Here is a 225,237-nt window from a genome sequence, read left to right on the forward strand (position 1 = left end):
TCGAGATCGCGCTCGGGCTCAGGCGCAGCATGCAGTCGGTCCAGATCTGGCCGAGATGGGACAATTCCTCGCGCAGATCGCCGGCACGGCGGTTGAAGGCCCTGAAGAGAGCCGTCCTGGCGGCGTGGATCGGCAGGGTATCGGTGCAGTACTTGCGGATCCAGGCCTCGCCGGTCCCGGTCGGCACGACGGCCTCGAGCCCGCCGGCCTCCATGAAGGCCTCGGCGCTCATTTCCTCGCCGGACATCAGCAGCTTCTCCGCCGCGCGCGGGCCCATCCGCCGCGACAGGATCGCTACGGCCGTGATCGGGAAATGGTTGAACTTGATCTCCGGATAGACGAACGAGGCCTGTTCCTCGGCGATCATGACGTTGCATGAACGCGGCGCGTCGATGCCGCCGCCGATCGCCTTGGCATGGATCGTCGACAGCGTCACCACGAGCCCGTTCAGGCCGCCGGTGTTCCAGATCGCGCCCTCGGCCGAGAGGCGCGCATATTCCGCCAGCGCTGCGCGGTCGTTCTTCGCCAGGCAATCCAGGTAGAAGTCGAGATCGCCGCCCAGCGTGAAGAAGGGGCCGGTTCCGCGGAAGGCGAGGAAGCGCACCGGTGCACGGTGATACTGGTCGGGCGCGCCCCAGAGCGCGACGATCGCGCTCTGGATCTTCACCAGGCTGTCGAGCAACTGCAGCGTGAAGACTGGTTTCAGCTCGGGTCGGATCGTCACCCAGAGCGTTTTGATCGCCGATTCATAGGCGATTTCCACCTCTGGCAGAAATCCCGCCTTGTAACGAATGGCGTCGATCACCTCGCAGCTCTCGATGAGCGCAGAGCCGGCATGATCTCCATTCATCGTGAAGGACTCGAGCATGACGCAATCCCCGCAATATCGACATAGTCAGGGTAAACGAGCTTAACAAACTGTAAACGCATTCCGGCGGAAATGGTTAATTTCATTAATATTTCCGATTTACCTATCGTCATGGTTTCCCTCGGATGCGCGTCTGTCGCGTCCATCCGGCAAAAAACGGGCCTCGGAGCTCGGCCAAAGATCGCGCAATAAAATTGCGAGATTTGTTGATTAAGGGGCTAAAAATGGTTTCGTTGCGGCTGTCTGCGAAACCTTCGGGCGCGCCCGATTGCAGCGAGCGCGCGGCTGTCCATGCATTGTCACGGAACGGCACGGAACCGGCGCCGCCATGGCACAGCTGCGTCCCACGGCCCGCTTCGCGGCCGCGCTTGTCCGCGGCCGGCTGTCCGGCTAACCATGATGCCGCGAATTCGCCGCGTTCCCGCGTTCAAACACCGATGCCGAGTTGATGCCGTGACTCGCCAGACCGCCGACGACGAGAAGCAGGCGCGCCTTGCCGCCGCCCTTCGCGAGAACCTGAAGCGCCGCAAGGCGCAGGCTCGCGCTCGCCGTGTGGAGGAGGCGCAAGCGCATGAACCGGCGCCGCCAGCTCAGGCCGACACTCCGCGGACCTGATTTTCCCGATTTCCACGCGCCGCGGGCCCTTGACCCCGCCGGCCGAGCAGGACCTGACGATGGACAAGATCCGCATCACCGGCGGCCAGCGCCTCAATGGCGCCATCCCGATTTCCGGCGCCAAGAACGCCGCCCTGCCGCTCATGATCGCGAGCCTGCTGACGGACGAGACGCTGACGCTGACCAATGTCCCGCGTCTGTCCGACGTCACCGCCCTGTCGCGCATCCTCTCCAACCACGGCGTCGACCGCACCGTCGCCGGCAAGCGCATCGGCCAGTCGGCCGAGACCGGTCAGACGATCTCGCTGACCGCGCGCCAGATCGTCGACACCTGCGCGCCCTACGAGCTGGTCTCGACCATGCGGGCGAGCTTCTGGGTCATCGCGCCGATCCTGGCGCGCATGGGCGAGGCCAAGATTTCGCTGCCGGGCGGCTGCGCCATCGGCACCCGCCCCGTCGACCTGCTGCTGATGGCGCTGGAGAAGCTCGGCGCCGAGATCGTGATCGAGAACGGCTATGCGCTGGCGCGGGCGCCGAAGGGGCTGAAGGGCGGCGAGATCGTCTTCCCGAAGGTGACGGTCGGCGGCACGCATACCGCGCTGATGGGCGCCGTCCTCGCAGAGGGCACGACCGTGATCGAGAACGCGGCGCGTGAGCCCGAGGTCACCGATCTCGCGGCCTGCCTCGTCAAGATGGGCGCTAAGATCGAGGGGGCGGGGACCTCGCGGATCGTCGTCACCGGCGTTTCACGCCTGGGCGGCGCCCACCACGCCGTCCTGCCGGATCGCATCGAGACCGGCACCTATGCCATGGCCGTCGCCATGACCGGCGGCGATGTCATGCTCGAGGGTGCCCGCGCCGATCTGCTCCAATCGGCGCTCGACGCGCTGGTGAGGGCCGGCGTCGATATCAGCGAGACGAACGAGGGCATCCGCGTGCGCCGCAACGGCCACGGCATCGATGCCGTCGATGTCGATACCGATCCCTTCCCCGGCTTCCCGACCGATCTGCAGGCGCAGTTCATGGCGCTGATGACCAAGGCCAAGGGCACCTCGCGCATCCGCGAAACCATCTTCGAGAACCGCTTCATGCATGTGCAGGAGCTCGCCCGCCTCGGTGCCAGGATCCGGCTCGACGGCGATGTCGCCCATGTCGAGGGCGTCCGGAAGCTGACCGGCGCGCCGGTGATGGCGACCGATCTGCGCGCCTCGGTCTCGCTCGTGATCGGCGGTCTCGCCGCCGAGGGCGACACCACGATCAACCGGGTCTATCACCTCGATCGCGGCTTCGAAGCGCTGGAGGCCAAGCTCGGCCGTTGCGGCGCCGTCGTCGAGCGCATCAGCAGCTGATTGCGGGCTCCCGATTTTAGGTTGTTGATTTTCTTGAGGCGGCTCGTCAGAACAATCTGATGTCTGACGATGCCGCCGAACCGCTGAAGCTCGTCGCGCTCGACGCCGACGACCTCGCCATTGTCTCCGCCCATCTTCAGGATGCGGTGCTGAAGACGGCAGATATCGTCTATCTGCCGTCCGAGAAGCGCTTCGCCCTCGCGGCGCGCCGCTTCGACTGGGAGGGCGCGGCGCATGGCAAGCGTCGCCGCCGGCTGGCCGCCCTGCATTTCGACCGCGTGCTCGCCGTCCGCAGCGCCAGGCTCGATCAGGCAGAGCCCGGCAAGGTGTTGAACCTGCTGGCGATTACCTTCGACCATAGCGCGGAGCCTGCCGGCGACGTGACGCTGCACTTCTCGGAAGGCGCGGCGATCCGGCTCTCCGTCGAATGCGTCGAGGCCCAGATGAAGGATCTCGGCCCGGTCTGGGAAGCGGTGGCGACGCCTGGCCATCCCGACACCTGAGCGCGCCGCTTTTCCTCCGGCGACAACTTTAATCGCCGCCACCCTTCGTCTAAAGAACGCGCGTCATCCCGGACAAGCGGCTTCGGCCGCCCTGGGATGACGGTTGCTGGTTCGGCTTTTTCCCCGGAAGCGCGGTCCGGTCTGCCAATAGCGAGGATATCCATGCCGATCAGGCTCGACGACCGCGATGCGCGCTTTGCCGAGGGCTTCGCGGCACTGCTTTCCGCCAAGCGCGAGGTCTCCGAGGAGGTCGATCGCGTTGCCGCCGACATCATCGCCGAGGTCCGCGCCAGGGGCGATGCGGCGCTGATCGCCTATACCAGCCGCTTCGATGCCCTCGATCTGGCGCCGCGGACGCTGCGTGTCAGCGAAGCCGAGATCGACGCTGCCGTCGCGGCCTGCTCGCCGGAGCTGCTCGAAGCGCTGGAAACGGCGCGTGCGCGCATCGAGACCTATCACCGCCGTCAGAAGCCCGAAGACTCCTGGGTGAAGGACGAGGCCGGCGTCGAGAGCGGCTGGCGCTGGAGCGCCATCGAGGCCGTCGGCCTCTATGTGCCGGGCGGCACGGCGAGCTACCCCTCCTCGGTTCTGATGAACGCGATCCCCGCCAAGGTCGCCGGCGTGCCGCGCATCGTCATGGTCGCGCCGACGCCGCGCGGCGAGACCAACCCGCTCGTCCTCGCAGCGGCCCGGCTCGCCGGCATCGACGAGGTCTACCGCATCGGCGGCGCGCAGGCCGTCGCGGCGCTGGCCCATGGCACGGAAACGATCGCGCCCGTCGCCAAGATCGTCGGCCCCGGCAATGCCTATGTCGCGGCCGCCAAGCGCCGCGTCTTCGGCCAGGTCGGCATCGACATGATCGCCGGCCCCTCCGAAGTCCTCGTCATCGCCGACCGGACCGCCAATCCCGACTGGATCGCCGCCGATCTTCTGGCGCAGGCCGAGCACGACGTTTCCGCCCAGTCGATCCTGATGACCGACGATGCCGCGCTCGCCGCCGAGGTGGAGAAGGCCGTCGCGGCCCAGCTCGCGACGCTGCCGCGCGCCGGGATCGCCGGAAAGAGCTGGCAGGATTTTGGCGCGATCCTGCTCGTTGCCGATCTGGAGGCGGCCGTGCCGCTGGTCGACCGCCTCGCGCCGGAGCATCTCGAGATTCTCACCGAACATCCCGAGCATCTTGCCGGCCTCATCCGCAATGCCGGCGCGATCTTTCTCGGCGGTCATACGCCCGAGGCGATCGGCGATTATGTCGGCGGCCCCAACCATGTGCTGCCGACCGCCCGCTCGGCCCGCTTTTCATCCGGCCTCGGCGTCGGCGATTTCATGAAGCGCACCTCGCTGCTGAAATGCGGGCCGGAGGGGCTGCGCAGGCTCGCACCCGCCGCCACGCAATTGGCCGAAGCGGAGGGCTTGCAGGCGCATGGCCGTTCCGTGACGATCAGGCTCAATCTATAGAGACGGATTCGGTCGGATTGAATCGGCCTGATCGGTGAATCCGTCTCTCGATGTTTGATAGAGAAAGCGTGATCCGGTCAGATCGCATGGCAATCTGACCGGCGCATTCTTTCGGCGCTGCCGAAAGGGCCGTGCCGTAACAGGAGGAGCGATGTCGGCCGTCCCGTCTTCGGAAAAGCAGTCCCTCGTCGGCGTCACCCTCGATGAATCCTCGCTCGGGCGCGGCTCGCCCGATCAGGAGCACGAGCGCGCCATCGCGATCTACGATCTGATCGAGCGCAACCGCTTCAACGTACCGGGTCATGAGGGCGGGCCCTACCTCGCCCATCTCGCGCTGGTCGAGCGCCGCCTCGTCTTCGACATCAAGGAGTCGGACGGGTCTGCGGTCGTCACGCACCATCTCTCGCTCAGCCCGTTCCGGCGCATCGTCAAGGACTACGAGCTGATCTGCGAGAGCTACTATGCCGCGATCCGCACCCAGACGCCCGAGCAGATCGAGGCGATCGACATGGGCCGCCGCGGCCTGCACGACGAGGCGGCGGCCATCCTCGTCGATCGTTTGTCGAACAAGGTGGAGATCGACTTCGATACCGCCCGGCGCCTGTTCACGCTGATCTATGCGCTGCACTGGAAAGGCTGACGCGCTTGGAGCAGAAAGCATTTTCGAGCGAAGTGGCTACCGGTTCGCCTGAAGAAAATGCGCCGAATGCATGGACCGCTCCGCGCAAGGTCCAGAGCGTGCTCTTCATGTGCGCGATGAACGCCGTGCGCTCGCCGATGGCGGAAGCCCTGGCCAAGCATTTCTTCGGCAAGTCGATCTACGTCCAGTCGGCCGGTGCGCGGAAGGGAGAGGTCGATGGCTTCGCCCGGGAGGTTCTCGACGAGATCGGCATCGATCTCAGCCGCCACAAGCCGAAATCGGTGGAGGAGCTGGAGGAATGGGAGGGGCTCAATTTCGACCTCATCGTGTCGCTCTCGCCGGAGGCTCACCACAGGGCTCTGGAGCTGACCCGGACGCTGGCGGCCGAGGTCGAATACTGGCCGACCATGGACCCCACCCTCGTCCAGGGCTCGCGCGAGCAGAAACTCGACGCCTATCGTGACCTGCGTGACGGATTGACCCGGCGCATCAAGGAAAGGCTCAGGAGCTGAGGGCGTTACCGCACCAGCACCGCCCCGCCGCAGCGCACGCCCGTCACCCAGCTATCGGCCTGGCCGAGCCCGATGCCGAGCGTGCCGAGAACGCCGTTGAGCAACTGGTCGAGCGGCGTCACGGCCTTGCCGACGATGCCGCTGACCAGCCCGTCGAGCCCGGGCAGGCCGATGCCCAGGCCCAGCGCCTCGACCCGCAATTCGAGATCGCCGACGAGTCGGCCGAGCAGCGTCGCGACGAAATCCTGGGTCGAGGTCGTCTTCTTGTCGCCGCGCAGGATCTCGGCATAGCTGAAATTGACCGGCGTCTCGGCGAGATTGGTCATCGTGACATGGGCGCGGGCGCTGACCTTGGCGAGACCGGCGACGTTGACCAGCGTCGCGGCCGGCGGGTTGGGCGCGGTGCTGAAATTGTTGAACTCGGTCATCGAGACCTGGCCGATCCAGGCATCGACCAGCGCCGGCCTCACCCCCAGCGTCACGCGCGAGGTCGAGACGTCGCCGGGCGAGCACTGCACCGCGTTGAGCTTCGCGGTCGCGGCGGCGAGTTCCAGATAGACCGGCAGCCGCACGAGCGAGGCGGCGCCCGAGCCGATGAGGTCGACGGTCAGCAGCAGGCGGGTCTGCGCCGTATGGACGCTCGATCCCGTCCGGCCGACCCGGACCATCGGGCTGCCGACCGGCCGCTCGCCGATGCCGAGCTTGAGGTTGATCGCGGCGATGCCCGGCAGGTTGAGCGCAAGTCCGACATCGATCTGGCGCTTGCCATTGGCGATCTGCGCCACCGCCGAGACGATGTCGAGCGCCGAGACGGACGCCGCGAGCGGCTTCGGGCCCGAGGCGGGCCGGTCGCCGGCCGGGCCGAAGGAGACGAGCTGGGACAGGTCGACCGGCAACCCGCTGGCGGCGACCGAGGCGAGCTTGCCCAGCGCGGCGGTGGCGGTGCCGCTGCGCGCGTCGTTGTCGCGCGAGGCGTCGACGATCGCGGAGAGCACGTCGCCGAGCCGCGCATTGGCCTTCAGCACGTCGTCATAGCTGGCCGCGGTGAGGTTGAGCCGCGTCGCCAGATGTTTCGAGAAATCGAAGAGATCGACCCGCGCCTTGATCAGCGCTTCATAGTCCATCACCGACAGCGAGACGCCGCCGCCGAGCAGGCTGCTCAGCAGACCGTTGAGCAAGCCGCCCTCGAGCTTGACGAGGCGCGAGCCGATCGCGAAGGAGGCCTGCGCATCCTGATAGGCGATGGCGCTGCTGCCGATCGGCACCTCGCCCGTATCGAGGCTCGCCTGGATCGGCGCCACCTTGGTGCCGGGCTCCGGCTTCGTCGTGGTGGAGGCGGCCAAGGCGCGCCCGAGCAGCAGCGGCGTCGTCATCCGCATGTCGATCCTGACGGCGTTCGCCGTGGCGGCCGGCCCCGACACGAAGCGGTCTTCGGCAGCCTTGGCCGGGTCGGGGGTATAGACGCCCGGCTGGATGGCCCGGATGTTGCCGTTCTGGAAGCCGTTCTGCGTCACGCTCGCCTGTGCGGCTGCCTGCGCCCGGGGGATGTCGCTCGCCGCGGCCAGCGCCGCGAGGTCGTTTGCCGTCTGCAGCCTGCGCTTTTCGTAGAAGAAGCTGCCGACATCCACCGCCATCGCCCCGAAGCCCAGCAGGGCGACCAGCGAGAAGGCGAAGAGGATGGCGGTGGCGCCGCGCTCGTCGCTTGCGAAATTCCGGAATTTGCGCATATCGAGGCCTCCCCAGCCCGAAATGACGAATTCAGTAGCCGCCGCGTTGCACCACCGCGCGGCGTTCGATCAGAGGGGGCGGCAGCGCTGCCAGCCGGCTGAGCTGGTCGTAGACCGTGCCGCTCATGTCGTAGCTGACCGCGATCTCGAAGCTTTGCTGCTGTGGCCCGGTCTGGCTTGTGCGGACCTTCAGCTTCGACGGGTCGATGAAGGCATAGGCCTGGGCGTTGGCCGCGACGTAGTCCTTCGCGATCTGGGCCCTTTCGGTATCGCTCAGCCCCGCCACGGAAGAACGGGCCGCCTCGGCCGCGATCTGTTGAATACTGTGATAGATGCCGAAGACGTAGCCGTAGCCCATGATGCCGAAGAGCAGGATCAGCAGCACCGGCGCGACGAAGGCGAACTCGATGGCGCTCGTCCCGCCTTCGTCCCTTGTCAAACGTTCTAGCGAAGCAGCCATAGGAGAGCTCCAGCAAAGATCGCTCTCATAGGTTGTATTTTTCGCGTTTATGAACCCTTAACAGGCGGATTTAAGCGGGATTTTGCTTGGTGAAAGATTTTGAACTTAAGTAAAATTTTACCGGGTTGCCGTTGCGTGGAGCGTGTTGCTTGCGCCCGGAAATGCCACGCCCATGCCTGCCGTCTGTGCCGCGAAAATCCCCCCGGCCGACGGCCGCAGCCAGGAGCTCACGGCTCCAGCTGCGCTCCTGCTTGCCGTGCTCAGCGTGTTCGTCGGCATCGGCGTTTTTGCGAGCTTGCCCGGCGCTGATGGCCGCGACGAGCCCGTCGCCATCGTGTTCCCCTTCTGGATGGCGAGAGACGAAGCGCTGGCGCGCAGTTTCGAGGCGGGCGAGCGCGTGCTGCGAACGGGGCGGCTCGGCTCCATCGTGGTGACGGTTCCGGGCTCCCGCTCGGGAGAATTGCCGCGCGGTGCCTGGTTTTCATTGCGGCTGGCGGGGCTCGCAGGCTGTCTCGACAGTCAATCCTTAGCGGAAGAGCGGCAATGAACTGGTCTCTACGGCTCGTCCGGCGCCGCGTCGGCCTGTCGCTGATCGCATTGGCGCTGCTTCATGTGCCGCTGCTCATGCTCAGCTTCTGGATTCACGGCCAGTCCGGCCTCGCGCCGATCCTGATCATCGCGATCGCGGCCGCGATCCTGCCGGTTCTCTACCGTGTGGCGGGCATGGCGCTGGTGACGCAGCTGGCCATCGTGGTGGTTCTGATCGGGCAGGTGTCCGCACTGGTCTACAGCTTCGCCGGCCATCCGTGGCAGCCGGACATGCATATGTATTATTTCGCGGTGCTGGCGCTTCTGGCGGGCTTCTGCGACTGGCGGCCGATCATTCTGGGCGCGGCCCTGACCGCGCTGCACCATCTGGTTCTTCAATATGTCCTGCCGGCCGCCGTCTTCTATCAGGGCGGCAACATTCTGCGGGTTCTCCTGCATGCGGTGATCGTGGTCATCGAAACGGCGTTCCTCGCGACCTTCGCGGTTTTCCTGCAGCGCCGGCTCCAGGAGAGCGAGGCGGGCCTCGCCCACGCGCAGGAGGTGGCCGAGCGCGAAAGGCGGGCGACGGAAAAGGAGAAGGCGCTGTCGGAGGAGATGGGGCGCCGGGCAGAGGCGCTGCAAGCGCTCGTCTCGCGCTTTCGCCACCAGATGGAGCAGGCCATGGCGATGCTCGATCACTCGGCCGAGAACATGAAGGTGAAGGCAAGTGCCCTGACGCAGACCTCCGACCGGGCGCGTGGACAGACCGCGCTGGTCGCCGACGCCGCGGCTGGCACGATGGGGAGCATCGACCAGCTTTCGGCCGCCAGCACCGAACTCGCGGCCTCGATCGCGGAGATCGGCCGCAATGCCGACGAATCCGCCAACGGCTCCAAATCCACGGCCGAGCTGGCGCGCCATGCCAGCCGCGAGATCCAGGATCTCGCCGGACGCAGCCAGGATGTCGGCGCGGTCGTCGAGATCATCCGCGGCATCGCCTCCCAGACCAGCATGCTGGCCCTGAACGCGACGATCGAGGCGGCACGCGCCGGAGAGATGGGGCGCGGCTTCGCCGTGGTCGCCAGCGAGGTCAAGACACTCTCCGCCCAGACCGCGAAGGCGACCGACGAGGTATCGGCCCATATCGGCGCGATGCAGGATGCGACCCAGCGCTCGCTCCGGGCGATCCGCGAGATCGTCGAGGCCGTCGGCGAGGTCGAGAGCGTCGCCAATGCGATCGCGCTGTCGGTGGACGAGCAGAGCCGGGCGACCTCCGAGATCGCCTATCAGGTGCGCCTGTCCTTCGAGGGGGCGCAGCGCAGCGCCGACATCGCGGGTGGCTTCGAGGCCATGACGGTCGAGACGCATGGCGCGGCCGAGAATCTGCAGGAGACGGCCGCCGGTCTCGCGCGGCAGGCCCAGACCATCCGGCAGGATGTCGCGGTCTTCTGCAACAGCGTCGCCGCCGCCTGATCCCTACCAGTGACGGCCGGGTCCGACCGGCCCGATCCCGAGCCAGATTCCGAGGCTGGCGGCGATGTCGGCGAAGCTCTCCCGCCGCCCGAGCGGCGTGAGCGGGATACCCGGGCCGAAGGCAAGGATCGGCACATGCTCGCGGGTATGATCCGTGCCGGGCCAGGTCGGATCATTGCCATGGTCGGCGGTGATCACGGCGATGTCGCCAGGGCGCAGCGCCGCTTCCAGATGGGGCACCAGCCGGTCGAAGGCTTCGAGCGCCGCGGCATAGCCGGGCACGTCGCGGCGATGGCCGAACTCGGTGTCGAAATCGACGAGGTTGACGAAGCAGAAGCCGCCATCGGGCAGCCCGTCCCAGGCTTCGAGCGCCGCCTCGACCATCGCGGCGTTGCCGAAGGGCTTGATCTCCACGCCGGTTGCGCGATGGGCGAAGATGTCGCCGATCTTGCCGACGGTGACGATGGGCCGCGCCAGCGCCGCGAGCCGGTCGAGGATCGTCTCCTGCGGCGGCGGGATGGCGAAGTCCTTGCGGTTGCCGGTGCGGGTGAAGCCCTCTTCCGGCGAACCGGTGAAGGGCCGGGCGATGACGCGGCCGATCCTGAGCGGGTCGACCAGCGTGCGGACCGTCCTGCACAGAGCGTAGAGCCGGTCGAGCCCGAAATGCTCCTCATGCGCCGCGATCTGCAACACGGAATCGACCGAGGTGTAGCAGATCGGCTTGCCCGTCCGGATATGCTCAGGCCCGAGTTCATCGATGATCGCGACGCCGGAGGCATGCCTGTTGCCGAGGATGCCGGGCAGGGCGCCTTCCTTGACGATTCCCGCGACGAGCTCGGCCGGGAAGGAGTTCTCCAGCGCGGTGAAATAGCCCCAGCGGAAGCTCACCGGGCAGCCGGCGATCTCCCAATGGCCGGAGGGGGTGTCCTTGCCCTGGCTGACCTCGACGCCGTAACCCCAGCGCCCTTGCGGCTGGGCCGGCTTGGCGACGCCGGCGAGCGGGCGGCCCGTCGAGGCCTCGCAGGCATGGGCGAGGCCGAGGCGGAACAGGTTCGGGAGCGCCAGCGGCCCGCTGCGCAGCCCCTCCCGGTCGCCGCGCCCTTCCGCGCAGGCCTGCGCGATATGGCCGAGCGTGTCGGAGCCCGCATCGCCATAAGCGCCCGCGTCCTCGGCTGCGCCGCAGCCGACCGAATCCAGCACGATGAGCAGCGCGCGCGCCATGCTCACTCCCTGACGGCGTCGCCGCCGGCCGGCTCGAGATTGAGCGCGGCGGCGAGCAGCGCCTGCGTATAGGCCTCGCGCGGCCGGGCGAAGACCTCCTCGGCCGGGCCCTCCTCGACGACCTTGCCGTTCTGCATCACGACGAGCCGGTGCGAGAGTGCCCTGACCACCTTGAGATCATGGCTGATGAAAAGATAGCCCAGCTTGCGCTTCGCCTGCAGCCCGCGCAGCAGATCGACGATCTGCGCCTGCACGGACATGTCGAGCGCCGAGGTCGGCTCGTCCAGCACCACGAATTTGGGATCGAGCGCCATGGCCCGCGCAATCGCGATGCGCTGGCGCTGGCCGCCGGAGAATTCGTGCGGATAGCGGTCCATCGCCGCCGGGTCGAGGCCGACATCGGCGAGTGCCTGCGCTACGATCTCGCGGCGCTGGGCATAGGAGAGGCCCTGCTGCTGCACGCCGAGCCCTTCGGCGACGATCTCGGCCACGGACATGCGCGGCGAGAGCGAGCCATAGGGGTCCTGGAAGACCACCTGCAGGTCCTTCCGCTTCGGGCGAACCTGCTTGCTCGACAGCCCGTCGATGCGGTCGCCGAGGAAGACGATCGGCCCCTCGGAGGAGATGAGCCTGAGGATCGCGAGCCCGAGCGTGGTCTTGCCCGAGCCGGACTCGCCGACGACGCCGAGCGTCTCGCCCTCGCGCACCTTCACGGAAATACCGTCGACCGCCTTCACATGACCGGTGACGCGGCGCAGGAAACCCGACTTGATCGGGAACCAGATCTTCATCGGCCCGGCTTCGAGCAGCGTTGCCGCGTCGGGTGCGATCGGCTCGGGGCGTCCCTTCGGCTCGGCCGCCAGCAGGCGCTTGGTATAGGCGTGCTGCGGGTTGGCGAAGATCTCCGCGACCGGACCTTCCTCGACGACCTTGCCCTTCAGCATCACCACGACGCGGTCGGCGATGCGCCTGACGATGCCGAGATCATGGGTGATGAACAGCATGGCCATGCCGAGCCGGCCCTGGAGCTCCTTGAGCAGCTTCAGGATCTGCGCCTGCACGGTGACGTCGAGCGCGGTGGTCGGCTCGTCGGCGATCAGCAGATCGGGCTCGTTGGCGAGCGCCATGGCGATCATTACGCGCTGGCGCTGCCCGCCGGAGAGCTGGTGGGGATAGGCGCCGAGCCGGCTTTCCGCATCGCGGATTCCGACGAGGCTCAGCAGTTCGAGCGTGCGGGCGCGCGCCTTCTCGCCGCGCAGGCCCTTATGCAGTTCGAGGATCTCGCCGATCTGCTTCTCGATGCTGTGCAGCGGGTTGAGCGAGGTCATCGGCTCCTGGAACACCATGGTGATGTCGTTGCCGCGCACCTTGCGCATCGCGTCCTCGTCGGCCGCGATCAGGTCCTGCCCCTTGAACAGCACCTTGCCGGAAGGGTGATGCGCCGCCGGATAGTTCAGGAGCTTCAGGATCGACAGCGCCGAGACCGACTTGCCCGAGCCGGATTCGCCGACGATCGCCAGCGTCTCGCCCTTGGAGACCTGGAAGGAGACATGGTCGACCGCGAGCGTGTCCCTGCCGCCCTGGCGGAAGGCGACGGAGAGCTCTTCGACGGAGAGGAGAGGGGCCGTCATGCGAAGGTCTTCCGCGGGTCGAAGGCGTCGCGGACCGCTTCACCGATGAAGATCAGAAGCGACAGCATCAGCGCGATCACGGCGAAGCCGGACAAGCCCAGCCAGGGCGCCTGGAGATTGGCCTTGCCCTGCGCCAGCAACTCGCCGAGCGAGGGCGAGCCCGGCGGCAGGCCGAAGCCGAGGAAGTCGAGCGAGGTCAGCGTCGTGATCGAGCCGTTCAGGATGAAGGGCAGGAAGGTCAGCGTCGCCACCATCGCGTTGGGCAGGAGGTGGCGGATCATGATCGTGCGGTTGGACAAGCCCAGTGCCCGCGCCGCCCTGACATATTCGAAGTTGCGCGCCCGCAGGAATTCGGCGCGGACGACGCCGACCAGCGAAACCCAGGAGAACAGCAGGAGGATGCCGAGCAGCACGAAGAAGCCCGGCGTGATGATCGCTGCCACGATGATCAGCAGATAGAGCGCCGGTATCGAGGTCCAGATCTCGATCAGCCGCTGGAAGATCAGGTCCGTCCAGCCGCCGAAATAGCCCTGCACAGCGCCGGCCGCGATGCCGATCACCGAGGAGAAGGCGCAGAGGATCAGTCCGAACAGCACGGAGATGCGGAAGCCGTAGATCAATCGCGCAACGACATCGCGGCCCTGGTCGTCGGTACCGAGCCAGTTCCATTCGAGGTCGCGGCAGGTCGCCCCGCCATTGCGCTCCGCGATCGGCTTGCATTGCTCGTCCTTGAGCAGCCAGGTCGGTGGGGCCGGGGCAGGGACGGGCAGGTCGAGATTGTTGGTGTTGTAGCTGTAGCGGATCGGCGGCCAGATCGCGAAGCCATGCGCCGCGATCTCCTTGGCGATCACCGGATCGCGATAATCCGTCGTGGCGAGGAAGCCGCCGAATTTCTCCTCGGGATAGGTCACCGCGACCGGGAACAGCCATTCGCCCTTGTAGCGGACGAGCAACGGCCGGTCGTTGGCGATGAATTCGGCGAAGAGGGACAACACGAACAGCGCCAGGAACAGCCAGAACGACCACCAGCCGCGTTTGTTGGCCTTGAAGTTGTTGAGCCGGCGCCGGTTGATCGGCGTCAGCTTGAGCCAGCCTTCATTCGCCTCGACCGGCGCGAGCGGCGCGTCGCTGCGGAGAGAGGGCGGCGGGACATCGAGCAGGGTGTCACTCATCCCTAGCTCTCCCGCGTCTCGAAATCGATGCGGGGGTCGACCCAGCTATAGGTCAGGTCGGTGATGAGATGCACGACGAGGCCGATCAGCGAGAAGATGTAGAGATTGGCGAAGACCACGGGATAGTCGCGGTTGACGATCGCCTCGAAGGAGAGAAGCCCGAGCCCGTCGAGCGAGAAGATCGTCTCGATCAGCAGCGAGCCGGCGAAGAGCGCGCTGACGAAGGCGCCCGGAAAGCCGGCGATGACGATCAGCATCGCATTGCGGAAGACGTGGCCGTAGAGCACGCCGCGCTCGGTCAGGCCCTTCATCCGCGCGGTCAGGACGTATTGCTTCCTGATCTCGTCGAGGAAGGAGTTCTTGGTCAGAAGCGTCGAGGTCGCGAAGGCGCCGAGCGCCATCGCCGTCACCGGCAGGCAGATATGCCAGAGATAGTCCTTCACCTTGCCGATCAGCGACAGGTCGCTCCAGTTGTCTGAGGTCAGTCCTCTGAGGGGGAAGATCTGCCAGAAGGAGCCGCCGGCGAAGAGCACGATCAGCAGGATCGCGAAGAGGAAGCTCGGGATCGCGTAGCCGACGATGACCACCGCGCTGGTCCAGGTGTCGAAGCGCGAGCCCTCCTTCACCGCCTTGCGAATGCCGAGGGGGATCGAGATCATGTAGGAGAGCAATGTCATCCACAGGCCGAGCGAGATCGAGACCGGCAGCTTCTCCTTGATCAGCTGCAGCACCGGCGCGCCGCGGAAATAGGAGCGGCCGAAATCGAAGCGGGCATAGTCGGTCAGCATCTTCCAGAAGCGTTCGGGCGCCGGCTTGTCGAAGCCGAACTGCTTCTCCAGCTCCTTGATGAAGGCGGGGTCGAGGCCTTGGGCACCGCGGTAGGCGCTGGCCTCGCCGCCATGAGCGCCGGCATCGCCGCCCTGGCCGCCGCCGACGCGGTCGGCCGCGCCGCTATTGGGGTTCTGGAGCTGCGAGATCACGCGCTCGACCGGCCCGCCCGGCGCGAACTGCACGATGGTGAAGGCGACCAGCAGGATGCCGAACAGGGTCGGCACCATCAGGGCGAGACGCCGGGCGATATAGCTCAGCATTCGCTCACTGCGCCTTTCCGGGCTGGCCGATGGTTCCCAGATGCGTGTGGTTGAACGCGCTCGAATATTTCAAGCCGTAGCCGAGTGCCCTGTCGAGGGTGATGTGAGCTGCCCAGATCAAAGCGAGGGCGAGCGCGAGGGAGGCTTGGACACCCCAACCGATGACCGCGAGAAGGACCGGCCAGAGCAGCGTGTGCCCGGCATTGTAGAGCACCGCGCCGAAACGCGGTCCGGCGAGATAGCCCAGCATTGTCAGATCGGGCGCCAGGATCAGGCTGCCGAACAGCCACCATGAGGCCCCCGACTTGTGAAACAGCCAGATGCAGAGCAGGCCGAGCGCGAGCCCTTCCAACCGCAGCAGCAGGCGCGGCGCGCCTCGAACCTGGCCGACGGAGAACGGTGCGGTCATCACGCCTTCCCGATCCGCTTGGCCTTCTCGGCGTCGTACCACCAGGTTCCCGGAGCGCCGGAGCTGAATTTCGGCTTGGTCTGCGGCCGGTCGAACATATCCCAATGGGCGAGCCAGACCTCGTCGTTCCACCACATCGGGATCCAGTAGCGGCCGGCGCGAAGCAGCCGGTCGAGGCATTTCGCGGCGGTGACGGCGTCGGCATAGCTATGCGCCTGGCCGATCTTCTCGATCATCGCATCGACCGCCGGGTCGCTGATGCCGTTCTGGTTGCGCGAGCCGCGCGTCTTGGCCGCTTCCGAGCCATAAACGATGCGCAGCGTGTCGCTCGGAATGGCGCTGCCGCTGAGCGCGCGCGTGATCATGTCGAAATCGAACTCGTCGAGGCGGCGCTGATACTGGGCGGGGTCGACGAAGCGCGAGGTGGCGTTGATGCCGAGCCGCTTGAGATTCGCCTGGAAGGGCTGGGTATGCGGCTGCAGCGCCGGGTTCGAATCGAGGAACTCGATCTCGAAGGGCTGCCCGTTCGGCAGCTTGAGCACATTGCCCTCGCGCTTGCAGCCGGCGGCGCGCAGCATCTCGTCGGCCTTGCGCAGCAGGTTGCGATCGCTGCCCGAGCCGTCCGAGACCGGCGGCAGCCAGGGCTCGCCGAAGACTTCGTCCGGCACCTTGCCGCGCCAGGGCTCGAGCAGTGCGAGTTCTGCGGGCGAGGGCTTGCCGACGGCCTTCGAATCCGAGTTCTCGAAATAGGAGGTCAGCCGCTCGTAGAAGCCGAACATGATGTTCTTGCGCGTCCACTCGAAGTCGAATGCGAGGCCCAGCGCTTCGCGGACGCGCGGATCGGCGAATTTCTCGCGGCGCAGATTATAGATCCAGCCTTGCGAGGCCACCGGTTCCGTCCGCGGCAGGGACTCCTTCCTGACCTTGCCCTCCTTCAGCGCCGGGAAGTCGTATCCGGTCGCCCAGATGCGTGAGGTGAACTCCTCCTGAAAGGTGATGACACCGCTCTTGAAGCCCTCGAACGCCACCTGCCGGTCGCGGAAATATTCCCAGCGCACCCGGTCGAAATTATTGGTGCCGACATTCACCGGCAGGTCCTTGCCCCAGTAATCCGGCAGGCGCTCGAACTCGATGAAGCGGCCTTGCTCGAAGCGCCCGACCTTGTAGGGGCCGGAACCGAGCGGCGCTTCCAGTGTCGCGGCGGTGAAATCCCGCGTCGACCAGTATTTTTCGGAGAAGACCGGCAGGCTTGCGACGACCAGATGCAGGTCGCGGCTGCGCTTCGGCGACAACTGCACGATGGCGATGTCGTCGCCCTCGGCGCTGGCCGAGACCATCTCGTTCAGCGTCAGCCGGTAGGAGGGGTGGCCCTTCTCCTTGAGGATGTTGAGCGAGAAGGCGACATCCTTCGCCGTGACGCGCGAACCGTCCTGGAATTTCGCCTCGGGCCTGAGGCGGAAGCGATAGGTCAGCCTGTCGGCGGAGACCGCGACGCTCTTGGCCAGGAGCCCGTAGAGCGAGCCCGGCTCGTCGCCCGAACCGGCCATCAGGCTGTCGAAGCAGGCATCCATGCCGGCCGCACCGTCGCCCTGCAGCACGAAGGTGTTGAGCGTGTTGAAGGTGTCGAAGCTCTGGTTGCCGCCGGCCTGCTTGATCTGCAGGGTCAGCGTGCCGCCTTTCGGCGCCTGCGGGTTCACATAGGGGAAATGTGGGAAATCCGGCGGCAGGCCGAGCTCGCCGAAGGTCGAGAGCCCGTGCGATTCGGCTTCCTGTGCGAGCACCGTCCCGGACAGTTCCGGCAAAGCGGCCGTTGCCGCCATGACGCCTCCGGCTTCGAGCAGCCTGCGGCGTGTGATGCGCATCGCCATCGTCTCGCGTCTCCTTCTCCGATTCGCCTGTTCCTTGTCGCCCGTGGGCGCCGGAACGGCAATGGCGGTGATTATCGCCATGGTGAAGGCGGGAGCAGGGCACCGCAAGCAAAAGCCGGGCGTTAAGCCCGGCTCGGAAGGGTCAGCGAGAGGTGAGATCGAAACCGATCACTTCAACGTGCTGAGATAGGCGATCACGTCGGCGCGGGTCTGGGGATTGCTGATGCCGGCGAAGGACATCGCGGTGCCCGCGACATAGGCCTTCGGGTTCTTCAGGAAGTGGTCGAGCCCGTCGGCATCCCAGGTCTTGTCGTTGCGGCCTTTCATCGCAGCCGAGTAGCCGAAGCCCTCGACGGTGCCCTCGTTGCGGCCGACGACGCCGAAGAGATGCGGGCCGACCTTGTTGGCGCCGCCCTTCTCGAAGGTGTGGCAGGCCTTGCAGGCGGCGGTCGCCTTCTCGCCCTTGGCCGGGTCGGCCTTGGCGAGGCGGTCGGCGATCGGCGGATCTTCCACGGCCGCGGGAGCGGCGCCGCCGGCGGAGGCCGGCTCGGCGCTGGGAAGGTCGTAGCCCGGCACGGCCGGCTTATGCGGCGTGAAGGCGATTCCGGCGACCATCTGGAGACCCATCACCGCGAGGAGCGTGGACAGAACCGCGCCGGCGATCTTGTTGGCTTCGATATTCATCGTATCCGAACCCTGGACCCTCCGCGGCCGAGGCGCGGGAGACGAGATAGAGCCTTAGCCGAAGTCTTGAACGCCTCCAGCCTCGGATGCTGCTTAACCGCTTTGCGCGCCCGATTGCAACTCGTATAAGCGCGCTTCGTTTTGAGACCTTTCGACGCTGCTTCCCGTCCCGAAGCGGCATCCCAGCCGGACCCGCCGCCGATCATGCCGAATCCGCTGATTCTGATCCCCGCCCGCATGCAGTCGACCCGCCTGCCGGGCAAGCCGCTCGCCGACATCCATGGCGAGCCGATGATCGTGCATGTCTGGCGCCGTGCGATGGAGACGGGGCTCGGACCCGTCGTGGTCGCCACCGACACGCCCGAGATCGTCGCGGCTGTGGAAAAAGCGGGCGGCCGCGCCGCCCTAACGCGCTCCGATCATCCCTCCGGCTCCGACCGCATCAAGGAGGCCGCCGACATCGTCGATCCGCAGGGCCGCCATGACGTCATCGTCAACGTCCAGGGCGACCTGCCGACCATCGACCCGCAGGTGATCATCGCCTCGGTGGCGCCGCTGGAGGATCCCGCGGTCGACATCGTCACGCTGGCCGCCGTGATCACGCGCGAGGAGGAGAAGACCGAGTCCAGCGTGGTCAAGGCGATCGGCAGCGAGATCGGCCCCGGCCGGATGCGGGCGCTCTATTTCACCCGCGTCACCGCGCCGGGCGGGGAGGGGCCGCTCTATCATCATATCGGCCTCTACACCTATCGCCGCAGCGCGCTCGACCGCTTCGTTTCGCTGCCGCCTTCGCCGCTGGAGAAGCGCGAGCGCCTCGAGCAGCTGCGCGCGGTCGAGGACGGCATGCGCATCGACATCATCGTCGTCGACGATGTGCCGCTCGGCGTCGACACGCCCCATGATCTCGATCGCGCCCGCGCGATCCTGAAGTCCCGCTGAAGCCGTTCCGGCGAAGCCGCATCGCGGCTGCGTGTTCGGAACGGCGCCAGAACAAGAAGCTGAGGAGCCTGAGTACCCCCATGTCCTTCGTCGTGTCCTACCAGGGTGAGCCCGGAGCCTTCTCCTCGCAGGCGGCTCTCCAGGTGTTTCCGGACTGCGAGCTCCTGCCTTGCCCCACCTTCGAGGACGCGCTCTCAGCCGTCAGCGACGGCAAGGCCCGCTATGGCATGATCCCGATCGACAATTCGATCGCCGGCCGCGTCGCCGACATCCATCATCTGCTGCCGCGCTCGGGCCTGCACATCATCGGCGAGCACTTCCTGCCGATCCGCTTCCATCTGATGGGCGTCGAGGGCGCGACGCTGGCGACGGTCAAGGTGGTGCAGAGCCACATCCATGCGCTCGGCCAGTGTCGCAAGATCATCCGCAAGCTCGGCCTCAAGGCCGAGGTCGCGGCCGATACGGCCGGTTCCGCCCGGCAGGTGGCCGAGACCGGCGACGTGACGCGCGCCGCCATCGCCCCGCGCATCGCGGCGGAGGTCTATGGCCTCAACATCCTGATGGAGGACATCGAGGACGAGAAGCACAACACCACCCGCTTCGTCGTGCTCTCGAAATACCCGGAATATGCCCGCCAGGGCGCGGGTAAGACCGTGACGACGCTGATGTTCCGCGTCCGCAACATTCCCGCCGCGCTCTACAAGGCGATGGGCGGCTTCGCCACCAACGGCATCAACATGACAAAGCTCGAGAGCTACATGGTCGACGGCCTGTTCGCCGCCACGATGTTCTACGCCGATGTCGAGGGGCATCCGGACGACCCGGCGCTGCGGCGCGCGCTCGATGAACTCTCCTATTTCTCCAAGGAGATGAAGATCATGGGCGTCTATCCGGCGAGCGATTTCCGCTCGACCATCGAAGAGCCGGCGGAGTAGCGCTCGCGAGGCAGCGGATCGGTCGCTGTCGCCACGCGGCGATTGATCCGCGCCTCCGAAGCGATACCGTCAGGCGGCGGCGCATTTGGGGGCGAGCATGGCAGATGAGCGATCGGCAACCGCCGAGGTGCAGCGGATTGCGAAGCTGCGGGCTTTCTTCGCGCGTTACGTGGCGTATACGGGCGCCGTTCGCGATCCGCGCATCGAAGCCGCCTTCGCATCTGTTCCCCGCGAGCCCTTTGCCGGGCCGGGGCCGTGGTTCATCCGCGTCGCCAGCCCGTGGAGGCGGGGTCCCGAGCGCTCCGGCTACATCGAGACGCCGGATGCCGATCCCGCCTTTCTTTATCAGGATGTCCTGATCGCACTCGATCCGGCGCGGGGTATCAATATCGGCGAGCCCAGCCTGCATGCGCGCTGCCTCGACTGCGTCGGCGTCCTGCCGGGCGAAACCGTCCTGCAGATCGGTGCGGGGAGCGGCTATTACACGGCGATCCTCGCCACGCTCGCTGGCCCCGAAGGTCGGGTCTACGCCTATGAGATCGACCCCGCGCTTGCCGAGAGGGCGACGAGCAATCTCGGCCCTTGGCCGCAGGCGAAGGTGATGGCCCGATCCGGGACGACCGATCCCCTCCCGAAGGCCGACATCGTCTATGTGAATGCCGGGATCAGCCACCCCAGCGTCAACTGGCTCGAAGCCTTGCACCCGGGCGGCCGGTTGCTGTTCCCGCTACAGGCCGAGACGACGCACGGTGGAATGCTTCTCGTGGAGAAACCACAGGATGATGGATCGTCCTGGCCTGCTCGCTTCATCTCGCGGGCGAGTTTCATCGCATGCCAGACCGAGCAGAACGCCGAGATCGGCCGCGATCTGGTGGCCGCCTTCCAGCGGGGCGATATCGAGAGCGTGCAGTCGATCCGCTTCGATGGAGAGCCCGACGACAGCTGCTGGCTCGACGCAGGGAGCTGGTGGCTCTCGACCGCTCCGCCCTGAATGCAGCGGCGGAAAAACCAGGCGGAAACAACCGCCTCAGGCCGCCCTGACCGAACTCGCCGGCGCGCCCTTGCCGCGCACCTCTGCCTCCTCGAATTCCGCCTCTGCGATCGCCCGCCCCAGCGCCGCATGCAGCGCCTTCGCGGTCTCGAGCGTCAATTCGACGCCGGCCCGCGCGCCGACATCGAGCGAAGCGTTGATGAAATCCAGCGTGACGACATCCGCCAGCGGCGCGTGGCGGGCATGGTCATAGGCGACGACGGCCTGGGTCAGCGAAAACCAGTCATCGCCGCGCTTGGCCATGCCCTCGACCGGGACGATCTCGACAATCGACGTGCACATGATGGGCCTCCGATAGGAGCATTTTCGAGCGAAGTGGATACCGGTTCGCGTGAAGAAAATGCGAAAAACAAAAAGGTAAGATATTCCCGCGTTTCTCCGAAAACGCGGGAATATCTTACGACAGATGCTTTCCGAAGAACGCGAAGATCTTGCCCCAGGCGTCCATCGCCTGCTCGGGCCGGTAGATCGGGCGATTCCAGTAGAAGAAGCCGTGGCCGGCGCCGTCATAGCGGTGGAACTCGTAAGCCTTGCCGTGCTTCTTCAGCTCCGCCTCGTGCTGGTTCACCTGCTCCGGGCTCGGCGCGCGGTCCTCATTGCCGAAGATGCCGATGAGGGGACAGGACAGGCCCTCGGTCAGCGTGATCGGGGAGACCGGCGTCTTGGCGTTGAGATCCTCCGGCGCCATCACGACACGCCCGCCCCAGAGCTCGGCGCAGGCGTCGACGTCGTGCTTCTGGCAGGCATAGAGGAAGGCGTGCCGGCCGCCCGAGCAGGAGCCGAAGAGACCGACCTTGCCGTTGTGCTCCTTGAGCGCCCGCACCCATTTCACCGCGCCCTCGGTGTCGCCGACGACCTGCGCGTCGGGAACGCCGCCCTCGGCGCGCACCCTGGCCGCGACATCGTCGGGATTGCCGGCGCCGGCCCGCTCATAGAGATTCGCGCAGATCGCGATGTAGCCGTGATGCGCGAAGCGCCGCGTCGTCTCGATATAGATCTCGCTCCAGCCCGGCAGATGATGGATCAGCACCACGGCCGGAAAGGGTCCCGGCCCCTCGGGCTTCGCGACATAGGCGGTGATCGGATCGCCCTTGTCTCCGTCGATGGTGACGTTCGTGCAGGTCATGCCCCGGTAGAATGACATCGGTGATCCTCCAGCAGTTCCGATCGGCACAGGAAACGCGGTCTTCGAGCCATCTTCATGACGCCGCCATGCGTCTCACCAGGGGCGCGGCTCCATCGTCGAGACATGGGCGGAGACGACCTTCCAGCCCAGATCGGGAAAGCGCACCCAGCTCTGGCTCTGGCGCCCGATGACGTCGCGGCCCCGGACCTTGAACTCCAGGTTCACGGTGGCGAGGTCGCGGCCGAGCGTCAGGATTTCCAGCCTGATCCGCTTCTCCTTGATGCCCGGTCCCGGCGGGCGGGCGACGCGGTGCGCGTGGATCTCGGAAAAGCCATAGCCGTTCTCGCCGAGAGCGTAGCGGATGGTGTGCGGGCTGTCCCAGAAGGTCGCGTCGAGAACGTCCACGTTCTTATCGATCAGCGCCTGTTCATAGGCCTCGAAGAGCGCGCTGATCTCGGCGACCACGTCGGGCAGGTTCGGGGTCAGGTCGGTCACGCCGCATTCTCCATGGCTTTGGCGACGGCGATCAGGCTGGCATCGCTGCCGCGCCCGCCGATGATGGACAGGCCGACAGGCGCCCCGTCGACGGTGGCACCGGGCAGGCTGACCTGCGGATGGCCCGCCAGGCCGCCCTGTGCGCAGAGGCAGGTGATGCGGTCGCGCAGCGGTTGAAGCTCCGGCAGGGACAGGCCGCGCAACGGCGCCGGGAACGGCGTCGTCGGCAGGCAGAGGATCGTTCCGACCGGCAGGAGATAACGCAGCCGCGCCCGCGCCTCCTCGCGCATCAGAGCGGCCCAGTTGCGCTCGCTCGCCGGAATCTGCGAGCCGGCGATCAGTCCGGCGGCGACGCTGAAGGCCATGCGCGGATTGTGCTGCTCGATCCAGGGCTTGAAGGTCTGCCAGGCTTCGGCCGGTTGCAAGCTGCGCTGGGCCCGCGCCCAGACCGAGAGCCCCTGCGGCGCCATGATCTCTTCACGCGGCGGCGAACCGACGATCCGCGCCAGCCGCTCGACCATGGGCTGCAAGGCGGCGGCGACCTCCGGGTCGGCGAAGCCGAAGGCGTCCGCGGCGATGAGGAGTTTCGTCGGCAAACGACCTGGTTCCTCGCCCAGCATCACCGTGCCGACGCGCGCGAAGGTCGCCGCGTCGCGTGCGAACCATCCGGCTGTGTCGGAGCTCGGCGCCTGCGGCATCAGCCCGGTCAGGTCGAGCCGGCCATGAGTCGGCCGGATGCCGTAGAGGCCGCAGAAGCTCGCCGGCACGCGCATCGAGCCGCCCGTATCGGTTCCGAGAGCGGTATCGCACAGGCCGGCGGCGACGGCGGCGGCCGAGCCGGAGGAGGAGCCGCCCGGCACGCGCTCGGGTGCGGCGCTGTTGAGCGGTGTCCCGTCGAAGGCGCTCTCGCCGAGGATGCCGAGCGACACCTCGTCCGTGATCGTCTTGCCGACCAGTTCGGCGCCGGCGTCGAGCAGCCTCTGCACGGCCCAGGCATGGCGTTCGGGCACGGGGTTGGCCCGGGCCCAGTCGTGATTGCCGCCGCCGGTCGGTATCCCCGCGACATCGAACAGATCCTTGGCCGCGAAGGTCAGGCCCGAAAGCGGCAGGCCCGGCTTGCCGGGAATCCGGGCTCGCGGGCCCGGTACGAAGGCGTTGACGGGGTCCGTCGACATCAAGGCTCCGAAAAGGCTGTTCGTTCGTCGCGACGCTAGGATGCGGAGACCCTAGACCCGCTCGCCCTCCAGGGCCCAGGCCCGGAGCAGCGTGTTGGCGATGGCGATATGCTGCGGGCAGGCGAGGCCGTCCGGATGGGTGCCGTTCAGCATCTGCAGCACCTCCTCGCGCGGGAACCAGCGCCCCTCCTCGAGCTCGGTCATGTCGAGGGTGATCTCGTCGCCCAACGCCTCGGCGATGCAGCCGAGCATGATCGAGGACGGGAAGGGCCAGGGCTGCGAGGCGAGGTAGCGGACCGGGCCGACCCTTAGTCCCGCTTCCTCCCAGCTCTCGCGGCGCACCGCGTCTTCCATCGTTTCGCCCGGCTCGACGAAGCCCGCGATGCAGGAATACATGCCCGGCGCGAAGCGCGCCTGACGTGCCAGCAGGCATTTGTCGCCACGCGTCACCAGCATGATCACGACTGGGTCGGTGCGCGGGAAATGCATCGCCCCGCAGACGCTGCATTCGCGCCGCCAGCCGGACGCCGCCGCCTTGGTTGGCCCGCCGCACTGCGCGCAGAAGCGGTGGCGCGCATGCCAGTCGAGCACGGCCTTGGCCTCGCCGAGCGGCCCGACCTCGTCCTCGGGAACGAGCCGCTTCAACGCGACCGAGCGCAGATCCGTCACGACGAGCTCGGGGCGCTCCTTCAGGGTCTCGGCCAGGGCCCGGTCGAGCAGCCGCCCGAAGCGCGGCGAGCCGTCCTCGGCCATGCCGAGGAAGATCTCCTCCTGCGCCGGGCCGAGCATTTCGGTCTCGCCATGGCTGAACCAGACCGAGAGCGTCTCGCCCTCGATTCGGTTGAGGATCGGCGTCTCGCCCGCCACGGCGGCGATCAGCGTGTCCGAACGGTGGCGCAGCGCGGTCACCGCATCCGGCTTGTTCCGCAAATCCTCGCGCCGGTCGAGCCGGTTGACCGCGAAGCCGGTGAGAGAGGAGCGTTCGCGGCGGAGGGGCGTGTCGTTCATGGGTCCGTCCTAGACCCGCGACACCCTGCCGCGCAAGCGTCTCTCACGCCTCTCCGCGACCGCGCAAAAGATGGATGATCCCGGAGAAATCCGTGCCGCCTTCGCCCCAGGCATTGTGCAGGCCGAAGAGCTGCGCCGCCGCCGCGCCGAGCGGGGTCGAAGCGCCCACCGCCTGTGCCGCTTCCTGCGACAATTTCAGGTCTTTCAGCATCAGCGCCGAGGCGAAGCCGGGCTTGTAGTCGTTGTTGGCGGGCGAGGTCGGCACCGGCCCCGGCACCGGACAATAGGTCGTGAGCGACCAGCACTGGCCGGACGAGGTCGAGGCGACGTCGAACAGCGCCTGATGCGAAAGCCCGAGCTTCTCGGCCAGTACGAAGGCCTCGGAGACGCCGATCATCGAGATGCCGAGGATCATGTTGTTGCAGATCTTCGCGGCCTGCCCGTTTCCGGCGCCGCCGCAATGCACGATCTTGCGGCCCATCTTGGCGAGGATGGGCTCGCCCTTGTCGAACGCTTCCGCCGTGCCGCCGACCATGAAGGTCAGCGTCGCGCCCTTGGCGCCGCCCGTGCCGCCCGAGACGGGAGCGTCGAGCGAGAGGCAGCCGCGCTCGGCCGCCAGCGCATGCGCCTTGCGGGCGCTGTCGACGTCGATGGTCGAGGAATCGATCAGCAGCGTACCGGGCTTAACCGCCGGCAGGATGTCCGCCCAGACCGAGAGCACATGCTTGCCGGCCGGCAGCATGGTGACGACGATCTCGGCATCCGCGACGGCCTCCTTGGCGGAGGCTGCGATACCGACGCCGAGCTCGGCGGCGGCATGGCGCGATGCCTCGACGAGATCGAAGGCCTTGACGCTATGGCCCGCCTTGACGAGGTTCCCGGCCATCGGGCCGCCCATATTGCCGAGGCCGATGAAGGCGATGCTGGTCATGGCTTAAACCTCATCTTTTAAGACGACACTCTGCGATTTGGAGTCGAAACGGCGGATTTTGTCGCTAGTTTCTTCTAGAGGCGCTTTGCGGTCGATCGTGGAATCGCGCTTCGCTATGCCTTGCGGTTGTTCTCGCCAGGCGTTCCAGAACCAGCAAGCGCCCCACCCGATTCCTACTCCGATCATGCCAATCGAGATCGTTGATTTTTCGATGGAAAAGAATTTTGCCAAAAACGCCGTGAGGGCACCCAGAAGGGTGGTGCCGATCAAGTAAACGATAAATTGTCGAAAGAAACTCACGTCGTTTCTCCGGCGTCAATTCCCCTTCGCGCGTCCCACCAGCCCGCGCGCGACGATCATCCGCATCACCTCGTTGGTGCCTTCGAGGATCTGGTGGACGCGCAGGTCGCGGACGATCTTCTCGATGCCGTAATCGGCCAGATAACCGTAGCCGCCATGGATCTGCAGCGCGTCATTGGCGACCTCGAAGCCGGTGTCGGTGGCGATGCGCTTGGCCATGGCGCAGAGCTTCGTCGCATCCGGCGTCTTGGCATCGAGCGCCGCGGCGGCACGCCAGAGCAGGGTGCGCGCTGCCTCAAGCTCCGTCGCCATGTCGGCGAGCTTGAATTGCAGCGCCTGGAAATCGGCGATGGCCGAGCCGAAGGCCTTGCGCTCCTTGGCATAGGCGATGGCCTTGTCGAGCGCTCCTTGCGCGCCGCCGATCGAGCAGGCGCCGATATTGAGCCGCCCGCCATCGAGGCCGGCCATGGCGATCTTGAAGCCGATGCCTTCCGGGCCGAGCCGGTTCGCCACCGGCACGCGGCAATTCTCGAAGATCACCGCCCGTGTCGGCTGGGCGTTCCAGCCCATCTTCTTCTCATTGGCGCCGAAGGAGAGGCCGGGCGTGTCCTTCTCGACGACGATGGTCGAGATGCCGCCGGGGCCGGCCTCGCCGGTGCGCGCCATCACGACATAGATGTCGGAGACCCCGGCGCCGGAGATGAACTGCTTCTGTCCGTCGAGGACGTAATGGTCACCGTCCAGCACCGCTCTGGTCTTCAGCGCGGCGGCGTCGGAGCCGGCGCCGGGCTCGGTCAGGCAATAGCTCGCCAGATGCTCCATCGTGCAGAGCTTCGGCAGGAGGCGCCGGCGCTGCTCGTCGGAGCCGTAGCGGTCGATCATCCAGGCGCACATGTTGTGGATCGAGATATAGGCCGCGACCGTCGGGCAGCCGGTCGAGAGCGCCTCGAAGATCAGCGCCGCATCGAGCCGGGTCAGGCCTGAGCCGCCGACATCGTCCTGGATATAGATGCCGCCCATGCCGAGCGCGGCGGCGGCGCGCATCTCCTCGACCGGGAAGTGCTTCTCCTCGTCCCAGCGCATGGCGTGGGGGGCGAGTGTCTCGGCGGCGAATTCCTGCGCCATCTCGCGGATGGCGATCTGGTCTTCGGTGAGAGCGAAGGCGTTCATGGTTGGCCCTCCTGATCAGTGAGATAGTCCCGCGGCGCAGGCGCGCGCAATCGCGACGAAAGGCCGGGCCTGTTCGCGTCGGATCGGGATGGGGAAGGGCGGCCGGCAGATCGCGATGCGCCGGCAGCATTCATGGCAGGTCGAGCCGCGCCAGCGGAGGCCGGAAGCGACGTTGCGAGGGTCCGCAGCGTTCGCTCCATGGCCCCCTCCGTCGGCGCTGCCTCAGTTCATCGTCGGAATGACGAAGCTCGCACCGTCCTTGATGCCGCTCGGCCAGCGCGCCGTCACCGTCTTGGTCTTGGTGTAGAAGCGGATCGAATCCGGGCCGTGCTGGTTGAGGTCGCCGAAGGCCGAGCGCTTCCAGCCGCCGAAGGTGTAATAGGCCAGCGGCACCGGGATCGGCACGTTGATGCCGATCATGCCGACCTGCACCTTCGAGGCGAAGTCGCGCGCGGCGTCGCCGTCGCGGGTGAAGATCGCGGTGCCGTTGCCGTATTCGTGGTCGTTGGTAAGCTTCAGCGCCTCGTCATAGCTGTCGGCGCGGACGACCGCGAGCACCGGCCCGAAGATCTCTTCCTTGTAGATGCGCATGTCCTTGGTGACGTTGTCGAACAGGCAGCCGCCGACATAGAAGCCGTTCTCGTAGCCCTGCATCTTGAAGCCGCGGCCATCGACGACGAGCTTGGCGCCTTCCTCGACGCCGATATCGACGTAGTTCTTGATCTTCTCCATCGCCGCCTTGGTGACGACCGGGCCGTAATCGGCGGTGACATCGGTCGAGGGGCCGACCTTGAGGCTCTCGACGCGCGGGATCAGGCGCTTGACCAGCTCGTCGGCCGTGGCCTTGCCGACGGGCACCGCGACCGAGATCGCCATGCAGCGCTCGCCGGCCGAGCCGTAGCCGGCGCCGATCAGCGCGTCGACGGCCTGGTCCATATCGGCGTCGGGCATGATGACCATGTGGTTCTTGGCGCCGCCGAAGCACTGCACGCGCTTACCGTTCGCGCAGCCCCGGGCGTAGATGTACTCCGCGATCGGGGTCGAGCCGACGAAGCCGACGGCCTTGATCTCGGGATGGTCGAGGATGGCGTCGACCGCTTCCTTGTCGCCATTGACGACGTTGAGGATGCCGGGAGGGCCGCCGGCCTCGATGAAGAGTTCGGCGAGGCGCATCGGCACGCCGGGATCGCGCTCCGAGGGCTTCAGGATGAAGGCGTTGCCGCAGGCGATCGCGGGGCCGAGCTTCCAGAGCGGGATCATCGCCGGAAAGTTGAACGGGGTGATGCCGGCGACCACGCCGAGCGGCTGGCGCAGCGAATAGATGTCGATGCCGGGGCCGGCACCGTCGGTGAACTCGCCCTTCATCAGGTTGGGCGCGCCGAGCGAGAATTCCACGACCTCGACGCCGCGCTGGATGTCGCCCTTGGCGTCGGGAATGGTCTTGCCATGCTCGCGGGCGAGCAGCTCGGCCAGCTCCTCGTTGTTCTGGGCGATCAGGTCGAGGAACTTCATCAGCACGCGGGCGCGGCGCTGCGGATTGGTCGCGGCCCATTTCGGCTGCGCTTCGGCCGCGTTCCTGACGGCCGCGTCGAGTTCGGCCGCGGAGGCGAGCGCGACCTTGCCGATCACGCTGCCATCCATCGGCTGGAAGATGTCGGCGCTGCGTCCCGAGGTGCCGGCGACCTGCTTGCCGCCGATGAAATGTCCGACCTGACGCATGGCGCCCTCCCTACGAATTGGTGGTGTGGTGATCGTGACAACTCACTACCATTCTCGTTTGCGCACGGCTATAGCGAGCGTGGAACGCCTGTCGTGCAAAAACACAAATATGAGGAGGGAGGCTTGGAGCGCTTCGACTGGGACGATCTCCGCTTCTTTCTGGCGGTGGCCCGCTCCGGCCGGCTGACCGCCGCCGCGCGCCGGCTCGGCGCCGACCATGCCACCGTCTCGCGCCGCATCACCTCGCTGGAGGAGGCGCTGAAGGCGAAGCTCTTCGAGCGTCGTCCGCAGGGCTACACGCTGACGGCGCATGGCGAGCGGCTGCTCGCCAAGGCGGAGACGATGGAGACCGAGGCGCTCGCCATCCAGAGCGATATCGGCGGCGCCGACATGGCCTTGTCCGGCACGGTCAGGATCGGCGCGCCGGACGGCTTCGGCACCGCCTTCCTGGCGCCGCGCCTCGCGGCCTTCGCGAAATCCTATCCGGGGCTGGAGATCCAGCTCATCGCCATGCCGCGCCTGCTCTCGCTCTCGAAGCGCGAGGCCGATGTCGCGATCACGCTCGCCCCGCCGAAGGAGGGCAAGGTGGTGGCGCGCAAGCTCGCCGATTATCGCCTCGGCCTCTACGCTGCGCCGGGCTATCTCAAGGATATGCCTTCGGTGACGAAGCCGGACGACCTCTTCGAGCACCGTATCATCGGCTATATCGACGACCTGATCTTCTCGCCCGAGCTCGACTATCTCGACGAGGTCGCCAAGGGCCTGCGCGCCCATGTCCAGAGCTCGAGCGTCATCGCCCAGATGAATGCGGTCGTGGCGGGCGCCGGCATCGGCGTCATCCATCATTTCATGGCGGAGAACGACCCGCGGCTCGTGCCGGTGCTGCCCGAGACGGTGCAGATCACCCGCTCCTTCTGGCTGCTCGTCCATGCCGATCTCAAGGACGTCGCCCGTGTCCGCGCCATCGTCGACTTCGTCGTGCGCGAAGCCAAGGCGTCGCGCGCGCTTCTGATGGGCGAGCCGAGACAGGAGGCCCGCGCGGCGGCAGAGTAGCCGGCTGCGCGCGAGCCTGCCCTAGCTTCTTTGAGCGGCGGCGCAGACCCGGTTCCGGCCGGCCTGCTTGGCCGTATAGAGCGCCTGGTCGGCCCGGCCGAGGCTGGCATCGAGACGCTCGGAGGCGCCGATCTCGGTGACGCCGATCGAGACGGTGAGCGCCAAGGTCTCGCCTCCCAGCAGCAGCGCTTCGCGGGCGATCTCCTCGCGGATCGTTTCCGAGAGCCGCAGGGCTTCCGCGAGATCCGCGCCCCGGAACAGGATCGCGAATTCCTCACCGCCGACGCGCGCCAGCAGATTGGTGCCGCCCTCGGCCAGACGGCTGAGATTCCGCGCAACCGCATCGAGCACCCTGTCGCCGCCGTCATGGCCGTGGCGGTCATTCAGCTGCTTGAAATGGTCGATGTCGAGCAGCGCGATCGAGGCCGGCAGCCCGGCCTGCCGGGCCGTCTCGACCAGGGCCGGCCCCTGCTCGAAGAAATGGCGCCGGTTGAACAGGTTGGTGAGATAGTCCCGTGCGGCCAGCTCCTGCAGCCGCTTGAGCTGCGTCAGCGTCTCGACATTCGAGGCGATGCGGCATTGCAGCTCTTCCAGGACGAAGGGGCGCGCGACGAAGTCATGCGCCCCGGCCTTGAGGAAGCCGGCGGAGGTCTTCCGGTCGGTCGAGGAGGAGATCCCGATGAGGCGGACATTGGGATGGCTCCGCCGGATTTTGCGAGCCAGCTCGAAGCCGTCCATGTCCGGCATGTAATAGTCGCTGACGACGAGCTCCAGGTCAGGATGGGCGTCGAGCAGGGCGAGCGCTTCCGCGCCCGAGCCGGCCTCGACCACGACATATTGCTGGATCGACAGCATGCGGGCGAGCACCTTGCGGGTGGTGCGGGTGTCGTCCACGACGAGGATGCGCGTGTTGCGGTTGTCGAGCGCGCGCTTCACCGTGCCAACAAGGTTCGGAAGGGCGAACTCGTTGTCCTTCAGAACGTAGTCGATGACCTCCCGCTCCATGATCCGTCCGCGCGTGGCGAGATCGAAGGTCGCGGTGAAGACGACGGTCGGGATGCCGTGGGCGACGGTCCAGTCGAGCGCTTCGCCGCGCGGCGCGTCCGGCAGGTTGAGGTCGACCACCGCGATCGCATAGGCGCCGGGTGCCGCGACGATCAGCTCGCTGAGGTCCTTGAGCGAGGCGCAGGTCGTGACGGGCAGCCCGGTCTCCGCCTCGAGGAACTGACGCAAGGCGATCGCGAATGTCCGCGAATCTTCGATGACGAGGATGCCGCGCTCGTCTTTCCCGGGTTTATCATCGGCAAGAGCCGCCGTAGATGGAGCATTCATGCTCCATCTACGGCGCTGTCAGGCTTAATTTTCCGTGACGTTCCGCCCGCGGTCTCAGGTCGGTCGTGACGTTGATGTCGCGCTTCAGATTCTCCAGGGCAGCACGTTGCGCGGCAGATGCCGGCCGAGGAGGTCGAGGAGCAGCATGGCGGCGAGGATCACGGCGGAGGTGCTGATCGCGATCGCGGCAGACTCGCCCGCGAGCCCCGCTTCCTTCAGGCTGAACAGCACGACGCCGAGCGTCTCGGTGCCTGACGACCAGAGCAGCGCCGAGACGGTGAGCTCGTTGAAGGCGACGAGGAAGACCATCAGGGCGGAGACGGCAGCGGCCGGCGCCAGGATCGGCGCGACGATGAAGCGCAGCATCTGCCAGAGCCCGGCGCCATCGAGCTTGGCCGCCTCTTCATGATGCGCCTCGATCTGCGCCATCGCCGCAAGCGGGGCCTTCAGCGCCAGCGGCAGGAAGCGCGCGAGATAGGCGAAGAGGATGATGAAGGGCGTGCCGTAGATGCTGACGCCGATCAGCGGCAGCGGCCTCAGGAAGATCAGGATGCAGGCGATGGCGAGCACCACGCCCGGCAGCGCATAGGGCAATTCGACGATGAGCTCCACCGGCCGCCGGAGCCTGCCGATCCGCCGCTCGAGCCCGTAGGCGAAGGCGATCGAGGTGAGCGACAGCAGGACCGCGGCGACCGCAGCGAACCAGAAGGAATTCCAGAAGGCGCGGATGGTTACGGCCTGGCGGAACAGCACCTCGGCGAATTTGTCGAAGGTCAGCGTCTGCCAGGAGAGCGGCACGCCGAGCGCGGGCGTCAATGCCTCGCTCAGCAGGGCGAAGAAGGGCAGGCCGAGCTTGACGAGGAGCAGCAGCCACAGGCCTGCCGCGACGAAGGGGCGTGCCGGCCCGAGCAGCCAGAAGGGTTCGAGCGGCCTTTCGATCTCGACCTTGCCGCCCTGGCGGCGCGCGACCGCCATGCCGGCGAGGATGCCGAGCGCCGCGACGGCGCCGACGAGCAGGGCGAGCGCCGCCGTCTCCGGCAGGCTTTCCGGGCCGAAGCTCGACAACCGGCGATAGATCAGTGTCGGCAAGGTGAGATAGTTCACCGGCAGGCCGAGCAAAGCGGGGATGCCGAAATTGCCGACGCCGGCGACGAAGGCGATCAGCCCGGCCGCGATGAATTGCGGCCGCAGCACCGGCACGATGATTCGCGCGGTGATGGTCGCCGGGCCCGCGCCTTCCATCTGCGCCGCTTCGACCAGCGAATGCGGAATGCTGCGCAAGCCGGTCCAGAGGGTGATCGCGACCAGCGGCGCATGATGCAGCGCCATGACCAGGATGATGCCGCCGCGTCCGAGCAGCGGGTTCGCCGTGCCCGGCGCCGGCGCCAATCCGAGCAGCATCAGCACCTGCGAGTTCGGCGCGAGCAGGCTGAGGAAGGCGAGCGCGGCCACCTGCGGCGCGATCATCATCGAGAAGACGAAGGCGAAGGCCAGCGGGCGCTTGCCGCGGACATCGGTGACGCCGAGCGCCAGTGCGACGACGGTGCCGATCGCGAGCGCGCCCAGCGCCGAGAAGAAGGAGGTGTCGAGCGTATGCAGCGTGGCCGTGATGGCCGAGCGGCCCGTCATCGCGGCGAAGGCGGTCTCCGGCGCGAACTGCCAGCCCGGCGCGAAGGCCGCCAGCACGAGCCGCAGGAAGGGCAGGCCGCCGAGCAGCAGCGCAATCAGGATAATGAGCGCCGGCAGGCCGAGCTCGGCAGGCAGGCGCAAAGGCGGAAGCGGGAGCGCCGGAACGGGCTCCCGCTTGCGTGATGGGCGCAGGACCAGCGTCATCGCGCCGTATGTCCGTGAGGCGAAACCACGCTCACTCGAAGATGGCGCCGAAGCGCTTGCGGGCGGCGTCCGACTCGGCCAGCGCCTTGCCGGCGTCGAAGGGCATCAGCTTGATGGCGTCGCGGGCCGGGTAGCCGGCCGGCAGCGCGACATCAGGACGCGCCGGGACATAACCCTGCTTCAGTGCGACTTGCTGCCCCTCTTTCGACAGGGCGAAGTCGATGAAGGCACGGGCGGCCGCCTCGTTCTTGGTGCCCTTGAGAATGGCGACCGGTTCGCTGACCGAGGAGACGCCCTCGCTCGGGAAGACGAACTCGACCGGCGCGCCCTTGGCCTTCTCGCGGATCGGCATGAAGTCGACGATCATGCCGTAGAGCTTCTCGCCCGTGGCGACCTGGCGCAGGATGTCGCCATTGGCGCCGGCAGCCAGCGTGCCGTTCTCCTTCAGCGCCTCGTAGTATTTCCAGCCATCCTTGAGATTGCCGGTCAGCGTGATCGTGTGGATCAGCGCAGCGCCCGAATTCAGCGGGCTCGGCATGGCGATCTGGTTCTTCGCCTCCGGCTTGGTCAGGTCGAGCCAGCTCGTCGGCTTCATCGTGGCCTTGGTGTTGTAGACGATGCCGGTGGTGATCAGCTTGGTCGCGAACCAGAACTTGGCGGGGTCGTGGATCCCCGCCGGATAGGCCGAGACGTCTGCCTTGTCGTAAGCCTCAAGCCGGCCCTCCTTCTTCAGCCCTTCCATGGTCACGGAATCGGCGATCAGCAGCACGTCGGCCTGCGGGCTGCCTGCCTCGAACTCGGCCCTGAGCTTCGCCAGGACGCGCGGCGTGCCGTCGCGGACGAAGGAGATGTCGACCTTCGGGTACTTCGCCTTGAAGGCATCGACGGTCTGCTGAGCGTCGGTGTTCGGCTGGCTCGTATAGAGCACCAGCTTGCCTTCCACGCCCTGCGCCTGCGCGCCCAGCGCCGAGACGATCAGGCCGGCGGCAATGGTGAACGCGCTCAATGCCTTGCGCTGCATGTAACTCTCCATCTCTGGCCGCAACCGCGGGATGGCGCTGCCGGTAGACCCTGCGCGTGACAGTTCCGTGAAGACCGTGTCGTAAATGGCCGGTGGTTGCGTGTCACCCGCGCGCATGGTCGGATTGCCATGGCGGGCTCGCAATGGCAGGGCAGAGGCGCCACATTGCGGGTGACCGCCCAAGGATCAGGACACCGGGAACAGATCATGGCTTCCAAGCTCGACCAGCTCCGCGAGATGACCACCGTCGTCGCCGACACCGGCGATATCGAAGCGGTGCGCCGGCTCAAGCCCGTCGACTGCACCACCAATCCGACGCTGCTGTTCAAGGCGGCGGAGACGCCGGCCTATGCCCATCTCGTCGAAGAGGCGATCGCCTGGGGCAAGAAGCAGGGCGGTGGAGAGAAGGCGGTCCAGGCCGTCTGCGACCGTCTCGCCGTCAGCTTCGGCACGGAACTCACGAAGATCGTGCCCGGCCGCGTCTCGACCGAGGTCGATGCCGATCTCTCCTTCGACGGCAAGGCCACGATCGACAAGGCACGCGCCATCATCGCCGCCTACAAGGAGCGCGGCGTCGCGCGCGAGCGCATCCTGATCAAGATCGCCTCGACCTGGGAGGGCCTGCAGGCCGCCAAGGTGCTGCAGGGCGAGGGCATCGATTGCAACCTGACGCTGCTCTTCGCCTTGCCGCAGGCGGTCGCGGCCGCCTATGCGAACGCCTTCCTGATCTCGCCCTTCGTCGGGCGCATCCTCGACTGGCACGTCAAGGCCGGCGGCGGCCCCTACACGGCCGAGACCGACCCCGGCGTCGTCTCGGTGAAGAGCATCTATGCCTATTACAAGACCTTCGGCATCAAGACGGTGGTGATGGGCGCCTCCTTCCGCAACACCGGCGAGATCGAGGCGCTGGCCGGCTGCGACCGGCTGACCATCGGGCCTAGCCTGCTCGACGAGCTCGCCGCCGCGACCGGCGATCTGCCGCGCCGGTTGTCGCCTGCCGCCTCGCCGCAGACTTCCTCGGAGATGGCGAAGCGCATCGTCCTCGACGAGAAGGCCTTCCGTTTCGCCATGAACGAAGATGCGATGGCGACGGAGAAGCTGGCGGAGGGCATCCGCGGCTTCGTCAAGGACCTGCGCAGCCTGCGCAAGCTCGTTGCCGAAAAGCTCGGCTGAGACATGTGCAGCCCGGTGACTCCGCGCGCTCGATGAGCGCTGCGGCGCCTGGCCGGGGCGGTTCTCGCCCTCTCCGGCGGGCGCGATCTTTGGAGGATGGAGCCGGCTGCGATTGACGCGCCGGCCCGTCGGGTTTCTCATGGCTTTCGTCTGACAGGCGGTTCCGGTCTTCGGCGCCTGCCGCAAACGGAGCCGGTCGCCATGAGCAATCCCTCTGAAATCAGCACGCCGTCCGAAACCTCCCCGCATCGCCCGCCATCGCTCGGCACGCATCTCATTCCGCTGAGGCGCAACTGGCGCTGGCTGATGGCGGCCGGCATCGCCCTGATCGTCCTCGGCGTGCTCGGGCTCGGCGCGGTCGCGCTGCTCAGCGTCGCCAGCGCGATCTGGTTCGGGGCGATGGTCTTCGTCGGCGGCATCATCGTGCTGGTCGATGCCTTCCGCCATCAGGGCTGGAAGAGCCGCCTGCTGCATATCCTGATCGGCGTGCTCTACGTCGCCGTCGGCGTGATGACCTTCGTCAATCCGCTGCTCGCGACGGCGTCGCTGACCCTGCTGGCCGGCGCGGCCCTGGTCGCCACGGGCGTGCTGCGCCTCATCGTCGCTTTCCAGAACCGGGAATTGCCCTATTGGACCTGGGTTGCGCTCTCGGGGCTGCTGTCCTTGATCCTCGGCGGCATGATCCTGATGCAATGGCCGGCCTCGAGCCTCTGGGTGCTCGGCACCTTCCTCGCCATCGAGCTGATCTTCCAGGGCTGGGCTGCGATCGCGCTTGCCCGCGCCATCCGCTCCACCTTCGACGGGGTCATCACCAAACGCGGTTGAGAGGCCGGTTCGCGAATTGCGGCGCCGCTTCACCTTTGCGTGTTGCGGCGCGCTTCGCCACGTTTTTTCCATGGAAAAGACGATACTTCGCGATTCTCGCAAGCCGCCTCCGGTGCGTCATGATCAAGCCAGCTGTTTTCGCCTTGGGCGCCCTCCTGTTCGGCCTGCCGGCCCAGGCCCAGTCGAGCTGGAATTTCGACCGCGCGGCGACGCAGATCAGCTTCATCGGCCACCGCTTCGGCACGGTCGTCACCAATGGCCGCTTCGAGCGCTATGACGGCACCTTCTCGATCGATTTCGACCATCCCGAGAAAAGCCGCATCCGGGTCACGCTGGAAACGGGCTCGATCAAGGCGGGCTCGCCGCTGGTCGACGGCTTCATTGCCGGGGCGAGCATGCTGGACAGCGCGGCTTACCCCACCGCGACCTTCGTCTCGGACAGCGTGACGCGGACGGGCGAGCACGACCTCGAAATTCGGGGCCGGCTCACCATCAAGGGCATGACCCATCCCTTCACCGTCCGCGCCATGATAAACGGCGATATCGGCAAGGCCCGGCGCGGCGAAGCCTTGCCCTTCCGGGCCAGCGGCAGCTTCCTGCGGCCGACCTACGATATCGGCCGGGACGTCAACATCGTCGACGACCAGATCGACATCGAGATCCAGGGCCGGCTGGCGCGATGAATGCGAAGCCCGAAGCATTTTCGAGCGAGGTGGATACCGGTTCGCGTGGAGACAACGCGGCGAAGGGAGCGCCGGGCGAGCCGGTGCGCTGGCATCCGGCCAGCGTCGCCTTGCACTGGCTGACCTTCCTGCTGATCCTGTTTCAGTTCTGGGTTTCCGGCCCCATGCTGGACGAGAAGCGCGACCTTCTCTCGCGCTTCGAGCTCTACCAGCTCCATAAATCGGTCGGGCTGACGGTCGCGGCCTTCGTCCTGCTGCGGCTCGTCCTGCGCGTCGCCCTGCGCCAGCCCGGCCCGGAGAACGACAATCCCTGGCTGCGCGGCGCCGCATCGCTCGTCCATGCCGCGCTCTATCTCTGCATCATCGCCTTGCCGGTCACCGGCCTGCTGATGGCGGCGGCGGCGCCGATCCAGATACCCACGCTCTATTTCGGGCTGTTTCCGGTGCCGCATCCGATCGGACCCGACCCGGCCGTCTACCGGCGGATGCTGTGGCTGCACGACCAGTTCGGCAATATCCTCATCGGGCTCGGCGTCGTGCATGTGGCGGCGGTTGCCGTCCATATGGTGCTCTGGCGCGACGGCCTGCTCGGCCGGATGTGGTTCGGCCGGCGCTGGTCGTAACGGCGCCTGGGACCCATTGCCGATCAGGTTGCCTCTCCCTGATCGGCATGCCCGACAGCTTCCAGATCTGTATGATGTCTAGGGTTCGACGATCTTGAGTTCCTCGACGGTTTCCGCCGTCATGGTTCTTACTTTGGTCGCTCCGGGGCTGAACATGGTGCGCGCGCCGGCGGCGGCGGCTTGCAGCTTCCGTTTCCAGCTCTTCGCATCGCCGCTGCCGAGGCCGGCGAAATCGGACCGGCGCATCGCGTCCGCGTTCCTGCCTTGGTAGACAAGCACGCCGCGATCGGTCACCACGATATCGCCGCGCCGCATCGTGGGATCCTTGAGATACCAGTACGGGTCGCTCGAGGGATCGAGCTGCACCACCGGTGGTTTCGGTGTCGACCGAGCCTCGACCGGTGCTGCCTTGGCGCGAACGCTCTTCTGCCGCCGCGGCTTCACTGTGACGCTGAGCGGGTTGTACGGCTCCACGGCCTGGGGCCGTGGAGGGGCTCCCAAAAAGGCTCGCGCGAGATCGTCGAAAAACCCGGCGGCATGGGCCGGCAAGGCGGTGATACTCAGAATCGTAGCCAGGCCGGCAAGCGAGATCGCGCGAAACGCCATGAGCGGTAGCCTTTCCCCCGAGAGGAAGTTAGCCCATCTACGCGAAAATTCAATGACATGGCTGATGCGCGGCACACGCGCGCTTAAGCGGAGGTTACCTGATCCGGTCGCTTTGAATCTCTCCCGGCCGCGGTTGCGTGCTCCGCGCCGGTTCAACTTGCCCGGGTATCGCCGCCAGGAGCGGCCCGCATCGCGTGGCGGGCCGCGGCCTGCGGATCCGGAGGAACAGCGGCATCGTCACGATGCCGCCGTTTCATCTCAGGCCTTGCCCTGCGCCGCGAACGCCTCCGCCCGGATGGTCGAGAGCGACTTCGCCGGGGTGATCGCCTCGGGGTCGAGCAGGCAGTGGATGATCGCCGGCTTGCCCGAGGCGACGGCGCGCTCGAAGGCGGCGGCGAAGTCCTCGGTTTTCTCGACGCGCTCGCCATGGCCGCCGAAGGCCTTGGCATAGGCGGCGAAATCGGGGTTCTTCAGCGTGGTCGCGGAGACGCGGCCGGGATATTCCCGTTCCTGATGCATGCGGATTGTGCCGTACATGCCGTTATCGACCACCACGACGATGACGGGCAGGTCGTATTGCACGGCGGTGGCGAAATCCTGCCCGTTCATCAGGAAGCAGCCATCGCCGGCGAAGGCGACGACGGTCCGCTCCGGGAAGATCCGCTTGGCGCCGATCGCCGCCGGGACGCCATAGCCCATCGAGCCCGAAGTCGGGGCGAGCTGCGTCGCGAACTTGTTGAAGCGATGGAAGCGGTGCACCCAGGTCGCATAGTTGCCGGCGCCGTTGCACAGGATCGCGTCGTCGGGCAGGCGGCTCCGCAGCCAGCGCACCATCTCGCCGGGATGGAAAGCTCCCGCGACGGGCGCCGGCTGCTCGCTCCAGGCGAGATAGGCCTCATGCGCTTCGGCAGCCGCGCCGGCCCAGGGGATCGTCTGCGGCGGATGCACGGTCTCGAGCGCCGCGCAGAAGGCGGTGGGCGTGGCGTTGATCGCCTGCGTCGGCCGGTAGACGCGGCCGAGCTCCTCCGGGTCCGGATGGACATGGACGAGCGGGCGTCCGGGATTGGGAATGCCGAACAGCGTATAGGACTGGCTCGGCATCTCCGAGAGCCGGCCGCCGACGAGCAGGACGAGGTCGCTCTCCTTGATGCGGGCGAGCAGCTTCGGGTTCGGGCCGATGCCGAGATCGCCGGCGAAGTTCGGATGATCGGCCGGGAACAGCATCTGCCGGCGGAAGGAAACCGCGACGGGCAGGTCGAAGCGCTCGGCGAAGCGCTGGAAGCGCTCGATCGCCTGCGGATTCCAGCGCGAGCCGCCGAGAATCGCGATCGGCTTCTTCGCCGCCCAGAGCCGCTTCTGCAATTCGATGGTCTGGGTCAGGGAGGGGTGCGTTTCCGTCACCTGATAGGGCTCGGCGTCGGCGACATCGGCGATGTCGGTCAGCATGTTCTCGGGCAGGGCGATCACCACCGGGCCGGGGCGGCCCGAGGTCGCGACATGGAAGGCGCGGCTGATGATCTCGGGGATGCGCGCGGCATCGTCGATCTCGGTCGCCCATTTCGTCATGGTGCCGAAGACGGCGCGGTAGTCGAGCTCCTGGAAGGCCTCGCGCTCACGCATGCTCTGGTCGATCTGGCCGACGAAGAGGATGAGCGGCGTCGAATCCTGATCGGCGATATGGACGCCGGGCGAGGCGTTGGTGGCGCCGGGACCGCGCGTGACGAAGCAGATGCCGGGCTTGCCGGTCAGCTTGCCGGCGGCCTCGGCCATCATGCAGGCGCCGCCCTCGGCCCGGCAGATGGTGACCTTCATCGAGGCGTCGTGCAGCGCGTCGAGCACGGCGAGATAGCTCTCGCCCGGCACGCAGAAGGCGTCTGTGGCGCCGTGGAGGATGAGCTGGTCGACGAGGATCTGCCCGCCAGTACGATTAGCCATGCTGCGGCCCTCCCCAGGCCGGATCGTTCAGAATCTCGTCGGCATGCTCGCCGAGCCGTGGGCTCGTGCGCTCAGCCACTTGCCGCACGCCATCCATGACGATGGGCGAGGCGACGGTTGGAATATGGCCTGCCTTCGCGGCTGCGCTCGGCAGATCGACCTTGACGCCGCGCGCGATCACTTGTGGATCGGCGAAGACTTCGCCGATGTCGTTGATCGGTCCGGCCGGGACGCCGACCTTCTCCAGCGCCGCCAGCAGGTCGAGCTTGGCATAACGCTGGCAAAGCCGGTGCAAACGCTCGGTCAGAGCGACGCGGTTCTTCACCCGCGAGCGGTTGTCGATGTAGTCGGGCTCCTCGGCCAGCGTCGGTTCGCCCAGAACCTCGCAGAGCTTGCGCCATTGCCCGTCATTGCCGGTGGCGATGATGATGTGGCCGTCCGCGACCGGAAACACGTCATAGGGGACGATGTTGGGATGGGCGTTGCCGAGCCGCGCCGGGGGCTGGCCGCCGACCAGATAGTTCATCGCCTGGTTGCCGAGCACGGCGATCTGCGTGTCGAGCAGCGCCATGTCGAGCGTCGCGCCCTCGCCGGTGAGGTCGCGACGGCGCAGCGCCGCGAGGATGCCGTTGGAGGCATAGAGGCCGGTGAAGATGTCGGCGACGGCATAGCCCGCCTTCATCGGCGCGCCCGCGGGCTCGCCGGTGACCGACATCGGCCCGCCCATGCCCTGGACGAGGAAGTCGTAGCCGGCGCGCGGCGCATAAGGGCCGTCCTGCCCGAAGCCGGTGACGGAGCAATAGACGAGGCGCGGGAATTCCTTGCGGAGCGAAGCGGCGTCGAGCCCGTATTTTTCGAGGCCGCCGACCTTGAAATTCTCGACCACCACATCGGCATGGGCGGCGAGCCGCTTGACCAGCGCCTGCCCTTCCGCCGTGCGGAAATCGGCCGTGATCGAGCGCTTGCCGCGATTGGCCGAGTGGAAATAGGCGGCCGAGAGGTTCTCGCCCTCGGCACCCTCGACGAAGGGCGGGCCCCATTTGCGGGTGTCGTCGCCCTCGGGTGCCTCGACCTTGACGACATCGGCGCCGAGATCGGCCAACAACTGGCCGATCCAGGGACCTGCGAGGATGCGCGCCAGTTCGAGGACGCGCAGGCCGGCGAGGGGAGGGGATTGAGACATCATCGTATGTCCGCGCCGTCATCCCGGCCGGAGCGAAGCGCAGACCCGGGATCCATGCCTGACCGCCGATCGGCGATGTTCCGGAATGGATCCCGGGTCGACCTGCGGTCGCCCGGGATGACGCGGAGGGGGGCGGAAGGGCTCAGAAGAACGCCTGCAGGCCGGTGATCGCCCGGCCAAGGATCAGCGCGTGGACGTCATGCGTGCCCTCATAGGTGTTCACCGTCTCGAGGTTCGCGGCGTGGCGCATCACCTGATACTCGATCTGGATGCCGTTGCCGCCATGCATGTCGCGGGCCTGGCGGGCGATGTCGAGCGCCTTGCCGCAATTGTTGCGCTTGACGAGGCTGATCATCTCCGGGGCCATCTTGCCCTCGTCGAGCAGGCGCCCGACGCGAAGCGAGCCCTGCAGGCCGAGCGTGATCTCGGTCAGCATGTCCGCGAGCTTCTTCTGGTAGAGCTGCGTCTGGGCGAGCGGCTTGTTGAACTGCTTGCGGTCGAGCCCGTACTGGCGGGCGCGGTGGAAGCAATCCTCGGCGGCGCCCATCACGCCCCAGGAGATGCCGTAGCGGGCGCGGTTGAGGCAGCCGAACGGTCCCGACAGGCCCGAGACGTTCGGCAGCAGGTTCTCTTCGGGAACGATGACGCCGTCCATCACGACTTCGCCGGTGATCGAGGCGCGGAGCGAGAGCTTGCCGCCGATCTTCGGCGCGGACAGGCCCTTCATGCCCTTCTCGAGGATGAAGCCGCGGATCTGGTTGTCATGCGCTGATGATTTCGCCCAGACGACGAAGACGTCGGCGATCGGCGAGTTCGAGATCCACATCTTCGATCCCGTCAGCTTGTAGCCGTCGGCGACCTTCTCGGCGCGGGTCTTCATGCCGCCGGGATCGGAGCCGGCATCCGGCTCGGTCAGGCCGAAGCAGCCGACCCATTCGCCCGAGCCCAGCTTCGGCAGGTACTTCTTGCGCTGCTCTTCGCTGCCATAGGCATAGATTGGGTACATCACGAGTGAGGACTGCACCGACATCATCGAGCGGTAGCCCGAGTCGATGCGCTCGACCTCGCGGGCGACGAGCCCGTAGGAGACGTAGTTGGCGCCGGCGCAGCCATACTCCTCGGGGACGGTGACGCCGAGCAGGCCGAGCTCGCCCATTTCGTTGAAGATCGAGCGGTCGGTCTTCTCGTCGAGATAGGCTTCGTTCACGCGCGGCTGGAGCTTCTCCTGCGCATAGGCGCGGGCCGTGTCGCGGATCAGCCGCTCGTCCTCGTTCAGCTGCTCGTCGAGCAGATAGGCATCGTCCCAGGTGAACTTCGCGAGCTTGTGGCTGCCGGCCATGGTTTTCGTCTCCCTCAGATTCCAGAACCGTCATTCCGGGGCTTCGCGGAGCGAAGAGCCCGGAATCCAGAGCCGCGGAACAGAATCCAGATAAGTGGATCGGGTTCGTCCCTCTTGATGAGGGCATCGGTTCTGGGTTCCGGGCTCGCCGCTCACGCGGCGCCCCGGAATGACGGCGGTGTTTCCTATCGACCGATCACGCATCCACGTCGAAGCTGACGCCCTGCGCCAGCGGCAGCGTGGTGCCGTAGTTCACGGTGTTGGTGGCGCGGCGCATATAGGCCTTCCAGGCGTCGGAGCCCGCCTCGCGGCCGCCGCCAGTCTCCTTCTCGCCGCCGAACGCCCCGCCGATCTCGGCGCCCGAGGGGCCGATATTGACGTTGGCGATGCCGCAATCGGAACCCTCGTCCGAGACGAAGAGCTCGGCCTCGCGCATGTTCAGCGTGAAGATCGAGGAGGACAGGCCGGCGCCGACCGCGTTCTGGATCGCGATCGCCTCGTCGATGGACTTGTACTTCATCACATAGAGGATCGGGGCGAAGGTCTCGCGCTCGACCGGGCCGCACTGCCTGGGCATCTCGACCAGCGCCGGACGGACATAGAAGCCCCCATTGCCAACGTCGACCTTCTCGCCGCCATGGACCTTGCCGCCCTCGGCCTTGGCCTCGGAGAGCGCCTTCTGCATGCCCTGATAGGCGGCCTCGTCGACCAGCGGGCCGACCAGAACACCGGCCTCGCGGGGATCGCCGATCTTCACGCTGGCATAGACCTTGGCGAGCTTCGGCACGAGCGCATCATAGACGCTTTCATGCACGATCAGGCGGCGCAGCGTGGTGCAGCGCTGGCCGGCGGTGCCCATCGCCGCGAAGGCGATGCCGCGCAGCGCAATGTCGAGATCGGCCGAGGGAGCGACGATCGCGGCATTGTTGCCGCCGAGCTCCAGGATGGCGCGGGCGAAGCGCGCGGCGAGCTTCTGGCCGACTTCCTTGCCCATGCGGGTCGAGCCGGTGGCCGAGACGACCGGAACGCGGTGATCCTGGACCAGGATGTCGCCGAGCTCGCGGCCGCCGATCAGGATCTCGGAGAGGCCGATCGGGGCCTCGGGGCCGAAGCGCTTCATCGTCTTCTCGACGATGGCTTGCACGGCGAGCGCGGTCAGCGGGGTCTTCTCGGAGGGCTTCCAGACGACGCTGTCGCCGCAGACGAAGGCGAGCGCCGCGTTCCAGGACCAGACCGCCACCGGGAAGTTGAAGGCCGAGATCACGCCGACGACGCCGATCGGATGCCAGGTCTCCATCATGCGATGGTTCGGGCGCTCGGTCGCGATGGTCAGGCCGTAGAGCTGGCGCGAGAGGCCGACGGCGAAGTCGCAGATGTCGATCATCTCCTGGACCTCGCCGAGGCCCTCGGAGGTGACCTTGCCGGCTTCGAGCGTCACCAGCAGGCCGAGATCGGCCTTGGCGGCGCGCAGCTCTTCGCCGAGCAGGCGGACGAACTCGCCGCGGCGCGGCGCCGGCACCTTGCGCCAGGCGAGATAGGCGGATTGGGCCCGACCGATCGCGGCCTCGGCCTCGGCCGGAGAGGTCTCGCGCAGGGTCACGACGGTTTCGCCGGTGATCGGCGAGCGCGCCGACAGGCCGGCATCCGCATAGGCGCTCTCGGAGACGCCGAGGCGCTTGAGCAGGGCGAGCGTGTCTTTCGGCAGGGATGTGGCCATCTTTGTCTTCCAAAACGGTCGCAGCGCCGCAGGGGAGAGGCCCCGGGGCGCATGGCAGAGGGGCGCGGAAACCCAAGGCGCCGCGCTTGAGGCCGGGAGAATGCCCTCTTTCTTATCCTTGGGGCAATCGATATGTTCTCACCACTTGGTGAGTTCTAGTCATGGATGATGTCCTCATTCCCGGCCGCCTGTCGGTGCCCTCGCTCTCAGCGCTCGCTGCCTTCGAGGCGGCGGCCCGGCATGGCAGCTTCACCCGTGCCGCCGAGGAGCTGAGCCTGACGCAAGGCGCCGTCAGCCGGCAGGTGGCCCAGCTCGAAGGGGCTCTCGGCGTCAGCCTGTTCGAGCGCGTCAAGAAGCGCGTCAGCCTCACCGCCGCCGGCGCGGCCTATGCCGCGGAGGTTCGCGAAGGGCTGTCGCGGCTCGCCGCCGCCACCGTATCCGCCATGGCCTTCCGGGGCGCGGCCGGCGTGCTCAACCTCGCCATCCTGCCGACCTTCGGCACGCGCTGGCTGATCCCGCGCCTGCCGCGCTTCACCGAAGCCCATCCCGGCATCACCATCAACTTCGCCACCAAGCTCGTGCCCTTCGATTTCAGCCGCGAGCCGCTCGACGCCGCCGTCCATTTCGGGGATCCGGTCTGGCCGGGGGCGCGGCTGCACCGGTTGATGGGGGAGGAGATCGTGCCGGTCGCCTCGCCCGCTCTCGTCGCCCGCTTCGGGATCGCCGAGCCGGCCGACATGCTGAAGGCGCCGCTGCTGCAGCAATCGACGCGGCCGCGCGCCTGGGCCAATTGGCTGGAGCAGCAGGGCCTGCCGCCCCAGCGCGCGCTGGTGGGACCGCGCTTCGAGCAGTTCGCCATGGTCTCGCAGGCGGCTGTGGCGGGGCTCGGGCTCGCCATCGTGCCGCGCTTCCTCGTCGAGGAGGAGTTGCGCTCGGGCGCGCTCGTCATCCCGATCGACCGTTCGTTGATCGGGCAGGAAGGCTATTATCTGGTCTATCCCGAGGAGAAGGCGAACCTGCCGGCCGTCACCGCTTTCCGCGACTGGCTGTTGGCGGAGTGCGCGCCTGTGGGATAGCGCCCCTCTCGACAAGCGCTTCCAGCCACGTCATTCATGCGCGGAATTCACCAACCCGGCTCCCTGCGGAGTCGTCGCGCGAGGCCCGCCATGCCGTCCGTCTCCGAGACCGCCGATGTCGTGATTTGCGGCGGTGCCGCGATCGGCTCCTCAGTCGCCTATCATCTTGCAGCCGATCCCGGCTTCTCCGGCAAGGTCATCGTCGTCGAGAAGGACCCGACCTACCGCTACTCCGCCTCGGCGCTCTCGGCCGCCTCGATCCGCCAGCAATTCTCAAGCGCGGTGAACATCCGCGTCTCGCTCTACGGCATCGCGTTTTTGCGCAACATCGGCACCCATCTCTCGGTCGATGGCGAGGTGCCGGCGATCGATCTCCACGAGGGCGGATACCTCTATCTCGCCGGCGAGGAGGGTAAAGGGATTCTCGAAGCCAATCAAAAGCTTCAGCAGCAGGAAGGCGCCGATATCGCGCTTTATGCTGCAGAAATGCTGCGCAGCAAATTCCCCTGGCTGAACACCTCCGACCTCGCCTGCGGCACCTATGGCGTCAGCGGCGAGGGCTGGTTCGACGGCTGGGCCTTGCTGCAAGCCTTTCGCAAGAAGGCGCGCAGCCTCGGCATCGAATACCGCCAGGGCGAGGTCATCAGCTATCTCACGGAGGGCGGTCGCGTCACCGGCGTCGAGCTCGCCGATGGCAGCCGCATCGCCTGCGGCGCGGTGGTCAATGCCAGCGGCACCCATGGCGCCAGGCTGGCGGCGACGGCAGGCATCGCGATCCCCGTGAAGTCGATGAAGCGCTATGTCTTCACCTTCACCTGCAAGGGCGATGTCGGGAATTGTCCGCTCCTGATCGACACGAACGGCGCCTGGTGCCGGCCGGAAGGTCAGCGCACGGCCGAAGGGCAACTCTTCATCGGCAGCTGCTCGCCGCTGACGCCCGAGCAGGATGTCGAATGGGTCGAAACCGATCCGGGCGTGGAGGATGTCGACTGGCCCTTCTTCGAGGAGGCGGTCTGGGCGCCGCTGGCCCATCGCATCCCGGCCTTCGAGCAGATCAAGCCCGGCCGTGCCTGGGCCGGCCCCTACGACATGTGCGGGCTCGACCATAACGCCATTGTCGGCCCGGCGGTCGGAATGCCGAACCTCTATCTCGCCAATGGCTTCTCCGGCCATGGCCTGCAGCAATCCCCGGCCGTGGGGCGCGGCATCGCCGAGCACATCGCGCATGGCCGTTATCGCTCGCTCGATCTTGCCGATCTCGGCCATGAGCGCATCGTTGCCGGCAGGCCCCTCGCCGAGGCCAACATCATCTGAGCAAGATCGCCTGAGAAGGAGGCCGCGATGGTCGATCCCGCCTTCGTCCGGACCATGGCCCGCTACAATGCCTGGCAGAACGAGAGCCTGATGGCCGCTGCCGATGGGTTGACCGACGCGGAGCGCCGGCTAGACCGCGGCGCCTTCTTCAAGTCGATCCACGGCACCTTCAATCATCTCCTTTGGGGCGATGAGACCTGGCTCAGCCGCCTGACAGGTTCCGCCAAGCCGCCGATCAGCGGCCGCGACTCCGTGATCTATGTCGATGACTGGAGCGCATTCTGCGCCCGGCGCCGCGAACGGGACGCTGCCATCCTCGCCTGGGCGGATGCGGTCGAGGCTGATTGGCTGCGCGGCACGCTGATCTGGTACTTCGGTCGCGCGGGCCGTGAGATCGGCAAGCCGCGTGCCTTCGTCATCGCCCATATGTTCAACCACCAGACCCACCATCGCGGCCAGATCCATGCGATGCTGACGGCCGCCGGAGCCAGGCCGGAGGACACCGATCTCCTTCTGGTCGACGAAGCACGCTAGGCGGCGCGGCGACAGGTCGATGAAGAGGCGCGGTTGTGCGGCGCCCCTATGGCATAAGCACGGTGCGCACTTTTTGGCCCGGCCATCCGCCTTGGTCTCAGCCGGCTTTCTCCGCTGAAAGGGGCGTCATTGCACGCTGCTTCGACCGCTCGTCCCGCTCCTCATGATCGGGCGGAACCGAAGCCGTCGCATGCTGGCTGAGTTTCTGGAACAGGCCGAGGCCGACCAGCGCGAAGATCGCGAGCAGCATCACAAGGCCGGGATAGACGATCTCGCTCAGCGTCTCGCGGGTGGTCTTGGCGATCAGCACCAGCGCTTCCAGCGCCAGCGCCACGATGATGATCGACATGAACTTGGTCAGCGATCCCCGCGCCTCGGCAGGGTGGCGCATCTCGCGGTCGGCCACCACCTCCTCCTCGAACAGGAACTTGCCGACATCGGAGACGGCGACCGCGATGATGATGAGACCGATCGCGTCGAGCATCGTGTCGAGACCGCCATCGCCGGTCCAGAAGCCATGCGCGGTGCGCCAGACGGCGACGCCGATCAGAATGATCGCGGCGCCGAGCAGCGCGAAGGCGATGATGGTGTAGAGCAGCCGGCTGAACAGCGTCATGTCTTCCCCCAATCCGCTTGCGGGCGACAACGGGCGGCAAGCCCCGCCGGTTCCGTCGCGGGGGGCTTCCGGGGTATCGAAAGCGTGCATGGCCGCTCCGGCAGCCGCGGCGATTGCTGGCTCTCGCGATCCATGCTCCAAGCGCTGGACCCCGCCGGAGCGCCCGCCCATGCCCGAGACGACCACACTCTTGACCTTCGCCCTGATCGCGCTCGGCATGGTGCTGACCCCAGGCCCCAACATGATCTACCTGATCTCGCGCTCGATCGCGCAGGGTAGGGCGGCGGGGCTGATTTCGCTCGGCGGCGTCATCCTCGGCTTCTTCGTCTACATGTTCTGCGCGGCCTTCGGCATCACGGCCCTGCTCTTCGCCGTACCCTATGCCTATGACGCGCTGAGGCTCGGCGGCGCCGCCTATCTGCTCTGGCTTGCCTGGCAGGCGGTGCGCCCCGGTGGCCGCTCGCCCTTCCATGTCCGCGACCTGCCGCATGACGGCCCTCGCAAGCTCTTCGCTATGGGCTTCCTGACCAGCCTGCTCAATCCGAAGATCGCGATGTTCTATCTCGCGCTGCTGCCGCAATTCATCGACCCGGCCGCGGGCGATGTCCTCGGCCAGTCCATGGTGCTCGGTTTCATCCAGATCGCCATCAGCGGCAGCGTCAACGCCCTGATCGCGACGGCGGCGGGCAGCATCGCACTATTCCTGCGGACGCGGCCCTTCTGGTCGCTGGTGCAGCGCTGGCTGATGGGCACGGTGCTGGCCGGTTTCGCCCTGCGCATGGCGATGGAAGCGCGCCGCTGACGAGGGCTGCATGTCCGCAAGCGCGTCCACGTCCGCTCTACGGCCGGGATTGCCGGCGCTCTTCACGGGCTTCCTCAAGATCGGGCTGATGGGCTTCGGCGGCGTCGGCCCCATTGCGCGCCATATCATCGTCGCCGAACGCGGCTGGCTCGACGATCGCGGCTATGCCGAGTTGATGGGCATCTGCCAGGCGCTTCCAGGCGCGAACACGGTCAACGTGGCCGTGATGCTGGGGGATCGCTTCCGGGGACCGATCGGCGCCCTGACCTGCCTCGTCGCCCTGATGGCCATGCCGCTGCTGGTGCTCGTCGCCATCGCGAACATCTACGACGCGGTTTCGAACCATCCGCTGGCGCAGATCGCCCTGACCGGGGCGGCGGCAAGCGCGGCCGGGCTCATCCTCGGCACCGCCGCCCGGCTCCTCACCCGCGCCGGGCTTGCCCGCTGGGCCTGGATCATGGCCGCTGCCGCCTTTCTCGCCGTCGGTATTCTCAGGCTGCCGATGCTGCCGGCCCTGCTGGTGCTGGTGCCGCTCGGCCTGGTCGCGGCATCGTTGAGCGCGAGGCGGGTCTGATGGAGCGCGGTGTCCTCGGCCAGCTCGCCATCACCTTCGGCGCGATCTCGCTGATGGCGATCGGCGGCGCCAATGCGGTGGTGCCGGAGATCCACCGCCAGCTCGTCGATGTCCTCGCCTGGATGGATGCGCCGACCTTCGCCCGGCTCTTCGCCATCGCGCAGGCGGCGCCGGGGCCGAACGTCATGCTGGCGAGCGTCGTCGGCTGGCACATGGCCGGGACGACGGGCCTGCTCGTCGCGACCCTTGCGATCCTGCTGCCATCGTCCGTGTTGACCTTCGTCTGCAGCCGCGGCCTGCAGCGCTATCGCGACAATCGCATCGTCAGGATCGTCACGCTGGCGCTGGTGCCGATTGCGCTCGGCCTCATGCTGGCGAGCGGCCTTGTCGCGGCAATCGCGGCCGATGCCGGTGTCTTCGGTTATGCGGTCACCGCCGCGACCGCGATCGTCACCTACCGGTCCAAGGTGAACCCGCTCGTCCCGATGGCGGCGGGCACGGTCGTCTACGCCACCGCCTGGGCGCTCGGCTTCGTCTGATCGGGCAGGCCGATTGCCGCCAGGGCGCCAAATGGCGTGCGGCAGCCTGGGCGTGGTACAGATGGGCCGGGAGAAGGGGCTTGTCGTGAAGACCGAGCAAAGCGTTCTGCGCCTCTCGATCGCCGTCACATTCCTGCTGGCGGCCGCAGGCATCGTCTTCGGCCTTCTCTCCGGTTCCTTCGCGATCGTCTTCGACGGCGTCTACGCCCTGACCGACGCGATCATGACGATCGTCGCGCTGCTGGTCTCGACCCTGATCGTCTCCTCGACGGCGGACGGAGCCGCCGGCAGCAAGCTGGTCAAGCATTTCACCATGGGCTTCTGGCATCTGGAGCCGATGGTGCTCGGCCTCAATGGCGTCCTGCTGACCGGGGCGGCGATCTACGCCCTGATCAATGCCATCGGCAGCATCATGGCCGGCGGTCGGCTTCTCGCCTTCGACTACGCCATCATCTATGCGGCGCTGACGATGCTGATCGCCTTCGCCATGGCGATCTACGGCGCGCGGGCCAACCGCACCCTTCAGTCGAATTTCGTCGCGCTCGATGCCAAGGCCTGGCTGATGTCCGGTGCCTTGAGCGGCGCGCTGCTCGTCGCCTTCGGCTTCGGCTATGCGATCCAGGGCACGAAGCTCGCCTGGATGCTGCCCTATGTCGATCCGGTGGCGCTGGCTCTGGTCTGCATCGCGGTGATTCCCGTTCCGATTGGCACGATCAAGCAGGCCTTCGCCGACATCCTGCTCGTGACCCCGTCCGACCTGAAGCAGCATGTCGATGCCGTCGCAGAGGATTTCGTCCGCCGTTACGGCTTCGCCTCCTACCGCTCCTATGTCGCGCGCGTCGGCAGGGGCAGGCAGATCGAGCTCTTCTTCATCGTGCCGAAGGGCGGAGCGGCGCAGAAGCTGGAGGAGTGGGATCGCATTCGCGACGAGGTCGGCGAGGCGATCGGCGACGACACGCCCGACCGCTGGCTCACCATCGCTTTCACGACCGACCCCGAATGGGCCGATTGATCGGCGGCCGGGCGGTCCCGGCATGCGCCGCATGAAGGGGCTCTCCGCCGCGGTTTGCCGTTGCCGCGGGCGGCTGAGCCGATAAGCTGCCGGCATTGTCCCGTTCGGAACGATTGCGAGTGAGTCGATGAGCGTCTTGAGCCCCGAAGAGAAGAAGGTCACCGAGTGGCTGGCGAGCCGCAAGGAAGGCATGGTCGCGCTGCTGCGCGAGCTCGTCGACACCGACTCTGGCTCCTACGACAAGGCCGGCGTCGACCGGGCCGGGCAGGTGATCGCCCGCTTCCATCAGGCCAACGGGCTCGATGTCGAGATCGTGCCGGACAGCCGCTTCGGCGATGCCGTCAAGGCGCGCCTGCCCAACCCGACGGCCAATGACCAGCGCCCCGTCCTGCTGCTCGGCCATCGCGACACCGTCTTTCCGCAGGGCGAGCCGACGCGCCGCCCCTTCACCATCAAGGGCGCGCGCGCCTATGGGCCGGGCGTCGCCGACATGAAGGGCGGCCTCGTCATCGAGGCCTTCGTGGCTGCCGCCTTCGCCGAATTGGGCGGGCTCGCCGCGCCTCTGCTGATGCTGACGACCAGCGACGAGGAGATCGGCTCGCCATCCTCGCGGCCGGTGATCGAGGCTGCCGCACGCGAGTCGCGCTGCGTCTTCAATGCCGAGCCCAGCCGCCTGCCGGCCGGTACCGATTTCGCCAGGGACCACAAGCAGTCGGTCACCAGCGGCCGCAAGGGCGGCGTCTTCATGCGGGCCGAGTTCACCGGCAAGCCCGCCCATTCCGGCGCCAATTACGAGAAAGGCGCCTCGGCCATCGTCGATCTCGGCCACAAGATCCCGAAGCTCCAGGGCCTCACCGATCTGGAGAAGGGCGTCACCGTCAATGTCGGCCTGATCGGCGGCGGCCAGACCGTCAACACCATCGCTCCGAGTGCCTGGTGCGAGATCGACCTGCGCTACGTCACCGCCGCCCAGCGCGACGAGATGGTCGGCAAGATCAAGGCGATCATCGAAGCGCCGGAGGTTGCCGGCACCAGCGCCGTGCTCTCGATCAAGGGCGAGTTCCTGCCGCTGGAGCGCTCCTCGGAATCGGCTGCGCTCTACGACACCTATCGCGAGGCGGCGGCCGCCTTCGGCATCGGCGTCACCGCGGAATTCACCGGCGGCTGCGCCGATTCCGGCTTTACCGCCGCGCAAGGCACTCCGACGCTGTGCAGCGTCGGGCCGATCGGCGGCATGGCGCATACGCCGGACGAGTTCCTCGAGGTCGAAAGCCTCGTGCCGGCGGCGCAGGTGCTGGCGCTCGCGGTGATGCGGGCTGCGGCGAAGGTGGAGTGAGGCTCAGCGGCAGAGCAGATTGATCTTACGGCTGAGCGAGGGCTCGTCCTCGCTCAGCCGGTCGGTCAGCACGTGCAGCCAGTTGAAGCCGACCCAGAGTTCGAGCCGGTCGTCGATTTCGTCGGCCGCGATATCTCCCCGCTCTGCCGCGCGCACGAACATCCTGCGCGGCGAGGCGAGGCGTTCCGGCATGAACTTGAAGCGCAGTGCGGCGAGTGCCGTCTCGCTGGTCTGTGCTTCGGCGATCAGCCCGCGGAAGACGCGCCCTGCCGCATCCTCGCGCCAGAAGCGCCAGAGATCCCTGGTGTAGCGCAGCAGGTCTTCGCGCAGCGACCCGGTATCCGGCACCGGGATGGCGGCGTCCTTCTCGACACCGTAGATCGCGATGAACAGCTCGGCCTTGTTCGGCCACCAGCGATAGATCGTCGGCTTGCCGGCCCCGGCGCGGCGCGCGACCTCCTCGATCGAGAAGCCGGCATAGCCCTTTTCCGCCAGCAGTTCCCGTGCAGCCGCCTTGACGGCAGCTTCCGTCTCCGGGCTACGCCGGGCGCCGATCGAGGCACGGCGCTTCGGCTTCGGTTCCATCTGTCTGACCTCGTCTGCTTGGCCTCTTGACATAACGAAACGGCCCGTTTAGTTCAAGGTCAATAGAAACGAAACGTTCCGTTATGTGGAGAAGCCGATGACCGCATCCTTTGCGTCCCGCCTTGCCTCGCGCCTGCGCTTCCTGGTCGTCGCGACCGTCGGCGCCTATGCCGCCATCAATCTGGTGCTGGCGGTGCTGGCGCCCTTCACTGCCGGCTGGCCCACATTGGGCATCACGGCGCTGGCCGTGCCGCCCATGGTGCTGGCGATGGTCTATGGGGTGATCCCGGTCGCCTTTCGCTTCGGCGCGCCGCGCTGACCGTCCCGGGAGCGGGCCGTCTCAGAAGGCCTCTTCCCAGTTGCGGCTGAGCCGCATCGCCGAGTTGATCATGCCGACCATCGAATAGGTCTGCGGGAAGTTGCCCCAGAGCTCGCCGGTCTTGAGGTCGGCATCCTCGGAGAGCAGGCCGAAGCTGTTGCGGCGCTGCAGGATGCGCTCGAACAGCGCCTTGGCTTCCTCGCCGCGTCCGATCGCGTTCAGTGCGTCGACATACCAGAAGGCGCAGATCAGGAAGCCGGTGTGCATGTAGCCGAAATCGTCCTGCGTGGCGTAGCGCAGCAGGAGATCGCCGCGCGTGAGATCGCGTCCGATCGCTTCGACGGTGGCGACGAAGCGGGCGTCGTCTGGCTTGACGAAGCCGAGCTCGGCCAGGAGCAGCAGTGTCGCGTCGAGCTCCTCGCCATCGAAGGTCGAGACGAAATGGCCCTTCTGCTCGTTCCAGATCCGCTCGGCGATGAAGCCCTTGAGCCGCTTGGCCTCGCCCTTCCAGTATTCCTTGCGGTCGGCCCGGCCGAGCGTGCCGGCGATGCGGGCCAGCCGATCGCAGGCCGCCCAGCACATCACGCTGGAGAAGGAGTGCACCGCTTCCTTCTCGCGCAGCTCCCAGGGGCCGGCATCAGGCTTGTCGAAGACGGAGAGCGCCAGCTCGCCCATGCGTTCGAGCTGCTCGAACAGCGTATCCTTGCCGGGCTGGATCAGGCGCCGGTCGAAGAAGGAATGCGTCGCCGCCAGCACCACGGCACCGTAGCCGTCGTTCTGGATCTGCCCGGCCGCGCCATTGCCGAAGCGTACTGGCCGGTGTCCGCGATAGCCGGAGAGGCTGGTTGCCTCGAACTCCGTCAGCGTCCCGCCGCGCGTGATCGGATAGAGCGGCGGCAGGTGCTCCGCGCCGCTCTCCGAGAACGAGTCGACGATGTTGGTGATGAAGCCGAGATAGTCCTCCATCGTGCGCGTCGTGCCGAGGCGGTTCAGCGCATGCACGACGAAATAGGCGTCGCGCAGCCAGCAATAGCGGTAATCCCAGTTGCGCTGGGTGCCGGGGGCCTCGGGAATCGAGGTCGTCAGCGCCGCGACGATGGCGCCGGTTTCCTCAAAAGCGCAGAGCTTCAGCGTGATCGCGGCCCGGATCACTTCGCGCTGGTACTCGAAGGGGATCGAGAGCGAGCGCACCCAGTCGCGCCAGTAGTCGGTGGTCTTGTCGAGGAACTCGCGCGACGTGGTCTCGATCTCGGCGCGCAGAGCCTCGTCGGAGCCGATGAAGAAGGAATAGGCCTGGTCGACGGCGAAGGGCGTGCCTTCCACGACATAGGAGAGCGGGGCGTTCGTCGTCAGCCGGATGGTCTGGTCGGCGCCGACGAAACGGACATGGTTGGAACCGCGCGTGATCTCGTCCGGCTGCTCGCCGAGGCCGAGGCAGGGCTTCACCATGACGCGGATGCGCGGCCGTCCCGACACCCGCCGCACCCGCCGCACGATCTGCGGCGGCCGAAAGAAGCGCTCATAGCGCACGAAGCGCGGCGCGAAATCGAGGATTTCGATGGCGTTGCCCTGGTCGTCGGACAGCACGGAGGAGAGGATCGCGGTGTTGTCGAGATAGCTCTGCTCGCAGCGCGTCATGCCGACGAGCTCGATGCCGAAGAAGCCCTTCTTCGGCTCCGCGTCGCCATCGTCCGCCTCGTTGTCGATCAGGGAGCAGAAGACCGGATCGCGGTCGAAACGCGGGAAGCAGCCCCAGACGATGCGGGCGCGCCGGTCGATGAGCGCGGCGATCGAGCAGTTGCCGATGACACCGAGGTCGAGCGAGGCGGAGTGTTGCCCCGCGGCCGTGGTCGTGACGGTCATGGTCAGGTCGGTCCTCGTCAGGTCGGTCCAAGAGCATTTTCAAGCGACGCGGATACCGGTTCGCATGAAGAAAATGCAATGAAATGAAGAGCTGGAGAATGTCCGCGCTTCGGACACGCGGACATTCTCCGATCAGCCCTGGGTGAAGCTGGCGGCGGAAAGGTGGCCGTTCTCGGCGGCTTCGAGAAGGATGCGGTGCAAGGCCGTCGGCGAGGCGAGGCGATGCATGGCGTGGCTTTCGCGGTCGGCGCCGATCCGCACCGACAGGCCACCCATCGCGTTCACCGTCTTGAAGCCGTCCTCGTCGGTGATGTCGTCGCCGATGAAGATCGGCAGGCGCGCGGCATAGGTCGGCGTCGCCATCAGCCAGGCGATGGCGCCGCCCTTGCTGGCATTCGCAGGGACGATCTCGGCGACCGACTTGCCTTCCTGCAGGCGCACGCCCGGCCCCATCTTCGCGGCGGTGCGGCGCATCAGGTCGAGCGCCTCGTCCTTGAGCGTGGGGGCAAGCCGCCAGTGCAGCGCCACCGAGATCCGCTTGTCCTCGACGATGATGCCGACATGGCTGTTGGCGAAGCGGACGAGCTCGCGCAGCGCTTCATGCAGGCTGTCCGGCGCGTCCGATTGCGCCCGAAGCGCGCCGCCCATCCGGATCTGGGCGCCATGCAACCCGGCGATGTCGAACTGATAGGGAGTCAGCATCTCGTCGAGGAACGCGATCGGGCGCCCGGAGACCAGCGCCAGCGCGCCGCCGAGCTTGAGGCGCAGCGCCTCGAGCGCGGGCGCGACGCGACGGTCGAGCTTCACGTCCTCCGGCGAAGGCGCGATCTCGACGAGCGTGCCGTCGAAATCCAGAAAGAGTGCGATCTGCTGCTCGGTCTGAGCGATGTCGCGGATTTCATGGATAGATTCGGGTTCGATCAAGGTCGTCATCGTTCTGTATCTGAGCGGAGAAGGAGGCAGAAGAACGGCCAGTCGATCCGCTAATCCTTTCTTTCACAATTTGCGGAGCGCCGCCGCCGAAAAATCGTCCTTGGGGTTGTGCCGCTGTACTGGATGCTTAACATGCAGGACACGATTTCACCGCAAGGCCGCCATCGCTTCGTCACGCAGCCGGCCCTGCACCTCGGAAACATTACGCCTTTCGCGGCGTTCTGTTCCTGCCGCCCATGGCAAAAATCGGGCGGCCTTCCTCGGAGAACTCGTCGCCCATGCGTCTTGTCGTCGTTTCCAACCGCGTCACCATCCCCGATCGCCATGAAAAAGCGACGGCGGGCGGCTTAGCGGTCGCGCTGAGGGAGGCGCTCGAAAAATATGGCGGCCTCTGGTTCGGCTGGAGCGGCGCAGTCGGCGAGGACACCCGCCAGGTCCAGCGCGGCAACGTGACCTACGCGGTCACCGACCTGACCGAGGCCGAACGCCAAAGCTATTATCTCGGCTTCTCCAACCGCGCGCTCTGGCCGATCATGCATTACCGGCTCGGGCTGACCGAGTTCCAGCGCAGCGACTATATGGGCTATCTCGGCGTCAACCGCCGCTTCGCCCGGGCACTGGCCGGGCTGATCCAGCCGGACGACGTCATCTGGATTCACGACTACCACCTGATTCCGCTGGCGGCGGAGCTGCGCCGGCGCGGTGTCACCAACCGGATCGGCTATTTCCATCACATTCCCTGGCCTTCCGCCGATGTGCTGGGCGCCCTGCCGTTCAGCGCCACGCTGGTCCGGACGCTCGCCGCCTACGATCTCATCGGCATGCAGACCGAGCTCGACGTTCGCAATCTGATCGGCGGCCTCGTCGATTTGTGCGGCGCTCGCCAGGAAGGGCGGCGTGTGCGCCTCGGCGCGCGCGAGACCCTGATGCAGGCCTTCCCGATCGGCATCGATGTCGAGGCGTTCCGGCGCTTGGCCGCGGCCTCGGTGCGCCGGGCGGTGACGCCGCTCAGGGCCACGCGGGAATCGCTCGGCGAACGCAAGCTGGTGATCGGCGTCGACCGGCTCGACTACTCGAAGGGCATCGTCCAGCGCCTGGAGGCCTTCGGCCAGTTCCTGCGCAGCCATCCGGAGCAGCGTGGCAATGTCAGCCTGCTGCAGATCGCCCCGCCGTCGCGCAGCGACGTGCCGGAATATGCCGAGCTCGACCGGATGTCCGACGAGGTGGCGGGGCGGCTCAACGCCCAGCTCGGCGAATTCGACTGGACGCCGATCCGCGTGGTGAAGAAGGCCTATTCCCGCACCGCGCTCGCCGGCTTCTATCGCCGCGCGCAGGTCGGGCTGGTCACGCCGATGCGGGATGGCATGAACCTCGTCGCGAAGGAATATGTCGCGGCGCAGGACCCGGCGGATCCCGGTGTGCTGGTGCTGTCGCGCTTTGCCGGGGCCGCGCAGCAGATGGGTGAGGCGCTGATCGTCAACCCCTACGACACCCATGAGGTGGCGGAGGCGATCCGCACCGCGTTGGCGATGCCGAAGAGCGAGCGCATCCGCCGCTTCGAGCAGCTCTACCATGTCATCGAGACGACCGACATCGACTGGTGGCGGCGGCGCTATCTGGAAGCGCTCACCGGCGTGCCCCTGTCCACCGGCGCCGTCGAGCCGCCCCGGAAGACCGGGACCAGGACCAAGGGCGATTCGGCGACGAGGCGCGCGAGCCGCGCCAAGGGGGCCGCTGTTCCCGGGCGTACAGATACGAAGAGTCGGGCGGTCGCCGCCGGGCACAAGGCGAGCCCGCATCCGGGCGATGCGGGGCATTCCACGCCCGTCCGCTGACTTGCCTGCCGGGCCGATCGCGAAAATCTGGCCTGAATCGCTGATCGTGCCGCGCCCGGCGCAACCGGCCCTTGCCGAAGGCGGCCTTTGGTCGCTAGAAGGCGCAGTGATCCGGGTGGGCGACTCAGGGTCTGGACAGGCATCGTATCGTCGATGGCTGAGGAGGCGGCGGAGGGCTGAGATCGATGCGAGGCGCTCTCGGAGGACCGGGCGTCCTTTTGCGCCGCCTCCGCGAGGTCATGGCGGCGTCGATCAGCCCGCAGGAGCGGCTGGACAGGCTCGTCGTCCTGATCGCCGGCAATCTCGTCGCCGAAGTCTGCTCGGTCTACGTCCTGCGCGAGGACGGCTCCCTCGAGCTCTATGCCACAGAAGGCCTCAATCGCGAGGCGGTCCACCTCACCACGATGCGGGCCGGCGAAGGCCTCGTCGGCCTGATCGCGAGCGAGGCCGAAGCGCTGGCCCTGTCGGATGCGCAGGCGCATCCGGCCTTCTCCTACCGCCCCGAGACGGGCGAAGAAGTCTATCGCTCCTTCCTGGGTGTGCCGATCCTGCGTGGCGGCGCCGTGATGGGCGTGCTCGTCATCCAGAATCGCGCCTCTCGGATCTATTCCGAGGAGGAGATCGAGACGCTGCAGACCACCGCCATGATCATGGCGGAGATGATCGCGGCCGGCGGGCTGAAGTCGCTGGCCGCGCCCGGCGCCTCGATCGGCCTCGACCGGCCGATCCATGGCGTCGGTGTCTCGCTGGCGGATGGCGTCGGCCTCGGCCATGCCGTGATGCACGAGCCGCGCGTCGCGATCAGCAACCTCATCGCCGAGAACCCTGCCGCCGAGGTGACGCGGCTGGAGGCGGCGATCGGCGAGATGCGGGCCTCGATCGACGAATTGATCGAGCGCGGCGACGTCGCCCATACCGGCGAGCATCGCGACGTGCTCGAAACCTTCCGCATGTTCGCCCATGACCAGGGCTGGCTGCGCCGCATGCGCGAGGTGGTGCTGACCGGCCTCACCGCCGAGGCGGCGGTCGAGCGCGTCCAGTCCGACACCCGCGCCAAGATGCTGCGCCAGACCGATCCCTATCTGCGCGAGCGCCTGCACGATCTCGACGATCTGGCCAACCGCCTGCTGCGGACATTGACGGGCAAGGCCAACGGCGTCGCGCGCGAGGACCTGCCGGAGAACGCCATCCTCGTGGCGCGCTCGATGGGGCCGGCGGCCCTGCTCGACTATGACCGCTCCCGTCTGCGCGGGCTCCTGCTGGAGGAGGGCGGGCCGACCAGCCACATCGCCATCGTCGCCCGCGCGCTCGGCATCCCCGCTGTCGGCGAGGTCGTCAACGCCACGGCGCTGGTCCAGGCCGGCGATGCCATCATCGTCGACGGCCAGGCCGGCGAGGTGCAGATCCGCCCGCAGCCCGATGTCGAGAACGCCTACAAGGACAAGGCCCGGCTGAGGGCGCGCAAGCAGAAGCAATACGAGAAGCTGAAGGAGATGCCGGCCGTCACCAGGGACGGCCTCGGCATCACCTTGCAGATCAATGCCGGGCTGATCGTCGACATGCCGAACATCACGGCGACGGCCGCCTCCGGCATCGGGCTGTTCCGCACCGAATTGCAGTTCATGGTGGCGCAGCACATGCCGACCACCGCCGAGCAGCAGGCGCTCTATGCCGCGGTGCTCGATGCGGCCGAGCATCGCCCGGTCACCTTCCGCACCCTCGATATCGGCGGCGACAAGGTGCTGCCCTATATGGAGCGGATCGAGGAGGAGAACCCGGCGCTGGGCTGGCGCGCGATCCGCATCGGCCTCGACAAGCCGCGGCTGCTGCGGGCGCAGTTGCGCGCGATGTTGCGGGCCGGCGCCGGCCGCGATCTCAAGATCATGCTGCCCATGGTCGCGACGACCGAGGAATTCCGGCGGGCCCGCATGATCCTGCACCGCGAGCAGGCCATGCTGGAGAAGCAGGGCGTCGCGCCGCCGCGTGATCTGCGCGTTGGCGTGATGGTCGAGGTGCCGTCGCTGCTGTTCGAATTGCCCGAGATCGCCCGCGAGGCGGATTTTCTCTCGATCGGCACCAACGACCTGATGCAGTTCCTCTTCGCCGCCGACCGCGAGAACAAGCGCGTCGCCGACCGCTTCGATCCGCTCAGCGTGGGCGCCCTGCGCGCCTTGCGGAGCATCGTCGACGCGGCGAGCGAGGCGCGTTGCCCGGTCACGGTCTGCGGGGAGATGGGCGGCAAGCCGCTGGAGACCATGGCGTTGATCGGGCTGGGCTATCGCGCCTTCTCGATGTCGGCGGCCTCGGTCGGCCCGGTCAAGGCGATGCTGCGCGGGCTCGATGCCGGCAAACTCCGGGAGCGGCTCGAATGGATGCTCGCCTCACCCGAAGGCGCGGTCAATCTGCGCCCGCAGCTGGCGGCCTTCGCCTCCGAGTTCAAGGTGCCGGTCTAGCGTCGCTTCCCGCCGCGAGACCCGCTTTTCAGATCGTTTTCAGAGTTCCCTCATGTCCGTACAGCTTCCGCAGGATCGTCTCGACGGCATCGTGGCTCGCCACGCCGCCGCAACCGAGGAGATCAACCATACCACCGATCCGGTGCGCACGGTCGAGCTTGCCAAGGAGCTGTCGGAACTCGATCCCGTCGTGGCCGCCATCGCCTCGTGGCGCCAGGCTCAGGAGACGCTGGCCGAGGCTGAGGCTCTGATCGCCGACCCCGCGACCGATCCCGAGTTTCGCGAGCTCGCCTATGAGGAGCGCGATGCCGCCCGTGCCGAGATCGAGACGCGCTCCCGCGAGATCCTGATCGCGCTGCTGCCGAAGGACGCGGCCGACGAGCGTGGCGTCATCATCGAGATCCGCGCCGGGACCGGCGGCGACGAGGCGTCGCTCTTCGCCGGCGACCTGCTGCGCATGTACCAGCGCCACGCCGCGCAGAAGGGCTGGAGCGTCGAGATCCTGTCGGAGAGCGAAGGCACGATGGGCGGCTACAAGGAGGTCATCGCCGAGATCAACGGCCGCGGCGTCTATGCCCGGCTGAAATTCGAATCCGGCGTCCACCGCGTGCAGCGCGTGCCCGATACCGAGGGGAGCGGGCGCATCCACACCTCCGCCGCGACCGTCGCCACGCTGCCGCTGGCGAGCGAGGTCGACATCGCGCTCAACGAGGCCGATATCCGCATCGACACCTTGCGCTCGGGCGGCGCCGGCGGCCAGCACGTCAACAAGACCGAATCCGCCGTCCGCCTGACCCATATCCCGACGAACACCGTAGTCCTGGTCCAGGATGAGCGCTCGCAGCACAAGAACAAGGCGCGCGCCTATGAATTGCTGCGGGCCAAGCTCTACGACATGGAGCGGATGCGCATCGATGCCGAACGGTCGGCCGATCGACGTTCGCAGGTCGGCTCCGGCGACCGCTCCGAGCGCATCCGCACCTACAACTTCCCGCAGGGGCGCGTCACCGACCACCGCATCAACCTGACCCTCTACAAGCTCGACGAGATGATGCAGGGGCTCGTGCTCGACGAGATCATCGATGCGCTGACGGCCGAGCATCAGGCGAAGCTGCTTCTGGAAGAAGGAATCGCCGGAAAATGACGGCGATGAAACCAAATTCTCCTTCTCGCGTTGCTGATGCATCGACACCAGCAAACGGGGGAACCTCCCATGATGAAGACCGTATCGACGATCGCGATGGCCGGGTTGATGGCTCTGGCCATGTCCGGCGCTTCACAGGCGCAGGAGCAGACCATGCGCAAGGTGACGTCCGGCAAGCCGGCGGCGCTTCAGGGAGCGATGACCCAGGCTCAAGCCCGCAAGGCCTGCCAGACGGAGATGAGGGGCGCTCGCGAGAGCAAGGCCTCGCTCCGCACCAAGATGAAGCTGTGCGTCGACCAGAAGATGCAGGGCAACAGCTGAACCCGACTGACCGAGCGGCCCGAGCGGCCGTCGAGGGGTTAGGGGAGGGCGCCGTGCCGACCGTGAGGGAGGCGCGGCGTCTTGTCGTCCGGGCCCTGCGTCATGCCGGCATCGAGCCGGCCGGGCTCGAAGCGCGCCTTCTGCTCGAAGGAGCGCTGGAGACGCGCCATCTCGACCCGGATCGTTCGCTCGACCCCGCCACCGCCGCGGTGCTCGCCGGTTTCCTGCATCGGCGGATCGCCGGTGAGCCGGTCTGGCGGGTCCTCGGCGAGCGTGAATTCTGGGGGCTTACCTTCCGCCTCTCGCCGGCGACGCTGGAGCCGCGGCCGGATAGCGAGACCATCGTCGAGGCGGCATTGGACCGGTTGGGCGGACGCCGGGACGAGACGCTGTCGATCCTGGATCTGGGCACCGGCACGGGCTGCCTTCTCGTGGCCCTGCTCAGCGAGTGCCGGAACGCGACGGGGCTCGGCATCGATCTCTCAGCGGAAGCCTGCGGGACCGCCGCCGGCAACGCTGCACGGAACGGCGTCGCCGGGCGGGTTTCCTTCCGCCAGGGCCGTTGGACCGAAGGGCTGAGTGGCCCTTTCGACCTGATCGTCTCGAACCCGCCCTATATCCCGTCCTCCGATATCGCGACGCTGGCGGTCGAGGTGCGCGAGCACGATCCGCGCCTCGCCCTCGATGGCGGGCCTGACGGGCTTGATCCTTACCGATGCTTCGCCCGCAGCCTGCCGGCCCTTCTGGCGCCCGGCGGCTCCATTGTTCTCGAGATCGGCGCCGGCCAGAAGCAGGATATCGCTTCGATCATGGCAGGCGGGGGCCTTGAATTGCAGGCGAGCCGTTACGATCTCGGAGGGCATGAGCGGGCCCTGATCTTTGCGCCCGCCTGATCATGCACAGGCTTTTGGTCGATTTCGCTTGGAGAAGCAGCCAAAAGCGGTTATGCAGCTTTCAGCCGAAGCTGGCGGCGTCAGAGCCGGAGCCTTGGGCGGCCCCTTTCATCGGCAGGCCTTGCTCAAGATCAGCATTGTTTACGGGCGTGTTCCTGAAGCGATGTAACTGACCTGCCAGATTGGACTCCGAAGGCGCTGCGGCGCCCCTCGGCCCATGGGGATGGATCCCCTTTTGGAATAAGAGCGCGTGAAGACCAGAAACGGCGCAAGGCCCCTTCAGGTCCACTCAGCCCGACACGGCGTCGCAACCCGCTGTGTGTCGAAACGCGCATGACGACGCCACGGTTGCTTTGAACAAAGAAGCGCGAGACAGACGCGAATGAGACCAGGTCAGAACCGGCGTATGCGCGGCCGTAGCAATAACGGCAACAATAACGGCAATCGTAAATCTCCCAACCCTTTGCAGCGTAGCTACGAGTCGAACGGGCCGGACGTAAAGGTCCGCGGCACGGCTCAGCACGTCGCCGAGAAGTATTTGCAGCTCGCTCGCGATGCGCAATCTTCGGGTGATACCGTTGCTGCCGAGGGCTACTTCCAGCACGCCGAACACTATTATCGCATCCTGCTCGCAGCGCAGGAGCAGATGACGCAGCAATTCGGCCATACCTTCCCGCCCAATCGCGCCTTCGTCGATGTCGAGGACGACATGGAGGAGGAGGGGGACGACGACGGCTCCTTCCAGCCGGGCACGGGCCCGCAGCCGGATTTCCGTGGTCAGAACGGCCAGATGAACGGCAACGGCTATAACGGGCATGGTGGCCAGCGCGCCGAGGGCGAAGCCGGCGACGGCCAGTCGCAAGGTGGCGGCCAGCGCTTCGACCGTCAGAACCGCCGCGAGCGCTTCAACAACAACAACAATAACAACAACAACAATAACAACGAGCGTCGCTTCGACCGGCAGGATCGTGGCGAGCGCCGCTTCGATCGCAACGGCGAAGCCGGGCAGGGCGGTTACACGCCGCGTCCCGACGCACCGCGTTCCGACATTCCGGTTGGCAATGTCGGGGAGCCGGTGGCGCCCGTCGCTGCCGAGCAGCCGCAGGCCGAGCGCTCCTTCGAGCGTCCGCAGCGCGCCGAGCGCCGCCCGCGTCGCGAGCGGCAGCCCGAGCCCGAGGGGGAAGACGTCGCCAGCGCGCTGCCGTCCTTCCTGACGAACCCGGTCCGCACCACCGTGGCGCCGGTCGAGCCGGTGGCTGCGGAACCTGCTGAGCCCGCCCCGGTCGGCGATACCGCCGAGGAGGCCGCTCCGGCCAAGCGGGTGCGCCGTCGCCGGTCGCCGCGCGAGGTCATGGACGCGCTGGGTTCCGAGACGGACGGTTCTGCCGAGTAAGTTCGGAGCATCGGACCATCAGAGATAAAAAAGGGCCCGCAAGGGCCCTTTTTCTTGTCTGCGGTGCTCTCCGGGATGGTCAGGCGATGCCGAGTTCCGCGGGCGTCTCGGACGGCATGAGGGCGTCGCCTTCCCGCAGCGTTCCGCCGGCAATGATGCGGCAATAGATGCCGCAATCGACATGGCCGTAATTCTTCATCAGCGCCTTCGGGATCTGCATGTCGCGGGCGCCGGTATCCGGGTCGACATTGGTCGCGGCGCAACGCTCGATCCGCTTGATGACCTGTAGCTTCAGGCCGTCCGGCCCATCGAGGTCGCGGCCGACGAGGTCGTTTTCCCCCCAGGCCGAAAGCCCGCTCACCATCAGGTTGCCGCGGAAGCGCAGCGGATCGACCGGCCGTCCGAGCCGCCCTTCGAGATCGGCGACGCTGGCGAGGTTGATGATCGAGACGAAGCCGGAGCGGGAATCGGTGAAGCGATAGGTTGAGGGCGCCGTCAGCAGTTTCGGCTCCCCGCGCAACTCGTCCGGCATGAAACTCTCGAAGAAGCGGGCGAGCGCGGCGTGACCCTCTTCGGTGGCCATGGGGGCACGCAAAGCCTCCTTGCCCTCGTGCCGGATGACGAGATCGCCGCTGGCATCGTCGTAGCGCGTGCGCAGCCGCGCCAGCGATTCGTTGCGCATCAGCATGAGGTATTTGATCTTCGGCTGATGCACCGGCTCGGCCGGGTCGAAACCCGAAGGGCCGTTCTCGATGGCGAAGAGCCGATCGCCTGGAAAATAGCCGCCTGCCGGCAGGGTGGCCTGCGACAGGCGCTCCGGCGAAAGCCCCTTCACGGGATAGCGGTAAAGCGTCTCGATGCGCATGATCTGTCCGGCCGTTGCAATCTGCCGGACGATAGCCGCCTTCAGGCGCCCTGACAGATCAAATTCTGTATCCGTTTCGATCAAGCGTCCGCATCGTCTTCTCCATCCGCGACCGAACGCTGGCAGCCCCAGCCGGCCAGCACCGCATCGGTTTCGTCGGCGACGAAGAAGCGGGCGGCATCGCGGTCATAGCCCTCGCCCAGCAGACGCTCGTAATCGGTATGGACGTGGCGGACATGGCTGCCGAGTGCGAGCCACAGTGCCGTCGATGGCGGCAGATCCTTCATGTGGCGCCGCTCCGCCAGGGTGATCACCGCCTCTGCGTCGGAAAGCGGGATGCCTGGCGCCAGCGCTCTCAGCGCCCGACGAATCGCCTGCTGTCGCTTGGTCCCGGCCATGCCCGATCTGCGCCTGGCGCGAGGCCGAGGTCAATTGCATCGCCCCCTCTTCCGTTGCGCCAATGTCACACTATCTTGGGAGGCGAAGGGCGGCCCATCGCGGCGCCCTATCCTGATGAAAGGCAGCGGGTCTTGCGTCGCTACGGGGCGCGGCCTGCGGGCGGAGTGATCTGAATGAACATTGAAAAATATACTGACCGGGCGAAGGGCTTCCTCCAGGCGGCGCAGACGATCGCGCTGCGCGAGGGCAACCAGCAATTCACCCCCGAGCATCTGCTCAAGGCGTTGCTCGACGACAACGAAGGCATGGCGGCAGGTCTCATCGACCGGGCCGGTGGCCAGTCGCGCCTCGCGCTGCAGCTTGTCGACCAGGCGCTGGCGAAGCTGCCGAAGGTCTCGGGCGGCTCGGGCGGCCTCAACCTGACGCCGGGCCTCGCCCGCGTCTTCGACACCGCCGAGAAGGCGGCCGAGAAGGCCGGCGACAGTTTCGTCACGGTCGAGCGGCTTTTGCTCGCGCTCGCGATCGAGAAGGACACCGAGGCCGGCAAGGCGCTGTCGAAGGCGGGCGTCACCCCGCAGGCGCTGAATGCCGCGATCGAGGCGATCCGCAAGGGCCGCACCGCCGATTCCGCTTCGGCCGAGCAGGCCTATGACGCGCTGAAGAAATATGCCCGTGACCTCACGGCCGCGGCGCGCGAGGGCAAGCTCGACCCGGTGATCGGCCGCGACGAGGAGATCCGCCGCACCATCCAGGTGCTGTCGCGCCGGACCAAGAACAATCCCGTCCTGATCGGCGAGCCCGGCGTCGGCAAGACCGCCATCGCCGAGGGCCTCGCCTTGCGCATCGTCAATGGCGACGTGCCCGAGAGCCTGAAGGACAAGGAACTGCTCGCCCTCGACATGGGCTCGCTCATCGCCGGCGCGAAATATCGCGGCGAGTTCGAGGAGCGGCTGAAGGCGGTGCTGACCGAGGTTTCGTCCTCGGATGGCGGCATCATCCTGTTCATCGACGAGATGCACACCCTGGTCGGCGCCGGCAAGACCGATGGCGCGATGGATGCGTCGAACCTGCTGAAGCCGGCGCTTGCCCGCGGCGAACTGCACTGCATCGGGGCGACCACGCTCGACGAGTATCGCAAGTACGTCGAGAAGGATGCGGCGCTGGCGCGGCGCTTCCAGCCGGTCTTCGTCGACGAGCCGACGGTCGAGGACACCATCTCGATCCTGCGCGGCCTGAAGGAGAAATACGAGCAGCATCACCGCGTCCGCATCACGGATTCGGCGCTGGTCTCGGCGGCGACCCTGTCGAATCGCTACATCACCGACCGCTTCCTGCCGGACAAGGCGATCGACCTCGTCGACGAGGCCTCGGCGCGCCTGCGCATGCAGGTCGATTCCAAGCCCGAGGAGCTGGATTCGATCGACCGCGAGATCGTCCGTCTCAAGATCGAGCAGGAGGCGCTCAAGAAGGAGAACGACGCCGGCTCGAAGGAGCGGCTGAAGCGGCTCGAATCCGAGCTGGCCGATCTGGAGTCGCGCTCCGACACCATCACGGCCAAGTGGAAAGCCGAGAAGGACAAGCTCGGCCACGCCGCCGAGCTGAAAACCAAGCTCGACAACGCCCGCAACGAACTCGCCCAGGCGCAACGCAAGGGCGAGTATCAGCGGGCGGGCGAGCTTGCCTATGGCGAGATCCCCGGGCTCGAGAAGCAGCTCGCCGAGGTCGAGGAGAAGGGCGAGGGCGCCGGCATGGTCGAGGAGGCGGTAACGCCGGACCATGTCGCGCAGGTCGTCAGCCGCTGGACCGGCGTGCCGGTCGATCGCATGCTCGAAGGCGAGAGGGAGAAGCTGCTCCGCATGGAGGAGGTTCTGGGCTCCCGCGTCGTCGGGCAGCGCGAGGCGGTGGAGGCGGTCTCGACCGCGGTCCGTCGTGCGCGGGCCGGCCTGCAGGATCCCAACCGTCCGATCGGCTCCTTCATGTTCCTCGGCCCCACCGGCGTCGGCAAGACGGAGCTGACCAAGGCGCTGGCATCCTTCCTGTTCGACGACGACACCGCGCTCCTGCGCATCGACATGTCCGAGTACATGGAGAAGCACTCGGTCGCCCGGCTGATCGGCGCGCCTCCCGGCTATGTCGGCTATGAGGAGGGCGGGGCGCTGACGGAGGCGGTCCGCCGCCGGCCCTATCAGGTCGTGCTCTTCGACGAGATCGAGAAGGCGCATCCGGACGTGTTCAACGTCCTGCTGCAGGTTCTCGACGATGGCCGCCTGACCGATGGCCAGGGCCGCACGGTCGATTTCCGCAACGTGTTGATCATCATGACCTCGAATCTCGGTTCGGAGTTCCTGGTGAACCAGCCCGAGGGGCAGGACAGTGATGCGGTGCGCGACGAGGTGATGGGCGTGGTTCGCCACGCCTTCCGGCCCGAGTTCCTGAACCGGATCGACGACATCATCCTGTTCCATCGCCTGCGGCGGAAGGACATGGACGCCATCGTCGATATCCAGATGGCCCGGCTGCAGAAGCTGCTGACCGATCGCAAGATCACGCTCGAGCTCTCGAAGGAGGCGCGCGAGTGGCTGGCCGACAAGGGTTATGACCCCGCCTATGGCGCGCGCCCGCTGAAGCGCGTGATCCAGAAGTTCGTTCAGGATCCGCTGGCGGAAGCCATCCTGGCCGGCGAGATCGTCGATGGCGAGACGGTGCCGATCACCGTCGGTCCGGGCTCGCTGATGCTGGGCCATGTCGCGGCCGTGAAGGAGAAGCGGCCCGTGGGTGTGGCGCTGAACTGAAATCGCAAGCGCCCTTCTCCCCTCGGGGGAGAAGGTGTCTGCGGAGTAGACGGATGAGGGAAGGGTCGCGCAAGCGGCCCTTTTCTTTGCCTGTCGCGTCGCCCTCATCCGTCAGCGCTGAGCGCTGCCATCTTCTCCGCGTATGTCGGATGTTTCCGACATACGCTCTCCAGAAGCCGGTCTGGGGCAAGCCCGAAACCGGTGGGGAGAAGGATTCACCCCCGCTTCAGCAGGAACACCGCCTGCGCGCCGAACAGGTTCCAGAACCACCACGGCGCCTTGACGCCGACCTTGCCGCCGGCAGCGTCGAGCGCGACGGCGCGCTCTTTTTCCGCGCCGATCAGGTCGCAGAGCGCGACGAAGTCGCGGATCGTGCAGAAATGGATGTTGGGCGTGTCCCACCAGCTATAGGGCAGGGCCTCGGTCACTGGCATGTGGCCCTGGAAGAACACCTGCGAGCGCATCCGCCAATGCCCGAAATTCGGGAAGGAAACGATGGCGCGACGGCCGATCCTGAGCATCTGCTCCAGCACGAGGCGCGGATTGCGCGTCGCCTGAATCGTCTGGGACAGGATGACATAGTCGAACGAGTCGTCGGGGTAGTCGGCGAGATCGGTGTCGGCATCGCCCTGGATCACCGAGAGCCCGCGCGCCACGCAATCGGCCACGCCTTCGCGCGAGAGCTCGATCCCGCGCGCATCGACATTGCGGGTCTCCGCGAGCAGTGCCAGCAGCGCCCCGTCACCGCAGCCGACATCGAGCACGCGCGTGCCGGGCTGCACCATCTCGGCGACGAGCTTGAGGTCGATGCGGTTCGTCTGATTGTCCGGGAGGGTCATGCTCAGAGTCCCCGCGCCCGCGCCGCCGCGCCGATGAAGCCGCGCGTCGTGGCGAAGAGATTGGGCTCTTCCAGCAGGAAGGCGTCGTGGCCCTTGTCGCTCTCCAGCTCGACGAAGGAGACCGAAGCGCCGGCCGCGTTGAGCGCATGCACGATGGCGCGGGAATCCGCCGTGGGGAACAGCCAGTCCGAGGTGAAGGAGGCCACGCAGAAGCGCGTCTTCGTCCCCGCGAAGGCGCGCGCCAGAACTCCGTCATGGTCGTCGGCGAGGTCGAAATAATCCATCGCCCGCGTGACGTAGAGATAGGAATTGGCGTCGAAGCGCTCGACGAAGCTCAGGCCCTGATGGCGCAGATAGCTCTCGACCTGGAAATCCGCGTCGAAGGAGAAGGTCGGCGCCTCCCTGTCCTGCAGCTTGCGGCCGAATTTGCGATGCAGCGCCTGCTCGGAGAGATAGGTGATATGCGCTCCCATCCGGGCGACCGAAAGTCCCTTGGAAGGCCGGGTGCCTTCTTCGAGATAGCGTCCCTGGCGCCAGTCCGGGTCGGCCATCACCGCCTGCCGGCCGACCTCGTGGAAGGCGATGTTCTGCGCCGAATGCTTGGCGCCGGTCGCCAGCGGCAGCGCCGAGAACACCCGGCCCGGATAGCTCGCCGCCCATTGCAGCACCTGCATGCCGCCCATCGAGCCGCCGGCGACGCAGAACAGCGTCTCGATGCCGAGCGAGTCGATCAATGCCGCCTGCGCCCGCACCATGTCGCGGATGGTGACGACCGGGAAGGACAGGCCCCACGGCTTGCCCGTCGCCGGGTTGGTCGAGGCCGGGCCGGTCGTGCCCGTGCAGCCGCCAACGACATTGGCGCAGATCACGAAGAAGCGGTCGGTATCGATCGGCTTGCCCGGCCCGATCATCGCGGTCCACCAGCCGCCCTTGCCGGTGATCGGGTTGCGGCTCGCGACATACTGGTCGCCGGTCAGGGCGTGGCAGACCAGCACCGCGTTCGACTTGTCGGCGTTCAGCGTGCCGTAGGTCTGATAGGCGATCTGCCAGTGGTCGAGCACGACGCCGCAATCCATCAATAGCGGCGCTTCCGGCCCGAAGCGCGCGACCGGGCTCGAAGGCTCGTTGGCTTCCTTCAGCGGGTCGGCGAGGCTGGGGGAGAGATCGCTCATATCGTCCGTTTCGGCAGTGTTATTTGTCTTGCCGGTCCAAGCGTTCGGAAAATCGAACTCTAGCGATGACCTGCCACGGCGCTGCTGTCAACGCGGGATTGTGCAGCCGGCTTTGCCAAGGCGCGGCGGGAGCGCTAAGGAGCGTGGCCTTGCCGGAAAGCGCGTTGCCATGACCGAAGCCGCCCCGACCACCCTTGCCGATCTGCGCAGCGAAATCGACCGCATCGACAGCACGATGCATGCGCTGCTGATGGAGCGCTCGCAGATCATCGAGACGCTGATCTCGATCAAGAAGACGCAAGCCTCCGGCTCCGCCTTCCGCCCCGGCCGCGAGGCCGACATCATGAAGCGGCTCGCGCTCAGCCATAAGGGCCTCCTGCCGCTCGACACCGTCGAGAGCGTCTGGCGCATCATCATCGCCACCTTCACCTATGTGCAGGCGCCTTATTCGGTCCATGCCGATGTTTCGGGCGGCGACCCGGCGATGCGCGATTCCGCCCGCTTCCATTTCGGCTTCACGGTGCCTTTCGTCCCGCATGAGGACGCCCGCGCCGTAATCCGCGCCGTTGCGGAATCCGCCGGCGACCTCGGCATCTTCCGCATGGATCAGGGCGCCAGCGCCGGCATCTGGTGGCGCGACCTGATCGGGCCGGATGCGCCGAAGATCATCGCGCGTCTGCCCTTCGTCGAGCGCCCCGACCATCCGGCCGGCACGCCGGTCTACTGTATCGCCAAGCCGCTGGCGGACGCCGCGGTGCGCGAGATCGTGCTCTATGCCGCCCGTGTCGAGCGCTGGTCGGAGGCGCTGCGCCACGGTCTTGCCGAGCATCTGGCCGAGGTCTCGGCCTCGGCTGCCGACGGCTCGCATCTGTCGCTGCTGGTCGCCGCCTCCGGCGAGGTCGATCAGGCGGCGATCCGGGCTGCGCTCGCACCCGCCGGTCTCAGCGACTTCTCGGAGGTCGGCAGCCACGCCGCCCGTTTCGCCGTCAAATCCGCCCGTTCGTGAACGCTCTCACGTATCGCCTCTGATCCGCCGTCGTCATCCCGGGCAAGCGCAGCGCAGACCCGGGATCCATCGTAGAGTGCATCGCCCTCCGATGGATTCCGGGTCTCCCTCCGGTCGCCCGGAATGACGGGGAAGGATCGAACCGAAAGACCGATAGATGACCGCCTCCCGCCCCGTGCCCCGTCCCGGCGTCCTCGAGATCGAGGCTTATGTTCCCGGCAAATCCGCCGCGCCCGCCGGCGTGAAGCTGCACAAGCTCTCCTCCAACGAAACCCCGCTGGGTCCGAGCCCGAAGGCGATCGCGGCCTTCGAGGGCGTCGCCGCCAAGCTGGAGCTCTACCCCGATGGCTCGTCGAGCCGGCTCAAGCAGGCGATCGCCGGCCGCTACGGCCTCGATCCCCAGCGGATCATCTGCGGCAATGGCTCCGACGAACTGCTCGAACTCGTCACCAAGGCCTATCTGGGCGAGGGCGATGAGGGCATCTACAGCCAGTACGGCTTCCTGGTCTATCGCATCGCCATCCTGGCCGCCGGCGGCAAGCCGGTCGTCGTGTCCGAGAAGAACTATACGGCCGATGTCGACGCCATCCTCGCGGCGGTGACGCCGAAGACGAAGATCGTCTTCCTCGCCAATCCCAACAATCCGACCGGCACCTATCTGCCCTTCGATCAGGTGAAGCGCCTGCAGGCCGGCCTGCCGCCGCATATCCTGCTGGTGCTCGACGCGGCCTATGCCGAATATGTCCGGCGCAACGACTATGCGTCGGGCCTCGAGCTTGTCGCCGAGAGCGAGAACGTCGTGATGACGCGGACCTTCTCGAAGATCTACGGCCTCGCCAATCTGCGCATCGGCTGGCTCTACGGGCCTGCCCATGTCATCGACGCGCTGGAGCGCATCCGCGGCCCCTTCAACGTCAACGGAGCCGCCATCGAGGCCGGTGCCGCCGCCGTCGCCGACGAGGCCCATGTCGCGGCCGCGATCGAGCACAACGACAAATGGCTCGCCTGGGCGACCGCCGAGATCGAGAAGCTCGGCCTCGCGGTCACGCCCTCGGTCGGCAACTTCATCCTGATCCATTTCCCGAAGACGCCGGGCAAGACCGCCAAGGAGGCCGACGCCTTCCTGACCCGGCGCGGTCTCATCCTGCGCGCCGTCGGCGGCTATGGCTTGCCGGACGCGCTGCGCATGACCATCGGTTCCGAGGAGGCGAACCGCCTCGTCGTCGCCGCGCTCGCAGACTTCCTCGCGGGCAAGGCCTGACGCCGATGGCGGAGAGCTTCGCGCCGCGCCGCGCCACACCGGTCTTCACCCGCCTCGCCATCATCGGCATCGGGCTGATCGGCTCCTCGATCGCGCGGGCGGCGAAGGAGCTGAACCTCGCCGGCACGATCGTGCTGGCCGACCAGGACGCGGCCGTGCGCCAGCGGGCGCGCGAGCTCGATCTCGGCCATGCCGTCGCTGATACGGTGGCCGAGGCGGCTGATGGCGCCGATCACATCATCCTCTGCGTGCCGGTCGGCGCCTGCGGTTCGGTGGCGGCCGAAATCGCGCCTTCGCTCAAAGCGGGCGCGATCGTCTCCGATGTCGGCTCGGTCAAGGGCTCGGTCGTCGACGCCGTCCTGCCGCATCTGCCCGAGGGTGTTTCCTTCGTGCCGGCCCACCCGGTGGCGGGCACCGAGAATTCCGGCCCCGATGCCGGCTTCCCGAGCCTCTTCCTCAATCGCTGGTGCATCCTGACGCCGCCGGAAGGTACCGATGCGGCGGCCATCGCGAAAACCCGCCAGTTCTGGGAGGGGATGGGTGCGCTGGTCGAGGTGATGAGCGCGCAGCACCATGACCTCGTGCTCGCCGTCACCAGCCATCTGCCGCATCTCATCGCCTACAACATCGTCGGCACGGCCGAGGATCTGGAGGCGGTGACGCAGTCGGAAGTCATCAAGTTCTCGGCTGGCGGCTTCCGCGATTTCACCCGCATCGCGGCCTCCGACCCGACGATGTGGCGCGACGTCTTCCTGCACAACAAGGAAGCGGTGCTGGAGATGCTCGGCCGCTTCAACGAAGACCTCGCTCTGCTCACCCGCGCGATCCGCTATGGCGACGGCGAGACGCTGCACAAGCACTTCACCCGTACCCGCGCCATCCGCCGCGGCATCGTCGCTCTCGGCCAGGAGAAGCCGGAGACGGAGAAGCTGCGCAAGGATTGAGGGGACACGGGATCGCGCCGGAGAATCGCCGGGGCTTCGGTGCTGTGCATGGCGCCGCTTGCGGCTTGCCAAGCCGCCCCCCTGCTGGTACAGCGCCACCCGTTGCCGCTTTAGCTCAGCTGGTAGAGCACCTCATTCGTAATGAGGGGGTCGGGGGTTCGAATCCCTCAAGCGGCACCATTTTCCTCTTCGCTGACGTTTACGAACCGACCCAACCGGTCGGTCTTTTCGTGTTTGGCGTTCGCGGACGACATTCGCGGCCAACAGATGGCCCCGACCGACCCTGCGCTTCGAAATGTCAGCCCCTCCGGAAAGACGGTGAGGCTGTCGCACGGGAAGGGTTCTCAGCTCTCACGCCGAGCGATGATACGCGATGGCGGCGTCTGATAGGTGGGCGCCTCCCGCAGGCGTGATCTCGGCTGCGGATGGTCGTTGCCCGCGCCAACCAAGTCGCGGTGCGACCAGCTCGACGAAATCCGTCAGGATCTGGCGATGGTCGGCGAGGCTGAAATTATACGGCAGTTCCAGCCGCAGCGTGTCGACCAGTCGCAGCACCGGATCGGCCTCCAGTCTTTCGACGATGTCCGCGGCCGGCCCGACGATGTCCGGCGCGATCAGCGTCCGCCGCTCGCCCTGCGGCGCCAGCGTGCGCGCCTGGCGGCTGGCGGCATAGTCACGATAGCGCTGCCGCGTCCCGGTATCGGCGCCATCGAGCGGCACGATCACCCGGCCGATGGCGATGCGCGGCTCGGCCGGTCCGCGCCAATGCGTGCGGAAGGTCTCGACATGGCGCCGCTGTGTCTCGAAGAAATCGTCGGTCTCCTCGCCGGTGTTGATGTTGCCGAGGAGGAGATGAAAGCCGTTCTCGGACGCCCAGCGGGCGGAGCGCAGCGAGCCGCCGCCATACCAGAGCCGCTGGCGCAAGCCCTGCGCGTGCGGCCGCAGCCGGGGGCGATGCTCGCCGGCTGCCGAGGTGATGCGTGCCTGCGGCTCGCCCAGCCAGTCGCCCGCGATATTGGCCGCCAGGCGCGCCACGCGGGCATGGGAGAAGTCGATGGCCGCCGGGTCGCCGTCGAAGAGGCGTTCTCCCAGCAGCTTGCCGAAGGGAGGGGCCCCGGCGCTCAGGCCGATGTTCAGCCGTCCGCCGGAGAGCACATCGACCAGTGACAGATCCTCCGCCAGCCGGAACGGGTTCTCGTAACCCATCTGGATGACGGCGCTGCCGAGCCCGATGCGCCGGGTGCGCTGGGTCGCGGCGGCGAGAAAGGTCGCCGCCGAGGAGACACCCGGTTCGAGATGGCGCTGGCGCACCCAGGCGCTCTCGAAACCGAGCGCCTCGCCATATTCGAACAGCGAGAGCGTCTCCTCCAGGCCGGTGCGTGGATCGGCGTCGTCGTAGTTGCCGGGCGTCAGGAAGGCGATGTTGCGGATCGAGAGCTGCGTCATGGCTTTTCAGTATTTCGGCAGGCCGGGCGGGTTGGTCTCGGAACGCGGCAGGGCTTCCTCCTCCAGCCCCCAGCGGGCGAGCGCCTGCCCGTACTTGCCGTTCGCGATCAGGTTGTTGGTCGCGAGCGTCAGCGCGTCGACGAGCCCGCTGCCCTTGCGGGTTGCGATCGCGACATCGGATTTCAGCGGCCAGCCGGCGCTCAAGGTGCCGATGCGCCTGATGTCCTTGTCGCGCGCGGCGATGAAGACGAGTTGCGCGTGGGGCTGGACGATGACGTCCGACCTGCCGGAGCGCAGCGAGACGAGACGCGCTGCCTCGTCGTCGAAAAGCTGGAGCTCGATCGGCTTCAGGCCGGCTGCGACGTTCTGCTTGCTCCACTCGACCAGGATGCGCTCCTGATTGGTGCCGCCGCCGACGGCGATGGTGAGCCCGGCGGCGTCCTTCGGCTCCCTGATGCCGGCGATCCTGCTGTCGGCCTTGACGAAGAAGCCGTGCAGCCCTTGCCGGTAGGTCGAGAAGTCGAACTTCTCCTTGCGCTGCTCGGTGACGCCGACATTGGAGATGACGGCGTCGTATTTCCCGGAGGCAAGGCCGAGCGGCCAGTCGGCCCAGGCCACGGGCACGAGGTTCAGCTTCAGGCCGAGGCTGCCGGCGATGAGCAGCGCGAAGTCGGGATCGGCCCCGATCACCGTCTTCGCATCGGTGGCATAGGTCGCGAGCGGGGGCCCGCCGGGGCTGATCCCGACGGTGAGCACACCGGGCTCGGCGAAGGCGTAATTGTTCGGGACGCGCGCGATGGCCGCCGGGTCCTTCTCGGCACGGATACGACCGGGCTGTTCGGGGCCGAGATCGAAGGGCGCCTGCTGGGCGAAGGCGGGCAGGCTCGTGGTGCTGAGTGCGCCGACGAGAAGCGACAGGAGTGTCCGTCGCGGAATCATGATGAACTCCAGTCCTGAAAGATCGATGGGGTGCTGGCCGCGGCTCAAGCCTTCGGCAGGCCGGGCGGATTGGTGCGCGACTGAGCGATCGCTTCGGCCGTCAGGTTCCAGCGCGCGAGCACCTTGGCGTAGTTGCCGTTCCCGATCTGGGTGTTGAGCGCGTGGGTGATCGCGTCGGCGAGGCCCGCGCCCTTGCGCGTCGTGACGGCGATCTCGGCCAGTTCCGGCCAGCCGCCGCTGAAATTGCCGGCGAGCCGCGTCTTGCCCTCCTGCGCGGCCTTGAAGCTCAGCAGGGCGTTCGGGCCGAGATAGGCGTCGGCGCGGCCGGATTCGAGCGCGAGATAGAGAACGACGTCGTCGTCGTAATACTGGATATCGACCGGCTTCAGCCCGGCCTTGGTGTTGGCCTCGTTCCAGCGGAGCAGGATCTGCTCCTGGTTGGTGCCGGAGGAGACGATGACCTTCAGCCCCGCCACGTCGCGCGGCTCGCGGATGACGATCTCGTTGCCCTTCTTCACATAGAAGCCGAGCAGGTCCTTGCGGTAGGTCGAGAAGTCGAACTTCTCCTTGCGCTGCTCGGTGACCGTGACGTTGGAGATGACCGCGTCGAACTTGCCCGAGACCACGCCGAGCGGCCAGTCGGCCCAGGCCGTGGTGACGATCTCGAGCTTGCGGCCGAGGGCATCGGCAACAAGCTGCGCGATCTCCGCCTCCGCGCCGATGACCGTCCTGTTGTCGGTCGCGAAACCGCTGAAGGGAAAGCGCCCGGTATTGTTGCCGACGGTGAAGACGCCGTCCTTGGCGAATTTGGCATCCCCGGCGATGAGCCTGATCGCCTCCTCGTCGCGCTGGGCGCGGGGACGGCCCGGCTGTTCGGGCGAGAGGTCGATTGCCTGCTGGGCGAAGGCCCCGGCGGGGATGAGCGCAGAAGAAGCCGCACCGGCGAAAAGGGCGAGCGAAGCGCGTCTGGTCAGCATGATCGTGTTCCTTGTCCGAAAACTTTGAGCGTCAGAGCACCTTGGCGAGGAATTCGCGGGTGCGGGGATGGTCGGGCTCGCCCAGCACCTTCGCCGGCGCGCCGGTCTCGAGGATGCGGCCGGCCTCCATGAAGACGACCTGATCGGCGACCTCGCGGGCGAAGCCGATCTCATGGGTGACGATGACGAGCGTCGTGCCGGAGCGGGCGAGTTCCTTGATGACGTCGAGCACCTCGCCGACGAGCTCGGGGTCCAGCGCCGAGGTCGGCTCGTCGAAGAGCAGGACCTTGGGTTTCAAGGCGAGCGCGCGGGCGATGGCGACGCGCTGCTGCTGGCCGCCGGAGAGCTGGCGCGGATAGGCATCGACCTTGTCGGCGAGGCCGACGCGGGCAAGCAGCTCCCGCGCCTCGGCCAGCGCCTGTTCGCGGGAGAGGCCACGCACCGTCACCGGCGCCTCGGCGATGTTCTCGATCGCGGTGAGATGGGGGAAGAGGTTGAAGTTCTGGAAGACCATGCCGACGTCGATGCGGCGCTTCAGGATGTCCTTCTCCTTCAGTTCGTAGAGCGTCTCGCCGTCCTGCCGGTAGCCGATCAATTCGCCGTCGATGGCGATGAAGCCTTCGTCGACCCGCTCCAGATGGTTGATCGCGCGCAGCAGCGTCGATTTGCCCGAGCCGGACTGGCCGATGATGGCGGTGACGCTGCCCGGCTTCAGCGCGAGGCCGACATCGTCGAGCACCTTGAGCGGGCCGAAGCTCTTCGAGACATGGCTGATGCGGATCTCACCGCCGCGACGCGGCGACAGCGTCGCGAGCGAGGCCGCGTCCTGCCGGTTGGCGACCGGTGCCGGCGCGGCGAAGGCGGTGCTCGTGTTGTCTCGGCCGCGGCCGAGCCAGCGCAGGGCGCCATCGATCGCCGATGGCGGTGGGTTGCGCAGCGCACCGCGGGCGTAGTGGCGCTCGATATGGCGCTGGAAGAAGGAGAGGACGCTGAGGATGACGAGGTACCAGACCGTCGCCACCATCAGCAGCGGGATCACCTCGAGATTGCGCCGGTAGATGACCTGGATGGTGTAGAACAGCTCTGGCAGGGCGAGGATGTAGACCTGGCTGGTCCCCTTCGCGAGGCTGATGATCTCGTTGAAGGCCGTAGGCAGGATCGAGCGCATCGCCTGCGGCAGCACGATGCGCGAGATCTGGCGCCGCCTCGGCAGGCCGAGCGCGGCGGCGGCCTCGTGCTGGCCCTGATCGACGGACAGGATGCCGCCGCGCACGATCTCGGATGAGAAGGCGGCGGCGTTGAGCGTGAGCCCCAGCACGGCGGCGAGGAACGGCGTGATGAGCTGCGTCGTCTGCCAGGAGCCGAAGCTGATATCGGTGAAGGGGATGCCCAGCCAGATCGTGCTGTAGAGATAGCCGAGATTGTTCAGGATCAGCAGCAGCACGATCAGCGGGATCGAGCGGAAGAGCCAGACATAGCCCCAGGACAGGGACGCCAGCAGCGGCGAGCCCGAGACCCGCGCCAGCGCCAGCAGCGTCCCGAGCAGGAAGCCGAACACCGTGCCGAGCAGCGTCAGCAGGAGTGTGCGTCCAAGGCCGACCAGCACCGGCTCGGCAAAGAACCACTCGGCGAAGACGTCCCAGCCCCAGCGCGGATTCGACAGCACCGAATTCAGGATCGCGAAGATCACGATGCCTGCGAAGACCGTGCCGATGATCCGCCCGGGATAGCGGGCCGGCACGATCCGGTAGCGGCTGAAGTCGCGCCCGGGCGCTGGCTGATGGGCGTGCGAGGGCAGGCCCGCGAAGTCGCTGGCGAGGGTCATGTCGGATCTTTCGGGCTGAAGGCGGTGTGTTGGTGCGGCCGTCAGGCCGCGTCGAGCGATCGGTGGCTTTCCGATGGCGGGGCCCGTCTCGACGGCGTGACCGAAAGCGCCTTCTCGAATGGCAGGATGCCATAGGTCTCGGGGTCGACGGTCAGGTCGAACAGGGCCGTATAGCCGGCGCCCAGATAAAGCGCCTTGGCCTCGGGTTGGCGGAAGCCGGTGGTCAGATAGATTTTGTCGTAGCCTTGGCGGACCGCCTGCTGTTCCAGCTCTTCGACGATGCGGCGCGCCAACCCCTGGCGGCGCAGCGCGGCATCGGTCCAGACCCGCTTGAGCTCGGCGGTATGGGAGTCGTAGCGCTTGAAGGCGCCGCCGGCGACCGCCCGGCCATCCCGCAGGAGCAGCACGAAATTACCGTCCGGCGGAGCGAAAAGCGCGGCGGGGTAGCGGCTCATCTCGGCGCCGGGCGGATCGCCGAAATAGCTGCCGTAGCGGGTTGCGTATTCCCAGGTCAGCTGCTCGACGAGCGGCTGCGCGCGCGGGTCGAGCGGGGTGGTGTAGACGAACTGATCGGCCATCTCCGGAGCCTTTCTCACAAGCGGTGGCGGCGATCTCAGCCCGCTCTGCGCACGGTTTGCGCGGGGGCATTGCGCGCATGGCGGCTCTCGCGACGCGGCAGGCCGAGATGATCGCGCAAGGTCTGGCCCGGCAGGCTGCGGTCATAGACGCCGCGCTCTTCCAGGACGGGAATGACAAGCGCGATGAAGTCGTCGAGACCTTCTCCGAGGACCGGGAAGCCGAGCACGAAGCCGTCGGCTGCCTGCTTCTCGACGCGCTCGATCAGGCGGCCGGCAACCTCCTCCGCCGAGCCGATCAGGTCCGTGCGCGGGGTCGCGGCTTCCAGCGCCGCTTCGCGCAGGGTCTGGCGCTTCAGAATCGCGTTGCGCTTGATGCGGTCGGTCGTCGAGCGGAAGCTGTTCTTGCCGATATCGCCGAGCTCGGGGAAGGGCGCGTCCAGCGGATAGGCGCTGAAATCATGATGGTCGAAGAAGCGGCCGAGATAGGCGAGCGCGTCCTCGATCGAGATCAGCGCCCGGATCGCGCGATATTTCTCCTCGGCTTCGGCCGGGGTGCGGCCGACGATCGGACCCGCGCCCGGAAACAGCTTCACCTCGTCGGCGCTGCGGCCCTGCGCCACCGCACTCGTCTTGATGGCGCGATAGAGCGCCTGGGCCTCCTCCAGCGGGACATGGTTGGCGAAGACCGCATCCGCATGCTTGCCGGCGAGGCCAATGCCCGCTTCGGAGGCGCCGGCCTGGAACAGCACGGGCTGCCCCTGCGGCGAGCGCTGGATGTTCAGCGGCCCCTCGACCTGGAAGAAGCGGCCCTTGTAGCCGAGCGTATGCAGCTTCTCGCGGTCGAAGAAGCGGCCGGTCTCGCGGTCGCGCGGGAAGGCGTCGTCATCCCAGGAATCCCACAGGCCCTTGGCGATATCGAGATATTCATGCGCGATCTCGTAGCGCAAAGCATGTTCGGGATGGGGCCGGCTGTAGTTGCGGCCCGATCCTTCCAACGGGGATGTCACGGCGTTCCAACCCGCACGTCCACCGCTGATCAGATCGAGCGAGGCGAATTGCCGGGCGATCGTGAACGGGTCGCTATAGGAGGTCGAGACCGTTCCGACGAGGCCGAGTTTCCGGGTCGCGACCGCCAGCGCCGAGAGAATCGTCAGCGGCTCGAAGCGGTTGAGGAAATGCGGGATCGACTTCTCGTTGATGTAGAGCCCGTCGGCGATGAAGGCGAAGGCGATGCCGTTCTCCTCCGCTTTCCGGGCATTGCGGATGAAGAAGTCCAGATTGACGCTGGCATCCGGCGGATTGCTCGGATGACGCCACGCATTCATGTGGCTGCCGGCGCCCTGCAGCATCACGCCGAAGGTCAGGCGGGGAGTCACGGTGCTCTTGGCCATGGATCTCGTCCTTTCCGAATGATCAGGCTGCGAGCGCCGGCGCTTCGCCGGCCAGCAGCATCACGGACGCGAGCCGCTTCTCGGCGGCGGCGGGCGGTGTATCGATGATGAATTCACGGACGCCGAAGCGTGCCTGCAGCCGCTCCAGCTCGCGGCGAACCTGCTCGGCCGTGCCGGAAACGATCTGCGGCTTGCGGATTTCGGTGTGGTAGGCGACGGCGCCGGCCTGCCGGGCATATTCCGCCGCCTGCTCTTCCGAGCCGAGATTGACGCTGTGGCCATCGTCGAGCGTCACGCGCACGATCTTCAGCGCATCGGTGAGGCTGCGCGCCTCGTCCGGCGACGGCGCGGCGAGAGCCGTCACGGCCAGCAGGACCGGTCCTTTGCCGCCCGCGCCGGCATAGGCTTCGAAGCTCGCCTCTATCGCCTTCTCGTCGCCATTATGCTGGCCGGCGAAGACGAAATTCCAGCCGCGCTCCCCGGCCAGCCTGGCGCTGTCGGGGCTGCCGCCCAGCAGAAAGCGTTCGGGTGAAACGGGCGGCTGCGGCAGAGCGCGCGCTGCCCCTTCCTCCGCGGTGTGGACGCTCAGGAACGTATCGAGCTCGCTCAACTGTGCGCTGAAGTCGTGGGCGGGACCGGATGCGTGGAGGACGCGGAGCGCCCGTGTCGACGCCGGCAACCCGCCGGGCGCGCGCCCGATGCCGAGATCGACCCGCCCCGGTGCGAGCGACGCCAGGACATTGAAGATCTCCGCGACCTTGTAGGGGCTGTAATGCGGCAAGAGGACACCGCCGGAGCCGATCCGGATGCTGCGCGTGCGCGCGGCGAGATAGGCGATCAGCACCTCGGGAGCGGAGCTCGCCAGACCGGGAGAGCCGTGATGCTCGGCGACCCAGAAGCGCGTGTATCCGAGCCGTTCGGCCGTCTGTGCCAGCGCGACCGTCCGTTGCAGCGCAACGGCGGCGTTCTCGCCTTCCGGGATCGGGCTCTTGTCGAGGAGGCTCAGGCGGTAGCTCATCGTCGTTCCTCAATAGGCTCGCAGGCCGAGTGCGCTCGCAGCCTCGTCGGGCAGCCAGCCAAGACGCTCATAGGCACCGCGCCAGTAGAGGAGCGCCGCCGACTCGCTCCCGATCCTGATCTCGCGGATCCGGCCGATGACGATGGCGTGGGAATGCCGCTCGATCAGCTCCTCGATCTCGCAGTCGAGATTGGCGAGCGCGCCGTCGAGCAGGGCAGAACCCGATGCGCCCTCCGTCCAGCTTGCCTCGGCATAGCGGGCGAGGCCCTTCTCGCCGCCGCGGCCGGCAAACCGGTCGGCGATGGGCTTTTGGTCGGCGGCGAGAAGATTCACGGCAAAGGCGCCATGCGCCCGCAGCACGGGAAAGCTGGACGATGCCAGGTTGAGTCCGAACATCAATGTCGGCGGCTCGGCCGACAGCGAGGAGACGGAGGTTGCCACCAGGCCGGTCCGCGCGGCACCTCGGCCCGTCGTGATGACGCTGACGCCGCCGGCGAGCTGTCGAAGCGCCTGGCGGAAAAGCTGGAGATCAGCCGGGGCCGGGTGCGCCGGCGCGGTGGACGGGGCGATCCCCCTCGGAAGATCCTTCGGGCCGGGGGCCTTCGGCACAAGCGAGACGACCGTCATAATGGACTCCGAGAAGATTGCGCCCTGGCCGGGCCAGGCGACGTCGGCCAACGAGCAGAGCCGGAAAGGGCAGATGCGGGCTCGGCGATGGCGGGGAAGAGGAGGGGCTCAGCGGTCTTGTCGCAGGCCCGTATCGGCGTCGCTGGGAACATGAATCCCCCTTCGCCGGGGAGCCGGCGCTGCAATCTGTCTATGGTGTTCGATGGATCAGTGGTGGCGGCGAGACGCTCTTACGCCAGACATCGGCGCGATCGACGAGATATTCCGCATCGTTCAGCGATGGCAGACATGGGTCAGACTCCGTTGCGGAGCCCACGATCGTCTCGTGGTGCTTTTAGCATTGTTGACGCGGTGCAAGCTGCTCCAGCAAATCCCGCGAATGACCGAACCGAAGCGCGATCAATACTGTCATCTTTCCCTTCGGAACCGTTTCCGTCAATGAAACCGCATTCCAAAGATGGCGGCTCGCGGAGGCCAATCCGCCAAAGGACGATGGCTGACGAGCAGTTTTTTCGACTGGACCTCTCAAAGTCCTCCAGCCCCCGAAGCGCTTAGCAGCGGGAGCAACTGGCGGCCCTGCCGCGCGATCTCGCTGAGGTAGGGCGTGTCGGACAGGATGAAATGGGTGATGCCGAGATCGCGGTACTGGCTCAGCGAGCGGGCCACCTCGATTGGCGAGCCGACGAGCCAGGTCGTGCCGGCCCCGCCTCCGCCGACGCGCCCCGGCGCGGTATAGAGGTTGTCGTCGAGCACCTCGCCGCGCAGGTGCAGATCGAAGAGCCGTTGCTGGCCCACGGCGACGGCGCGGCGATGATCCTGCCAGGAGCCGCTTTGGCCCGCGGCCATGGCCGCGACCCTTGCCTCGGCATCGGCCCAGGCCTGCTCGGATGTATCCCGGATCAGCGTGGTGATGCGCAGCCCGAACTGCAGAGGCGGCAGGTCTCGGTCGAGGGTCCGGCTCAGACGCCTGAGACGCTCGATGCGTTCCGCCAGCGCCTCGCGCGGCTCGCCCCAAAAGAGCTGAACATCCGCCTCGCTTGCCGCCACATGCTCGGCTGCAGCGGACGCGCCACCGAAATAGAGCGGCGGATGGGGACGGCCTTCACGCGGCGTGATCCGCGGCATCACGGTGGAGTTGGCGAGCTGGAAATGCTCTCCGGCATGGCTCACTTTGTCCTCGATCCAGAGCCGACGGACCAGGCGCATGAACTCCTTGGTGCGGGCATAACGTCCGGCCTGATCGCCTTCGCTGTCGCCATAGGCTGCGAGATCGTCGAGGCCGGACACGATGTTCACGCGCAGGCGACCATTCGACAGATGGTCGAGCGTCGCGGCAGCGGTCGCGAACTGGGCCGGGCGCCAGTAACCCGGGCGGATCGCGACCAGCGGCTCGAAACGCTCGGTTCGCGCCGCCAATGCCGTGGCGAGCGTGAAGGTATCGGGCCGGCCCCAGCCTGTGCCGATGAGGGCGCCGGCCCAGCCATGTTCTTCGAGGGCCTTGGCGTGCGCCGTCAATGTGTCGAGGCTGTTATGGTCCTGGCTGACGGTATCGCCGCGATGACCGGACTTCACGTCGTTGGGGATGTACCAGAGAAACTGCGGGCGCTGGCTCGGCATCACGCCGCAACAGCCCGATGCGCCGCCAACCGGGCCGCGATGCGCGCCTCCTGCTGGGCCTTGACCACAGCGACGCGGGCTGTCGCCTCTTCCAGGGATGCCGCAGGCGGATGGACGGGCGTCTGCCCGGCCGTACCTGCCTTGGCGCCGATATGCTTCTCGAACGGCAGGGAGCGATACAGTGCCGGGTCGACCGCCACGTCGAAGAGCGGTCGGTAACCCAGCGATAGATAGAGTTTCGTCGCTTCGGGCTGGCGAAAGCCCGTCGTGAGATAGGCTCTCGTGTAGCCGAGATCCGCAGCCGCCTCTTCCAGCGCCTGCACGATGCGACGCGCCAAGCCCTGCCGTCGCAGATCGTCTCGCGTCCAGATGCGCTTCAGTTCGACGGTTTCGTCATCATGGCTCATGAATGCGCCCCCGGCGATGGTCTCGCCGTCCCGGCGCAGAAGCAGGAACTCGCCCAGCGGCGGCGCGAAGGCCTCCGGCGGATAGCGCAGGATCTCGGACCGTGCTCCGCCTGGCCGGCTGTTGGCGCCATAGCGGCCGTCATATTCGGCGATGAGCCCTTCCAGCAAAGCTTCCGCCTGAACGTCGAGCGGCGATGAACGCACGATCGCATCGGCCATGGCCTAGTCTCCATGTTGTTCGTGAGATAAATTGACCGGACCGATGGTATTCGGGAATTTCAGGCGATCAATATCGTCATGAAAATAAGAAAATGGTCCTCCGGCGTAGTGATTTTCTGTAGATATATTTCCCGATCTCTCCTTCTGCGAGCAAGTCCGCCTACTGTGCGGTCGAACAGCAAAGCCTCTTCCGGGAGGGCTTTGCCGACGAAGCGGCTCAAGTTGGGGGATCGGCAGGCCGAAGCGCCCACGCGGCTGAGGCTTGGGCTGTCTCAGAGAACCGGGGCGCTGCGGCGCGCGAAATCGGCGCTCTCCTCATCAAATTGGATGACGATTCCGCCAGCCGGTTTGGTGCCCGATGACTGGTCTGCCAGTGGGCCATTCCGGACTTGTGCTGGTGGTTTGCGTGACTGTCCCGGCGATGCTGGAGAGGGGAGCCATGACGATCCTGTCGGGGCCGGTGGGCGTGCGCGACGGCGTGACGCAAGTCGCCAATGCGCCCGTCGACCAGCAGAAGATAATCCGGCTGCTCTGGGGCATCGATCCTGGCAACGCCGGCATGAAGGGCGTGTCGCCGCCACCCCCGGCAGGAGCCTTCAAGCGCTGCAACACGACACTCGCCGCGGCGATCCTGGCCTTCCAGACGTTCTGGGTGGAGCGCGGCGAGCTCAACCTGGCCGATGGCGTCGTCGATCCGGGTGGTCGCAGCCTGCGCAAGCTTGATGCCCTCGCAGCCGCCGGGCCGCCGGCCCCGACCCCGCCGAAACCAGACCAGCCCGGTTTCATCGACCTCAAGGTCCTGCGCTTCCAGCAGACGCTGCCGACCGTGCCGGGTTCCTTCAGCATTCCCGCGATCGTGCCGAGCAGCGTGATGCCGTTCCTTTTCGCGCCGGTCGCCCGCGATGCGGCGCTGGTCGAGGGCAGTGCCGAGGGGACGATCTCCGAATTCCTGTTCAAGATCGAGAAGAACGGCGCGATCTTCTGGGTCGGTGCCTGCATCCCGGCCGGCACGATCGATTTCTCGCGAGCCTACATCTATTTCCATCCCGACACGATCTCGGCGAGCGACGATGCCGGCTATCCGACTTTCACGGGCCGCTGGCCGACGGTGAAGCGTTATGTCGCCGGGCAGGGGCTGCAGATGGCCGCGATGAAGACGATGCCGCTGATCGTGCCCTTCATGACGAACGCCTCGCGCTCGAACCAGCCCCGCACCAATCTCTTCGCCGATCGCGGCGTCGAAACGCTCGATGACATTCTCGCCGCGATCCAGATCACGCTCGGCCAGACGACGCCGCGCGGCTCGGTCCAGCAGGTCGGGACCTCGAGCTTCAGCTCCGGCGTCAACCATCTCGCTCGCTTCGCCGAGATGCTCGGCGGGAGCGGGCTGATCCGCGAGCAGATCGATTTCGACAGCGCCTTCATGAGAAATGCGCACAAGCTCGCGCCGAGCTTGCCCGGCGCGGTGAACTGGATGGTGACCCAGTCGCCGCCGCCTTGGGGCAAGCGCATCGGCTGGCTCTACCTGCCGCAGTCCGCTTTCCGCAACGTGCACACCATGCGCGGCGACACGCATAGCCAGATCGGCACGATGATGTTCCAGACCATGATGATGCTGAGCGTCATCCCCTGAGCCAAGGGGATGACGCAGGGATTCTGGCCTAGCTGGTTCGCCTCACGTTCCAGAAGGTCGGGAAGCTTGCCAGAACGCCTTCCAGCTTGCGGCTGAACGCCGTCGGCTGGAAATACTGGCCGAGCGGTGCATAGGGCACGTCCTCGAAGACCTGCAACTGGATCTCGGCGGCGAGGCGCTTCTTCGTCTCGGTGTCCGGCGCATCGATCCAGGCGTCGCGCAACGCCTCGATCTTCGGCGCGGTGGGCCAGCCCGGCCAGGCGGCAGCGCCATTGCCGCGCAGCGAGACATGGCCGACGGGGTCGAGGATGTCGATGCCGTTCCAGCCGGTGAAGAAGCAATTCCAGCCGCCCTGCGACGGTGGTTCCTTCTTGGCGCGCCGGGTCACCACCGTGCCCCAGTCCATTACCTGGTAGTCGACATTCATGCCGATGCGCTTGAGCATTTCGCCGGCGACCTCGCATTCCGCCTTCAGGTTGGCGAGATCGGAGACGCCGAGCAGCACGACCTTCTCGCCGTTGTAGCCGGCCGCCGCCAGCGCCTGCTTGACCTTGCCGATGTCGCGCGGCCCGTTCAGCACCTCCATGCCCGCATCGTTCGCGAAGGGCGTGTCCGGCGGAAACACCCCGACGCCGGTGCGCCAGAGCTTCGTATCCGAGCCGCCGACCGCTTCCATGAATTCCTTCTGGTCGATCGCCAGCAGCATGGCGCGGCGGATTGCCGGATTGTCGAAGGGCGGGTGCAGATGGTTCATCCGCATGATCGCGATCGCGCCCGTGGTCTCCTTGATCGCGACCTCGAGCCGCGGATTCTCCGAGAGCAGGGGCAGGAGGTCAGGCAGGGGCTGTTCCACCCAGTCGATCTCGCCGCTCTGGAGCGCGGCTCCGGCCGTCGCCGGGTCGGCCAGCGTGTGCCACTCGACCCGGTCGACATGGACGATCTTCGGGCCGGCCGTCCGGCCGGGCCTGCCGTCGCCGCGCGGCCGGTAATCGGCGAATTTCTCGTAGACGGCGAGGTGGCCCGACTGTCGCTCCGATGCGACGAAGCGGAAGGGGCCGCTGCCGACCACCTCGGTGATTTGGGTGAAGGCGTCCGTGACGGCCAGCCGCTCCGGCATGATCGCCGGGACGAAGGCAGTCATCTTGGCCAGGGCGTCGGGCAGCAACGGAAAGGGCCTTTTCAGCCTGAACCGCAGGGTGCGATCGTCCGTCGCCGCGAGTTCGTCGGTCAGCGCCATCAGCGTCTGCCCGAAGGAGTCGCGCTTGCCCCAGCGGTTCAGGCTGGCCACGCAGTCGCGCGCCAGAACCGCGCTGCCGTCGTGGAATTTCAGTCCCTCCCGCAGCTTGATGGTCCATGTCTTGCCGTCTGCCTCGGCAAGCGCTCCCTCGGCCATCTGCGGCTGGGCCTTGTAGCTTTCGTCCTGCCCGAAGAGCGTGTCGTAGACCAGGAAGGCGTGGTTGCGCGTGACGGTCGCGGTGGTCCAGATCGGGTCGACGACGGCGAGATCGCCCTGCGGCACGAATTTGATCACGCTCCGGTCGGCGCCTCGGCCGATATTGGGGGCAGAGAGGGTCAAGCTCGCGGCGGCACCTGCGAGGAAGGAACGGCGTGTCGGCATGGCGGTCTCCCGGGCGAGAGGTTCTGCACGTCCTAGCGGGCGGCAGAGTAGCATCGCCTCCAAGCAAGCGACATGCCGGTGCTTCGGTTTTCAGGCGAAGCGCTTCGCCCCGGCCACGGAGAGAACGACGATGCCGGTCGCAGCGACCATGCTCCAGGCGACGGGTTCGTGCAGCAGAAGCCCGGCCAGCAGCAGCCCGAAAAACGGCTGGAGCAGCTGGAGCTGGCCGACGCCGGCAATGCCGCCCAGCGCCAGTCCGCGATACCAGAACACGAAGCCGATCAGCATGCTGAACACCGAGACATAGCCGAGCCCGAGCCAGGCGGGCATGCCGATGCCGTTCCATGAGGCCGGCCAATAGAGGAGCGCGACGAGCGCCATCGCCGGGAGGGACAACAGCAGGGCCCAGGAGATCACCTGCCAGCCGCCGAGACGACGCGAGAGCGTCGCGCCCTCGGCATAGCCGAGCCCGCAGAGCAGGATCGCGGCGATCATCAGCAGATCGCCCGCCAGGGAGCCGCCATCGCTATGGATCAGCGCGAAGCCCGCGACGGTCGCGCTGCCGAGGATCGAGAACAGCCAGAAAGCCGGCTTGGGGCGCTCGCCGCCGCGCAGCACGCCGAAGATCGCCGTGGCCAGCGGCAGAAGCCCGATGAAGACGATCGACCGTGCCGCCGTGATGTGCTGCAGCGCCAGCGCCGTCAGCAGCGGGAAGCCGACGACGACGCCGAGCGCGACGATGAGGAGGGGGAGCAGATCGCTGCGCGCCGGCGGCTTCTGGCGCAGCAGGGAGAGAAACATCCCGCCGAGCAGCGCGGCGATGACGGCGCGCGCCGAGGTCAGGAACAGCGGCGAGAAACCGGCCACGGCGACGCGCGTCGCAGGCAGCGAGCCGCTGAAGATCAGCACACCCAGGAGCCCGCTGCCCCAGCCCTTGCCTGCAAAACTCATCCCGCCTCGCTTTCGCAGCAGGCTTAGACAATCCGCTGGCTCCGTGACAGAAACGATTCAATACGATTTGCGAAAACTGTATTGGTATCAAAACCCACACGGAAAGAGCGGGATGGACAATCGCCAGCAGACGCGCACGGAAGAGGTCATGGCCGCGATCAAGGCCAGGGCTGCTGCGCGGCAACTCGCGCCGGGCGACCGGCTGCCCTCGATCCGCCGCTGCGCCGCGGCGATGAAGGTTTCGCCTTCGACCGTGGTCGAGGCCTATGACCGGCTCGCCGCCGAAGGGCTGATCCGCGCCCGCCCCGGCTCCGGCTTCTATCTCACCGGCCACGGCCTGCCGCCGCTCAGCCTGGCGCAGCCGGCGACGCCGCGGGCGGTCGATCCGTTCTGGGTCTCGCGCCAGTCGCTCGATGCCGGGCCCGATACGCTCAAGCCGGGCTGTGGCTGGCTGCCGCCGGACTGGATGCCGAACGAGGCGCTGCGGCGCGGCCTGCGGAGTTTGGCGCGGGGTGGCGACGAGATGCTCGCCGAGTATGGCAGCACGCGCGGATCGCTGCCCCTGCGCCGGCTGCTGCTCGGGCGCCTCGCGGAGGAGGGGCTGCAGCTCTCGCCGGAGCAGCTCCTGCTGACCGGCTCGGGGACGCAGGCCGTCGATCTCGTCTGCCGCTTCCTGCTCCAGCCGGGCGACACCGTGCTGGTGGACGACCCCTGCTATTTCAACTTCAGGGCGCTCCTGCGGGCGCATCGCCTGCGCCTCCTGAGCGTTCCCTTCACGCCGACCGGCCCCGATATCCAGGCTTTCGAGGCGATCGTGGCGGCCGAGCGGCCGCGCCTCTACATCACCAATGCGGCGCTCCACAATCCGACGGGCGCGAGCCTGTCGCCGCAGGCTGCCTATCGCGTTCTCAGCATCGCGGCCGCGCAGGACATGGCGATCGTCGAGGACGAGATCTTCGCCGATTTCGAGCCCGATCCGTCACCACGCCTCGCCGTCCTCGACGGTCTCGACCGGGTCATCCGGATCGGCAGCTTTTCCAAGACGCTCTCGGCCTCGGTCCGCTGCGGCTATATCGCCGCCCGCCTCGACTGGGTCGAGGGGCTCGTCGATCTGCAGATCGCCACGAGCTTCGGCGGTCCGAGCCCGCTGGCCGGCGGCCTGATCGCCGATGTCCTGGCCGGCGGCGGCTACCGCAAGCATATGGAGGAGGTCAGGCGCCGGCTCGCGCAGGCGAGGCGCGCTGTGGCGCCCCGGCTCGAGGCGCTGGGCATCCGGCCCTGGCTCATGCCGCGTGGCGGATTCTATCTCTGGTGCCGGCTGCCGGAAGGGGTGGATTCGGCCGAGCTGTCGCGCCTGGCGCTGGCGGATGGCGTGGTGCTGGCGCCGGGCAACGTCTTCAGCGTGGCGCAGACGGCCGGCGATTTCATGCGCTTCAACGTCGCGCAGATGCGCGAGCCCCGCGTCTATGAGGCGCTGGAGCGGTCGCTCCTGGCATTGGGGTGGTCGGACCGCCCTGCAGTTGGTGCACGGCCTGCGCCGTGAACGGCGTGGCGCATCTGCGCCGTGTCCAAAAGAGAAGGCCCGGCCTCCGTCGGGAGTGCCGGGCCTTCGTATGACCACCGCCGCATGCCTGCGAGTGGCCGTTATGGCTGGGTCAGAGCGTCTGCGCGATATCGCGGTTGCGTGCCGCGAAGCGCGCCGCCTCCTGTCGGAACAGCATCCAGGCCGGTTGGGGGCTCTCATGTCCCGGCGCCTGCATCGACATGGTGAAAGGACCCTTGTTGCCGGCAGGCTTGTCGGGGTCGATCCGGGCCGCCCGGCACATCGCGCGGGCGATCCGCTTGATTCTGTCTTCGTCCATACTCCCTCTCCGCCGTGAAGGTTCAGAGGCGGGAACGTCGAATCAGGGAGCTGGGTTCCACAAAAATCGAAAAATAAATTTCTGATTGTATTCAATTGTTTAGGAGAAATCCGTTCGGATTTCCGGCGTCGAGGCTGTCAAGCCTTTTCCTGCCGCAGCGCATGTCGGCGGCCGGTTCGTTGTCAGCAAAATGGCGGGCGAGTTTGGGAATGTCCGCCGCCAAATATTGCGATCGGCACCCGAGATAATTCCGTCAAGTTCAGCATATTCACCGCTGGGGAACAAGCGGCTGCGCCCAAGGGCGTGCATGCGCGCAAATCAGTGGCGATGACGCGGCAACTCGCCAAAACTGTCAAAAAAATTGAGCAGGGAGCGGAAGGCCGATGACGCGGCGCGGGCTGATTGCCGAAGGCATGTATGAGAGGAGCACCTTCCGTGCTTCCATCACCCGCGAACTGCCGGGAGGCGACGCCAGCGCGCGCTCGATCCGCAATGTCGAGGAGCGGCCCTCCCGCACGGCATGCCGGCCGATCTTCCCGCTCGACGACATCTGATGCTCGGCGCGCGCCGCGAAGGCGGCAAGGCCGGGGGACAACAGGAGGACATCATGGCTGTTCAGGCCGATATTGTATTGCGCAACGGGCCGATCTGGTGCGGTCGCGAGGAGGGCGTGGTCGAGGCGCTGGCGATTTGGCAGGGCAGGGTGCTGGCTGCGGGCCGCAACGACGAGATCGCGCCGCTGGTGGGACCGAAGACGCAGGTCATCGACCTGAAAGGGCGGCTGGCGACCCCGGGCCTCAACGATTCCCATCTGCACCTGATCTCGCTCGGCATGACCATGGGCTGGGTCAATTCCAAGCCCGAGGCCGCGCCGACGCTGGACGCCCTGCTCGGTGCGATCGCGGCCCGTGCCGCGACGGCGAAGCCCGGTGAATGGATCCTGTCGCGCGGCTACGACCAGACCAAGCTCGACACCGGACGCCATCCCTGGCGCGAGGAGCTCGACCGGGCCGCGCCGAACAACCCGGTCATGCTGGTGCGCACCTGCGGCCATATCGCGATCTGCAATTCAGAGGCGCTGAGGCTCGGCGGCATCGACGAAAACTCGCCGACGCCGCAGGGCGGGCTGATCGAGCAGCAAAACGGCCGTCTCACCGGCTTGCTCGCCGAGAATGCCCGCGCCCCGGTGCAGGCGGCGATCCCGGCGCCGACCGAGGAGGAGCTGGTCGCGGCGATCGAGCGCGGCGGGCAATATCTGCTCTCGCTCGGCATCACCAGCTGCATGGATGCCGCCGTCGGCCAGAAGGGCGGCTTCGGCGAGATCGCGGCCTATCATCGGGCCAAGCGCGACGGGCGCCTGCCGGTCCGGACCTGGTTGACCCTGCTCGGCGACGATGGCCGCTCGATCGTGCCGCAATGCTACGACGCCGGCCTGATCTCCGGCACCGGCGACGAGATGCTGATGGTCGGCGCCGTCAAGCTCTTCCTCGATGGCTCGGCCGGCGGGCGTACCGCCTGGATGAGCGAGCCCTATCTCGGCGAGGACAAGACCACCGGCGTCTGGATGTGGAGCGATGACGAGCTGGAGCGCATGGTGCTCGACGCGCATGTGAAGGGCTATCAGCTCGCCTGCCACGCCATTGGCGATGCCGCGATCGAGCAGCTCATCACCGCCTATGAGAAGGCGCTTGCGGCCCATCCCGATCCGGACCGCCGCCACCGCATCGAGCATTGCGGCTTCTCGACCCCGGCCCAGCACGAGCGCATGGTCAAGGCCGGCATCTATCCCTGCCCGCAGCAGGTCTTCATCCATGATTTCGGCGACGCCTATATCAAGGTGCTCGGGCCGGAGCGAGCGCTGCCGAGCTACCCGTTCCGCACCTGGTTCGACCTCGGCCTGAAGCCGGCGACGGGCAGCGACGGGCCGGTCTGCGATCCCAACCCCTTCCCGAATTTCCACACCATGCTCACCCGCCAGACCTGGAAGGGCACGGTGATGGATGCTGCGCAGCGCGTCTCGATCGAGGAGGCGCTGCAGGCCTATACCGAATATGGCGCCTTCTCGCAGAAGCAGGAGAATGTGAAGGGCCGCCTCGCGCCGGGTTACCTCGCCGATGTCGCGGTGTTCTCGCGCGACCTGCTGACGGCGAGCCCGGGCGACATCCTCGGCGACACGCGCTGCGACCTCACCATCCTCGAGGGCCGCATTGTCTATGAGCGCGCGGGGCAGTGAAGGGACGGCTGAATTTTTGGGCAGACAAGCGGCGCAGAGCCGTTAAGGTTCCATCTGGAAGCAACGACTTCGGTTTGAGCCGGAGCGCATAAACACAAAAACGGGAGGATTTTCGGTGTTGAAGAGATTTGCCTTCGCGACCGCGCTGACGCTTGCCGCCTTTGCGGCGCAGGCCCAGGAGCCGCGCCATGGCGGAACGATCCGCTTCACGGCGCCTTACGGAGCCTCCTTCGTCAGCAATGACAGCCATGTCTCGAACCAGATCCAGGACGAGATCTACGGCTATGCCCTGCACGGCATGCTCTATCGCTGGGATGCGAGCGCGGGCAAGCCGGCGCTGGAGCTCGCCAAGAGCGTCTCGGTCTCGCCGGACGGGCTGGTCTACACCTTCAAGCTGCGTGACGACGCGCTCTTCCACAACGGCCGCAAGATGACGGCGGACGACATCATCTGGTCCTATAACCGGATCATGGACGGCTCGAAGAACTACCCCGGCGCCCGCTATGTCGCCCGCATCAAGGGCGCGACCGCGGTTCAGAAGGGCGAGGCCAAGGAAATCTCGGGGCTGAAGAAGATCGACGACTTCACCCTGGAGATGACGCTGACGGACAAGACCGATCCGGGCTTCCTGTTCTACAGCGCCAACACCGCGATCCTGCCTGCCAAGGAGGCGCAGGACCCGAACTTCTTCAACAAGCCGATCGGGCTCGGGCCCTTCAAATTCGTCGAGCACGTTCCCGGCTCGCGCATGGCCTTCGAGAAGTGGGAAAAGTACTACAAGACCGGCCGGCCCTATGCCGACAAGCTGGTGATCGTCCCGATGGGCGAGGCGGCCGCGCGTGACGTCGCCTTCCGCAACAAGGAGATCGACGTCTCGATCCTCGGCTCGTCGCAATACGTCGCCTACAAGGCCGATGCCAACCTGTCCAAGGGGCTGCTCGAGGTCGCCGAGGTCTTCACCCGCAACATGGGCATGAACCCCGAGTTCAAGCCCTTCTCCGACAAGCGGGTGCGCCAGGCGATCAACTACGCGATCGACAGCGAGCTCATCATCAAGCGGCTGGTCCGCGACAAGGCCTATCGCGCCGTGAGCTGGCTGCCGCTCTCGGTGCCAGCCTTCGACAAGGACGCCAAGCCCTACGCCTACGATCCCGAAAAGGCCAAGAAGCTGCTCGTCGAGGCCGGCTATCCCGACGGCTTCGAGTTCGAATGGACCGCGACGCCGAATGAGAGCTGGGGCATTCCGATCGTCGAGGCGACGATCCCGATGCTCGCCAAGGTCGGCATCAAGGTGAAGGTCAAGCCGGTCGAGACCTCGGCGCTCGGCGGCGTGGTCGCGAAGGGCGACTTCCAGGCCTATATCTGGTCGAACACCTCGGGCCCGGACGCGCTGACCCAGCTCAAATGCTTCTATTCGGCGACGCCGCGCTCCTCCTGTAACTACACCGCCTTCAAGAACCCGGCCTATGACAAGCTGATCGATGAGGCTTCCGCCGAAACCGACGCGGCCAAGCAGCTCGATATCCTGAAGAAGGCGAACGCCATGCTGCAGGATGAGGCGCCGGTCTGGTTCTTCAACTACAACAAGGCGGTGCTGGCCTATCAGCCTTGGCTGCACGGGCTCCAGCCCAATGCGACGGAGCTCGCGCTCCAGCGCTATGAGGATCTCTGGGTCGACGCCTCCTCGCCGGCGGCGAAGTAAGCGAGCCTCGCCACCCGGTCCATGGGCCGGGTGGCGGAATACCTCCGTCATTCCGGACGAGCCGCGAAGCGACGCCGATCCGGAATCCATCCTTAGGCGCTGCGCTCGATGATGGATTCCGGGTCAAGCCCGGAATGACGATCTGGTTTTCGCGGTCGGCAGCACACTGGCCGGGTTTGATCATCGACCGGCTTCGGTTGGAGTGGTTCGGCCGGTTTCGTGCTGCGGCGGTCAGGAGTCCCTCATGTTGCCCTATGTCTTCCGCCGGCTGCTGCAGGCCATCCCCATCCTGCTTGCGGTCGCGGCGCTGATCTTCGTGCTGTTCAGCGTCATTCCCGGCAACTTCGCCACCAGCCAGATGGCTGACGGGCGCAGCAATGTCGATGCCGAGACCATTGCGCGCATGAACGAGCAGTTCGGGCTCAACGACCCGCTGCCGCTGCGCTTCGCGAAATATGTCGGGGGGCTCGCGGTTTTCGATCTCGGCGATTCCTTCCGTACCCGCCAGCCCGTGACCGGCGTCATCGGCGAGCGGCTCTGGCCGAGCCTGCAGCTCGCGCTTGCGGCCATGCTCTTCGCCGTCCTCATCGGCGTGCCGCTCGGCTTCCTGGCGGCGCTCAAGCCCGGAAGCTGGCTCGACACGCTCTCGATGGTCTTCGCCGTCTCCGGGTTGTCGTTGCCGTTGTTCTGGCTCGGCCTGCTGCTGATGTACGCCTTCGCGCTGACGCTCGGCTGGTTCCCGAGCTTCGGCTATGGCGACGGCAATCCGCGCTACATCGTGCTGCCGGCGATCGCGCTCGGCGTCGCGCCGCTGGCCCTGCTGGCGCGCACGGCCCGTGCCGCGGTGCTGGAGGTGATGCATGCCGATTTCGTCCGCACGGCCCGTGCCAAGGGCGCGGGCTCCTATCGCGTCCTGCGCTGGCACGTCGCGCGCAACGCGCTCGTCATCGTGCTCACCACGCTCGGCCTGCAATTCGGCTCCGTCCTGGGGCAAGCCGTCGTGGTCGAGAAGCTCTTCGCCTGGCCGGGCCTCGGCTCGCTGCTGGTCGACAGCGTCACCTGGCGCGATATCCCGGTGGTGCAGGGCTGCATCCTGACGATCGTCCTGTTCTTCCTCGTCGTGAATATCGCTGTCGACGTGCTCTGCGCGGTCGTCGATCCACGCATCAAATACAGCTAGGCGGCCCGCATGAAGTTCCGTGCCAATCTCTGGATCGGCGGCGCCTGCTTCGCAGCCGTAGTCGTCGGCGGCGTCCTCGCCCCCTGGTTCGCCCATACCGATCCGGTGATGGACGCCAATCTGATGAACGCCGAAATCCCACCGGGGTCGGAGTTCTGGTTCGGCACCGATGCGCAGGGCCGGGATATCTACAGCCGCGTGCTCTACGGCGCCCGCATCTCGCTGACCGTCGGCATCGTCTCGCAGCTCATCAACACCATGATCGGCGTCGCCTTCGGGCTGACGGCTGGGTACTGGGGCGGCTGGTGGGACGATTTCGTCAACGGCCTGACCAATATGATGCTCGCCATCCCCTCGCTCGTCTTTGCGCTGGCGATCATGGCGATCCTGAGCCCCGGCCTCACCAGCCTGCTGATCGCGCTGGGCCTGACCAACTGGTCCTTCACCTGCCGATTGACCCGCGCTGCGACCCTCTCGGTCAAGTCGCTCGGTTATATCGAGGCGGCGCGTTCATTGGGCTACGGCACCTTCCGGATCATGCTGACGCAGATCCTGCCCAATGTCGCAGGCCCCATCATCGTCATCGGCACGCTCGGCATGGGCGGCGCGGTGCTGGCGGAAGCCTCGCTCTCCTTCCTGGGCCTGGGCATCCGCCCGCCCTTCCCGAGTTGGGGCTCGATGCTCTCGGACGCGCGCGACCAGATCTCGACCGCGCCCTGGATCTCGATCTTTCCGGGCCTCGCGATTTTTCTGACCGTGCTCGGCCTCAACCTGCTAGGCGACGGCCTGCGCGACATCCTCGATCCGCACTCACAACTTCGCAAAGCCTGACGATAGACCTATGACCGCTCAAGACCTCATCGACCCGCCGCTCGAGACCATCCGCTTCCATGGCCTGAAGGCGGGGCCGAAGCTCCTCGTCCTCGGCGCCGTCCATGGCAACGAGACCTGCGGGCCGAACGCCATCGCCCGGGTGATCGAGGATTGCCGCGCCGGCCGTGTCGCGATCCAGCGCGGCGAGGTCACCTTCCTGCCCGTCGCCAATCCCAAGGCCTATCGCCAGAACACGCGGGAAGGAGACCGCAACCTCAATCGCGACCTGCGCGAGCGGCCGCAGCCCGGCGACAACGAGGATCGGATCGGCAACCGGCTCTCCGGCATCCTGCGCCAGCACGACATGCTGCTCGACGTGCATTCCTTCAGCGGCGAGGGCGTGCCCTTCGTCTTCTTCGGGCCGGAGGATAATCGCGGCGAGCTCGAACCCTTCCGCCATGCGGCTGCCGAAATGGCTTTCGCCGCCAGCCTCGGCGTCGATCTGATGATCCATGGCTGGCTCGACATCTATGTCCGGCTGATCGCGGCGCGCGAGCGATTGAACCTGCCGCGCCTCGCCGTGACCGAAGGCTTCGGCACGACGGAGTTCATGCGTTTCGCGGGCGGCTACGGCGTGACGCTGGAATGCGGTCGGCACGAGGATCCGGCGTCCGTCGAGGTCGGCTACAGGGCGATCCGCAACGTGCTCGCCCATCTCGGGCTGACCGACGAGGCGGCGCCCGCCTCCGCGAGGCGCACCGTCGTCCATATGGACGATCTCGTCATCTGCGAGGCCGAGGGCGACCGCGTGGAGGGCACCTGGAAGACGGGCGACCGCGTGGCCAAGGGCACGCCGATCGCACGCCGCGCCGACGGCACCGTCGTCACCATGCCGCGCGACGGCTTCATCATCTTCCCGAACCCGAAGGCGAAGCCGGGCGAGGGCATCTGCTACCTTGGCAGCGAGAGCCGCCGCAAGGCCTGACGGCGGCGGCGCCGTTTACTGGACGATGCCGCGCTTGTTGCCGAAGCCGGGGATATAGCAGCCGCAGCTCGACCCGTAAGGCAGCGGCGGCGTCGGGCATTCGCCGCGGCCGGTGACGCAGAGATTGCCATAGGCCGGGCGGTAATAGCGCCGGCCATAGCCGTAGCCATAGGGCCGGACCGGCGCCTCATCCTCATCGTCATAGGATGGCGGCGCCGGCCGGTAGGGCTCGTAATACTGTGCCCGGACCGGAATGGCGGAGAGCAACACGGCACCGAGCAAAACCGAGAGGGCGAGCTTGTGACGCGACATGGCGCTTCCTTTCCGCTGCTTCACGCACGAGACGCGTGGGCGAAGTCCTGTGGGCGGTTCTAGCAGCGTCGAGGTGAACAGGGGCTGATCGGAAGGCGGCGGAAAAGCGGCGCCATTGCCTGTCAGCTTCCCGCCTTCGTCGGCTGGTCGGGCTTGGCGAGGGGTGTGCTCCGGCTCAGGTCGATCTGCTTCTGCAGCCCGAGCAGCAGGTTGAAGGAATCGACCGGGGTCAGCCCCGTCTCCTTCGTTCGGCGCCAGCCGCCTGAGGCGGTCGCGATCAGCCCCTCGCCCAGGGCGCGTTGATACTCCAGGCCGATGCCCTTCTGGTCCGAGCGGGCGTCGAGGCCGACATAGTCGTCGGTCTTGCGGCGGGCGACGAGGCTCACCGCATTGTGCTCGTCGATCCTCGCGGTCAGCTTCGCCTCATGCGCCGTCACCAGGTCGATGACCGTGAAGGGCAGCGTCGTGTCCTCGACACTGCGGCTGGAGCCGAGCTCGAGGGTGAAGCGCTGCCAGGGCAGCCGGAGCTTGGCGGTATAGAGCAGGCTGTCGACCGTCTCGAAATCCTTGTCCGGGAAGCTCGCGCGGAACGGCGACACCGAACCCTCCAGCGACGCCTCGCCGATCATGGTCGAGAAGAACAGGTTCGGCTGCAGCCGGTTATGGTCGCGACGGAAGCCGATATAGTCCATGCCGTTGACGAAGCGCACTTGCGCTGCGCTGAACGAGACGCCGATCTCGGTCTGCCCGGCTTTCCAGGCGATGCCGGTCGTCCCCGACAGCGTCGTGAAGTTCTCGTCCCAGGGCAGGAAGTCGCCGAGATTGAACACGTTGCGCTCGTTCAGCGCCGTGACGCGGGCCTCGCCGCTGGCGAAGAGGCGGAAGGGGCCGAGCGCGTGGTCGATGCGCTCGCGCCAGGCGAGGCTGCTCTTGCGGCGTGACCAGCTCTGCTCCGCGCTGGCGGCCAGCGAGGACTGGATCACCGTCGCTTCGCCGAGGGTGATGCCGTGCTTCAGGGTCAGGGAGTGGCTGCGCGCCGCTGCGAGGTTGCGTGGGTCGTACTGCGTCTCCACCAACGCCAGGTTGAGGCCGTAGCCGTCCTGGATCGTGCCGTTGAGATAATCCCAGGTTGCAAAGACGGTGGCGACGGGGCTGCCCTTCTCGCCTTCGACGCCGGAGGGATTGCTGTCGAAACCGCCGCGCAGCCCGACGATCGCGACCGAACTCTCCGCGCTTTGCACAGTGTTCTCTGCGCTAAGGGCCGCTCCTGCGCCCGATAGATGCAGGGCTATCATCGAAAACAGCGCAATATTTTTCATATCGCCCTCAATTTTCGACGTATAGATAGATGATTATGTTTAATGAATTGTATATTAGTGAATTTATACGTAATAGTCGGCGTATGAAGTGGGTTTGGTGAAAGAAGTTAGTATTTATTGTATTCATGGCATCGCTGCGTGGCGCAATGTTAACGCTAGCAAGTATGGTTAATGAATGGATAAGGTTGCCGCTCCGATAAAATGCAACTTATACGTGCTTCATCGCTTCGATCCCCGGAGCGACAACTGGGAGAGTGATATGAAGTACGCGCTTGTACTCGCTACGGTTGCAGCTTTCGGCATCTCGCCTGCCATGGCCGGTGGCCGCGGCGGTGGCTCCTTGCTGGGTGGCGTCCTGGCCCCTGTGACGGCGGCCGTCTCCGGCATTCAGGTCAATGCGCTGAACAATGTCAGCGTGCTGAGCGGCAGCCCGATCGCCAGCGGCAACAAGGTCGGCATCGTCGCGCCGGTCAAGGCGATCGTCAGCAAGAACGGCATCGTCGGCGGCCTGCTCGGTGGGCTCGGCCATGGCTGCGGCTGCAACTGAGCCGCGCTTCGGGAGGAGGGAGATCCGTCCCTCCTCCATTCGCGGCGTCAGCCCGGCGTAAGCGCGATCAAAAGCTCGCCCGCCGCCGCCGTCATGCCCGGCTTGGCCGCGACCCGCGCCACGATCCCTGCCGCCGGGCTCTTGAGATCGATGAAAAGCTTCATCGATTCGAGCACGGCGACGACCTGTCCCGCCGTGACGCTGTCACCCTCGCGGACATGAATCGCGGCGACGGTTCCCGGCATGGTCGCGCGCACTGCGTCGCCGGCACCGCCGGAACCCTCGCGCGCTGCCGCCTCCGCGGCGACCGCGAGCGCGATGCCGATACGCCCCTCGAACGCCCCCCAGCGCAAGGAAACGCCGGCCTCGTCCCGGACCGCATCGACCGTCAGGCGCTGGCCGTCGAGCAGCACCGGCCAGCGGGTCGGATCGGCGCCGACCGCGACCGAGACCTCCGTGGCCCCATCTTGCGTGACGACGCGGAAGACGTCGCCCAGGCTCTCGATCTTGATCCGCTTGCTGTGCTCGCCATGGGTCAGTGCGAGATGGCTCGCGCCGGGCTTTCCGGCCGTTCCGAGCAATCGGAAATCGGCCAGCGCTCCCCAGGGGCCTGCCATTGTCGGTTTGACAGCGGCAAGCCAGATCGCGGCAGCCAGCGCGTCGCGCGACTGCCTGTCTTCGGCGCTCGGTCGCCAGCCGCCTGGCCAGGTCTCGCCAATGAACAATGTCGTCGCCTCGCCCCGCGCGAAGACCGGCTGGCGCAGCGCATCGACCAGGAAGGGACGGATCGTTGCCGGGCCGAGCACCGTCATATGGTCGAGGCTGTCGGCGAGGCGGCGCCGCGCCGCATCGCGATCCGGGCCATGGGCGATGATTTTGGCGAGCATCGAATCGTAGAAGGGCGAGACCGTGCTGCCGGTCTCGACGCCGCTGTCGATGCGCACGCCCTCGGGCTCGCGCCACAGCGCGATCGTCCCGGTGTCGGGGCGGAAGCCTTCCTCGGCCCGCTCTGCCGTCAGCCGCGCCTCGATGGCGTGGCCGGTGCAGGTGATCTCGTCCTGCCGGCGTGGCAGTGTTTCGCCGGCGGCGATCCTGATCTGCCATTCGACCAGATCCAGCCCGGTGATCGCCTCGGTCACGGGATGCTCGACCTGCAGCCGCGTGTTCATCTCGAGGAAGAACACCTCCTGCGTCATCGCATCGACGAGAAACTCCACGGTGCCGAGATTATCGTAGGCAATGGCGCGGGCGAGCTTCAGGGCGTGACCGTGCAGCGCCGCGCGGGCTTCCGGTTTGAGATTGGGGGCTGGCGCCTCTTCCAGAAGCTTCTGGTTCGAGCGCTGCACCGAGCAGTCGCGCTCGAAGAGATGGACGATGTTGCCGCGCCTGTCGCCGGCGACCTGAACCTCGACATGGCGCGGCCGTGTCACGAATTTCTCGATCAGCAGCCGCCCATCGCCGAAGGCGGACTCCGCTTCGCGGCTCGCGGTCGCGATGGCAGCGTCGAGATCGACCTCCGCCTCGACCTTGCGGATGCCCTTGCCGCCGCCGCCGGCCGAGGCCTTGACCATGACCGGCAGGCCGATGCGCAGCGCCTCGCGCTTCAATGTCTCGGGCGATTGCTCGGCGCCGTCATAGCCGGGCACGCCCGGCACGCCGGCGTTGCGCGCGATCTGCTTGGAGCGGATCTTGTCCCCCATCGCCTCGATGGCGCTGGCGGAAGGGCCGATGAAGGCGATGCCGTTCGCCTCGCAGGCGGCGATCAGGTCGAGCCGCTCCGACAGGAAGCCGTAGCCCGGATGGATCGCCTGCGCGCCCGTCTTGAGCGCGGCATCGATGATGCGGTCGGCGCGCAGATAGGACTCGCGCGCTGGCGCCGGGCCGATCGGCACAGCCGTGTCGGCGAGCCGGACATGCAGCGCATCCCTGTCGGCCTCGGAATAGACCGCGACGGTGCGGATGCCGAGCTTGCGGCAGGTGCGGATGATGCGGCAGGCGATCTCGCCGCGATTGGCGATGAGGAGCGTGTCGAACATGGCGCCGCTCACATCCGGTAGACCGGCCGCGGGCCGGTATCGCGCGTCTCGCCGGCCGAGAGCGCGAGGCACAGGCCGAGCACGTCGCGCGTCTGCGCGGGCTCGATGATGCCGTCGTCCCAGAGCCGGGCGGTGGCGTAATAGGGATCGCTCTGCTCTTCGAACTGGGCGCGGGTGCGCCTGTCGAGATCGGCGATGGCCGCTTCGTCGCCCGAGCCCTTGAGCGATTGCCGGCGCAGCTCCGTCACCACGGTCGCCGCCACCTCCGGGCTCATCGTCGCGATGCGGGCATTGGGCCAGGAGAACAGGAAGCGGGGCCTGAAGCCGCGACCGCACATGCCGTAATTGCCGGCGCCATAGGAACCGCCGATCAGCACGGTGTATTTCGGCACCCGCGCATTCGAGACGGCATAGACGAGCTTGGCCGAATGCTTGGCGATGCCGCCGCGCTCGGCCTCGGTGCCGACCATGAAGCCGGTGATGTTCTGCAGGAACAGGAGCGGGATCTGGCGCTGGTCGCAGAGTTCGATGAAATGCGCGCCCTTGATGGCGCTTTCCGAGAACAGCACGCCGTTATTGGCGAGGATGCCCACGGGATAGCCGTGGATATGGGCGAAGCCGGTGACGAGGGTTGCGCCGTAATCCGGCTTGAAGGCGCTGAAGGCGCTGTCGTCGACCATGCGCGCGATCACCTCGCGGACGTCATAGGGCCGGCGCAGATCGGTCGGCACGATGTCGATGAGTTCAGCCGGGTCGAGCTTCGGTGCAACGGGAGCCTGCGGCGGCGGCGTGACCTTGCCGATCTCACCCAACGCCCCGACGATCTCGCGCAGCTTCGCCAACCCCTCCATCTCGGTCTGGACGAGGTGGTCGCTGACGCCGGAGACCAGCGTGTGCATCTCCGCTCCGCCCAGCGTCTCGCCATCGACGACCTCGTGGATCGCCGCCTTCACGATCGGCGGGCCGCCGAGATGGATGCGGCCGGTGCCCTTGACCATGATCACCTGGTCGGACAGCGCCGGAATATAGGCGCCGCCGGCCGTCGCGCCGCCGAAGACGATCGAGATCTGCGGGATGCCTGCCGCCGACATCCGGCACTGGTTGTAGAAGGAGCCGCCGAAATGGTCGCGGTCGGGGAAGACCCGATCCTGCTCCGGCAGGAAGGCGCCGCCGCAATCGACGAGATAGAGGCAGGGCAGGCGATGCTCCCCGGCGATCTCCTGTGCTCGCAGGTGCTTCCGCACCGTCTCGGCGAAGAAGGAGCCGCCCTTCACCGTCGCGTCATTGGCGATCAGCACGCAGGCCCGTCCCGCGACGATGCCGATGCCGGTGACGATGCCGGCGCCCGGCACCTCGTTGCCATAGAGCCCGTAGGCCGCGAGCGGCGAGAGTTCGAGGAAGGGCGTCTGCGGGTCGAGCAAGAGGTCGATGCGCTCGCGCACCATGATCTTGCCGCGGGATTCATGCCGCGCGCGCAGCTTCTCGCCGCCGCCCTGCGCGACGAGGCCGTGACGCTGGCGCAACGTCTCCAGCATGGCTGAGAGCGGGGAAGGGGGCGTCGCGGTTTGCGATGCTGTTTCAGGCACGGACGCACTCCTCCAAGGTCGCCGTCATTCCGGTCGCAGCGAAGCGGAGGCCCGGAATCCATCGAAGGGCATTGTGCGCTACGATGGATTCCGGATCGGCGCCGCTGTCGCGGCTTGTCCGGAATGACGGGGGCCGTCGATCCAAGGTGAATGCCGCGTCTTGATCTCGCCGTGACATTCACCTACCGTCCGGTAGGTAGTCAGATCGCGGCGCTGCGGTCAAGCAGGGAGGAAGCCATGTCGGCCGTCGAGAAACTTGCAGGCGAAGGCGCCCGTCGTTCGCCCTATTTCACCGAGGAGCACGAGGCGCTGCGCGATCAGGTCCGCCGCTTCGTCGAGGCCGAGATCAAGCCGCACGCCCTGAAATGGGAGGAGGACGGCTTCGTCCCGCGCGAGGTGCTCAGAAAGATGGGCGCGCTCGGCTTCTTCGGCATCCGCTACCCGGCGGAGTATGGCGGCTCGGAGATGGACACGCTCGCGACGGTGGTGCTGGCGGAGGAGCTGGGACGCTCGACCTTCTCAGGCGTCGCCATCACCGCGTTGGTTCACACCGACATGGCCTCGGTCCACATCGCCAATGCCGGCTCGAAGGCGCAGCGGGACAAGTACCTCCCGGCCATCATCGCCGGCGAGAAGATCGTCGCGGTCGCCGTCACCGAGCCGGACGCCGGCTCCGACGTGAAGGGCATCCGCACCACCGCGCGGCGCGAGGGCGATCAATACATCCTCAACGGCGCCAAGATGTTCATCACCAACGGCGTCCATGCCGATCTCTACTGCGTTGCAGCCAAGACCGACCCGGCGGCTAAGCCCTCGCAATCGGTCTCCATCTTCCTCGTCGAGAAGGGCACGCCCGGCTTCACGGTCTCGCGTGCGCTCGACAAGCATGGCTGGCGCTCCTCGGATACCGCCGAGCTCTCCTTCGTCGATTGCCGCGTGCCGGCCGAAAACCTGCTCGGGCAGGAGGGGCGCGGCTTCTACGCGATCATGAGCAACTTCCAGAACGAGCGCACGGTCATCGGCGCCATGGCGATCGGCGAGTCGCAGGCTGCGATCGACCTGACGCTGGACTATGTGAAGACGCGAAAAGCGTTTGGCGCGCCGCTTTGGGAGAAGCAGGCGATCCGCCAGCGCCTCGCCGAGCTCGCCGGCAAGGTCGAGGCCGGGCGCCAGCTCGTCTACCACGCCGCCTGGCTGGACGCGCAGGGCTTCGACGCCACCCGCGAAGTCTCGATGGTCAAGGCCTACTGCGGCGAGCTGGTCAACGAGGTCATGTATGACTGCCTGCAGTTCCACGGTGGGATGGGCTATATGCGCGAAAGCGCGATCGAGCGCATGACCCGCGACGCCCGCGTCCAGTCCATCGGCGGCGGCGCCACCGAGGTGATGCTCGAAGAGGTCGCGAAGCGGCTGTGAGTGTCGCGGCGGACAAGGACGCGACCCGGGCCGAGGGCGGCTCGCGCCGCCAGATCCTCGACCACGCCGCGCGGCTGCTGCGCAATGGCGGCTACCACCAGACGACCTTGCGCGAGATCGCCGAGGCGGTCGGCATCCGCAAGGCGAGCCTCTACTACCACTTCGCCTCGAAGGAGGAGATCGTCGAGGCGGTGGTGAATGACGGCGTCCGCTTTGTGCATGAGGGTGTCGTCGCCGCATTGGCTGAGACGGAAGGCGCGGCTCCGCGCGTGCGGCTGGAGGCGGCGATCCGCGGGCATCTGGCGGCGCTGCATGGCCATGGCGACTACACCAGCGCCAGCATCAAGGTCTTCAATTTCGGCGCTGTGCCTGCGCCGGAGAGCGTGCGCGCCGTGCGCCGCGCCTATGAGGAGGTCTGGCGGCGCCTGATCGCCGAACTGCAGCAGGCTGGTGCGCTGCCGGCGGAGCGCGCTCCGGACGTCCTGCGCAATTTCCTGCTCGGCGCCCTCAACGGCTCGACCGACTGGTACCGGCCGGACCGTCACGACATCGCGACGCTGGCGCGCGAATTCGCGGCACTGATCTCGCCTGCGGGCGCTTGAGCGTTTCGTCCCCAACGCAGGGGCGGCCGGCGCGGAACGACTGGCGATGCCCGGGCAGCTTGCTACGATGGCGGCGTGACCGCCGCTGTCGAGGCGGCTCAGCCTAGAGGATTTGCCAGCCGATGCGTGCCTTCTACCACCCCGACCAGGCGCTCCATGATCCCCAGCAATATATGCGCTTCGGCAAGGTCGTCGCGCCCAAGGACCTGCCGGAACGGACGGAAAAGCTGCTCGGCGCATTGGCGAAGCATGGCATCACTCCGGAGCGGCCGGCGGAGCATGGCGTCGAGCCGATCCTGAAGATCCATGACGAGGGCTTCGTCGATTTCCTGCGGAGTGCCTGGCGGCGCTGGCAGGAGCTTCCGTCGGAGCGTGGTCCGGAGGTCTGGCCGAACACCTTCCCTTATTGGAGCGGGCGTCCGGACGAAGATGTCCGCCCGCCTTGCCGCCCGACCGGCTTCATCGGGCAGCTCGGCTGGTATCTCGGCGATCTCTCCGTGCCGATCGGTGAGCATTGCTGGCATTCGACTTTGCGCTCGTCCGAGACCGCCGTGTCCGGCGCCGACGCGATCCTTGCCGGCGAGCGCGCGGTTTATTCGCTGTGCCGTCCGTCCGGCCATCATGCCCGCGCCGATCGCGCCTCGGGCTTCTGCTACGTCAACAACACGGCGATTGCCGCCCAGCGCCTGCGCTCGACATTCGGCAAGGTCGCGATCCTCGATGTCGACGCCCATCACGGCGACGGCACGCAGCAGATCTTCTATCGCCGCGACGATGTGCTGACGATCTCGGTCCATGCCGACCCGGCGAACTATTATCCCTTCTACACCGGCTATGACGACGAGCGCGGCAATGGCCCGGGCGAGGGCTTCAACCTCAACCTGCCGCTGGCGCATGGCGCGGGCGGGGCGGAGATGCAGGCGGCGGTCGACCGCGCCGGCAAGGCGATCCGCGATTTCGGGGCTGAGGTGCTGGTCGTGGCGCTCGGCTACGACGCCCATAAGGACGACCCGATCGGCGTGCTGAAGCTGGAAGCGAGCGATTTCGGTACGATTGGCCGGCAGGTGAAGGGCTTCGGCCTGCCGACGCTGGTCGTGCAGGAGGGCGGCTACGCCATCGAGGCGATCGGCGACTGCCTCGACGCGTTCCTGGGCGGGTTCAAGGGATAACGCGCCGGCGTCACGTCGCCAGGTAGTCGTGCAGCACCCGGCCATAGGGCAAGGTGAAGTCGACGACCTGGTGGCGGGCGCTCACGATCCGGCGCACCGGAAAATCGGCGACCCGGCAATTGACGTGAGGGATGAGGTGTAGCCTTGCCTCGCCCTCCCAGGCACCATGCACGGTGATGTCGGTGAGGTTATAGCCGACGAGCTGCGCGATTTTCGGCGAGCCGTCGACATCGGGAAGCAGCTTCAGGTTGACGTTCAGGCCGGCGATGCCGTCGCGAACCTTGTCGAGCTGGTTCTCGAGGCTGCGGTGCTTGTAGGTCATCGTGCCCATGGCCACGCGCTCGCCGTCATAGTGCAGCGTGCCGGTCAGCGTGTCCTTCATGACCTTGAGCCGCGGCACGCCGTATTTCTTGGGGAAGCCCCAGATCTCGCGTCCGCCGGTGATGGGCGGCTCGTCGTCGAGATACATCTGGACGGAGAAGTTGCAGGGCTCGTCCTTGTAGAGCGCGCGGATGCCGGTGCCGCTTTCCTCGTAATCGCCGAAACCGGACGAATCCGGCATTTTCATCCACTCGTAGAAGACGAGGTTGCCGGGCGCGGGCTCGAGCGGCTCGGGCAGTGCCGCGCGGATCACCTCCGGGTCGGTTTCATAGGTGATGATCAGGTATTCGCGCTTGATGAAGCGGTTCGGCGGATGCGGGTAGCTCGGGCTGAAGACCGGCATCGACGGCGCTTTGAGGATCTCGTCCCGGTTCATGCTGGTCGCTCCTTCTCGAAATCAGCCGCAACTCTGGCAGGGGCACTGCGACAGATTGATGGTGACCGGACGAAACGGGAAGCCCCTCCTCACGGCTCGCGCAAAAATGGCCCTCCACCCCGAGACCTGTTGTTGGGGGTGAAGGGCGTGTTTCTCGAACGGCCTCTCAGATCGCAGCCTCGATCAGGAACGGCCCCTTCTTGGCCAGCGCGGCCTTGAACAGGCTGGTGAACTCCTCGGCCGTGGTGGCGCGGGCGGCTTCCACGCCCATGCCCTTGGCCATCATCACCCAATCCAGCGCCGGCTCGTCGATATTGAGCATCTGCGTGGCGTTGCGGCCGAAATCATTGACGCCGACGGCGCGCATCTCGCCATGCAGGATCTGGTAGGTCCGGTTGGCGAAGACGACGGTGACGATGTCGAGATTCTCGCGCGCCTGCGTCCATAGCCCCTGCACCGTGTACATGCCGGAGCCATCGGCCTGCATGCCGATGACCTTGCGGTCGGGGCAGGCCACGGCCGCGCCGACGGCGAGCGGAATGCCTTCGCCGATCGCTCCGCCGGTGAGCTGGATATAGTCGTGCTGCGGCGCGCTGTGGCAGTCGAAATAGAACATCCGGCCGGAGGACACCGATTCGTCGCAGATGATGCAGTTCTCCGGCAACAGCGTCGAAACGATGCTGCAGACCTTGTCGGCATCGAGCGGGCCGGTCGGCAGGCCGGGCTGCTCCTTGCGCGGCGGCGCGATGAAGGCCGGCGCCGTCTTCGTCGCGCCCATCTCCTCGGCGAGAGCGGTGATCGCGGCAGGCAGATCGTCGCCGGGCTGCGCCAGCGCCGTGACTTCGCAACCGTCATGGACGAGCCGGCCCGGCTTGCCCGGATAGGCGAAGAAGCCGACGGGAGTCTGCGCGCCGACCAGCACGAGATAGTCGACGTCCTTGAGCTGCTCGAGTGCCTTGTCGATGGGATAATGGATCTTGGGGATCGCGACGCGGCCGGCGCCGCGCTGGATGCGCCCGTTCGACATCTGGGCGAAGATCTGCGCGCCCGTCGCGGCGCAGATGCGTGCGGCCATTTCCATCGGCTTCTCGCGCAAGGCGAGGCCCGTCAGCATGATCGCGGCGCGCGCGCCATGCTGGCGCAGGCCGGCCGCAACCTCGCGGATCGTGGCGGCATCGACGCTCTTCAGCGCCGGCAGCTTAACCGGCTTCAGCGCGGCGGGCTCGACGCTGTTCCAGGCGCAATCGGCCGGCAGGATGACGGTGGTGACGCCGGGCAGCGTCAGCGAGGCGACATAGGCTTCCTCGATCGCCGGGCCGACATCCTCGGCCGAAGCGATGCGGCGCACGAAATGCGACATCGGATGCGCCAGCGATTCGATGTCGCTGGTCAGCGGCGCATCATGGACGAGGTGGTAGGTGGCGTGATCGCCGACGACGTTGATCATCGGCGTGCGGGCGCGCCTGGCATTGTGCATGTTGGCGAGCGCGTTCGCCATGCCCGGCCCGCAATGCAGCAAGGTGGCGGCCGGCTTGTCGGCCATGCGGGCATAGCCATCGGCGGCGCCGGTCACCACGCCCTCGAACAGGCCGAGCACGCAGCGCATCTGCGGCTTGCGGTCGAGCGCTGCCACGAAATGCATCTCCGAGGTGCCGGGATTGGCGAAACAGACATCGACATCGTTGACCAGCAGCGTGTCGCAAAGGCGGTCGGCGCCATTCATCCCGGAAACCTCGAAGGCTGGAAGAGAACAGAGGCGATGTGCCTCGGACGGTGAGGGGAGGAAATTGCGCAGCCTGTGTCAAACGAGAGAATGTCATGGCTTCCCCAAGCGGCTGTGATCGGCGGCTTGACGGTTTTGCATAGGCATTTAACCTGATTTGGAACGAAGGTTGCATCCGGCCGCGAGCTCTGGCGTCGTGGATGACGGGTCAGTCAAAAAGCAGGGGAAGGGTTTCCATCATGGCAGTCTTCAAGCGCGTCAGTGCCGGCCTCGGCTTCGGCCTCGCGGCGCTCCTGGCGGCGGGCGCGGCCCAGGCGCAGACGAAGGTCGCGATCGGCATTTCCGGCTGGACCGGCTTCGCGCCGCTGGTGCTCGCCAAGGAGGCCGGCATCTTCGCCAAGAACGGCCTCGACGTGACGATCAAGAAGATCCCGCAGAAGGACCGCCACCTCGCCATCGCCTCCGGCGACATCCAGTGCGCCGCGACCACGGTCGAGACCTGGCTGGTCTGGGACGCCGCCGGCATCAAGACGAAGCAGATCTTCCAGCTCGACAAGAGCTACGGCGCCGACGGCATGGTGACGCGCAACACCACGGCCTCGATCAAGGATCTGAAGGGCAAGACGGTCGCGGCCTCGGCGCCGGGTACCTCGCCCTATTTCGCCCTGGCCTGGATGCTCAAGGAGAACGGCCTCTCCGTGAAGGACGTGAATGTCGTCAACATGGAGCCGGGTCCGGCGGCGCAGGCCTTCATCGCCGGCCAGAACGATGCGGCGCTGACCTACGAGCCCTATCTCTCGGCCGTGCGCGACAAGCCCGATGCCGGCAAGATCATCGCCACCACCCTCGACTATCCGATGGTGATGGACACCTTCGGCTGCACCCCGGCCTTCCTCGCCGACGAGAAGGCTGCGGCTGCGCTGACCAAGAGCTATTTCGAGGCTGTGGCGATGATCAAGAGCGATCAGGCCAAGGCCTATGAGATCATGGGCGCGGATGTGAAGCAGACCGGCGAGCAGTTCGGCAAATCGGCAGCCTATCTGCGCTGGTCGGATGCCGAGGGGAACCGGAAGTTCTTCGCCGGTGACTGGCAGGCCTTCAACGCCAAGGCCGCAGATCTGCTGTTGGAGATCGGCCTGATCAAGGCCAAGCCCGATCTGGCCACGCTGGTCGATACGAAGTTCGTCGAAGGCAAGTGAGGCGATATTCCAGGCCTGTGCCCGCCGTCATGCTCGCCCTTGTGGCGAGCATTCACGTCTTGAACACCACCCTCGCAGAAGGAAGACGTGGATGGTCGGGACAAGCCCGACCATGACGACAGCGGCAGTCCTGCCGGATGTTCTGGAGCCCGGCTTGCACGTCATCTTCTGCGGCACGCAGGCCGGCGCCGTCTCGGCGGCGCGCGGTGCCTACTATGCCGGGCCGGGCAACAAGTTCTGGAGCGTCATCCACGAGATCGGGCTGATTCCGGAACGGTTCGCCCCGGAGCGTTTCCGGGAGCTGCCGCGCTACGGCATCGGCCTCACCGATGTCGCCAAGCTGACATCGGGGCCGGATGCGGCCTTGCGCGGCGCCCATTTCGATGCAGAAGGGCTGCGTGCGCGGATCGCCGCCCATCGCCCGCGTTATGTCGCCTTCAACGGAAAGCGTGCGGCGCAGGCGGCGCTGGGAGCGGCTGCCGGTTCAATTGCCTATGGCCTGCAGCCCGGCACCTTCGCCGGTTCGGGCATTTTCATCCTGCCATCGACCTCCGGCGCGGCTGCCGGCTTCTGGTCGATCGAACCCTGGAAAGATCTGGCGCGCGCCATGACCGGAACCGAAACCCCATGAAACCGCTCAGACCCGTCTCAGGCGGCGCGCGCGTCGGCTACGGCCTCGCCTTCTTCGCGCTCTTCGTCGCGCTCTGGTCGGTCGCGACCTTCGGCGGTTATGTCCAGCGCCTCTTCCTGGCCGATCCGCTGACCATGGTCGGCGAGGGCTGGAGCCTGATGACGCGCTACGGCTTCAGCTTCGACATCATGATGACGATCTGGCGCGTCGTCGGTGGCTTCGTCATCGCGGCGGTGGTGGCGCTGCCGCTCGGCATCCTGATGGGCGCCTACAAGCCGATCGAGGCGTTCCTCGAACCCTTCGTCTCCTTCGCGCGCTATCTGCCGGCCTCGGCCTTCATTCCGCTGCTCATCCTCTGGGCCGGCATCGGAGAGACGCAGAAGCTGCTCGTCATCTTCCTCGGCTCGGTCTTCCAGCTCATCCTGATGATCGCGGTGGCGGTCGGCGGGGTCCGGCGCGATCTGGTCGATGCCGCCTATACGCTCGGCGCCAGCGACCGCTCGGTGGTGCGCCGCGTGCTGCTGCCGAACGCGGCGCCGCAGATCGCCGAGATCTTCCGCCTCGTTCTCGGCTGGGCCTGGACCTATGTCATCGTCGCCGAATTGATCGGCTCGTCCTCCGGCATCGGCCACATGATCACCGACAGCCAGGCGCTGCTCAACACCGGGCAGATCATCTTCGGCATCATCGTCATCGGGTTGATCGGCCTGATCTCGGATTTCCTGTTCAAGGCGGTCAACCAGCGCCTGTTTCCGTGGGCCAAGCTGTGAGCAAGCTCGTCATCGACAAGGTCGGCAAGGTCTTCCCCGCGCAGCGCGGGGGCGAGCCGACGCGGGCGCTGATGCCCACCTCGCTCAATGTGGCCGACAATGACTTCATCACCATCCTCGGCCCCTCCGGCTGCGGTAAGTCGACCTTGCTGCGCATCATCGGCGGGCTGGAGACGGCGAGCGAGGGGCGCATCCTGCTCGATGGCGCGCCCGTCGCGGGGCCGGGCGCCGATCGCGGCTTCGTCTTCCAGAGTTACACGCTCTTCCCCTGGCTGACGGTGCAGCAGAACATCGCCTTCGGCCTGCGCGAGAAGAGCGTGCCGGTCGCGGAGCGCATGAAGATCGCGCGCGACTGGGCGGCGCGCGTCGGGCTTTCCAGTTTCGTGGACCACTTCCCGAAGCAGCTCTCGGGCGGCATGCAGCAGCGCACGGCGATTGCCCGCGCGCTCGCCAACGATCCGAAAATCCTCCTGCTCGACGAGCCCTTCGGCGCGCTCGACAACCAGACCCGCGCCCTGATGCAGGAAATGCTGCTCGGCATCTGGGAGCGCGAGCGGAAGACGGTGCTCTTCGTCACCCACGACATCGAGGAGGCGATCTTCGTCGGCTCGCGCGTCGTGGTGATGAGCGCGCGGCCAGGGCGGATCAAGGCCGATATCGCGGTCGATCTGCCGCATCCAAGGCCGTACACCATCAAGACGACGCCGGAATTCGTCACGCTGAAGGAGCGACTCGTCGAGGAGATCCGGGCTGAGGTCATCGCGGCCGATCCCTGAGCGAGAGCACTACCAGCGGTTGAGGTGGCTATGCTTTCCTTGCGTGATGTGTGTGCTTTGCCTGCGCTGTCATGACGCAGGCGAGGGGCAGCCTTGCGCGCAAATGGAGTTACGGCGACAATTTCCCTTGCCATCTTTTGAACAACAAGGGGGCACTGCCAATGGTGGGGCCAATGCGTTCACTGGTTGCAAGAATGCTGTCGCGGCTGGCGATCGAGCCGCGGATCGATGTGGTTTTCCCCGATGGAACGTTGCAATCCGTCGGACGAGGTTGCGCACCGCGATTGCGGATGCGGATTGTCGATACGCCTACGGAACTCAAGCTCGCGCTCAATCCCGAGCTCGCTTTGGGCGAGGCGGTGATGGACGGGCGCGTCGTCGTCGAGCAGGGCTCGCTCTACGATCTGCTCGATGCGCTGGTGGCCGCGGTGCACAAGGCGCGCCCGCAAGGCTGGGGCAAGACGCTCGACGGCCTGCGGACAGCAGTGCGCCGCTTCCACCAGCACAATACGCCGACATTGGCGAAGCGGAATGTCGCGCACCACTACGATCTGAAGAGCGATTTCTTCAAGCTCTTCCTCGATCCGGACATGCAGTACTCCTGCGCCTATTTCGCGCGGCCGGAGATGACGCTTGCCGAGGCGCAGCTTGCCAAGAAGCGCCACATCATGGGCAAGCTCGATCTGCAGCCGGGCCAGCGCGTGCTCGATATCGGTTGCGGCTGGGGCGGCATGGCGCTCTCGATAGCGGGAGAGACCGGCGCGTCCGTGACCGGCATCACGCTCTCTGAGGAGCAGCTTGCCATCGCGAAGCGCCGCGGAGCCGAGTCGGGCCTGCCCGTCGAGTTCCGCTTGCAGGACTATCGTCACCTGACCGAGAGCTTCGACCGCATCGTTTCGGTCGGCATGTTCGAGCATGTCGGCGTCGGCTATTACCGCGACTATTTCCGCAAGGTCCGCGAATTGCTGACCGATGATGGTGTCGCGCTGATCCACACGATCGGCCGCAGCTCGCCGCCGGGCGCGACCAACCCCTTCATCGCCAAATACATCTTCCCGGGCGGCTATATTCCCGCGATGTCGGAGGTGGCGGCCGCGATCGAGAAGGAGGGTCTCGTCATCACCGATGTCGAGGTCCTGCGCATCCATTATGCCGAGACGCTGAAGGCCTGGCGCGAGAACTTCCTCGCCCGGCGCGACGAGGCGGTGGCGATGTATGACGAGCGCTTCGCCCGGATGTGGGAGTTCTATCTCGCCGCCTCCGAAGCGAGCTTCCGGCACGACGATCTGGTGGTGTTCCAGTTCCAGCTCGCGAAAAAGCTCGACGGCCTGCCGATCACGCGCGGCTATATCGAAGAGCGCGAGGGCGAGCTTGGGCGCAAGCCTGCGCAGGCGAAGGTTGCCGAGCCGGCCTAGCCCGGCTCCGGTCCGACATAGCGGGCGCGAGGCCGGATCAATCGTCCGGTTTCGCCCTGTTCCAGCGCATGCGCGATCCAGCCGGCGCAGCGCGCCGCGGCGAAGATCTGGAACGATAGATCCGGGGCGAGGCCGAGTTCGCTCGCGATCGCCGTCAGCACGAAATCGATATTCGGCTCCTCGCCGGTCAGCGTCGTGACGGCCCGGCGCGTCTCCTCATAGGCCGGTGGTAGCGAGAAGGCCGTGAGTAGCGCCCGCGCCCGCGCATCGCCATCGGGGTACAGAGGGTGGCCGAAGCCGGGCAGGGGCATGCCGGTCGCCAGCCGCGCCGAGACCGCCATTTCCACGCCTTCGCTTGCGATCTCGCGCATCAGTCCGAGCACGCGCGGCGTCATCCCGCCATGCAGCGGCCCGGACAGCGTCGCGAGCCCCGCCAGGATGCAGGCGGCCAGCGAAGCGCGCGTCGAGGCCGCGACCCGGACAGAGAAGGTCGAGGCGTTGAGCTCGTGGTCGGCCAGCAGCACGAGCGCGCGGCGGATCAGATCGGCGCCGCGTTCGTCGCAGCCCCAGGCCAGCGCCAGCCGGTGATGGATCGGCCCCTGTCCCGGCCGCCCGGCGATGGCGTCGACGAGCGAGTCGATCACGGAAGCGGCTTCCAGATAGAGCGCCTTCTTCGTCCGGCCGGCCATGGCCGGGTCGCTGGCGGCGCGGGCGGCGATCACCGCGAACATCCGCTGCCGCGCCGGCGCTTCCGGCACGATCGTGAACAGCGGCGGAAAGCGCTGCGAGCCGCAATCCCAGAGCAACCTTGCGACATCCTCCAGCTTCGCCGTCTCGGCCAGCTTTTCCGCATCCTGCCCGCGATACCAGAGCTTGCCGCGCTGGATCGTGGCGATGCCCGAAGCCAGGATCGGCTCGCCGAAGGCGATCGTGTCCTCGGCGATTGTCGCGGGCTTGCGCCCCCGCGCCTTGCGATGCTCCAACCGCACCACATCCTCGGCCCGGTAGAGGCGCCGACGCGAGTCGCCCGCATCGCCGCGCGCCTCGATCAGCCCGCGGCTGACATAGGCATAGAGCGTCTGCGGCTTCAGCCCGAGCCGCTGCATCACCTGTTGCGCCGTCAGCCAGTCGGTCATCGAAAAATACATTGATTATATTGTTCAAGATTGATTCTACTGGTGAAGCTATCAATCTTCAAGGCCTCAGATGTTGAGGAGAACCGCCATGTCCGATGGCCTTGAAGATGTCGTTGCCGCCCATACCGTGCTCTCGGAAGTCGATGGAGCGGCGGGCCGGCTGGTAATGCGCGGCCACAGCCTGGATGAGCTCGCGGGCCATACCTCCTTCGAGGAGATGGCCGCGCTGATGCTTGACGGCTTCGTGCCGGACCTGCCTGCGATGAAGGATCTGCCGGCGGCGCTCGGCGCGGCGCGTCAGGACTTGTTCGAGACGGTCGTTCAGAAGGCAGCCGTCCCAGTGACGCTCGGACCGGTCGAGATGATCCGGGCGATGACGGCGCTGATTCCGGATGGCGAGGATGTCGGCACGGTGCTGCGGCTGCTGGCGGCGCCGGCCGTCTTCACGGCTGCGTCCTTGCGACTTCGGCAAGGTCTTGCGCCGGTCGCGCCCGATCCGTCGCTTTCGCAGGCCGCCGATACGCTGCGCATGCTGACCGGCGAGGCGCCGACCAAGCAGCAGGCGGCCGCGCTCGACACCTATCTCGTCACGGTCGCCGATCACGGCCTCAACGCCTCGACCTTCGCCTCCCGCGTCGTCGCCTCGACACGCGCCGGGCTGGTCTCGGCCGTGCTGGCCGGCATCGGCGCGCTCAAGGGTCCGCTCCATGGCGGCGCGCCCGGTCCGGTGATCGAGATGCTCGATGCGATCGGTTCGCCCGGCAATGCCCGAGCCTGGCTGGAAACCGCACTTGATCGCGGCGACCGGCTGATGGGCTTCGGCCACCGCATCTACCGCGTCCGCGATCCGCGCGCCGATGCGTTGAAGGGCGCGATCCGCCGGCTCGGCGCCGATAGCGGGCGCCTCGCGCTGGCCGAGGCGGTCGAGCAGGCGGCGCTCGCCATCCTGCGCGAGCGCAAGCCCAACCGCACGCTGGAGACCAATGTCGAGTTCTACACCGCGCTCTTGCTGGAGGCGCTCGGCTTCACGCCGGATTCCTTCACCTGCGTCTTCGCGCTGGGACGGACGACGGGCTGGCTCGCCCATGCCAAGGAGCAGATCGCCGGCGGCCGGCTGATCCGTCCGCAATCGGTCTATGTCGGCCCGCAGCCGCGTCAGGCGGCGTAGGTTCAGGTAGGGCGCGGGGAACCCTTCTCCCGTGTGGGAGAAGGGCAGGGATGAGGGCCTGCCCTTGCCGGACAAAACCGCAGCGGTACCGTTGCCTTCCGATAATGAGCGGCGGTCCCTCACCCCTACCCCTCTCCCATCCGGGAGAGGGGATCCCGCGCTTATCTATGATGCGGTCAGCCACACGGCGTAGAGTTCTGCCTCGCTGCCGCTCACCCCAAGTTCGACATGCCTCGACGCGTCAAGGATCGCGCTGTCGCCGGCTGCCAAGCTCACGCGGTTCACCAGCCAGTCGCTCTTGCGGGCGAGCAGCACCAGCAGGCCCTCGCTCGCGGGGAGCGAGCCTTCTCCCGACAAGCGCTCGACCCGGTGCCGCCAGCGGCCGCGCCGGCTCATCACATTGAGATCGTCGATCGCCCCGTTCACTAGAACCCCGTCCACCGCCCGGTCGGCGGCGAAGAAGAACGGCGGGGTGGTGCGGTCGAGTGAAACCGTCTCGCCGTCGCCGAAAGCCAGCCGAATGCCGTTGCCGCTCAGCACGCACAAGGTCCGATCGATGCCGGGGAAGGACGAGAACGGACCATCTGCGCCCACATGGGCCATCGATATCCGCCAGTCGAAATCACCGAGCGAGGCGCCTTCAGGCGCGACCGCGATTTCGGTCGTGGTCCCGCCGCCGTTCTTCCACGGCATGACCTTGCAATCGGCAGCGCGGATGATGCGCATGATATGATCCTCGACAGGTGAGCGCGTCGCAACCGCCGTCATTGCGAGGAGCGAAGCGACGAAGCAATCCAGGGGGAGACGTCGAGCGCTGCCGCCCCTGGATTGCTTCGCTGCGCTCGCAATGACGGGTGGGCTCAGCCCAAAATCCCCGGCAGGTTGAGCCCCTTCTCGCGGGCGCAGTCCAGCGCGATGTCGTAGCCGGCATCGGCATGGCGCATTACGCCGGTCGCCGGGTCGTTCCAGAGCACGCGCGAGAGGCGGGCGGCTGCGTCGTCGGTGCCATCCGCGCAGATCACGACGCCCGCATGCTGCGAGAAGCCCATGCCGACGCCGCCGCCATGGTGCAGCGAGACCCAGGTCGCGCCGGAGGCCGTGTTGAGCAGGGCGTTGAGCAGCGGCCAGTCGGAGACCGCGTCCGAGCCGTCCTTCATCGCTTCCGTCTCGCGGTTCGGCGAGGCGACCGAGCCGGAATCGAGATGATCGCGGCCGATCACGACCGGCGCCTTGAGCTCGCCGGTCCTGACCATCTCGTTGAAGGCGAGGCCGAGCCGGTGGCGGTCGCCGAGGCCGACCCAGCAGATGCGCGCCGGCACGCCCTGGAAGGCGATGCGCTCGCGCGCCATGTCGAGCCAGTTGTGCAGATGCGTGTTGCCGGGCGTCAGCTCCTTCACCTTGGCATCGGTCTTGTAGATATCTTCCGGATCGCCCGAGAGCGCGGCCCAGCGGAACGGGCCGATGCCACGGCAGAACAGCGGGCGGATATAGGCCGGCACGAAGCCCGGGAAGGCGAAGGCGTTCTCCAGCCCCTCATCCTTGGCGACCTGGCGGATGTTGTTGCCGTAGTCGAAGACGGGCAAGCCCATCTCCTGGAAGGCGATCATCGCCTCGACATGCTCGCGCATCGAGGCGCGCGCCGCGGTCTCGACCGACTTCGGATTGGCTTCGCGCGCCTGTTTCCACTGGCCCATGGTCCAGCCCTTCGGCAGGTAGCCGTTGATCGGGTCATGGGCCGAGGTCTGGTCGGTGACCATGTCCGGGCGGATGCCGCGGCGGACCATCTCTGGCAGGATCTCGGCGCAGTTGCCGAGCAGGCCGACCGACTTCGCCTCGCCGTTCCTGGTCCAGCGGGCGATCATCTCCAGCGCCTCGTCGAGCGTCTCGGCCTTTTCGTCGAGATAGCGGGTGCGCAGGCGGAAATCGATCGAGTCCGGATTGCACTCGACGGCGAGGCAGGAGGCGCCGGCCATCACCGCGGCGAGCGGCTGGGCGCCGCCCATGCCGCCGAGGCCGCCGGTCAGGACCCATTTGCCCTTGAGATTGCCGCCATAATGCTGGCGCCCGGCCTCGACGAAGGTTTCGTAGGTGCCCTGCACGATCCCTTGCGTGCCGATATAGATCCATGAACCGGCCGTCATCTGGCCGTACATCGCGAGACCCTTCTTATCGAGCTCGTTGAAATGGTCCCAGGTCGCCCAATGCGGCACGAGGTTCGAGTTCGCGATCAGCACGCGCGGCGCATCCTTGTGGGTGCGGAACACGCCGACCGGCTTGCCGGACTGGACGAGCAGGGTCTCGTCGGCTTCAAGCTGGCGCAGCGCCGCGACGATGCGGTCGAAATCCTCCCAGGAGCGGGCGGCCCGGCCGATGCCGCCATAGACGACCAGCTCATGTGGGTTCTCGGCGACGTCCGGGTCGAGATTGTTCATCAACATGCGCAAAGGCGCCTCGGTCAGCCAGCTCTTGGCAGTGAGCTCGGTGCCGGTCGCGGCGCGGATGGTGCGGGTGTTGTCGAGGCGGGTCATGAGCGGCTCCGTTCGAGGGCAGCGGCCGCGCCGAGGGCGGCTTCGATGATGGCGAACAAGGCAATCTGCAGGCTCGCGGCCTTCGTCGCGTCGAAGGCCCAGGGCGCGGCTTCCTTGGTGAGATAGGCCGAGAGCGCGATCTCCATCTGCAGCGCATGGACGCCCGCGAAGGGGCGTCCGTAATGGCGGGTGATCCAGCCGCCCTTGAAGCGGCCGTTGAGGATCTGCGTGAAGGGCTGGCCGGCCATGGCGGCGACGGCCGCCCGCTCGACCCCAGGTGCGCAGCTTTCGCCGGAATTCGTGCCGAGATTCAGCGTCGGCAGCGTGCCTTCGAACAGGCGCGGGATCTCCGATTTGATCGAGTGGCAGTCCCAGAGCACGCAATAGCCGTGCTCGGCCTTCACCCGCGCGATCTCGGCAGCCAGCGCCTGATGATAGGGCTGGAAATAGGCCACACTGCGCCGCTCGATCTCGGTGGCGTCCGGCGCATTCTGCCAGATCGGCGCGCCGTCGAAGGTCGTGCTCGGCACGAGTTCGGTCGTCGCCTGACCCGGATAGAGCGAGACGCCAGCCGGGTCGCGGTTGAGGTCGATGACGAAGCGCGAAAGCTGCGCCTCGACGATGGTGGGCTGGAAGGGCGCAGCGAAGCCGTAGAGCCGGCGCATATGCCAGTCGGTATCCTCGACCAGCTTGCCGCGCTCGTTGAGCTGCGCCGCGACTTCCGGGGGCAGGGCCGTACCGGGATGCGGCATCGAGAGGATGAGCGGGGAGGAACCCCGCGTGACGGTGACGATGTCGGTGATCACGCCTCGAACTCCGCAAAGCTGTCGAGGCCGGCAGCCTTGCCGATGGCGCCGGAGAGCACGAGCTCGGTCGCTGCCGCGAGATCGGGGGCGAGGTAACGGTCCTCGGTCAAGGGCGCGATCTTGTCGCGGAGCAGGGCGAGCACCGGCTCCAGCCGCGCGCTGGTCTTGAGCGGACGATGATGCTCGATCGCTTCCGCCGCCGCCATCAACTCGACGCCGATGATGCTGGCGGCGTTGCGGGCCATGTCGAGCAGGCGGAAGGCGCCATGCGTCGCCATCGAGACATGGTCCTCCTGGTTGGCGGAGGTGGGGATGGTGTCGACCGAAGCGGGATAGGCCTTCTGCTTGTTCTCGGAGGCGAGCGCCGCGGCGGTGACCTGCGCGATCATGAAACCGGAGTTCAGCCCGGCATCGCGGGCGAGGAAGGGCGGCAGCCCGCTCATGACGGGGTCGACCAGCAGCGCCATGCGCCGCTCGGAGAGGTTGCCGATCTCGCAGACGCCCATGGCCAGCATGTCGGCAGCGAAGGCGACGGGCTCGGCGTGGAAATTGCCGCCCGAGACGATCTCGCCCGGCCCCAGCACCAGCGGGTTGTCGGTGACGGCGTTGGCCTCGATGCCGAGCGTCGCCGCGACGCTGCCGAGCAGGCCGTGCACCGCGCCCATGACCTGCGGCTGGCAGCGCAGCGAATACGGGTCCTGCACCTTGCTGTCGCCATGGCGATGGCTCTCGCGGATCGCGCTGCCGGCGATCAGCTCGAGCAGGATTCTGGCGACGCGGATCTGGCCGGGCTGCCCGCGCAGGGTCTGGATGCGCGGGTCGAACGGCGTGTCGGAGCCCTTCAGCGCATCGACCGAGAGCGCGCCGGCGACGAGCGCTGCGTCGAAGACGCGGGCGATGGCCGCAAGGCCGGTCATGGCGAGCGTGGTCGAGACCTGCGTGCCGTTGATCAGCGCGAGGCCCTCCTTGGCGCCGAGCGCGAGCGGGGTCTGGCCGATGCGCTTCAGCGCCTCGGCCGCCGGCAGGGTCTCGCCCTTCAGGCGGATCTCGCCGAAGCCCATCAGGGCCGCGGTCATATGGGCGAGCGGGGCGAGGTCGCCTGAGGCGCCGACCGAACCCTTGGCCGGGATGACGGGCATGGCGTCGGCCTTGAGCGCGCCGGTCAGCGCCGCGATCACCACCGGCCGCACGCCGGAGGCGCCGCGCGCCAGGCTTGCCGCCTTCATCGCCAGCAGCAACCGCACCACGCCGTCTGGCAGGGCAGGGCCGGTGCCGACCGCATGGGAGAGGATCAGGTTGCTCTGCAGCTTGGCGAGGTCGGCATCGGCGATGCGCACGCTGGCGAGCTTGCCGAAGCCGGTGTTGACGCCATAGGTCACCGTGCCGGCGGCGACGATCTCCTCGACGATCTTCTGCCCCGACGCGATGGAGCTGGCGCTGTCGCCGGCGAGGCCGGCCGTGGCGCCGTCGAGGACGGCGCGCCAGTCGGTGAGGCGGGCTGCGCCCGGGTTCAGCGAAACCGTGGTCATTGTCCGTTCCAGATGCGGGTGTGAAGCGGGTTGAAGCCGATGCGATAGGCGAGCTCGGCCGGGCGTTCGATGTCCCAGATCGCGAGGTCGCAGCGTTTGCCGGTTTCGAGCGTGCCGATTTCGTCCTGAAGGCCGAGCGCGGTCGCGGCGTTTCGAGTGAGACCGGCCAGCGCCTCCTCCGGCGTCAGGCGGAAGAGCGTGCAGGCCATGTTGAGCACGAGCAAAGGCGAGGTCAGCGGCGAAGAGCCGGGATTGGCATCGGTCGCCAGCGCGATTGCCGCGCCATGCTTGCGCATCAGCTCGATCGGCGGCTTCTGCGTCTCGCGCAGGAAATAGAAGGCGCCGGGCAGCACGACCGCGACCGTGCCGGCCTGGGCCATGGCGATCACGCCGTCCTCGTCGAGATATTCGAGATGGTCGGCGGAGAGCGCACCCATTTCGGCGGCGAGCTTGGCGCCATGCAGGTTGGACAACTGCTCGGCATGGACCTTGATCGCGAGGCCCTTGGCCTTGGCGGCCTCGAACACGGTCCTGGTCTCTTCCGGCGAGAAGGCGATGCCCTCGCAGAAGACGTCGACGGCGTCGGCCAGCCCTTCCGCCGCGACGGCATCGAGCATGGGGCCTGCGACGAGCGCGGCATAGTCGCCCGAGCGGCCCTTGTATTCCGGCGGCACGGCATGCGCCCCGAGGAAGGTGGTGCGTACGGTGACCGGCCGCTCGCGGCCGATCCGGCGTGCAACGCGGAGCTGCTTCAGCTCCGCCTGATGCTCCAGCCCGTAGCCGGACTTGATCTCGACGGTGGTGACGCCCTCCGCCATCAGCGCGGCGAGGCGCCGGTCGGCGGAGGCGAAGAGCGTGTCCTCGCTCGCCTCGCGCGTCGCCTTGACGGTGGAGAGGATGCCGCCGCCGGCCCGCGCGATCTCCTCATAGGTCGCGCCTTGCAGGCGAAGCTCGAATTCGTGCGCCCGGTCGCCGCCATAGACGAGATGGGTGTGGCAATCGATCAGGCCGGGCGTGATCCAGCGACCCGCGCAATCGATGGAAACGGCGGCATCGAAAACCGGTGCCTCGCTCCGCGGCCCGACGAAGGCGATGCGCCCGTCGCGGGCCGCGATCACGCCATCCTCGATGGCGCCGTAGGGTGTGCCGACCTTGAGCGACATCGTCGCCAGCCGCACATTCGTCCAGAGCTTGTCGCAAGCCAGCGTTTCGCCCGGCGCCTTCGCCACGTCGCGTCCTCCCGCTATCCTTTGGCTGCGAGTATGCTATCTAATTGCATATGCAAATGGCAAGTGTGTAATTGCATATGCAAATAACCGATGGAGCGAAGCGGTGACCGAGACCCTGCATCTGGCCGAGGCTCTTTTGCCTGAAGGCTTTGCCAGCCATGTGAAATTGACACTGGAGCAGGGCGTGATCACGGCTGTCGAGGCCGGGGCGCCGCCGGAGCCGGGCGGCCGGAATTTCCGAGGCATCGCGTTGCCGGGCATGCCGAACCTGCACAGCCACGCCTTCCAGCGCGGCATGGCCGGACTGTCCGAGCGGCGCGGCGCGCCGGAGGATTCCTTCTGGACCTGGCGCGAGGTGATGTATCGCTTCCTCGACCGGCTCGACCCCGAGGATGTGCAGGCCATCGCGGCGCAGGCCTTCGTCGAGATGCTGGAGGGCGGCTTCACCGCGCTCGCGGAATTCCACTACCTGCACCACGACAAGGACGGCCGCCCTTATGCGAATATCGCGGCGATGGGGCAGGCGATTGCCTCAGCCGCGGCGGAAACCGGGCTCGGCCTCACGCTTCTCCCGGTGCTCTATCGTTTCGGCAATTTCGGGCAGGCGCCCGCGGTCCATGGCCAGCGCCGCTTCGTCAACGAGCGCGACGCCTATCAGCGCCTGCTGGAAGGCAGTGCCGTGGCGATCCGCGACCTGCCGGACGCGCGGCTCGGCGTCGCCCCGCATTCGCTGCGCGCGGTCGCGCTCGACGATCTCGGCTGGGTGTCGTCGCTGCGCCCGAACGATCCCGTCCATATCCATGTCGCCGAGCAGGTGCCTGAGGTCGAGGCCAGCCTGAAGATCACCGGCAGGCGCCCGGTCGAATTGCTGATGGACACGGTCCCGCTCGACCAGCGCTGGTGCCTGATCCATGCGACGCATCTGAGCGACGCCGAGCGTGACGGCATTGCCTTGAGCGGCGCGGTGGCCGGCCTGTGCCCGATCACCGAATCCAGCCTCGGCGACGGCATTTTCGACGGCATCCGCTACGCGCAAGCCGGTGGCGCCTATGGCGTCGGCAGCGATTCCAACATCCAGATCGATGCGGGCGCCGAGTTGCGCCAGCTCGAATATTCGCAGCGCCTGCGCGATCGCCGCCGTGCGCTGTTCGCGGAGGAGGAGGCTTCGACGGGCCTTGCGCTCTGGCAGGCGGCCTGCGCCGGAGGGGCTCAAGCCTGCGGCCGGGCCATCGGACGGATCGCGCCCGGACATCGCGCCGATTTCATCACGCTCGACACCGATCATCCGGCGCTTGTCGGCCGGGCAGGCGCGGAGGCGGTCGACAGCGCGATCTTCGCGGCCAACGCACTGCCTTTGCGCGATGTCGTCGTCGGTGGCAGGAGTGTCGTCGCCGAGGGGCGGCACATCGCCCGCGATTCGGTGCGCGTGCGCTTTGCCGGCGTGATGCGGCGCCTGCTCGCAGCCGCATAGGGGACAGGATGACGGAGACCCGGCTCGATGCGGTGAAGCTGGACGGCACCGGGCCGGTCTACGATCAGATCCGGCGCGCGATCCGTGATCTGGTGGTCAGTGGCGAATGGCCGCCGGGCACCGGCGTGCCGCCGGAGCACGCCCTGATGGAACAGCTCGGCGCCTCGCGGATGACGGTGCACCGCGCGCTCGTGCAGCTCGCCCGCGAGGGGCTGATCATCCGCCGGCGCCGCTCGGGCACCGTCGTCGCGAGCCCGCCCGCCAGCCACGCCATGCTCGACATTCTCTCGATCCCGGAGGAGGTGGAGCAGCTCGGCCAGGCCTATGCCCATGACGTTCTTTCGCGCAGCGATGGCCGGCCCGCCCCCGAAGTCGCCGAGCGTTTCGGCTTGAAGCGCTCGGACAAGGTCACCCATCTCGTGGTGCTGCATCGCGCCGGCGGCAAGCCGCATGTGCTGGAGGAGCGCGTCATCCACGCGGCTTCCGTGGCGGGGCTGGCGGAGGAGGATTTCGCGCAGACGCCGCCGGGCGACTGGCTGCTCAAGCACAGCCTCTGGTCGCAGGCGGAACATGCGATCAGCGCCGTCGGCGCGCAGGGCGACGAGGCCGTCCTGCTCGAGATCGCGGTCGGAGAGCCCTGCCTGCTCGTCGAGCGCCGGACCTGGAACCAGGACCGGCCGGTGACGGCGGTACGTCTGCTCTATCCCGGGCCGAGGCACCGCTTCGTCGGGCGTTTCGGCCCCTATGGCCAGGTTTAGGACGCGTTGAATTCGCTGCGGCCTTGTCGGTGCCATCGGTCATAAAAAAGGCCCGCCATGACCGGCGGGCCTTGTCTCATGAGACGGGTATCCGTCCCGGGATGGACCGAAATCAGCAGTCGTAGACCACGCGGCGGCCCCACTCGTCACGGCCATAGCAGCGTTGCGGAGTCGCGGCGCCGCCGATGATGGCGCCGCTCGCGCCGCCGATCGCCGCGCCCGCCAGAGCGCCGCCCGCACGACCTGTCGCCGCGCCGCCGATGATGGCGCCGGCCCCGGCGCCGATCAGCGCGCCCGTGCCGGCATTCTGCTCACGGGGCGTGCAGGCGCCCGCTCCAATGGCCGCACCCATTGCGACGATCAGTATCAGCTTTTTCATTCGAGTCCCTCCTCTCGAGTCCCATTGTCGAGTTCGCTTGTCGCTCGCAGCCCCAACGGCCCGGCATCGAAAATGTTCCGGCGCTGGTGGCATCGACCGGGAGACGGCATGAGAAAGGCGCGCAAAATAAGACCGTTTCAGGAACGCCCCCGTGCCCGCGAGCCGGCCGCCCAAGGCGATCGCGGAGAGCCCGGAATCGACGGAACCTTCATCCCGGAGACGAGTTGACCCAACGAGCTTGAGAGCCGTGCCCCGCTTCAGTGCAGGCGGTGCGGCCCAACCGGATGGAGCGAACAATGACCATGACCCATGTTTCTGCCAGCTCGAATCCGCTGATCGCCGGAGCCCGTGTCGCCGGGACGGATGTCTACAACACGTCGGGCGATCATCTGGGCGAGATCTACGACATCATGCTGGACAAGCAGACCGGCAAGGTCGCCTACGCCATCATGTCGTTCGGCGGCTTTCTGGGGCTCGGCGAGAAGTACCACCCCATTCCATGGAGCGTTCTCGACTACGACCCCCAGCGTGGCGGCTATGTCGTGCCTCTGACCAAGGAAAAGCTCGAGGCCGCCCCGATGTATGACAGCGAGGGCGAGCCCGACTGGGAGGACAAGGCTTACGGCAAGCGTGTCCACGATTACTACGGCACGATGCCCTACTGGATGATGTAGAGGCAGCCCAGGCGCAGGTCGCGGCGGTTGCTATCCCCCCAGCCGAACCGCCGTGGCGGCGGGATGCGGGCCGAAAGGCCCGCATCTTCCTTTTTTGGGAACCGTATTTTTCCGGCCGGGCCGGAACCAGGCACCCCCGCTCCGCGTCTGATCAGAGAGGGTTCAGTCAGCAGAGCCGCAGCGGTGCATGGCCCGCAACAGGCCGCCCTTCAATCGGGAGAGCGATATGCAGATCCGTTACGGGTATCGGATAGAACTTGTCTGCGAGCACGACATGCCACTCATGACGCTGCTCGATGTCCACCCTTCCCGCCGCCATGACCTGATGCGACCCGATGAGATGCGGGCGACGGCCTTGCGCGATCCGTCCGTCGAGATCGCTGTCAGCCAGCATCGGGACGCCTTCGGAAACATCTGCCGGCGGCTGGTTGCGCCGGCCGGTGGCATCCGGCTTGAATCAGAGGGCGTCATCCATGATTCCGGCGAGCCCGACCGTCAGAGCCCCTCGGTGCAGGAGACGCCGCCGGCGCGGCTGCCGGACGAGGCGCTCGTCTACCTGCTGGGCAGCCGCTACTGCGAGACCGACAGGCTCTGCGATCAGGCCTGGCGCCTGTTCGGCCAGGTTCCTCCGGGCTGGGCTCGTGTGCAGGCGATCACCGATTTCGTCCACAACCACCTGACCTTCGGCTACGATTTCGCGCGCAGCACCCGTACCGCTGCCGAGGCTTTCGAGGAGCGGGTCGGTGTCTGCCGCGACTTCGCCCATCTGGCGGTCGCCCTGTGCCGCTGCATGAACATCCCGGCGCGCTACTGCAACGGCTATCTCGGCGATATCGGCGTGCCGGCGAATCCGGCGCCGATGGATTTCAATGCCTGGTTCGAGGTCTTCCTCGGCGGTCGCTGGCACACTTTCGACGCCCGTCACAATGAGCCGCGCATCGGCCGCATCGTGATCGCGCGCGGCCGGGACGCGACGGATGTGGCGATGATCAGTTCCTTCGGCACGCATACGGTGCAGCGCTTCGAGGTCGTCACCGAGGAAATCGAAGAACTGCCCATGCCGCTCGCGCCGGCGATGCCGCCGCAGTTCGATGCCCGCCCTGCCGCGGCCTGAGGCATCGCTCCCGTCCGAGGCGCCTTGCGAACGGCTCCGGGCGCCCCATCTCGACCGGGCGATGCGTCATACGGTGATTGTCAACGCCCGCGCGGGCACCGTCCTCGAAGTCGGAGCCCACGCTTTTTCCGAGCGGCTGACAGCCGCCTTCGCGGCGCATGGCTCGACCGCCGAAGTCAAGCTCGTCGCGCCACGCGAATTGGACGACGCCCTGGCGCTCGCGGTCCAAACCAGCGACGCCGTTCCGGTCATCGCCGGGGGCGACGGCACGATCAACCGCGTCCTGCCGGTGCTGATCCAGGCGGCCTGCCCCGTCGGCATCCTGCCGATGGGCACCGTCAACGTGCTGGGGCGCGATCTCGGATTGTTGGGCCCGCTGGAACAGCAGGTCGCGGCGCTGTGCGAGGGTGAGCCGGTCGAGATGGATGTCGGCCGGGTCAATGACAGGCTGTTTCATTCGATCTCCGGCCTGGGCTTCTTCAGCCTGATGGCGCGCGAGCGCGAATATGCGCGCCGGCGCTTTCCCTTCAGCCGCGTCGCTGCCTTCGGCGTCGCGGCGACGCGCTCGATCCTGTTCACCCGGCCGATCTCGGTCGATATCCGCATCGGCAGCGAGCATCTCGTCGTCGATGCGGATGCGGTACTGGTCACCGTCAACCGCTTCGACGGCGCGGAATGGCGCCGCGAGCGGCTCGACGCCGGCATCTTCGAGGTCCATGTGCTGAACGCCGGCGGCCTCTATTCCCGCAGCAAGGCGGCGCTCTCGGTCGTCTCCGGTCGTTGGCGCTCCTCACGGAACCTCACCTCCTTCACCGGGGACGAGGTGGTGCTGCGGCGGCGCGACAAGCGCCGTGGCCACGTCACCTTCGATGGCGAGGTCGAGCGCAGATCCGGCTCCCTGACATACCGCTTGCTGCCGCGGGCCTTTCGCGTCATTGCCGCTCGCTCCTCGAGAGCCTTGTCGAGCGAGGCGGGTAACCGGCTCGCGTGAAGGCAATGCGACGAGGCAACGGTCCTGAGTTTATGAGAATCGACGCCCCGATGTCCCGCCCCGTACCCGGCCAGATTCCTTCTCCGCTACGTCCGCGGCTGGTCGTTCCCGTCCTCGCCGGCCTGGTCTTCGTCGCGCTGGCCGGCTTCATCGCGTCCGGCCACAGCTTCGCTTTCGACCGGAGCCTGATCCTGCTGTTCCGCGAGCCGGGCAATCCAGCCCAGCCGCTCGGCCCGGCCTGGTTCCAGGAGGCGGTGCGGGACATGACGGCGTTCGGCAGCTTCGTCGGGCTCTTCTTCATCACGACGGCTGCGGCGCTGGCGCTGTGGCTCTGCGGTTATCGCCGTCTCGCGGCCGGGCTGGTCCTGAGCGTGTTGACGGCACTCCTGGTCAGCAACGGCCTGAAGATCGCGATCGGCCGGGAGAGGCCCGACATCGTCGCCCACACCGCGCTGACCTTCACGGCGAGCTTCCCCAGCGGCCACGCCTTCCTCTCGGCCGCGACGATGCTGAGCATCGCCGGTTGTGTCGGCATCGCCTCGCGGCGCGATGACATCGCCCTGCTGTGCCTTGTCCTCGCCTGGGTGATGATCCTGCTGATCGGCCTCAGCCGCATCTATCTCGGCGTCCACTGGCCGACCGACGTGCTCGGCGGCTGGTCCCTCGGCGTCGTCTGGTCGAGCGTCGCCACGGCCTGGATCGGCCGCTGGGCGGCGGCCTCCGATCCGGGCTGACTATCGCCGGCGGGATCGTCCGGCAGCTCCGTTCAGCGCATGTCGATGGTGGCGTTGACGCCGAGATCGGGCGTCCGGCCCAGGATCTTGGCGGTGGCGAGCTTGAAGGCCACCAGCACGCCGCTGGACGGCCCCTCCCAGATCTCGGCCGAGACCGGCGTCAGCGCCAGCAGCGTGGCGTCCGGATCGTCCGGGCCGTTCGGGAACCAGGCGCTCGCCATCGGTGTCCAAACCTCCCGCAGGAGATCACGGCTCGGCAACTCGGAGGCCGAGCAGGCGATGGCCGCGTAGAAGTTGCGATCCTCATGGCTGATCGCGATCGAGACCGAAGGCGAACGCAGCGCCTCGCCGATGATCCCGGTATGACGATGCGTGATGAACAGCAGGCGGTGATGCTCCCGGTCGAGATGCCCCGACATCGGCCGCGTCCTCAGCCCGTCCTCCGCGATCAGCGACACCATATAGACCGGGTGCGCGTCGAGCGCCGCCCAGATCCGCTCCTGCAATTCCGTGTCCGGCATCGCTCGCTCCTGCACCACGCGACTATCTCATGCTGCGCGGCCGATGGAAACGCCTGGAGGAGGGCGACGTTCCATCGCGAGGGAACCTTTGCGCCGCAACAGGGGTTTGCCCTGCGCCGCGGCCTCCGCCGCCCGTTTCAGGAAAACATATGCCCGCATCGCGCAATCTGCTCGCCATTCTCGTCGTCGTTCTCGTCGCTGCCCTCGCGGTGACCGGCTATTCGCTCTACCAGGAAAAGAAGCGGCCCGAAGGGGTCGAGATCAATCTCGGAAAGAACGGTCTCTCGATCGAGAAGAAGTAGGCAGGCGCGCCGTTTTCGATCGCCTTGCGGCAGGCGGGTGGCAGGCAGTCGCGGGGGCATTGGCCTTCCGGGGGCAAAGGCGCTAACACCGCCCGCGAGGATTCATTGCCCCGGGAGAGATGCAGATGAACGCGCCCTTCAAGAACCTGATCGCCGGCGAATGGGCTGGCGGCGTCAACGCCTCGCGCAACATCAACCCCTCGAACACCAACGACGTCGTCGGCGAGTACACTCAAGGCTCGGTCGAGGATCTGAACAACGCCGTCGCCGCCGCCAAGGCCGCTTTCCCGGCCTGGAGCCGCACCACGCCGCAGGAGCGCTACGACATCCTGAAGAAGGCCTCCGACGAGATCCTCGCCCGCAAGGACGAGCTCGGCCGGCTGCTCTCGCGGGAGGAGGGCAAGACCCTGGCCGAGGGCATCGGCGAGGCGGGCCGTGCCGGCCAGGTCTTCGCCTTCTTCGCCGGTGAATGCCTGCGCCTCTCCGGAGAGATGGTCCCGTCGGTGCGCCCTGGCGTCGGCGTCGAGATCACCCGCGACCCGCTCGGCATCATCGGCATGATCACGCCCTGGAACTTCCCGATCGCGATCCCGGCCTGGAAGATCGCGCCGGCTCTGGCCTGGGGCAATTGCGTCGTCATCAAGCCGGCCGATCTGGTGCCGGGCTCGGCCTGGGCGCTGGTCGACATCATCCAGCGCGCCGGCCTGCCCAAGGGCGTGCTCAACCTCGTCATGGGCCGCGGCTCGGTCGTCGGCCAGGCGCTGCTCGAGCACAAGGACGTCACCGCCATCTCCTTCACCGGCTCGGTCGCGACCGGACGCAAGGTCGCGGCCGCCTGCATCGCGGGCAACCCGATGAAGAAGGTCCAGCTCGAGATGGGTGGCAAGAACCCGCTCGTCGTGCTGGATGACGCCGATCTGAAGGTCGCCGTCGAGGTCGCCGTGAACGGCGCCTTCTTCTCCACCGGCCAGCGCTGCACCGCCTCCTCGCGCCTGATCGTCCAGGCCGGCATCCATGACAGGTTCGTCGAGGCCTGCATCGAGCGGCTGAAGGGGCTCAGTGTCGACGATGCGCTCAAGGCCGGCACCCATATCGGCCCGGTGGTCGACCAGAGCCAGCTCGACCAGAACCTGAAATACATCCAGATCGCCAAGGACGAGGGCGGCAAGCTCGCCTTCGGCGGCGAGCTCTTGAAGCGCGACACCCCTGGCTTCTACCTTCAGCCGGCGCTGTTCACCGAGACCACCAACGCCATGCGCATCTCGCGCGAGGAGGTCTTCGGCCCGGTCGCCAACATCGTCCGCGTCAAGGATTATGACGAGGCGCTGGCCGTCGCCAACGACACCGAGTTCGGCCTCTCCTCGGGCATCTGCACGACCTCGTTGAAGTATGCGACGCATTTCAAGCGCAACAGCGAAGCCGGCATGGTGATGGTCAACTTGCCGACCGCGGGCGTCGATTATCACGTGCCGTTCGGCGGTCGGAAGGGCTCCAGCTACGGCCCGCGCGAGCAGGGCGCCTACGCCAAGGAGTTCTACACCACCGTCAAGACGGCCTACACGTTGGCCTGACTGGCTGCATCAGGCAGGAACAATACGGCCCCGTCTTCGGACGGGGCCGTTTTCATGTCGGCCTCGGCCCGTGCAGCAGGCGCGACAGCGCCAGGCCGACCAGCCCCGTCGCCAGCGTGACGGCGCCGAGCGTGGCGATCATGGGCGCGAGGCCGAAGGCGGCGAACAGGCTCGGCGCGGCAAGATAGCCGATGAGCGAACCGCCGAACACGGCGCACATCTGCAGGCGATAGACCTGTGCGATCCGCTGCGGCGGGAAATCGTGCTGGATGATGTGCAGAAGCGCCAGATTTTCGAACGGGCCATTGACCGCGGCCAGCGCTGCGCAGGCCATCAAGGCCGCCGTATTCGGCGCGAAGGGCATCAGCAGCACGCCCAGCCCGAAGGTGAGCTTCGACATCACGAGCCACAGCAGCGGCCGCTTCGGCGTGATGCCGGCCAGGACGAGATTCGCGGCGAGATTGCCGGCGCCATAGGCGGTCATCATCAGGCTGTAGGCGGTCAGCGGCTCGGCGCTCGTCATGCGCAGATAAAGCGCCATGCCGAGCAGAACGCCCATCGACCAGGTGACGTTGCCGACGAAGTCGGCGATGAGGCCGAAATGCATCAGGCGGTGATGCCGCACGGCACGCGCCCCGCCCATGATCGCGTCGAGCACCGACGACAGGCCGCGGCGCGTCTCGGGTGGCGCGGGCAACGGCGCCCCCTTCAGGGCGGCCCGGACGCCGAGCGCCGAGAGCAGGAACCCGCCGGCCGTGATGGCGAAGAACTGGCCGATCGGCACGAGGCCGTTGACGAGCGCGATCAGGCTGGGGCCGAGGATACGCGCCATGCGCCGCGTCGCGTCGAACAGCCCGTTGACGGCGTGGCGGATCGAGGTGCCGGGCGCCAGGATCGGCAGCGTCGCCTGCAAGGCGGGGTCATAGACTGAGGTGGCGAGCGCGACGGCGCCCGCGGTCACTGCGAGCAGGGGCAGGCTCATGAAGCCGAAGGCGCTCGCCGCCGCCAGCAGCAGGAGAAGCGCCGCCCGGAACAGGCTGACGCCGACCATCGTCGTCGCATGCCGCCAGCGATCGGTGAGGGCTCCGGCGAACAGGCTGCCGAAAAGCAGGGCGCCCGATTGCAACGCCGAGACATAGCCGGCGTCGCGGCCGATCAGCGAGGAGGCGATCCAGATCACCGCCACCATGTAGAATTCCGCACCGGTGGCGGAGAGCAACTGCGAAGACCAGAGCAGGCCGATGCGCTTGTCGCCCAGCGGTTTCAGGATGAACATGAACAGGCGGGCCCCGGCGTGACCGGGGCTCGCTAGCATTCCCTGCCGCTCGACTCCAGTCGCGAGACTTCGGAAACCGCAGGTGATGTGCCGGGCGCCGGATAAGGGTGTCGTCAGAAGCCTTCCAGCACGATCTTGCCCTTCGCGCGGTTGCTCTCGATCAGCGCGTGAGCCCGTTTCAGATTGGCCGCGTTGATCGCGCCGAAATGCTCGCCGAGCGTCGTGCGGATCGTGCCGGCGTCGACGAGACGCGAGACCTCCGCCAGCAGCTTGCCCTGCTCTGCGATATCGGCCGTCTGGAACACAGGGCGGGTGAACATGAACTCCCAATGCAGCGAGAGGCTCTTGCGCTTCAGCAGGGTGACGTCGAGCGTCTTGGGATCATCGATCAGGCCGAGCCGCCCCTGCGGCGCCAGCAGCTCGACGATACCGGCGAGATGGGTGTCGGTATGCGTCGTCGAGAAGACGAAGGCCGGCGCGCCGAGGCCGAGCGCGGCGATCTGCTCCGGCAGCGCCTTGGTGTGGTCGACGACATGATGGGCGCCGAGCTCCTTGGCCCAGGCTTGCGTCTCGGGGCGGGAGGCGGTGGCGATCACCGTGACGTCGGTCAGCCGGCGCGCGAGCTGGATCGCGATCGAGCCGACGCCGCCGGCGCCGCCGACGATCACAAGCGCGTTCGCGGCGCCCGGCACCGCATCGCGGATCTTCAGCCGGTCGAACAGCATCTCCCAGGCGGTGATCGCGGTCAGCGGCAGCGCGGCGGCTTCCGCGAAGCCGAGCGAGGCGGGCTTCGGCCCGGCGATGCGCGCGTCGACGAGGTGGAATTCGGCGTTGCTGCCGGGACGGTTGATCGCGCCGGCATAGAACACGGCATCTCCCGGCTTGAACCCGGTGACCTCGGAGCCGACCGCCTCGACGATCCCCGCCGCGTCCCAGCCGAGCACGGCGCTTTCGCCCGCCGCAGGCTGGTTGCGCATCCGCACCTTGGTATCGACCGGGTTGACCGAGACGGCCTTGACCGCGACGAGCAGATCGCGCGCCCCGGCGGCCGGCTTCGGCAGATCGAGGTCGATCAGGCTGTCTTCCGCGGTGATGGGCAGTGACTGGCGGTATCCGACGGCGCGCATGGCGTCTCTCCTGCGTTGCGATGGAGGCCAGATGAGCTTAACCTGCAAATAGCGCAAGAACGCACAAATTCAGCCCATAGTGTCGAAAAGGATACCGTCATGCCGCCGCGTTTCCAGGAGCCTTACTGTTCGCCGGGGTGCCCCGTCGAGGCGGCGCTCGGCTTCATCGGCGGCAAGTGGAAGGGCATCGCGCTCTATCACCTGCTCACGGCCGGCACCTTGCGCTTCAACGAAATCCGCCGCCGCATGCCGGGCGCGACGCAGCGCATGCTGACCAATCAGTTGCGCGAGCTGGAGGCGGATGGGCTGATCGTCCGCGTGGTCTATCCGCAAGTGCCGCCGCGCGTCGAATACAGCCTCTCGGCCAAGGGCCGCACGCTCGAGCCGGTCATCATGGCGCTGAAGGCCTGGGGCGAGGCGCATGCGCGGATGCCGGCGCCGGCTCACCCGTCCGAGGAAGCGGCCTGAGCGCTCTTCAGCCGACCGGGATCACGTCCACCGCGACGCCGATCTTCTGCGAGCCCGGCCCGATCAGCACCCCGTCGAGCGGTGCGACATCGGCATAGTCGCGGCCGATGGCTGTGACGATGTGGTCGTCGGCGACGATCAGGTCGTTGGTCGGGTCCAGCCCCACCCAGCCCGTCTCGGGGCCGCACCAGAGCAGCGCCCAGGCATGGCTGGCATCGGCGCCTTCGAGCCGCTTCTGGCCCGGGGGCGGAATGGTGCGGATATAGCCGCTGACATAGGCCGCGGGCAGTCCGAGCCCCCTCAAGCCCGCGATCATGATATGCGCGAAATCCTGGCAGACGCCGTGGCGCTGGGCGAAAGCCTCCGCCAACGGGGTCGAGACCTCCGTTGCGGCGGGGTCGTAGGTGAAGTCGTGCCGGATCCGCGCCATCAATTCGCTCGCCGCTTCCAGCACCGGCCGTCCCTTGCCGAAGCTCGTACGCGCATAGGCGACGACGGCGCCGACCTCGGGCACCAGCCGGCTGGGATAGATGTGATGCGTCGGCGACGCCGGCGCGAGACTGTCGGAGGCGAGCGCCAGCGCTGCGACCTCCTCCCAGCCGCGCGTCAGCCCGGGATGCGGCGGGGCAGAGCGCTCGACGGAGAGGCGCGCCCGCATCTCGACCTTCAGCTCGCGATGCGGCTTGGTGATTGTCACCGTCGTCATCCGGTTGCCGAAGAAGCAGGCCGCGTCGCTGCGTTCGGCCGGGCGCGGCATGACCGAGAGCTCGCTCTTCTGCACGCTCTGGCCGGAGCCGTCGCGCGGCAGCAGCCGCATGATGCAGCGCGCGAAGGGCACCTGCCGGCTGTAGCCGTAGGTGGTGACGTGGCGGACGTCGTAGATCACGCGATGCCTGTCAGTCGCGACCCTTCGGGGCCGCTGTTCTGGAGGAAGTAGCGGTCGGCGATGGCGCTGGATATCCCCATCAGCAACTGCTCGAACAGCAGGATGCTGGTGCGGTCGAGCCGGCTGGCCTCGGCGGTGCGGCAATCGGCGGCGAGCCGCAGGATGAGCCGGCGCGGCGCCTCCAGCATGCCGTCCTCCGTCAGGGAGGGCAGATCCGCGATCTCGGCCTCGAGCCGCTCGATCTGGAAGGCAACCGAGCGCGGATTGTAGGGATCGAGCATCACCAGATCGAGCACGGGCTGGAGACTCGCGCCGAGCAGATAGCGCGAGCGGTAGGTGATCTGCGAATCCGTCAGGTCGAGCAAGGCGTCGAGCGAGTCGACCGAGGCGTCGTTCTCGGCGAATTGCCGGGCGAAGCGGCAGGTGCCGACGCCGCGTTCCAGCCGCCGGCCGATATCGAGGAAGCGCCAGCCCGCCCCGCGCACCATGTTCTCCTGGCTGAGACCGGAGAAGGCCGCGAGCGTCTTCAGGGCGCGGTCGGCGATCTCGTAGGCTTCGCCCTCCGAGGGCTTGCGCCCTTCCTTCGGCGTGAGCTGGCTCTGCAGATCGCCGAACAGCCGCCAGGCATCGACCGAGAGCCGCTCGCGGATGACGGAGGCGGTGCGCCGGGCCTCGCGCACCGAGGCTGCGGCGGAGCCGTAATCGTCGAGGCTGTAGAGCGCCGAATAGGCTTGCGTCGCCGGGCTCTGGCTGCGGCCGCGCTGGGCCGAGCCCCAGGCCACGAGCAGATCACCCAGCCGGCGCACGGTCCCGCTGCGTCCCGGAGCGGGATCGGAATCGATCAGCCGGCCGAGCAAGGCGCGCACGAGGCGCAAGGTTGCCTCGCAGCGCTCCAGGTAACGTCCGAGCCAGAACAGATTGTCCGCCGCGCGGCTCGGCAAGGTGCCGGTGATGCGGCGGATGGCGATGCGGTCCGGCGTCGGCAGCAGCGTGAGAGGCTCGACCGGCGCATCGGCCGTCACCCAGACATCGCTGGAGCGTACGCCGTTGCGCAGGCTGACGGCGCGCGCATCCGGCTCGTCCGAGATCCGGCAGAAGCCGCCGGGCATCACCTTCCAGCCGTCCGGGGTCGCGGCGGCGAAGACGCGCAGCGTCATCGGGTGCGGTTCGAGCCGGCCGTTCTGGAACACCGGCATGGTCGAGAGCCGGACGATCTCCTGCCCGACATAGTCCATGCCGCGTGCGGCGATGCGGGCGCGCAGCGCCTCGCGCTCGGACGCCGGCAGATCGCCGGCGAGCACGGGGCCGGTGTCGAGCCCGCCGCCGGCGCTGCGGAAGGCTGGCGCGATGCTCATCTCGTCGAGGCGGTCGAGCACGGCCTCGCGCTCGCGCCGCTGGCCGCACCACCAGGTCGCGATATTGGGCAGGATCAGCTCCTCGCCGAGGAGCTGGCGGGCCACCGCTGGCAGGAAACCCATCAGCGCGCGCGCCTCGACGACGCCCGAGCCGAGGCCGTTGGCGATATGGACATTGCCCTCCCGCACCGCCTCGACGAGGCCGGCGACGCCGAGCGCCGATTGTGCGTTGAGCTCGAGCGGATCGGCGAAATCGCCGTCGATGCGCCGCCAGATCACGTCGGCGCGCTTTAAGCCCGCGATGGTGCGCACATGCACGCGCCCTTCCCGCATCAGGAGGTCGCCGCCCTCCACCAGGAGGAAGCCGAGATAGCGCGCGAGATAGGCCTGTTCGAAATAGCTCTCGTTGAGCGGGCCCGGCGTCAGCAGGCAGATGCGCGGCTCGATCCGCTTCGAGCGCGCGACCAGCCCGGCCCGGAAGCTCTGGAAGAAAGCCGCCAGCCGCTCGATGTTCATGCTGCGGAACATGTCCGGAAAGGCGCGCGTCAGCGCCAGCCGGTTTTCCAGCGCATAGCCCGTGCCCGAAGGCGCCTGGGCGCGATCCTGCAGCACCCACCAGCGCCCGTCCGGCCCCCGGCCGAGATCGGCGGCGTAGAGCTGCAGCGTGCCGCCGCCCGGCGCGCCGTGCAGGGGGCGCAGATAATCGGGGCTGCCGCTGACCACCGCGGCCGGCAGCAGATCCTTCGCGACGATCTCGCCCGGCCCGTAGATGTCGTCGAGCAGGGTCGAGAGCAGTTGCGCCCGCTGCGCCACGCCGGCGGCGATCGTCTGCCATTCCGCGCCAGGGATGACGAGTGGCACATGGCTCAGCGGCCAGGGGCGCTCGCCCGCGCTCGGGTCGCGTTCGTCGATGTCGCCATGGACGCGATAGGAGACGCCGGTGTCGTGGACATGCCGGTCGGCCAGGCCGAAGCGTTGCAGCAGCTCATCCTGCGACAGCGCGCACCATTCCTGCAGGAAGGGCTCCCAATGCGGCCGGACGGCGCCCTCGGCGTCGACGAACTCGTCACGGGCGCCGGGCAGGGGGCGATAGCCGGCGAGCAGCGCCGCGCGCCGCTCCGCCTTGGTGCGTCCAGACCGGATGCGGCCCTGCACTGCCAAAAGCTCTAGACCCCTGCCGGCGCGCCATTCGCTCGGCCGGACTCAGCCGAACGAAGAGAAACCGCGCAAATCAAAGCGGGCGCCTCAGATCCAGCGTGAGCGGAAATTCGGCGCTGCGTTCCTCCGGCGGAATCGCCAGAGTGCCGGGACTATGACCGATCGCCTCGAAACGCGCGAGCCGTCTTGCCTCCGCCTCGTAGGAATTCACAGGCGGTGTCTCGTAATTGCGACCGCCGGGATGGGCGACATGGTAGACGCAGCCCCCGAGCGAGCGCCCGACCCATGTATCGACGATGTCGAAGGTCAGCGGCGCATTCACGGGAAGCGCCGGATGCAGGCCGGAGGCCGGCTGCCACGCCTTGAACCGCACCGCCGCGATCGCCTCGCCGGAGGTTCCCGTCTCCGTCATCGGCAGGCGCCTTCCATTGCAGGTGACGAGATGGCGGCCGGGCACGAAGCCCTTCGCCTTCACCTGCAGCCGCTCGACCGAGGAGTCGACATAGCGCACCGTGCCGCCGGCCGCGCCCTCCTCGCCGAGCACATGCCAGGGCTCGAGCGCCTGCCGGATCTCGATCTCGACGCCGCCATGCTCGACCTTGCCGAAGAAGGGAAAGCGGAACTCGGCCTGCGCCTCGAACCAGACGGGATCGAAGGGATAGCCGGCGCGGTCGAGATCCGCGAGCACATCGCGAAAATCCTGCCAGACCAGCTCCGGCAGCATGAAGCGGTCATGCAGCGCGGTGCCCCAGCGCACCAGCTTGCCGCCTTGCGGCTCGCGCCAGAACCAGGCGATCAGGGCCCTCAGCAGCAGTTGCTGTGCCAGCGACATCCGCGAATCCGGCGGCATCTCGAAGCCACGGAACTCCAGCAGACCGAGCCGCCCGGTCGGGCCATCCGGCGAATAGAGCTTGTCGATGCAGATCTCGGTGCGGTGCGTGTTGCCGGAGACGTCGACCAGAAGGTTGCGGAACAAGCGGTCGACCAGCCAGAGCGGGATCGGCGCCTCGCCGGGCTTCGGCACCTGCGCCATGGCGATCTCCAGCTCGTAGAGCTGGTCCTGCCGGGCTTCGTCGATGCGCGGGGCCTGGCTGGTCGGGCCGATGAACAGGCCGGAGAACAGATAGGAGAGGGACGGGTGCCGGTTCCAGTAGAGCACGATGCTCTTGAGCAGGTCCGGCCGGCGCAGGAAGGGTGAATCGGCCGGCGTCACGCCGCCGAGCACGACATGGTTGCCGCCGCCGGTGCCGGTATGGCGCCCGTCGACCATGAACTTCTCGGCGCAGAGCCGCGACAGCCGCGCCTCCTCATAGACGCCCTGCGTGATCGCCACCGCCTCGCGCCAGTCCGTCGCCGGATGGATGTTGACCTCGATCACGCCGGGATCGGGCGTGACCTTGATGACGTCGAGGCGCGGATCGGAGGGCGGGGCATAGCCCTCGATATGCACGGGCAGGCCGGTTTCCTCGGCCGTGGCCTCCACCGAGGCGACGAGGTCGAGATAATCTTCCAGCCGCTCGACCGGCGGCAGGAAGACGCAGAGCACATTGTCGCGGATCTCGAGGCTGAGCGCGGTGCGCACATGCTCGCCACCGATCTCCTGCTCGGTACGCTGCTGGGCCGTGCTCGTGCCGCCGGGATCGGCGGAAACCGCCAATTGCGGGGGAGGTGCGCCGAAGCTGGTCGGAGCCGCCGGCGATGGCGGCGTTCCGGCGCCGGGCGCCGGAGCGGCCTGCGAGCTGCCCGCCGGCGGCAGCGGGCCGCGCGGCTCCATCGGGTCCTGCGGATGGATATGCGGATATTCGGCCTTGGGGATGTCGGGCAGGGAGCCGAGCGGCAGCCGGTAACCGACCGGCGAATCGCCGGGCACGAGGAAGAGCTTGCCACGCCGCAGCCGCCATTTCTCCGAGCGCCAGCGCCGGTCATTCGCCGCCGCCTGCCAGCGCTGAACCGGGATGACGAAGCCGCGGGGATGGCCGAGGCCGAGCTGGAAGACCTGCGCCATCCGGGCCCGCTCCTCCGGGTCGGCGAGGCGGGAATCGAGCGGGTCGACATTGTCGGGAAGCTGCGCCTCCTTGAGCAGCCAGTGGCCGGTATCCTCATAGGCGGGGAGGACGTAATCGGCTCCGAGGCCGAGCTTTTCGGACAATCCGCGCGCCAGCGACTCCGCGTCCTGGATCGTCGCGCCCGCCTCCAACTCGCGATCGCCGCCGGTCTTGGCGCCGGGCTCGCGAGCGATCAGCTCGGCATTGCGCCAGATCGGCTCGCCGTCCCGGCGCCAGTAGAGCGCGAAGGCCCAGCGCGGCAGGCTCTCGCCCGGATACCATTTGCCCTGTCCGTAATGCAGCATCCCGCCCGGCGCGAAGCGTTCGCGCAAGCGGCGGATCAAGACATCGGCGCGCTCGCGCTTGGTCGGCCCGACTGCGGCGATGTTCCATTCCGCCCCGGTCTGGTCGTCGATCGAGACGAAGGTCGGCTCGCCGCCCATGGTGAGCCGCACATCCTGCGCCTTGAGATCGGCCTCGACCGTCTCGCCGAGGGCATCGAGCGCCTGCCAGGATTCGTCGGAGAAGGGCAGGGTGATGCGCGGCACCTCATGCACCCGCGCCACGCTCATCTGGAAGTCGAAGGTGGTCTCGGCATAGCTGGCGACGCCCGAGACCGGCGCGGCCGAGCGGTAATGCGCGGTCGCCGCCAGCGGCAGATGGCCCTCGCCGGTGAGCAGGCCCGAGGTCGGGTCGAGCCCGATCCAGCCCGCGCCGGGAATATAGACCTCGGCCCAGGCATGCAGGTCGGTGAAGTCCTTGTCGGTGCCGCGCGGCCCTTCCAGCGGGTCGATATCGGCCTTCATCTGGATCAGGTAGCCGGAGACGAAGCGCGCCGCGAGGCCGAGATGTCGCAATGCCTGGACCAAGAGCCAGCTCGTGTCGCGGCAGGAGCCGGAGCCGATCGACAGCGTATGCTCGGGCTCCTGCACGCCCGGCTCCATGCGGATGCCGTAGGTGATCATCCCCTGCAGCCGCGCATTGAGATCGACGACGAAATTGACGGTATTGGTAGGCTCCCTCGGCAGCGCGGCAAGGAAAGCTTCCAGAAGCGGGCCGGCGGGCTCCGTCGCCAGATAGGGCGCGAGCTCGTCGCGCAGCTCCGGCGCATAGGAGAACGGAAAAGTCTCGGCCTCGGCCTCGACGAAGAAGTCGAAGGGATTGATCACCGAAAGCTCGGTGACGACGTCGACCTCGATGCGAAATTCGCTGACCGGCTCCGGAAAGACGAAACGCGCCAGCCAGTTGCCGGCCGGGTCCTGCTGCCAGTTCACGAAATGCTGCGCCGGCGTCACCTTGAGCGAATAGCTCTTGATCGCCGCCCGGCAATGCGGCGCCGGTCTCAGCCGGATGATCTGCGGCCCGAGCGTGACCGGGCGATCATAGCTGTAATGGGTGACGTGGTTCAGCGCGGCGATGATGGCCAAGGCTCGGCACCTGCTAGTCGTCCGCGGACAGACCGCCGCAGATTCAGGTTAACGGCGCTTGTCCCCAGCGCAAAGCGCCATCCTGCCCGTGGAAACGGCAGGGCGGCGAGCGGTTGCCCAAGGCTTGGGCTGTTGCAGGCCGGCGGCATGGCATGGCCGCTGCCCGCTGTTTCCCCTTTGCAAGCGCTCCGAACCGTCTCACTCTGGTCGCAGCGATCGGCTAATCGAATCTGGTGAGCCGTACGGAGTTTCGAGTGTCATGGACGCCATTGCCGATCAGGGGCTTCGCCCCGAGACCATTCCCGAGCGCACGCCGGTTCCGCCCTTCGATCTGGTGATCTTCGGTGCCGGAGGCGATCTGGCGCTGCGCAAGCTCTTTCCGGCGCTGGCCCAGCGCAATCGCGAAGGCGTGCTGCCGGAGGACAGCCGCATCCTCGCCGTCGTCCGCAAGGAGGAGGACGTCGAGGGCCTGCCCAAGCAGATCGCCCAGCGGCTTCATGAGGAAGGCCTTCCGAAGGATCAGGTCGCGACCTTCCTGCGCAGGCTCACCATGGTGCTGCTCGATGCGCTGAAGCCCGAGACCTACAAGGCGCTGAAGACCGCGCTGGGCGACAGCGAGCGCGTGCGGTCCTTCTATCTCTCGACGCCGCCGGACCTCTTCATCCCGATCTGCGAGAACCTCGCCAAGGCCCATATCCTGACGCCGACCTCGCGCGTCATCCTGGAAAAGCCGCTCGGCCGCGACCTCGCCTCGGCCCGCCAGATCAACGACGCCGTCGCGCGCATCCTGCCGGAAAGCCGGACCTACCGGATCGACCATTATCTCGGCAAGGAGACGGTGCAGAACCTGCTCGTCCTGCGCTTTGCCAACACCCTGTTCGAGCGGTCATGGTCGAGCCGCGACATCGACCATGTCCAGATCACCGTGGCCGAGACCGTCGGTCTCGAAAGCCGCGCCGGCTATTACGACAAGGCCGGGCATATGCGCGACATGGTGCAGAACCATCTCATGCAGCTCCTCACCCTCTTCGCCATCGAGCCGCCGAACATGCTCGAGGCCGGCGCGGTCCGCGACGAGAAGATCAAGGTGCTGAAGGCGCTCAGGCCCATCGTCGGCCCCGATGTCCAGCGCTTCACGGTGCGCGGCCAGTACGGGCCGGGCCAGATCGACGGCCAGCGCGTCAGGGGCTATGCCGAGGAGCTCGGCCACGCCTCCAACACCGAGACCTTCGTCGCCATCCGCTGCGAGGTCGACAACTGGCGCTGGGCCGGCGTGCCGATCTATCTGCGCACGGGCAAGCGCATGGCGCAGCGCTATTCCGAGATCGCCGTCACCTTCAAGCCGGTGCCGCATTCGATCTTCGGCAACGGCACTTGCGACCGGCTCGACGCCAACCGCCTGTTCATCCGCCTGCAGCCGAATGACGGCGTCCAGCTCCAGCTGATGATGAAGGTGCCGGGCTCCGGTCGGCTCAAGATCGTGCCGCGCCAGCTCGACCTGCGCTATTCCACCGCCTTCGACGAGCGCACGCCCGACGCCTATGAGCGCCTGCTGACCGATGTTATCCGCGGCGACCAGACCTTGTTCATGCATCGCGACGAGGTCGAGCAGGCCTGGAGCTGGGTCGATCCGATCATCGCCGGCTGGCAGGACTACAGCCCGCATCCGCATCGCTATGCCGCCGGCTCCTGGGGGCCGTCGCAGGCGATCGGGCTGATCGAGCGCGATGGCCGCTCCTGGGCCGATCCGGATCTCGTCTGATGGCGGCGGGGCCCGTCGCCTGGCATCGCTTCGCCAGCCTGGCCGACGCCTCCGAGGCGCTGGCCGAGGCGGTTGCGATCCGGCTGAAGGAATTGCTCGCCGGGAAGGAGCATGCCTCGCTGGTCGTGCCCGGCGGCACCACGCCGGCGCGCTTTCTCGCGACGCTCGGCCGGCAGGATCTGCCATGGGAGAAGGTCACGCTGCTGCCGACCGACGAGCGCTTCGTCGCGGCTGACGACGCGGCTTCCAACGAACGGATGCTGCGCGAGCAATTCGCTCCGCTCACGCAGGGCCGTGTCCGCTTCCTGTCCTTTCACGGCCATGGCAGCGACATCGAGGCCGCCGCCGCGCTGCTCTGCGCCGAGCTCGCCGAATTGCCGCCGCTCGACCTCGTCGTCAGCGGCATGGGGCCGGACGGCCACATCGCCTCGCTCTTCCCGGGCGGAGAGGCGATCTTCAACGCCGTGCCCGACAGCGGGATCGTCGTGGCGCGGCCGCCGGGCCTGCCGCCGCGGCTCTCGCTCTCGCCCAAGCGCCTGATCGAGGCCGGCTGGGTGAGCCTGCTCGTCTCCGGCGCCGCCAAGGAGGCGGTGCTGAAGGATGCCGGAACCCGCGCCGCGCCGCTGCCGGTGGACATGCTGCTCGGCCGCCCGCAAGGGCTCGACGTCTATTGGGCGAAGGAGTAGAGCCCATCCGCCGCCTCCAAATCGATTGAAAGATGAGACCATGGACGAAGCTGCCGCGATTGCCCGGCTGAAGAGCTGCGGGGTCATCCCCGTCGTCGTGATCGAGGATGCGGGGCGCGCCGTCGATCTCGCCCATGCGCTGGTCGCCGGCGGCATCGATGTCGTCGAGGTCACGCTGCGCCGTCCCGCCGCGATCGAGGCGCTCGCCGCCATCGCCAGATCGGTGCCGAAGGCGCTTGCCGTCGCCGGCACGGTCGTGACCCCCGCCCAGGTTTCGCAGGTGAAGGATGCCGGCGCGCAGGCCGTGGTCAGCCCCGGTTTCAGCGAGAGCGTCGACGAGGCCCTGCGCAAGGCTGGTTTGCCCTGGCTGCCGGGCGTTGCCACGGCCTCCGACTGCATGCGCGCCGTCGCGGCCGGCCGCACCACCGCGAAGTTCTTTCCGGCCGAGCAGGCCGGCGGCCCGCCGGCGCTCAAGGCTCTCTCCGGCCCCTTCCCGCAGATGAGCTTCTGCCCCACCGGTGGTGTCGGCCTGAAGAACCTCGGTGATTATCTGGCCTTGCCGCAGGTCATCTGCGTCGGCGGCTCCTGGCTCGTCCCGGCCGATGCCATCGCCAGCGGCGACTGGAACCGCATCACGACGCTGGCGCGCGAGGCGAAGGAAGCGTTCCTCAAGTTCAGGGGGTAGGGCGCGCCCGCGTTCCCCGCGCCCTTCTCCCCTTGGGGGAGAAGGTGCCGGCAGGCGGATGAGGGCGGTTCGGCGCCTGCATTCCCTCATCCGTCAGCGCTTCGCGCTGCCACCTGCTCCCCCGAGGGGAGAAGGACGCGGGGGACGAGGTTACCGCAGCTTCTCCCGCACGATCTCCGCAATCGCGAGCGAGCTCGTCAGCCCCGGGCTCTCGATGCCGAGCAGATTGACCAGCTCCGCTACGCCATGCACCTCCGGCCCGTCGATGCGGAAATCCGGCATCGGCTCGGTCGGTCCGTGGAGCTTGGGCCGGATGCCGGCATAATCGGCAACCAGCGCCCCGTCCGGCAGTGCCGGCCAATAGGTTCGGATCGCGGTGTAGAACTTATCTCCGCGACCGGGATCGACGACCAGGTCCTGGTCGCTTTCGACCCATTCGACATCGGGGCCGAACTTCACCCGTCCGCCCATGTCGATGGTGGCGTGGATGCCCAGGCCCGCTGCTTCCGGCACCGGATAGACCAGATGCGTGAAGGGCTGCTTGCCGGTCAGGGCGAAGTAGTTGCCCTTGGCATAGTGCTGCACCGGCACATGCTCGGCCGGAAAGCCCGCGAGCATGCCGATGAGCTTCGGCGCGCCGTGGCCGGCCGAGTTGATCACGGTTCGCACCGTATAGGTCGCAGGCTCCGCCCCGCCGAAATCGACGCTGAAGCCGCTCGCCTCGCGCCGCCACCCCGTGATCGGCGTGTTGAGCGCGAGCGAACCACCCGCCGCCTCGCATTCGCCGAGCAGGGACAGCATCAGCGCATGGCTGTCGACGACGCCGGTCTCCGGCGAGAGTAGGGCGATCTCGCAACGCACCTCCGGCTCCAGCGCCTTGGCCTCGGCGCCGGAGAGCCAGCGTAGCGAGTCGACGCCGGACGCCTTCGCACGGGCCATGATCGTCTCCAGCGCCGGCTTCTGAGCCTCGGAGGTCGCGACGATCAGCTTGCCGCAGGCCTTGTGCGGCAGGCCGCGCCCTTCGAGATAGGCGTAGAGCTTTTTGCGGCCTTCCACGCAGACGCGCGCCTTCAGCGAGCCGGGCGGATAATAGATCCCGGCATGGATGACCTCGGAATTGCGCGCCGAGGTCTGGGTGCCGATGCCGTCGGCCGCCTCGGCGATGACGACCTCCCGGCCGCTGAGCGCAAGCTCACGGGCCACCGCGAGGCCGACGACGCCGGCCCCGACAACTAGGCAATCGATATCGCTCATACCGCTTCTCCGGCCCATCTCGGCGCGTCCGAGATGGGCAGTTTTGAGTGCCGAAATCGGCGAAAGCCGACTTCGCTGCGCTCAAGCCCGCTGCGGCATCGAGATTTCGATCAGGCTCGCCCAGTAGTTCACGCCGACCGGGATCGCCTTGTCGTTGAATTCGTAGGCGGGGTGATGCAGCCCGGCCGAGTCCCCGTTGCCGATATTGATGAAGGCGCCCGGCCGTTCCTCAAGCATGAAGGAGAAGTCTTCCGAGCCCATCGTCGGCGGGACGTCGGTGGTGATCGCGTCGGAGCCGAAGGCTTCCTTGGTCACGCTGGTCACGAAGTCGGTCTGGCCGTGATGGTTGAAGGTGACGGGATAGCCGAGATGGTATTCGAGATCGTATTTCATGCCGAAGGCCTTCATCACGCCGTCGACGATCTCGGTGATGCGCTTCTGCGCGAGCTCGCGGGTCTGCGGCGTCAGCGTCCGCACCGAGCCCTTGATCTCCGCCGTCTGCGGGATGACGTTGAAGGCCTCGCCGGCATTGAGTGCGGTCACCGAGACGACGATCGACTCGAGCGGGTCGGCATTGCGCGAGGCGACGGTCTGCAGCGCGCTGACCAGGGCGCAGGAAGCGACGATCGGGTCGTTGACGCGATGCGGCGCGGCGGCGTGCCCGCCCAGGCCTTCGATCTTGATGTGGATGCGGTCGGCCGCGGCCATGGCCGGACCCTTGGTGATCTCGAACTTGCCGACCGGGACGCCCGGCTTGTTGTGCATGCCGTAGACTTCCTGAATGCCGAAACGGGTGATCAACCCGTCGTCGATCATCGCTTTGGCGCCGGCGCCACCTTCCTCGGCCGGCTGGAAGATCAGTACGGCGGTCCCGTCGAAATCGCGGGTCTGCGTCAGGTATTTGGCGGCGCCGAGCAGCATCGCGGTGTGGCCGTCATGGCCGCAGGCGTGCATCTTGCCCGGCACGGTCGAGCGGTGCTCGAGATTGGTCTCCTCATGGATCGGCAGCGCATCCATGTCGGCGCGCATGGCGATGACCTTGCCCGAGCCCTGGCCCTTGCCCTTGATCACGCCGACGACGCCGGTCTGGCCGATGCCGGTCACGACCTCGTCGACGCCCCATTCCTTCAGCTTGTCGGCGACGAGACCGGCGGTCCTGTGAACGTCGTACATCAGCTCGGGATGGCGATGGATGTCGCGGCGGATCGCGGTGATTTCGGGGGTCAGCGTCGCGATGATGTCGGTCTTGGGCATCGTATCCTCTGAGATGAATTGAGCAACCACGCAGAAAGCGGGTGCCGTGCGCAAGCTAGACCAGTCGCCCGGTGCCTGTCCAAGCCGGCCGGCGCGCAGGCGGTGGGCACGGATGGCATGGCGGCGGTCGGCTGGAAGGGGTGCCCTTGTGGTTCGAGGGGCCGTTCATCGATTGCGAATGAAACGATCAATAGAAGAAAATCACACCAGCCATGATTTCGCCTTTTACAGGCAATAGTGAGCCATCATCTCCGCTCAGATCGTTTGCATTTGCCGATCTGAATTGGCTCACATCCCCCTTCATGTTTGGTTGATTATGCGTCGATTGATGTTGCTTGCGTGCGTGTCCGCGTTCTTGCCTGCTGTCGCTCTGGCTGATGAGCCGATCCAGAAAATATCCTTCCAGCCGCAGGTCAAAGGCCTGGGCTGCCTGAAGCCGGAAACCCGGTCCATGATCACGGCGCTCGTCGACAAGATCGGCCCCATCCAGATCACCTCGACCTGCGGCGGACGCCACGCCCGGCATTCCCAGCATTATCTCGGCCGCGCCATTGACTTCCGTCCGCTGGCGGTCTCGTCGCGCAAGGCGGCCGCCGCCGCCCGTTCGCTGGCGAGCGTCGGTGGCGTCGGCACGTATTCGAATGGTCTCGTCCACGCCGATGTCGGCCAGCGCGAGGCGTCCTGGTACGGTCACAAGCGCAGCCGCTATGCCTCCGCCGCCAAGCGCGGTCGCTATGCGAGGCTCGCCCGCAACGGCGGCTGATCGGCGTTCAGCCGGATAGAGCGCTCAGCGCGTGCCGATAGACCAGATCCTCCGGGTCGGGCCTTTCGGCGCGCGCATCGCGGACCGCCCCGAGCCGTTCGGCGACGGCGATCGAGGCGGCGTTGCCGGGGTCGACATAGCTTACGAGGCTTGAGAGCCGGAGGGTTCGTGCCGCCCAGTCCAGCATGGCGCGTGCGGCCTCCGTGGCGTAACCCTGCCCTTCATGGCCGTCATAGAGCAGCCAGCCGAGCTCCTTCTCGGGAAAGAGCGGGCCGGCATTGATGCCGACCTGCCCGATACAGGGCCCGTTCGCGCTCAGCGCGATCATCAGCGCGCCATGCCCGAACAGCGGCCAGCAGGCGATGTCGTGGCAGAACATGCCCCAGGCCTCTCGCGTCGTCAGCGGGCCGCCCATCCACCTGGAGCGGGGCGACGCCAGAAACGCCGCATAGGCAGGAAAATCCGCCTCGGTCATGGGGCGCAGCGTGAGGCGCTGCGTCTGCAATGTCGGAACAGGGGGCTGGCTCATGGGGCGGCTTCTAGAGCCGCGCCGCCTCGCAGGCTAGACCGCGAATTCGGTCCGCCAGCGGGCGATGTCCTCCAGCGCGACGTTGGAGCCGCAGAGCACGAGGCAGATGCGTTCCCCCGGCCTGAAGCTGTCCTTGCGGGCCAGTGCCGCGGCGACCACGCAGGCGGCCGCCGGTTCCAGCAGCACGCGCCCGTTCTGGAGCACCCAGACGAGCTCGCGCACGGCTTCCGCATCCGGAACCAACACGATCTCCTCGAGGAACTGCCGGGCGGCGGCCATGGTCCGCTCGGTCGCGAAGGGCGCGCCGAGCGTGCGTGCGATCGAGGTCGGGCGGATAGGCACCGGTTTGCCGGCTTCCAGCGCCTGGGTCATCGTCGTCGCGCCCTCGGTCTCGACGCCGTGCAGCCTGACGGCCGGGTCGAGGCCTTTCAGTGCCGCGCCGACACCGGCCGAGAAGCCGCCGCCACCGACCGAGATGAAGACATGGTCGAGCCGGCCGCCGGCGTCGCTGGCGAGTTCGAGGCCGAGCGTGCCGTGCCCGGCGATAATGGCCGGATCGTCATAGGAATGGACATGGACCATGCCCTGCGCGGCGTAATCCTCGGCCTTGGCGAAGGCTGCGACCGAATCCTCGCAAAGCTCGACCTCGCCTCCGGCCTGCCGCGTCAGCGCGATGTTGAGCTCCGGCGTCGCCTTCGGCATCAGGACGAGCGCACGCGCACCCATGGCATGGGCGACCAGCGAAACCGCGATGGCATGGTTGCCGCCCGAGACGGTGACGACCCCGTGCTTCAGCTCCGCCTCGCTCAGCCCCATCAACCGGTTGTAGCAGCCACGCACCTTGAAGGAGCCGCCGAGCTGCAGGCTCTCCACCTTCACCCAGGTCTCGACGCCGAGCCGGGCCGAAAGCCCGGCGCTGTGATAGGTCGGCGTGCGGCGCACCTTGCCGGCGATGCGCGTCGCGGCCGCCTGCACATCGGCGAGGGTGACATCGAAATCCATGATGGCGGCAATCCTGTGCTGCTTTGTCGGGTCAGGGCGACACGAGAGCCCGTCGCGGCATCCTGCGTCAAGCATGGTCAGTGCCGCGGCTTGTCCGGAATCACAGTGAGCTCCGGAGCGATTTTCGACCCGGCTGAACCGTCATTGCGGCTGTAGCCAGGGCGTCGAACGCCACCGCTCCTGCGTTGCGTCGTGGCTTCGCTCCTCGCAATGGCGGGTTCGGGTTTCACTCGGATCGAAAACCGCTTTAGCCTGTCGGCATGGAACCTGCGTCTGGCGGGATTTTGGGAGAAGCCTTCGTGACGATGACGCCGAAAGAGATGCTGGCGAAGCTGGTTTCGTTCAACACGGAATCGCAACGCAGCAATCTCGACCTGATCCATTTCTGCCGGGACTACCTCGCCTCGCTCGGTGTCGAGAGCCGGCTCGCGCCGAGCCCGGACGGGCAGAAGGCCAATCTCTACGCGACCATCGGCCCCAGGCGCGACGGCGGTGTCGTTCTCTCCGGCCACACCGATGTCGTGCCGGTCGCGGGGCAGGACTGGACCTCAGATCCCTGGACGCTGACCGAGCGCGACGGCAGGCTCTATGGCCGCGGCGCCTGCGACATGAAGGGGTTCGACGCGCTCGCGCTGGCCCTGGTGCCGGAGATGCTGGCCGCGCCGCTCGAGCGGCCGATCCACATCGCGCTGTCCTATGACGAGGAGGTCGGCTGCCTCGGCGCGCGCGTCATGATCGCGTCGATGCAGCAGGAGGGGCTGAAGCCCTCGGCCGTGATCGTCGGCGAGCCTTCGATGATGAAGGTCGTGACCGGCCACAAGGGCGGCCTGCGCATGCGCACGACGATTCGCGGCCATGCGGTGCATTCCAGCCGCATCGATGTCGGCGTCTCGGCGGTGATGGTGGCCGGCGAGCTGATCCATTGGCACAACACCACGATGGCCGAGAACAAGGCGCGCACCCCGGCCGGAAACGGCTTCGAGCCGCCCTATTCGACGCTGCATGTCGGCGTCGTGCAGGGCGGGACGGCGGTCAACATCGCCGCTGAGCATTGCACGTTCGCCCATGAGGTGCGCTGCATTCCCGGCGAATTGCAGGAGGCCTATGCCGAGCGCTACAGGGCAAAGCTCGCCGAGGTCGAGGCCGGGATGAAGGCGGTGGCTCCGGAGACCGGCATCGCTCTCGAGATCACCTCCAGCACGCCGGCCATGGGGCCGGAGACGGATGGGGCGGCGGAGGCACTCTGCCGGCGCCTGACCGGTGACAATGGCCGGCATGTCGTCGCCTATGGTACGGAGGGCGGGCTCTTCCAGGGCGCCGGCTGGTCGACGGTGGTGTGCGGTCCGGGCGATATCGCGCAGGCGCATCAGCCGGACGAGTTCATCGCGGTGGAGCAGCTCGAGGCGGGGGAGCGCTTCGTCCGGGGCTTGATCGCGGATCTGTCGCGCTGAGGATCGGGTGGGCCGCAGGAGGCGGCTCGCGAGCAAGCGGTTTTCGGGCAATCGGCGTGTGCCGATGCCCGGATCGCCAAGAAGAGGCCTCGCCGCAGGATGCCAGGCGCGGCGGGATGAGGGTCGGGACCCTGAGGGGGGAGGGATGTCGCGCAGCCGTGCCGCTGCTCTTCTGTTCGCGCTGCTGGCTTTGCTGCTGCCGGCCGCTGCGCAGGCCTTTGTCTGGGCGCGCTCGAGCGATGCGCTGACGCTCGACCCCCATGTCGCCAATGAGGGGCCGACCACGGCTCTCGTCCAGAACATCTATGAAGGTCTCACCGAGCGCGATCGGACAGGGCGCCTCGGCCCGCTTCTGGCGGTGTCCTGGCGGATGCTGCCGGAGGACCCGACGATCTGGGAGTTCAAGCTGCGCCAAGGCGTGGTTTTCCAGGATGGCAGCCGCTTCTCGGCGGATGATGTCGTCTTCTCCTATCGGCGCGCGCTGCAGCCGAATTCCGGTTTTCGCGACCATCTCGCTTCGGTTGCCGATATCGAGAAGGTCGACGACACCACGGTCAGGTTCAGGACGCGCAGGCCCAATCCGGTTTTCATCGCCAATACGCCGGCGATCCTGATCATGAGCAAGGCCTGGGCGGAGCGGCACGGGACCGCCGCGATCCCGGACAGCCCGATCTCCGACGCCAATTTCGCCAATGCCCATGCCAACGGCACCGGCGCCTTCGCGCTGGTGTCGCGGCAGCCGCAGGTCAGGACCGTGCTGAAGCGCAACGAGGCCTACTGGAATCGCGGCGGCGTCCCGCTCGGCATCGCGGAATTGACCTATCTGCCGGTGCCGCAGGCGAGCGCGCGCGTCGCGGCCCTGCTCGCCGGTACGGTCGATTTCCTGCAGGACGTGCCGATTCAGGATCTGCCGCGCCTGCGCGCCCGGCCCGGCCTCACCGTCACGACGGGTGTCGAGAACCGGACGATCTTCCTCGGCTTCGACGTCGCCTCGCCGGCGCCACGCGGGACCGATGCCGGCGGCCGCAACCCCTTCGCCGATCTGCGCGTCCGGCGCGCGATGAACCTCGCCATCGATCGCGACTACATCCGGCGTGCCGTCATGCGCGGCGAGGCGCTGCCGAGCGGCATCATCATCCCGCCATTCGTCGATGGCTGGACGCGCGAGCTCGACATGCCGCCGCCCTTCTCGCTCCCGGAGGCCCGACAGCTTCTGGCCGAAGCCGGTTATTCCGAGGGCTTCTCGACCACGCTCTACTGCCCGAACGATCGCTACGTCTACGATGAGGAGACCTGTCGCGCTTTGGTTCCGATGCTGGCCCGAATCGGAATCCGGGTCACGCTCGTCGCCCAGCCGCAGGCGGCGCAGTCCCAGGCGCTGCGGCGCACGCCCGGTCCCGATGTCTTCCTCGCCGGCTGGGGGACGCTGACCTATGACAGCGAATACCTTTTCTCGTCGCTCTATCACAGCCGCGACGGGCAACGCGGCACCTACAACGCTACGGGGTACAGCGATGCGGAAACCGATGCGCTGATCGACAGGATCTCCGGGGAAATCGACCGGAGCCGGCGCGCCGGGCTCGTCGCGCAACTCTGGCAGAAGCTGCGCAACCAGACGATCTACCTGCCGCTGTTCCACCAGATGCTCAGCTACGCGACGAAGGAGGCGTATGAGATACCCGTCGACGTCGCCAACACGCCGAAGCTGAAGCTGGTCGCTGCCCGCGGGCAGTGAGCCGCGCCGCCGCGGAGCTCGCCTCTGTGGTGATCCTTAAGTCGCGGACGCCGGCGGCTCTCCAGCCTTCGGCCGCGTATGGTTCGCGGCGCGCATCGGCAGCGGTACGGCCGGGCGGTCCGTGCGGTACTGGCCGCGCGCGATCGCGCCGAACATCAGCACGACGGCGGTCAGCGTCATCAGCCACCAGGGCAGCAGCGGCGCGAAGCCGAAGGTGCCGAGCGCGAAGGCGGTGGTGAAGGCCGCGACGCCGCCTGCCGAGAGGGCGCCGGACATGCGCCCCGCGGCGCGGATCGCGAAATAGAGGCAGGCGGCGGCCGTGGCGGCCCCCACCAGTCCGAGCTCGTACCAGGTCTCGAACAGCAGGGTCACCGGCGCCGGCTGCGGCAGGACGCCGGTCATCTGGCCGCGCAGCACGGTGTCGAGGCCATGGCCCGTGATCAGCTCCACCGGCGATTGCCGGATGACGTCGGCCCAGATCGACAGCATCTGGGCGAAGTCGCTGCTGCTGTCCGGCAGGGCCGAGACGAGCGGCGCGAGCAGGAAGGGCAGGAGCGGCGCGAACAGCATCAGCCCCGCGATGATCGCGGCGATGACCTTGGTCGCGCCCTCGCGGCTGGCGGTGACCGCGCCGAAGGCGACGGCGCCGAAGATCATCGCCACCGTCTCGCCATCCTCGAAGCGGGTCAGCGCCAGCAGGCCGACGATGAGCGCGAGCCCGAGCGCGGTCATGCCGCGCTCGCGCGACAAGAGCCAGGCCAGTGCCGGCCAGGCCATGATCAGGATGATCGAGACGCCGCGCTCGACCGCGCCGGGCGGCGCCGCCGCATGGCGCAGCGCCGCGACGATGATGAGGCCCAGCGCGAAGACGCCGGCGACGCTGGTGCCGAGCGCCACGAGATTGAGGTTGGAGGCCCGCATTCGCTCGGGCAGCGCCGACAGGCCGACGAAGCCGAGCGCGACGGCGAGCGCCAGGTTGCCGGCCTTCTCGGCGGCGGTGCCGGGATAGGGGCTCCAGATCAGCGACAGCGCCGCCCAGGCGATCAGCCCGAGCAGGATGAGCCCGGGGCGGCTGAGCAGCGCCGCCTTCAGCCCGCCGAGGAAATGGCGTGGCTCCTCCACGAGCGCGGCGATGATCAGCAGCGCGATGCCGATCGGCACCAGCACCACGGCGGCGCGACGCGAGACCAGCGCGGCCAGCGGTAGCACGAGCGCGAGCGTCGCGAAGCCGATGCGTCGCAGCAGTCTCGCTGCGTCGGTAGCGGGGTCGAGCTGGGCCTTGGAAGGAGGTCGGTTCATGCGTCCCGGATCGATGACAGGCCTTCGGCCAGCCCGGCCGCCCGGATTGAGCCGTCGCTACCCTAGCGAGAGAGGGCGCGCGCGACTGTAGGTGCGGCGCAACACTGCGCCGGCATCTTGCGAGTCCGCCGGCCACCGCGAACCACTGGCGCGACAGGGGGCTTCGTGAGATGAATCGGCCATGATCCGGCTGGCCGCCATCCCCTATGCGAGCAATTTCGGAATCGACGGCTTCATGCAAGGCGTCGTCGCGCGGCTGAGGCGCCGCGGCCTGCGGCTCGGCGGCGTCATCCAGCATAATGACGAGGCTTGCGAAGACCGCCGCATGGCGATGTCGCTCGAGGACCTTGCCAACGGCACCCGCTTTCCGATCAGCCAGGATCTCGGACCTTCCGCCGAGGGCTGCCGGCTCGACGCGGCCGGGCTGGCCGCCGCCGCGGCGGCGTTTTCGGGCGCGCTGACGGAGCGGGCCGATCTCGTCGTCGTCAACAAGTTCGGCAAGCAGGAGGCGCTGGGCGGGGGGCTGCGCGACGAGATCGCGAAGGCGGTCATGGCCGGCCTGCCCGTCCTGCTCGCCGTGCGCCATGATGTCCTGCCGGCCTGGCGCGCTTTCGTCGGTGATGATTGGATCGAATTGGCGGTCGATGAGGAGCAGATCGAGCGCTGGGTGATGGATGCGATGCGGCTTGCGGCCTGATCGACGCGGGTTGATGGCGTCCTCGCGTGCACCGTCATGAGCAGCGCCCCGCCTGCGCCTCCCCTCGGGCTTATCCTTGCCGGCGGCCTCGCCCGGCGCATGGGCGGCGGCGACAAGCCGCTCAGGCTCCTGGCTGGGAGGCCCGTGCTCGACCATGTCGTCGAGCGCTTGCGCGGCCAGTGCGACGGCCTGCTGCTCAACGCCAATGGCGATCCCGCCCGCTTCGCCGCCCATGGCCTGCCGGTGGTCGCCGATTCCGTGCCCGATTTCGCCGGCCCCCTCGCGGGCATCCTCGCCGGGCTGGACTGGCTTGTCGCGCATCGGCCGAACGATGGCTGGCTCGTCAGCGTCGCGGCCGATACCCCCTTCATTCCGGCCGATCTGGTCGCCCGCCTGCATGCGGCGCGCGCAGCCGCCGGAACGCCGCTCGCCTGCGCCGCATCGGCCGGCCGGCAGCACCACGCCATCGGGCTCTGGCCGGTGGGGCTGCGGGAGGATTTGCGGGCAGCGCTGGCGGGCGGCGAACGCCGGCTCGGCCACTGGACGGCGAAGCATGGGGTCGCCGTCGCCGAATGGGTGGCGGAGCCGGTCGATCCCTTCTTCAACATCAACACGCCGAACGACCTGGCCGAGGCGAAGGACATCCTCCGGCGCCTGGGTTAGCTCGCAATGGCGCCTCAGGCTCCTCCGCGCTCCAGCAGCGCCTTCAGCGCGGCCAGGTCGCGCGCGATCATGCCCGCATCGGCCGCCATGTCGTCGTCGGACATGCCGTCGCGCTGGAACAGGGTGAACACCACCTCGGCGCCGTCGCCATTGGGCACGACCCGCATCGGATTGTGCATGGCGGCGCCGTGATCGGGGATGACGGCATGGTCGAGCACGCCGTGCTGGTTCGGCTCGCTGAACAGGATGCGCATCGGCCCCATCGGCGTCTCGGCCCGCCAGGTCATGCCCTCGACATGGACGAAGCTGTGGCCGAGCCCTTCGGCCCATCGCGGAAAATTCACGGGGTCGGCGAGGAAGGCATAGACCTCCTCGGCCGGGCGCGCGACGCCGATGCCGATATGCCGGGCGCGATGGATGGCCATCACATGCCTCCTTCGTTCGAATAGGAACAAAAGAAGAACAAGATCGCCACGATGTCAAGCGGCGTCCATGCAAGCCGCTTCCTGCGGCCGGCGCCTGGGCTCTACTCGATGACGATGCGCGGTGCCGCCCGTGTCGCGCCACCCAAGGCCGCCTGGACCTGCCGCGCCAGGGCGATATAGGCCTTGGCATGGGCGCTCGAAGGGTCGCTGGCGACGATCGGACGCCCGCCATCCGAGGTTTCGCGGATCGGCATGGCGAGCGGGATTTCGCCGAGGAAGGGGATGCCGAGCCGTTCCGCCTCGTGACGCGCGCCGCCATGGGCGAAGATGTCGGAGCGGTGCCCGCATTCCTGGCAGATGAAATAGCTCATGTTCTCGACGAGGCCGAGGATCGGTACCGCGACCTTCCTGAACATCGCCACGCCGCGCCTTGCGTCGAGCAAGGCGAGGTCCTGCGGCGTCGAGACGATGACCGCCCCCGCCAGCGGCACCTGCTGGGCCATGGTGAGCTGGGCGTCGCCGGTGCCGGGCGGCATGTCGACGACGAGCACGTCGAGCTCGCCCCAGGCGACCTCGCGCAGCATCTGCGTGATCGCCGAGATCACCATCGGCCCGCGCCAGATCATCGGCGTCTCCTCGTCGACGAGGAAGCCGATCGACATCACCTTCAACCCATAGGCCTCCATGGGGCCGAGCGTGCGGCCGGAGACGATCTGCGGCTTGCCGGTGATGCCGAAGAGCTTCGGCATCGAGGGGCCGTAAATGTCGGAATCGAGCACGCCGACCTTGAGCCCCAAGGTCGAAAGCGCCACGGCGAGATTGGCGGCGGTGGTCGACTTGCCGACGCCACCCTTGCCGCTCGCCACCGCGATGATCTGCTTCACGCCGGGCACGCCGGCCGGCTTCGGCGGCGCGCCGCCGGGCGCGGGGCGGTGCGCCTGCTGGCGGGCCTGCATCCCGGCGGAAGGCGCGGCCTTGTCGGCCGTCAGCCCCACCAGCACCTGCGTCACGCCGGGCAGGCCGCCAACGGCGCTTTCCGCCGCCTTGCGCACCGGCTCCATCGCTGCAGCTTCGGTCGCGTCGATGCCGATGGCGAAGATCACCTTGCCGCCGTCGATCAGGATGTCCGCGACCCGGCCGGACGCTGCGAGCGATTGCCCGCTCGCCGGCAGTTTCACCAGTTCCAGCGCCCGCAGGATGTCGGCTTGGGAAAGGCTCACGTCGGAAGTCTCCGTTCCTTGCTTGGGGCTTCAGCTTGCCTTGCGGATGTGGAAGACGAGGATGCGCCCCGCGCCATCCTGCCGCTCGATCGCATCGCCCGTCTCGCGCGCCAGATTCGGCAGGTCGATCGCCGCCATCGGATCGGTGCACTGCACGACGAGGAGGCTGCCGGCCACCGCCGCATCGAGCGCCTTGCGCACATGCAGCACGGGCAGGGGGCATTTCAGGCCGCGCAGATCGAGCGCAATGGTGTCCATGGTCGCGCCCGCTCGGGTCGTTGTCGTCGTCATGTCTCATATGATGGCTTTTCGGGCAGGGGCAACCTGCGCCGCAGCCATGCGCTTGACCCATCCCCGCATGGCAAGGGAGAAGGGGGAGGGATAACGCGGCAACGTCCCGGACGATGCCGCGAAGCCGGGGAGAGGCGGAGACCGATGGAAGCGGGTGGCCGCGAGCGGCGGGAACGGCCATGGCGCGCCTGAAAGGCATCGGGCCGGGCCACGCGCCGATGACGCTCGCCGAGGCCGGCGCGCGGGCGGTTTCCCTGGTCGCTCCGGTCGCCGGCACGCAGGCGCTGCCTTTGTCGCAGGCCGATGGCCGTGTCCTGGCGCAGGATGTTTTCGCCGGTTTGCCCCTGCCGCCCTTCGCCAATTCGGCCGTCGATGGCTACGCGCTGCGTTTCGACGACCTCGCGCCCGGTGCCGAAACCCGCCTGCCGGTGCTCGGCCGCGTCGCCGCGGGCGAGACGGCGCCATCGGAGTTCGGACGCGGCGCGCTGCGCATCTTCACCGGCGCCCCGCTCCCGCCCGGTGCCGATACGGTCGTCATGCAGGAGGATGTGGCGCGCGAGGGCGACGCGATCCTGCTGCCGCCGGGGCTGAGGCGCGGCGCCAATCTGCGGCCGGCCGGCGAGGATGTCGCCCGGGGCGCTCGCGCATTCGAGGCTGGGCGCCGTTTGCGCCCGCAGGATCTCGGCCTGCTGGCGGCGCTCGGGCTGGAGCGCGTCACGCTCCGGCGCCGCCCGCGCGTCGCGCTGTTCTCGACCGGCGACGAATTGACCGAGCCCGGCGGGACACTGCCTCCGGCCGCGATCTACGACGCCAACCGGCCCATGCTGCGCGCCCTGCTGGCGCGCGCCGGCGCGGAGCCTGTCGATCTCGGCATCCTGCGCGACGACCGCGACGGTCTGGCGGCACGGCTGAAGGAAGCCGCGCGCGATTGCGACCTCGTCATCACCTCGGGCGGGGTCTCGGTCGGGGAGGAGGATCACGTCAGGGCGGCGCTGGCCACGCTCGGCTCGCTCGATTTCTGGCAGATTGCGATCAAGCCCGGCAAGCCGGTCGCCGTGGGCACGATCGCGGACACGCCTTTCCTCGGCTTGCCCGGCAATCCGGTCGCGGCCTTCGTCACCTTCGCCTTCGTCGCGCGGCCGATGATCGCGCGGCTGGCCGGCACGGCGTGCGACCCGCTTCTGCGCCTGCCGGTGCGGCTCGGCTTTTCGCATCGGGGCAAGCCGGGGCGGCGCGAATTCCTGCGCGTCTCGGTCGAGCCCGGGGCGGATGCCGTTCCGCTGGCCCGCAGGCATCCGGGCGAGGGGGCGGGCTCGCTGGCCTCGCTGACCCAGTCCGACGGGCTCGTCGAGCTGGCCGAGGATCCGGCGCTGGCCGAGGAAGGCAGCATCCAGCCCTTCCTGCCCTATTCCGCGCTTCTCGGCTGAGGGGCCAGCCGGTTCAAGGCCGCGACGGATCGAAAAAGAGAGCCTCAATCCCGCCGGAAGACGACGCTGGCGCCCCAGCCGAGGAACAGCGCGAGCAGGATGGTGGCCAGCCCGTAGAGCCACGGCCAGTCATAGGCGCCGGAGGCGAGGCGCTGCTCGGCGCCGGTCTTGATCACCTCGAAATTCGTCTGCTGCCGCGCCAGCGGCACGCCGCCGGCATAGAGCACGACATCGACGGTATAGGAGCCGGTCGGCGCCGTCGCGGGGACGTCGATCGGCGCGCTGAACAGGGAGTTCGAGAGAAAGGTCACGCCCCGTTGCTGATAGGCATAGAGGTCCTTGCCCTGCATGATGCGCACGAGGCTGTCGCGGAACGTCGCCACGCTGCTGTCGTCGAACCAGCTTTGCGCCGGGCGTTCGGCATTGGCGAGGCCGACCCGGTCGCGCCTCGCCGTTTCCGCGCTCATCATCTCGCTGATCGGCCGGTTGGTCGCGACCAGCAGGAAGACCGGGCTCTCGGGGAAGCGCCGCTGCGTGCGGTTGATCCAGATCGGGCCGAACCGTTCCTTCTGGCGCACCAGCAGCATGCGGCGCGGCCCGCGCACGGTAATGATGATGTCGTGCGGGTCGCCGCGGGCGACGCTGCGCCCGTCGCGCTCGACGAGACCGAAGACGGTGAGCTGGCTGCCGGTATAGTTCGAGGTGATCTGGATCTGGTGGCTCGACATCGCCGCGATCAGCGTCTCGGCCCGCGCCGGCATGGCGAGGGCCAGCAGGGCGGCCAGCAAGGCGAGGGCGTGGAGGCAGGCCCCTCTCATCGCGCGCTCTCCGGCACGACGACCGAGAAGGGCTCGCTCGGCGGAATGAACAGCTCGATCGCGAAACGCAGCCCCACCGAGAGGATCAGCAGGGCGAGCAGCAGCCGGAAGGATTCGACGTTGAGGTTGCGCGCGGCGCGGCCGCCGAACTGGGCGCCGACGACGCCGCCGACCAGCAGCAGGGCGGCGAGGATGATGTCGACCGACTGGTTGGTAATGGCGTGCAGCAATGTCGCGCCGGTCATCGTCACCAGGATCTGGAAGAGCGAGGTGCCGACCACGACGGAGGGCGGGATGCGGAAGAAATAGATCAGCGCCGGCACGAGGATGAAGCCGCCGCCGACGCCGAGCACCGCGCCGATGAAGCCGATCACGACCGCGAGCAGCGCGATCGGGATGATGCTGCAATACAGGCCGGAGCGGTAGAAGCGCTGGCGGAACGGCAGCCCCATCCACCAGGGATGCATGCCGCCGCGCCGCTTGCGCCGCGCCGGCTTGCCGGCCCTGACGCGCAGCATCGCGCGCACGGCGTCGTAGAGCATCAGCCCGCCGATGATCGAGAACAGCGTGACGTAGGACAGGGTGATGACCAGCTCGAGCTGGCCGAGGCGGCGCATCGCGTTGAAGAACGCCACGCCCAGCACGGTGCCGACGATGCCGCCGGAGACCAGGACGCCGCCGAGCTTGAGATCGAGCGCTTTGCGCCGGAAATAGGTCAGGACGCCGGTCATCGAGGAGCCGGCGACCTGCGCCGCCACCGTCGCCACCGCGACCGCCGGCGGAATGTCGAGGAAGATCAGCAGCGGCGTCAGCAGGAAGCCGCCGCCCACGCCGAACAGCCCGGAGATGAAGCCGACCGCGCCGCTCAAGCCCAGCACCATCAGCACGCTGATCGGAAGCTCGGCGATCGGCAGGTAAATCTGCACTTCTACCCCTCATGGACGGCGCTTGAGCAGTTGCTTGCGCCGATGATCCCAGGCTACGCGGTCCGGGTTAAGGCAAATTGTCGAAACGACGAAGGACGGGCCTTCCACCGGCCCGTCCCAGAGACGGTCATTCTTCCTGCCGCGTCAACACGTCGTAAGCATGACGTGTTTCAGGGCTTTCAGCTCCGGCTCGGCTTGCCGGGTTTCGCCATCGAGGCCGTCGGGCCGGCATCCCAGCCCTTCGGCGGCGGGGTGACTTCGTTGGCGGCGGTGTCGAGCACTTTCGGCTTCCAGCCCGTCGCCCGGGCCTTGGCGGCGGCGAGCTCTTCCGGCTTCAGGCGTTGGGCGACTTCGTCGCGCTTGCGGGCGGCGTCCTCATCGCCCTGCACGGCCGCGATCGCGAACCAGACATAGGACTGCGCCAGGTCGGCCGGCGCGCCGAGCCCGCGGCCGAGCAGCACGGCGAGATTGTACTGGCTGTCGCGCACGCCGAGCTCGGCCGCTTTCGCAAACCAGGTGTTCGCGGTGGCATAATCCGGCTTGCCGGCGGCACCCTCGGCATAGAGCACCGCGAGGTTGTGCATCGCCTTGGCGTTGCCGCGCTCGGCGGCGCGCTGATACCAGATCCGGGCGAGGGGCAGGTCGCGCGGAGCTCCCACGCCCTTCTCGAACATGTTGCCGAGGCGGAACTGTGCCGGCGCGAGCCCCGCGACGGCCGCCCGCTCGAACAGGCGCAGGGCGAGCTTGGGGTCGCGCGAGCCGGTGGGGCCGTCGGCGGCGCGTGTCGCGAGTTCGTAGACGGCGCGTGCGTCGCCATCGAGCGCGGCCTTGCGCAGCCCGGCGCTGCCCAGCCCGGTCGGCAGATCGCCGAGGCCGGTCACGGCCTGCACCGGCTCGGAGGCGGGCAGCGTGGCGCTGGCCGTTTCCGGCGTGGCCTGCGCCGGTTCCGTTGCGGCGGATACGGTGGCCGGAGCCGGGGCGGCGGGGGCATTGCCCGCATCCGCGTTGATGGTGCCGCCCGCATTCGCGGCAGGCGATGAGAGAGCGAGCGAGGACTGGTCCTTGGAGGGAGCCTGTTCCGCCGGCGCCGGCGGCGACAATGCCGCCGCTGTTTCCGGCAGGGCGGCCGGGGGAGCGAGCAGGTTCTGGCTCTCGTTGCTGGCCGTCTTCGTATCCTTGCCGCCCAGCGAGCTGGTGACGACCTGGGCGGTTCCCAGCGCGAGGATCACCGCGGCGAGGCCGAGCAGGAGGGGGCGCTTGCGCTTCTCCATGATCTCGCGCAGCCGGCCTGGGCTCTTCGCGGCGGGTTCGGCCGCCGTGGTGGGCGCCGTCGCGGCGGCTTCGCTGGCGGCCTTGGCCGAGCGGCGTGCGGCGGCGATCAGGCTCTGGCGAACCGATTGCGCATCCTGGCCGGCATTGGTGGTCGCCTCGGGGCGGGGGCGGCCGGAGCCCGGCTCGAGCGGCAGGTCGAAGGCCGCGCTCGGCATGGCGAGGGTCGGCTCGGTGCGCTGGGGCGCCTCGCCGGCAACCGGCCGGTCCTGAGCGGCGGGAGCCGCGACGAGCGGCTCGCGAGACGTCGAGAAGCGCCTGGTCGGCTCCTGGCGCGTCGCCGGCTCCTGGGCCCGCGGCGCGGCTGGCCGGCCGGAAGCGCCATGGCGCTCCGCTAGCAATTCGCCTTCGAGGTTCGACAGGCGGCCCATGATCGCTTCGAGCGTCTGGTTGAGGGCGCCGAGCGCGTCATGCGTCTGCCGTTCCGAGGAGATCTGGGTGTCCCGCATGCCGGAAACCAGGCCGGAGAGCTCGACGATGCCCTTGCCCGGCGTCACCGCGCTGGTGGCCTGCACGAGCGCGGCGCGCTCGGCTGCCGTTTCCTCCCGCATCGAGCGCAGATGCACGACCAGATCCTGCAGCGTCCGCTCGATGCCGCTCTCGGCGTGGCGGGTCGCGGCCGCCTCGTCGAGCCGGGCGGCGATCCCCGAGATCTGTTGCTCGAGCGCCTCGAAGGACTCCGAATTCGCTTCAGGCGCGCCAGCTTCGTCGATCTTCTCGGCGAGGTGGCGCAGCATGTCTTCGATCGGCTTGAGAGCGGCCGGCACGCGCCCGTCCGCGCCCTCGGTCATGCGGACAAGCTCGCTCGAGGCCGCGAGGCTCTCGATGCGCCCGGCCAGGGCTTCGATCTGGCGCGTGACGGCGACCGGGCTGTTCTCGGCGAGCCGCTCGACATGCTGCTGGAGCAGGTCGAGGCGATGGTCGATCTGGTTATCGGGGCGACGCTCGGCGATTTCGTCGAAACGCTGCGACAGCCGGTCGATCTGGCCTGCCAGCGCCGAGAGCGGCCCCAGCTCGAACTCGCGCGGGCGGCCCGAAAGCACGGCGCTGCGCACATCCTCGATGGCCGAGGACAGGTTGCGCATCTCGCGCATGTCGGGTTCGATCTCGCGCAGCCGGCTGATCTCGAAGCCGAGCGAGGCGATCTGCTGCGAGAGCTCTTCCAGCCGGTGGTCGTTGCCGTTCTGCGCGACCAGCTCGCGCAGCTCGGCGATATCGCGCGCCAGCGGCGTCGGATCGATGCCGCCAGCCGATGCGAGCGCGTCGATCTTGTTCGCCAGATGCGCGATCTCGCGCTGGACATGCTGGTAGCCACCGCCCGAGCGATCTTGCGACAGGCGTGAAACCTCCGCCTCGAGGCGGGCCAGCGGCTTCAGTACCGGTTCGAAATGATCGCGGCCGGCGAGCCTGTCGAGGCGCTCGCCGAGAGCGGCGATCTTGGTCTCGATCGTATGGGCGAGATCGCCGCCGAAGGGGGCCGCGGGCCGCTGCTGCGGCGCGGCCGCGCGCCGCGCATCCGGCGAGAGGCGTGCGCTGAGGTCGCGCAGATCCTCGCGCAGCGCCGAGATGCGGTCCTGCGAAGCTTGAGCCGGCCGAGGCGCCTCGCTCTCGTCCCGATCGAGCAGGCGCTGGCGCGTGCGGATATCGGTGACGGCGGCGGCGAGTCCGTCGCGGCTGAACGCAAGCCGGGGAGAGCGATCCTCGCCGGCCTGCTGCCGGGGCTCGACGGCGCGGCGCTCGATCTCGACGATCCGCTCGCCGATCGACTTGATGGCCTCGGCGATGACGCTGGTCGCCCGCTCCTGGCGTTCGGCGGCCGTCCGCTCGCCCGAGGACAGGCGGTCCTCGGTCTTCTCGATCCAGCGCGTGATCGAATCGAGCGCCCCGGCGGTGCGTGCGCTCGTCTCGCGCGTCAGCCTCTCGGTCGCCGCCGCCTGGCGGAGCAGGATGTCGATCTCATTGCGCGAGGGCTGAGGGGTCGGTGCGCGCGCGGCGGTTTCGGTCTGCGTCTGGGAGAGCCGCGCGAGCCGCTCCGAGAGGGCGGCGATATCGAGCTGCTCCGGCGGCGCCGTGGCGGCCATCGCCGGCTGCGCCTCCTCGCTCTCGTCGCGAATCTTGTGATCGAGCCATTCGCCCAAGGTCATGCCGGCGCGGCGAGCCGCCGCCTTAGCCGCATCGCGCGTCCTCGGGTCGACCCCCTTGACGCTCCAGGGCAAGCTGTTCGCCATGATTGTGCTCGCCTCCAGGGCCCGTTGTTAACGAAGGCGCAGCTCCCTGACGCCGCCGCTTCCGCTCGATCCGGCGATCCGTGAAAAGAACGTTGACGAAGTCGCAACGCCGGTCCGCGCCCCTGAGATTTCGCCGGCATGGTAAACAGCGGGTTAAGAATTCCGACCGATCCGTTAATTTTTTCCGAAGCGCCGCTTTTCTGCCGCCTTGTCGGGGTTCGTATAACCGTAACTTACCCCACCCTGGGGGCGTATTACCTGACGCTAGGGGAGGGGGTGCCGTAAGAAGACATCTCAGCAAGGCGATGCCGCCAATATGTGCCGGTGCCGCCGTCCATCTTTCAAGGAATGAATGCTCATGTCGCGCCAAAGCTCAGCTATGGCGGGTTCCTCGATTCATGAGACCCGCGCTGACAATGTCCCGGTCGCGGATTCCGATGCCGGGGGCTTCACCATCAGCGATCTCGCCCGTGATTTCGGCGTGACGCTGCGAACCCTGCGCTTCTACGAATCCCGCGGCCTGCTTGCGCCGGCCCGCTCGGGCATGACGCGCATCTATTCGGCGCGTGATCGTGCCCGGCTCGCGCTCATCCTCAAGGGCAAGCAGCTCGGCTTCACCCTGGTCGAGATTCGCGCCATGCTCGCCAATGAGGAGAAGAAGGCGGGCTCGGCGGGCAAGTCGGCCTCGGTCGGCGGCCTGCATCTCAGCCGCGATCAGATCGTCGAGCAGCTCGAGCTGCTGCGCAGCCAGCGCGCCGAGATCGAGGACGCCATCAAGGAGCTCGAGGGCTCGCTCACCCGGCTCAGCGCCGCCTGAGATCGTACCGCGTCGCGGGCCGATCCGGTTTCCGACGAAAAGCGCGGGGTCACCTCCCGTCTCCGGATGGATGCACGTGGTCCGTCCCAGAACCCCGGCTTTGCCGGGGTTTTTTGTTGCCTTGCCATCGAACGGTCACGCGCTGGAGGACAAATTCCCCGGACACCCATTGCGCGTCGGGCAAGATTGTTTATATATGAACTATCTGAGCGGCGCCCGCTGAACGCCGCCATGCGACGAGAGGGAGGACCACGATGCCGGTCTACAAGGCACCCGTCGACGATACGCTTTTCCTGCTCAACGACGTTTTCAATATCGAGCGCTACAACAACCTGCCGGGCTTCGCCGACGCGTCCTCGGACGTGATCGAAGCCGTGCTCGGCGAGGGCGCCAAGCTCTGCGAGGAAGTGCTCCAGCCGATCAACTATTCCGGCGACCAGGAGGGCTGCACCCGCCACCCAGACGGCCGCGTCACCACGCCGAAGGGCTTCAAGGAGGCTTATGAGGCCTATGCCGGCGGCGGCTGGATCGGCCTTGCGATGGATCCGGAATATGGCGGCCAGGGCCTGCCCTACACGCTTGGCGCCGTGATGAACGAATACGCCTCCGCCGCGAACATGGCCTTCGCCATGTATCCGGGCCTGACCATGGGCGCGATCGCCGCGCTCTACGTCCATGGCTCGGACGAGATCAAGCGCACCTATCTGCCGAAGATGATCGACGGCACCTGGTCGGGCACCATGAACCTGACCGAGCCGCATTGCGGCACCGATCTCGGCCTGCTCAAGACCAAGGCCGTGCCGAATGGCGACGGCTCCTACGCCATCTCCGGCACCAAGATCTTCATCTCGGCCGGCGAGCAGGACATCACCGAGAACATCATCCATCTCGTGCTCGCCCGTATCGAGGGCGCGCCGGCCGGCGTGAAGGGCATCTCCCTCTTCGTCGTGCCCAGAAACAAGCTGGGCAGCGACGGCTCGGTCGGCGCCAATAACGGCGTGTCCTGCGGCTCGATCGAGCACAAGATGGGCATCCACGGCAATGCCACCTGCGTCATGAACTATGACGGCGCGCAGGGCTGGCTGGTCGGGGCGGAGAACAAGGGCCTCAACGCCATGTTCGTGATGATGAACGAGGCCCGCCTCGGCGTCGCGATCCAGGGGCTCGCCCAGTCCGAGGTCGCCTATCAGAATGCCGTCGCCTACGCCAAGGAGCGTCTGCAGGGTCGCGCGCTGACCGGCGCCAAGGAGCCCGCCAAGCCGGCCGACCCGATCATCGTCCACCCCGACGTGCGCCGCACGCTGATGTCGATCAAGGCCTTCAACGAGGCGGCCCGCGCCTTCGTGCTCTGGAACGCGCTCAAGTCCGACATCGCCCATCGCTCCGGCGACGCGGCCGAGCGTCAGGCGGCCGACGACCAACTCGGCCTGATGACCCCGGTGCTCAAGGGCGTGCTGACCGATGTCGGCTTCGACAATGCCGTGAAGGCGCAGCAGATGTTCGGCGGCCATGGCTATATCGCCGAGACCGGCGTCGAGCAGTTCGTCCGCGATGCCCGCATCGCGATGATCTACGAGGGCGCCAACGGCGTGCAGGCGATGGACCTCGTCGGCCGCAAGCTCGGCCGCGACGGCGGCCGCGGTATCATGGCCTTCTTCAACGAGGTCGGTGGCTTCCTGAAGGAGAATGCCGAGGACGAGGCGCTGAAGCCCCTGCTCGGGCCTTTGCAGGTTTCATTGGGCCATCTCCAGCAGGCGGCGATGTGGTTCATGAACAACGCACTCGCCAAGCCGGACAATGCCGGCGCCGGCGCCAGCGATTTCATGCACCTGCTCGGCCTCGTCTCGCTCGGCTACATGTGGGTGAAGATGGCCAAGGCCGCGCAGGAGAAGCTCAAGGCCGGTGCCGACGAGCGGATGAGCGCCAAGCTCGTCACCGCCCGCTTCTTCATGGAGCGCACTTTGCCGGAAACCGCCGCCCATCTGGCGCGGATCACCGCCGGCGCGGATACGACGATGGCGCTCAGCGTCGAGCAGTTCTGACGAAAACGCCGTCATGCCCGGGCTTGACCCGTGCATCTCTTGCAGAACCCGCTGGATGACGAGATGGTCGGGTCAAGCCCGACCATGACGTCCGGCACCAGAACGCGCCGTCCGACGGCGCCCCGGGAGGCCACCAAATGGCAGACGCATTCATCTACGACCACGTCCGCACGCCGCGCGGCAAGGGCAAGGCCGACGGTTCGCTCCACGAGGTCACGGCGATCGAGCTCGGCACCCAGGCCCTGCGTGCGATCAAGGAGCGCAACAATCTCGATCCGCTCCTCGTCGAGGACGTCGTCTTGGGCTGCGTCGATCCGGTCGGCGAGGCTGCGGCCGATATCGCCCGCACCGTCGCGCTCAAGGCGGGCTACGGCAAGGAAGTGCCGGGCGTGCAGATCAACCGCTTCTGCGCCTCGGGCCTCGACGCGGTGAACCTTGCCGCGGCGCAGGTCATGTCCGGCCAGAAGGAGATGGCGATTGGCGGCGGCGTCGAATCGATGTCGCGCGTCGGCATGGGTGCTTCCGGCTTTGGCATCGCGGTCGACCCAAGTGTCGCCATCGATACCTATTTCATGCCGCAGGGCATCTCGGCCGATTTGATCGCGACGAAATACGGCTTCTCGCGCGACGATGTCGATGCCTTCGCCGTGCGCTCGCACCAGCGCGCCGCCAAGGCCTGGAAGGAAGGCCGCTTCAAGAACTCGGTCATCCCCGTCACCGACGTCAACGGCCTCGTCATCCTCGACCATGACGAGACGATCCGCCCCGACGCCAACATGCAGGCATTGGCCGCGCTGAAGGCCTCCTTCGTCCAGATGGGCGAGATGGGCGGCTTCGATGCGGTCGGGACCGCCGCGCATCCGGATGTCGAGTTCATCAACCACGTCCATCACGCCGGCAATTCCTCGGGCATCGTCGATGGCGCGGCGGCCGTGCTCGTTGGCTCGAAGCGGGCCGGCAAGGCGGCAGGCCTCAAGCCCCGCGCCCGCATCAAGGCCTTCGCGACCGTCGGTTCCGACCTCGCGCTGATGCTGACCGGTCCGATCGACGTGACCCAGCTCGTGCTGAAGAAGGCCGGCATGACCATGAAGGACATCGACCTCTTCGAATTGAACGAGGCTTTCTCCTCCGTGGTGCTGCGCTACCAGCAGGCGCTCGACATCGACGACGCCATCCTGAACGTCAATGGCGGCGCCATCGCCATGGGCCATCCGCTCGGCGCGACCGGCGCGATGGTGCTGGGCACCGTGCTCGACGAGCTGGAGCGGCAGGACAAGCAGACCGCGCTGGTGACGCTCTGCGTCGCCGTCGGCATGGGCGTCGCCACCATCATCGAACGCGTCTGAGCGGAAGGGCAGGGAGAGACATCATGAACCTCACCAATTTCCGCTTCGAGGCCGACGCCGACGGCATCGCCGTCGCGACCTGGGACATGCCGGGCCGCTCGATGAACGTCATCACCCCCGAGGTGATGGAAGAGCTGAACCAGATCGTCGACAAGGTCGCGAGCGATGAAGCCATCAAGGGCTGCGTCATCACCTCCGGCAAGGAGAGCTTCTCCGGCGGTGCCGATCTCACCATGCTCCAGGGCCTGCGCGATCTCTATGTGAAGCTCGCCAAGGAGAAGGGCGAGGCGGTCGCGATGCAGAGCTTCTTCGACGAGAGCCGCAAGCTCTCGCTGCTCTACCGCAAGCTCGAGACCTGCGGAAAACCCTTCGCCGCCGCGATCCATGGTGTCTGCCTGGGCGGCGCCTTCGAGCTCTCGCTCTCCTGCCAGTATCGCGTCGTTTCGGACGATGCCTCGACCCGCGTCGGCCTGCCCGAGATCAAGGTCGGGCTGTTTCCGGGCGCCGGCGGCACCCAGCGCGTTTCGCGCCTGATGCAGACCGGCGACGCGCTCCAGATGATGTTCAAGGGCGAGCAGGTGAAGGCGCTCCCGGCGCGCAATTCCGGCCTCGTCCATGCCGTCGCACCCCGCGCCGACATCGTCCAGAACGCCAAGGACTGGCTCAAGGCCAATCCGCAGGCGACCCAGCCCTGGGACCAGAAGGGCTTCAAGCTGCCTTCCAACAAGGTGCATTCGCCGGCCGGCATGCAGATCTGGCCGCCGGCCAACGCGATCTATCGTCGCGAGACCAACGACAACTACCCGGCCGCCCGCGCCATCCTCTCGGCGGTCTATGAGGGCTTGCAGCTCCCGATCGATCTCGGCCTCAAGGTCGAGAGCCGCTACTTCGCCAAGATCCTCCGGACGAAGGAGGCGGCCTCGATGATCCGCTCGCTCTTCGTCTCGATGCAGGAGCTGAACAAGGGCGCCCGCCGCCCGGCCGACGTGCCGCCGTCCAAGCTCAAGAAGGTCGGCGTCATCGGCGCCGGCTTCATGGGCGCCGGCATCGCCTATGTCACGGCGCAGGCCGGCCTCGAGGTCGTGCTGGTCGACAAGGACGTCGAGGCGGCCGAGAAGGGCAAGGCCTATTCCCATAAGCTGGTCTCCGACCAGATCATGAAGGGCCGTGCCAAGACCGCCGATCGCGACGCGCTGCTCGGCCGCATCAAGGCTTCCGCCGACTATGCCGATCTCAAGGGCTGCGACCTGATCGTCGAGGCGGTCTTCGAGGACCCGAAGGTCAAGGCCGAGGTCATCGCCAAGGTCGAGGCCGTCGTCGGCCCGCGCACCATCTTCGGCTCCAACACCTCCACGCTGCCGATCACCGGCCTTGCCGAGACCAGCCAGCGGCCGAAGAACTTCATCGGCATCCATTTCTTCTCGCCGGTCGAGAAGATGCTGCTGGTCGAGGTCATCATGGCCAAAAAGACCGGCAAGAAAGCGCTCGCCATGGCGCTGGACTATGTCCGCGCCATCAAGAAGACGCCGATCGTCGTCAACGACACCCGCGGCTTCTACGCCAATCGCTGCGTCGGCAATTATATCCGCGAAGGCCACCTCATGCTGATGGAAGGCGTGCCGCCGGCGATGATCGAGGCCGCCGGCAAGCAGGCCGGCATGCCGGTCGGCCCGCTCTCGCTCAATGACGAGGTCGCGGTCGATCTGGCCTGGAAGGTGCTGAAGGCGACCAAGGCCCAACTCGGTGATGCCGCCGTCGATCCGGCGCAGGAGAAGCTGCTCGCCGACATGGTCGAGAAGCATGGGCGGCTGGGCCGCAAGAACCGCAAGGGCTTCTATGACTACCCGGAAGGCGGGCCGAAGCGGCTCTGGCCGGGGCTCGCCGAGCTCGTCGGCAAGCGGCTCGATCCCGAGAGCGTCGACATGGAGGAGCTGAAGCACCGCCTCCTGGTGACCCAGGCACTGGAAGCCGCGAAGACCTATGAGGAAGGCGTCGTCACCGATCCGCGCGAGGCTGATGTCGGCTCGATCATCGGCTTCGGCTTCGCGCCTTACTCGGGCGGCACGCTGTCCTATATCGACAATATGGGGGCGGCGACCTTCGTGAAGCTCTGCGAGAAGCTGGCCAAGAGCCATGGCGAGCGCTTCAAGCCGAACCGCTTGCTGAAGCGCATGGCCAAGACCGGCGAGAGCTTCTACGGCCCGTCGGAGAAGCAGGCGGCCTGAGCCTTAGGGCTCAGTTCGCCAGCCTTGTGCGCAGCAGCGCCACGAGCCAGTCCGCGAAGACCTGCAGCCGGCGCGACAGGTGCCGGCGGTGGGGGTAGAGCAGGGTCATCGGCATCGGCGCAGCCCGGTGCCGGGGCATCACCTCGACGAGATCGCCCGCAGCGAGATGCTCGGCGACGTCATAGGCCGGGATCTGGATCAGGCCGAGCCCGGCGAGGCAGCAGGCGATATAGGCCTCCGCGCTGTTGACGGTGACGCGGCCGGGCAGGGCGCGGCCGTGCAGCGTGCCATTCTCCAGCCATTCCCAGGGCTCGATCCGCCCCGTCGACGGCGAGGCGTAGTTGACGGCCTTATGTCCATCGAGTTCGCCGGGATGCCCGGGCACGCCATGCGCCGCGAGATAGCCGGGGCTGGCGACATTGATCAGCGGCAGCTCCCCGACCGAGCGCGCGATCAAACCTGAATCGCTCAACGCGCCGACGCGCAGCACGCAATCGATGCCGTCCTCGATCAGATTGCTCGCCCGGTCGGTGACGCTGAGATCGATGTCGATCTCTGGATAGCGGGTGAGAAAATCCGGCAGGGCGGGCGCGATGATCAGGCGCCCGATCCGGCCGGGCACGTCGATCCTGAGCCGCCCGGCAGGGCGCGCGGCGCTGTGGCGGAACAGCGCCTCGGTTTCCTCGACATCGGCGACGAGCCGGGCGCAATGCTCGTAGAAGGCCGCGCCGTCCTGCGTCGCGGAGACGCGCCGCGTCGTGCGCTGGAGCAGCCTTGTGCCAATCCGTTGCTCCAATGCCGCGACCGCCGCCGAGACCGAGGAGCGCGGCAGCCCAAGGGCCTTGGCCGCCTGGGTGAAGCTCTCGCACTCGACGACGCGGGCATAGATGCGGAAGAGGTCGATGCGGTCCAAATCGGCGCTCCAGATTGTTCGGAAATTCTGACCAGTGATGTCCTGATCAAAATCTTTATATCTGATTTTCGGACGATATTTTGTCGCCATCGATTGCAGCGAACAGGAGCATGCGATGGCCGATCACGGCATCAAGGGTAAGACGGTTCTGATCGCCGGCGGCGCCAAGAATCTGGGCGGTTTGCTGGCCAAGGACCTCGCGGCGCAGGGCGCAAAGGCGGTCGCCATTCATTACAACAGCGCTCCGGCCAAGGCCGAGGCCGAGAAGACGATGGCCGCGATCAAGGCTGCGGGCGCGCAAGCCTATGCTTTCCAGGCCGACCTGACCTCGGCGGCAGCGATGGAGAAGCTCTTCGCCGACGCCAAGGCGGCGATGGGCGCGATCGACATCGCCGTGAACACCGTCGGCAAGGTGCTGAAGAAGCCGATGGTCGAGATCAGCGAGGCCGAGTTCGACGAGATGAGCGCGGTCAACTCGAAGACGGCGTTCTTCTTCCTCAAGGAAGCCGGCAAGCATGTCAGCGACAACGGCAAGGTCTGCACGCTGGTGACTTCGCTGCTCGGCGCCTTCACGCCGTTCTATGCGAGCTATGCCGGCACCAAGGCGCCGGTGGAGCACTATACCCGCGCGGCTTCCAAGGAATTCGGCGCGCGCGGCATCTCGGTGACCGCGATCGGGCCGGGCCCGATGGACACGTCGTTCTTCTATCCCGCGGAAGGCGCCGATGCGGTCGCCTATCACAAGAGCGCGGCGGCGCTCTCGCCCTTCTCGAAGACGGGGTTGACCGATATCGAGGACATCGTGCCCTGGCTGCGCTTCCTCGTCTCGGACGGCTGGTGGATGACCGGCCAGACGATCCTGGTGAACGGCGGCTACACGACGAAGTGAGTGTGTCGTTGATGCAGCCGCAGGCCGATGAAGCGGCTGTCGTCGTTCGGTCGCATGATGCGCTTCCCGATAACATCGGGAAGCGGTTTGTTGGTTGGCGCCGGTTCCGGGAAGGTCGGAAACGCGACTGCACGCAAGAAGTCGGAATGAGCATATGCCGTCCAGGCCGATCCTGAGCTTTCCCGACCCGCGTCTGCGGGTGGCGGCGGCGTCCGTCACGCGTTTCGATGCCGACCTGCGGGAATTGGCGGCGGACCTGCTCGACACGATGCGAGAGGCGCCCGGCATCGGCATCACCGCGCCGCATGTCGGCGTACTCTTGCGGCTGGTGGTGCTGGAGCTGGTGCCGGGCGATGTCCGGACCTACGTCAATCCCGTGCTGGACAATGTCTCGCGCGAGACCATCCGCCATGTCGAGGGCAGCATCTCGATGCCGGGTGTGACCGACGAGCTGGAGCGCCATGCTCATGTCCGCGTGCGCTACCGCGATCTCGACGGTGTCGAACATGTCGAGGACGCGGACGGGCTGCTCGCCGTCTGCCATCAGCACGAGATCGACCAGCTCGATGGCCTCTTCTGGATCGACCGCCTGTCGCGGCTCAAGCGCGACAGGCTGATTGCGCGCTACAACAAGCTGCGGCGCGGCTGAGCGCAGGCGAGCTTCGCCTGCCTTCGCCCGGCTGGAGTGCGGGCGTCGTAAGCTCGCAGTATCTGTATCTGTTTTCGACGGTGAGGAGCAGGCATATGCATATGGCGATGGTGATCGGCGGCGGCGTGGTGCTGCTGGGCCTGTTCCTGCTCTTCGGAAAGCTGTGGGGCGGGGCCCAACCGGATTATGCTCTCGCTGCCAAGCTTTTCGTGCCGGTCTGGCTTGCCGTGGCGTTGCTCAACATGTGGGTCGGCGTCGCCAAGGCGGGCTACTCCGTGCGCGCGGAATTGCCGATCCTCGTCCTGGTCTTCGCCGTGCCGGCCTTGCTCGCTCTGCTGGTCGCCTGGCGCGTCGCGCGCTGACAGATGCGTGAAGGGCCGCCTCCCCGGGGAGGCGGCCCTTGGCGTTATGCCGCTGGGAATACCGGCGCGCGTGCTCGCCGCTTCAGTTCGCGACCGACCGGATCACCCGGCGCAGCTTGCCGATCAGCTCCTCGACCTGCGACTCCGTGATGATCAGCGGCGGCGAGAAGGCGATGGTGTCGGCGGCGGTGCGGATCATCAGCCCTTCCTCGTGGAAGCCGCGCTCGATCGCCTCGTAGCCGCGCTTGCCGGCGCCCTCCGCCCGTGGCGCGAGATCGACGGCGCCGACCATGCCGAGCGTGCGGATGTCGACGACGTTCGGCTCACCCTTCAGGCTCATCACCGCATCGGCCCAGGCGCCTTCCATGGCGCGGGCGCGCTCGAACAGCCCCTCGTCGCGATAGATGTCGAGCGAGGCGAGCGCCGCGGCCGCCGCCAGCGGATGGCCCGAATAGGTGTAGCCGTGGAACAGCTCGATGACATTGTCCGGGCCGTTCATGAAGGCATCGTAGATGTGCTTGCGCACGATCACGCCGCCCATCGGCACGGTGCCGGAGGTCACGCCCTTGGCGAAGGTGATCATGTCGGGGATCACGCCATAGCGCTCGGCCGCGAAGGCGAAGCCGAGGCGGCCGAAGCCCGTGATGACCTCGTCGAAGATCAAGAGGATGCCGTGCTTGTCGCAGATCTCGCGCAGGCGCTTGAGATAGCCCTTCGGCGGCGGCAGCGCGCCCGTCGAGCCCGCCATCGGCTCGACGATCACCGCGGCGATGGTCGAGGCGTCGTGCAGCGCGACGATGCGCTCCAGATCATCGGCGAAATGCGCGCCGTAGTCCGGCTCGCCCTTGCTGAAGGCTTGCTTCTCGCGGTCATAGGTATGGGCGAGATGGTCGACGCCGGTGAGCAGCGAGCCGAAGAACTTGCGGTTGTTCGACATGCCGCCGACCGAGATGCCGCCGAAGCCGACGCCGTGATAGCCGCGCTCGCGGCCGATGAGGCGGGTCTTGGCGGCCTTGCCCGAGACGTTCCAGTAGGCCAGCGCGATCTTGAGCGCGGAATCGGCGGCTTCCGAGCCCGAGCCGGCGAAGAAGACATGGTCGAGATCGCCCGGCGCCAGCGCCGCGATGCGGGCGGCGGCGGCGAAGACCTTGGGATGGCCGTACTGGAAGGACGGGGCGTAATCGAGGTCACGCGCCTGGGCCTGGATCGCCTGGATGATCGGCTCGCGCGCATGGCCGGCATTGCAGCACCACAGGCCCGCCGTGCCGTCCATGACCGGCTTGTTCTCCGGCGTGTAGTAGAACATGCCCTCGGCGCGGGAGACCATGCGCGGGTTCTTCTTGAACGACCGGTTCGCCGTGAACGGCATCCAATAGGCTTCGAGATCGTTCGGCGTGGCGATCGGCGACGAGGCAGCGGTCATCGGGGCATCCTGTGGATTAACGTTCGTTCAACCTAGCAGGTCGATGCAGGGTGTAAATCGCCGCCGAGCGAGGCATGAGTGCGGGCCGCGACATGGCTGCCGCAGCCCGATTTGTCGGATGACGTTAGGTCGTCGATAGCGTAGCTTACCCTCTGGGGCATGAACTGAACGGACCCCGATGGGCGATAGTGTCGAGGACAACGAACGGCTGGATGAGCAGGCCGTCGCGTCGATTCGCGCTGGCCTCGCCCGCATCCTTGCGTCGGATGTCTTCAGCGCCGCGCCGCAACTCTCCGCTTTCCTGAGCTTCGTCGTCGAGCGGGCGGTCGAAGGCCGGCGCGCCGAGCTGAAGGGCTACACCATTGCCGTCGAGGCACTCGGTCGCCCGGCGGATTTCGATCCGCAGGCCGATCCGATCGTGCGCGTCGAGGCCGGCCGTCTGCGCCGCGCCCTGACCCAGTACTATGCCGGAGAGGGACAGGACGATCCGGTGCGGATGACCATGCCGGTCGGCGGCTATGCCCCGGTCTTCGCCTTTGTCGAGCCGGGCGATCGCGTCGGGCCGGAGCCGTTCGTTCCTCCGGGCGGCCCGGTCGACGGACAGGATATGCGCGCGGACATCGCTGAGCGGGACGCGGCGGCCCGGCGCTGGCTCCTCGTGGCCCTGGCGGTGCTCGCCTGCGCGCTCCTCGCGCTTCTCGTCTGGTATCTGGAGCCGTTCGGCGAGACGCCGCAAAGCAATCTGGTGACACAGACCAGCCGCCCGGCGGACACCTCCCCGCCGGAGGTGGCGCGTGACCGTTCGACCGCGCCCTCGGCCCAGCTCGTCTCGGTCGCGATCGTCATCCCGCGCGTGCCGACCGACCCTAAGCTCGCCGAGGCGGTCCGCCGTGTCGCGGAAGTGCTCGTGGACGTGACGGCGCGCTTCGACGATCTCCTTGTGATCAAGGCGCCGGCCCCCGGAGCGCCGCCACCCGAAGGGGTGGATTACGTCTTCGAGATCAGCATTCTCTCGACCGAGGGAGCGCTGGAGGGCTTCGGCCGGCTGCGAGCCGCCAAGGACGGCCGGATCGTCTGGACGGCCTCGTCGAGCCGGCCTGTCGGCGAATTGTTGCAGGATCAGGATCTGGTGGATCTCGCCCGGCGCGTCGGAACGCGGCTGGCCGAGCCTTTCGGCGTCATTCATGCCGATTTCCGGCAGAATTCATCCGCGCCGGCGATGCAGTGCATCTTCCAGGCCTTCGATTACCGCCGCTTCATGACGCCTGAGAAGCGGGTCGCGGCCCGCACCTGCCTGGAGCAGCTGGTCGAGCGGGACCCCGGATTTTATCCCGCCTGGGCGCAGTTCGCGCTGCTCATGGCCGGCGAATATGCCGCGGCGCCCGATGCCGGCCGGAGTGCCTCGCTCGACCGGGCGATGGCGGCGACCCTGACCGCGATCAGGCTGGCGCCCTCCGGGGCCCGTGCCCAGCAGGCGATGATGGAGATCCTGTTCCTGCGTGGCAGTGTCGCCGACGCGATCAGGGCCGGCCGCGAGGCCGTGAACCGGAATCCCTACGATCCGGACATCATGGCCACTCTCGGCTCGCTCTATGTCCGTCTCAACCGTCCCGCCGAGGGCCTGCCCTTGTTGGAGCGCGCCATTGAGATCAGCGCCGGGCGCCCCCCCTGGTATGATTTCTATGCCTTCCTGGCGGCCTATCTGACCGGCGCCAGGCGCCTGTCGGAAACATACTCGGCGGTTCTGGAAGCGGATGGCACGCCGTTCAGCTTGCTGGGGCAGGCTTTGCAGGCGAGCATGAGCGGCGATTCCACCCGGCGCGACTTCGCCCTGAGCGAACTTGCGAGGCGCTCTCCGCTCTTCGGAACCGATCCTCGCCTTTATCTGGCGCGCAGGGGCTTCAGCGAGGACGTGACACAGCGGATCGTCGGCGATCTCGGCATCGCCGGGCGCTAGAGCATTTTCGAGCGAAGTCCGGGCGAGAGGCGATGAATCGAGCGGTATCGCTCGCGTGTCCGCCTGTCGGGAGGTACTCTACCGCGCAGCGTTGTGATTCGTTTCCACCCCCGATCAACCCCTCGACGCGCGAGCGCTGCCTTGGCTCCTGTGCGCCTGAAAGCCCTGCATCCCCTCGCCGGTGCCGTGACCGGTGTTTCGGCTGGCGCCATCGTGGCCATCCTGATGCCGGGAGCATTGGGGCCGGCATTGGGCCTGATCGCAGCCGGTGCGGGGCTGGCGACGAGCCTCTGGGCCCTGGAACGACGCAATCTGGGCCAGCGCGAATTGCTCCTGGCCGGGCTCGGCGAGGTCAAGGTCCGGCTCGCGACCAACGCCATCCGGATCGATGCGCTATCCCAGCGTGTCGAGCAGATGCCCATGCGCGACGTCGATGCCGCGCCGGCCCGCGCCGCCATCAACGAACTGACCGCCGAGGTCGGCCTGCTCGGCGATCTCATTCACCAGGTCGCGACGACGCTCGCCGACCATGACGACAAGCTCGCGAAGCTGCCGGCGGCGCCCGTGCAGGCACCGGCGCCGGCCAGGGCCTCCGCACCGGAGGTCCGCATCGACCCCGAGGCCGCGCGGCGCGAGCACGCCGAAAAGCTGGCAGCGGAGCGTGCCGCGGCGGCCAGGGCCGCGCAGGAGGAGGCCGAGGCGGAGCGCGCGGGCATCATCAGCGCCGCCCTGCGCGAGGGGCGGATCGAGGTACATCTGCAGCCGATCGTCTCGCTGCCGCAGCGCCGGACCCGTGGCTATGAGGCGGTGGTCGGCCTGCGCATCGACGAGAACACGCTGCTGCTGCCGCATGAATTCCTGGAGATCGTCGAGGAGCGCGGCTTCGGGCCGACGCTGGACGCGCTCGTCCTCACGCGAGCCCTGGCGATCGCCCGTCACCTCGCTTCGAGGGACGGCGACATCTTCGTGACCTGCAACTTCAGCGCCGCGACCTGGGGGGCTTCGCGGGCGCTGGCGGCATTGACCCGCATCCTCGACAAATATCGCGAGCACAGCAGCCGCCTCGTCATCGAGATGCCGCAGGCGGTCTTCCGCGCGCTCGATCCGACGAGCCTCGGCCTGCTCGGCGCGATGTCGGCCAGCGGCGTGCGCTTCGCGCTCGATCAGGTCGCGGATCTGCGCTTCGATCCGCAGGCCCTGTTCGATCGCGGCGTGCGTTTCATCAAGGTCAGGGCGGCGCTCCTCCAGGCTCATGCCGAAGGGCGCGTCGCGAGCGACATCGCGGCCGGCGATCTCGCCGCCATGCTCGCCCGTGCCTCGATCACGCTGGTCGCGGAAACCGTCGAGGACAATCCGATGGCGGCGGACATGATCGAGCTCGGCATCGCGATGGGGCAGGGCAATGCCTTTTCGCCGCCGCGCCCGGTGAAGCCGGAGGTCTTTGCCGAGCCTGCGCCCGAATCCGCAGCCGCTGCCCGGACCGAACCCGCGCCGCCGCCGCCCCGGCCCTCCGCCGAGGTGCTGGGCTATCCGCAGCCTGCCGCCGCACCGCCCGAGGAAACGCCGCGGCGGCCTGAGCGGCTGCCCTTCCGCGCCGTGCTGCGCCGCGCCAGCGCCTGAACCCGCCACGCACCGCGAAGAATGGCGGACGCAGGGTTCCACCCCGCGCGAATACCGTCTAGAGCGTGGCGCGCCGCTACCTCGCCTCATCCGTAGGAGAATGACTGTGCCGATGACGGGCTCCGAACCGGTTGCCGCCCTTTCGGGGTTTTCCGAGATCGCCGATCGTTTCGATCTCTGCTTCTGCGATGTCTGGGGCGTCGTCCATAACGGCGTCGCCGCCTTTCCGGACGCGATCGAGGCCCTGACGCGGATGCGCGAACGCGGCACCAGCGTCGTCCTCATCACCAATGCGCCGCGCCCGCGGGATGCGATCATCCGCCAGCTCGACGGCTTCGGCGTGCCCCGCGCCGCCTGGGATGCGATCGTCACCTCGGGCGATGTCTGCCGCGCGCTGATCGGCGCGCGCGCCGGCCAGCCGATGTTCCGGCTCGGGCCCGACCGCGACCTGCCGCTGATCGCCGGGCTCGATGCGCCGGAGACCGGGCCCGACCAGGCTTCCTATGTGCTCTGCACCGGCCTCTTCGACGACGAGGCCGACACGCCTGAGACCTATGCCGACCTGCTCGCGGGTTTCGCGGCGCGCGATCTTCCCATGATCTGCGCCAATCCCGATCTGGTCGTCGAGCGCGGCGGCCATATCGTCCCCTGTGCGGGGGCGGTCGCGCTCGCCTATGAGGAGATCGGCGGCACGGTGACCTATGCCGGCAAGCCGCATCGGCCGATCTACGAGGTCGCGCTCGGGCTCGCCGAGGAGAAGCGCGGCGGGGCCGTCGCCCGCGACCGGATCTGCGCCATCGGCGATGCGATCCGCACCGATATCGCGGGCGCGGCCGCGTTTGGTGCCGCCGGCATCATGGTGCTGGCCGGCATCCATGCGCAGGATCTGATGCAGGTTTCGTGGGAGGAGCGCCATGGCTGGTTCGGCCGGCAGACGCACCGGCCCGACTACGCCATTCCGCACCTGGTCTGGTGAAACGGGCCGTCATTCCTAGGCGAAGCGAAGCTTCGAGCCGGGAGGCCCCGGCATCGTGCCTGGGCCGCGAGAGACCGGGGGGTCAGGCCGCCGAGCAGACGGACTCGATCTTCGTCTTCAGCGTCTGGGCGTTGAACGGCTTGACGATGTAGTTGCTGACGCCGGCCTTCTTGGCGGCGATGACGTTCTCGGTCTTCGATTCGGCGGTGACGATGATGAAGGGCGTCTCCGCCAGCTTCGCCTCCTCGCGCACGCGCTGCAGCAGCTCGAAGCCGCCCATCGGCTCCATGTTCCAGTCCGAGATGACGAGCCCGTATTGCTTGTCCCGCATCTTCGCGATGGCGGCCGAGCCGTCCGAGGCGTCGTCGACATTCTCGAAGCCGAGCTGCTTCAGCAGGTTGCGGATGATACGGATCATGGTCTGATAATCGTCGACGACCAGGATCGGCATGGACGGGTCGAGCGCCATTGCAATGCTCCGGCACAGTGGTTTCGTGCCGGGACATACCGGCGACGCGCTGCCTTGGGAAGACAGCCTCTGTTTCAGCGGTGATAGCCGGGGCGCGTTGCGAAGCGGTTAATCCGATCTCAGACAACCCGGCATTTTTGAGGCGGCGGAGCCGGCACCAAAGTCCAATTGCCGCAATGCTGCGAGTGCGAGATGGTTAGCACTCGCACAGGGAAAGGGGCGGCGATTGCGCCGCGTCGCACAAAGCTCATGACAGTACAGCCGGTGCCGGGCGGGCTCTACACCGTCCATGCCTTCGAGGATTTGGCGGTCGGCCAGAGCGAAAGCCTGATGCGGACCGTGATGGAGCGCGACATCGCGCTGTTCGCGGAGCTTTCCGGCGACGCCAACCCGATCCATCTCTGCGAGCAATTCGCCGCCAGCACCAAATTCGGCCAGCGCATCGCCCATGGCATGCTGACCGCGAGCCTGATCTCGGCCTTGCTCGGAACCCGGCTGCCGGGGCCGGGCGCGGTCTATCTGTCCCAGACCCTGACCTTCCTGTCTCCGGTGCGGATCGGCGATGTGGTGACCGCCCGCGTCGAGGTGGTCGAGCTTGTCTCCGAGCGCCGCCGGGCCCGGCTGTTCTGCGAGTGCCTCGTCGACGGCAAGCCCGTCATGGAAGGCGAGGCCTGGGTGGCCATGCCGCCGACGCCGAGGCGCTGACGGGAGCGGCGGCCGGCAGCTGCGACGACGACCTGCGGGGCGACTTGCCGGCATGGCGACATCTCGTTCGCGCGCTTGACGCCCACCGGGCTTGGCCGCAAAGACGGTGACGACGCGGCTACGGCCGGGTGCTGGATTTTTGCGATCGATGACAACTGAAACCGAGGCGGCGCCGCGCGACGAGCCGGCGGCTCTGGTCCTCGACCTCGACAAGCAGCTCCCCGGCAGCCTGCGTGGCGCCGTGCTCGCGCTGGGCAATTTCGACGGCGTGCATCGCGGCCATGCCGAACTCGGGCGCACCGCCGCCGCGATGGCACACGGCCTTGGCACGCGGCCGGCGGCCTTCACCTTCGAGCCTCATCCGCGCAGCGTCTTCCGGCCGGACCAGCCGGTCTTCCGCCTGACGCCGCCGCAGCTCAAGGTCGAGTTGCTCGCCGCGATCGGCCTTCCCCGGACCTTCGTCCTGCCCTTCGATCTCGAGACGGCGGCGATCCCGGCCGAGCGCTTCGTCGATGAGCTGCTCGTCGGCAGGCTCGGCGCTGCCGGCCTCGTCTGCGGCTATGATTTCCATTTCGGCAAGGGCCGCACCGGCTCGCCCGAGATGCTGCAGGCCCATGGGCTCGCCGCCGGCATCCCGGTCACGGTCGTCCCGCCCTATTCCTGGCACGGCGAGCCTGTCTCCTCGACCCTGATCCGCGTGGCGCTGGAGGAGGGCGATGTCGCCCGTGCCGCCGAGTTCCTCGGCCATTCCTGGTTCGTGCGCGGCCTCGTCGCCCATGGCGACAAGCGCGGCCGCGACCTCGGCTACCCCACCGCCAACATGCATCTGGCCCGCGATTGCAAGCTCCGCCACGGCATCTACGCGGTGCGGATGAGGATCGACGGCATCTGGCGTGACGGCGTCGCGAGCTTCGGCCGCCGCCCGACCTTCGACGACGGCGCGCCGCGGCTGGAGACCTTCGTCTTCGATTTCTCGGGCGACCTTTATGGCCGCCCGGTCGATGTCGCCTTCGTCGGCTGGCTGCGCGGCGAAGCGAAATTCGACTCGCTCGAGGCCCTGATCGCGCAGATGGACGCCGACAGCGCCCGCGCACGCGACATCTTGGCGAAAACGCCGCCCTTCCTTCCGTAAGCCCCGCCTGCTAGAAGCCCCCCATGCTCGCTGAACGCGCCCTGTCGATCGATTTGTCCCGGCGAATTACGGGCCCGGCTGCCGCCTCGCGCTGAACCAAGGCGCGGGCGCTTGCGCAGTCCGGGTTGAAGACCGCTTTTCCCGTTTCAAGCGAGGATGCGCCGGAGCCCGATGAAGGGCCCGCCGTCCCGATGGCCCGAGCCGGAACATGACCGAACAGACGAAGACCGCCCAGCCTGCCGCAAGCGTCGATTATTCGCAGACGCTGTTCCTGCCCCAGACCGAGTTCCCGATGCGTGCGGGCCTGCCGCAGCGCGAGCCGGAGCTGCTCTCCCGCTGGGCGAGGATCGATCTCTATCGCAAGCTGCGCGAAGCCGGGCAGGGGCGCGACAGATTCGTGCTCCACGACGGCCCGCCCTATGCCAACGGCAACATCCATATCGGGCACGTGCTCAACAAGGTCCTGAAGGACCTCGTCACCCGCTCGCAGCAGATGCTCGGCCACGATTCCAACTACGTGCCGGGCTGGGACTGCCACGGCCTGCCGATCGAGTGGAAGATCGAGGAGCAGTACCGCGCCAAGGGCCTGAACAAGGACGACGTTGATGTCGTCGAGTTCCGCAAGGAATGCCGTGCCTTCGCCGAGAAATGGGTCGATATCCAGCGCGAGGAATTCAAGCGCCTCGGCGTCGAGGGCGACTGGGCCAACCCCTATCTGACGATGGCCTATCCGGCCGAGGCGCAGATCGCCCGCGAGATCATGAAGTTCGCCGAGACCGGCCAGCTCTATCGCGGCTCCAAGCCGGTGATGTGGTCGGTGGTCGAGAAGACCGCGCTCGCCGAGGCCGAGGTCGAGTATGAGGAGCATACGAGCGATACGGTCTATGCGGCCTTTCCGGTTATGCAGGCGTCCAGCGGCACGATGGGCGGAGCCGTCGTTGGCCCAGAGTTTGAAAAGGCCGCGCGGTTAGCGAATGCAGCCATCGTCATCTGGACGACCACCCCTTGGACAATTCCCGGCAATCGCGCGATCTCTTTCCATAATAAAATCGCCTATGGCTTATACCGGGTCACCGCTGCGCCGGAGCAAAACTGGGCCAAGGTTGGCGCGACCTACGTGCTCGCCAAGAATCTTGCCGAGTCGGTCTTTAAGGCAGCGAAGGTTGAAGCTTTCGAACTGGTCGAAGACATCTCATCCGAACAATTAGCTACTGTCACGGTGGCCCATCCCCTGCGCGGTCACGGCTATGATTTCGATGTCCCGCTCCTGGATGGCGACCACGTTACCGACGACGCCGGCACGGGCTTCGTCCACACCGCGCCGGGCCATGGCCGCGAGGACTTCGACGTCTGGACCGCGAATGGCCGCCAGCTTCACGAGCGCGGCATCGAGACCCGCATCCCCTACACCGTCGACGCCGATGGCCGTTTCACCAAGGAGGCTCCGGGCTTCGAGGGCGCGCAGGTCATCACCGACAAGGGCGAGAAGGGCAACGCCAACGATGTCGTCATCAAGGCGCTGGTCGAGGCCGGCAACATCATCGCGCGCGGCCGCCTGAAGCATCAGTATCCGCATAGCTGGCGCTCGAAGAAGCCGGTCATCTTCCGCAACACGCCGCAATGGTTCATCGCCATGGACAAGCCGATCGGCGAGGCCGGCGCGCCGGACGCGGCCGATCCGAAGCCGGTTGCCGGCGGCAATGCCGACACGCTGCGCAACCGCGCGCTGAAGGCGATCAAGCAGACCGAATGGGTGCCCGCCGCCGGCGAGAACCGCATCAACGGCATGATCGCCAATCGCCCGGACTGGGTGGTTTCGCGCCAGCGCGCCTGGGGCGTGCCGATCACCGTCTTCGTCGAGAAGGAGAGCAAGGACATCCTTGTCGACCCGGCCGTCAACGCCGCCATCGCCGAGGCCTTCGAGGCCGAGGGCGCCGACGCCTGGTTCACCGACACGGACGGCGCCCGCTTCCTCAAGCCCTTCGGCTACGATCCGGCGAAATACGAGCGCGTCACCGACGTGCTCGACGTCTGGTTCGATTCCGGCTCGACCCATGCCTTCACCCTGGAGAAGCGCGCCGACCTCAAGACCCATCGCATCGTCGATGGCGGCAAGGACCGGGTGATGTATCTCGAAGGCTCGGACCAGCATCGCGGCTGGTTCCATTCGAGCCTGCTGGAAAGCTGCGGCACGCGCGGCCGCGCGCCCTTCGACATCGTCCTCACCCATGGCTTCTGCCTGGACGAGAAGGGCGAGAAGATGTCGAAGTCGAAGGGCAACGTCACCGCGCCGCAGGACATCATCAAGGACTCCGGCGCCGACATCCTGCGCCTGTGGGTCGCGGCGGCCGATTATTCCGACGATCTGCGCATCGGCAAGGAGATCCTCAAGACTTTCGTCGAGACCTATCGCAAGCTGCGCAACACCATGCGCTGGATGCTCGGCACGCTCGCCCATTTCAGCGAGGAGATCCGCGTCGTCGAGCCGCAGACCATGCCGGAGCTGGAGCGGCTGATGCTGCACAGGCTCGCCGAGCTCGGCCCGCAGGTCGAGGAAGCCTATCGCACCTACGACTACAAGAAGGTCGTGTTCCTGCTCTCGCAGTTCATGAACACCGAGCTCTCGGCCTTCTATTTCGACGTGCGCAAGGACGCGCTCTACTGCGACCCCCGGTCGAGCCATGTCCGCCGCAGCGCGCTGACCGTGGTCGACCATCTTTTCCGCTGCCTGACGACCTGGCTCGCGCCGATCCTGGTCTTCACCGCCGAGGAAGCCTGGCTTGAGCGCTATCCCGACACCAAGGCGCAGGACGGCTCGGTGCATCTGGAGCTCTTCGCCGAGGCGCCGGCGGGCTGGCTCGATCCCGAGCTCGCCGAGCGCTGGTCCAAGATCCGCCGCGTCCGCCGCGTCGTCACCGGCGCGCTGGAGCTGGAGCGCGCCGCCAAGCGCATCGGCTCCTCGCTCGAGGCTGCGCCGCAGGTCTTCGTCTCCGATGCTGATCTCTATGCGGCGCTCTCCGGCGTCGACCTCGCCGAAGTCAGCATCACCTCGGACATCCGCATCGAGAGCGGGGAGGGGCCGGCGGAGGCCTTCCGTCTCGCCGAGGTGCCGGGCGTCGCGGTCGTGCCGCATCGCGCCGAGGGCATCAAATGCGCCCGCTCCTGGAAGTATTTCGATCCCGCGACGGCCGATCCGGCCTATCCCGAGGTGACGCCGCGCGACGCCAAGGCGCTCAAGGAACTCGGGGTGCGCGCCTGATGACATCCGCCCGCCGCCTCGGCCTGCTCACGGTCCTGATCATCTTCATTTCGGATCAGCTCCTGAAATGCTGGCTGCTCTACGGCGTCGGGCTGGCGGAGAACGGCCCGTTCGACCTCGCCCCGTTCCTGACGATCGTGCTCGCCTGGAACCGCGGCATCTCCTACGGGCTCTTCCAGCAGGGCACGGATCTCGGACGCTGGCTCCTGGTGGCGATCTCCTTCGTCGCCGCGATCTGGCTCTGGCGCTGGATGTGGCGGACTGAAAGCCGCTTCACTGTCTTCAGCCTGGCGCTGATCATCGGCGGCGCGCTCGGCAACGGGCTCGACCGGGCCTGGTACGGGGCGGTCGTCGATTTCGTCCATCTCCACTGGGGCAATTTCAGCTGGTATATCTTCAACATCGCCGATGTCGCGATCGTTGTCGGCGTGCTGGGTCTCCTGTATGAGTCCTTCCGGCCGGCTGGGGAAAAGACGGCTTGACGACGATTTCGCCATCCTTTCGCCGTTCGTCTGTGGTTGAGGCGAAGGTGAGATTGTCCAAAGGGAGATATGACATGGCGCAACGCATCCGCGTGACGCATCTGCTGCTCGCCGGCGGGCTTGTGCTTGCGGCCCAGCCTGCCCTCGCTCAGGAAGGCATGCTGTTCAAGAACCTGCTGGAAGGTGTCGTCGGCGGCAAGGGGCCGGGCGACGACATCGACTATCGCGAGCGCGCCCCGCTCGTGGTGCCGCCGAACTCCGCCTTGCCGCGGCCGCAGGACGCCGGGAGCGCCCGCAACGCCGCCTGGCCGACCGATCCCGATGTCGAGCGCCGCAGGAACGCGAAGAACGTCACCCCCTATGTGCTGACCGAGAAGGCGCGCAACAACCCGATGCTGTCGCAGGAAGAACTGCGCAAGGGCCGCACCTCGGCGCGCGGGCCGCAGCAGCCGGAGATCCGTGAGGGCGACAACAGCAACTACGACAACCAGATCAAGCCGATCCGGGTCGGCAAGGAGGTTGCCGCGCGGCGCGACCAGGCGGCCGAGGACAACCTCACCTATGGCAGCGAGCCGCAGCGCACCACGCTCATCGAGCCGCCGATGGGGTATCGCCGGCCTGCCGACACCGCCGTGCTCGGCCCCGGCCGCGGTGGCCCGGTCGAGGACAAGCAGGCCGTCGGCCAGCGCGAGTTCGTGACCGGCCAGGGCCCGGTGATGCAAATCCAGCCCGAATAGGCCGAGTTGCGGGATCGGCAGGGGACCCCTTGCCGAAACCGCATCGCCTGACCAAGTTCCTTTCAGGGCGGGCGCATCGTGCCCGCCCTTTTCTGTCCGAGTGGGGAGACGGCATCCGGTGAACATTCATGCGCGCCAGCCCGGGCTGGCCGAGCCCGTCGAATCCTTCCGGCTCGGCAACGGCCTCGACGTCGTGGTCGTGACGGATCGGCGCGCGCCGGTGGTCACCCATATGGTCTGGTACCGCAATGGCTCGGCCGACGATCCGGCGGGCAAGTCCGGCATCGCGCATTTCCTCGAGCATCTGATGTTCAAGGGCACGCAGCGCTGGCCGGCGGGCGAGTTCTCCAAGATCGTCGCCGGCTTCGGCGGCCAGGAGAACGCCTTCACCTCCTACGACTACACCGCCTATTTCCAGCGCGTGCCGAAGGAACATCTGCGCGCGATGATGGATTACGAGGCTGACCGCATGACCGGTCTCTCCTTCGACGAGAGCGTGGTGGCGCCCGAGCGCGACGTGGTGCTGGAAGAGCGGCGCATGCGTGTCGATTCCGACCCCGCCGCCCAGCTCGGCGAGGAGTTCTCGGCCTCGCTCTTCTTCCATCATCCCTATGGCACGCCGATCATCGGCTGGGAGCACGAGATCGAGCGGCTGAACCGCGACGACGCCTTCGCCTATTACCAGCGCTTCTATACGCCCGAGAACGCGATCCTCGTCGTCGCCGGCGATACCGACGCCGCCGAGGTGCGCCGCCTCGCGGAGGAGACCTATGGCAGGATCGCCGCGCGCGGCGCTGCCCCCGTGCGTGAGCGCCCGATCGAGCCCGATCCGCGCGCCTCGCGCCGCGTCCAGCTCAACGATCCGCGCGTGCAGCAGCCCTCGCTGCGCCGCGGCTGGCTGACGCCGACCTATACCAGCGGCAATGCCGAGGAGGTCTTCGCGCTCGAGCTCGTCGCCGAGATCCTGGGCGGGGGCACCACCTCGCGGCTCTATCGCAGGCTCTGCGTCGAGGAGGAATTGGCGGCCGGCGCCAGCGCTTATTTCATGGGCTCGATGGTCGACCGCGCCGCCTTCCAGCTCTCGGTGAGCCCGCGCCCGGGCGTCGCGATGGCGGTGCTGGAGGCCGGGCTCGACACCGCGCTCGCAGCCTTCCTCGCCGACGGTCCGAGCGAGCTGGAGCTTGCCCGCGCCCGCACGCGCCTCGTCGCCGAGACGGTCTTCGCCCGCGACAACCAGGCTTCGCTCGCACGGATCTTCGGCTCGGCGCTGGCGGTCGGCGAGACCGTCGCGGACGTGCTCGCCTGGCCGCAGCGCATCGAGGCGGTGCCGCGCGAGGCGGTGGTCGAGGCGGCGCGCCGCTATCTCAGGCCCGACCGCAGCGTCACCGGCCTGCTGCTGCCGGCCTGACGTCGCTCCTCCGATGCCGAGAAGGGTGGGGCTTCGAGCCCTGCCGACAGGAAACGCCATGAACGCGCCCATTCCGACTCCGAAGCTCAACACCGCCGGTCCCGCCATCGACGTCAAGACCGTGCGCTCGCCCGGTGGCGTCGAAGCCTGGCTGGTCGAGGAACACAGCCTCCCGCTGATCGCCATCGATTTCGCCTTCGACGGCGGCTCGTCGCGCGATCCGGCCGATGCCGCCGGCGGCGCCTATCTGGTCTCCGGCCTGCTCGACGAGGGCGCCGGCGATCTCGATGCCGAGGCCTTCCAGGGCCGCATGGCCGATCATGCGATCAATCTCGGCTTCGACGCCCGCCGCGACGATTTCCACGGCTATCTCCAGACGCTCTCCAGCCATCGCGAGACCGCCTTCGAGCTGCTCGGCCTCGCGCTCAACAAGCCGCGCTTCGATCCCGATGCGGTCGCCCGCGTCAAGGCGCAGGTCATCGCCGGCCTGCAGCGCCAGGCGCAGAATCCGGAATCGCTCTGCCGCAACGCGCTCTATGCGGCGGCCTTCCCCGGCCATGCCTATGGCCGCCCGGAGAAGGGCGACATCGACAGCGTCTCACGGCTGGAGGCCCCGGCGCTGCATGCCCTGACCCCGACGCTGCTCGACCGGAGCGGACTCAGGATCGTCGTCGTCGGCGACATCGGCGCCGATGAGCTTGCCGGGCGGCTCGACGCGCTGTTCGGTGCGTTGCCGAAGGGCGAGCCGCGCCCGGAGATCGCGCAGCCGCTGCCGATCCAGGGCCTCGGCCAGACCCATGTCATCGACCTCGACGTGCCGCAGACCGTGCTGCGCTTCGTCGGACCCGGCCTGATGTGGCACGATCCCGACTTCGTCCCCGCGAGCGTGCTCAACCACATCCTCGGCGGCTCGGCCTTCACCTCGCGCCTGTTCATGGAGGTGCGCGAGAAGCGTGGCCTCGCCTATGGCGTCTCCTCGAGCCTTCTGCCGCTGCGCGAGAGCGCCATGCTGGTCGGCGGCACCGCGACCCGCAACGACCGCGCGGCCGAGTCGATGACCGTGATCCGTGAGGAGATGCTGAAGCTCGCCACGGAGGGACCGACCGAGCACGAGGTCGAGGAGGCCAAGCGCTACATCATCGGCTCCTATCCGCTGCGCTTCGACACCTCGCCCAAGATCGCCGGCGAGTTGCTGAATCTGGCCCTGCGTGGCGACACGCCGGAATTCCTCGCGACCCGCAACGAGCGCTTTGCCGCCGTCACCCTCGCCGATGTGAAGCGGGTGGCGCAGCGCCTGTTCGGCCATCCGGATCTGCTGGTGCAGGCGGTCGGGCGGCCGGTCGGGCTCGCCTGAGCGGTCCGTTCGGCGCTAGACTGCGGCAGAGCTGGAATCGCCTGCAAATCATGACCGTTCGCCGCCTCGACCCTGTTCTCGTCGACCGCATCGCCGCCGGCGAGGTGATCGAGCGCCCGGCTGCGGCCGTGAAGGAGTTGGTCGAAAACGCCATCGACGCCGGCGCGCGCTCGGTCGCCGTCACCATCGCCGGCGGCGGCCGCGAATTGATCCGCGTCGTCGATGACGGCGCCGGCATGACGCCCGACGACCTCGCCCTGGCCGTCGAGCGCCACGCCACTTCGAAACTGCCGGATGGCGACCTCTTCGCGATTCGCTCGCTCGGCTTCCGGGGCGAGGCCTTGCCCTCGATCGGCTCGGTCGCGCGGCTCTCCATCGCGACCCGCCGCCACGATGCCCCGCAAGGCTCGGGCCTGGTCGTCGAGGCCGGCGAGAAGGGCGTGGTTCGCCCCGTCGCGGCCGCGCCCGGCACGCGCATCGAGGTCAGCGACCTCTTCATCTTCACACCCGCACGGCTCAAATTCCTGAAGAGCGACCGGGCCGAGGCGCAGGCCGTCTCCGAGATGCTGCGGCGCCTCGCCATCGCCCATCCCGAGATCCGCTTCTCGCTCGAAGGCGAGCATGCCGGGAATTTCGACTGGCCGGCGGAAGCCATCGGCGAGGAGGGTTTGCTGCGCCGCCTCGGCCGCGCGCTCGGCCGCGACTTTCCGGAAAACGCCTTGCGCATCGAAGCCGAGCGCGAAGGCTTCGGCATCAGCGGCTTCGCCGGCTTGCCGACCTTCCACCGTGGCACCTCGGCCGGCGTGCACCTCTCCGTCAACGGCCGGCCGGTGCGCGACAAGCTCCTGCTCTCGGCGGTGCGCGGCGCCTATGCCGACGTCGTCCCCTCCGACCGCCACCCGGTGCTCTTCCTCGATATCGGCTGCGATCCGCGCTCGGTCGACGTCAACGTCCACCCGGCCAAGACCGAGGTGCGCTTCCGCGATCCCGCTCTGGTGCGCGGCCTCGTCGTCTCCGGGCTGAAGGCCGCGCTCGCCGCCGCCGGCCACCGCGCCACCACGACCGGCGGCGCCCGCACGCTCGACGCTTTCCGCGCGGTGCTCTCGATGGGCGGCAGCGGCAACGCCATCCCGCGCCCGGCCTTCCCGGAGACATCCGGCTGGAGCGCGCCGCAGCCGACATCGTTTTCAGCCCCGCAAGCCGGCTTCGCCGATTTCGCCGCGGCCTCGGCCGATGCCCGCGCCCATCTGGCCGAACCGTCGGCGGATGCGCTCGACCGGCCGCTCGGAGCGGCGCGGGCCCAGCTTCACGAAACCTATATCGTCGCCCAGACCCGCGAGGGCGTCGTCATCGTCGACCAGCACGCGGCCCATGAGCGGCTGGTCTATGAGCGGCTCAAGGCCGAGCGCGCCCGCTCCGGCATCGCCCGCCAGCCCCTGCTGCTGCCGGAGGTGGTCGAGCTCGACCCGGTCGATGCCGACCGCCTCAACACGGCGGCGGGCGAGCTCGAAGGCCTCGGCCTCGTCATCGAGCCCTTCGGCCCCGGCGCGGTGCTGGTCCGCGAGGCTCCCAGCCAGCTCGCCGGCGGCAACCTCCAGCGCCTCGTCCGCGATGTCGCCGATGCGCTGGCCGAGCACGGCACGGCCGGTTCGCTCGAAAGACGGCTCGACCATGTGCTGGCGACGATGGCCTGCCACAATTCCGTCCGCGCCGGCCGGCGCATGCGCCCCGAGGAAATGGACGCGCTGCTGCGCGAGATGGAAATCACGCCCAATTCCGGCCAGTGCAATCACGGCCGTCCGACCTATGTCGAGCTCAAGCTGGCGGATATCGAGCGGCTGTTCGGACGGCGGTAGCGCCGTTTTAAATATGGTGATATCAACCTTTTGTGCTTCTCGATGGAACGCTGCGGGCGATTGCGCATTCCATGAGCATGCTGAGGGAGGCCGAACGCCACCCCGGCCGCGGACGGCCGGAACCGAATCGAACGCGAAGGGACGAATCATGGCCATCGCCAAGAACACGATCTGCGTCTGGTACGAGAAGGATGCCGAAGCCGCGGCGCGCTTCTACGCCGAGACCTTTCCCGACAGCGCCGTGCAGGCCGTGCATCGTGCGCCGACCGACTTCCCCTCCGGCAAGGCGGGCGACGTGCTGGTCGTCCATTTCACCGTCGCCGGCATCCCCTGCATCGGGCTCAATGGCGGGCCGGCCTTCAAGCAGAGCGAGGCCTTCTCCTTCCAGATCGCGACGGACGACCAGGCCGAGACCGACCGCTACTGGAACGCCATCGTCGGCAATGGCGGCCAGGAGAGCGCCTGCGGCTGGTGCAAGGACAAATGGGGCGTCAACTGGCAGATCACGCCGCGCGTGCTGACCGAGGCCATGGCGGCCGGCGGCGAGGAAGCCAAGCGCGCCTTCACGGCGATGATGGACATGCGCAAGATCGACGTGGCGGCGATCGAGGCGGCAAGGCGGGGGTAGGCGGAGAGGCGGCCGGCGTCCGCTTCCGACCCGTTGCGGCCCCTGAGCCCAGCCTGCAATTATGGGCAGCGGAGTACTGCGCCAAATGGGCCAATGCCATGATCGTTCACGAGAATGCCAAAGCGGCAAGCATCATCCGGATGAATATTGACGGCGATAAGAGGGTGCTCATGATCGACACCGACCTCAAATTGAACGGCGAGCACCCGGATTACAACGCGAAGAAGATCTTCAGCCTAAAACAGATTTGCCAATCGTTTGTCGATGCAAACCCTGACATAGTCGACACCTACGCTATACGAGCGTGGAACTGAGGAACGGCTGGGCGTGTGGAAGCGATTTCCTAAGCTTACAAAATTTGACCGGATTATATGCTACCTGATTGCCGCGGGCGCTCTGTATTTGGTAGGTTACCAGACCTACTTTTATCTGGCTTACGGCCTAGTGAAGATATCCCGAACGACTTGGGGATTCGCGCAGTTTCACCCCGATCGGTTTTATATATTTCTTGTCGGCACGCTCTCATTCGCGTTGGCTGCCCTGTTCCTTGTTGTGATGGCGTGGAAATCTTCTCGCTATGGTGATGACAAGTAAGAGCGATGGACCAATTGCTGCAGAGTAAGTACGTCAGGAGCGTTTCCAGCTATAAAGCCAGGCATCGACCGTGGTACCGGCCGAGCCCAGCGGCAGTTCCCCGGATAAAAGTCGGGTTCGCTGAAGGCCGATCTTTTCCAGCACCCTGAGACTTGCGGCATGTTCTGTCGCACAGGACGTGGAAACCTCCGAAATCTCGGATCGCTCTGTGACCCAGTTCATCACCGCGAGCCCAGCCTCCGTGGCCAATCCTTGTCCCCAGTAGTCAGGTCCAATCCCGTAGTGGATTTCGGCACTGCTACCTTCGATAAACATGAGAAACAGCCCGATCGGCTTTTCCTCCGGGCGTCGAAGGATGCTCCAGACGAACCGATTACTGGTGTGCCAATTAGCTTGGCCCCAAGCATCAATGACCGTTTCGGTTCGGATCTGTGATGGGTGAGCGCTACGCTGTAGATAACGAGCAGCATCTTCTCTTCCGGTGTATTCCTTGAAAAGCGACGCGGCATGCGTCCGGCGAGCTGCCGTCAAAATCAGTTTTGATGTTTCAAACGTGACGGGCGGCTTCTCGGCCATTTTAGTCCCCAGAGAACGTGGCCGACCTATTTGGCACCATCGGGGACTTTCAACAACTGCATGGTACGGGGCCTTAGCGGGTATTAATGTAGAAATGCCCACGGAGCCACTATAATTTGCTTTTTTTATTTTTGTCGCGAAAATGAATAAATGGCAAAGGGTTGGACTCTTTACGTTCATCGTGACGATGCCTCTCGTCATCTACATGAAACAATAAGCCCACTTCCGACCCGTAGCAGTCCTTAGATTTTGGCGAAGAGGGCTTGTGGAGCCGAGAGCGGCCGCCTAATGTTTCTTATATTGAAGCGATACCGGGTCATTCGCTTGAAGCTCAATGTAAACAGTCTTCAATTTGCTGCATTGATGCTTACATACGCAATCATTTTCGTATTTCGGCGCCGGATAGATCGATCACTTGGTCGTCATGCTGAGTATATGATGGATAATTGGCAGGACGATTTCGAGAGTCCTCGCCCAAAATCCGCCGATGATTTGCGTAGAACTTACTGGGGAATGCTATTAATATTTGTAGCGACGTTAGTTTTAGCTGTTACCAAGGCCGTCATCGACCCGCAATCAGCTGCACTGCCGGGATTTGAAAGGCTTACTGGTCGTTGAGCAGACGACCTAGCCGAAGGCCTTCTATTGACCCGTAGCAGCCCCGTTCTTGGCGAACTTATCCCCGCCGTTCTGCCCACGCTTATCCTCGCGCCATCCTGTTCGACCAAGGGGCTTCGCGAGGCATCGTGCGGCCGGGCGGGATGCGGTGTTCGGATCCTGCGCCACGGATGGTGAGCCTTGGTCCGGAGGGGTTTCTCGCCGCCGGGCCGAACAGGCAGGCCCGGTTCAAGCCTTGGCGGGAGGCCTCATAGACAGCCGCGCGCGGGGTTCGGGCGGAGCCGGCAGGCGCCGCATCGACTTCGACATTCGACATCGACATTCGGCACGCGGTCAAAGCCGCGCGCCGCCCGGACCCCGCGCATCCCCTCGGGATCGCCACCAGAGAAACCCCGCGGCGCGAGCCGGACGGGGCTTTCGGCGTGCGCTGACCTGAGTCGCAAAACGCGGGTCATCCCGGGCGACCGTAGGGAGACCCGGGATCTATGCCGGAACGGTTCAGGCATGGGATCCCGGATCGGCGCCGCTACGCGGCTTGTCCGGAATGACCGGCGTGGCTCATCGCCCAACCGGCGCAACCTTGGCGCCACGCCGGCCGCAGTGCGGGAGCCATCGTCAGCTTGCCCGGAGCATCACCACCTGCGTCTCGCCATAGGCTCGCCGCTCGAGCTCTTCGAAACCCTCCGGCAAGACAAGCTCGGCATCGGCGGCCTCTTCCAGCACGACGAGCGCGTCCTTTTCCAGCCAGCCGCCATCGCGGGCCGAGGCCAGCGCCTTCTCGCCCAGCCCCTTGCGATAGGGCGGGTCGCAGAAGACGAGGCCGAAGGGCACCATGCCGGTGATCGGCCCGAGCTTCGTCGCATCGCGGCGGAAGATCCGGCTGAAGCCGGCCAGCCCCAGCGCCATCTGGTTTTCGCGGATCAGGCCGCGCGCTTCGGTGCCGTCATCGACCAGCAGCGCGAAGCCCGCCCCGCGCGAGAGCGCCTCGAAGCCAAGCGCGCCCGTGCCGGCGAAGAGGTCGAGCACGCGCGCACCCTCGACCGCCTCGTCATAGGCATGGACGAGCACGTTGAAGAGGGATTCGCGCAGGCGGTCCGAGGTCGGCCTGATGCTGCCGATCCCCGGTTTCGGGCCGGCCAATGGCCGGCCGCCGAGACGTCCGCCGACGATCCGCATCGCTTAGTCGCGCTTGCCTCGCGGGCCGCCGGGACGCGGGCCCTTGCCGCCGCCAGGACGTCCGCCGCCGCCCGGCTTGCCGCCGAACGGGCGCGCGCCGAACGGCTTGCCGCCGCTACGCTCGCCGCTGCTGCGCCCGGCCGGGCGTTCGGAGGAGCGGGCGCCGAAGCTCTTCTCGCTACCGCCGGGCCTGTCGCCGAAGCTGCGGCCGCGCGGCTTGTCGCCGGCCGGCCGTTCGCTGAAGCGGCGGGCAGGGCGCTCGGCGCCGTCACGCGGCGCGCGCTCGGGGCGTTCGCCGCGCGGCGCGCGGTCCTGCCAGGGGCGCTCATCGGAGCGGTCGCGTCCGCCGGCATCCTCGCGCGGGCGCCGCGCCGGCCTGTCGCCGCCGCTGCGCTCGAAGGAGCGCGGCGCGCGATCCTCGCTGCCGCGCTCGTTGCGGGGCTTGCGGTCCGGCCTGCGCCGGCTCTCCGGTTGAGCGGTTTCCTCGCGCGGTGCGGCGCTGATGCGCTCGACCAGCACGCGCCGGCCCTTGGGGTCGGCGATCGCCTTGTCGCGCTTGCGCGCGACCGTGCCGGTCGCCTCGCGGGTCTCGCGTTCCAGCTTCGGATCGGCGCCGCGCCGGGGCGGCGCCTTGCGCTCGCGCTGCGGCGCGGCCTCGGCGTCGCGCCAGACGGTTCGGGTCCAGGGCTTGTCGCCGCGCGGGAGTTGGCGTGGGCTCTCGTCGTCGCGGCGGGTTTCGTCGCGGCGTCGACGCGGACGATCGTCCCCGGCCAGGGCGCGGGGTGGGGCGGTCGGCAGCATGTCGCGGCGCGGCGCCTCGAAATCGGCGCCGGCCTTGGCCGCGAGCTCGATCCCGAGCTGGTCCTGCAGCACGCGTGAGCGGATTTCCTCGACCTCGCCTTCCGCGATCTCGCCGAGCTGGAAAGGCCCGAAGGAGATGCGGATCAGCCGGTTCACCGCGAGCCCGAGATGCTCGAGCACGGTCTTGACCTCGCGGTTCTTGCCCTCGCGCAGATCGACGGTCAGCCAGGTGTTGAAGCCCTGCTGACGCTCGAAGCGGGCGATCACCGGCCCATAATGGATGCCGTCGATCTCGACGCCGTCCCGAACCGTGTCGAGCTTGTCCTGCGTGACTTCGCCGAAGGCGCGCACGCGATAGCGCCGGAGCCAGCCGGTCTCGGGCAGCTCCAGCACCCGCGCCAGCCCGCCATCATTGGTGAGCAGCAGCAGTCCTTCGGTGTTGATGTCGAGCCGGCCGATCGAGAGCACGCGCGGCAGGTCTTCCGGCAGCGCCTCGAACACGGTCGGGCGGCCTTCCGGGTCGAAGTTGGTGGTCACGAGGCCGCGCGGCTTGTGGTAGAGCCAGAGCCGCGTGCGCTCGCGCGCCGGCAGCGGCTCGCCATCGACCAGCACGACGTCGGTCGGCTTGACGTCGAGGGCGGGGCTTTCCAGCACGGTGCCGTTCACGCTGACGCGGCCCTCGGCGATCATCGCTTCGCTGTCGCGCCGCGAAGCGACGCCGGCGCGCGCCATCACCTTGGCGATCCGCTCCGGCTCCTGCGCCGCGATCAGCTTGCCTTCCGTGGGCGCCTCCTCGCGCGGGCGGCGCGGCCGGTCCTCGCGATGGGGATCGCGCTCTGCCCGTTGCGGGCGCGGACGCTCGAAGCGCCTTTCGCCGTCGCCGGTCTCGTTGCGGCGCGGCGGGCGGCCGAAGCTGCCACGCGCAGGGCGCTCCGCCCGGTCTCCACTCTCGGGACGTGCGCGGAAGGGGCGTTCGGCGTGACGTTCGCCGTCGCGCTCGCTGCGACGAGGGCGGTCCTCGCCGGTGCGTTCGCGGAAGGGGCGGGCCCCACCCTCGGGCCTGAACCGCGCTGGCCTGTCGCCTGCGGGGCGCTCGGCGCGCGGAGCGCGACCCTCGGCCGGCTTGTCGAAGCGGCGGGCAGGGCGCTCAGCCCCCTCCGAATGGCCGCGGAACGAGCGGCGCTCGCCGGCTTCGCCAAAGCCCTTGCGCTCGGCGCCGTCGCGGGCCGGCGCGCGACCCTCGCCGCTGCGGCCAGCCGGGCTCCTGCTTCCCGGGCCCTTGCCACCGAAGCTCTTGCCACCGAAACCTTTGCCACCGAAACCTTTGCCGTCGCCACGGCCGCCGGCTCCGCCGCCCTTGCGGGGGCCGCGGCCTCTGCTGTTGTCGTCGTCTTTCATGACTGCTCCTGAGCCCGGCCTTTGCACATCCGCTTTGCGGGAAGGGCCTGGCTCGCTTATTCGCTATGACCGGCGCTTGTAGCAGAGGCTTTTCCTCGCCGCGAGCGCCAAAGCCGGGGTTTTTCGATGTCGCTGTCGCAAGCACCTTCCGTGATCGATGCCATGGCGCAGGCCTTCGACGAGGCGCGCGCGGCCGCCGCGCGCGGCGAGGTGCCGGTCGGCGCGGTGGTGATGCGCGACGGCGCGGTGCTGGCCCGTGCCGGCAACCGCACGCTGGAGCTGAAGGACCCCACCGCCCATGCCGAGATGCTGGCGCTCAGGCTGGCTTGCGAAGCGATCGGCAGCGAGCGTCTGATCGGCTGCGATCTCTACGTCACGCTCGAACCTTGCCCGATGTGCGCGGCGGCGATCTCGTTTGCCCGCATCCGGCGGCTTTATTTCGGGGCGGCTGATCCCAAGGGCGGGGCCGTCGAGAACGGCGTCAGGCTCTATGAGAGCCCGACCTGCCACCATCAGCCCGAAATCTATGGCGGCCTGCGCGAGAGCGAGGCGGCGAAGCTGCTGCGGGAGTTCTTCCGCGAGCGGCGATAGCCGATGCGCCAGAACCTTCCGTCATTCTCGGGCGGCGCGAAGCGACGACCCGAGAATCGCGTGCCGAGAGGGCATTGGTTTCCGAGATGCTCGGGTCAAGCCCGAGCATGACGACCCCGAATTCCCGCTCAGGTATCGGACGAGGTGATGCCGAACTTCTGGGCGAGCTGGGTGCGGTCCATGCAGGAGACGTCATAGGTCACCTGCCGCCCCTTGAACTCGGGGCGCTTGCCGAATTCCTTGGTCATGGTGCGCGTGATGTCGTCGATGCGCGCCTCGCAGGCCTGCGCGGTGGTGAAGTCCATCTCGCTGATGCGTGAGGTGGTGCAGTGCGGCTCTCCCGAGACGCAGGCCATGATGACCATGGTGAAGGCATCCATAGCGGGGCATGCTCCTGTCGCTTCGGGTTGAGGCTGCGCTGATAGGGTTAGCGAGCGGTTAACGGCAGGCGAAGCGGCAGGGACAGCCAAGCAAGATACGCGCCGTCAGGCAAGACCACGCCAGCAGAGATAGGCGCCCAGCGCCAGCAAGCCTGTGAAGAAACAGATTTTGAAGGTCGCGGGCGAAATGCGGTTGCGGACGAACTGACCGACACCCATTCCCACGAGAGCGGGGACCAGCGCGAGCAGAGATTGCCAGGCGACGGTGCCGTCGAGCGCACCGGCCCCGATCAGCCCGAAGGAGAGCGCCAGCGTCGAGACGATGAAGGAGATGCCGAGCGCCTGCACCAGCTCGTCCTTGTCGAAGCCGAGGGCCTGCAGATAGGGCACGGCCGGCAAAACGAAGACGCCGGTCGCGGCCGTGACGACGCCGGTGACGAAGCCGATGACCGGCCCGAGCCAGACCTCCCAGCCGGGCGGCACGCGCAGCTTCGCCGCCTTGAGGCCGACCAGTGCGTAGAGAATCAGCGCCGCGCCGAGCCAGAGCGTCGCGCTGCCGTCCTTCTGCTGCTGCAGCAGGCCGGCGCCGGCCCAGGTGCCGAGGCAGATGGTGGCGAGCATCGGCCAGAGCCGGCGCAATGTCGTGACGAGCTTAGGCCCGGTCGCGATCTGCCAGCCATTGGTGACGAGGTTCGGGACGACCAGCAGCGCGGCGGCCTGGGCCGGAGCCATGACGACGCCGAGGATGCCGACCGCGATGGTCGGCAATCCCAGCCCGATCACGCCCTTGACGAAGCCGGCGAGCACGAAGGTCGCGGTGACGAAGAGGAGAAGAGCCGTGTTGTCCATGTCCCGCTTCTGGCATCCCGAGGCAGGTCTGTCTCGGATCGATACTACGGCCCTGACCGTAGCGTCCTGGCTTGCGGCGGCGCGCGAACGGCGCATCATGGTGCCATGAGTGCACAAGGTCCCTATCTCGCGGAGATCGCCCATCTGATGGGCGACCCGGCCCGCGCCAACATGCTGCACGCGCTGATGGATGGCCGGGCGCTGACGGCGAAGGAACTCGCCTGGCTCGCCGGCGTCGCGCCGCAGACGGCGAGCGGCCATCTCGCCAAGCTGATGCAGGGCGGCTTGCTCGCTGTCGCCGCACAGGGGCGCCATCGCTATTATCGCCTTGCCGGGCCGGAGGTCGCGACGGCGCTGGAAGGGCTGATGGTGCTGGCGAATATGGAAGGGACGACGCGCCGCCTGCCGTCCCGCGTCGGGGCCGAGCTGAGCTTCGCCCGCACCTGCTACGACCATTTCGCCGGCCGGCTCGGCATCGGCATCCACGATGCGCTGATGACGGGGGGCCATCTCGCTGCCAGCGAGGGAGGCTATGCGCTGACCTCGTCGGGCAAGGCGATTTTCGCCCGGCTCGGCGTCGAGCCCGGCCAGAGCGGCAAGACCCGCCGCGCGGCGCTTCGCCCCTGCCTCGACTGGAGCGAGCGCCGGCCGCATCTCGCCGGCCATCTCGCCGCTGCGCTGGCCTGCCGCTGCTTCGAGATGGGCTGGACGCGTCGCCGCAAGGACAGCCGCGCCGTGACGCTGACGGAGGAGGGGCGCGCGATGCTCGAAGCCGCCTTGCCCGGTTTCCGCTGCGATGCGCCCGAGCCTTCCGTCAGCCCGCTGCGGCGAGAGCCCGTTCCAGCGCTCGCTTGACCTCGTCCTTGACCGGCTCGGCGGCGGCGAGGATCGCCTTCGCCTTGAAGAAGTCGAGCCCGCCGATCCCGTCGAGCCCGCTGCGGATCAGGATGTCGGGCGGCTGCCGCTCGACCATGCGCTGCACCAGCGTGCGGGTCAGGATCTGCGACGCCCCGACGATCGTCTCCATCGCACCGGGAATGCGGCTGTCGCTCGTGGCAAGCGGCGCCGCGCTGACATCGATCGCCAGCACGATCCGGCCGGGCGCCAGCAGGCGCTCATAGGGCAGGGGATTGATCGCCCCGCCATCGATCAGCACATGCCCCCCGAGCGCGACCGGCCGCACCAGCCCGGGAATGGCGAGCGAGGCGGCGACCGCCGGTGTCAGCGGCCCCTCCGACAGCGTTACCTCGACATGGCGGTGGTAATCGGCCGCCGTCGCGCTGAAGGGGATGGCGAGTTCCTCGAAACGGTCGGGAACCGCCTCCGGCCAGAACAGGTCGAGCAGCCGTTCGCCATCGATCAGGGCGGGATTGCCGAGGCCGCGCACCAGATCGGCGAGCTTGCCGACGCGGGCATCGAGCAGTTTCGCGACCACGCGGGCCCGGTCGCGGAAGCTGCCGAGCACATGCTCGCGCAAGGCGGAGCCCGGGATGCCGGCCGCATAAGCGGCACCGATGATCGCCCCGATCGAGCAGCCGGCGATGAGCGAAGGCCTTACACCGAGTTCGTCGAGCGCTTCGAGGACCGGAATCTGGCTCAAGCCCCGCGCGCCGCCGGCGCCGAGCACCAGCGCGAATTCGCCGGCAGGCTTCGCGGCTTCGGGTCGGTGGGCGGCGCGGCGCGGCGACATCAGCCGAATCTGGCCATTGCCGTGCGCTCAGGCAAGCGGCTGCGCGAGGAACGGCTTCAGCGCGGCGAGCGTCGCCTGCGGATTCTCCTCCGGCAGGAAATGACCGCTGTCGATGGCCTGCCCCTCGGCCTGCGGCGCGAAGGTCTCGTGCCAGATCTCGAGCGGGCTTGCGCCCTTGGCCGGGATGCCGGCCTCGCCCCACAGGATCAGCGTCGGGCAGAGGATGCGCTTGCCTGCGGCGAGATCGGCCTTGTCATGCGCGATATCGGTGGTGGCGCCGGCGCGATAATCCTCGCAGGACGCATGGATGCGCGCGGGGTCGCTGAAGGATTCGGCGTAGGAGCGCAGCGCCAGCGGGTCGAACAGGTCGAGCTTCTTCGCCCGGCTCCAGCTCGCGATGGTATGGTCCAGCCAGCCGACCGGATCGGCCTTGAGCAGATTTTCAGGCGTCGGCTCGGGCTGGGCGAGGAAGGTCCAGTGATAGACCTGCATGGCACGCGCCGCGTCCATGCCCTCCCACATCGAGACGGTCGGCAGGATGTCGAGCAGCGCGAGCCGCTCGACGCGGCCGGGATGGTCGAGCGCGAGGCGATAGGCGACGCGCGCCCCGCGATCATGCCCGATCACGCCGAAGCGCAGATGGCCGAGCGCCTGCATCACGGCGACGATGTCCTCGCCCATGCCGCGCTTCGTGTAGGTCGCTGCCCCGCCATCGCCATGCGGCGCGGCCGACCAGCCATAGCCGCGCAGGTCAGGGCAGACGACGGTATGCGTCTTCGCCAGCTCCGGCGCGATCTTGTGCCATTCGGCATGGGTCTGCGGAAAGCCGTGGATCAGCACGAGCGGCGGCCCTTCGCCGCCGACGCGGGCGAAGATTTTGCCGACCGGGCCGTCGACCCAATGGGCCTTGAAGCCGGGAAACAGGCTGTCGATGTTGCTCATGGCTGCGCCCTTGCCGTGGCGGCGGAGACGATGTCCGTCCGGCCGAAATCCTCTCCCTTGTAAAGCAAGGGAGCGTTCAAGGATTTGGCAAGAGCGTAGGAGAAGCAATCGCCGAGATTGAGGCGTGCGGGGTGCCCGGTTTTGTCAGCCTTGCTCGCGCTTCACCGCCTGCCAGCCGATGTCTCGGCGGCAGAAGCCCTCCGGCCAGTCGATCAGGTCGACGGCCTGATAGGCTTTGCCTTGAGCCTCACGCACGCTCTTGCCCAGGCCGACCACGTTGAGCACGCGCCCGCCATGGGCGACGAGCTCGCCCTCCCTGAGCTTGGTGCCGGCATGGAAGACGAGGACGTCGTCCAGCGCATCCGCCTTCTCGACGCCGCGGATGACGCTGCCGGTCTCCGGCTTGCCGGGATAGCCCTTCGCCGCGAGCACGACGGTCAGCGCCGCCTCTTCCGCCCAGCGCAGGTCGAAGGAGCCGAGCACGCCGTCGCAGGCCGCGAGCAGGGCCGGCACGATGTCGCTCTTGAGGCGCGGCATCAGCACCTCGCATTCGGGGTCTCCGAAGCGGACATTGTATTCGATCAGCTTCGGCCCCTCGGCGGTGATCATCAGCCCGGCGAAGAGCACGCCCTGGAACGGCATGCCGCGCTTGGCCATGCCGACGAGCGTCGGCCGGATGATCTCGGCCATGACGCGCTCTTCCAGCGCGGGCGTCATCACGGGGGCGGGCGAATAGGCGCCCATGCCGCCGGTGTTCGGGCCGGTGTCGCCGTCGCCGACGCGCTTGTGGTCCTGCGCCGAGGCCAGCGCCAGCGCATTGGTGCCGTCGCAGATGGCGAAGAAGCTCGCCTCCTCGCCGATCATCCATTCCTCGATCACGACCTCGGCGCCGGCGCTGCCGAGACCGCCCGAGAACATCATGTCGATCGCTTCATTGGCCTGGTCGAGCGTCTCGGCCATCACCACGCCCTTGCCGGCGGCGAGGCCGTCGGCCTTGACCACGATCGGCGCACCCTGGCGGGCGGCATAGGCCTTGGCGGTGTCGGCGCTGGTGAAGCGGCCGAAAGCGGCGGTCGGGATATTGAACTGGGCGCAGAGCTCCTTGGTGAAGCCCTTCGAGCCCTCGAGCTGGGCGGCGGCCTTCGAGGGGCCGAACACCTTGATGCCGGCGGCCCTGAGATCGTCGGCGATGCCGGCGACCAGCGGCCCTTCCGGGCCGACGACGACAAGGCCGATGGCCTGAAGATGGCAGAAAGCGACGACCGCGGCATGATCGGCGATATCGACCGCAACGTTCTCGCCGCATTGCGCGGTGCCCGGATTGCCCGGCGCGATGAAGAGCTGCTCGCAAAGCGGCGAGGCCGATATCGCCCAGGCGAGCGCGTGTTCGCGGCCCCCCGAACCGATCAGAAGAATCTTCATGCTGGCTCCCATCCGCGTTGGCGGGTTTGTGAGCCCTCATCCTGAGGAGCGTTCCGGAGGAACGCGTCTCGAAGGATGCTCCAGCGCCCCCTGGACCATCCTTCGAGACGCCGCTGACGCGGCTCCTCAGGATGAGGGCTGAGGTCGGCCGAAAGGATCCTTGCGCAATACCTGCCCGGCGCGGCGACGGCAACGCTTCTGCTCGTCGGGCCCGCCCGCTATGGTCCGGCCATGAACAGCGAATCGACCGTTCCCACAGGCAATGCGCCCGAATGGACCGTCTCGGACCTCTCCGGGGCGTTGAAGCGCACCATCGAGGATTCCTTCGGCTTCGTGCGCGTGCGCGGCGAGATTTCCGGGTATCGCGGCCCGGTCGCTTCCGGCCATGTCTATTTCTCGCTGAAGGACACGAACGCCAAGATCGACGCGGTGATCTGGAAAGGCGTTTTCGGCCGGCTGAAGACGCGTCCGCAGGATGGGCTGGAGGTCATCGCCACCGGCAAGATCACCACCTTCGCCGGCAAGTCGAGCTACCAGATCGTCATCGATTCGCTGGAGCCGGCCGGCATCGGCGCGCTGATGGCGCTGCTGGAGGAGCGGCGCAAGCGGCTCGCTGCCGAGGGCCTCTTCGCCGAGGAACGCAAGCAGCTCATCCCCTATCTGCCGCGCGTCATCGGCGTCGTCACCTCGCCGACCGGCGCGGTCATCCGCGACATCCTGCACCGGCTGGAGGATCGCTTTCCCCGCCATGTCCTGGTTTGGCCGGTGCGCGTGCAGGGCGAGACCAGCGCCGCCGAGGTCGCCAACGCCATTACCGGCTTCAACGCTCTCCCCGAGGGCGGACGCATCCCTCGCCCCGACGTCATCATCGTCGCGCGCGGCGGCGGCTCGCTCGAAGACCTGATGGGCTTCAACGAGGAGGTCGTGGTCCGCGCCGCCGCCGCCTCGACGATCCCACTGGTCTCGGCCGTCGGTCACGAGACCGATACGACGCTGATCGATTTCGCCGCCGATCTGCGTGCGCCCACCCCGACCGGCGCGGCCGAGAAGGTCGTGCCGGTCCGCGCCGAATTGATGGCGCTGGTCGCCGACCTCGCCCGCCGGCATGGCGGCGCCATGCGCCGGCTCTCGGATCGGCGCCGCAGCGATTTGCGCGCCCTGGCGCGTGCTTTGCCGGGGCCGGAGGCGGTCCTCTCCGCTCCGCGCCAGCGGCTCGACCTCGCGGCTACGCGGCTCGCTCCCGCGCTCGCCCGCAACGCCCGCGCCCATGAGCAGGCCCTGCAAGGTCTGGCGCGCCGGCTCGAGGCCCGCTCGCCGCGCATCGCGCTCGCCCGGCTGCGCGCCCAGCTCGACGGTTTCGCGCGCGTGCTGGCCGCCGCGCGCGGCAACGCGATCACGAGTGAGCGTACCCGCATCGCCCATGCCCGCGACCGGCTGGCGACGCTCGAAGCGCGAGCGCGCAACGCCTTCGGCCAGAGCCTGATCCAGCGTCGCGAGCGCGGCAATCTGCTCGCCGACCGAGCCACGCGCGCTTTCGCGCAGGGGCTGCATCGCCGGCAGGACCGCCTCGACTCGCTCTGGACGCTGATCCGTTCGCTCGGCCCCGAAGCGGTGCTCGCCCGCGGCTATGCGCTGATCCGCGACGAGGCCGGCGCACTGATCCGCAGCGTCATCCAGGCGCAGGCGGGCCAGGCCTTGACCGTCGAGGTCAGCGACGGCCGCTTCGGCGCCGTGGTGTCCGGGAGCGGCGGAACCGCACCGAGGCCGCAGCCCCGTCCGGCGCGCAAGGAGGCGCCGCGATCGGAGCCGCCGAAATCCGCTCAGGGCGATTTGTTCTGACAGGCCGTTGGAAAGCCTTGAGCCCTCATCCCGAGGAGCCGCGCAGCGGCGTCTCGAAGGATGCTCCAGATGGCTCCGGGGCTTCCTGAAATATCCTTCGAGACGCCATTTCCGGCGAAATGGCTCCTCAGGATGAGGGCTGAGCGGTCCGCATGAAGGGAATCAAGGTGCCTTCAGGAAGGCGTCGACGCGCTTGAGCGCATCCTCCCGCGCGGCCGGGTTGGTGCCGACCATCACCTTGCCGGTGCCATTGGCGGAAAAGGCGACGTTCTCGCGCTCCTTCACCTCGAGGCGGGGATGATCGAAATCATGGACCGCGCCGGGATAGGTCACGAATTCGACCTTCTCACCGCGCGCCTGCGCCGCCTTGGCGAGGTAGCCGCAAGGGGCGGCCGGCGTCCAGTCATCGGCCTCGCCCATCAGGATCAGCAGCGGCATCCGCACGGCAAAGCTCGGCGATTCCGACTGGATGCGGCAACCCGGATAGAAAGCGATCGCCCGTGTGAAATCCGGCATCTGGTCCGCCGGCAGTCGGTCCTTGCGGATGGCGGTGAGCACCGTCGAGCCACCGCCGGACCAGCCGATCAGGGAGAGCTGGCCGGGCCGGATGTCGTTGCGCTGCAGCAGCCAGAGGCGGGCGGCCATGGTGTCGGCGACCCGCTCGCGCCCGGCCCGGACGGTGAGGTCCTTCACGCCGCATTGCGAGGCGAGCCCGCGCGAGCCATAGCTGTCCGGCATCAGCACGGCGAAGCCCGCATTGGAGAGCCGTTCGCCCCAATCCAGATGGCGTATCGAGAGCTTGCCTTGCTCGCGCCACAGACCGCCGCAACCATGCAATGCGACGACCGCCGGAAACGGCCCCGGCCCCGGCGGGCGGAAGAAAACGCCGTCGAGATGGCCGCCGTCCATCGCGATGGAGACACGCTCATAGCCGCCGGCATGGACCGCCGAGGTTGCAAGCAGAACGAGACACACCACACGCGCCAACAGGCGCAGGACACTGGACATCGCCGACCGGAAAATGACACCGCGCAGTGATTATCCCGGCTTTCCGTTTCGCAATCAATGATTTAATACGATTTTGATGAATATCAGCGAGCGCCTTCCCACTCCCGCTCCCGAAGCGGTCGTCGATTACGGTCACGGCGAATTCCGCGTGATCAAGCCGGGCGGCTTCGTGCGCTGCGCCGTCACCGGCGCGCCGATCCGCCTGGACGATCTGCGCTACTGGTCGGTCGAGTGGCAGGAAGCCTATGCCTCGCCCGAGGCGGCCCTGCTAAGGCTGCGTCGCGCCGGCCGCGGCTGAGGGCGTTTCCAGTAGCTTTGCGATCCGCTCCGGCGCGTCGAAGACCAGCCTGACGGGCAGCACGACGAGCCGCTGCCTTTCGCTCTGCGGCCAGAGCGCCGCCAGCTTGGTCATGTCCTTTTCGGTGGTGGCGACAAGCAGGCCGCCTGACCGCGCTTGCGCGACAACGCCCGCGACATCCGCTGCCGAATAGGCGTGGTGGTCGCCGAAGGCCCGTTCGACCGCGACGGTCGCGCCGATGGATTCCAGCGTGGCACGGAATTTCTCCGGCCGGCCGATGCCCGAGAGCGCCAGAACCTTCCGTCCGCGCAGCGTCCCGGCGATCTGCCCGTCGGGTTCGAGCCGCGCCGCGATGACCGCCTTGCCCTGCCTTGCGGCCGCCTCGGCGACGCGCGCGCCTGCCGCTCCCGGTCCGATCACGATCACCGCATCGGTACAATCGAGCTGGCCCGCCAGCGGTGCCCGCAGCGGCCCCGCCGGCAGGCTGAGGCCGTTGCCGACGCCGCTCGCGCCGTCGACGACCGCCAGCCGCAACTGCTTGGCGAGCTCCGGGTTCTGCAAGCCGTCATCCATGACGATCACGCTCGCGCCGCGGGTACGGGCCAGCGCCGCGCCGGCGATGCGGTCGCGGGCGATGACCGTGCGGGCATGGCCTGCCATCAGCACGGCCTCGTCGCCGACCTCGGTGGGGCCATGCCGCGCGGGATCGACCTCGACCGGGCCGGGCAGGCTCCCGCCATAGCCGCGCATCAGCACGAAGGGCGTCTCGCCGCGCGCGCGCAGCAGCCCGGCCAGCGCGATCGCGGTCGGCGTCTTGCCGGCGCCGCCGGCGATGAAATTGCCGACGCAGATCACCGGCACGTCTGCTTCCGCGCCGGGCCTGCGCATGCGCCGCAGCGTGATCGCGCCATAGACCAGCCCGAGCGGGGAGAGGAGCCGGGCCAGCAGCCCCGGCCGGTCGCGCCACCAGAAGCGCGGCGCACTGAGGCGGGATGCGAAAAAGTGGAAACCGGTTTTTCGCTTGGATCCCGCCTGTGATCCAGACATCAGGGCGCGCTCTCGCGCTGGCCGAGCGCGGCGCGCATCAGGAGCGGCTCGATGGCCTGCAGCGTGCGGTTGATCGCTCCGCCGAGCTCGCTCGCCGTATGCGCCGCCGCGCGCGCGGCCTGCCGGGCGCTGGCCGGGTCGCTCAGCCAGCGATGCACCGCCCCGGCGAGCGCCTGCGCATCGGCGACCTCGCGCGAACCGCCGTCGCTGTCGAAGGCGGCGAAGATCTCGGCGTTGTTGTGCACATGGGGGCCGTGCAGCAGCGCGCAGCCGAGCTTGGCCGGCTCGATCGGGTTATGCCCGCCGATGCCTTCCACCAGCGAGCCGCCGAGGAAGGCGACCTGCGACAGCCTGTAGAGCAGGCCGAGCTCGTTCAGCGTATCGGCGACGTAGAATTCGACATCGCGTTCCGGGCTTTCGCCGGCGGCGCGGCGCGCGACGCCGACATCGTTGGCCTGCGCCAGCGCCTCGATCTCGGCACCGCGCTGCGGATGGCGCGGGGCGACGATGGTGAGCAGCTTCGGCAGGTGGGATCTCAGCGCGAGATGGGCGGAGAGCACGAGCTCGTCCTCGCCCGGATGCGTGCTGGCGGCGATCCAGACCGGGCGCCCCGTCGTCATGCCGTCGAGGATGGCGAGCGTGTCGGGGTCGGCCGGCGGGGCGGGCACGTCGAATTTGAGGTTGCCGGCGACGCTGACGCGCGGCGCGCCGAGCTGCGCCAGACGCTCCGCATCGGCCTGCGACTGCGCCAGGCACGCCTCGAAGCAGGAGAGCAGGAAGCGCGCCGCCCGTGGGCGCTTGTACCAGCGCGCGAAGGAGCGTTCCGACATCCGCCCGTTGACCATCACGACCGGGACGCTGCGGCGCTGCGCCTCGATCAGCAGGTTCGGCCAGATCTCGGATTCGCAGATCAGGCAGAGTTCCGGCTGCCAGTGATCGAGGAAGCGACGCATGTAGCGGGGCACGTCGAGCGGGAGATATTGGTGGATGGCGCCGGCCGGCAGGCGCGCCGCGAGCAGCCGCGCCGAGGTCACCGTGCCGGAGGTCACGAGCACGGCGAGCCCGCGCTTCTGGAGCCTGGCGATCAGCGGCAGCAGCGTCACGGTCTCGCCGACGCTGGCCCCGTGCAGCCAGACCAGCGGGCGGTTCGGCCGCTTGACGGTGGCGTAGCCGCGCCGCTCGGAGAGCCTTTCCGCGTCTTCCTTACCCTGCCGGCGGCGCCATTGCAGCAGCCCGGCCGCCGCCGGTTCGAGCAGGGCGGTCGCCAGCCGGTAGCTTCGGATCAGGGCGCCCTTGCCGCTCATGCCGGCGTCTCGGCCAGAGTTCGCCGGGCTTCCTGCTCGTCGCGCAGGCCGGCGCCGGGATCCCGGCTGCCGACGAGCGCATAGGCGCGGGCATGGACGGCGTCGAGGCTGGCCTGCACGGCGAGCCGCGTCGCCTCCTGCGTCGCCTCGTCGGCATCGCGCGCGATCGTGATCGGTTCCCCCACCACGATGGCGCAGCGCCCGAAGGGCAGGCCGATCGAGGCACGGTCCCAGCTGTTGAAATCGATGCGTCGGCTGGTCACCACCGCCACGGCCCGGATCGGCCGGCCGGAGGCACGCGCCAGCGCCACGATGCCAGGCCCCGCGACGCGGGCCTGCTTCGGGATATCGGCCGTTAGCACCATCGAAACGCCGGCTGCGAGCCGCTTCACCATGGCGAGGAAGGCGCCGGCGCCGCCCTTCTCGCGCACCTTCCGGCGGCCGCGTGCGCCCGAGCCGCGGATCGAGCCGATGCCGAGTTCGCGCAGCGCCACGGCGTTGAAGCCGCCATCGCCATGGCGCGAGACCAGCGAGGCCGCCGGCATCCAATCCGGCCGCGCGAAGGGGATCATGATGTGCTGGCCGTGCCACATCGCATAGATGACCGGCAGCTCCGGCCGGACATGGTCATAGATGTCGGCAGGCTCGAATACGATCCGGTTCGTGCGCCGCACCAGGCGCAGATAGCCGGCCAGAAGCCGGCCGAGCGCTTCCTGCGCCACGCGTGTCTTGAGGATCGAAAAACCCATCTGCCTCTTGTCTCATGCATCGGGCCGAAAAACGCTTTCGGCTTTCGGCCCGTTGCGGAATCGGAAATCGTAACCTCGGCCTCAGGCCTTGGTCGCGTCGGGATCGAGCAGGCGGTGCAGATGCACCACGAAATAACGTGTCTGCGCCTGGTCGACCGTTTGCTGCGCCTTGGCCTTCCAGGCCATATGGGCACTGGCGTAGTTCGGGAAAATACCGACGATGTCGAGCTTCGACAGGTCCTTGAAGGTGACGCCGTCGAGCGAGTCGAGCTCGCCGCCGAAGACGAGATGGAGAAGCTGCTTCTGGTCCGGTTCCGCGCTCATCGTTCTCTCCAGCAGGATTGGTCCGCGCCCCCATAAGCCATCCCGCGCGCGGGCGCGAGCCGGGTGGCCGCGTCTTCGATGAAAAAGTTCAGCTCGGCTGCGGCTGACCGCGCAATTGCTCGAGAGCATTGAGCAAGGGCGCCGCGAGCGCATCGGAGCTGGCGACCAGCATGCCGTGAACCGGCACGGGGCGGTTATAGGTCACCGGCCCGCCATCGCCGCCGCTCAGCCGGCCGCCGGCCTCGCGCAGCACGAGGTCGGCCGCGGCGAGGTCCCAGTCGCGCGCATCGGGCGAGATCAACCCGGCATCGATCGTGCCGTCGGCGATGCGGGTGAGCCGCAAGGCGAGGGAGGGGATCTTGCCGACCGCCTCGAAAGGCTGCACCCGCGCCAGCGCGTCGAGCATCGGCTTCGGCCCGGCGATCCTGGCGCCGGCGAGCGTCCGGCCCGTCGAAGCCCGGATGGCTTCGCCATTGCGCTTCGCGCCGCTCCCGGCGATGGCAGTGTAGGTTGCGGCGCAGGCCGGAGCATGCACGACGCCGAGGATCGGCACGCCCTCGTCGAGCAGCGCCACGCAGACGGCCCAGTCCGGCGAGCCGCTCATATAGGCGCGCGTGCCGTCGATCGGGTCGACCACCCAGACGAAGCGGCGCGTCAGGCGCAGCGCGTCGTCCACCGTTTCCTCGGAGAGCCAGGCGGCTTCGGGCAGCAGCGCCGAGAGGCGCACGCGCAGGAAGGTGTCGACGCCGATATCGGCTTCCGTCACTGGCGAGCCGCCGCTCTTGGCCCAGGTCCGCGCGGCGGTCTGCTCTCCCGGTCGGAACAGATCGAGGGCGAGGCTTCCGGCTTCGAGGCAGCTCTCGCTCGCCGCCTTCAGGAGGTCGGCGGCGATGGGTAGCGTGGATGCGCTCATGGCTTCCCTATCGAATGCGAATGCCGCGGTTTCAAGCCGAAAATGCGCCATCGCGCTGAAAGATTCCGTCAAGCATCATGCAGAAAAGGGGCCATCCTGGCCCCGATAGACCGGAAATCACGCTCCTTTAACCCAACCCCTTAAGCGCTCGGACACGCCTGCGGCACATCCTCACCCGGCAAGCACGAGAGTCCCGCATCCGACAGAGGACTCCGTTGCAGCAGGGATTAGGAAAGGCGTTATTACCGATGGCCAGCGTCACGCCGGTCGCCGGAGAGAGCGGTTTTGTGCCGCATCTCTCCGGTGGGCCGTTCACCACAGCGATCGTCCCCCGCAACCCGATGCCGCGCCAGCCATCGGCGCCGGGCATCGAGCGCGTCGGCTCCGTGCGGATTTTGCGCGCCTCGGCGGGATGGAGCGGGGTCGCGCTGCGGCTCGCCAATCCGACGGGCGAGGACGAGCGCTTCGAGCTCGCTTTGACGGCCGGCGACGGGCGCTCGATCGTGATCGCCGGCGTTGATCAGGCCGATGCGGTTGCGCTCTGGCGCGATTGCGGTCGCCGCAGCGGCTTGCCGCTGCTGCTCGAATCCGTCGACGGCACGGTGAGCGAGCCGTTCCCGCAGATCGGCCGCGTCGCGCTGGGGCCGGTGCGGATCCGCCGCCGCCATGCCTTCCTGAACGGGCGTCGCCCGCGCTTCCTGACGCGCCGCAAGCCCGGCCGTCTGGCCGATCTGCCGGTCGTCCTCGCCAATGAGCGCTTGGTCGATTAAGCGAAGGCGTGCCGGCTGATCGCGTCGAGCGCCAGCCCCGCGGCGAGCAGCAGCCCGGCATTCCGATTCGAGCGGAACAGCATCAGCGCCTGCGCCGCGCTCGCCCCCTCGATCCGCGTCACCTGCCAGCCGAGATGGCCGACGAAGGCGGCAAAGCCGAGCCAGGCGAAGGCCCCACCATTGACCAGCCAGATCGCGATGCCGCTGAGCACAGCCGTCAGGGCGAAGCAGAGCGCGACGGCCTGGCGCGTATGGTCGCCGAAATAGCGCGCGCTCGATTTGATGCCGGCGATGGCGTCGTCCTCGATATCCTGCATCGCATAGATCGTGTCGTAGCCGACCGTCCAGGCGATGGCGGCGGCGTAGGTGAGGTAGGCCGGCGCATCGAGCCGGCCGAACACGGCGCTCCAGCCGAGCAGCGCGCCCCAGGAGAAGGCGAGGCCGAGCACGAATTGCGGCATGTTGGTGATGCGCTTCATGAACGGATAGATCGCCACGATCGCGAGCGAGGCGATGCCGAGCAGGACCGTGAAGCGGTTGAACTGCAGCAGCACCGGCAGGGCAGCGAGCGCCTGCGCGACCATGAACAGCACTGCCGCTGCGACCGTGACCTGCCCGGAGGGCAGCGGGCGGCCGCGCGTGCGCGCGACTTCGGCATCGAGCTTGCGATCGATGATGTCGTTGAAGGTGCAGCCCGCTCCGCGCATCAGCACGGCGCCGATCAGGAAGAGCAGGCAGTGCCAGGGATTGGGGTATGGCTGGCCCGCCGCGATCGCGGCCAGCCCCGCCGCCCACCAGCACGGAAGCAGAATGAGCCACCAGCCGATCGGCCGTTCGATCCGCGCGAGCTTGAGATAGGGCCTGATCGCACGCGGCGCGCGCGTATCGACCCAGTGACCGCTCAGCGCGTCGGGGAGGGGGGCATCCGGCAAGGAGGCGCCGGAATGGAGCGCGTCGCGCCCCGGCGTGGGGCCGGCGTGGACAGGGTCCGCCATGGCCGGCCCGCCTTCCGTCTTAGAGCGCGCCCTGTGGGACCTTCAGCCCGCCACCGGCGCCGCTGGTGATCGAATCCGCGCCGCCGAAGGGGTTGGCGCTCTGGGCCTGCTGCTGGGCGCGCCGCTGCATCGCCGCCTGCTGCTTCACCGCATTGCAGGCCTGGCCGCGAAACGTCCCGATTCGCGCGTTGTCGTTCTTGAGCCCCTCGATGAACGTGGCCGGGATCTGGCACCAGTCCTGGTTGGCGGACGCGAATTTCAGCGTCTCGTTGCCGTTGTTCACGAGCGAGCCGAAGGTGCTGCACGCCTCCTGCGGCGTCATCTTGCGCTTGGCCTTCTGCGCGGCGGTGATCTTGGCCACCATCGCCTGCCGCGTCGTCAGCAGCTTCTGCAGCGATTCGCAGCCGGAGACCTGCGCGCTGGCCGGGGAGGCGATCACGAGCGATGCCATGGCGAGGCCCAATGTCGCTGCCAATCCCGAAGCCGTCCTGAGCCGCATGATTCCCTTCTCCGCTTGCCGGCCTGTCGCGCCGATCTGTGAACATGTCCTTAACAGCAGGCGCTGTTAACGCCAACGACTCTTGCAAGTCCATCTGCCATCTCGGAGGAAGCACTTGCCGTTAGGCGAGGATTGTGGCGGTTTTCGCGCTGCTCACAACAAATTTGTAGATGCAGGAGGCGGCTTCGCCGATGTCCATCCCCGATTTTGCACGCCATCGGCTCTTCATCGATGCCGCTTTCGCTGCCGGCGGCGAACTGCCGCTGGAGCGGGATCAGTCGAATTATCTGCTCAACGTCTTACGGCTCAAGGCCGATGGGGCGGTCCTCGTCTTCAACGGGCGCGACGGCGAATGGCTGGCCCGCGTCGCGCCGGAGGGGCGCAAGGCGGCGCGGCTGATTCTCGACCGCCGGGTGAAGGATCAGCCGCCGCCCTCAGACCTGCATTATCTCTTCGCGCCGCTGAAGCATGCGCGGCTCGATTATATGGCGCAGAAGGCGGTCGAGATGGGCGCGGGCCTGCTCCAGCCCGTCATCACCCGCCGCACCCAGGTCTCGCGGCTCAATCTCGACCGGATGCGGGCCAATGCCGTCGAGGCCGCCGAGCAATGTGGCATCCTCAGCCTGCCGCGCATCGAGGCCGAGACCTCGCTCGAGGCCGCGCTCGCGGCGCTGGACCCGGCCCGGCTGCTGATCTTCTGCGACGAGGGGCTGGAGCAGGGCAGCCCGATCACGGCGCTGCAGGCCCATGCCGCCGGCCCGCTCGCGGTGCTGATCGGGCCGGAGGGCGGCTTCGACGAGGCCGAGCGCCGGCTGATCGCCGCGCGCCCGCAGACGCTGGCGATTTCGCTGGGCCCGCGTATCCTGCGCGCCGATACCGCCGCTGTCGCGGCGCTCGCCGTCGTGCAGGCGGTGCTCGGCGATTGGGCGGGGCCGCGCTGAGCGTTCCGGCGCCGGACCTGCCGCCAGCGCTTGCCGCCCTTTCACGAATGCAAGGTCCGGGTCGTTGTCGCGCGTCCGGCTCTCGCCTATGTCTGTTCGCCCTACGCCTTGAACCCGCGGCCTCCCAGCCGCCGGGAGCCTTGGCTCTATTGCCTGTTCTGCCGGAGCGCCCATGGCTCGCGATGTGTCCGACTCGACTCCGATCGGCTCCAAGGAGGAGCTGATTGCCTGGATCGCTGCCGGCGAGAAACCGGAATCGCGTTTCCGGATCGGGACGGAGCACGAGAAGTTCCCGTTCTACCGGGAGGACCTCGCTCCGGTGCCTTACGAAGGCCGTGCCGGGGCGGGCGGCATCCGCGCTTTGCTCGAAGGCATGCAGCAGCGTCTCGGCTGGGAGCCGATCGTCGACGCCGGCAACATCATCGGTCTCGGCGGCCCCGACGGGGGCGGGGCGATCTCGCTGGAGCCCGGCGGCCAGTTCGAGCTCTCGGGCGCCCCGCTCGAGACCATTCATCAGACGCAGGCCGAGCTCGCCGCCCATCTCGCCGACGTCAAGGCGGTCGCCGAACCGCACGGCATCGGCTTCGCCGCGCTCGGCGCCTCCCCGCTCTGGACGCGGGCGCAGACCCCGATGATGCCGAAGAGCCGCTACAAGATCATGGCGAACTATATGCCGAAGGTCGGCACGATGGGGCTCGACATGATGTTCCGGACCTGCACGGTGCAGGTCAATCTGGATTTCGCCAGCGAGGCCGACATGGTGCGCAAGCTGCGCGTCTCGCTTGCGCTGCAGCCATTCGCGACGGCCCTGTTCGCCTCCTCGCCCTTCCTGGAGCGCAAGCTGAACGGCTTCCAGTCGATGCGCTCGGAGATCTGGCGCGATACCGACAATAACCGCTCCGGCATGCTCGCCTTCGCCTTCGACGAGGGCATGTCCTACGAGGCCTATGTCGATTGGGCGCTCGACGTTCCCATGTATTTCGTCAAGCGCGGCGAGACCTATCACGACGTCGCCGGCGCCTCTTTCCGGGACCTCATGGCGGGCAAGCTGAAGCAGCTGCCGGGCGAATGCGCCACGATGTCGGACTGGGTCAACCATCTCGGGACCCTGTTCCCGGAGGTCCGGCTGAAGCGCTTCCTCGAGATGCGCGGCGCCGATGCCGGTCCCGCCGACATGCTGGCGGCGCTGCCCGCCTTCTGGGTCGGGTTGCTCTATGACCGCGGCGCGCTCGACGCCGCCTGGGATCTGGTCAAGGGCTGGAGCGCCGAGCAGCGGCAGGGATTGCGCGATGCGGCACCCAAGCTGGGTCTGGATGCCTCCATCGCCGGGCGCAAGCTTGGCGAGATCGCCAGCGAAGTGCTGGAATTGTCGCGTGCCGGCCTCGCCCGCCGGGACCGCCGCGACGCGGCCGGCCATGACGAGAGCATCTACCTGGCTCCCTTGCAGGAGATCCTGGCCAGCGGGCAGACGCTCGCGCAGCGCCTCGAAGCGCGCTATCGCGGCCCATGGGGTGGCAAGGTCGAGCCGGTCTTCACGGATCTGGCGCTGTAAAGCCCATCCGTGCCGGAAAAAAGCGATATTCGGTGCATTGCAGCGGCCGGATTAACGATTTGGCCGGAGCTCGCGCCCTAACCTTGCGGCATGAACAGGATCAGCGCCAGTTTTGACGCCTTTCTTCGCGACGAGCGCGGCGCGACGCTGATCGAGTATGGCTTTGTCGTCACCCTGGTCTCGCTGACGATCATCACCAGCGCGACGCAGATGGGCCAATCGGTGGTTCGCTTCTTCCAGGCGGTGGCGGCCGGGTTCAATCCCTGAAGCTCGCCCCAAGGAGCTTCAGCGTCCGATAAGGCCTTCCGATCCTTCTATTCCGCCGCGGTCTTGAAGCTCGCCAGATTGTCGAGGCTCTGGATGATGTGCTCGGCCAGCGCATTCGAGAGCACGGACGGGTCGAAGCGCGTGCGCAGCAGGCCGATCTTGCAGGACGGCAAGGTCGCGAAGCCCTCCGACGGTCCCAGAATCCGCATGCCCGGCCTCACCGCGCTTTCCGGCAGCACCGAGACGGCGAGCCCTGCGACCACCGCGGCGCCGACCGCCGTCGAGTTCCAGCTCGCATAGAGCACGCGGAACCGGCGGCCCTTGGCCTCCAGCGCATCGACCGCCGCCTGCCGCCAGTTGCAGGTCGGCCGCCCCAGCGCCAGCGGCAACGGATCTTCCTCGTGCACGGTATGGCGGGCGGAGGTGACCCAGAGCAGCGGCTCGATGCGGATGATCTCGCCCTGGCCGCGGCTCTCGACATGGGTGATGATGGCGAGGTCGATGTCGCCGGTGGCGATCCGCTCGGCCAGCATCGGCGTCGGCTCGCAGACGACCGTGACCTCGGCGCGCGGGTTCGAGCGCGCGAAGCGGGCGAGGATCTCGGGCAGGTAGCGGTCGGCATAATCGTCGGGCACGCCGAGCCGGATGCGCCCCTTCAGATCGGCATCGGTGAAGGTCGCGACGCATTCCAGGTTCAGCCTGACGATCCGGCGGGCGTAGTCGAGCAGGCGCTCGCCATCCTCGGTCAGCTTGGCGTGGCGTCCGTCGCGCCCGAAGAGCGGCCGCCCGACCCGCTCCTCCAGCCGCTTCATCTGCATCGAGACGGCCGATTGCGTCTTGAACACGATCTCCGCCGCGCGGGTGAAGGAGCCGGTGTCGGCAATGGCGACGAAGGTCTTCAACTGGTCGGCGTCGAGCACATGGGCCATGGCGATCCCCCGTCGGGCGTTCATCAATATCCGTGCTGTCAAGCATCATAACCATTCGTTTGGCTGATGGCCAGCGTCTCGCTATCGTTCAATCGTTCTCCGGGATTTCAGCCAGTTGGCGCGTCCGGGCTGAAGGGGAACGTCGATCCGTTCTCGCATTCCATTGGAGGCCGTCATGCTGCTCATGACCATTGCCACGAAGACGCTGTCATCGGTTCCGGCCGGTGTCGTGCGCATCGCCGCCGCTGGAATCCAAAAGCCCGTATTCCTCCTGCGCGCCCTGATCCATCGACGCGAGGTGATGCGCCTCGCCGAGCTCGATGAGCGCGGCCTCAAGGATATCGGCCTCGTCCGCTCCGATATCGCCGGCGCGCTGGCGACGTCCTGGCTCAACGATCCCTCCGCGGTGCTGGCCGCGCGGTCACGCTCCAATGCCGATATCGCCAAGGCGCGGCGCGAGCAGGCCGTCCGTCATGCCGGCACCCAGCCGACAGTGCCGGAGCCGGTGCTGGCGAAGAACGCAGATTTCATGGTTGCACGCTGCGCCTGACCCCTTGGCGTCAGCGTCTCTGTGGGCGGAAGCTTCGTGCTTCCGCCCTTTTTTTATGCGCCGGAGCAGCGGAGGCGAGTCCTAACGCAATTTTATGCATTTGGCTGAAATGTGTCGCCGGATGCGGCCGGCTGGCCGCCTGACAGGGTGGGCACGGGCATGAAGTTCTCTCTGCGCCTCAAGGATCTGAGGATTCGCACCAAGATCGCCATTCCATTGATTGCGATCGGACTGATCAGCATCGGTACTGCGATCTATGCCGGGCACGAATATCAGCGCATCAACAAGAGCTATTCCGATCTGATCGATCAGCGCTCCGCCGCGATCCTCGATTCGGCGCAGTCGACGCTCGTGACGAGCTATGTGCTGCGCGACCTGTATAAGGCGATCGCCTATCCCGAATACATGAAGCAGAACACCACGAGCATCGCGGATGTCCGCAAGGATTACGATCTCGCGCTCCAGCAGCTCGTCAACGCCAAGATCAGCTTTCCCGAGCGCCATGCCGAGTTCGACAAGCTCGCGCGGGCGCTTTCCGAGCTCAAGCCGAAGATCGACGACGTGCTGGCCCAGGCCGCGCGCGACGAGGATCTGGCGGCGCTGTCGGTGATGTCGGAGCTGGACCGCGCCTTCGGCGCCATCGTCGCTGATGCGGTCAAGCTCAACGGCGACATCAAGAGCCAGACGCAAGCCGACGGGCAGGCGCTTGACGCGGAGGCGAAGCAGCTCAACCTGATCCTGCTGGCGCTCTCCGTCGCCGGGGTCCTGCTCGGCCTGATCGGGGCGATTCTGCTCGCGCGGCAGTCCATCACCAGGCCGCTCGACACCCTCAAGGCGCGCATGGACGATCTCGCCGCCGGCGACTATGCGGTCGAGATCGACGGCCAGAACCGGCACGACGAGGTCGGCGCCATGGCGCGGGCCGTGCAGGTCTTCAAGGAGAACGGGCTGGCGGTCCGGCGCCTCGAGGCGGAGACGGCCGAGAGCCGCGACGCGACGGAGGCGCAGCGCCGCCTCGCCGAGCAGGAGCGCGCCGCCCGCGCCCGCGAGCACGAGCTTCTCGCCGCCGAGCAGGCCAAGGTGATGGAGGCGCTGGCCGAAGGGCTCGACCGGCTTTCGCGCGGCGATCTCACCTGCCGGATCGAGGCCGATCTCGCTGCCGAATACGAGAAGCTGCGCGACGATTTCAACATGGCGGTCGCCCATCTCGCGGAGACGATCCGCACCATCCAGTCGACCGCGGGCGATGTCGGCAACGCCGCCCAGGAGATCAACACCGGCGCCGATGATCTCTCCAAGCGCACCGAGGAGCAGGCCTCCTCGCTGGAGGAGACCGCCGCCACCACCGAGGAGCTCGCCGCTTCCGTCAAGGCCTCGGCCCAGGCTTCGATGCAGGCGGTCGCGCTCGCCGACGAGGCGATGGAGGTCGCGCGCAAGGGCGGTGCCATCGTCAAGGATGCCGTGGACGCCATGGCGCGAATCGAGACCGCCTCGCGCAAGATCTCCGACATCACCACCGTCATCGACGAGATCGCCTTCCAGACCAATCTGCTGGCGCTCAACGCCGCGGTCGAGGCGGCGCGTGCCGGCGATGCCGGCCGGGGTTTTGCCGTGGTCGCCTCCGAAGTGCGCACGCTCGCCCAGCGCTCCAGCGAGGCCGCCAAGGGCATCACCACGCTCATCACCGAATCCGGGGCGGAGGTCGCGCAGGGCGTCGGCCTCGTGCGCTCGGCCGGCACCGCCCTGGAGCGGATCGTCGAAGCCTCGCAGAAGGTGTCCGCCACGGTCTCGGACATCTCCTCGGCCGCGGCCGAGCAATCGAACGGCATCGACGAGATGAGCCAGGCCGTCGCCCATATGGACGAGATGACCCAGCAGAACGCTGCGCTCGCCGAGCAGAGCGCCGCCTCGGCGACGGCCCTGGCCAGCCAGATCCAGCGCCTCAACGATCTCGTCGCCAGCTTCCGCACCCGCGACGATGCGGCCGAGCTGCGCGGCATGGCCGCGGCCATGGTGCAGGCGGACCAGAACTGGCAGCAGCGCCGGCCGGCTTGAGCGCCCGCAAGCCGCGAAAGCTGGTCTGAGTCCGTTGCCAGGACATGCAGGACCGGACGCTGCTGCGTCCGGTCTGTCGTTTCAGCGCCGCTGACCGCCGCCGAGCATGGCGTCGAGGATCGATTTCAGCGCGCTCTGGTGGTCGTCCTGAATCTGCCGGCCATGCTCGAACATCTGGTTCAGCGCGTCGAGGCCGATCGAGCCTGGCCCGGAGGCGGAGGCGGAGGGCGCGGGCTCGTCCGGCGCGGGCTCCGGGGCAGGCGCGGGGCGCTGCGGCGCGCTGCGGGGCTGAGATGGCTGCTGCGGAGCGGGTTCGGGCGCGGCCGCGCCGCCGAACATGCCGCCGAGGATCTGCCCCAGCATGCCGCCGAACGGGTCGTTGGCCGCGGCGCCGGGGTTTCCTTGCGGCTGTGGCTGGGGCTGGCCTGCCCCCGCGCCCTGGCCGAACATGCCGCGCAGGATCGCATCCATCGGATTGGCCGGCATCTGCGGCTGGGCCTGCGGTTGTGGCGCCGGCTGCATGCCCGGCATCTGGCCGCGCATCATCTCGGCGAACTGGCCGAGAATGCCGCCGAGCCCCTCGTTGTTGGTGGATTTGAACAGGCCGCCCATCAGGATCGAGGCGATCACCGGCAGCATCTGCTTGAGGATGGCCTGGCTAACGCCGCTCGTCGCAGCAGCCTGCGCTGCGATCGCCTGGCTCACCTCGGTCGAACCGAAGAGCTGGCCCAGCACATCGTTGCCGGCCATCTGCGCGCCTTGCGGGATGCTGCCGCCCGAGGTCTCGAAGAAGCGCGCATAGGGCGAGGCGGTCATCATCTGCGCGAGCGAGCCGAAGGCATAGGGATTCTGCGTCTGGCGCTGCAGCCCCATCGAGAAGGCCGGCAGCAGCGCATCGAGCGCCGCTTGGGTCTGCTGCTGGCTCAGCCCGTATTGCCGGGCGAGATTCTGCATTGCCTGGCCATTCTGGGCCGATTGCATGATCTCGAACAGGTTCATCATGGACGCCTCCCGGGCCGTTGCTGGCTCTGTCGCGACGATAGCAGCGCGCGGGGCCCCGGCAAGTCGCCTTGGGAACGAGGCGCGTCATTCTCGGGCGCAGCGAAGCGTAGACCCGGGAATCTCTGGCAGAAATGGGCGCCTCTCACAGGAGCAAGCGCCCTTCTTTCCTGAGATGCTCGGGTCGAGCCCGAGCATGACGGCGGCGCCGGCTGGCGCTCAGCGCTCCGGTTCGCCGACGCCGCCGACAGCGACCTCGGCCCCGCCATCCTCGATGACCTCCTGCGTCTCGGCCGTGAGCGCCTTGGACTTGCCCTTGGGCTTGACCAGCGGCTCCGGCGTCACGCGCGGGACCCGGTTGAGGGCGGCCGCAATGCCCTCGTTGAACTGGATTTCCATGCGTTGCGCATCGCGGTCGCGGACATGGTCGATCACGAGATCGGCCTCGTCGCGGGTCAGCCCGACCGCCTCCAGCGTGACGCGGCCGAAGCCCAGCGCCGATTCGAAGGTCTCGCGCATCTGGTAGTCGACATCCGCCTTCATCAGGTCGATGGCGTGGATGCGGTCGAAGGCCCGGGCATGCACCCGCACATTGGGGAATTCCGACTTCACCATTTCGAGGATGCGCAGGGCGGCGTTCTTGTCGTCGACGCAGATGCAGATGACGCGGGCCTTGCCCGCGCCGGCGGCGCGCAGCACGTCGAGCCGCATCCCGTCGCCGTAATACACCTTGAAGCCGAAGCGCGCGGCGGCGCGGATCTGCTCCACATCGGAATCGATGACGGTGATGTTGACGTGCTGGAGCAGCAGCGCCTGCGTCACCACCTGCCCGAACCGGCCGAAGCCGATCACCATCACCTGGCTGTCGCCGACGCCGTCGAAATCCTCGTCCATCGTCTCGGGCGTGATGCGCGCGAGCAGGACGTTGTCGATCAGCTTCGCGACGATCGGGCCGAGCAGCATGCTGATCGCGGCGAGCGCGGTGACGATGGCCGCCTGCTGCGGGTTGAGCAGCCCATGCGCCACGCCGAGCGGCAGGAGCACGAAGGCGAATTCGCCGGCCGGCGAGAGCAGGGCGCCGGCCCGGATGGCTTCCAGCGTCGACGAGCAGGACGCCCGCAGGATCGAGGCGACGACGGCAATCTTAAACAGCACGAGCAGCGGCACCGCGATGGCGAGCAGCAATGCGTTTTCGACGACCAGCTTGAGATCGAGCGACATGCCGACCGCCATGAAAAACAGGCCGAGCAGCACGCCGCGGAACGGTTCGATATCGGCTTCGAGCTCGTGGCGGAAATGCGAGTCGGCCAGCATCAGCCCGGCGAGGAAGGCGCCCATCGCCATGGAGAGCCCGACATGCTCCATCAGCAGCGCCGCCCCCAGCACGATGAGCAGGGCAGCCGCGGTCATCACCTCCTTGGCGCCGCTATTGGCGAGGATGCGGAAGAACGGGTTGAGCAGGTAGCGGCCGGCGAAGACGATCGCGACGACGGCCGCGATCGCGATGCCGAAGCTCGCCAGCGCTCGCATCGCACTGCCGGATTCCGCGCCGGTGGTGGCGAGCAAGGGCAGCAACGCCAGCACCGGCGCAATCGCGATGTCCTGGAAGAGCAGGATCGAGAAGGTGCGCCGGCCATAGGTCTCGTTGCTGTCGCCGCGTTCCTCCAGCAATTGCAGGGCGATGGAGGTCGCCGAGAGCGCCAGCGCAACGCCGACCGCGATCGCGCCCCCGACCGAAAGCCCGAACCGCCAGCCGACCAGGCCGATGACGGTCGCGCTCACGGCCATCTGCGCCAGTCCCGAACCGAGAATGTCCCGCCGCATCGAGTAGAGGCGGGAGGGTTGCAGCTCGAGGCCGACCAGGAACAGCAGCAGCACCACGCCGATCTCGGCCGTGCCGCGGATGGCGTCGGGATCCTTGATGACACCGAGCAGCGAGGGGCCGATCACGACGCCGGCCGCCAGATAGCCGAGCACCGCCGACAATCCGAGCTTGCGGAACAGCGGCACCGCAATCACCGCACCAGTGCAGAAGGTCAGGATCGGCGGCAGGTAGCTCGCATGGGAAACGGCATCGGCCATGGGCGGCTCACGCTGTAGGGGGCACGGCCGGCTCCGGGGGCCGACTGTCCCTATCTAGGCGCTCGCCTTGCAGAGCGCGAGGGGGAATTGTCTCGCGCCATGCATTCCGTGCGTGGCGGCCTCAAGCGGCCGGAGCGTTCTCGCGGAAGGGCGCCATCTGCGCCTCCAGCGCCCGCACGAAGGCCGGCCGCGCGATGCAGCGGGCGCGGTAGGCCTCAAGCCGCGGGAAACGCGCCAGGATGTCGTCCGGCACGTCGCGCAGCACGCTCGCCATGATGAGGTCGCCGGCGGTGAAGCGGCCTTCGAGATAGTCCTTGCCGCCGAGCCATGCCTCGAGTTGCTGCAGGCGTTTCTCGATCATCGCGACGATCTGCGGCCGGCGCTCGACCGTCCAGGCCTCGCCCTTGTGGAAGATGTCGGTGAGGGCAAGCTGGCCGATATGCGGCTCGAGCGAGTTGAGCGCCGCGAGGATCCAGGTCGCGACCCGGGCGCGGCCGGCCTCGTCCTTCGGCGCCAGCGCCGGCGACTGGCGCGAGAGATAGAGCACGATCGCCCCGGATTCGAACAGCTCGACCTCGCCGTCGCGGAAGGCCGGCACCTGCCCGAAAGGCTGCCAGGCGCGATAGGTCTCGGAGGTCTGGTCAGCCGGGCCGATCAGCGCCGCCTCATAGGGCAGGCCGGCTTCTTCCAGCGCCCAGCGCACCCTGAGATCACGGACATGGCCCTGGGCGAAGGGCGGCACCCAGCGGAAGGCGGAGACATGGATCGTCATGGCGTTTTCTCCTGTTCGTCGTTGCCGCCCATTCCTGCCGGGCGGCGGCTGCCCTTGGTCGAAGCGTGGACGAGTGCGACATCGGGCGCTGCGCCGGCAGATGCCGGATATCGCCAGCGCAGGCCGGGTCGCCTCCCAGGAGCTTCTGTTGGGCGTGCGGAAAAATAAGTTTATATCAACCTGTATGTCAAACCTGCATCGCGTTTCCTTGACATCGCCGTCTTCCCGCCGAAAGAAGACGCTGACCCGACCGGAGATCTTCCCGCGCGTGACCAAGCCGCCGCTCGACATTCTGCTCTGTGCCCCGCGCGGCTTCTGCGCCGGCGTCGTGCGCGCCATCGACGCGGTCGAGAAGGCGCTGACGCTGCATGGCGCGCCGGTCTATGTCCGCCACGAGATCGTGCACAACAAATACGTGGTCGAATCCCTCAAGCGGAAGGGCGCAGTCTTCGTCGCCGAGCTCGACGAGGTGCCGGACGAGACGAGGCCGGTGATCTTCTCCGCCCATGGCGTCGCCAAGGCGGTGCCGGCGGCGGCGAAGGCGCGCAACCTCTTCGCCATCGACGCGACCTGTCCGCTGGTGACGAAGGTCCACCGCGAGGCCGAGGTCCATCACAAGCGCGGCCGCCACATCCTGCTGGTCGGCCATGCCGGCCACCCGGAGGTGATCGGCACGATGGGGCAATTGCCCGAGGGCGCGATCACGCTGATCGAGACGCTGGCCGATGTCGCCGCGCTCGAGCCTCTGCCGGGCACGCCGCTGGCCTATGTCACCCAGACGACGCTCTCCGTCGACGACACCCGCGAGATCGTCGAGGCCTTGCAGCTCCGCTTCCCGGAGCTGATCGCGCCGCACAAGGAAGACATCTGCTACGCCACGACCAATCGCCAGGAGGCGGTGAAGCGGGTGGCGCCGCTGGTCGAGGGGCTGATCGTCGTCGGCTCGCCCAATTCCTCGAATTCGCAACGCCTGCGCGAGGTCGCCGAGCGCGCCGGCTGCCCGGTGGCGCGTCTCGTCCTGCGCACCGACGAGATCGACTGGTCCGCCTTCGGGAATATCCGCAGCCTCGGCATCACCGCCGGCGCCAGCGCGCCCGAGGTGCTGGTCGAGGAGATCATCGACGCCTTCGCCGAGCGCTACGACGTCCGCGTCGAGACGGTCTCGACGGCCAGCGAGGACGTGTTCTTCCCGCTGCCGCGCGAATTGCGCGGCGATGCGGCACCGGCCGCGGCCGAATAAATCCAACCAGAAAGCGACCGATCTTGGCCGTCTATACCGAAGTGCCCGATGACGAGATGGCTGCCTTCGTGGCGCGCTACGGCATTGGCGAGCTGCTGTCCGCCAAGGGCATCGCCGAGGGCGTCGAGAACTCGAACTACCTGATCCGGACCACGCAAGGCGCCTATATCCTCACCCTCTACGAGAAGCGGGTGAACCCGGACGATCTGCCCTTCTTCCTCGGGCTGATGCAGCACCTCGCCGCGCGCGGACTGATCTGTCCGCAGCCGGTCGAGGACAGCCGCGGCGAGATGCTGGGGCGTCTCGCTGGCCGCCCGGCGGCAATCGTCACCTTCCTCGACGGGCTGTCGGTGCGCCGCCCGACTGCCGCGCATTGCGTCGAGCTCGGCCGGGGCCTCGCGCAGCTCCACGCCGCCGGCTCCGACTTCGCCATGGAGCGCGTCAATGCGCTCTCCGTGCCGGGCTGGCGCCCGCTCGCCGAGCAGGCCGGCACCGAGGCCGACAAGGTTTCGCCGGGCCTCGCGCGCCGCGTCGCCGCCGAGATCGCGGTGCATGAGGCGAGCTGGCCGAATGGCTTGCCGCGCGGTGTCATCCATGCCGATCTCTTTCCCAACAACGTCTTCTTCCTCGGCGACAGGCTCTCGGGGCTGATCGATTTCTATTTCGCCTGCACCGATGCCTTCGCCTACGACCTTGCCATCTGCCTGAACTCCTGGTGCTTCGAGGCCGACAGCTCCTTCAACCTCACCAAGGGGCAGGCCTTGCTGGCGGGCTATGAAAGCGTCCGCCCGCTCGAGCAGGCGGAGGTCGAGGCGCTGCCGCAGCTCTGCCGGGGCTCGGCGCTGCGCTTCCTGCTGACCCGCCTCGTCGACTGGCTGAACGTGCCGCCCGATGCATTGGTGAAGCCGCTCGATCCGCTCGAATACGACCGCAAGCTCGTCTTCCACCAGCGCGTGCTCGACGCGCGCGAATACGGGCTGAAGCGGTGAGCGGCGATACGGTCGAAGTCTGGACGGACGGCGCTTGCTCGGGCAATCCCGGCCCTGGCGGCTGGGGCGCGATCCTGACCTTCAATGGCGTCGAGAAGGAACTCTCCGGCGGCGAGGCCCAGACCACCAACAACCGCATGGAGCTGATGGCGGCGATCGCTGCGCTGGAGGCGCTGAAGCGGCCGGTCACGGTCGCGCTCCACACCGACAGCCAGTATCTGCGCCAGGGCATCACCGGCTGGATCCATGGCTGGAAGAAGAACGGCTGGAAGACGGCCGACAGGAAGCCGGTGAAGAACGCTGAGCTCTGGCAGCGCCTCGAGGCGGCGCTGGGCCGCCACAAGATCGAGTGGAAATGGGTCAAGGGCCACGCCGGCGACGAGATGAACGAGCGCGCCGACGCGCTGGCACGCGCCGGCATGGCGCCGTTCAAGCCGGGTGGAAGATAAGCCCTAAGCTGTCCTCAGCTTAGGGCATAAGGCTGCACGCCTTAAGGCGGAAATGGTCTCGCGCCATTTGGAGCGCATTTGGGACCGTGAGCAAAATATTCGGAAATTTTAGGGGCGGACAATTGTTGAATGCGGAGCACTATGCTGCAGTGAAGTAATGCGCAGTCAGGCAAAGATTACTGCGCCCCGTGGCAATCGGCTCCCCGCACGCGGGGTGCATGGCAGGGTGGGTCCAGCAGCGATATGCCTATCGACGGCGTTGAAGAGAGGGAAATCGCATCGGCGCTCGACAACCTCTTGAATGCGCCGGGCGCGCGGATTTCGGCACGAGGCGCGCGCTTCCTCCGATATGTCGTCCAAAAGGCCATCGAAGGAAAAAGCGCCCAGCTGAAGGCCTACACGATCGCTGTGGACGTCTTTGGCAGAGGCGTCGATTTCGACCCCGCCAAGGATGCCGTCGTTCGCAACGAGGCAACCCGCCTGCGCTCGGCGCTGGCCCTTTATTACGCTGTTGATGGTGCCTCGGAGAGCGTGGCGATTCTTCTGCCCGTCGGCGGATACGTGCCGCGCTTCGAACGTCGCCAGGCGAAAGCGACCGGGTCTTCGGGCCGCAACGAGACACTGGTCAGGACGGGACTTCGGCCGATGTCCGCGGAAGCGCGGCCGGAAGAAGCCCGGCGCGGCCCCGAGCACAAGATCCCCATCATCGTGGTCAGGGCCGCGGCCGGCGGCGGCCCCGGCGAGGCATCGTCTCGCATGATCCGCTCGGTCGTTGCAGCTCTCGTTCCCTATCACGGCCTGCGCATCGCCGGTCTTGAGCCTCACAGATCGTTTGAGGAGCTCGTCACGTCGCTGCGCCCCAGCGGGGCGGGCAGCCTCTATGTCCTCGACATTGCCGCCGACGTCGAGGATCGAGTGCTGCGATGCCATTGGATGCTGAGCGAGCACCGGTCGGGTCTCATTCTGGCGTCGCGCGAGGAAATCGAATCCGCCGGAGCGTCCTCGATGATGGCGGCGGAGAAGGCTGTCGGCGAGGCCATCGCGAGGCAGATCGGGCAGCGCTGGGGCATCATCAATGTGAATGAGCGCAAGCTCCACCCCGACAAGCACCAGGATGCGTATAGCTGTGTCGTACACGCCGTCAGCTACCTGGCGAACCTCGACGACGCCGAACAGAAGGATATCCGGAAATGCCTCAAGACAGCGGTCAGGGATGAGCCGTTTTACTCGGATGCTTGGGCGATGCTGTCCTATATCCACATGAACGAGATCCGGGGGCTCTATGCCCGGCCGGCTGAGAGCGACAGGATCCTGCAGGAAGCTCTCGGCATGGCCGATGAAGCGATCCGCATCGCGCCGCACTCGGCTCTGGCGCACAGCATGCGCTCCACAGTGCTGTTCGCCATGGGGAAGTTCGAGGAATTCGAAAGGGCCGGGCGGCGGGCCATAGCCCTGAACCCGGGATCCGGCGAGCATCAATTGACGCTGGGTAATCGGCTCTATGTCATGGGTCGCTATGAAGAGGGTGCCGAGCTCGTGCGGAGCGCGAACGCGCGCGAGCACTACCATCCGGCGATGTCATACGGTGTCCCGATCCTGGAGCTATATCGGCAGCGCGACTACGAGGGCGCCTTGCGGCTGGCCTCGAACCTGAGCATCGATGACAAGTATTATTTCATGCACGTTATGCTTGCCGCCATCTGCGGGCAGCTCGGCGCCACAGCCAAAGCGGAGATGCATCTTCAAATCCTGCGCCATTTGAGGCCCAACTACGCCACTGAATTCTATATCGATTGGCGCGGGCGC

General features: G+C 67.5%; 207 protein-coding genes, 1 tRNA gene and 1 pseudogene (2 of these 209 cut by a window edge). 107 read left to right on the forward strand and 102 right to left on the reverse strand.

Annotated elements, in window-relative coordinates; translation table 11 throughout:
• Positions 1-868, reverse strand: partial view of an enoyl-CoA hydratase-related protein gene (locus GY40_RS07585; protein ID WP_038360551.1) — the 5' portion only. It extends 74 nt beyond the left edge of the window; 868 of the gene's 942 nt are visible here — the first part of the coding sequence; it begins with the start codon at positions 866-868; its stop codon lies beyond the left edge, outside the window.
• A 453-nt stretch (positions 869-1,321) separates the two neighbouring features.
• Here GY40_RS07585 and GY40_RS27900 point away from each other — a divergent pair, with 453 nt between their 5' ends.
• From GY40_RS27900 to GY40_RS07615, 6 genes are all read left to right on the forward strand, one after another.
• Complete coding sequence (locus GY40_RS27900; RefSeq protein ID WP_166652965.1) at positions 1,322-1,483, forward strand: hypothetical protein; 162 nt, start codon at positions 1,322-1,324, stop codon at positions 1,481-1,483.
• 59 nt (positions 1,484-1,542) lie between these two features.
• Entirely contained in the window at positions 1,543-2,832 is a 1,290-nt protein-coding gene (murA, locus tag GY40_RS07595; protein ID WP_038362174.1) for a UDP-N-acetylglucosamine 1-carboxyvinyltransferase, read from the forward strand.
• A 59-nt stretch (positions 2,833-2,891) separates the two neighbouring features.
• Complete coding sequence (locus tag GY40_RS07600) at positions 2,892-3,335, forward strand: DUF2948 family protein (RefSeq protein ID WP_038360557.1); 444 nt, start codon at positions 2,892-2,894, stop codon at positions 3,333-3,335.
• Positions 3,336-3,497: 162 nt separating this feature from the next.
• Positions 3,498-4,790, forward strand: coding sequence for a histidinol dehydrogenase (gene hisD / locus GY40_RS07605; RefSeq protein ID WP_038360560.1), 1,293 nt, complete (start codon positions 3,498-3,500; stop codon positions 4,788-4,790).
• Between the two features lie 151 nt (positions 4,791-4,941).
• The gene (locus GY40_RS07610) at positions 4,942-5,430 is read left to right on the forward strand and encodes a UPF0262 family protein (protein WP_038360563.1); all 489 of its coding nucleotides are present in this window, start codon (positions 4,942-4,944) and stop codon (positions 5,428-5,430) included.
• Positions 5,431-5,537: 107 nt separating this feature from the next.
• Positions 5,538-5,942, forward strand: a complete 405-nt coding sequence (locus GY40_RS07615; RefSeq protein WP_051987823.1) for an arsenate reductase/protein-tyrosine-phosphatase family protein — start codon at positions 5,538-5,540, stop codon at positions 5,940-5,942.
• A gap of 5 nt (positions 5,943-5,947) precedes the next feature.
• On the opposite strand, the gene GY40_RS07620 is transcribed toward GY40_RS07615, so the two are convergent.
• Together GY40_RS07620 and GY40_RS07625 are read right to left on the reverse strand one after the other, a co-directional pair.
• Positions 5,948-7,669: a pilus assembly protein TadG-related protein gene (locus GY40_RS07620; protein WP_038360566.1), complete on the reverse strand. Its 1,722-nt coding sequence runs from the start codon at positions 7,667-7,669 to the stop codon at positions 5,948-5,950.
• A gap of 31 nt (positions 7,670-7,700) precedes the next feature.
• Positions 7,701-8,129, reverse strand: coding sequence for a TadE/TadG family type IV pilus assembly protein (locus tag GY40_RS07625; protein WP_038360568.1), 429 nt, complete (start codon positions 8,127-8,129; stop codon positions 7,701-7,703).
• A gap of 172 nt (positions 8,130-8,301) precedes the next feature.
• On the opposite strand from GY40_RS07625, the gene GY40_RS07630 reads away from it, so the two are divergent.
• Together GY40_RS07630 and GY40_RS28185 are read left to right on the forward strand one after the other, a co-directional pair.
• Positions 8,302-8,676 (forward strand): hypothetical protein, encoded by a 375-nt coding sequence (locus tag GY40_RS07630; protein WP_038360571.1) that lies wholly within the window; start codon positions 8,302-8,304, stop codon positions 8,674-8,676.
• Positions 8,673-10,130, forward strand: coding sequence for a methyl-accepting chemotaxis protein (locus GY40_RS28185; protein WP_051987651.1), 1,458 nt, complete (start codon positions 8,673-8,675; stop codon positions 10,128-10,130). The genes GY40_RS07630 and GY40_RS28185 overlap by 4 nt, the downstream gene beginning before the upstream one ends.
• Positions 10,131-10,133: 3 nt before the next feature.
• Here GY40_RS28185 and GY40_RS07640 read toward each other — a convergent pair whose 3' ends face one another.
• The 7 genes from GY40_RS07640 to GY40_RS07670 form a co-directional block, all read right to left on the reverse strand.
• The gene (locus GY40_RS07640) at positions 10,134-11,351 is read right to left on the reverse strand and encodes a phosphopentomutase (protein WP_038360573.1); all 1,218 of its coding nucleotides are present in this window, start codon (positions 11,349-11,351) and stop codon (positions 10,134-10,136) included.
• 2 nt (positions 11,352-11,353) lie between these two features.
• On the reverse strand, positions 11,354-12,982 hold the full coding sequence (locus GY40_RS07645) for an ABC transporter ATP-binding protein (protein ID WP_038360576.1): 1,629 nt from the start codon (positions 12,980-12,982) through the stop codon (positions 11,354-11,356).
• Complete coding sequence (locus GY40_RS07650) at positions 12,979-14,154, reverse strand: ABC transporter permease (RefSeq protein WP_051987652.1); 1,176 nt, start codon at positions 14,152-14,154, stop codon at positions 12,979-12,981. The genes GY40_RS07645 and GY40_RS07650 overlap by 4 nt, the downstream gene beginning before the upstream one ends.
• Positions 14,155-14,156: 2 nt before the next feature.
• Complete coding sequence (locus GY40_RS07655; RefSeq protein ID WP_038360579.1) at positions 14,157-15,245, reverse strand: microcin C ABC transporter permease YejB; 1,089 nt, start codon at positions 15,243-15,245, stop codon at positions 14,157-14,159.
• 4 nt (positions 15,246-15,249) lie between these two features.
• On the reverse strand, positions 15,250-15,654 hold the full coding sequence (locus tag GY40_RS07660; RefSeq protein ID WP_038360582.1) for a DUF4260 domain-containing protein: 405 nt from the start codon (positions 15,652-15,654) through the stop codon (positions 15,250-15,252).
• Positions 15,654-17,522, reverse strand: a complete 1,869-nt coding sequence (locus GY40_RS07665; protein WP_349236399.1) for an extracellular solute-binding protein — start codon at positions 17,520-17,522, stop codon at positions 15,654-15,656. The genes GY40_RS07660 and GY40_RS07665 overlap by 1 nt, the downstream gene beginning before the upstream one ends.
• 168 nt (positions 17,523-17,690) lie before the next feature.
• Entirely contained in the window at positions 17,691-18,206 is a 516-nt protein-coding gene (locus tag GY40_RS07670) for a c-type cytochrome (protein ID WP_038360584.1), read from the reverse strand.
• Between the two features lie 204 nt (positions 18,207-18,410).
• Between GY40_RS07670 and GY40_RS07675 the strand changes: the two genes are divergently transcribed.
• The 3 genes from GY40_RS07675 (at position 18,411) to GY40_RS07685 (ending at position 21,071) form a co-directional block, all read left to right on the forward strand.
• The gene (locus tag GY40_RS07675) at positions 18,411-19,145 is read left to right on the forward strand and encodes a 3-deoxy-manno-octulosonate cytidylyltransferase (protein ID WP_038360587.1); all 735 of its coding nucleotides are present in this window, start codon (positions 18,411-18,413) and stop codon (positions 19,143-19,145) included.
• Between the two features lie 80 nt (positions 19,146-19,225).
• Positions 19,226-20,080 carry a prephenate dehydratase gene (locus tag GY40_RS07680; protein WP_038360590.1) on the forward strand — a complete coding sequence of 285 codons (855 nt, stop codon included), beginning with the start codon at positions 19,226-19,228 and terminating at the stop codon, positions 20,078-20,080.
• A 97-nt stretch (positions 20,081-20,177) separates the two neighbouring features.
• Positions 20,178-21,071: a protein-L-isoaspartate O-methyltransferase family protein gene (locus GY40_RS07685; protein WP_051987653.1), complete on the forward strand. Its 894-nt coding sequence runs from the start codon at positions 20,178-20,180 to the stop codon at positions 21,069-21,071.
• Between the two features lie 36 nt (positions 21,072-21,107).
• On the opposite strand, the gene GY40_RS07690 is transcribed toward GY40_RS07685, so the two are convergent.
• From GY40_RS07690 to GY40_RS07730, 9 genes are all read right to left on the reverse strand, one after another.
• Complete coding sequence (locus GY40_RS07690; RefSeq protein ID WP_038360593.1) at positions 21,108-21,413, reverse strand: DUF6295 family protein; 306 nt, start codon at positions 21,411-21,413, stop codon at positions 21,108-21,110.
• A 115-nt stretch (positions 21,414-21,528) separates the two neighbouring features.
• Positions 21,529-22,275, reverse strand: coding sequence for a dienelactone hydrolase family protein (locus GY40_RS07695; protein ID WP_197062711.1), 747 nt, complete (start codon positions 22,273-22,275; stop codon positions 21,529-21,531).
• 75 nt (positions 22,276-22,350) lie between these two features.
• Complete coding sequence (hpxZ, locus tag GY40_RS07700) at positions 22,351-22,752, reverse strand: oxalurate catabolism protein HpxZ (protein WP_038360596.1); 402 nt, start codon at positions 22,750-22,752, stop codon at positions 22,351-22,353.
• On the reverse strand, positions 22,749-23,927 hold the full coding sequence (locus GY40_RS07705; protein WP_038360599.1) for an amidase: 1,179 nt from the start codon (positions 23,925-23,927) through the stop codon (positions 22,749-22,751). The genes hpxZ and GY40_RS07705 overlap by 4 nt, the downstream gene beginning before the upstream one ends.
• Before the next feature lie 51 nt (positions 23,928-23,978).
• The gene (nudC, locus tag GY40_RS07710) at positions 23,979-24,935 is read right to left on the reverse strand and encodes an NAD(+) diphosphatase (RefSeq protein WP_038360602.1); all 957 of its coding nucleotides are present in this window, start codon (positions 24,933-24,935) and stop codon (positions 23,979-23,981) included.
• A gap of 43 nt (positions 24,936-24,978) precedes the next feature.
• A complete protein-coding gene (mmsB, locus tag GY40_RS07715) occupies positions 24,979-25,866 on the reverse strand; it encodes a 3-hydroxyisobutyrate dehydrogenase (RefSeq protein ID WP_038360605.1) in 888 nt (295 codons plus the stop codon).
• A 3-nt stretch (positions 25,867-25,869) separates the two neighbouring features.
• Positions 25,870-26,166 (reverse strand): hypothetical protein, encoded by a 297-nt coding sequence (locus GY40_RS07720; RefSeq protein WP_038360608.1) that lies wholly within the window; start codon positions 26,164-26,166, stop codon positions 25,870-25,872.
• A 15-nt stretch (positions 26,167-26,181) separates the two neighbouring features.
• Positions 26,182-27,336 carry an isobutyryl-CoA dehydrogenase gene (locus tag GY40_RS07725; protein WP_038360611.1) on the reverse strand — a complete coding sequence of 385 codons (1,155 nt, stop codon included), beginning with the start codon at positions 27,334-27,336 and terminating at the stop codon, positions 26,182-26,184.
• A gap of 222 nt (positions 27,337-27,558) precedes the next feature.
• Positions 27,559-29,055, reverse strand: a complete 1,497-nt coding sequence (locus GY40_RS07730) for a CoA-acylating methylmalonate-semialdehyde dehydrogenase (RefSeq protein ID WP_038360614.1) — start codon at positions 29,053-29,055, stop codon at positions 27,559-27,561.
• Between the two features lie 123 nt (positions 29,056-29,178).
• Between GY40_RS07730 and GY40_RS07735 the strand changes: the two genes are divergently transcribed.
• The gene (locus tag GY40_RS07735) at positions 29,179-30,108 is read left to right on the forward strand and encodes a LysR family transcriptional regulator (RefSeq protein ID WP_038360618.1); all 930 of its coding nucleotides are present in this window, start codon (positions 29,179-29,181) and stop codon (positions 30,106-30,108) included.
• A 21-nt stretch (positions 30,109-30,129) separates the two neighbouring features.
• Here the strand turns inward: GY40_RS07735 and GY40_RS07740 are convergent, their stop codons facing one another.
• The 3 genes from GY40_RS07740 to GY40_RS07750 all read right to left on the reverse strand — a co-directional run bounded on the left by GY40_RS07740 (position 30,130) and on the right by GY40_RS07750 (position 34,294).
• Positions 30,130-31,440: a GGDEF domain-containing response regulator gene (locus GY40_RS07740; RefSeq protein ID WP_051987655.1), complete on the reverse strand. Its 1,311-nt coding sequence runs from the start codon at positions 31,438-31,440 to the stop codon at positions 30,130-30,132.
• Positions 31,441-31,524: 84 nt separating this feature from the next.
• Entirely contained in the window at positions 31,525-33,273 is a 1,749-nt protein-coding gene (locus GY40_RS07745) for an ABC transporter permease (RefSeq protein ID WP_081925254.1), read from the reverse strand.
• A 31-nt stretch (positions 33,274-33,304) separates the two neighbouring features.
• Positions 33,305-34,294, reverse strand: a complete 990-nt coding sequence (locus GY40_RS07750) for an ABC transporter substrate-binding protein (RefSeq protein ID WP_038360621.1) — start codon at positions 34,292-34,294, stop codon at positions 33,305-33,307.
• Between the two features lie 207 nt (positions 34,295-34,501).
• On the opposite strand from GY40_RS07750, the gene tal reads away from it, so the two are divergent.
• From tal to GY40_RS07770, 4 genes are all read left to right on the forward strand, one after another.
• Positions 34,502-35,467 carry a transaldolase gene (gene tal, locus GY40_RS07755; protein WP_038360624.1) on the forward strand — a complete coding sequence of 322 codons (966 nt, stop codon included), beginning with the start codon at positions 34,502-34,504 and terminating at the stop codon, positions 35,465-35,467.
• 201 nt (positions 35,468-35,668) lie between these two features.
• Positions 35,669-36,292, forward strand: coding sequence for an HdeD family acid-resistance protein (locus tag GY40_RS07760; RefSeq protein WP_038360627.1), 624 nt, complete (start codon positions 35,669-35,671; stop codon positions 36,290-36,292).
• 119 nt (positions 36,293-36,411) lie between these two features.
• Positions 36,412-36,975 (forward strand): YceI family protein, encoded by a 564-nt coding sequence (locus GY40_RS07765; RefSeq protein ID WP_038360630.1) that lies wholly within the window; start codon positions 36,412-36,414, stop codon positions 36,973-36,975.
• Positions 36,972-37,598: a cytochrome b gene (locus GY40_RS07770; RefSeq protein ID WP_038360632.1), complete on the forward strand. Its 627-nt coding sequence runs from the start codon at positions 36,972-36,974 to the stop codon at positions 37,596-37,598. Before GY40_RS07765 ends, GY40_RS07770 begins: the two co-directional genes overlap by 4 nt.
• A gap of 78 nt (positions 37,599-37,676) precedes the next feature.
• Here GY40_RS07770 and GY40_RS07775 read toward each other — a convergent pair whose 3' ends face one another.
• From GY40_RS07775 to GY40_RS07795, 5 genes are all read right to left on the reverse strand, one after another.
• Positions 37,677-38,204, reverse strand: coding sequence for a hypothetical protein (locus GY40_RS07775; protein ID WP_038360634.1), 528 nt, complete (start codon positions 38,202-38,204; stop codon positions 37,677-37,679).
• A gap of 258 nt (positions 38,205-38,462) precedes the next feature.
• Positions 38,463-40,139, reverse strand: a complete 1,677-nt coding sequence (locus GY40_RS07780) for a thiamine pyrophosphate-binding protein (protein WP_038360636.1) — start codon at positions 40,137-40,139, stop codon at positions 38,463-38,465.
• Positions 40,132-41,322: a CaiB/BaiF CoA transferase family protein gene (locus GY40_RS07785; RefSeq protein ID WP_038362189.1), complete on the reverse strand. Its 1,191-nt coding sequence runs from the start codon at positions 41,320-41,322 to the stop codon at positions 40,132-40,134. Before GY40_RS07785 ends, GY40_RS07780 begins: the two co-directional genes overlap by 8 nt.
• 142 nt (positions 41,323-41,464) lie before the next feature.
• Complete coding sequence (locus tag GY40_RS07790) at positions 41,465-42,661, reverse strand: acyl-CoA dehydrogenase (RefSeq protein ID WP_038360638.1); 1,197 nt, start codon at positions 42,659-42,661, stop codon at positions 41,465-41,467.
• A gap of 196 nt (positions 42,662-42,857) precedes the next feature.
• Complete coding sequence (locus GY40_RS07795; RefSeq protein ID WP_038360640.1) at positions 42,858-44,378, reverse strand: L-piperidine-6-carboxylate dehydrogenase; 1,521 nt, start codon at positions 44,376-44,378, stop codon at positions 42,858-42,860.
• Between the two features lie 161 nt (positions 44,379-44,539).
• Between GY40_RS07795 and GY40_RS07800 the strand changes: the two genes are divergently transcribed.
• The 3 genes from GY40_RS07800 to GY40_RS07810 all read left to right on the forward strand — a co-directional run bounded on the left by GY40_RS07800 (position 44,540) and on the right by GY40_RS07810 (position 47,302).
• Entirely contained in the window at positions 44,540-45,454 is a 915-nt protein-coding gene (locus tag GY40_RS07800) for a LysR family transcriptional regulator (RefSeq protein WP_038360641.1), read from the forward strand.
• A gap of 90 nt (positions 45,455-45,544) precedes the next feature.
• Positions 45,545-46,768, forward strand: coding sequence for an NAD(P)/FAD-dependent oxidoreductase (locus tag GY40_RS07805; protein ID WP_038360643.1), 1,224 nt, complete (start codon positions 45,545-45,547; stop codon positions 46,766-46,768).
• A gap of 27 nt (positions 46,769-46,795) precedes the next feature.
• Positions 46,796-47,302, forward strand: a complete 507-nt coding sequence (locus tag GY40_RS07810) for a DinB family protein (protein ID WP_038360646.1) — start codon at positions 46,796-46,798, stop codon at positions 47,300-47,302.
• 97 nt (positions 47,303-47,399) lie between these two features.
• Here GY40_RS07810 and GY40_RS07815 read toward each other — a convergent pair whose 3' ends face one another.
• Positions 47,400-47,918 carry a hypothetical protein gene (locus GY40_RS07815; protein ID WP_038360649.1) on the reverse strand — a complete coding sequence of 173 codons (519 nt, stop codon included), beginning with the start codon at positions 47,916-47,918 and terminating at the stop codon, positions 47,400-47,402.
• Between the two features lie 169 nt (positions 47,919-48,087).
• Here GY40_RS07815 and GY40_RS07820 point away from each other — a divergent pair, with 169 nt between their 5' ends.
• The 5 genes from GY40_RS07820 to GY40_RS07840 all read left to right on the forward strand — a co-directional run bounded on the left by GY40_RS07820 (position 48,088) and on the right by GY40_RS07840 (position 52,181).
• Positions 48,088-48,720 (forward strand): LysE family translocator, encoded by a 633-nt coding sequence (locus tag GY40_RS07820; protein ID WP_038360652.1) that lies wholly within the window; start codon positions 48,088-48,090, stop codon positions 48,718-48,720.
• A 10-nt stretch (positions 48,721-48,730) separates the two neighbouring features.
• The gene (locus tag GY40_RS07825) at positions 48,731-49,294 is read left to right on the forward strand and encodes a chromate transporter (protein ID WP_038360655.1); all 564 of its coding nucleotides are present in this window, start codon (positions 48,731-48,733) and stop codon (positions 49,292-49,294) included.
• Positions 49,294-49,833, forward strand: coding sequence for a chromate transporter (locus GY40_RS07830; RefSeq protein ID WP_038360657.1), 540 nt, complete (start codon positions 49,294-49,296; stop codon positions 49,831-49,833). The genes GY40_RS07825 and GY40_RS07830 overlap by 1 nt, the downstream gene beginning before the upstream one ends.
• An 85-nt stretch (positions 49,834-49,918) precedes the next feature.
• Positions 49,919-50,845 carry a cation diffusion facilitator family transporter gene (locus GY40_RS07835; RefSeq protein WP_038362191.1) on the forward strand — a complete coding sequence of 309 codons (927 nt, stop codon included), beginning with the start codon at positions 49,919-49,921 and terminating at the stop codon, positions 50,843-50,845.
• A 127-nt stretch (positions 50,846-50,972) separates the two neighbouring features.
• The gene (locus GY40_RS07840; protein WP_038360660.1) at positions 50,973-52,181 is read left to right on the forward strand and encodes a M20 family metallopeptidase; all 1,209 of its coding nucleotides are present in this window, start codon (positions 50,973-50,975) and stop codon (positions 52,179-52,181) included.
• A 3-nt stretch (positions 52,182-52,184) separates the two neighbouring features.
• Here the strand turns inward: GY40_RS07840 and GY40_RS07845 are convergent, their stop codons facing one another.
• A complete protein-coding gene (locus GY40_RS07845) occupies positions 52,185-52,766 on the reverse strand; it encodes a TetR/AcrR family transcriptional regulator (RefSeq protein ID WP_038360663.1) in 582 nt (193 codons plus the stop codon).
• Between the two features lie 97 nt (positions 52,767-52,863).
• On the opposite strand from GY40_RS07845, the gene GY40_RS07850 reads away from it, so the two are divergent.
• Positions 52,864-53,085, forward strand: a complete 222-nt coding sequence (locus GY40_RS07850; protein WP_038360666.1) for a putative antibiotic biosynthesis monooxygenase — start codon at positions 52,864-52,866, stop codon at positions 53,083-53,085.
• A 21-nt stretch (positions 53,086-53,106) separates the two neighbouring features.
• On the opposite strand, the gene GY40_RS07855 is transcribed toward GY40_RS07850, so the two are convergent.
• A complete protein-coding gene (locus GY40_RS07855) occupies positions 53,107-54,948 on the reverse strand; it encodes a glycoside hydrolase family 15 protein (protein WP_038360668.1) in 1,842 nt (613 codons plus the stop codon).
• Between the two features lie 132 nt (positions 54,949-55,080).
• Positions 55,081-55,881 (reverse strand): trehalose-phosphatase, encoded by an 801-nt coding sequence (otsB, locus tag GY40_RS07860; protein WP_051987656.1) that lies wholly within the window; start codon positions 55,879-55,881, stop codon positions 55,081-55,083.
• 278 nt (positions 55,882-56,159) lie between these two features.
• Here otsB and GY40_RS07865 point away from each other — a divergent pair, with 278 nt between their 5' ends.
• From GY40_RS07865 to GY40_RS07890, 6 genes are all read left to right on the forward strand, one after another.
• Positions 56,160-57,716, forward strand: a complete 1,557-nt coding sequence (locus GY40_RS07865) for an alpha,alpha-trehalose-phosphate synthase (UDP-forming) (RefSeq protein WP_081925256.1) — start codon at positions 56,160-56,162, stop codon at positions 57,714-57,716.
• A gap of 185 nt (positions 57,717-57,901) precedes the next feature.
• Positions 57,902-60,169: a phosphoenolpyruvate--protein phosphotransferase gene (ptsP, locus tag GY40_RS07870; RefSeq protein WP_038360671.1), complete on the forward strand. Its 2,268-nt coding sequence runs from the start codon at positions 57,902-57,904 to the stop codon at positions 60,167-60,169.
• A 52-nt stretch (positions 60,170-60,221) separates the two neighbouring features.
• Complete coding sequence (prfA, locus tag GY40_RS07875) at positions 60,222-61,313, forward strand: peptide chain release factor 1 (protein WP_038360673.1); 1,092 nt, start codon at positions 60,222-60,224, stop codon at positions 61,311-61,313.
• A gap of 69 nt (positions 61,314-61,382) precedes the next feature.
• Complete coding sequence (locus GY40_RS28190) at positions 61,383-61,634, forward strand: hypothetical protein (RefSeq protein WP_038360676.1); 252 nt, start codon at positions 61,383-61,385, stop codon at positions 61,632-61,634.
• Between the two features lie 53 nt (positions 61,635-61,687).
• On the forward strand, positions 61,688-62,527 hold the full coding sequence (gene prmC, locus GY40_RS07885; protein WP_038360679.1) for a peptide chain release factor N(5)-glutamine methyltransferase: 840 nt from the start codon (positions 61,688-61,690) through the stop codon (positions 62,525-62,527).
• A 406-nt stretch (positions 62,528-62,933) separates the two neighbouring features.
• Positions 62,934-63,920 carry a DUF4167 domain-containing protein gene (locus tag GY40_RS07890; RefSeq protein ID WP_248311122.1) on the forward strand — a complete coding sequence of 329 codons (987 nt, stop codon included), beginning with the start codon at positions 62,934-62,936 and terminating at the stop codon, positions 63,918-63,920.
• Between the two features lie 79 nt (positions 63,921-63,999).
• On the opposite strand, the gene GY40_RS07895 is transcribed toward GY40_RS07890, so the two are convergent.
• Positions 64,000-64,785, reverse strand: coding sequence for an MOSC domain-containing protein (locus tag GY40_RS07895; protein WP_051987829.1), 786 nt, complete (start codon positions 64,783-64,785; stop codon positions 64,000-64,002).
• Between the two features lie 80 nt (positions 64,786-64,865).
• A complete protein-coding gene (locus tag GY40_RS07900; RefSeq protein WP_038360682.1) occupies positions 64,866-65,183 on the reverse strand; it encodes a DUF2293 domain-containing protein in 318 nt (105 codons plus the stop codon).
• A gap of 174 nt (positions 65,184-65,357) precedes the next feature.
• Here GY40_RS07900 and clpB point away from each other — a divergent pair, with 174 nt between their 5' ends.
• Positions 65,358-67,976: an ATP-dependent chaperone ClpB gene (gene clpB / locus GY40_RS07905; RefSeq protein WP_038360685.1), complete on the forward strand. Its 2,619-nt coding sequence runs from the start codon at positions 65,358-65,360 to the stop codon at positions 67,974-67,976.
• Between the two features lie 215 nt (positions 67,977-68,191).
• Here the strand turns inward: clpB and metW are convergent, their stop codons facing one another.
• Both metW and GY40_RS07915 read right to left on the reverse strand, forming a co-directional pair.
• Positions 68,192-68,815 carry a methionine biosynthesis protein MetW gene (gene metW / locus GY40_RS07910; RefSeq protein ID WP_038360688.1) on the reverse strand — a complete coding sequence of 208 codons (624 nt, stop codon included), beginning with the start codon at positions 68,813-68,815 and terminating at the stop codon, positions 68,192-68,194.
• Between the two features lie 2 nt (positions 68,816-68,817).
• Positions 68,818-69,987 carry a homoserine O-acetyltransferase MetX gene (locus GY40_RS07915; protein ID WP_038360691.1) on the reverse strand — a complete coding sequence of 390 codons (1,170 nt, stop codon included), beginning with the start codon at positions 69,985-69,987 and terminating at the stop codon, positions 68,818-68,820.
• A 169-nt stretch (positions 69,988-70,156) separates the two neighbouring features.
• Between GY40_RS07915 and GY40_RS07920 the strand changes: the two genes are divergently transcribed.
• From GY40_RS07920 to GY40_RS07935, 4 genes are all read left to right on the forward strand, one after another.
• Positions 70,157-70,993 (forward strand): chorismate mutase, encoded by an 837-nt coding sequence (locus GY40_RS07920; protein ID WP_038360693.1) that lies wholly within the window; start codon positions 70,157-70,159, stop codon positions 70,991-70,993.
• A 157-nt stretch (positions 70,994-71,150) separates the two neighbouring features.
• The gene (hisC, locus tag GY40_RS07925) at positions 71,151-72,254 is read left to right on the forward strand and encodes a histidinol-phosphate transaminase (protein ID WP_038360696.1); all 1,104 of its coding nucleotides are present in this window, start codon (positions 71,151-71,153) and stop codon (positions 72,252-72,254) included.
• Positions 72,255-72,259: 5 nt separating this feature from the next.
• Positions 72,260-73,198 (forward strand): prephenate/arogenate dehydrogenase family protein, encoded by a 939-nt coding sequence (locus GY40_RS07930; RefSeq protein WP_038360699.1) that lies wholly within the window; start codon positions 72,260-72,262, stop codon positions 73,196-73,198.
• Positions 73,199-73,302: 104 nt separating this feature from the next.
• Positions 73,303-73,378: transfer RNA gene (locus GY40_RS07935), tRNA-Thr, on the forward strand.
• A 171-nt stretch (positions 73,379-73,549) separates the two neighbouring features.
• On the opposite strand, the gene GY40_RS07940 is transcribed toward GY40_RS07935, so the two are convergent.
• The 10 genes from GY40_RS07940 to GY40_RS07990 form a co-directional block, all read right to left on the reverse strand.
• Complete coding sequence (locus GY40_RS07940) at positions 73,550-74,644, reverse strand: LLM class flavin-dependent oxidoreductase (protein ID WP_081925258.1); 1,095 nt, start codon at positions 74,642-74,644, stop codon at positions 73,550-73,552.
• A gap of 6 nt (positions 74,645-74,650) precedes the next feature.
• Complete coding sequence (locus GY40_RS07945; protein WP_038360702.1) at positions 74,651-75,583, reverse strand: ABC transporter substrate-binding protein; 933 nt, start codon at positions 75,581-75,583, stop codon at positions 74,651-74,653.
• Between the two features lie 44 nt (positions 75,584-75,627).
• A complete protein-coding gene (locus GY40_RS07950) occupies positions 75,628-76,560 on the reverse strand; it encodes an ABC transporter substrate-binding protein (protein WP_038360704.1) in 933 nt (310 codons plus the stop codon).
• A 31-nt stretch (positions 76,561-76,591) separates the two neighbouring features.
• Positions 76,592-78,385: an amino acid ABC transporter permease/ATP-binding protein gene (locus GY40_RS28465; RefSeq protein ID WP_081925259.1), complete on the reverse strand. Its 1,794-nt coding sequence runs from the start codon at positions 78,383-78,385 to the stop codon at positions 76,592-76,594.
• Positions 78,386-78,426: 41 nt separating this feature from the next.
• Positions 78,427-78,963, reverse strand: a complete 537-nt coding sequence (locus GY40_RS07965; RefSeq protein WP_038360707.1) for a GNAT family N-acetyltransferase — start codon at positions 78,961-78,963, stop codon at positions 78,427-78,429.
• 35 nt (positions 78,964-78,998) lie between these two features.
• Positions 78,999-80,354 (reverse strand): LLM class flavin-dependent oxidoreductase, encoded by a 1,356-nt coding sequence (locus GY40_RS07970; protein WP_038360710.1) that lies wholly within the window; start codon positions 80,352-80,354, stop codon positions 78,999-79,001.
• A gap of 22 nt (positions 80,355-80,376) precedes the next feature.
• Positions 80,377-81,372, reverse strand: coding sequence for an LLM class flavin-dependent oxidoreductase (locus tag GY40_RS07975; RefSeq protein WP_038360712.1), 996 nt, complete (start codon positions 81,370-81,372; stop codon positions 80,377-80,379).
• 9 nt (positions 81,373-81,381) lie between these two features.
• The gene (locus tag GY40_RS07980; protein ID WP_081925327.1) at positions 81,382-81,999 is read right to left on the reverse strand and encodes a flavin reductase family protein; all 618 of its coding nucleotides are present in this window, start codon (positions 81,997-81,999) and stop codon (positions 81,382-81,384) included.
• Positions 82,000-82,524: 525 nt separating this feature from the next.
• A complete protein-coding gene (locus tag GY40_RS07985) occupies positions 82,525-83,616 on the reverse strand; it encodes an LLM class flavin-dependent oxidoreductase (RefSeq protein ID WP_038360715.1) in 1,092 nt (363 codons plus the stop codon).
• Entirely contained in the window at positions 83,616-84,242 is a 627-nt protein-coding gene (locus GY40_RS07990; RefSeq protein ID WP_038360718.1) for a GNAT family N-acetyltransferase, read from the reverse strand. Before GY40_RS07990 ends, GY40_RS07985 begins: the two co-directional genes overlap by 1 nt.
• A 439-nt stretch (positions 84,243-84,681) precedes the next feature.
• On the opposite strand from GY40_RS07990, the gene GY40_RS07995 reads away from it, so the two are divergent.
• Positions 84,682-85,875 carry a hypothetical protein gene (locus tag GY40_RS07995; protein ID WP_038360721.1) on the forward strand — a complete coding sequence of 398 codons (1,194 nt, stop codon included), beginning with the start codon at positions 84,682-84,684 and terminating at the stop codon, positions 85,873-85,875.
• 28 nt (positions 85,876-85,903) lie between these two features.
• Here the strand turns inward: GY40_RS07995 and GY40_RS08000 are convergent, their stop codons facing one another.
• Together GY40_RS08000 and GY40_RS08005 are read right to left on the reverse strand one after the other, a co-directional pair.
• Positions 85,904-87,493 carry an ABC transporter substrate-binding protein gene (locus GY40_RS08000; RefSeq protein ID WP_038360724.1) on the reverse strand — a complete coding sequence of 530 codons (1,590 nt, stop codon included), beginning with the start codon at positions 87,491-87,493 and terminating at the stop codon, positions 85,904-85,906.
• A gap of 90 nt (positions 87,494-87,583) precedes the next feature.
• On the reverse strand, positions 87,584-88,444 hold the full coding sequence (locus GY40_RS08005) for a DMT family transporter (RefSeq protein WP_038360727.1): 861 nt from the start codon (positions 88,442-88,444) through the stop codon (positions 87,584-87,586).
• Positions 88,445-88,556: 112 nt separating this feature from the next.
• On the opposite strand from GY40_RS08005, the gene GY40_RS08010 reads away from it, so the two are divergent.
• Positions 88,557-89,987, forward strand: coding sequence for an aminotransferase-like domain-containing protein (locus tag GY40_RS08010; protein WP_038360730.1), 1,431 nt, complete (start codon positions 88,557-88,559; stop codon positions 89,985-89,987).
• Positions 89,988-90,099: 112 nt separating this feature from the next.
• On the opposite strand, the gene GY40_RS08015 is transcribed toward GY40_RS08010, so the two are convergent.
• Positions 90,100-90,306: a hypothetical protein gene (locus tag GY40_RS08015; protein WP_038360733.1), complete on the reverse strand. Its 207-nt coding sequence runs from the start codon at positions 90,304-90,306 to the stop codon at positions 90,100-90,102.
• A 383-nt stretch (positions 90,307-90,689) separates the two neighbouring features.
• Between GY40_RS08015 and GY40_RS27495 the strand changes: the two genes are divergently transcribed.
• From GY40_RS27495 to GY40_RS08040, 6 genes are all read left to right on the forward strand, one after another.
• Complete coding sequence (locus tag GY40_RS27495; RefSeq protein ID WP_156115898.1) at positions 90,690-90,860, forward strand: hypothetical protein; 171 nt, start codon at positions 90,690-90,692, stop codon at positions 90,858-90,860.
• Positions 90,861-90,913: 53 nt separating this feature from the next.
• Positions 90,914-92,539, forward strand: a complete 1,626-nt coding sequence (locus GY40_RS08020) for an amidohydrolase (protein WP_038362204.1) — start codon at positions 90,914-90,916, stop codon at positions 92,537-92,539.
• Positions 92,540-92,654: 115 nt separating this feature from the next.
• Entirely contained in the window at positions 92,655-94,241 is a 1,587-nt protein-coding gene (locus GY40_RS08025; RefSeq protein ID WP_156115899.1) for an ABC transporter substrate-binding protein, read from the forward strand.
• 244 nt (positions 94,242-94,485) lie between these two features.
• Entirely contained in the window at positions 94,486-95,421 is a 936-nt protein-coding gene (locus GY40_RS08030) for an ABC transporter permease (RefSeq protein ID WP_038360738.1), read from the forward strand.
• Positions 95,422-95,430: 9 nt separating this feature from the next.
• Positions 95,431-96,252: an ABC transporter permease gene (locus tag GY40_RS08035; protein WP_038360741.1), complete on the forward strand. Its 822-nt coding sequence runs from the start codon at positions 95,431-95,433 to the stop codon at positions 96,250-96,252.
• Between the two features lie 10 nt (positions 96,253-96,262).
• Entirely contained in the window at positions 96,263-97,219 is a 957-nt protein-coding gene (locus GY40_RS08040; protein ID WP_038360744.1) for a succinylglutamate desuccinylase/aspartoacylase family protein, read from the forward strand.
• A 15-nt stretch (positions 97,220-97,234) separates the two neighbouring features.
• Here the strand turns inward: GY40_RS08040 and GY40_RS08045 are convergent, their stop codons facing one another.
• Together GY40_RS08045 and GY40_RS08050 are read right to left on the reverse strand one after the other, a co-directional pair.
• Positions 97,235-97,531, reverse strand: a complete 297-nt coding sequence (locus GY40_RS08045) for a hypothetical protein (RefSeq protein WP_051987658.1) — start codon at positions 97,529-97,531, stop codon at positions 97,235-97,237.
• A 122-nt stretch (positions 97,532-97,653) separates the two neighbouring features.
• The gene (locus GY40_RS08050) at positions 97,654-98,772 is read right to left on the reverse strand and encodes a hypothetical protein (protein ID WP_038360746.1); all 1,119 of its coding nucleotides are present in this window, start codon (positions 98,770-98,772) and stop codon (positions 97,654-97,656) included.
• Positions 98,773-99,109: 337 nt separating this feature from the next.
• Here GY40_RS08050 and GY40_RS08055 point away from each other — a divergent pair, with 337 nt between their 5' ends.
• Complete coding sequence (locus GY40_RS08055) at positions 99,110-99,397, forward strand: hypothetical protein (RefSeq protein ID WP_038360749.1); 288 nt, start codon at positions 99,110-99,112, stop codon at positions 99,395-99,397.
• A gap of 47 nt (positions 99,398-99,444) precedes the next feature.
• Here the strand turns inward: GY40_RS08055 and GY40_RS08060 are convergent, their stop codons facing one another.
• Together GY40_RS08060 and GY40_RS08065 are read right to left on the reverse strand one after the other, a co-directional pair.
• Complete coding sequence (locus GY40_RS08060; protein ID WP_038360752.1) at positions 99,445-101,433, reverse strand: ATP-binding protein; 1,989 nt, start codon at positions 101,431-101,433, stop codon at positions 99,445-99,447.
• A gap of 8 nt (positions 101,434-101,441) precedes the next feature.
• Positions 101,442-103,019 carry an acyl-CoA carboxylase subunit beta gene (locus GY40_RS08065; RefSeq protein WP_051987659.1) on the reverse strand — a complete coding sequence of 526 codons (1,578 nt, stop codon included), beginning with the start codon at positions 103,017-103,019 and terminating at the stop codon, positions 101,442-101,444.
• Positions 103,020-103,256: 237 nt separating this feature from the next.
• Here GY40_RS08065 and GY40_RS08070 point away from each other — a divergent pair, with 237 nt between their 5' ends.
• From GY40_RS08070 to GY40_RS08080, 3 genes are all read left to right on the forward strand, one after another.
• Positions 103,257-104,435, forward strand: a complete 1,179-nt coding sequence (locus GY40_RS08070) for an acyl-CoA dehydrogenase family protein (protein ID WP_038360755.1) — start codon at positions 103,257-103,259, stop codon at positions 104,433-104,435.
• On the forward strand, positions 104,432-105,037 hold the full coding sequence (locus tag GY40_RS28470) for a TetR/AcrR family transcriptional regulator (protein WP_051987660.1): 606 nt from the start codon (positions 104,432-104,434) through the stop codon (positions 105,035-105,037). The genes GY40_RS08070 and GY40_RS28470 overlap by 4 nt, the downstream gene beginning before the upstream one ends.
• A 122-nt stretch (positions 105,038-105,159) precedes the next feature.
• Positions 105,160-106,206, forward strand: coding sequence for a histone deacetylase family protein (locus GY40_RS08080; protein ID WP_038360758.1), 1,047 nt, complete (start codon positions 105,160-105,162; stop codon positions 106,204-106,206).
• 10 nt (positions 106,207-106,216) lie between these two features.
• Here the strand turns inward: GY40_RS08080 and GY40_RS08085 are convergent, their stop codons facing one another.
• Complete coding sequence (locus GY40_RS08085; RefSeq protein ID WP_038360763.1) at positions 106,217-106,963, reverse strand: acetoacetate decarboxylase; 747 nt, start codon at positions 106,961-106,963, stop codon at positions 106,217-106,219.
• A gap of 166 nt (positions 106,964-107,129) precedes the next feature.
• Entirely contained in the window at positions 107,130-108,686 is a 1,557-nt protein-coding gene (locus GY40_RS08090; RefSeq protein WP_038360766.1) for an acetolactate synthase large subunit, read from the reverse strand.
• A gap of 239 nt (positions 108,687-108,925) precedes the next feature.
• Here GY40_RS08090 and GY40_RS08095 point away from each other — a divergent pair, with 239 nt between their 5' ends.
• The 5 genes from GY40_RS08095 (at position 108,926) to GY40_RS08115 (ending at position 113,477) form a co-directional block, all read left to right on the forward strand.
• Complete coding sequence (locus GY40_RS08095; protein ID WP_248311123.1) at positions 108,926-109,885, forward strand: ABC transporter substrate-binding protein; 960 nt, start codon at positions 108,926-108,928, stop codon at positions 109,883-109,885.
• A gap of 112 nt (positions 109,886-109,997) precedes the next feature.
• On the forward strand, positions 109,998-110,516 hold the full coding sequence (locus GY40_RS08100; protein ID WP_038362215.1) for a mismatch-specific DNA-glycosylase: 519 nt from the start codon (positions 109,998-110,000) through the stop codon (positions 110,514-110,516).
• Positions 110,513-111,286: an ABC transporter permease gene (locus tag GY40_RS08105; protein ID WP_038360769.1), complete on the forward strand. Its 774-nt coding sequence runs from the start codon at positions 110,513-110,515 to the stop codon at positions 111,284-111,286. Before GY40_RS08100 ends, GY40_RS08105 begins: the two co-directional genes overlap by 4 nt.
• Complete coding sequence (locus tag GY40_RS08110) at positions 111,283-112,062, forward strand: ABC transporter ATP-binding protein (protein ID WP_038362217.1); 780 nt, start codon at positions 111,283-111,285, stop codon at positions 112,060-112,062. Before GY40_RS08105 ends, GY40_RS08110 begins: the two co-directional genes overlap by 4 nt.
• Before the next feature lie 290 nt (positions 112,063-112,352).
• Entirely contained in the window at positions 112,353-113,477 is a 1,125-nt protein-coding gene (locus GY40_RS08115; RefSeq protein WP_282568281.1) for an SAM-dependent methyltransferase, read from the forward strand.
• Here GY40_RS08115 and GY40_RS08120 read toward each other — a convergent pair.
• The gene (locus GY40_RS08120; protein WP_038362219.1) at positions 113,474-114,613 is read right to left on the reverse strand and encodes a citrate synthase family protein; all 1,140 of its coding nucleotides are present in this window, start codon (positions 114,611-114,613) and stop codon (positions 113,474-113,476) included. The two genes, GY40_RS08115 and GY40_RS08120, sit on opposite strands and share 4 nt — an antisense overlap.
• An 88-nt stretch (positions 114,614-114,701) precedes the next feature.
• Between GY40_RS08120 and GY40_RS08125 the strand changes: the two genes are divergently transcribed.
• Complete coding sequence (locus GY40_RS08125) at positions 114,702-115,781, forward strand: citrate synthase/methylcitrate synthase (protein ID WP_038360775.1); 1,080 nt, start codon at positions 114,702-114,704, stop codon at positions 115,779-115,781.
• Positions 115,782-115,946: 165 nt separating this feature from the next.
• On the opposite strand, the gene GY40_RS08130 is transcribed toward GY40_RS08125, so the two are convergent.
• From GY40_RS08130 to hutI, 5 genes are all read right to left on the reverse strand, one after another.
• On the reverse strand, positions 115,947-116,507 hold the full coding sequence (locus GY40_RS08130) for a HutD/Ves family protein (RefSeq protein WP_038362220.1): 561 nt from the start codon (positions 116,505-116,507) through the stop codon (positions 115,947-115,949).
• 134 nt (positions 116,508-116,641) lie between these two features.
• Complete coding sequence (hutU, locus tag GY40_RS08135; protein WP_038360778.1) at positions 116,642-118,309, reverse strand: urocanate hydratase; 1,668 nt, start codon at positions 118,307-118,309, stop codon at positions 116,642-116,644.
• The gene (gene hutG, locus GY40_RS08140) at positions 118,306-119,115 is read right to left on the reverse strand and encodes an N-formylglutamate deformylase (protein ID WP_349236401.1); all 810 of its coding nucleotides are present in this window, start codon (positions 119,113-119,115) and stop codon (positions 118,306-118,308) included. Before hutG ends, hutU begins: the two co-directional genes overlap by 4 nt.
• Positions 119,112-120,644 (reverse strand): histidine ammonia-lyase, encoded by a 1,533-nt coding sequence (gene hutH, locus GY40_RS08145; protein WP_038360781.1) that lies wholly within the window; start codon positions 120,642-120,644, stop codon positions 119,112-119,114. Before hutH ends, hutG begins: the two co-directional genes overlap by 4 nt.
• The gene (hutI, locus tag GY40_RS08150) at positions 120,641-121,807 is read right to left on the reverse strand and encodes an imidazolonepropionase (RefSeq protein WP_211200307.1); all 1,167 of its coding nucleotides are present in this window, start codon (positions 121,805-121,807) and stop codon (positions 120,641-120,643) included. The genes hutH and hutI overlap by 4 nt, the downstream gene beginning before the upstream one ends.
• Before the next feature lie 169 nt (positions 121,808-121,976).
• Between hutI and GY40_RS08155 the strand changes: the two genes are divergently transcribed.
• Together GY40_RS08155 and GY40_RS08160 are read left to right on the forward strand one after the other, a co-directional pair.
• The gene (locus GY40_RS08155) at positions 121,977-123,344 is read left to right on the forward strand and encodes a formimidoylglutamate deiminase (protein WP_081925262.1); all 1,368 of its coding nucleotides are present in this window, start codon (positions 121,977-121,979) and stop codon (positions 123,342-123,344) included.
• Between the two features lie 8 nt (positions 123,345-123,352).
• Positions 123,353-124,102, forward strand: coding sequence for a UTRA domain-containing protein (locus GY40_RS08160; RefSeq protein WP_051987663.1), 750 nt, complete (start codon positions 123,353-123,355; stop codon positions 124,100-124,102).
• A gap of 112 nt (positions 124,103-124,214) precedes the next feature.
• Here the strand turns inward: GY40_RS08160 and GY40_RS08165 are convergent, their stop codons facing one another.
• Positions 124,215-124,481, reverse strand: coding sequence for a glycine zipper domain-containing protein (locus GY40_RS08165; protein ID WP_038360784.1), 267 nt, complete (start codon positions 124,479-124,481; stop codon positions 124,215-124,217).
• A gap of 296 nt (positions 124,482-124,777) precedes the next feature.
• On the opposite strand from GY40_RS08165, the gene GY40_RS08170 reads away from it, so the two are divergent.
• The 4 genes from GY40_RS08170 to GY40_RS08185 all read left to right on the forward strand — a co-directional run bounded on the left by GY40_RS08170 (position 124,778) and on the right by GY40_RS08185 (position 127,994).
• Positions 124,778-125,155 (forward strand): PRC-barrel domain-containing protein, encoded by a 378-nt coding sequence (locus GY40_RS08170; RefSeq protein WP_081925263.1) that lies wholly within the window; start codon positions 124,778-124,780, stop codon positions 125,153-125,155.
• Positions 125,156-125,381: 226 nt separating this feature from the next.
• Positions 125,382-126,269: a transglutaminase-like domain-containing protein gene (locus GY40_RS08175; RefSeq protein ID WP_051987836.1), complete on the forward strand. Its 888-nt coding sequence runs from the start codon at positions 125,382-125,384 to the stop codon at positions 126,267-126,269.
• A gap of 61 nt (positions 126,270-126,330) precedes the next feature.
• Positions 126,331-127,260, forward strand: a complete 930-nt coding sequence (locus GY40_RS26510) for a diacylglycerol/lipid kinase family protein (protein WP_162737907.1) — start codon at positions 126,331-126,333, stop codon at positions 127,258-127,260.
• A 50-nt stretch (positions 127,261-127,310) separates the two neighbouring features.
• Positions 127,311-127,994, forward strand: coding sequence for a phosphatase PAP2 family protein (locus GY40_RS08185; RefSeq protein WP_051987665.1), 684 nt, complete (start codon positions 127,311-127,313; stop codon positions 127,992-127,994).
• A gap of 32 nt (positions 127,995-128,026) precedes the next feature.
• On the opposite strand, the gene GY40_RS08190 is transcribed toward GY40_RS08185, so the two are convergent.
• Positions 128,027-128,515, reverse strand: a complete 489-nt coding sequence (locus GY40_RS08190; RefSeq protein WP_038360790.1) for a pyridoxamine 5'-phosphate oxidase family protein — start codon at positions 128,513-128,515, stop codon at positions 128,027-128,029.
• Positions 128,516-128,664: 149 nt separating this feature from the next.
• On the opposite strand from GY40_RS08190, the gene GY40_RS27910 reads away from it, so the two are divergent.
• Together GY40_RS27910 and GY40_RS08195 are read left to right on the forward strand one after the other, a co-directional pair.
• The gene (locus GY40_RS27910) at positions 128,665-128,817 is read left to right on the forward strand and encodes a hypothetical protein (protein WP_166652960.1); all 153 of its coding nucleotides are present in this window, start codon (positions 128,665-128,667) and stop codon (positions 128,815-128,817) included.
• A gap of 125 nt (positions 128,818-128,942) precedes the next feature.
• Positions 128,943-130,388, forward strand: coding sequence for an aldehyde dehydrogenase family protein (locus GY40_RS08195; protein WP_038362233.1), 1,446 nt, complete (start codon positions 128,943-128,945; stop codon positions 130,386-130,388).
• Between the two features lie 52 nt (positions 130,389-130,440).
• On the opposite strand, the gene GY40_RS08200 is transcribed toward GY40_RS08195, so the two are convergent.
• Together GY40_RS08200 and GY40_RS08205 are read right to left on the reverse strand one after the other, a co-directional pair.
• Positions 130,441-131,703 (reverse strand): MFS transporter, encoded by a 1,263-nt coding sequence (locus GY40_RS08200; protein ID WP_248311124.1) that lies wholly within the window; start codon positions 131,701-131,703, stop codon positions 130,441-130,443.
• Positions 131,704-131,777: 74 nt separating this feature from the next.
• A complete protein-coding gene (locus GY40_RS08205) occupies positions 131,778-132,791 on the reverse strand; it encodes a zinc-binding alcohol dehydrogenase family protein (RefSeq protein WP_038360796.1) in 1,014 nt (337 codons plus the stop codon).
• Between the two features lie 99 nt (positions 132,792-132,890).
• Here GY40_RS08205 and GY40_RS08210 point away from each other — a divergent pair, with 99 nt between their 5' ends.
• Complete coding sequence (locus tag GY40_RS08210; RefSeq protein ID WP_038360799.1) at positions 132,891-133,259, forward strand: winged helix-turn-helix transcriptional regulator; 369 nt, start codon at positions 132,891-132,893, stop codon at positions 133,257-133,259.
• 7 nt (positions 133,260-133,266) lie between these two features.
• Here GY40_RS08210 and GY40_RS08215 read toward each other — a convergent pair whose 3' ends face one another.
• From GY40_RS08215 to GY40_RS08225, 3 genes are all read right to left on the reverse strand, one after another.
• Positions 133,267-134,145 (reverse strand): transglutaminase family protein, encoded by an 879-nt coding sequence (locus GY40_RS08215; protein WP_038360801.1) that lies wholly within the window; start codon positions 134,143-134,145, stop codon positions 133,267-133,269.
• Positions 134,142-136,655 (reverse strand): circularly permuted type 2 ATP-grasp protein, encoded by a 2,514-nt coding sequence (locus GY40_RS08220; RefSeq protein WP_197062712.1) that lies wholly within the window; start codon positions 136,653-136,655, stop codon positions 134,142-134,144. The genes GY40_RS08215 and GY40_RS08220 overlap by 4 nt, the downstream gene beginning before the upstream one ends.
• 76 nt (positions 136,656-136,731) lie before the next feature.
• Complete coding sequence (locus GY40_RS08225) at positions 136,732-140,130, reverse strand: transglutaminase family protein (protein WP_038360803.1); 3,399 nt, start codon at positions 140,128-140,130, stop codon at positions 136,732-136,734.
• A gap of 259 nt (positions 140,131-140,389) precedes the next feature.
• Between GY40_RS08225 and zwf the strand changes: the two genes are divergently transcribed.
• Genes zwf through eda form a run of 3 tightly spaced genes read left to right on the forward strand, consistent with a single transcriptional unit; the run spans position 140,390 to position 143,263 of the window.
• Positions 140,390-141,892, forward strand: coding sequence for a glucose-6-phosphate dehydrogenase (gene zwf / locus GY40_RS08230; protein ID WP_051987666.1), 1,503 nt, complete (start codon positions 140,390-140,392; stop codon positions 141,890-141,892).
• The gene (gene pgl / locus GY40_RS08235) at positions 141,892-142,578 is read left to right on the forward strand and encodes a 6-phosphogluconolactonase (protein ID WP_051987667.1); all 687 of its coding nucleotides are present in this window, start codon (positions 141,892-141,894) and stop codon (positions 142,576-142,578) included. Before zwf ends, pgl begins: the two co-directional genes overlap by 1 nt.
• A 40-nt stretch (positions 142,579-142,618) precedes the next feature.
• Positions 142,619-143,263: a bifunctional 4-hydroxy-2-oxoglutarate aldolase/2-dehydro-3-deoxy-phosphogluconate aldolase gene (eda, locus tag GY40_RS08240; protein ID WP_038360804.1), complete on the forward strand. Its 645-nt coding sequence runs from the start codon at positions 142,619-142,621 to the stop codon at positions 143,261-143,263.
• A gap of 150 nt (positions 143,264-143,413) precedes the next feature.
• On the opposite strand, the gene GY40_RS08245 is transcribed toward eda, so the two are convergent.
• A complete protein-coding gene (locus GY40_RS08245) occupies positions 143,414-144,517 on the reverse strand; it encodes an NAD(P)/FAD-dependent oxidoreductase (RefSeq protein ID WP_038360805.1) in 1,104 nt (367 codons plus the stop codon).
• 81 nt (positions 144,518-144,598) lie between these two features.
• Positions 144,599-145,771, reverse strand: a complete 1,173-nt coding sequence (locus GY40_RS08250; RefSeq protein ID WP_038360806.1) for a M20 aminoacylase family protein — start codon at positions 145,769-145,771, stop codon at positions 144,599-144,601.
• Between the two features lie 451 nt (positions 145,772-146,222).
• Here GY40_RS08250 and GY40_RS08255 point away from each other — a divergent pair, with 451 nt between their 5' ends.
• Positions 146,223-146,534, forward strand: a complete 312-nt coding sequence (locus GY40_RS08255) for a peptidoglycan L,D-endopeptidase MepK (protein WP_051987668.1) — start codon at positions 146,223-146,225, stop codon at positions 146,532-146,534.
• Positions 146,535-146,541: 7 nt separating this feature from the next.
• On the opposite strand, the gene GY40_RS08260 is transcribed toward GY40_RS08255, so the two are convergent.
• The gene (locus GY40_RS08260; RefSeq protein WP_038360807.1) at positions 146,542-147,063 is read right to left on the reverse strand and encodes a GNAT family N-acetyltransferase; all 522 of its coding nucleotides are present in this window, start codon (positions 147,061-147,063) and stop codon (positions 146,542-146,544) included.
• A gap of 33 nt (positions 147,064-147,096) precedes the next feature.
• On the reverse strand, positions 147,097-148,065 hold the full coding sequence (locus GY40_RS08265) for a threonine ammonia-lyase (protein ID WP_038360808.1): 969 nt from the start codon (positions 148,063-148,065) through the stop codon (positions 147,097-147,099).
• 305 nt (positions 148,066-148,370) lie between these two features.
• On the opposite strand from GY40_RS08265, the gene argE reads away from it, so the two are divergent.
• Together argE and GY40_RS08275 are read left to right on the forward strand one after the other, a co-directional pair.
• On the forward strand, positions 148,371-149,516 hold the full coding sequence (gene argE / locus GY40_RS08270) for an acetylornithine deacetylase (RefSeq protein ID WP_038362240.1): 1,146 nt from the start codon (positions 148,371-148,373) through the stop codon (positions 149,514-149,516).
• Between the two features lie 145 nt (positions 149,517-149,661).
• Positions 149,662-151,251, forward strand: a complete 1,590-nt coding sequence (locus GY40_RS08275; protein WP_038360809.1) for an ABC transporter substrate-binding protein — start codon at positions 149,662-149,664, stop codon at positions 151,249-151,251.
• 36 nt (positions 151,252-151,287) lie between these two features.
• Here GY40_RS08275 and GY40_RS08280 read toward each other — a convergent pair whose 3' ends face one another.
• A complete protein-coding gene (locus GY40_RS08280) occupies positions 151,288-152,550 on the reverse strand; it encodes a hypothetical protein (RefSeq protein ID WP_051987669.1) in 1,263 nt (420 codons plus the stop codon).
• 181 nt (positions 152,551-152,731) lie between these two features.
• On the opposite strand from GY40_RS08280, the gene GY40_RS08285 reads away from it, so the two are divergent.
• Together GY40_RS08285 and mobA are read left to right on the forward strand one after the other, a co-directional pair.
• Positions 152,732-153,247 (forward strand): DUF2478 domain-containing protein, encoded by a 516-nt coding sequence (locus GY40_RS08285; protein ID WP_051987670.1) that lies wholly within the window; start codon positions 152,732-152,734, stop codon positions 153,245-153,247.
• 36 nt (positions 153,248-153,283) lie between these two features.
• A complete protein-coding gene (gene mobA / locus GY40_RS08290; RefSeq protein ID WP_038360810.1) occupies positions 153,284-153,910 on the forward strand; it encodes a molybdenum cofactor guanylyltransferase MobA in 627 nt (208 codons plus the stop codon).
• A 14-nt stretch (positions 153,911-153,924) separates the two neighbouring features.
• Here mobA and GY40_RS08295 read toward each other — a convergent pair whose 3' ends face one another.
• The 3 genes from GY40_RS08295 to GY40_RS08305 form a co-directional block, all read right to left on the reverse strand.
• On the reverse strand, positions 153,925-154,335 hold the full coding sequence (locus GY40_RS08295) for an SRPBCC family protein (RefSeq protein ID WP_038360811.1): 411 nt from the start codon (positions 154,333-154,335) through the stop codon (positions 153,925-153,927).
• 101 nt (positions 154,336-154,436) lie between these two features.
• Entirely contained in the window at positions 154,437-155,555 is a 1,119-nt protein-coding gene (locus GY40_RS08300; RefSeq protein WP_038360812.1) for an Mrp/NBP35 family ATP-binding protein, read from the reverse strand.
• A 30-nt stretch (positions 155,556-155,585) separates the two neighbouring features.
• Positions 155,586-155,846 carry a sulfurtransferase TusA family protein gene (locus GY40_RS08305; protein ID WP_051987671.1) on the reverse strand — a complete coding sequence of 87 codons (261 nt, stop codon included), beginning with the start codon at positions 155,844-155,846 and terminating at the stop codon, positions 155,586-155,588.
• A gap of 218 nt (positions 155,847-156,064) precedes the next feature.
• Here GY40_RS08305 and glp point away from each other — a divergent pair, with 218 nt between their 5' ends.
• The gene (glp, locus tag GY40_RS08310) at positions 156,065-157,273 is read left to right on the forward strand and encodes a molybdopterin molybdotransferase MoeA (RefSeq protein ID WP_248311147.1); all 1,209 of its coding nucleotides are present in this window, start codon (positions 156,065-156,067) and stop codon (positions 157,271-157,273) included.
• Between the two features lie 44 nt (positions 157,274-157,317).
• Here the strand turns inward: glp and GY40_RS08315 are convergent, their stop codons facing one another.
• From GY40_RS08315 to GY40_RS08325, 3 genes are all read right to left on the reverse strand, one after another.
• A complete protein-coding gene (locus GY40_RS08315; protein ID WP_038360815.1) occupies positions 157,318-158,091 on the reverse strand; it encodes a TIGR02186 family protein in 774 nt (257 codons plus the stop codon).
• Positions 158,088-159,017 carry a sulfite exporter TauE/SafE family protein gene (locus GY40_RS08320; protein WP_038360816.1) on the reverse strand — a complete coding sequence of 310 codons (930 nt, stop codon included), beginning with the start codon at positions 159,015-159,017 and terminating at the stop codon, positions 158,088-158,090. The genes GY40_RS08315 and GY40_RS08320 overlap by 4 nt, the downstream gene beginning before the upstream one ends.
• Before the next feature lie 179 nt (positions 159,018-159,196).
• Positions 159,197-162,574, reverse strand: a complete 3,378-nt coding sequence (locus GY40_RS08325) for an SEL1-like repeat protein (RefSeq protein WP_038360817.1) — start codon at positions 162,572-162,574, stop codon at positions 159,197-159,199.
• Between the two features lie 358 nt (positions 162,575-162,932).
• Here GY40_RS08325 and GY40_RS08330 point away from each other — a divergent pair, with 358 nt between their 5' ends.
• The 4 genes from GY40_RS08330 (at position 162,933) to GY40_RS08345 (ending at position 169,004) form a co-directional block, all read left to right on the forward strand.
• Positions 162,933-163,391, forward strand: coding sequence for a MerR family transcriptional regulator (locus GY40_RS08330; RefSeq protein WP_248311125.1), 459 nt, complete (start codon positions 162,933-162,935; stop codon positions 163,389-163,391).
• Positions 163,392-163,645: 254 nt separating this feature from the next.
• Positions 163,646-165,433, forward strand: a complete 1,788-nt coding sequence (locus GY40_RS08335) for an acyl-CoA dehydrogenase C-terminal domain-containing protein (RefSeq protein WP_038360819.1) — start codon at positions 163,646-163,648, stop codon at positions 165,431-165,433.
• Positions 165,434-165,570: 137 nt separating this feature from the next.
• Positions 165,571-166,779 carry an acetyl-CoA C-acetyltransferase gene (locus tag GY40_RS08340; protein WP_038360820.1) on the forward strand — a complete coding sequence of 403 codons (1,209 nt, stop codon included), beginning with the start codon at positions 165,571-165,573 and terminating at the stop codon, positions 166,777-166,779.
• A gap of 23 nt (positions 166,780-166,802) precedes the next feature.
• Positions 166,803-169,004, forward strand: coding sequence for an FAD-dependent oxidoreductase (locus GY40_RS08345; protein ID WP_038360821.1), 2,202 nt, complete (start codon positions 166,803-166,805; stop codon positions 169,002-169,004).
• Between the two features lie 10 nt (positions 169,005-169,014).
• Here GY40_RS08345 and GY40_RS08350 read toward each other — a convergent pair whose 3' ends face one another.
• Positions 169,015-169,917 carry a LysR family transcriptional regulator gene (locus GY40_RS08350; RefSeq protein ID WP_038360822.1) on the reverse strand — a complete coding sequence of 301 codons (903 nt, stop codon included), beginning with the start codon at positions 169,915-169,917 and terminating at the stop codon, positions 169,015-169,017.
• Positions 169,918-170,032: 115 nt separating this feature from the next.
• Between GY40_RS08350 and GY40_RS08355 the strand changes: the two genes are divergently transcribed.
• The 3 genes from GY40_RS08355 (at position 170,033) to GY40_RS08365 (ending at position 171,817) form a co-directional block, all read left to right on the forward strand.
• Entirely contained in the window at positions 170,033-170,806 is a 774-nt protein-coding gene (locus GY40_RS08355) for an SDR family oxidoreductase (RefSeq protein WP_038360823.1), read from the forward strand.
• Positions 170,807-170,960: 154 nt separating this feature from the next.
• Entirely contained in the window at positions 170,961-171,455 is a 495-nt protein-coding gene (locus tag GY40_RS08360) for a peptide deformylase (RefSeq protein WP_038360824.1), read from the forward strand.
• A 95-nt stretch (positions 171,456-171,550) separates the two neighbouring features.
• Positions 171,551-171,817: a hypothetical protein gene (locus GY40_RS08365; protein WP_038360825.1), complete on the forward strand. Its 267-nt coding sequence runs from the start codon at positions 171,551-171,553 to the stop codon at positions 171,815-171,817.
• Positions 171,818-171,899: 82 nt separating this feature from the next.
• On the opposite strand, the gene GY40_RS08370 is transcribed toward GY40_RS08365, so the two are convergent.
• On the reverse strand, positions 171,900-173,240 hold the full coding sequence (locus GY40_RS08370; protein ID WP_038360826.1) for an omega-aminotransferase AptA: 1,341 nt from the start codon (positions 173,238-173,240) through the stop codon (positions 171,900-171,902).
• Positions 173,241-173,418: 178 nt separating this feature from the next.
• Here GY40_RS08370 and GY40_RS08375 point away from each other — a divergent pair, with 178 nt between their 5' ends.
• The 3 genes from GY40_RS08375 (at position 173,419) to GY40_RS08385 (ending at position 177,793) form a co-directional block, all read left to right on the forward strand.
• A complete protein-coding gene (locus GY40_RS08375; protein WP_038360827.1) occupies positions 173,419-175,197 on the forward strand; it encodes a tetratricopeptide repeat protein in 1,779 nt (592 codons plus the stop codon).
• Positions 175,198-175,347: 150 nt separating this feature from the next.
• The gene (locus tag GY40_RS08380) at positions 175,348-176,817 is read left to right on the forward strand and encodes an EAL domain-containing protein (RefSeq protein ID WP_038360828.1); all 1,470 of its coding nucleotides are present in this window, start codon (positions 175,348-175,350) and stop codon (positions 176,815-176,817) included.
• A 112-nt stretch (positions 176,818-176,929) separates the two neighbouring features.
• Entirely contained in the window at positions 176,930-177,793 is an 864-nt protein-coding gene (locus GY40_RS08385) for a TIGR01459 family HAD-type hydrolase (protein WP_038360829.1), read from the forward strand.
• 82 nt (positions 177,794-177,875) lie between these two features.
• Here GY40_RS08385 and GY40_RS08390 read toward each other — a convergent pair whose 3' ends face one another.
• Positions 177,876-178,262, reverse strand: coding sequence for a response regulator (locus GY40_RS08390; RefSeq protein WP_038360830.1), 387 nt, complete (start codon positions 178,260-178,262; stop codon positions 177,876-177,878).
• A 249-nt stretch (positions 178,263-178,511) separates the two neighbouring features.
• On the opposite strand from GY40_RS08390, the gene GY40_RS08395 reads away from it, so the two are divergent.
• The 10 genes from GY40_RS08395 to GY40_RS08440 all read left to right on the forward strand — a co-directional run bounded on the left by GY40_RS08395 (position 178,512) and on the right by GY40_RS08440 (position 190,137).
• Complete coding sequence (locus GY40_RS08395; protein ID WP_051987672.1) at positions 178,512-178,967, forward strand: MaoC family dehydratase; 456 nt, start codon at positions 178,512-178,514, stop codon at positions 178,965-178,967.
• A 148-nt stretch (positions 178,968-179,115) separates the two neighbouring features.
• On the forward strand, positions 179,116-180,099 hold the full coding sequence (locus tag GY40_RS08400) for a bifunctional riboflavin kinase/FAD synthetase (RefSeq protein WP_038360831.1): 984 nt from the start codon (positions 179,116-179,118) through the stop codon (positions 180,097-180,099).
• 208 nt (positions 180,100-180,307) lie between these two features.
• Positions 180,308-183,358, forward strand: a complete 3,051-nt coding sequence (gene ileS / locus GY40_RS08405; protein ID WP_038360832.1) for an isoleucine--tRNA ligase — start codon at positions 180,308-180,310, stop codon at positions 183,356-183,358.
• Positions 183,358-183,840, forward strand: a complete 483-nt coding sequence (gene lspA, locus GY40_RS08410) for a signal peptidase II (RefSeq protein WP_038360833.1) — start codon at positions 183,358-183,360, stop codon at positions 183,838-183,840. The genes ileS and lspA overlap by 1 nt, the downstream gene beginning before the upstream one ends.
• Before the next feature lie 74 nt (positions 183,841-183,914).
• Positions 183,915-184,577, forward strand: a complete 663-nt coding sequence (locus GY40_RS08415) for a hypothetical protein (RefSeq protein WP_038360834.1) — start codon at positions 183,915-183,917, stop codon at positions 184,575-184,577.
• A gap of 118 nt (positions 184,578-184,695) precedes the next feature.
• On the forward strand, positions 184,696-185,985 hold the full coding sequence (locus tag GY40_RS08420) for a M16 family metallopeptidase (protein ID WP_051987673.1): 1,290 nt from the start codon (positions 184,696-184,698) through the stop codon (positions 185,983-185,985).
• Positions 185,986-186,043: 58 nt separating this feature from the next.
• A complete protein-coding gene (locus GY40_RS08425) occupies positions 186,044-187,339 on the forward strand; it encodes a M16 family metallopeptidase (protein WP_038360835.1) in 1,296 nt (431 codons plus the stop codon).
• Between the two features lie 50 nt (positions 187,340-187,389).
• Positions 187,390-189,195, forward strand: a complete 1,806-nt coding sequence (gene mutL / locus GY40_RS08430) for a DNA mismatch repair endonuclease MutL (protein WP_051987674.1) — start codon at positions 187,390-187,392, stop codon at positions 189,193-189,195.
• A 148-nt stretch (positions 189,196-189,343) separates the two neighbouring features.
• Positions 189,344-189,823: a VOC family protein gene (locus GY40_RS08435; protein ID WP_038360837.1), complete on the forward strand. Its 480-nt coding sequence runs from the start codon at positions 189,344-189,346 to the stop codon at positions 189,821-189,823.
• A gap of 98 nt (positions 189,824-189,921) precedes the next feature.
• Positions 189,922-190,137 (forward strand): hypothetical protein, encoded by a 216-nt coding sequence (locus tag GY40_RS08440; RefSeq protein WP_038360838.1) that lies wholly within the window; start codon positions 189,922-189,924, stop codon positions 190,135-190,137.
• A gap of 313 nt (positions 190,138-190,450) precedes the next feature.
• Here GY40_RS08440 and GY40_RS26980 read toward each other — a convergent pair whose 3' ends face one another.
• Complete coding sequence (locus GY40_RS26980; RefSeq protein ID WP_081925269.1) at positions 190,451-190,993, reverse strand: GNAT family N-acetyltransferase; 543 nt, start codon at positions 190,991-190,993, stop codon at positions 190,451-190,453.
• Positions 190,994-191,317: 324 nt separating this feature from the next.
• On the opposite strand from GY40_RS26980, the gene GY40_RS27500 reads away from it, so the two are divergent.
• A complete protein-coding gene (locus GY40_RS27500; protein WP_156115903.1) occupies positions 191,318-191,611 on the forward strand; it encodes a hypothetical protein in 294 nt (97 codons plus the stop codon).
• 615 nt (positions 191,612-192,226) lie between these two features.
• Here GY40_RS27500 and rsmD read toward each other — a convergent pair.
• Entirely contained in the window at positions 192,227-192,787 is a 561-nt protein-coding gene (gene rsmD, locus GY40_RS08450) for a 16S rRNA (guanine(966)-N(2))-methyltransferase RsmD (RefSeq protein WP_038360840.1), read from the reverse strand.
• 3 nt (positions 192,788-192,790) lie between these two features.
• Positions 192,791-194,986, reverse strand: coding sequence for a pseudouridine synthase (locus GY40_RS08455; protein WP_081925270.1), 2,196 nt, complete (start codon positions 194,984-194,986; stop codon positions 192,791-192,793).
• Positions 194,987-195,112: 126 nt separating this feature from the next.
• On the opposite strand from GY40_RS08455, the gene GY40_RS08460 reads away from it, so the two are divergent.
• Positions 195,113-195,577, forward strand: a complete 465-nt coding sequence (locus GY40_RS08460) for a nucleoside deaminase (protein ID WP_038360841.1) — start codon at positions 195,113-195,115, stop codon at positions 195,575-195,577.
• Positions 195,578-195,705: 128 nt separating this feature from the next.
• Here GY40_RS08460 and GY40_RS08465 read toward each other — a convergent pair whose 3' ends face one another.
• Together GY40_RS08465 and GY40_RS08470 are read right to left on the reverse strand one after the other, a co-directional pair.
• Positions 195,706-195,957: a hypothetical protein gene (locus tag GY40_RS08465; protein ID WP_038360843.1), complete on the reverse strand. Its 252-nt coding sequence runs from the start codon at positions 195,955-195,957 to the stop codon at positions 195,706-195,708.
• 105 nt (positions 195,958-196,062) lie between these two features.
• Positions 196,063-196,806 carry a sulfite exporter TauE/SafE family protein gene (locus GY40_RS08470; RefSeq protein WP_038360845.1) on the reverse strand — a complete coding sequence of 248 codons (744 nt, stop codon included), beginning with the start codon at positions 196,804-196,806 and terminating at the stop codon, positions 196,063-196,065.
• Positions 196,807-196,911: 105 nt separating this feature from the next.
• Between GY40_RS08470 and GY40_RS08475 the strand changes: the two genes are divergently transcribed.
• Positions 196,912-197,661: an ArsR/SmtB family transcription factor gene (locus GY40_RS08475; RefSeq protein ID WP_081925271.1), complete on the forward strand. Its 750-nt coding sequence runs from the start codon at positions 196,912-196,914 to the stop codon at positions 197,659-197,661.
• Here the strand turns inward: GY40_RS08475 and GY40_RS08480 are convergent.
• The 4 genes and pseudogenes from GY40_RS08480 to purD all read right to left on the reverse strand — a co-directional run bounded on the left by GY40_RS08480 (position 197,621) and on the right by purD (position 200,860).
• A complete protein-coding gene (locus GY40_RS08480; RefSeq protein ID WP_051987675.1) occupies positions 197,621-198,496 on the reverse strand; it encodes a patatin-like phospholipase family protein in 876 nt (291 codons plus the stop codon). The genes GY40_RS08475 and GY40_RS08480 overlap by 41 nt on opposite strands.
• Before the next feature lie 27 nt (positions 198,497-198,523).
• Complete coding sequence (locus GY40_RS08485; protein WP_038360846.1) at positions 198,524-199,438, reverse strand: alpha/beta fold hydrolase; 915 nt, start codon at positions 199,436-199,438, stop codon at positions 198,524-198,526.
• Positions 199,435-199,578, reverse strand: a pseudogene (locus GY40_RS28215) (type II toxin-antitoxin system VapC family toxin); the annotation flags it as partial. The pseudogene GY40_RS28215 and the gene GY40_RS08485, both read right to left, overlap by 4 nt.
• A gap of 4 nt (positions 199,579-199,582) precedes the next feature.
• A complete protein-coding gene (gene purD, locus GY40_RS08490; RefSeq protein ID WP_038360847.1) occupies positions 199,583-200,860 on the reverse strand; it encodes a phosphoribosylamine--glycine ligase in 1,278 nt (425 codons plus the stop codon).
• Between the two features lie 231 nt (positions 200,861-201,091).
• Here purD and xseA point away from each other — a divergent pair, with 231 nt between their 5' ends.
• Positions 201,092-202,699 carry an exodeoxyribonuclease VII large subunit gene (gene xseA, locus GY40_RS08495; protein WP_038360848.1) on the forward strand — a complete coding sequence of 536 codons (1,608 nt, stop codon included), beginning with the start codon at positions 201,092-201,094 and terminating at the stop codon, positions 202,697-202,699.
• Positions 202,700-202,861: 162 nt separating this feature from the next.
• On the opposite strand, the gene GY40_RS08500 is transcribed toward xseA, so the two are convergent.
• Positions 202,862-203,674 (reverse strand): dienelactone hydrolase family protein, encoded by an 813-nt coding sequence (locus GY40_RS08500; RefSeq protein WP_197062713.1) that lies wholly within the window; start codon positions 203,672-203,674, stop codon positions 202,862-202,864.
• 109 nt (positions 203,675-203,783) lie between these two features.
• Here GY40_RS08500 and GY40_RS08505 point away from each other — a divergent pair, with 109 nt between their 5' ends.
• Positions 203,784-204,005 (forward strand): DUF2093 domain-containing protein, encoded by a 222-nt coding sequence (locus GY40_RS08505; RefSeq protein WP_038360852.1) that lies wholly within the window; start codon positions 203,784-203,786, stop codon positions 204,003-204,005.
• On the opposite strand, the gene lpxK is transcribed toward GY40_RS08505, so the two are convergent.
• From lpxK to GY40_RS08530, 5 genes are all read right to left on the reverse strand, one after another.
• On the reverse strand, positions 203,976-205,052 hold the full coding sequence (lpxK, locus tag GY40_RS08510) for a tetraacyldisaccharide 4'-kinase (protein ID WP_051987676.1): 1,077 nt from the start codon (positions 205,050-205,052) through the stop codon (positions 203,976-203,978). The genes GY40_RS08505 and lpxK overlap by 30 nt on opposite strands.
• Positions 205,052-206,356: a 3-deoxy-D-manno-octulosonic acid transferase gene (locus GY40_RS08515; RefSeq protein ID WP_038360855.1), complete on the reverse strand. Its 1,305-nt coding sequence runs from the start codon at positions 206,354-206,356 to the stop codon at positions 205,052-205,054. The genes lpxK and GY40_RS08515 overlap by 1 nt, the downstream gene beginning before the upstream one ends.
• Positions 206,353-207,105 (reverse strand): lysophospholipid acyltransferase family protein, encoded by a 753-nt coding sequence (locus GY40_RS08520; protein ID WP_038360858.1) that lies wholly within the window; start codon positions 207,103-207,105, stop codon positions 206,353-206,355. Before GY40_RS08520 ends, GY40_RS08515 begins: the two co-directional genes overlap by 4 nt.
• A gap of 81 nt (positions 207,106-207,186) precedes the next feature.
• Positions 207,187-207,429 carry a DUF4170 domain-containing protein gene (locus GY40_RS08525; RefSeq protein ID WP_038360861.1) on the reverse strand — a complete coding sequence of 81 codons (243 nt, stop codon included), beginning with the start codon at positions 207,427-207,429 and terminating at the stop codon, positions 207,187-207,189.
• A gap of 88 nt (positions 207,430-207,517) precedes the next feature.
• Positions 207,518-208,342, reverse strand: a complete 825-nt coding sequence (locus tag GY40_RS08530) for a 3'(2'),5'-bisphosphate nucleotidase CysQ (protein ID WP_038362260.1) — start codon at positions 208,340-208,342, stop codon at positions 207,518-207,520.
• Between the two features lie 248 nt (positions 208,343-208,590).
• Here GY40_RS08530 and GY40_RS08535 point away from each other — a divergent pair, with 248 nt between their 5' ends.
• Complete coding sequence (locus tag GY40_RS08535; RefSeq protein ID WP_051987677.1) at positions 208,591-209,112, forward strand: DUF6101 family protein; 522 nt, start codon at positions 208,591-208,593, stop codon at positions 209,110-209,112.
• Here the strand turns inward: GY40_RS08535 and ubiA are convergent.
• Positions 209,109-210,107, reverse strand: coding sequence for a 4-hydroxybenzoate octaprenyltransferase (gene ubiA / locus GY40_RS08540; RefSeq protein WP_081925272.1), 999 nt, complete (start codon positions 210,105-210,107; stop codon positions 209,109-209,111). The genes GY40_RS08535 and ubiA overlap by 4 nt on opposite strands.
• Before the next feature lie 19 nt (positions 210,108-210,126).
• Positions 210,127-210,606, reverse strand: coding sequence for a hypothetical protein (locus GY40_RS08545; protein ID WP_038360862.1), 480 nt, complete (start codon positions 210,604-210,606; stop codon positions 210,127-210,129).
• Positions 210,607-210,797: 191 nt separating this feature from the next.
• On the opposite strand from GY40_RS08545, the gene GY40_RS08550 reads away from it, so the two are divergent.
• The 3 genes from GY40_RS08550 to GY40_RS26985 all read left to right on the forward strand — a co-directional run bounded on the left by GY40_RS08550 (position 210,798) and on the right by GY40_RS26985 (position 213,366).
• Positions 210,798-211,547, forward strand: coding sequence for a 16S rRNA (uracil(1498)-N(3))-methyltransferase (locus GY40_RS08550; protein ID WP_038360865.1), 750 nt, complete (start codon positions 210,798-210,800; stop codon positions 211,545-211,547).
• A 172-nt stretch (positions 211,548-211,719) separates the two neighbouring features.
• Positions 211,720-213,099, forward strand: a complete 1,380-nt coding sequence (locus tag GY40_RS08555) for a glutamate--cysteine ligase (RefSeq protein ID WP_038360868.1) — start codon at positions 211,720-211,722, stop codon at positions 213,097-213,099.
• Between the two features lie 90 nt (positions 213,100-213,189).
• The gene (locus GY40_RS26985; RefSeq protein ID WP_081925273.1) at positions 213,190-213,366 is read left to right on the forward strand and encodes a Flp family type IVb pilin; all 177 of its coding nucleotides are present in this window, start codon (positions 213,190-213,192) and stop codon (positions 213,364-213,366) included.
• A 47-nt stretch (positions 213,367-213,413) separates the two neighbouring features.
• Here GY40_RS26985 and GY40_RS08560 read toward each other — a convergent pair whose 3' ends face one another.
• A complete protein-coding gene (locus tag GY40_RS08560; RefSeq protein WP_038360870.1) occupies positions 213,414-214,295 on the reverse strand; it encodes a LysR substrate-binding domain-containing protein in 882 nt (293 codons plus the stop codon).
• Between the two features lie 175 nt (positions 214,296-214,470).
• Between GY40_RS08560 and GY40_RS26515 the strand changes: the two genes are divergently transcribed.
• Positions 214,471-214,845, forward strand: a complete 375-nt coding sequence (locus tag GY40_RS26515; protein ID WP_133562269.1) for a DUF1127 domain-containing protein — start codon at positions 214,471-214,473, stop codon at positions 214,843-214,845.
• A gap of 159 nt (positions 214,846-215,004) precedes the next feature.
• Entirely contained in the window at positions 215,005-216,900 is a 1,896-nt protein-coding gene (locus GY40_RS08570) for a methyl-accepting chemotaxis protein (protein WP_156115904.1), read from the forward strand.
• 81 nt (positions 216,901-216,981) lie between these two features.
• On the opposite strand, the gene GY40_RS08575 is transcribed toward GY40_RS08570, so the two are convergent.
• The 3 genes from GY40_RS08575 to GY40_RS08585 all read right to left on the reverse strand — a co-directional run bounded on the left by GY40_RS08575 (position 216,982) and on the right by GY40_RS08585 (position 220,753).
• Positions 216,982-217,902, reverse strand: coding sequence for a DUF937 domain-containing protein (locus GY40_RS08575; RefSeq protein WP_038360872.1), 921 nt, complete (start codon positions 217,900-217,902; stop codon positions 216,982-216,984).
• Between the two features lie 216 nt (positions 217,903-218,118).
• Positions 218,119-219,981, reverse strand: coding sequence for a monovalent cation:proton antiporter-2 (CPA2) family protein (locus GY40_RS08580; protein WP_038360875.1), 1,863 nt, complete (start codon positions 219,979-219,981; stop codon positions 218,119-218,121).
• A gap of 121 nt (positions 219,982-220,102) precedes the next feature.
• Positions 220,103-220,753 carry a glutathione S-transferase family protein gene (locus GY40_RS08585; RefSeq protein ID WP_038360878.1) on the reverse strand — a complete coding sequence of 217 codons (651 nt, stop codon included), beginning with the start codon at positions 220,751-220,753 and terminating at the stop codon, positions 220,103-220,105.
• A gap of 268 nt (positions 220,754-221,021) precedes the next feature.
• On the opposite strand from GY40_RS08585, the gene ispH reads away from it, so the two are divergent.
• The 4 genes from ispH to GY40_RS08605 form a co-directional block, all read left to right on the forward strand.
• On the forward strand, positions 221,022-221,993 hold the full coding sequence (ispH, locus tag GY40_RS08590; RefSeq protein WP_248311126.1) for a 4-hydroxy-3-methylbut-2-enyl diphosphate reductase: 972 nt from the start codon (positions 221,022-221,024) through the stop codon (positions 221,991-221,993).
• A gap of 23 nt (positions 221,994-222,016) precedes the next feature.
• The gene (locus tag GY40_RS08595; RefSeq protein WP_038360884.1) at positions 222,017-222,982 is read left to right on the forward strand and encodes a homoserine kinase; all 966 of its coding nucleotides are present in this window, start codon (positions 222,017-222,019) and stop codon (positions 222,980-222,982) included.
• Positions 222,979-223,431, forward strand: a complete 453-nt coding sequence (gene rnhA / locus GY40_RS08600; RefSeq protein ID WP_038360887.1) for a ribonuclease HI — start codon at positions 222,979-222,981, stop codon at positions 223,429-223,431. Before GY40_RS08595 ends, rnhA begins: the two co-directional genes overlap by 4 nt.
• Positions 223,432-223,674: 243 nt before the next feature.
• Positions 223,675-225,237 carry the 5' portion of a tetratricopeptide repeat protein gene (locus tag GY40_RS08605; protein WP_038360889.1) on the forward strand. Its footprint extends 87 nt past the window's final position, so only the first 1,563 of its 1,650 coding nucleotides appear in the window; the start codon lies at positions 223,675-223,677; its stop codon lies off the right edge, out of view.

This window comes from Allobosea sp. UNC402CLCol (assembly GCF_000745475.1).
Lineage (GTDB): Bacteria > Pseudomonadota > Alphaproteobacteria > Rhizobiales > Beijerinckiaceae > Allobosea > Allobosea spartocytisi.

Excerpts from the sequence above, each read along its gene's own strand:
- murA (WP_038362174.1), top strand. The coding sequence starts at position 1,543 with ATGGACAAGATCCGCATCACCGGCGGCCAGCGCCTCAATGGCGCCATC.
- GY40_RS07600 (WP_038360557.1), top strand. The coding sequence starts at position 2,892 with ATGTCTGACGATGCCGCCGAACCGCTGAAGCTCGTCGCGCTCGACGCC.
- hisD (WP_038360560.1), top strand. The coding sequence starts at position 3,498 with ATGCCGATCAGGCTCGACGACCGCGATGCGCGCTTTGCCGAGGGCTTC.
- GY40_RS07610 (WP_038360563.1), top strand. The coding sequence starts at position 4,942 with ATGTCGGCCGTCCCGTCTTCGGAAAAGCAGTCCCTCGTCGGCGTCACC.
- GY40_RS07615 (WP_051987823.1), top strand. The coding sequence starts at position 5,538 with ATGTGCGCGATGAACGCCGTGCGCTCGCCGATGGCGGAAGCCCTGGCC.
- GY40_RS07620 (WP_038360566.1), bottom strand. The coding sequence starts at position 7,669 with ATGCGCAAATTCCGGAATTTCGCAAGCGACGAGCGCGGCGCCACCGCC.
- GY40_RS07625 (WP_038360568.1), bottom strand. The coding sequence starts at position 8,129 with ATGGCTGCTTCGCTAGAACGTTTGACAAGGGACGAAGGCGGGACGAGC.
- GY40_RS07630 (WP_038360571.1), top strand. The coding sequence starts at position 8,302 with ATGCCTGCCGTCTGTGCCGCGAAAATCCCCCCGGCCGACGGCCGCAGC.
- GY40_RS28185 (WP_051987651.1), top strand. The coding sequence starts at position 8,673 with ATGAACTGGTCTCTACGGCTCGTCCGGCGCCGCGTCGGCCTGTCGCTG.
- GY40_RS07640 (WP_038360573.1), bottom strand. The coding sequence starts at position 11,351 with ATGGCGCGCGCGCTGCTCATCGTGCTGGATTCGGTCGGCTGCGGCGCA.
- GY40_RS07645 (WP_038360576.1), bottom strand. The coding sequence starts at position 12,982 with ATGACGGCCCCTCTCCTCTCCGTCGAAGAGCTCTCCGTCGCCTTCCGC.
- GY40_RS07650 (WP_051987652.1), bottom strand. The coding sequence starts at position 14,154 with ATGAGTGACACCCTGCTCGATGTCCCGCCGCCCTCTCTCCGCAGCGAC.
- GY40_RS07655 (WP_038360579.1), bottom strand. The coding sequence starts at position 15,245 with ATGCTGAGCTATATCGCCCGGCGTCTCGCCCTGATGGTGCCGACCCTG.
- GY40_RS07660 (WP_038360582.1), bottom strand. The coding sequence starts at position 15,654 with ATGACCGCACCGTTCTCCGTCGGCCAGGTTCGAGGCGCGCCGCGCCTG.
- GY40_RS07665 (WP_349236399.1), bottom strand. The coding sequence starts at position 17,522 with ATGGCGATGCGCATCACACGCCGCAGGCTGCTCGAAGCCGGAGGCGTC.
- GY40_RS07670 (WP_038360584.1), bottom strand. The coding sequence starts at position 18,206 with ATGAATATCGAAGCCAACAAGATCGCCGGCGCGGTTCTGTCCACGCTC.
- GY40_RS07675 (WP_038360587.1), top strand. The coding sequence starts at position 18,411 with ATGCCGAATCCGCTGATTCTGATCCCCGCCCGCATGCAGTCGACCCGC.
- GY40_RS07680 (WP_038360590.1), top strand. The coding sequence starts at position 19,226 with ATGTCCTTCGTCGTGTCCTACCAGGGTGAGCCCGGAGCCTTCTCCTCG.
- GY40_RS07685 (WP_051987653.1), top strand. The coding sequence starts at position 20,178 with ATGGCAGATGAGCGATCGGCAACCGCCGAGGTGCAGCGGATTGCGAAG.
- GY40_RS07690 (WP_038360593.1), bottom strand. The coding sequence starts at position 21,413 with ATGTGCACGTCGATTGTCGAGATCGTCCCGGTCGAGGGCATGGCCAAG.
- GY40_RS07695 (WP_197062711.1), bottom strand. The coding sequence starts at position 22,275 with ATGTCATTCTACCGGGGCATGACCTGCACGAACGTCACCATCGACGGA.
- GY40_RS07705 (WP_038360599.1), bottom strand. The coding sequence starts at position 23,927 with ATGTCGACGGACCCCGTCAACGCCTTCGTACCGGGCCCGCGAGCCCGG.
- nudC (WP_038360602.1), bottom strand. The coding sequence starts at position 24,935 with ATGAACGACACGCCCCTCCGCCGCGAACGCTCCTCTCTCACCGGCTTC.
- mmsB (WP_038360605.1), bottom strand. The coding sequence starts at position 25,866 with ATGACCAGCATCGCCTTCATCGGCCTCGGCAATATGGGCGGCCCGATG.
- GY40_RS07725 (WP_038360611.1), bottom strand. The coding sequence starts at position 27,336 with ATGAACGCCTTCGCTCTCACCGAAGACCAGATCGCCATCCGCGAGATG.
- GY40_RS07730 (WP_038360614.1), bottom strand. The coding sequence starts at position 29,055 with ATGCGTCAGGTCGGACATTTCATCGGCGGCAAGCAGGTCGCCGGCACC.
- GY40_RS07740 (WP_051987655.1), bottom strand. The coding sequence starts at position 31,440 with ATGAATGCTCCATCTACGGCGGCTCTTGCCGATGATAAACCCGGGAAA.
- GY40_RS07745 (WP_081925254.1), bottom strand. The coding sequence starts at position 33,273 with ATGACGCTGGTCCTGCGCCCATCACGCAAGCGGGAGCCCGTTCCGGCG.
- GY40_RS07750 (WP_038360621.1), bottom strand. The coding sequence starts at position 34,294 with ATGCAGCGCAAGGCATTGAGCGCGTTCACCATTGCCGCCGGCCTGATC.
- tal (WP_038360624.1), top strand. The coding sequence starts at position 34,502 with ATGGCTTCCAAGCTCGACCAGCTCCGCGAGATGACCACCGTCGTCGCC.
- GY40_RS07760 (WP_038360627.1), top strand. The coding sequence starts at position 35,669 with ATGAGCAATCCCTCTGAAATCAGCACGCCGTCCGAAACCTCCCCGCAT.
- GY40_RS07765 (WP_038360630.1), top strand. The coding sequence starts at position 36,412 with ATGATCAAGCCAGCTGTTTTCGCCTTGGGCGCCCTCCTGTTCGGCCTG.
- GY40_RS07770 (WP_038360632.1), top strand. The coding sequence starts at position 36,972 with ATGAATGCGAAGCCCGAAGCATTTTCGAGCGAGGTGGATACCGGTTCG.
- GY40_RS07775 (WP_038360634.1), bottom strand. The coding sequence starts at position 38,204 with ATGGCGTTTCGCGCGATCTCGCTTGCCGGCCTGGCTACGATTCTGAGT.
- GY40_RS07780 (WP_038360636.1), bottom strand. The coding sequence starts at position 40,139 with ATGGCTAATCGTACTGGCGGGCAGATCCTCGTCGACCAGCTCATCCTC.
- GY40_RS07785 (WP_038362189.1), bottom strand. The coding sequence starts at position 41,322 with ATGTCTCAATCCCCTCCCCTCGCCGGCCTGCGCGTCCTCGAACTGGCG.
- GY40_RS07790 (WP_038360638.1), bottom strand. The coding sequence starts at position 42,661 with ATGGCCGGCAGCCACAAGCTCGCGAAGTTCACCTGGGACGATGCCTAT.
- GY40_RS07795 (WP_038360640.1), bottom strand. The coding sequence starts at position 44,378 with ATGGCCACATCCCTGCCGAAAGACACGCTCGCCCTGCTCAAGCGCCTC.
- GY40_RS07800 (WP_038360641.1), top strand. The coding sequence starts at position 44,540 with ATGGATGATGTCCTCATTCCCGGCCGCCTGTCGGTGCCCTCGCTCTCA.
- GY40_RS07805 (WP_038360643.1), top strand. The coding sequence starts at position 45,545 with ATGCCGTCCGTCTCCGAGACCGCCGATGTCGTGATTTGCGGCGGTGCC.
- GY40_RS07810 (WP_038360646.1), top strand. The coding sequence starts at position 46,796 with ATGGTCGATCCCGCCTTCGTCCGGACCATGGCCCGCTACAATGCCTGG.
- GY40_RS07815 (WP_038360649.1), bottom strand. The coding sequence starts at position 47,918 with ATGACGCTGTTCAGCCGGCTGCTCTACACCATCATCGCCTTCGCGCTG.
- GY40_RS07820 (WP_038360652.1), top strand. The coding sequence starts at position 48,088 with ATGCCCGAGACGACCACACTCTTGACCTTCGCCCTGATCGCGCTCGGC.
- GY40_RS07825 (WP_038360655.1), top strand. The coding sequence starts at position 48,731 with ATGTCCGCAAGCGCGTCCACGTCCGCTCTACGGCCGGGATTGCCGGCG.
- GY40_RS07830 (WP_038360657.1), top strand. The coding sequence starts at position 49,294 with ATGGAGCGCGGTGTCCTCGGCCAGCTCGCCATCACCTTCGGCGCGATC.
- GY40_RS07840 (WP_038360660.1), top strand. The coding sequence starts at position 50,973 with ATGAGCGTCTTGAGCCCCGAAGAGAAGAAGGTCACCGAGTGGCTGGCG.
- GY40_RS07845 (WP_038360663.1), bottom strand. The coding sequence starts at position 52,766 with ATGGAACCGAAGCCGAAGCGCCGTGCCTCGATCGGCGCCCGGCGTAGC.
- GY40_RS07850 (WP_038360666.1), top strand. The coding sequence starts at position 52,864 with ATGACCGCATCCTTTGCGTCCCGCCTTGCCTCGCGCCTGCGCTTCCTG.
- GY40_RS07855 (WP_038360668.1), bottom strand. The coding sequence starts at position 54,948 with ATGACCGTCACGACCACGGCCGCGGGGCAACACTCCGCCTCGCTCGAC.
- otsB (WP_051987656.1), bottom strand. The coding sequence starts at position 55,881 with ATGACGACCTTGATCGAACCCGAATCTATCCATGAAATCCGCGACATC.
- GY40_RS07865 (WP_081925256.1), top strand. The coding sequence starts at position 56,160 with ATGCGTCTTGTCGTCGTTTCCAACCGCGTCACCATCCCCGATCGCCAT.
- ptsP (WP_038360671.1), top strand. The coding sequence starts at position 57,902 with ATGCGAGGCGCTCTCGGAGGACCGGGCGTCCTTTTGCGCCGCCTCCGC.
- prfA (WP_038360673.1), top strand. The coding sequence starts at position 60,222 with ATGTCCGTACAGCTTCCGCAGGATCGTCTCGACGGCATCGTGGCTCGC.
- GY40_RS28190 (WP_038360676.1), top strand. The coding sequence starts at position 61,383 with ATGATGAAGACCGTATCGACGATCGCGATGGCCGGGTTGATGGCTCTG.
- GY40_RS07890 (WP_248311122.1), top strand. The coding sequence starts at position 62,934 with ATGCGCGGCCGTAGCAATAACGGCAACAATAACGGCAATCGTAAATCT.
- GY40_RS07895 (WP_051987829.1), bottom strand. The coding sequence starts at position 64,785 with ATGCGCATCGAGACGCTTTACCGCTATCCCGTGAAGGGGCTTTCGCCG.
- GY40_RS07900 (WP_038360682.1), bottom strand. The coding sequence starts at position 65,183 with ATGGCCGGGACCAAGCGACAGCAGGCGATTCGTCGGGCGCTGAGAGCG.
- clpB (WP_038360685.1), top strand. The coding sequence starts at position 65,358 with ATGAACATTGAAAAATATACTGACCGGGCGAAGGGCTTCCTCCAGGCG.
- metW (WP_038360688.1), bottom strand. The coding sequence starts at position 68,815 with ATGACCCTCCCGGACAATCAGACGAACCGCATCGACCTCAAGCTCGTC.
- GY40_RS07915 (WP_038360691.1), bottom strand. The coding sequence starts at position 69,987 with ATGAGCGATCTCTCCCCCAGCCTCGCCGACCCGCTGAAGGAAGCCAAC.
- GY40_RS07920 (WP_038360693.1), top strand. The coding sequence starts at position 70,157 with ATGACCGAAGCCGCCCCGACCACCCTTGCCGATCTGCGCAGCGAAATC.
- hisC (WP_038360696.1), top strand. The coding sequence starts at position 71,151 with ATGACCGCCTCCCGCCCCGTGCCCCGTCCCGGCGTCCTCGAGATCGAG.
- GY40_RS07930 (WP_038360699.1), top strand. The coding sequence starts at position 72,260 with ATGGCGGAGAGCTTCGCGCCGCGCCGCGCCACACCGGTCTTCACCCGC.
- GY40_RS07940 (WP_081925258.1), bottom strand. The coding sequence starts at position 74,644 with ATGACGCAGCTCTCGATCCGCAACATCGCCTTCCTGACGCCCGGCAAC.
- GY40_RS07945 (WP_038360702.1), bottom strand. The coding sequence starts at position 75,583 with ATGATTCCGCGACGGACACTCCTGTCGCTTCTCGTCGGCGCACTCAGC.
- GY40_RS07950 (WP_038360704.1), bottom strand. The coding sequence starts at position 76,560 with ATGCTGACCAGACGCGCTTCGCTCGCCCTTTTCGCCGGTGCGGCTTCT.
- GY40_RS28465 (WP_081925259.1), bottom strand. The coding sequence starts at position 78,385 with ATGACCCTCGCCAGCGACTTCGCGGGCCTGCCCTCGCACGCCCATCAG.
- GY40_RS07965 (WP_038360707.1), bottom strand. The coding sequence starts at position 78,963 with ATGGCCGATCAGTTCGTCTACACCACCCCGCTCGACCCGCGCGCGCAG.
- GY40_RS07970 (WP_038360710.1), bottom strand. The coding sequence starts at position 80,354 with ATGGCCAAGAGCACCGTGACTCCCCGCCTGACCTTCGGCGTGATGCTG.
- GY40_RS07975 (WP_038360712.1), bottom strand. The coding sequence starts at position 81,372 with ATGAGCTACCGCCTGAGCCTCCTCGACAAGAGCCCGATCCCGGAAGGC.
- GY40_RS07980 (WP_081925327.1), bottom strand. The coding sequence starts at position 81,999 with ATGACGGTCGTCTCGCTTGTGCCGAAGGCCCCCGGCCCGAAGGATCTT.
- GY40_RS07985 (WP_038360715.1), bottom strand. The coding sequence starts at position 83,616 with ATGCCGAGCCAGCGCCCGCAGTTTCTCTGGTACATCCCCAACGACGTG.
- GY40_RS07990 (WP_038360718.1), bottom strand. The coding sequence starts at position 84,242 with ATGGCCGATGCGATCGTGCGTTCATCGCCGCTCGACGTTCAGGCGGAA.
- GY40_RS07995 (WP_038360721.1), top strand. The coding sequence starts at position 84,682 with ATGACGATCCTGTCGGGGCCGGTGGGCGTGCGCGACGGCGTGACGCAA.
- GY40_RS08000 (WP_038360724.1), bottom strand. The coding sequence starts at position 87,493 with ATGCCGACACGCCGTTCCTTCCTCGCAGGTGCCGCCGCGAGCTTGACC.
- GY40_RS08005 (WP_038360727.1), bottom strand. The coding sequence starts at position 88,444 with ATGAGTTTTGCAGGCAAGGGCTGGGGCAGCGGGCTCCTGGGTGTGCTG.
- GY40_RS08010 (WP_038360730.1), top strand. The coding sequence starts at position 88,557 with ATGGACAATCGCCAGCAGACGCGCACGGAAGAGGTCATGGCCGCGATC.
- GY40_RS08015 (WP_038360733.1), bottom strand. The coding sequence starts at position 90,306 with ATGGACGAAGACAGAATCAAGCGGATCGCCCGCGCGATGTGCCGGGCG.
- GY40_RS27495 (WP_156115898.1), top strand. The coding sequence starts at position 90,690 with ATGACGCGGCGCGGGCTGATTGCCGAAGGCATGTATGAGAGGAGCACC.
- GY40_RS08020 (WP_038362204.1), top strand. The coding sequence starts at position 90,914 with ATGGCTGTTCAGGCCGATATTGTATTGCGCAACGGGCCGATCTGGTGC.
- GY40_RS08030 (WP_038360738.1), top strand. The coding sequence starts at position 94,486 with ATGTTGCCCTATGTCTTCCGCCGGCTGCTGCAGGCCATCCCCATCCTG.
- GY40_RS08035 (WP_038360741.1), top strand. The coding sequence starts at position 95,431 with ATGAAGTTCCGTGCCAATCTCTGGATCGGCGGCGCCTGCTTCGCAGCC.
- GY40_RS08040 (WP_038360744.1), top strand. The coding sequence starts at position 96,263 with ATGACCGCTCAAGACCTCATCGACCCGCCGCTCGAGACCATCCGCTTC.
- GY40_RS08045 (WP_051987658.1), bottom strand. The coding sequence starts at position 97,531 with ATGTCGCGTCACAAGCTCGCCCTCTCGGTTTTGCTCGGTGCCGTGTTG.
- GY40_RS08055 (WP_038360749.1), top strand. The coding sequence starts at position 99,110 with ATGAAGTACGCGCTTGTACTCGCTACGGTTGCAGCTTTCGGCATCTCG.
- GY40_RS08060 (WP_038360752.1), bottom strand. The coding sequence starts at position 101,433 with ATGTTCGACACGCTCCTCATCGCCAATCGCGGCGAGATCGCCTGCCGC.
- GY40_RS08070 (WP_038360755.1), top strand. The coding sequence starts at position 103,257 with ATGTCGGCCGTCGAGAAACTTGCAGGCGAAGGCGCCCGTCGTTCGCCC.
- GY40_RS08080 (WP_038360758.1), top strand. The coding sequence starts at position 105,160 with ATGCGTGCCTTCTACCACCCCGACCAGGCGCTCCATGATCCCCAGCAA.
- GY40_RS08085 (WP_038360763.1), bottom strand. The coding sequence starts at position 106,963 with ATGAACCGGGACGAGATCCTCAAAGCGCCGTCGATGCCGGTCTTCAGC.
- GY40_RS08090 (WP_038360766.1), bottom strand. The coding sequence starts at position 108,686 with ATGAATGGCGCCGACCGCCTTTGCGACACGCTGCTGGTCAACGATGTC.
- GY40_RS08095 (WP_248311123.1), top strand. The coding sequence starts at position 108,926 with ATGGCAGTCTTCAAGCGCGTCAGTGCCGGCCTCGGCTTCGGCCTCGCG.
- GY40_RS08100 (WP_038362215.1), top strand. The coding sequence starts at position 109,998 with ATGACGACAGCGGCAGTCCTGCCGGATGTTCTGGAGCCCGGCTTGCAC.
- GY40_RS08105 (WP_038360769.1), top strand. The coding sequence starts at position 110,513 with ATGAAACCGCTCAGACCCGTCTCAGGCGGCGCGCGCGTCGGCTACGGC.
- GY40_RS08115 (WP_282568281.1), top strand. The coding sequence starts at position 112,353 with ATGCGGATTGTCGATACGCCTACGGAACTCAAGCTCGCGCTCAATCCC.
- GY40_RS08120 (WP_038362219.1), bottom strand. The coding sequence starts at position 114,613 with ATGACCGACTGGCTGACGGCGCAACAGGTGATGCAGCGGCTCGGGCTG.
- GY40_RS08125 (WP_038360775.1), top strand. The coding sequence starts at position 114,702 with ATGTCCGATGGCCTTGAAGATGTCGTTGCCGCCCATACCGTGCTCTCG.
- GY40_RS08130 (WP_038362220.1), bottom strand. The coding sequence starts at position 116,507 with ATGCGCATCATCCGCGCTGCCGATTGCAAGGTCATGCCGTGGAAGAAC.
- hutU (WP_038360778.1), bottom strand. The coding sequence starts at position 118,309 with ATGACCCGCCTCGACAACACCCGCACCATCCGCGCCGCGACCGGCACC.
- hutH (WP_038360781.1), bottom strand. The coding sequence starts at position 120,644 with ATGACCACGGTTTCGCTGAACCCGGGCGCAGCCCGCCTCACCGACTGG.
- hutI (WP_211200307.1), bottom strand. The coding sequence starts at position 121,807 with ATGTCGCTCAAGGTCGGCACACCCTACGGCGCCATCGAGGATGGCGTG.
- GY40_RS08160 (WP_051987663.1), top strand. The coding sequence starts at position 123,353 with ATGACGGAGACCCGGCTCGATGCGGTGAAGCTGGACGGCACCGGGCCG.
- GY40_RS08165 (WP_038360784.1), bottom strand. The coding sequence starts at position 124,481 with ATGAAAAAGCTGATACTGATCGTCGCAATGGGTGCGGCCATTGGAGCG.
- GY40_RS08170 (WP_081925263.1), top strand. The coding sequence starts at position 124,778 with ATGACCATGACCCATGTTTCTGCCAGCTCGAATCCGCTGATCGCCGGA.
- GY40_RS08175 (WP_051987836.1), top strand. The coding sequence starts at position 125,382 with ATGCAGATCCGTTACGGGTATCGGATAGAACTTGTCTGCGAGCACGAC.
- GY40_RS26510 (WP_162737907.1), top strand. The coding sequence starts at position 126,331 with ATGCGTCATACGGTGATTGTCAACGCCCGCGCGGGCACCGTCCTCGAA.
- GY40_RS08185 (WP_051987665.1), top strand. The coding sequence starts at position 127,311 with ATGTCCCGCCCCGTACCCGGCCAGATTCCTTCTCCGCTACGTCCGCGG.
- GY40_RS08190 (WP_038360790.1), bottom strand. The coding sequence starts at position 128,515 with ATGCCGGACACGGAATTGCAGGAGCGGATCTGGGCGGCGCTCGACGCG.
- GY40_RS27910 (WP_166652960.1), top strand. The coding sequence starts at position 128,665 with ATGCCCGCATCGCGCAATCTGCTCGCCATTCTCGTCGTCGTTCTCGTC.
- GY40_RS08195 (WP_038362233.1), top strand. The coding sequence starts at position 128,943 with ATGAACGCGCCCTTCAAGAACCTGATCGCCGGCGAATGGGCTGGCGGC.
- GY40_RS08200 (WP_248311124.1), bottom strand. The coding sequence starts at position 131,703 with ATGCTAGCGAGCCCCGGTCACGCCGGGGCCCGCCTGTTCATGTTCATC.
- GY40_RS08205 (WP_038360796.1), bottom strand. The coding sequence starts at position 132,791 with ATGCGCGCCGTCGGATACCGCCAGTCACTGCCCATCACCGCGGAAGAC.
- GY40_RS08210 (WP_038360799.1), top strand. The coding sequence starts at position 132,891 with ATGCCGCCGCGTTTCCAGGAGCCTTACTGTTCGCCGGGGTGCCCCGTC.
- zwf (WP_051987666.1), top strand. The coding sequence starts at position 140,390 with ATGGACGCCATTGCCGATCAGGGGCTTCGCCCCGAGACCATTCCCGAG.
- pgl (WP_051987667.1), top strand. The coding sequence starts at position 141,892 with ATGGCGGCGGGGCCCGTCGCCTGGCATCGCTTCGCCAGCCTGGCCGAC.
- eda (WP_038360804.1), top strand. The coding sequence starts at position 142,619 with ATGGACGAAGCTGCCGCGATTGCCCGGCTGAAGAGCTGCGGGGTCATC.
- GY40_RS08245 (WP_038360805.1), bottom strand. The coding sequence starts at position 144,517 with ATGAGCGATATCGATTGCCTAGTTGTCGGGGCCGGCGTCGTCGGCCTC.
- GY40_RS08250 (WP_038360806.1), bottom strand. The coding sequence starts at position 145,771 with ATGCCCAAGACCGACATCATCGCGACGCTGACCCCCGAAATCACCGCG.
- GY40_RS08255 (WP_051987668.1), top strand. The coding sequence starts at position 146,223 with ATGATCACGGCGCTCGTCGACAAGATCGGCCCCATCCAGATCACCTCG.
- GY40_RS08260 (WP_038360807.1), bottom strand. The coding sequence starts at position 147,063 with ATGAGCCAGCCCCCTGTTCCGACATTGCAGACGCAGCGCCTCACGCTG.
- GY40_RS08265 (WP_038360808.1), bottom strand. The coding sequence starts at position 148,065 with ATGGATTTCGATGTCACCCTCGCCGATGTGCAGGCGGCCGCGACGCGC.
- argE (WP_038362240.1), top strand. The coding sequence starts at position 148,371 with ATGACGCCGAAAGAGATGCTGGCGAAGCTGGTTTCGTTCAACACGGAA.
- GY40_RS08275 (WP_038360809.1), top strand. The coding sequence starts at position 149,662 with ATGTCGCGCAGCCGTGCCGCTGCTCTTCTGTTCGCGCTGCTGGCTTTG.
- GY40_RS08280 (WP_051987669.1), bottom strand. The coding sequence starts at position 152,550 with ATGAACCGACCTCCTTCCAAGGCCCAGCTCGACCCCGCTACCGACGCA.
- GY40_RS08285 (WP_051987670.1), top strand. The coding sequence starts at position 152,732 with ATGATCCGGCTGGCCGCCATCCCCTATGCGAGCAATTTCGGAATCGAC.
- mobA (WP_038360810.1), top strand. The coding sequence starts at position 153,284 with ATGAGCAGCGCCCCGCCTGCGCCTCCCCTCGGGCTTATCCTTGCCGGC.
- GY40_RS08295 (WP_038360811.1), bottom strand. The coding sequence starts at position 154,335 with ATGGCCATCCATCGCGCCCGGCATATCGGCATCGGCGTCGCGCGCCCG.
- GY40_RS08305 (WP_051987671.1), bottom strand. The coding sequence starts at position 155,846 with ATGACGACGACAACGACCCGAGCGGGCGCGACCATGGACACCATTGCG.
- glp (WP_248311147.1), top strand. The coding sequence starts at position 156,065 with ATGACGCTCGCCGAGGCCGGCGCGCGGGCGGTTTCCCTGGTCGCTCCG.
- GY40_RS08315 (WP_038360815.1), bottom strand. The coding sequence starts at position 158,091 with ATGAGAGGGGCCTGCCTCCACGCCCTCGCCTTGCTGGCCGCCCTGCTG.
- GY40_RS08325 (WP_038360817.1), bottom strand. The coding sequence starts at position 162,574 with ATGGCGAACAGCTTGCCCTGGAGCGTCAAGGGGGTCGACCCGAGGACG.
- GY40_RS08330 (WP_248311125.1), top strand. The coding sequence starts at position 162,933 with ATGTCGCGCCAAAGCTCAGCTATGGCGGGTTCCTCGATTCATGAGACC.
- GY40_RS08335 (WP_038360819.1), top strand. The coding sequence starts at position 163,646 with ATGCCGGTCTACAAGGCACCCGTCGACGATACGCTTTTCCTGCTCAAC.
- GY40_RS08340 (WP_038360820.1), top strand. The coding sequence starts at position 165,571 with ATGGCAGACGCATTCATCTACGACCACGTCCGCACGCCGCGCGGCAAG.
- GY40_RS08345 (WP_038360821.1), top strand. The coding sequence starts at position 166,803 with ATGAACCTCACCAATTTCCGCTTCGAGGCCGACGCCGACGGCATCGCC.
- GY40_RS08355 (WP_038360823.1), top strand. The coding sequence starts at position 170,033 with ATGGCCGATCACGGCATCAAGGGTAAGACGGTTCTGATCGCCGGCGGC.
- GY40_RS08360 (WP_038360824.1), top strand. The coding sequence starts at position 170,961 with ATGCCGTCCAGGCCGATCCTGAGCTTTCCCGACCCGCGTCTGCGGGTG.
- GY40_RS08365 (WP_038360825.1), top strand. The coding sequence starts at position 171,551 with ATGCATATGGCGATGGTGATCGGCGGCGGCGTGGTGCTGCTGGGCCTG.
- GY40_RS08370 (WP_038360826.1), bottom strand. The coding sequence starts at position 173,240 with ATGACCGCTGCCTCGTCGCCGATCGCCACGCCGAACGATCTCGAAGCC.
- GY40_RS08375 (WP_038360827.1), top strand. The coding sequence starts at position 173,419 with ATGGGCGATAGTGTCGAGGACAACGAACGGCTGGATGAGCAGGCCGTC.
- GY40_RS08385 (WP_038360829.1), top strand. The coding sequence starts at position 176,930 with ATGACGGGCTCCGAACCGGTTGCCGCCCTTTCGGGGTTTTCCGAGATC.
- GY40_RS08390 (WP_038360830.1), bottom strand. The coding sequence starts at position 178,262 with ATGGCGCTCGACCCGTCCATGCCGATCCTGGTCGTCGACGATTATCAG.
- GY40_RS08395 (WP_051987672.1), top strand. The coding sequence starts at position 178,512 with ATGACAGTACAGCCGGTGCCGGGCGGGCTCTACACCGTCCATGCCTTC.
- GY40_RS08400 (WP_038360831.1), top strand. The coding sequence starts at position 179,116 with ATGACAACTGAAACCGAGGCGGCGCCGCGCGACGAGCCGGCGGCTCTG.
- ileS (WP_038360832.1), top strand. The coding sequence starts at position 180,308 with ATGACCGAACAGACGAAGACCGCCCAGCCTGCCGCAAGCGTCGATTAT.
- lspA (WP_038360833.1), top strand. The coding sequence starts at position 183,358 with ATGACATCCGCCCGCCGCCTCGGCCTGCTCACGGTCCTGATCATCTTC.
- GY40_RS08415 (WP_038360834.1), top strand. The coding sequence starts at position 183,915 with ATGGCGCAACGCATCCGCGTGACGCATCTGCTGCTCGCCGGCGGGCTT.
- GY40_RS08425 (WP_038360835.1), top strand. The coding sequence starts at position 186,044 with ATGAACGCGCCCATTCCGACTCCGAAGCTCAACACCGCCGGTCCCGCC.
- mutL (WP_051987674.1), top strand. The coding sequence starts at position 187,390 with ATGACCGTTCGCCGCCTCGACCCTGTTCTCGTCGACCGCATCGCCGCC.
- GY40_RS08435 (WP_038360837.1), top strand. The coding sequence starts at position 189,344 with ATGGCCATCGCCAAGAACACGATCTGCGTCTGGTACGAGAAGGATGCC.
- GY40_RS08440 (WP_038360838.1), top strand. The coding sequence starts at position 189,922 with ATGATCGTTCACGAGAATGCCAAAGCGGCAAGCATCATCCGGATGAAT.
- GY40_RS26980 (WP_081925269.1), bottom strand. The coding sequence starts at position 190,993 with ATGGCCGAGAAGCCGCCCGTCACGTTTGAAACATCAAAACTGATTTTG.
- rsmD (WP_038360840.1), bottom strand. The coding sequence starts at position 192,787 with ATGCGGATCGTCGGCGGACGTCTCGGCGGCCGGCCATTGGCCGGCCCG.
- GY40_RS08455 (WP_081925270.1), bottom strand. The coding sequence starts at position 194,986 with ATGAAAGACGACGACAACAGCAGAGGCCGCGGCCCCCGCAAGGGCGGC.
- GY40_RS08460 (WP_038360841.1), top strand. The coding sequence starts at position 195,113 with ATGTCGCTGTCGCAAGCACCTTCCGTGATCGATGCCATGGCGCAGGCC.
- GY40_RS08465 (WP_038360843.1), bottom strand. The coding sequence starts at position 195,957 with ATGGATGCCTTCACCATGGTCATCATGGCCTGCGTCTCGGGAGAGCCG.
- GY40_RS08470 (WP_038360845.1), bottom strand. The coding sequence starts at position 196,806 with ATGGACAACACGGCTCTTCTCCTCTTCGTCACCGCGACCTTCGTGCTC.
- GY40_RS08475 (WP_081925271.1), top strand. The coding sequence starts at position 196,912 with ATGAGTGCACAAGGTCCCTATCTCGCGGAGATCGCCCATCTGATGGGC.
- GY40_RS08480 (WP_051987675.1), bottom strand. The coding sequence starts at position 198,496 with ATGTCGCCGCGCCGCGCCGCCCACCGACCCGAAGCCGCGAAGCCTGCC.
- GY40_RS08485 (WP_038360846.1), bottom strand. The coding sequence starts at position 199,438 with ATGAGCAACATCGACAGCCTGTTTCCCGGCTTCAAGGCCCATTGGGTC.
- purD (WP_038360847.1), bottom strand. The coding sequence starts at position 200,860 with ATGAAGATTCTTCTGATCGGTTCGGGGGGCCGCGAACACGCGCTCGCC.
- xseA (WP_038360848.1), top strand. The coding sequence starts at position 201,092 with ATGAACAGCGAATCGACCGTTCCCACAGGCAATGCGCCCGAATGGACC.
- GY40_RS08505 (WP_038360852.1), top strand. The coding sequence starts at position 203,784 with ATGAATATCAGCGAGCGCCTTCCCACTCCCGCTCCCGAAGCGGTCGTC.
- lpxK (WP_051987676.1), bottom strand. The coding sequence starts at position 205,052 with ATGTCTGGATCACAGGCGGGATCCAAGCGAAAAACCGGTTTCCACTTT.
- GY40_RS08515 (WP_038360855.1), bottom strand. The coding sequence starts at position 206,356 with ATGAGCGGCAAGGGCGCCCTGATCCGAAGCTACCGGCTGGCGACCGCC.
- GY40_RS08520 (WP_038360858.1), bottom strand. The coding sequence starts at position 207,105 with ATGGGTTTTTCGATCCTCAAGACACGCGTGGCGCAGGAAGCGCTCGGC.
- GY40_RS08525 (WP_038360861.1), bottom strand. The coding sequence starts at position 207,429 with ATGAGCGCGGAACCGGACCAGAAGCAGCTTCTCCATCTCGTCTTCGGC.
- GY40_RS08530 (WP_038362260.1), bottom strand. The coding sequence starts at position 208,342 with ATGAGCGCATCCACGCTACCCATCGCCGCCGACCTCCTGAAGGCGGCG.
- GY40_RS08535 (WP_051987677.1), top strand. The coding sequence starts at position 208,591 with ATGGCCAGCGTCACGCCGGTCGCCGGAGAGAGCGGTTTTGTGCCGCAT.
- ubiA (WP_081925272.1), bottom strand. The coding sequence starts at position 210,107 with ATGGCGGACCCTGTCCACGCCGGCCCCACGCCGGGGCGCGACGCGCTC.
- GY40_RS08545 (WP_038360862.1), bottom strand. The coding sequence starts at position 210,606 with ATGCGGCTCAGGACGGCTTCGGGATTGGCAGCGACATTGGGCCTCGCC.
- GY40_RS08550 (WP_038360865.1), top strand. The coding sequence starts at position 210,798 with ATGTCCATCCCCGATTTTGCACGCCATCGGCTCTTCATCGATGCCGCT.
- GY40_RS08555 (WP_038360868.1), top strand. The coding sequence starts at position 211,720 with ATGGCTCGCGATGTGTCCGACTCGACTCCGATCGGCTCCAAGGAGGAG.
- GY40_RS26985 (WP_081925273.1), top strand. The coding sequence starts at position 213,190 with ATGAACAGGATCAGCGCCAGTTTTGACGCCTTTCTTCGCGACGAGCGC.
- GY40_RS08560 (WP_038360870.1), bottom strand. The coding sequence starts at position 214,295 with ATGGCCCATGTGCTCGACGCCGACCAGTTGAAGACCTTCGTCGCCATT.
- GY40_RS26515 (WP_133562269.1), top strand. The coding sequence starts at position 214,471 with ATGCTGCTCATGACCATTGCCACGAAGACGCTGTCATCGGTTCCGGCC.
- GY40_RS08570 (WP_156115904.1), top strand. The coding sequence starts at position 215,005 with ATGAAGTTCTCTCTGCGCCTCAAGGATCTGAGGATTCGCACCAAGATC.
- GY40_RS08575 (WP_038360872.1), bottom strand. The coding sequence starts at position 217,902 with ATGATGAACCTGTTCGAGATCATGCAATCGGCCCAGAATGGCCAGGCA.
- GY40_RS08580 (WP_038360875.1), bottom strand. The coding sequence starts at position 219,981 with ATGGCCGATGCCGTTTCCCATGCGAGCTACCTGCCGCCGATCCTGACC.
- GY40_RS08585 (WP_038360878.1), bottom strand. The coding sequence starts at position 220,753 with ATGACGATCCATGTCTCCGCCTTCCGCTGGGTGCCGCCCTTCGCCCAG.